214 protein-coding genes, 1 tRNA gene and 3 pseudogenes (1 of these 218 cut by a window edge) are annotated in these 226357 nt (G+C 71.4%); 115 read left to right on the top strand and 103 right to left on the bottom strand.

Features of this window, described 5'->3' with window-relative positions:
- A protein-coding gene (locus tag HCN51_RS11495) for an enoyl-CoA hydratase-related protein (RefSeq protein WP_168009472.1) crosses the window boundary here: on the bottom strand, positions 1-453 show its 5' portion. The gene continues 327 nt to the left of window position 1, outside the view; the window shows 453 of its 780 coding nt (coding positions 1-453); the start codon lies at positions 451-453; the stop codon falls past the left edge of the window.
- A 47-nt stretch (positions 454-500) separates the two neighbouring features.
- On the opposite strand from HCN51_RS11495, the gene HCN51_RS11490 reads away from it, so the two are divergent.
- Positions 501-1223 carry a tyrosine-protein phosphatase gene (locus tag HCN51_RS11490; RefSeq protein ID WP_168009470.1) on the top strand — a complete coding sequence of 241 codons (723 nt, stop codon included), beginning with the start codon at positions 501-503 and terminating at the stop codon, positions 1221-1223.
- A gap of 5 nt (positions 1224-1228) precedes the next feature.
- Here the strand turns inward: HCN51_RS11490 and HCN51_RS11485 are convergent, their stop codons facing one another.
- The 3 genes from HCN51_RS11485 to HCN51_RS11475 form a co-directional block, all read right to left on the bottom strand.
- On the bottom strand, positions 1229-2359 hold the full coding sequence (locus HCN51_RS11485) for a nitric oxide synthase oxygenase (protein ID WP_168009468.1): 1131 nt from the start codon (positions 2357-2359) through the stop codon (positions 1229-1231).
- 239 nt (positions 2360-2598) lie between these two features.
- The gene (locus tag HCN51_RS11480) at positions 2599-3015 is read right to left on the bottom strand and encodes a hypothetical protein (protein ID WP_168009466.1); all 417 of its coding nucleotides are present in this window, start codon (positions 3013-3015) and stop codon (positions 2599-2601) included.
- Between the two features lie 163 nt (positions 3016-3178).
- Complete coding sequence (locus HCN51_RS11475; protein WP_168009464.1) at positions 3179-3487, bottom strand: hypothetical protein; 309 nt, start codon at positions 3485-3487, stop codon at positions 3179-3181.
- Between the two features lie 582 nt (positions 3488-4069).
- On the opposite strand from HCN51_RS11475, the gene HCN51_RS11470 reads away from it, so the two are divergent.
- Positions 4070-4864 (top strand): hypothetical protein, encoded by a 795-nt coding sequence (locus HCN51_RS11470; protein ID WP_168009462.1) that lies wholly within the window; start codon positions 4070-4072, stop codon positions 4862-4864.
- Between the two features lie 490 nt (positions 4865-5354).
- Here the strand turns inward: HCN51_RS11470 and HCN51_RS11465 are convergent, their stop codons facing one another.
- Both HCN51_RS11465 and HCN51_RS11460 read right to left on the bottom strand, forming a co-directional pair.
- Entirely contained in the window at positions 5355-6071 is a 717-nt protein-coding gene (locus HCN51_RS11465; protein WP_080041806.1) for a creatininase family protein, read from the bottom strand.
- Positions 6072-6099: 28 nt separating this feature from the next.
- Entirely contained in the window at positions 6100-7293 is a 1194-nt protein-coding gene (locus HCN51_RS11460) for an NsdA family TPR-like regulatory protein (protein WP_155128352.1), read from the bottom strand.
- 205 nt (positions 7294-7498) lie between these two features.
- Here HCN51_RS11460 and HCN51_RS11455 point away from each other — a divergent pair, with 205 nt between their 5' ends.
- From HCN51_RS11455 to HCN51_RS11400, 12 genes are all read left to right on the top strand, one after another.
- Positions 7499-7816: a hypothetical protein gene (locus HCN51_RS11455; protein WP_080041807.1), complete on the top strand. Its 318-nt coding sequence runs from the start codon at positions 7499-7501 to the stop codon at positions 7814-7816.
- Between the two features lie 140 nt (positions 7817-7956).
- Positions 7957-8100 carry a hypothetical protein gene (locus HCN51_RS11450; protein WP_155128354.1) on the top strand — a complete coding sequence of 48 codons (144 nt, stop codon included), beginning with the start codon at positions 7957-7959 and terminating at the stop codon, positions 8098-8100.
- 220 nt (positions 8101-8320) lie between these two features.
- Complete coding sequence (locus tag HCN51_RS11445) at positions 8321-9268, top strand: hypothetical protein (protein WP_168009460.1); 948 nt, start codon at positions 8321-8323, stop codon at positions 9266-9268.
- A 95-nt stretch (positions 9269-9363) separates the two neighbouring features.
- On the top strand, positions 9364-10224 hold the full coding sequence (locus HCN51_RS11440) for an FtsK/SpoIIIE domain-containing protein (protein WP_168009458.1): 861 nt from the start codon (positions 9364-9366) through the stop codon (positions 10222-10224).
- Between the two features lie 234 nt (positions 10225-10458).
- Positions 10459-10830 (top strand): hydrogenase maturation nickel metallochaperone HypA, encoded by a 372-nt coding sequence (locus HCN51_RS11435; RefSeq protein ID WP_168009456.1) that lies wholly within the window; start codon positions 10459-10461, stop codon positions 10828-10830.
- A gap of 88 nt (positions 10831-10918) precedes the next feature.
- On the top strand, positions 10919-11269 hold the full coding sequence (locus HCN51_RS11430; RefSeq protein WP_168009454.1) for an RRQRL motif-containing zinc-binding protein: 351 nt from the start codon (positions 10919-10921) through the stop codon (positions 11267-11269).
- Positions 11266-11523 (top strand): hypothetical protein, encoded by a 258-nt coding sequence (locus tag HCN51_RS11425; RefSeq protein WP_168009452.1) that lies wholly within the window; start codon positions 11266-11268, stop codon positions 11521-11523. Before HCN51_RS11430 ends, HCN51_RS11425 begins: the two co-directional genes overlap by 4 nt.
- The gene (locus HCN51_RS58070; RefSeq protein ID WP_206066848.1) at positions 11520-11996 is read left to right on the top strand and encodes a GIY-YIG nuclease family protein; all 477 of its coding nucleotides are present in this window, start codon (positions 11520-11522) and stop codon (positions 11994-11996) included. The genes HCN51_RS11425 and HCN51_RS58070 overlap by 4 nt, the downstream gene beginning before the upstream one ends.
- A 13-nt stretch (positions 11997-12009) precedes the next feature.
- Entirely contained in the window at positions 12010-12561 is a 552-nt protein-coding gene (locus HCN51_RS11415; protein ID WP_168009450.1) for a DUF2637 domain-containing protein, read from the top strand.
- 3 nt (positions 12562-12564) lie between these two features.
- Positions 12565-14190, top strand: a complete 1626-nt coding sequence (locus HCN51_RS11410; RefSeq protein WP_168009448.1) for a replication initiator — start codon at positions 12565-12567, stop codon at positions 14188-14190.
- Positions 14160-14438, top strand: coding sequence for a helix-turn-helix domain-containing protein (locus tag HCN51_RS11405; RefSeq protein WP_240972708.1), 279 nt, complete (start codon positions 14160-14162; stop codon positions 14436-14438). Before HCN51_RS11410 ends, HCN51_RS11405 begins: the two co-directional genes overlap by 31 nt.
- Positions 14435-15616 carry a tyrosine-type recombinase/integrase gene (locus tag HCN51_RS11400; protein ID WP_168009446.1) on the top strand — a complete coding sequence of 394 codons (1182 nt, stop codon included), beginning with the start codon at positions 14435-14437 and terminating at the stop codon, positions 15614-15616. Before HCN51_RS11405 ends, HCN51_RS11400 begins: the two co-directional genes overlap by 4 nt.
- Before the next feature lie 91 nt (positions 15617-15707).
- Here the strand turns inward: HCN51_RS11400 and HCN51_RS11395 are convergent.
- Positions 15708-15779: transfer RNA gene (locus tag HCN51_RS11395), tRNA-Asn, on the bottom strand.
- Positions 15780-15907: 128 nt separating this feature from the next.
- On the opposite strand from HCN51_RS11395, the gene HCN51_RS11390 reads away from it, so the two are divergent.
- Positions 15908-16225 (top strand): YtxH domain-containing protein, encoded by a 318-nt coding sequence (locus tag HCN51_RS11390; RefSeq protein ID WP_168009444.1) that lies wholly within the window; start codon positions 15908-15910, stop codon positions 16223-16225.
- Positions 16226-16320: 95 nt separating this feature from the next.
- Here the strand turns inward: HCN51_RS11390 and HCN51_RS11385 are convergent, their stop codons facing one another.
- The 3 genes from HCN51_RS11385 to HCN51_RS11375 are packed head-to-tail and all read right to left on the bottom strand — an operon-like array spanning position 16321 to position 18256.
- Positions 16321-16794, bottom strand: a complete 474-nt coding sequence (locus HCN51_RS11385) for a hypothetical protein (RefSeq protein WP_168009442.1) — start codon at positions 16792-16794, stop codon at positions 16321-16323.
- Positions 16791-18065, bottom strand: coding sequence for an amylo-alpha-1,6-glucosidase (locus HCN51_RS11380; RefSeq protein ID WP_168009440.1), 1275 nt, complete (start codon positions 18063-18065; stop codon positions 16791-16793). The genes HCN51_RS11385 and HCN51_RS11380 overlap by 4 nt, the downstream gene beginning before the upstream one ends.
- Positions 18066-18097: 32 nt before the next feature.
- The gene (locus HCN51_RS11375) at positions 18098-18256 is read right to left on the bottom strand and encodes a hypothetical protein (RefSeq protein ID WP_168009438.1); all 159 of its coding nucleotides are present in this window, start codon (positions 18254-18256) and stop codon (positions 18098-18100) included.
- Between the two features lie 177 nt (positions 18257-18433).
- Between HCN51_RS11375 and HCN51_RS11370 the strand changes: the two genes are divergently transcribed.
- The 7 genes from HCN51_RS11370 to HCN51_RS11340 all read left to right on the top strand — a co-directional run bounded on the left by HCN51_RS11370 (position 18434) and on the right by HCN51_RS11340 (position 26706).
- Entirely contained in the window at positions 18434-19603 is a 1170-nt protein-coding gene (locus tag HCN51_RS11370; protein WP_168009436.1) for a coiled-coil domain-containing protein, read from the top strand.
- Positions 19604-19803: 200 nt separating this feature from the next.
- Positions 19804-21771: a serine/threonine-protein kinase gene (locus tag HCN51_RS11365; RefSeq protein WP_346433609.1), complete on the top strand. Its 1968-nt coding sequence runs from the start codon at positions 19804-19806 to the stop codon at positions 21769-21771.
- Complete coding sequence (locus HCN51_RS11360; RefSeq protein ID WP_168009432.1) at positions 21762-22610, top strand: protein phosphatase 2C domain-containing protein; 849 nt, start codon at positions 21762-21764, stop codon at positions 22608-22610. The genes HCN51_RS11365 and HCN51_RS11360 overlap by 10 nt, the downstream gene beginning before the upstream one ends.
- Positions 22603-23889, top strand: coding sequence for a vWA domain-containing protein (locus tag HCN51_RS11355; protein ID WP_168009430.1), 1287 nt, complete (start codon positions 22603-22605; stop codon positions 23887-23889). Before HCN51_RS11360 ends, HCN51_RS11355 begins: the two co-directional genes overlap by 8 nt.
- Complete coding sequence (locus HCN51_RS11350) at positions 23889-24521, top strand: FHA domain-containing protein (RefSeq protein WP_168009428.1); 633 nt, start codon at positions 23889-23891, stop codon at positions 24519-24521. The genes HCN51_RS11355 and HCN51_RS11350 overlap by 1 nt, the downstream gene beginning before the upstream one ends.
- A 2-nt stretch (positions 24522-24523) precedes the next feature.
- A complete protein-coding gene (locus HCN51_RS11345; protein ID WP_168009602.1) occupies positions 24524-25903 on the top strand; it encodes a hypothetical protein in 1380 nt (459 codons plus the stop codon).
- Entirely contained in the window at positions 25900-26706 is an 807-nt protein-coding gene (locus HCN51_RS11340; RefSeq protein ID WP_168009426.1) for a transporter substrate-binding domain-containing protein, read from the top strand. The genes HCN51_RS11345 and HCN51_RS11340 overlap by 4 nt, the downstream gene beginning before the upstream one ends.
- 104 nt (positions 26707-26810) lie before the next feature.
- On the opposite strand, the gene rpoD is transcribed toward HCN51_RS11340, so the two are convergent.
- The gene (gene rpoD / locus HCN51_RS11335; RefSeq protein ID WP_241563834.1) at positions 26811-27914 is read right to left on the bottom strand and encodes an RNA polymerase sigma factor RpoD; all 1104 of its coding nucleotides are present in this window, start codon (positions 27912-27914) and stop codon (positions 26811-26813) included.
- Positions 27915-28448: 534 nt separating this feature from the next.
- A complete protein-coding gene (gene dnaG, locus HCN51_RS11330) occupies positions 28449-30293 on the bottom strand; it encodes a DNA primase (protein ID WP_168009424.1) in 1845 nt (614 codons plus the stop codon).
- Between the two features lie 229 nt (positions 30294-30522).
- Between dnaG and HCN51_RS11325 the strand changes: the two genes are divergently transcribed.
- A complete protein-coding gene (locus HCN51_RS11325; RefSeq protein ID WP_346433608.1) occupies positions 30523-31368 on the top strand; it encodes a M23 family metallopeptidase in 846 nt (281 codons plus the stop codon).
- On the opposite strand, the gene HCN51_RS11320 is transcribed toward HCN51_RS11325, so the two are convergent.
- Together HCN51_RS11320 and HCN51_RS11315 are read right to left on the bottom strand one after the other, a co-directional pair.
- Positions 31334-32491: an NAD(P)/FAD-dependent oxidoreductase gene (locus HCN51_RS11320; protein WP_168009420.1), complete on the bottom strand. Its 1158-nt coding sequence runs from the start codon at positions 32489-32491 to the stop codon at positions 31334-31336. The genes HCN51_RS11325 and HCN51_RS11320 overlap by 35 nt on opposite strands.
- A gap of 136 nt (positions 32492-32627) precedes the next feature.
- Positions 32628-33848, bottom strand: a complete 1221-nt coding sequence (locus HCN51_RS11315) for a deoxyguanosinetriphosphate triphosphohydrolase (RefSeq protein WP_168009418.1) — start codon at positions 33846-33848, stop codon at positions 32628-32630.
- A gap of 80 nt (positions 33849-33928) precedes the next feature.
- On the opposite strand from HCN51_RS11315, the gene HCN51_RS11310 reads away from it, so the two are divergent.
- Positions 33929-35428: a M48 family metallopeptidase gene (locus tag HCN51_RS11310; protein WP_168009416.1), complete on the top strand. Its 1500-nt coding sequence runs from the start codon at positions 33929-33931 to the stop codon at positions 35426-35428.
- Between the two features lie 99 nt (positions 35429-35527).
- Here HCN51_RS11310 and HCN51_RS11305 read toward each other — a convergent pair whose 3' ends face one another.
- A complete protein-coding gene (locus tag HCN51_RS11305) occupies positions 35528-36259 on the bottom strand; it encodes a phosphotransferase (RefSeq protein WP_168009414.1) in 732 nt (243 codons plus the stop codon).
- A gap of 128 nt (positions 36260-36387) precedes the next feature.
- On the opposite strand from HCN51_RS11305, the gene HCN51_RS11300 reads away from it, so the two are divergent.
- The 3 genes from HCN51_RS11300 (at position 36388) to HCN51_RS11290 (ending at position 40009) form a co-directional block, all read left to right on the top strand.
- Positions 36388-36867 carry a DUF6194 family protein gene (locus tag HCN51_RS11300; protein ID WP_168009412.1) on the top strand — a complete coding sequence of 160 codons (480 nt, stop codon included), beginning with the start codon at positions 36388-36390 and terminating at the stop codon, positions 36865-36867.
- Between the two features lie 218 nt (positions 36868-37085).
- The gene (locus HCN51_RS11295) at positions 37086-37793 is read left to right on the top strand and encodes a methyltransferase domain-containing protein (RefSeq protein WP_206066847.1); all 708 of its coding nucleotides are present in this window, start codon (positions 37086-37088) and stop codon (positions 37791-37793) included.
- A gap of 473 nt (positions 37794-38266) precedes the next feature.
- Positions 38267-40009: a DUF4832 domain-containing protein gene (locus tag HCN51_RS11290; RefSeq protein WP_168009410.1), complete on the top strand. Its 1743-nt coding sequence runs from the start codon at positions 38267-38269 to the stop codon at positions 40007-40009.
- Between the two features lie 86 nt (positions 40010-40095).
- Here the strand turns inward: HCN51_RS11290 and HCN51_RS11285 are convergent, their stop codons facing one another.
- Positions 40096-40590 (bottom strand): tautomerase family protein, encoded by a 495-nt coding sequence (locus HCN51_RS11285; protein ID WP_168009408.1) that lies wholly within the window; start codon positions 40588-40590, stop codon positions 40096-40098.
- A 93-nt stretch (positions 40591-40683) separates the two neighbouring features.
- Between HCN51_RS11285 and HCN51_RS11280 the strand changes: the two genes are divergently transcribed.
- Positions 40684-41178, top strand: coding sequence for a winged helix-turn-helix transcriptional regulator (locus HCN51_RS11280; RefSeq protein ID WP_168009406.1), 495 nt, complete (start codon positions 40684-40686; stop codon positions 41176-41178).
- Between the two features lie 85 nt (positions 41179-41263).
- On the top strand, positions 41264-41809 hold the full coding sequence (locus HCN51_RS11275) for a GNAT family N-acetyltransferase (RefSeq protein ID WP_168009404.1): 546 nt from the start codon (positions 41264-41266) through the stop codon (positions 41807-41809).
- Here the strand turns inward: HCN51_RS11275 and atpE are convergent.
- Both atpE and HCN51_RS11265 read right to left on the bottom strand, forming a co-directional pair.
- Positions 41799-42032 carry an ATP synthase F0 subunit C gene (gene atpE, locus HCN51_RS11270; RefSeq protein ID WP_080041838.1) on the bottom strand — a complete coding sequence of 78 codons (234 nt, stop codon included), beginning with the start codon at positions 42030-42032 and terminating at the stop codon, positions 41799-41801. The genes HCN51_RS11275 and atpE overlap by 11 nt on opposite strands.
- Positions 42033-42335: 303 nt before the next feature.
- Positions 42336-42797, bottom strand: coding sequence for a MarR family transcriptional regulator (locus tag HCN51_RS11265; protein WP_168009400.1), 462 nt, complete (start codon positions 42795-42797; stop codon positions 42336-42338).
- A gap of 58 nt (positions 42798-42855) precedes the next feature.
- On the opposite strand from HCN51_RS11265, the gene HCN51_RS11260 reads away from it, so the two are divergent.
- Positions 42856-43632, top strand: a complete 777-nt coding sequence (locus tag HCN51_RS11260; RefSeq protein ID WP_168009398.1) for an alpha/beta fold hydrolase — start codon at positions 42856-42858, stop codon at positions 43630-43632.
- Between the two features lie 357 nt (positions 43633-43989).
- Positions 43990-44235: pseudogene (locus HCN51_RS11255) on the top strand (VOC family protein); the annotation flags it as partial.
- A 380-nt stretch (positions 44236-44615) separates the two neighbouring features.
- On the opposite strand, the gene ppdK reads toward HCN51_RS11255, so the two are convergent.
- Positions 44616-47252 carry a pyruvate, phosphate dikinase gene (gene ppdK, locus HCN51_RS11250; RefSeq protein WP_168009396.1) on the bottom strand — a complete coding sequence of 879 codons (2637 nt, stop codon included), beginning with the start codon at positions 47250-47252 and terminating at the stop codon, positions 44616-44618.
- Positions 47253-47481: 229 nt separating this feature from the next.
- Between ppdK and HCN51_RS11245 the strand changes: the two genes are divergently transcribed.
- Positions 47482-48846 carry a cytochrome b gene (locus tag HCN51_RS11245; protein WP_168009394.1) on the top strand — a complete coding sequence of 455 codons (1365 nt, stop codon included), beginning with the start codon at positions 47482-47484 and terminating at the stop codon, positions 48844-48846.
- Here HCN51_RS11245 and HCN51_RS11240 read toward each other — a convergent pair.
- From HCN51_RS11240 to HCN51_RS11200, 10 genes are all read right to left on the bottom strand, one after another.
- On the bottom strand, positions 48800-49948 hold the full coding sequence (locus HCN51_RS11240) for an ATP-binding protein (protein WP_168009392.1): 1149 nt from the start codon (positions 49946-49948) through the stop codon (positions 48800-48802). The two genes, HCN51_RS11245 and HCN51_RS11240, sit on opposite strands and share 47 nt — an antisense overlap.
- Positions 49945-50610: a response regulator transcription factor gene (locus HCN51_RS11235; protein ID WP_080041847.1), complete on the bottom strand. Its 666-nt coding sequence runs from the start codon at positions 50608-50610 to the stop codon at positions 49945-49947. The genes HCN51_RS11240 and HCN51_RS11235 overlap by 4 nt, the downstream gene beginning before the upstream one ends.
- Positions 50611-50620: 10 nt before the next feature.
- Positions 50621-51493, bottom strand: a complete 873-nt coding sequence (locus tag HCN51_RS62215; protein ID WP_168009390.1) for a trypsin-like peptidase domain-containing protein — start codon at positions 51491-51493, stop codon at positions 50621-50623.
- The gene (locus HCN51_RS11225; protein ID WP_080041848.1) at positions 51472-52416 is read right to left on the bottom strand and encodes a VWA domain-containing protein; all 945 of its coding nucleotides are present in this window, start codon (positions 52414-52416) and stop codon (positions 51472-51474) included. Before HCN51_RS11225 ends, HCN51_RS62215 begins: the two co-directional genes overlap by 22 nt.
- A complete protein-coding gene (locus tag HCN51_RS11220; RefSeq protein WP_168009388.1) occupies positions 52413-53375 on the bottom strand; it encodes a DUF58 domain-containing protein in 963 nt (320 codons plus the stop codon). Before HCN51_RS11220 ends, HCN51_RS11225 begins: the two co-directional genes overlap by 4 nt.
- On the bottom strand, positions 53372-54385 hold the full coding sequence (locus HCN51_RS11215) for an AAA family ATPase (RefSeq protein ID WP_346433607.1): 1014 nt from the start codon (positions 54383-54385) through the stop codon (positions 53372-53374). Before HCN51_RS11215 ends, HCN51_RS11220 begins: the two co-directional genes overlap by 4 nt.
- The gene (locus tag HCN51_RS59320) at positions 54382-54528 is read right to left on the bottom strand and encodes a hypothetical protein (protein WP_240972706.1); all 147 of its coding nucleotides are present in this window, start codon (positions 54526-54528) and stop codon (positions 54382-54384) included. Before HCN51_RS59320 ends, HCN51_RS11215 begins: the two co-directional genes overlap by 4 nt.
- A gap of 216 nt (positions 54529-54744) precedes the next feature.
- A complete protein-coding gene (locus HCN51_RS11210; RefSeq protein ID WP_206066845.1) occupies positions 54745-57855 on the bottom strand; it encodes a M14 family metallopeptidase in 3111 nt (1036 codons plus the stop codon).
- A 336-nt stretch (positions 57856-58191) separates the two neighbouring features.
- A complete protein-coding gene (locus HCN51_RS11205; protein WP_206066844.1) occupies positions 58192-59577 on the bottom strand; it encodes a glycine--tRNA ligase in 1386 nt (461 codons plus the stop codon).
- A 94-nt stretch (positions 59578-59671) separates the two neighbouring features.
- A complete protein-coding gene (locus tag HCN51_RS11200; RefSeq protein ID WP_080041853.1) occupies positions 59672-59959 on the bottom strand; it encodes an antibiotic biosynthesis monooxygenase family protein in 288 nt (95 codons plus the stop codon).
- A gap of 82 nt (positions 59960-60041) precedes the next feature.
- Between HCN51_RS11200 and HCN51_RS11195 the strand changes: the two genes are divergently transcribed.
- A complete protein-coding gene (locus HCN51_RS11195) occupies positions 60042-60398 on the top strand; it encodes a DUF6703 family protein (protein ID WP_168009384.1) in 357 nt (118 codons plus the stop codon).
- Positions 60399-60404: 6 nt separating this feature from the next.
- On the opposite strand, the gene HCN51_RS11190 is transcribed toward HCN51_RS11195, so the two are convergent.
- The 6 genes from HCN51_RS11190 to sucC are packed head-to-tail and all read right to left on the bottom strand — an operon-like array spanning position 60405 to position 67400.
- The gene (locus HCN51_RS11190; protein ID WP_080041855.1) at positions 60405-61940 is read right to left on the bottom strand and encodes an aldehyde dehydrogenase family protein; all 1536 of its coding nucleotides are present in this window, start codon (positions 61938-61940) and stop codon (positions 60405-60407) included.
- Positions 61941-61998: 58 nt separating this feature from the next.
- Positions 61999-63720, bottom strand: coding sequence for a glyoxylate carboligase (gene gcl / locus HCN51_RS11185; protein WP_346433606.1), 1722 nt, complete (start codon positions 63718-63720; stop codon positions 61999-62001).
- Positions 63717-64577 carry a 2-hydroxy-3-oxopropionate reductase gene (locus tag HCN51_RS11180; protein WP_168009380.1) on the bottom strand — a complete coding sequence of 287 codons (861 nt, stop codon included), beginning with the start codon at positions 64575-64577 and terminating at the stop codon, positions 63717-63719. The genes gcl and HCN51_RS11180 overlap by 4 nt, the downstream gene beginning before the upstream one ends.
- Positions 64578-64605: 28 nt before the next feature.
- On the bottom strand, positions 64606-65385 hold the full coding sequence (locus tag HCN51_RS11175) for a hydroxypyruvate isomerase family protein (RefSeq protein WP_080041858.1): 780 nt from the start codon (positions 65383-65385) through the stop codon (positions 64606-64608).
- Complete coding sequence (gene sucD, locus HCN51_RS11170) at positions 65382-66266, bottom strand: succinate--CoA ligase subunit alpha (RefSeq protein WP_168009378.1); 885 nt, start codon at positions 66264-66266, stop codon at positions 65382-65384. The genes HCN51_RS11175 and sucD overlap by 4 nt, the downstream gene beginning before the upstream one ends.
- The gene (sucC, locus tag HCN51_RS11165) at positions 66267-67400 is read right to left on the bottom strand and encodes an ADP-forming succinate--CoA ligase subunit beta (protein ID WP_168009376.1); all 1134 of its coding nucleotides are present in this window, start codon (positions 67398-67400) and stop codon (positions 66267-66269) included.
- A 90-nt stretch (positions 67401-67490) separates the two neighbouring features.
- On the opposite strand from sucC, the gene HCN51_RS11160 reads away from it, so the two are divergent.
- From HCN51_RS11160 to HCN51_RS11150, 3 genes are all read left to right on the top strand, one after another.
- Positions 67491-68729 carry an OFA family MFS transporter gene (locus tag HCN51_RS11160; RefSeq protein WP_168009374.1) on the top strand — a complete coding sequence of 413 codons (1239 nt, stop codon included), beginning with the start codon at positions 67491-67493 and terminating at the stop codon, positions 68727-68729.
- Between the two features lie 150 nt (positions 68730-68879).
- Positions 68880-69620 carry a GntR family transcriptional regulator gene (locus tag HCN51_RS11155; RefSeq protein WP_080041862.1) on the top strand — a complete coding sequence of 247 codons (741 nt, stop codon included), beginning with the start codon at positions 68880-68882 and terminating at the stop codon, positions 69618-69620.
- 81 nt (positions 69621-69701) lie between these two features.
- Positions 69702-69878 (top strand): hypothetical protein, encoded by a 177-nt coding sequence (locus HCN51_RS11150; RefSeq protein ID WP_155128362.1) that lies wholly within the window; start codon positions 69702-69704, stop codon positions 69876-69878.
- A gap of 104 nt (positions 69879-69982) precedes the next feature.
- Here the strand turns inward: HCN51_RS11150 and HCN51_RS11145 are convergent, their stop codons facing one another.
- The 7 genes from HCN51_RS11145 to HCN51_RS11115 form a co-directional block, all read right to left on the bottom strand.
- A complete protein-coding gene (locus HCN51_RS11145) occupies positions 69983-70957 on the bottom strand; it encodes a TerC family protein (RefSeq protein ID WP_168009594.1) in 975 nt (324 codons plus the stop codon).
- A 12-nt stretch (positions 70958-70969) separates the two neighbouring features.
- Positions 70970-71470, bottom strand: a complete 501-nt coding sequence (locus tag HCN51_RS11140; RefSeq protein WP_168009372.1) for a hypothetical protein — start codon at positions 71468-71470, stop codon at positions 70970-70972.
- Positions 71470-72960 carry an Nramp family divalent metal transporter gene (locus tag HCN51_RS11135; protein ID WP_230465485.1) on the bottom strand — a complete coding sequence of 497 codons (1491 nt, stop codon included), beginning with the start codon at positions 72958-72960 and terminating at the stop codon, positions 71470-71472. The genes HCN51_RS11140 and HCN51_RS11135 overlap by 1 nt, the downstream gene beginning before the upstream one ends.
- 79 nt (positions 72961-73039) lie before the next feature.
- Complete coding sequence (locus tag HCN51_RS11130) at positions 73040-75154, bottom strand: acetate--CoA ligase family protein (protein ID WP_168009370.1); 2115 nt, start codon at positions 75152-75154, stop codon at positions 73040-73042.
- Entirely contained in the window at positions 75155-76378 is a 1224-nt protein-coding gene (gene frc, locus HCN51_RS11125) for a formyl-CoA transferase (RefSeq protein WP_168009368.1), read from the bottom strand.
- Between the two features lie 13 nt (positions 76379-76391).
- Positions 76392-78065 carry a thiamine pyrophosphate-binding protein gene (locus tag HCN51_RS11120; RefSeq protein WP_080041867.1) on the bottom strand — a complete coding sequence of 558 codons (1674 nt, stop codon included), beginning with the start codon at positions 78063-78065 and terminating at the stop codon, positions 76392-76394.
- An 86-nt stretch (positions 78066-78151) separates the two neighbouring features.
- Positions 78152-79291 (bottom strand): molybdopterin molybdotransferase MoeA, encoded by a 1140-nt coding sequence (locus tag HCN51_RS11115; RefSeq protein ID WP_168009366.1) that lies wholly within the window; start codon positions 79289-79291, stop codon positions 78152-78154.
- Positions 79292-79402: 111 nt separating this feature from the next.
- On the opposite strand from HCN51_RS11115, the gene HCN51_RS11110 reads away from it, so the two are divergent.
- The 9 genes and pseudogenes from HCN51_RS11110 to HCN51_RS11070 all read left to right on the top strand — a co-directional run bounded on the left by HCN51_RS11110 (position 79403) and on the right by HCN51_RS11070 (position 89380).
- The gene (locus HCN51_RS11110) at positions 79403-80380 is read left to right on the top strand and encodes a 2-dehydropantoate 2-reductase (RefSeq protein WP_080041869.1); all 978 of its coding nucleotides are present in this window, start codon (positions 79403-79405) and stop codon (positions 80378-80380) included.
- 38 nt (positions 80381-80418) lie between these two features.
- A complete protein-coding gene (locus HCN51_RS11105; RefSeq protein ID WP_168009364.1) occupies positions 80419-82320 on the top strand; it encodes a molybdopterin oxidoreductase family protein in 1902 nt (633 codons plus the stop codon).
- Positions 82321-82324: 4 nt separating this feature from the next.
- Positions 82325-84133 (top strand): NAD(P)H-dependent oxidoreductase subunit E, encoded by a 1809-nt coding sequence (locus HCN51_RS11100; protein ID WP_168009362.1) that lies wholly within the window; start codon positions 82325-82327, stop codon positions 84131-84133.
- Positions 84130-84972: a 2Fe-2S iron-sulfur cluster-binding protein gene (locus HCN51_RS11095; protein WP_168009360.1), complete on the top strand. Its 843-nt coding sequence runs from the start codon at positions 84130-84132 to the stop codon at positions 84970-84972. Before HCN51_RS11100 ends, HCN51_RS11095 begins: the two co-directional genes overlap by 4 nt.
- Before the next feature lie 11 nt (positions 84973-84983).
- Positions 84984-85793 (top strand): annotated as a pseudogene (fdhD, locus tag HCN51_RS11090) (formate dehydrogenase accessory sulfurtransferase FdhD); the annotation flags it as partial.
- A gap of 423 nt (positions 85794-86216) precedes the next feature.
- A complete protein-coding gene (locus HCN51_RS11085; protein ID WP_168009358.1) occupies positions 86217-87176 on the top strand; it encodes a metal ABC transporter substrate-binding protein in 960 nt (319 codons plus the stop codon).
- Positions 87173-87952, top strand: a complete 780-nt coding sequence (locus HCN51_RS11080; protein ID WP_080047119.1) for a metal ABC transporter ATP-binding protein — start codon at positions 87173-87175, stop codon at positions 87950-87952. The genes HCN51_RS11085 and HCN51_RS11080 overlap by 4 nt, the downstream gene beginning before the upstream one ends.
- Positions 87953-88118: 166 nt before the next feature.
- The gene (locus tag HCN51_RS11075) at positions 88119-88991 is read left to right on the top strand and encodes a metal ABC transporter permease (protein WP_080047120.1); all 873 of its coding nucleotides are present in this window, start codon (positions 88119-88121) and stop codon (positions 88989-88991) included.
- Positions 88988-89380, top strand: a complete 393-nt coding sequence (locus HCN51_RS11070; RefSeq protein WP_168009356.1) for a Fur family transcriptional regulator — start codon at positions 88988-88990, stop codon at positions 89378-89380. Before HCN51_RS11075 ends, HCN51_RS11070 begins: the two co-directional genes overlap by 4 nt.
- Positions 89381-89436: 56 nt before the next feature.
- On the opposite strand, the gene HCN51_RS11065 is transcribed toward HCN51_RS11070, so the two are convergent.
- Positions 89437-90369: a DMT family transporter gene (locus tag HCN51_RS11065; protein ID WP_168009354.1), complete on the bottom strand. Its 933-nt coding sequence runs from the start codon at positions 90367-90369 to the stop codon at positions 89437-89439.
- Positions 90370-90440: 71 nt separating this feature from the next.
- Between HCN51_RS11065 and HCN51_RS11060 the strand changes: the two genes are divergently transcribed.
- Positions 90441-90989 carry a CGNR zinc finger domain-containing protein gene (locus HCN51_RS11060; protein ID WP_080041877.1) on the top strand — a complete coding sequence of 183 codons (549 nt, stop codon included), beginning with the start codon at positions 90441-90443 and terminating at the stop codon, positions 90987-90989.
- Between the two features lie 302 nt (positions 90990-91291).
- On the top strand, positions 91292-91804 hold the full coding sequence (locus tag HCN51_RS11055; protein WP_206066842.1) for an NUDIX domain-containing protein: 513 nt from the start codon (positions 91292-91294) through the stop codon (positions 91802-91804).
- A gap of 6 nt (positions 91805-91810) precedes the next feature.
- Here HCN51_RS11055 and HCN51_RS11050 read toward each other — a convergent pair whose 3' ends face one another.
- The gene (locus HCN51_RS11050) at positions 91811-92287 is read right to left on the bottom strand and encodes a pyridoxamine 5'-phosphate oxidase family protein (protein WP_168009352.1); all 477 of its coding nucleotides are present in this window, start codon (positions 92285-92287) and stop codon (positions 91811-91813) included.
- 449 nt (positions 92288-92736) lie between these two features.
- Between HCN51_RS11050 and HCN51_RS11045 the strand changes: the two genes are divergently transcribed.
- Entirely contained in the window at positions 92737-92979 is a 243-nt protein-coding gene (locus HCN51_RS11045) for a hypothetical protein (protein WP_168009350.1), read from the top strand.
- Between the two features lie 350 nt (positions 92980-93329).
- Here HCN51_RS11045 and HCN51_RS11040 read toward each other — a convergent pair whose 3' ends face one another.
- On the bottom strand, positions 93330-94934 hold the full coding sequence (locus HCN51_RS11040; protein ID WP_168009348.1) for an ABC transporter permease: 1605 nt from the start codon (positions 94932-94934) through the stop codon (positions 93330-93332).
- Between the two features lie 136 nt (positions 94935-95070).
- Positions 95071-96156 (bottom strand): saccharopine dehydrogenase family protein, encoded by a 1086-nt coding sequence (locus HCN51_RS11035; protein ID WP_168009346.1) that lies wholly within the window; start codon positions 96154-96156, stop codon positions 95071-95073.
- A 131-nt stretch (positions 96157-96287) separates the two neighbouring features.
- On the opposite strand from HCN51_RS11035, the gene HCN51_RS11030 reads away from it, so the two are divergent.
- Both HCN51_RS11030 and HCN51_RS11025 read left to right on the top strand, forming a co-directional pair.
- On the top strand, positions 96288-97238 hold the full coding sequence (locus tag HCN51_RS11030) for an AraC family transcriptional regulator (protein ID WP_168009344.1): 951 nt from the start codon (positions 96288-96290) through the stop codon (positions 97236-97238).
- A gap of 61 nt (positions 97239-97299) precedes the next feature.
- Complete coding sequence (locus tag HCN51_RS11025) at positions 97300-98082, top strand: bestrophin-like domain (protein WP_168009342.1); 783 nt, start codon at positions 97300-97302, stop codon at positions 98080-98082.
- 6 nt (positions 98083-98088) lie between these two features.
- Here HCN51_RS11025 and HCN51_RS11020 read toward each other — a convergent pair whose 3' ends face one another.
- Complete coding sequence (locus tag HCN51_RS11020; RefSeq protein ID WP_168009340.1) at positions 98089-98916, bottom strand: isoprenyl transferase; 828 nt, start codon at positions 98914-98916, stop codon at positions 98089-98091.
- Positions 98859-99593 carry a DNA repair protein RecO gene (gene recO, locus HCN51_RS11015; protein ID WP_080041886.1) on the bottom strand — a complete coding sequence of 245 codons (735 nt, stop codon included), beginning with the start codon at positions 99591-99593 and terminating at the stop codon, positions 98859-98861. The genes HCN51_RS11020 and recO overlap by 58 nt, the downstream gene beginning before the upstream one ends.
- 151 nt (positions 99594-99744) lie before the next feature.
- On the opposite strand from recO, the gene HCN51_RS61250 reads away from it, so the two are divergent.
- The 4 genes from HCN51_RS61250 to HCN51_RS10995 all read left to right on the top strand — a co-directional run bounded on the left by HCN51_RS61250 (position 99745) and on the right by HCN51_RS10995 (position 104547).
- Complete coding sequence (locus HCN51_RS61250) at positions 99745-101286, top strand: CDP-alcohol phosphatidyltransferase family protein (protein ID WP_168009338.1); 1542 nt, start codon at positions 99745-99747, stop codon at positions 101284-101286.
- On the top strand, positions 101283-102005 hold the full coding sequence (locus HCN51_RS61245; RefSeq protein WP_168009336.1) for a DUF5941 domain-containing protein: 723 nt from the start codon (positions 101283-101285) through the stop codon (positions 102003-102005). Before HCN51_RS61250 ends, HCN51_RS61245 begins: the two co-directional genes overlap by 4 nt.
- Positions 102006-102173: 168 nt before the next feature.
- A complete protein-coding gene (locus tag HCN51_RS11000) occupies positions 102174-103556 on the top strand; it encodes a glycoside hydrolase family 16 protein (RefSeq protein ID WP_168009334.1) in 1383 nt (460 codons plus the stop codon).
- Between the two features lie 37 nt (positions 103557-103593).
- Complete coding sequence (locus HCN51_RS10995; RefSeq protein WP_168009332.1) at positions 103594-104547, top strand: isopenicillin N synthase family dioxygenase; 954 nt, start codon at positions 103594-103596, stop codon at positions 104545-104547.
- Here the strand turns inward: HCN51_RS10995 and HCN51_RS62210 are convergent.
- Positions 104544-106895: a GH1 family beta-glucosidase gene (locus HCN51_RS62210; RefSeq protein ID WP_168009330.1), complete on the bottom strand. Its 2352-nt coding sequence runs from the start codon at positions 106893-106895 to the stop codon at positions 104544-104546. The genes HCN51_RS10995 and HCN51_RS62210 overlap by 4 nt on opposite strands.
- A 92-nt stretch (positions 106896-106987) precedes the next feature.
- Between HCN51_RS62210 and HCN51_RS10985 the strand changes: the two genes are divergently transcribed.
- The 3 genes from HCN51_RS10985 (at position 106988) to rocD (ending at position 109614) form a co-directional block, all read left to right on the top strand.
- Entirely contained in the window at positions 106988-107473 is a 486-nt protein-coding gene (locus tag HCN51_RS10985) for an Lrp/AsnC ligand binding domain-containing protein (protein ID WP_168009328.1), read from the top strand.
- Positions 107474-107599: 126 nt separating this feature from the next.
- On the top strand, positions 107600-108397 hold the full coding sequence (gene ddaH, locus HCN51_RS10980; RefSeq protein ID WP_080047122.1) for a dimethylargininase: 798 nt from the start codon (positions 107600-107602) through the stop codon (positions 108395-108397).
- A gap of 2 nt (positions 108398-108399) precedes the next feature.
- Positions 108400-109614, top strand: coding sequence for an ornithine--oxo-acid transaminase (gene rocD, locus HCN51_RS10975; RefSeq protein ID WP_168009326.1), 1215 nt, complete (start codon positions 108400-108402; stop codon positions 109612-109614).
- A 123-nt stretch (positions 109615-109737) separates the two neighbouring features.
- Here the strand turns inward: rocD and HCN51_RS10970 are convergent, their stop codons facing one another.
- From HCN51_RS10970 to HCN51_RS10955, 4 genes are all read right to left on the bottom strand, one after another.
- A complete protein-coding gene (locus HCN51_RS10970; RefSeq protein WP_168009324.1) occupies positions 109738-111036 on the bottom strand; it encodes a CU044_5270 family protein in 1299 nt (432 codons plus the stop codon).
- Positions 111029-111604 (bottom strand): RNA polymerase sigma factor, encoded by a 576-nt coding sequence (locus HCN51_RS10965; protein WP_346433605.1) that lies wholly within the window; start codon positions 111602-111604, stop codon positions 111029-111031. The genes HCN51_RS10970 and HCN51_RS10965 overlap by 8 nt, the downstream gene beginning before the upstream one ends.
- A gap of 80 nt (positions 111605-111684) precedes the next feature.
- Positions 111685-112401, bottom strand: a complete 717-nt coding sequence (locus tag HCN51_RS10960) for a class I SAM-dependent methyltransferase (RefSeq protein WP_168009320.1) — start codon at positions 112399-112401, stop codon at positions 111685-111687.
- A gap of 5 nt (positions 112402-112406) precedes the next feature.
- Positions 112407-113954 (bottom strand): alkaline phosphatase D family protein, encoded by a 1548-nt coding sequence (locus tag HCN51_RS10955; RefSeq protein WP_168009318.1) that lies wholly within the window; start codon positions 113952-113954, stop codon positions 112407-112409.
- 216 nt (positions 113955-114170) lie between these two features.
- On the opposite strand from HCN51_RS10955, the gene HCN51_RS10950 reads away from it, so the two are divergent.
- Positions 114171-115448: a Glu/Leu/Phe/Val family dehydrogenase gene (locus HCN51_RS10950; protein ID WP_168009316.1), complete on the top strand. Its 1278-nt coding sequence runs from the start codon at positions 114171-114173 to the stop codon at positions 115446-115448.
- A gap of 102 nt (positions 115449-115550) precedes the next feature.
- Complete coding sequence (locus HCN51_RS10945; protein WP_168009314.1) at positions 115551-115754, top strand: hypothetical protein; 204 nt, start codon at positions 115551-115553, stop codon at positions 115752-115754.
- Between the two features lie 49 nt (positions 115755-115803).
- Here the strand turns inward: HCN51_RS10945 and HCN51_RS10940 are convergent, their stop codons facing one another.
- Positions 115804-116799 carry an MBL fold metallo-hydrolase gene (locus tag HCN51_RS10940; protein WP_168009312.1) on the bottom strand — a complete coding sequence of 332 codons (996 nt, stop codon included), beginning with the start codon at positions 116797-116799 and terminating at the stop codon, positions 115804-115806.
- A 67-nt stretch (positions 116800-116866) separates the two neighbouring features.
- Here HCN51_RS10940 and HCN51_RS10935 point away from each other — a divergent pair, with 67 nt between their 5' ends.
- Positions 116867-117526 (top strand): TetR/AcrR family transcriptional regulator, encoded by a 660-nt coding sequence (locus HCN51_RS10935; RefSeq protein ID WP_168009310.1) that lies wholly within the window; start codon positions 116867-116869, stop codon positions 117524-117526.
- A 170-nt stretch (positions 117527-117696) separates the two neighbouring features.
- Here HCN51_RS10935 and HCN51_RS10930 read toward each other — a convergent pair whose 3' ends face one another.
- Entirely contained in the window at positions 117697-118143 is a 447-nt protein-coding gene (locus HCN51_RS10930; protein WP_168009308.1) for a MarR family winged helix-turn-helix transcriptional regulator, read from the bottom strand.
- A 47-nt stretch (positions 118144-118190) separates the two neighbouring features.
- On the opposite strand from HCN51_RS10930, the gene HCN51_RS10925 reads away from it, so the two are divergent.
- From HCN51_RS10925 to HCN51_RS10910, 4 genes are read left to right on the top strand one after another with little or no spacing between them, the layout of a single operon-like run.
- Positions 118191-119270 carry a substrate-binding domain-containing protein gene (locus HCN51_RS10925; protein WP_346433604.1) on the top strand — a complete coding sequence of 360 codons (1080 nt, stop codon included), beginning with the start codon at positions 118191-118193 and terminating at the stop codon, positions 119268-119270.
- A 50-nt stretch (positions 119271-119320) separates the two neighbouring features.
- Positions 119321-120688: an APC family permease gene (locus HCN51_RS10920; RefSeq protein WP_168009305.1), complete on the top strand. Its 1368-nt coding sequence runs from the start codon at positions 119321-119323 to the stop codon at positions 120686-120688.
- A complete protein-coding gene (locus tag HCN51_RS10915) occupies positions 120685-121692 on the top strand; it encodes an acetamidase/formamidase family protein (RefSeq protein ID WP_168009303.1) in 1008 nt (335 codons plus the stop codon). The genes HCN51_RS10920 and HCN51_RS10915 overlap by 4 nt, the downstream gene beginning before the upstream one ends.
- Positions 121693-121748: 56 nt before the next feature.
- A complete protein-coding gene (locus HCN51_RS10910; protein ID WP_080041903.1) occupies positions 121749-122573 on the top strand; it encodes a trypsin-like serine peptidase in 825 nt (274 codons plus the stop codon).
- A gap of 12 nt (positions 122574-122585) precedes the next feature.
- Here HCN51_RS10910 and HCN51_RS10905 read toward each other — a convergent pair whose 3' ends face one another.
- The 3 genes from HCN51_RS10905 to HCN51_RS10895 are packed head-to-tail and all read right to left on the bottom strand — an operon-like array spanning position 122586 to position 124740.
- Positions 122586-123476, bottom strand: a complete 891-nt coding sequence (locus HCN51_RS10905) for a Gfo/Idh/MocA family protein (RefSeq protein ID WP_168009301.1) — start codon at positions 123474-123476, stop codon at positions 122586-122588.
- Positions 123473-124384, bottom strand: coding sequence for an NAD-dependent epimerase/dehydratase family protein (locus tag HCN51_RS10900; protein WP_168009299.1), 912 nt, complete (start codon positions 124382-124384; stop codon positions 123473-123475). The genes HCN51_RS10905 and HCN51_RS10900 overlap by 4 nt, the downstream gene beginning before the upstream one ends.
- 2 nt (positions 124385-124386) lie before the next feature.
- Positions 124387-124740: a YrdB family protein gene (locus tag HCN51_RS10895; RefSeq protein WP_168009297.1), complete on the bottom strand. Its 354-nt coding sequence runs from the start codon at positions 124738-124740 to the stop codon at positions 124387-124389.
- A gap of 116 nt (positions 124741-124856) precedes the next feature.
- Here HCN51_RS10895 and HCN51_RS10890 point away from each other — a divergent pair, with 116 nt between their 5' ends.
- From HCN51_RS10890 to HCN51_RS10880, 3 genes are read left to right on the top strand one after another with little or no spacing between them, the layout of a single operon-like run.
- Positions 124857-125549 carry a TetR/AcrR family transcriptional regulator gene (locus HCN51_RS10890; protein ID WP_168009295.1) on the top strand — a complete coding sequence of 231 codons (693 nt, stop codon included), beginning with the start codon at positions 124857-124859 and terminating at the stop codon, positions 125547-125549.
- Between the two features lie 24 nt (positions 125550-125573).
- Positions 125574-125900 (top strand): PadR family transcriptional regulator, encoded by a 327-nt coding sequence (locus tag HCN51_RS10885; protein WP_168009293.1) that lies wholly within the window; start codon positions 125574-125576, stop codon positions 125898-125900.
- Positions 125897-126787 (top strand): hypothetical protein, encoded by an 891-nt coding sequence (locus HCN51_RS10880; protein WP_168009291.1) that lies wholly within the window; start codon positions 125897-125899, stop codon positions 126785-126787. The genes HCN51_RS10885 and HCN51_RS10880 overlap by 4 nt, the downstream gene beginning before the upstream one ends.
- Before the next feature lie 20 nt (positions 126788-126807).
- Here HCN51_RS10880 and HCN51_RS10875 read toward each other — a convergent pair whose 3' ends face one another.
- Genes HCN51_RS10875 through HCN51_RS10865 form a run of 3 tightly spaced genes read right to left on the bottom strand, consistent with a single transcriptional unit; the run spans position 126808 to position 131136 of the window.
- Positions 126808-127407: a TetR/AcrR family transcriptional regulator gene (locus HCN51_RS10875; protein WP_168009289.1), complete on the bottom strand. Its 600-nt coding sequence runs from the start codon at positions 127405-127407 to the stop codon at positions 126808-126810.
- A gap of 10 nt (positions 127408-127417) precedes the next feature.
- A complete protein-coding gene (locus HCN51_RS10870; RefSeq protein ID WP_168009287.1) occupies positions 127418-129772 on the bottom strand; it encodes a PEP/pyruvate-binding domain-containing protein in 2355 nt (784 codons plus the stop codon).
- Positions 129769-131136 (bottom strand): MFS transporter, encoded by a 1368-nt coding sequence (locus tag HCN51_RS10865; protein WP_346433603.1) that lies wholly within the window; start codon positions 131134-131136, stop codon positions 129769-129771. The genes HCN51_RS10870 and HCN51_RS10865 overlap by 4 nt, the downstream gene beginning before the upstream one ends.
- Positions 131137-131271: 135 nt before the next feature.
- On the opposite strand from HCN51_RS10865, the gene HCN51_RS10860 reads away from it, so the two are divergent.
- Positions 131272-131508, top strand: coding sequence for a hypothetical protein (locus HCN51_RS10860; RefSeq protein ID WP_168009285.1), 237 nt, complete (start codon positions 131272-131274; stop codon positions 131506-131508).
- A gap of 110 nt (positions 131509-131618) precedes the next feature.
- On the opposite strand, the gene leuA is transcribed toward HCN51_RS10860, so the two are convergent.
- Together leuA and ddaH (HCN51_RS10850) are read right to left on the bottom strand one after the other, a co-directional pair.
- Positions 131619-133325: a 2-isopropylmalate synthase gene (gene leuA / locus HCN51_RS10855; RefSeq protein WP_168009283.1), complete on the bottom strand. Its 1707-nt coding sequence runs from the start codon at positions 133323-133325 to the stop codon at positions 131619-131621.
- 203 nt (positions 133326-133528) lie between these two features.
- Positions 133529-134266: a dimethylargininase gene (gene ddaH / locus HCN51_RS10850; RefSeq protein ID WP_346433602.1), complete on the bottom strand. Its 738-nt coding sequence runs from the start codon at positions 134264-134266 to the stop codon at positions 133529-133531.
- A gap of 47 nt (positions 134267-134313) precedes the next feature.
- On the opposite strand from ddaH (HCN51_RS10850), the gene HCN51_RS10845 reads away from it, so the two are divergent.
- The 6 genes from HCN51_RS10845 to HCN51_RS61240 all read left to right on the top strand — a co-directional run bounded on the left by HCN51_RS10845 (position 134314) and on the right by HCN51_RS61240 (position 141531).
- Positions 134314-134559 (top strand): DUF2630 family protein, encoded by a 246-nt coding sequence (locus HCN51_RS10845; protein ID WP_080041915.1) that lies wholly within the window; start codon positions 134314-134316, stop codon positions 134557-134559.
- A gap of 94 nt (positions 134560-134653) precedes the next feature.
- Positions 134654-135667 (top strand): GNAT family N-acetyltransferase, encoded by a 1014-nt coding sequence (locus HCN51_RS10840; protein WP_168009279.1) that lies wholly within the window; start codon positions 134654-134656, stop codon positions 135665-135667.
- An 11-nt stretch (positions 135668-135678) separates the two neighbouring features.
- Complete coding sequence (locus HCN51_RS10835) at positions 135679-138063, top strand: glycoside hydrolase family 6 protein (RefSeq protein WP_168009277.1); 2385 nt, start codon at positions 135679-135681, stop codon at positions 138061-138063.
- Between the two features lie 163 nt (positions 138064-138226).
- The gene (locus HCN51_RS10830) at positions 138227-139537 is read left to right on the top strand and encodes an MFS transporter (RefSeq protein WP_346433601.1); all 1311 of its coding nucleotides are present in this window, start codon (positions 138227-138229) and stop codon (positions 139535-139537) included.
- Between the two features lie 9 nt (positions 139538-139546).
- Complete coding sequence (locus HCN51_RS10825) at positions 139547-140212, top strand: response regulator transcription factor (RefSeq protein WP_080041918.1); 666 nt, start codon at positions 139547-139549, stop codon at positions 140210-140212.
- Complete coding sequence (locus HCN51_RS61240; RefSeq protein WP_168009275.1) at positions 140209-141531, top strand: ATP-binding protein; 1323 nt, start codon at positions 140209-140211, stop codon at positions 141529-141531. Before HCN51_RS10825 ends, HCN51_RS61240 begins: the two co-directional genes overlap by 4 nt.
- A gap of 2 nt (positions 141532-141533) precedes the next feature.
- On the opposite strand, the gene HCN51_RS10815 is transcribed toward HCN51_RS61240, so the two are convergent.
- Positions 141534-142712, bottom strand: a complete 1179-nt coding sequence (locus HCN51_RS10815; RefSeq protein ID WP_168009273.1) for an FAD-dependent monooxygenase — start codon at positions 142710-142712, stop codon at positions 141534-141536.
- Entirely contained in the window at positions 142709-144106 is a 1398-nt protein-coding gene (locus tag HCN51_RS10810; RefSeq protein WP_168009271.1) for an MFS transporter, read from the bottom strand. The genes HCN51_RS10815 and HCN51_RS10810 overlap by 4 nt, the downstream gene beginning before the upstream one ends.
- Before the next feature lie 102 nt (positions 144107-144208).
- Between HCN51_RS10810 and HCN51_RS10805 the strand changes: the two genes are divergently transcribed.
- Together HCN51_RS10805 and HCN51_RS10800 are read left to right on the top strand one after the other, a co-directional pair.
- Entirely contained in the window at positions 144209-144844 is a 636-nt protein-coding gene (locus HCN51_RS10805; RefSeq protein ID WP_168009269.1) for a TetR/AcrR family transcriptional regulator, read from the top strand.
- Positions 144841-145146, top strand: coding sequence for a hypothetical protein (locus HCN51_RS10800; RefSeq protein ID WP_168009267.1), 306 nt, complete (start codon positions 144841-144843; stop codon positions 145144-145146). The genes HCN51_RS10805 and HCN51_RS10800 overlap by 4 nt, the downstream gene beginning before the upstream one ends.
- Here HCN51_RS10800 and HCN51_RS10795 read toward each other — a convergent pair.
- The gene (locus HCN51_RS10795; protein WP_206066840.1) at positions 145125-146033 is read right to left on the bottom strand and encodes a TAXI family TRAP transporter solute-binding subunit; all 909 of its coding nucleotides are present in this window, start codon (positions 146031-146033) and stop codon (positions 145125-145127) included. The genes HCN51_RS10800 and HCN51_RS10795 overlap by 22 nt on opposite strands.
- Positions 146034-146059: 26 nt before the next feature.
- On the opposite strand from HCN51_RS10795, the gene HCN51_RS10790 reads away from it, so the two are divergent.
- Entirely contained in the window at positions 146060-146779 is a 720-nt protein-coding gene (locus HCN51_RS10790) for a Mut7-C RNAse domain-containing protein (RefSeq protein WP_168009265.1), read from the top strand.
- A gap of 55 nt (positions 146780-146834) precedes the next feature.
- Here the strand turns inward: HCN51_RS10790 and urtE are convergent, their stop codons facing one another.
- The 5 genes from urtE to urtA are packed head-to-tail and all read right to left on the bottom strand — an operon-like array spanning position 146835 to position 151313.
- The gene (gene urtE, locus HCN51_RS10785; RefSeq protein WP_168009263.1) at positions 146835-147524 is read right to left on the bottom strand and encodes an urea ABC transporter ATP-binding subunit UrtE; all 690 of its coding nucleotides are present in this window, start codon (positions 147522-147524) and stop codon (positions 146835-146837) included.
- Positions 147502-148254, bottom strand: a complete 753-nt coding sequence (gene urtD / locus HCN51_RS10780) for an urea ABC transporter ATP-binding protein UrtD (RefSeq protein WP_168009261.1) — start codon at positions 148252-148254, stop codon at positions 147502-147504. Before urtD ends, urtE begins: the two co-directional genes overlap by 23 nt.
- A complete protein-coding gene (gene urtC, locus HCN51_RS10775; RefSeq protein ID WP_168009258.1) occupies positions 148238-149260 on the bottom strand; it encodes an urea ABC transporter permease subunit UrtC in 1023 nt (340 codons plus the stop codon). Before urtC ends, urtD begins: the two co-directional genes overlap by 17 nt.
- Positions 149257-150105, bottom strand: a complete 849-nt coding sequence (gene urtB, locus HCN51_RS10770; RefSeq protein WP_080047129.1) for an urea ABC transporter permease subunit UrtB — start codon at positions 150103-150105, stop codon at positions 149257-149259. Before urtB ends, urtC begins: the two co-directional genes overlap by 4 nt.
- The gene (gene urtA / locus HCN51_RS10765) at positions 150105-151313 is read right to left on the bottom strand and encodes an urea ABC transporter substrate-binding protein (protein ID WP_168009256.1); all 1209 of its coding nucleotides are present in this window, start codon (positions 151311-151313) and stop codon (positions 150105-150107) included. Before urtA ends, urtB begins: the two co-directional genes overlap by 1 nt.
- Positions 151314-151501: 188 nt before the next feature.
- Between urtA and HCN51_RS10760 the strand changes: the two genes are divergently transcribed.
- The 7 genes from HCN51_RS10760 to HCN51_RS10730 are packed head-to-tail and all read left to right on the top strand — an operon-like array spanning position 151502 to position 156746.
- Positions 151502-151804 carry an urease subunit gamma gene (locus HCN51_RS10760; protein ID WP_080041930.1) on the top strand — a complete coding sequence of 101 codons (303 nt, stop codon included), beginning with the start codon at positions 151502-151504 and terminating at the stop codon, positions 151802-151804.
- The gene (locus HCN51_RS10755) at positions 151801-152112 is read left to right on the top strand and encodes an urease subunit beta (protein WP_168009254.1); all 312 of its coding nucleotides are present in this window, start codon (positions 151801-151803) and stop codon (positions 152110-152112) included. Before HCN51_RS10760 ends, HCN51_RS10755 begins: the two co-directional genes overlap by 4 nt.
- Positions 152105-153823 (top strand): urease subunit alpha, encoded by a 1719-nt coding sequence (locus HCN51_RS10750; RefSeq protein ID WP_168009243.1) that lies wholly within the window; start codon positions 152105-152107, stop codon positions 153821-153823. Before HCN51_RS10755 ends, HCN51_RS10750 begins: the two co-directional genes overlap by 8 nt.
- A complete protein-coding gene (locus tag HCN51_RS10745) occupies positions 153823-154581 on the top strand; it encodes an urease accessory protein UreF (RefSeq protein WP_168009241.1) in 759 nt (252 codons plus the stop codon). The genes HCN51_RS10750 and HCN51_RS10745 overlap by 1 nt, the downstream gene beginning before the upstream one ends.
- Positions 154582-154597: 16 nt before the next feature.
- Positions 154598-155272, top strand: coding sequence for an urease accessory protein UreG (ureG, locus tag HCN51_RS10740; RefSeq protein WP_168009239.1), 675 nt, complete (start codon positions 154598-154600; stop codon positions 155270-155272).
- Entirely contained in the window at positions 155272-156216 is a 945-nt protein-coding gene (locus HCN51_RS10735) for an urease accessory protein UreD (protein ID WP_240972704.1), read from the top strand. Before ureG ends, HCN51_RS10735 begins: the two co-directional genes overlap by 1 nt.
- Positions 156217-156269: 53 nt before the next feature.
- A complete protein-coding gene (locus HCN51_RS10730; RefSeq protein WP_168009237.1) occupies positions 156270-156746 on the top strand; it encodes a hypothetical protein in 477 nt (158 codons plus the stop codon).
- A gap of 27 nt (positions 156747-156773) precedes the next feature.
- Here the strand turns inward: HCN51_RS10730 and era are convergent, their stop codons facing one another.
- The 8 genes from era to HCN51_RS10690 all read right to left on the bottom strand — a co-directional run bounded on the left by era (position 156774) and on the right by HCN51_RS10690 (position 162824).
- Positions 156774-157682, bottom strand: coding sequence for a GTPase Era (gene era, locus HCN51_RS10725; protein ID WP_428981533.1), 909 nt, complete (start codon positions 157680-157682; stop codon positions 156774-156776).
- 17 nt (positions 157683-157699) lie between these two features.
- Entirely contained in the window at positions 157700-158182 is a 483-nt protein-coding gene (locus HCN51_RS10720) for an NUDIX domain-containing protein (protein WP_168009235.1), read from the bottom strand.
- Positions 158183-158186: 4 nt separating this feature from the next.
- Complete coding sequence (locus tag HCN51_RS10715; protein WP_168009233.1) at positions 158187-158498, bottom strand: cytidine deaminase; 312 nt, start codon at positions 158496-158498, stop codon at positions 158187-158189.
- 9 nt (positions 158499-158507) lie between these two features.
- The gene (locus tag HCN51_RS10710) at positions 158508-159140 is read right to left on the bottom strand and encodes a hypothetical protein (RefSeq protein ID WP_168009231.1); all 633 of its coding nucleotides are present in this window, start codon (positions 159138-159140) and stop codon (positions 158508-158510) included.
- Between the two features lie 382 nt (positions 159141-159522).
- Positions 159523-160818, bottom strand: coding sequence for a hemolysin family protein (locus HCN51_RS10705; protein ID WP_080041939.1), 1296 nt, complete (start codon positions 160816-160818; stop codon positions 159523-159525).
- On the bottom strand, positions 160815-161291 hold the full coding sequence (ybeY, locus tag HCN51_RS10700) for an rRNA maturation RNase YbeY (protein ID WP_168009229.1): 477 nt from the start codon (positions 161289-161291) through the stop codon (positions 160815-160817). Before ybeY ends, HCN51_RS10705 begins: the two co-directional genes overlap by 4 nt.
- Entirely contained in the window at positions 161288-162331 is a 1044-nt protein-coding gene (locus tag HCN51_RS10695) for a PhoH family protein (RefSeq protein ID WP_168009227.1), read from the bottom strand. The genes ybeY and HCN51_RS10695 overlap by 4 nt, the downstream gene beginning before the upstream one ends.
- Before the next feature lie 148 nt (positions 162332-162479).
- On the bottom strand, positions 162480-162824 hold the full coding sequence (locus tag HCN51_RS10690; protein WP_168009225.1) for an HIT domain-containing protein: 345 nt from the start codon (positions 162822-162824) through the stop codon (positions 162480-162482).
- A gap of 292 nt (positions 162825-163116) precedes the next feature.
- Between HCN51_RS10690 and HCN51_RS10685 the strand changes: the two genes are divergently transcribed.
- Together HCN51_RS10685 and HCN51_RS10680 are read left to right on the top strand one after the other, a co-directional pair.
- Complete coding sequence (locus HCN51_RS10685; RefSeq protein ID WP_080047132.1) at positions 163117-163629, top strand: SigE family RNA polymerase sigma factor; 513 nt, start codon at positions 163117-163119, stop codon at positions 163627-163629.
- The gene (locus HCN51_RS10680; protein ID WP_168009223.1) at positions 163626-164270 is read left to right on the top strand and encodes a hypothetical protein; all 645 of its coding nucleotides are present in this window, start codon (positions 163626-163628) and stop codon (positions 164268-164270) included. The genes HCN51_RS10685 and HCN51_RS10680 overlap by 4 nt, the downstream gene beginning before the upstream one ends.
- 9 nt (positions 164271-164279) lie before the next feature.
- Here the strand turns inward: HCN51_RS10680 and HCN51_RS10675 are convergent, their stop codons facing one another.
- From HCN51_RS10675 to hrcA, 3 genes are read right to left on the bottom strand one after another with little or no spacing between them, the layout of a single operon-like run.
- On the bottom strand, positions 164280-165005 hold the full coding sequence (locus HCN51_RS10675; protein ID WP_080041944.1) for a 16S rRNA (uracil(1498)-N(3))-methyltransferase: 726 nt from the start codon (positions 165003-165005) through the stop codon (positions 164280-164282).
- Positions 165002-166141 carry a molecular chaperone DnaJ gene (dnaJ, locus tag HCN51_RS10670; RefSeq protein WP_080041945.1) on the bottom strand — a complete coding sequence of 380 codons (1140 nt, stop codon included), beginning with the start codon at positions 166139-166141 and terminating at the stop codon, positions 165002-165004. The genes HCN51_RS10675 and dnaJ overlap by 4 nt, the downstream gene beginning before the upstream one ends.
- 11 nt (positions 166142-166152) lie before the next feature.
- A complete protein-coding gene (gene hrcA / locus HCN51_RS10665; RefSeq protein ID WP_168009221.1) occupies positions 166153-167163 on the bottom strand; it encodes a heat-inducible transcriptional repressor HrcA in 1011 nt (336 codons plus the stop codon).
- A gap of 480 nt (positions 167164-167643) precedes the next feature.
- Here hrcA and HCN51_RS10660 point away from each other — a divergent pair, with 480 nt between their 5' ends.
- Genes HCN51_RS10660 through HCN51_RS10650 form a run of 3 tightly spaced genes read left to right on the top strand, consistent with a single transcriptional unit; the run spans position 167644 to position 169681 of the window.
- The gene (locus HCN51_RS10660) at positions 167644-168132 is read left to right on the top strand and encodes a hypothetical protein (protein WP_346433599.1); all 489 of its coding nucleotides are present in this window, start codon (positions 167644-167646) and stop codon (positions 168130-168132) included.
- 17 nt (positions 168133-168149) lie between these two features.
- Positions 168150-168959 carry a DUF3097 family protein gene (locus HCN51_RS10655; RefSeq protein ID WP_168009219.1) on the top strand — a complete coding sequence of 270 codons (810 nt, stop codon included), beginning with the start codon at positions 168150-168152 and terminating at the stop codon, positions 168957-168959.
- Positions 168956-169681, top strand: coding sequence for a DUF4870 domain-containing protein (locus HCN51_RS10650; RefSeq protein ID WP_168009217.1), 726 nt, complete (start codon positions 168956-168958; stop codon positions 169679-169681). Before HCN51_RS10655 ends, HCN51_RS10650 begins: the two co-directional genes overlap by 4 nt.
- On the opposite strand, the gene hemW is transcribed toward HCN51_RS10650, so the two are convergent.
- Positions 169678-170898: a radical SAM family heme chaperone HemW gene (gene hemW, locus HCN51_RS10645; RefSeq protein WP_168009215.1), complete on the bottom strand. Its 1221-nt coding sequence runs from the start codon at positions 170896-170898 to the stop codon at positions 169678-169680. The genes HCN51_RS10650 and hemW overlap by 4 nt on opposite strands.
- Positions 170899-170959: 61 nt before the next feature.
- Here hemW and HCN51_RS10640 point away from each other — a divergent pair, with 61 nt between their 5' ends.
- Positions 170960-172198, top strand: a complete 1239-nt coding sequence (locus HCN51_RS10640; RefSeq protein WP_168009213.1) for a styrene monooxygenase/indole monooxygenase family protein — start codon at positions 170960-170962, stop codon at positions 172196-172198.
- 51 nt (positions 172199-172249) lie between these two features.
- Positions 172250-173497, top strand: coding sequence for a glycosyl hydrolase family 18 protein (locus HCN51_RS10635; protein WP_168009211.1), 1248 nt, complete (start codon positions 172250-172252; stop codon positions 173495-173497).
- A gap of 386 nt (positions 173498-173883) precedes the next feature.
- On the opposite strand, the gene HCN51_RS10630 is transcribed toward HCN51_RS10635, so the two are convergent.
- Positions 173884-174510 (bottom strand): MOSC domain-containing protein, encoded by a 627-nt coding sequence (locus tag HCN51_RS10630; RefSeq protein WP_168009209.1) that lies wholly within the window; start codon positions 174508-174510, stop codon positions 173884-173886.
- Between the two features lie 135 nt (positions 174511-174645).
- On the opposite strand from HCN51_RS10630, the gene HCN51_RS10625 reads away from it, so the two are divergent.
- Genes HCN51_RS10625 through HCN51_RS10615 form a run of 3 tightly spaced genes read left to right on the top strand, consistent with a single transcriptional unit; the run spans position 174646 to position 177157 of the window.
- The gene (locus HCN51_RS10625) at positions 174646-175134 is read left to right on the top strand and encodes a hypothetical protein (RefSeq protein WP_168009207.1); all 489 of its coding nucleotides are present in this window, start codon (positions 174646-174648) and stop codon (positions 175132-175134) included.
- Positions 175135-175184: 50 nt separating this feature from the next.
- Positions 175185-176351 (top strand): histidine kinase, encoded by a 1167-nt coding sequence (locus tag HCN51_RS10620; protein WP_168009205.1) that lies wholly within the window; start codon positions 175185-175187, stop codon positions 176349-176351.
- Entirely contained in the window at positions 176348-177157 is an 810-nt protein-coding gene (locus tag HCN51_RS10615; RefSeq protein ID WP_168009203.1) for a response regulator transcription factor, read from the top strand. Before HCN51_RS10620 ends, HCN51_RS10615 begins: the two co-directional genes overlap by 4 nt.
- Here HCN51_RS10615 and HCN51_RS10610 read toward each other — a convergent pair.
- Complete coding sequence (locus HCN51_RS10610) at positions 177117-177590, bottom strand: hypothetical protein (RefSeq protein ID WP_168009201.1); 474 nt, start codon at positions 177588-177590, stop codon at positions 177117-177119. The genes HCN51_RS10615 and HCN51_RS10610 overlap by 41 nt on opposite strands.
- Positions 177591-177906: 316 nt before the next feature.
- On the opposite strand from HCN51_RS10610, the gene ccmA reads away from it, so the two are divergent.
- Together ccmA and HCN51_RS10600 are read left to right on the top strand one after the other, a co-directional pair.
- The gene (gene ccmA / locus HCN51_RS10605) at positions 177907-178530 is read left to right on the top strand and encodes a heme ABC exporter ATP-binding protein CcmA (protein WP_168009199.1); all 624 of its coding nucleotides are present in this window, start codon (positions 177907-177909) and stop codon (positions 178528-178530) included.
- Positions 178527-180128 carry a DUF6297 family protein gene (locus HCN51_RS10600; protein WP_240972701.1) on the top strand — a complete coding sequence of 534 codons (1602 nt, stop codon included), beginning with the start codon at positions 178527-178529 and terminating at the stop codon, positions 180126-180128. The genes ccmA and HCN51_RS10600 overlap by 4 nt, the downstream gene beginning before the upstream one ends.
- 27 nt (positions 180129-180155) lie before the next feature.
- Here the strand turns inward: HCN51_RS10600 and HCN51_RS10595 are convergent, their stop codons facing one another.
- Positions 180156-180647 carry a GNAT family N-acetyltransferase gene (locus tag HCN51_RS10595; RefSeq protein ID WP_080041959.1) on the bottom strand — a complete coding sequence of 164 codons (492 nt, stop codon included), beginning with the start codon at positions 180645-180647 and terminating at the stop codon, positions 180156-180158.
- 40 nt (positions 180648-180687) lie between these two features.
- Positions 180688-182559, bottom strand: a complete 1872-nt coding sequence (gene lepA / locus HCN51_RS10590) for a translation elongation factor 4 (RefSeq protein ID WP_206066838.1) — start codon at positions 182557-182559, stop codon at positions 180688-180690.
- A 14-nt stretch (positions 182560-182573) separates the two neighbouring features.
- On the opposite strand from lepA, the gene HCN51_RS10585 reads away from it, so the two are divergent.
- The 6 genes from HCN51_RS10585 (at position 182574) to HCN51_RS10560 (ending at position 191391) form a co-directional block, all read left to right on the top strand.
- Positions 182574-183560 (top strand): glycoside hydrolase family 18 protein, encoded by a 987-nt coding sequence (locus HCN51_RS10585; RefSeq protein ID WP_168009195.1) that lies wholly within the window; start codon positions 182574-182576, stop codon positions 183558-183560.
- A gap of 109 nt (positions 183561-183669) precedes the next feature.
- Positions 183670-183942 carry a 30S ribosomal protein S20 gene (rpsT, locus tag HCN51_RS10580; RefSeq protein ID WP_080041962.1) on the top strand — a complete coding sequence of 91 codons (273 nt, stop codon included), beginning with the start codon at positions 183670-183672 and terminating at the stop codon, positions 183940-183942.
- 217 nt (positions 183943-184159) lie between these two features.
- A complete protein-coding gene (locus HCN51_RS10575) occupies positions 184160-187216 on the top strand; it encodes an ABC transporter permease (protein WP_168009193.1) in 3057 nt (1018 codons plus the stop codon).
- Positions 187213-189789: an FtsX-like permease family protein gene (locus HCN51_RS10570; RefSeq protein ID WP_168009191.1), complete on the top strand. Its 2577-nt coding sequence runs from the start codon at positions 187213-187215 to the stop codon at positions 189787-189789. Before HCN51_RS10575 ends, HCN51_RS10570 begins: the two co-directional genes overlap by 4 nt.
- Positions 189786-190706, top strand: coding sequence for an ABC transporter ATP-binding protein (locus HCN51_RS10565; RefSeq protein ID WP_168009189.1), 921 nt, complete (start codon positions 189786-189788; stop codon positions 190704-190706). The genes HCN51_RS10570 and HCN51_RS10565 overlap by 4 nt, the downstream gene beginning before the upstream one ends.
- A complete protein-coding gene (locus tag HCN51_RS10560; RefSeq protein ID WP_168009187.1) occupies positions 190699-191391 on the top strand; it encodes an ABC transporter ATP-binding protein in 693 nt (230 codons plus the stop codon). Before HCN51_RS10565 ends, HCN51_RS10560 begins: the two co-directional genes overlap by 8 nt.
- 48 nt (positions 191392-191439) lie before the next feature.
- Here the strand turns inward: HCN51_RS10560 and HCN51_RS10555 are convergent, their stop codons facing one another.
- Complete coding sequence (locus tag HCN51_RS10555) at positions 191440-192630, bottom strand: MFS transporter (RefSeq protein WP_168009185.1); 1191 nt, start codon at positions 192628-192630, stop codon at positions 191440-191442.
- Between the two features lie 68 nt (positions 192631-192698).
- Between HCN51_RS10555 and HCN51_RS10550 the strand changes: the two genes are divergently transcribed.
- Positions 192699-193184, top strand: a complete 486-nt coding sequence (locus HCN51_RS10550; RefSeq protein ID WP_168009183.1) for a MarR family winged helix-turn-helix transcriptional regulator — start codon at positions 192699-192701, stop codon at positions 193182-193184.
- Between the two features lie 3 nt (positions 193185-193187).
- Here the strand turns inward: HCN51_RS10550 and holA are convergent, their stop codons facing one another.
- From holA to HCN51_RS10485, 13 genes and pseudogenes are all read right to left on the bottom strand, one after another.
- The gene (gene holA / locus HCN51_RS10545; RefSeq protein WP_168009181.1) at positions 193188-194159 is read right to left on the bottom strand and encodes a DNA polymerase III subunit delta; all 972 of its coding nucleotides are present in this window, start codon (positions 194157-194159) and stop codon (positions 193188-193190) included.
- A 75-nt stretch (positions 194160-194234) separates the two neighbouring features.
- The gene (locus HCN51_RS10540) at positions 194235-194693 is read right to left on the bottom strand and encodes a YbaK/EbsC family protein (protein ID WP_168009179.1); all 459 of its coding nucleotides are present in this window, start codon (positions 194691-194693) and stop codon (positions 194235-194237) included.
- 9 nt (positions 194694-194702) lie between these two features.
- Positions 194703-196106 (bottom strand): amino acid permease, encoded by a 1404-nt coding sequence (locus tag HCN51_RS10535; protein ID WP_168009177.1) that lies wholly within the window; start codon positions 196104-196106, stop codon positions 194703-194705.
- Positions 196107-196108: 2 nt separating this feature from the next.
- On the bottom strand, positions 196109-197338 hold the full coding sequence (locus HCN51_RS10530) for an MFS transporter (RefSeq protein WP_168009175.1): 1230 nt from the start codon (positions 197336-197338) through the stop codon (positions 196109-196111).
- 22 nt (positions 197339-197360) lie between these two features.
- On the bottom strand, positions 197361-198374 hold the full coding sequence (locus tag HCN51_RS10525) for a GNAT family N-acetyltransferase (protein WP_168009173.1): 1014 nt from the start codon (positions 198372-198374) through the stop codon (positions 197361-197363).
- Positions 198375-198376: 2 nt separating this feature from the next.
- Complete coding sequence (tsrT, locus tag HCN51_RS10520; protein WP_168009171.1) at positions 198377-200083, bottom strand: tryptophan 2-C-methyltransferase; 1707 nt, start codon at positions 200081-200083, stop codon at positions 198377-198379.
- Positions 200084-200946: 863 nt separating this feature from the next.
- Entirely contained in the window at positions 200947-202161 is a 1215-nt protein-coding gene (locus tag HCN51_RS10515) for a ComEC/Rec2 family competence protein (RefSeq protein ID WP_240972715.1), read from the bottom strand.
- A gap of 621 nt (positions 202162-202782) precedes the next feature.
- Positions 202783-203985, bottom strand: a pseudogene (locus HCN51_RS61235) (ComEC/Rec2 family competence protein); the annotation flags it as partial.
- A gap of 352 nt (positions 203986-204337) precedes the next feature.
- Positions 204338-204805 (bottom strand): ComEA family DNA-binding protein, encoded by a 468-nt coding sequence (locus HCN51_RS10505; protein ID WP_240972700.1) that lies wholly within the window; start codon positions 204803-204805, stop codon positions 204338-204340.
- A 1293-nt stretch (positions 204806-206098) separates the two neighbouring features.
- The gene (locus HCN51_RS10500; protein WP_168009167.1) at positions 206099-206860 is read right to left on the bottom strand and encodes a DegV family protein; all 762 of its coding nucleotides are present in this window, start codon (positions 206858-206860) and stop codon (positions 206099-206101) included.
- A gap of 334 nt (positions 206861-207194) precedes the next feature.
- On the bottom strand, positions 207195-208403 hold the full coding sequence (gene hutI, locus HCN51_RS10495) for an imidazolonepropionase (protein ID WP_080041975.1): 1209 nt from the start codon (positions 208401-208403) through the stop codon (positions 207195-207197).
- Positions 208404-208887: 484 nt separating this feature from the next.
- Positions 208888-210309 carry a GTPase HflX gene (hflX, locus tag HCN51_RS10490; protein WP_428981532.1) on the bottom strand — a complete coding sequence of 474 codons (1422 nt, stop codon included), beginning with the start codon at positions 210307-210309 and terminating at the stop codon, positions 208888-208890.
- A 99-nt stretch (positions 210310-210408) separates the two neighbouring features.
- Positions 210409-211104: a DUF4097 family beta strand repeat-containing protein gene (locus tag HCN51_RS10485; RefSeq protein WP_080041977.1), complete on the bottom strand. Its 696-nt coding sequence runs from the start codon at positions 211102-211104 to the stop codon at positions 210409-210411.
- 147 nt (positions 211105-211251) lie between these two features.
- On the opposite strand from HCN51_RS10485, the gene aceB reads away from it, so the two are divergent.
- Genes aceB through HCN51_RS10460 form a run of 5 tightly spaced genes read left to right on the top strand, consistent with a single transcriptional unit; the run spans position 211252 to position 217384 of the window.
- Positions 211252-212829, top strand: a complete 1578-nt coding sequence (aceB, locus tag HCN51_RS10480) for a malate synthase A (RefSeq protein WP_168009165.1) — start codon at positions 211252-211254, stop codon at positions 212827-212829.
- Between the two features lie 10 nt (positions 212830-212839).
- On the top strand, positions 212840-214276 hold the full coding sequence (locus HCN51_RS10475) for an FAD-linked oxidase C-terminal domain-containing protein (protein WP_168009163.1): 1437 nt from the start codon (positions 212840-212842) through the stop codon (positions 214274-214276).
- Entirely contained in the window at positions 214273-215442 is a 1170-nt protein-coding gene (locus HCN51_RS10470) for an FAD-binding oxidoreductase (RefSeq protein ID WP_168009161.1), read from the top strand. The genes HCN51_RS10475 and HCN51_RS10470 overlap by 4 nt, the downstream gene beginning before the upstream one ends.
- 2 nt (positions 215443-215444) lie before the next feature.
- Positions 215445-216647, top strand: coding sequence for a heterodisulfide reductase-related iron-sulfur binding cluster (locus HCN51_RS10465; RefSeq protein WP_168009159.1), 1203 nt, complete (start codon positions 215445-215447; stop codon positions 216645-216647).
- Positions 216648-216649: 2 nt separating this feature from the next.
- Positions 216650-217384, top strand: coding sequence for an IclR family transcriptional regulator (locus HCN51_RS10460; protein ID WP_346433598.1), 735 nt, complete (start codon positions 216650-216652; stop codon positions 217382-217384).
- Positions 217385-217397: 13 nt separating this feature from the next.
- Here HCN51_RS10460 and HCN51_RS10455 read toward each other — a convergent pair whose 3' ends face one another.
- A complete protein-coding gene (locus HCN51_RS10455) occupies positions 217398-218069 on the bottom strand; it encodes a response regulator (protein ID WP_168009155.1) in 672 nt (223 codons plus the stop codon).
- Complete coding sequence (locus tag HCN51_RS10450) at positions 218066-219379, bottom strand: sensor histidine kinase (protein WP_168009153.1); 1314 nt, start codon at positions 219377-219379, stop codon at positions 218066-218068. Before HCN51_RS10450 ends, HCN51_RS10455 begins: the two co-directional genes overlap by 4 nt.
- Positions 219380-219551: 172 nt before the next feature.
- Between HCN51_RS10450 and HCN51_RS10445 the strand changes: the two genes are divergently transcribed.
- From HCN51_RS10445 to HCN51_RS10415, 7 genes are all read left to right on the top strand, one after another.
- Positions 219552-220280 carry an ATP-binding cassette domain-containing protein gene (locus tag HCN51_RS10445; RefSeq protein ID WP_168009151.1) on the top strand — a complete coding sequence of 243 codons (729 nt, stop codon included), beginning with the start codon at positions 219552-219554 and terminating at the stop codon, positions 220278-220280.
- Positions 220277-221353 (top strand): ABC transporter permease, encoded by a 1077-nt coding sequence (locus tag HCN51_RS10440; RefSeq protein ID WP_168009149.1) that lies wholly within the window; start codon positions 220277-220279, stop codon positions 221351-221353. The genes HCN51_RS10445 and HCN51_RS10440 overlap by 4 nt, the downstream gene beginning before the upstream one ends.
- Complete coding sequence (locus HCN51_RS10435) at positions 221350-222720, top strand: S41 family peptidase (protein ID WP_168009147.1); 1371 nt, start codon at positions 221350-221352, stop codon at positions 222718-222720. The genes HCN51_RS10440 and HCN51_RS10435 overlap by 4 nt, the downstream gene beginning before the upstream one ends.
- An 11-nt stretch (positions 222721-222731) precedes the next feature.
- Positions 222732-223853: an alpha/beta hydrolase family protein gene (locus HCN51_RS10430; RefSeq protein WP_168009145.1), complete on the top strand. Its 1122-nt coding sequence runs from the start codon at positions 222732-222734 to the stop codon at positions 223851-223853.
- A gap of 15 nt (positions 223854-223868) precedes the next feature.
- Positions 223869-224609, top strand: a complete 741-nt coding sequence (locus HCN51_RS10425) for an IclR family transcriptional regulator (RefSeq protein ID WP_168009143.1) — start codon at positions 223869-223871, stop codon at positions 224607-224609.
- Between the two features lie 4 nt (positions 224610-224613).
- On the top strand, positions 224614-224826 hold the full coding sequence (locus tag HCN51_RS10420; RefSeq protein ID WP_080041988.1) for a DUF2277 domain-containing protein: 213 nt from the start codon (positions 224614-224616) through the stop codon (positions 224824-224826).
- Between the two features lie 63 nt (positions 224827-224889).
- The coding region (locus tag HCN51_RS10415; protein ID WP_206066834.1) for a hypothetical protein at positions 224890-226357 on the top strand (1468 nt) is incomplete at its 3' end.

The raw sequence follows: 226357 nt of genomic DNA, 5'->3' as shown, positions 1-226357 counted from the left end.
GCCCATGACGCGCGGCAGCACCCAGGAGAGCCCGTACTCGGCGATCAGCCCGCGGCGCGCGAACGCCGTGGTCCACTTGGCCTCCTCGGCCGTGAAGACGAGGTCGCAGACGAGCGCGTGCACCATGCCCAGGCCCGCGCAGGCCCCGTTGACAGCGGCGATGATCGGCTTGCCGATGGTCGTGGGGAACGTGTTGGGCCGGGGGTCGGGCACCTCGTCGTACGAGCCGGTCTGGAGGGCGTTCAGCGTCTTGAAGTCGGCCCCCGAGCAGAAGCCCTTGCCGGCGCCCGTGACCACGATGGCCCGCACTGCGGGGTTCTGCTCGGCCTCGGCCAGCAGGTCGAAGTAGCGCCGCCCCATGGCGCCGGTCCACGCGTTGAGCGTGTCGGGCCGGTTGAAGGTCAGGGTGAGCACGCCCTGGTCGTCGAGCGTCGAGAGTACGAGGTCCACCATGCCCCCAACAGAACCATGTTCTAGGCGGGGAAGGCAAGGATGAGGGCATGGAACGGGACCTGTCCTGGGACGGCTGTCACAACGTGCGCGATCTCGGCGGCCTGCGCGCCGCCGGCGGGAGGCGGACCCGGTGGGGGGCGGTGGTGCGCTCCGACACGCCCGACCGGCTCACCCCCAAGGGCTGGGAGGCGGCGGCGGCCCACGGCGTACGGACCATCATCGACCTGCGCGACCCCGGCGAGCACCACGCGTTGCCCGGCCTGCGCCCGCCCGGCATGACCGTGGTCAGCGTGCCGCTCGACCGCCGCGGTGACCCCGACCCTGTCCGCGAGCGGGACGGCGGCACGCCGCTGTACCTGGGCCCGTTCATGGAGCGCCGGCCCGACGCCTGCGTGCTGCCGCTGCGCGCCATCGCGCGGGCACGGCCCGGCGGCGTCCTCGTGCACTGCGTGGCCGGGCGCGACCGTACGGGCCTGGTCGCCATCCTGCTGCTCGCGCTGGCCGGGGTGGCGCCCGAGGACATCGTGGCCGACTACGAGCTGTCGGCGACCCGCCTCAGCCCCTTGTACGCGCTGCTGGGCGAGGTCGACGACGGCCTGCGCGTGCAGGCCCGCATGACCGCCGCCGGGAAGACCACCGCCGAGGTCGTCACGGCGCTCCTGGCGGGGCTCGACGTGGAGGCGTACCTGACGGCGGCCGGGCTGACCCCGGCCGAGCTGACCGCCCTGCGCGACCGCCTCACGGAGCCGGACGACGACACCCCCCGGTGAGCCCTTCAGCGGTGGTGGACGAAGGCCGGGGTGAGCACGCTCGTGTCGTAGTAGCGGTGGAAGACGGGCGTGGCGCTGCCCGACAGCGGCGGCACGATCCACGACCAGTCCGCCGGGCACACCCGCCCCGCCTTCTCCTCCTTCGACAGGTGGGTCAGGAAGCGCCGCGACTCGGTGTGGTGGTCCGTCATCGTGACCCCCGCCCGCTCGAACGAGTACAGCACCGCCACGTTCAGCTCCACCAGCGCGTGGTCGCGCCACAGGGTGCGCTCGGTGGAGGTGTCCAGGCCGAGCCGCCGCGCCACCACCGGCAGCTGGTCGTACCGGTCGGCGTCGGCGAGGTTGCGGGCGCCGATCTCGGTGCCCATGTACCAGCCGTTGAAGGGCGCGCACGGGTAGCAGATGCCGCCGATCTCCAGGCACATGTCCGAGATGGCCGGTACGGCGTGCCAGCGCAGTCCCAGCTCCTCGAACCACCCGTAGTCGGGATGCGCCAGCGGCACCTCCAGCACCGCGTCCCCCGGCACGTGGCACAGGAGGGGGTCGCCGAGGGGCGGCTGGATGATCAGCGGCAGCACGTCGAACCGGCCGCCCCTGCCGCGCCAGCCCAGCGCCCTGGCGGTCTCCGTGAGCGCGACGTTGCGCGGATCCCCCACGACGCCGTCGGAGGTGCGGTAGCCAGCGTACCGGATGAGCTGGTCGTTCAGGAGCCGGGGCCCGCGCCGGGCGGGCAGGTCGGGAGGCAGGACGGTGACGGTGGGCCTGATCTTGCCGTTGCCCGTGGCCTCCCGCAGGTGGGCCACGCACTCGAGGGCGACCCCCTCGGCCGTGCACACCTGCCTGCGGTCGCGCACCTTCAGCGAGCGCCAGTACAGCCGGCCGATGCACCGGTTGCTGTTGCGCCAGGCCACCCTGGCTCCGAACTCCAGCTCCTCGTACGTGTGCGTGTAGGTCCCGTAGCGGGCCACGTCCCTGGAGACGTCGCGCAGGCGGGCGTTGAGACCGCGCACGGAGGGGTTCTCGGCGTGGAAGAGCCTGATGAAGCGTTCGGCCTCCCTGAGGTCGGTGGTGCGCTCCAGCACCGCCTGGGCGGCGAGCACGTCGAAGGGGCGAAGGTTCCTGATCCAGGTACGCACGCGGCAACCAGCACTTCTCCGTCGTCGGATCGCCCCGCCGATTCCGGGTCGGCGGCACGTCCTGGTGGCAGCGCCCTCTCCTCGCCGCCGACATGACTTCCCGCGGCTCCGGCCCTTCGGACCGGCGTTCCCATTTTCCGTACCACGACCCGCTTTGTCCGCCGATCCCGGAAAAGCGTCACCATCGCGTCACACACGGTCGCGCCCCCGGGGACTCCCCGGGGACGCGGCCATGACTCCTACCTCTCCCAGACGCAGGTGAGGTGGACGACGACCCGGCTGTGATGCCGGTGCTTGCCCGCGAGCTTCCGCTTCACCACCCCGGGAGGCAGCTTCTCGGCCGGGACGCTGATGGACAGCCGGTCCTCCGGCACGACCGCCACACCGTCCTCGACGACGGTCTCCTCAGGCTCGATGTACCTCTCGTCGACCAGTTCGGCCACCTTGGCCCTGGAGAGCGTCACGGCCTTGCCGTCACTCATCCAGCACGTCAGCCTGCGACCCTGGAACCCGCCCTCGCCGTGCCCCTTCACCACGACGTCGCCGGACCTCCCGTGCACCCGCACCGGCCCGTCGTCGGCCAGCGCCGACCCCGCCATGACCCCGAGCCCGAGCACGGCGGACGTGACGACGACCGCGAGGCGTCGCTTCAACATGGGAACTCCCTCCCCGAGACGATTCGACAGCCCCGAGGGTCGCTCCCCGCCCCTGAACCCAACCTGAAGAGCGCCGAAGCCCCCCTCAGGTACGCGCCGTCATGCCGTCAGACGCAACAGGCACCGGTGACGGCGGCCACCAGCAGGACATGGGCGCGGCCGATCATGGCCAGAGCGTGTTCACCACCTGATACAGCAGGCCGACGCCGACCGCCATCGCTCCCACGACCAGCCCCGCGAATGACCTGCTCCGGTTGGACACGGTGGAGGTCGCGGGCTTTCCGCGCAGCCCAGGCCATGCCAGCAACATCGCGACGCCCCCAGAAGCCACCGTCGTCCAGATCGGCGCTTCCAGGGCCATGATGACCGGGTTGCCGACGAATAGGGCCAGACACGCGACAACCAGAGACAGGACACCCAAACGATCCGACCATCGCGTCATGGTGAGCGAGTGTAGATCGCTCATCTCCATGGACGAATTCCTCGCCACCGATCCACTCCTGGCGCCCGGAACGACTCAGGCCCTCCCACCTGTGATCGGTGAGAGGGCCTGAGCGAGGAGCTCCCGCGATAGGACTCGAACCAGGCTCTTGTTGTTCTGGTCGATTCAAAGGGGTTCAGAGGTACTGGTGGTCGATCAACCGAGTCCAGTCGGGTTCAGACTCGTTCACCCGACATGGCTCCCTACTTGGCTCCCCTGTGGCTCTCGCGCCAATCACGGCTGCTGAGTGGGAGGGTCCTTGTCGTTGCTGCTGGATGGCAATGCTGGGGGTTCGTGGCGGTGGCGAACCAGGGCGCTGAAGATCTTCCAAGCCGCGTCCAAAGGGGCAGCGGGATAGCTGCGTAGTGCTGCCTCGGTGTGGGGGTCCCAGTGCCAGGATTGTGGTGGAAGCGGAGGCCGGGCCCTGCTGCCAGCCTGCGAATGGTGTTCCTCCAGTGCCATCAAGCTCCCGCGATGGGGCTCCGAATCAGACTGGCGAATGAACCTGTCTGAGCTGTTGGCTCGTGCAAGAATCCGACAGGCATGAGAGGGGAGCGGAGGAGGTGGCATGGGATGTTGGATGTGCTGGCTAGCATAGGGGACACGATAAGTGGAGTTGGTGCCATTCTTGCAGTACTGGCAGCACTTTACGTCTCCAATAAAACTCGCCAAGACGTTCAAAGAGATAGAGATATACAGATTCTTCCAGTTCTCGCATTTCAGCCTGGAGGGATACCATTACCGTTGCATGAGCGCAACTTCGGCCATCGAATCGGCGGAATGAATCCGACCTATGTAGAGAGCGCCTTCCAGCGAATACCTGCGGATGCGAAGATTCTTGACCTAGGAAAGAAAAAGGGCGACAATAACGTCACGCAAGGCGATTACGGAGAACTATTCAATTACGGCCACGGTCCCGCATTTGATGTGAGGGTCACGTGGCAAGCTGAGGTGTTAGAAATAAGCACAGACAGTTTCCCCATAACAAAGGAGCAACGCTCTTCCCCGCGATTCGCAGAAGGATCAAATAGATTGCCAAGTGTCCCGCGACACATTCCTCCGGGGGCGAAGGGCCAACTCACAAGACTTCCCACCTTCTATATCCTTGACCTGCAAAGGGTCATTGATTCCATAGAATGTAGAGTCGTTATTCGCTACAAGGACATGCTTGGACGTCCGCTGGAAACTGTCCAGAACGCACGAATTTCGTCATTTCGCAGCGCCGATGAACCTTACTGTATTGTAACGTTCAGCGATGTGATTGGCCTTCCCGAACCACTCAATTCAGGAAGACGACCATCCGCATCCGCTGAAAGAATTTCCTGGATTAACAGACTTTTATCAAAGAGGCAGACAAGTACCGAATAGATCAGCCAGTCGCCTATGCCCCTCCTGGCCTGCCCGTCTGCCGTCGTCCCACCTGCAGAGGTAGCGGGCCAGCCGCGGGGCTGCCCCGCCGCGCGCCCGGTGTCAGTGCCCGTGATGGAGCGTAGGCGGCCCCGCGGCTGGTCTGCTAGGGCTTGCTCTGGAACGGCGGCAGGCGGGCAGGCCCTTTCCAGCCCAGCCCCATACGGCGGCTCGTTTGCGATCTCGGCTGCCCGGAGCCGGAGTGCCCCCGCCGGAGGCATGTTCTAACCCCGGCCCCGTTGCCGGCGACCGGGTGCGCTGATGAACTCGGCCCCGTAACCGGAGTAGTGCGCTTCCTCTTGCGGCCCTGTCCTTCGTCCGCGCCAGCCGACCGGCGTTGTGCGGGTCGGGGCATGGGAGCCCAAGCGGGAGTGCCCCGGCCCGTGCCGCGTCGGCGGCGCGTGCGGCCCGGTCAGGGCCGCTTTAAGTATGTGAAGAAAGTTCTCACATGTCACACGACTATGTCCATGCTCCGGAGGCAGGAACGGAATGCCGTGCCAAGGTGGTCGAGGACGGCTCGGCCTTTCTCGGCGGTAGCCAGCGAGGGGCGGCCGATGACACCCGATTTGGTGTAAGCCTCCATACCGACCGTAAGAAGATCCTTGCGATTATCTGCAAGATGGTCAACCGTGGCGTAACCGTCCAACACCAGCTCAGGATTAGACGCCAGGAGAATGGAAACCTCTAGTTCACCTGCATGCATGTCGTCGTGTGTACTGGTTGCCATGTTGGCCGCAGCTCGTGCCGTCTTCCAGTCGGTGTTCGTCGGGAAAAGAGCCATGCATCGTTCGGAAACGGTAGCTTCTTGGACAATGTTGGAAAGGACGTAATTGCCGCCATGAGCATTGAGCAGCACTAGCTTGTTGATGCCTGATGCTCGCAAGGACTCCTGAATATCAACAACGAGCGCGAAGAGGGTTCTAGCCGAGATGCTTACAGTTCCAGGCCAAGCCTTGTGCTCGTGGGAGCAGGAGATAGTAATTGGTGGCAGATGGCGTACGGGATAGAGCTGAGCGATCTCGCGGGCGATGATCGAAGCGATGGCCGCGTCAGTGGCTAGGGGAAGATATGGGCCGTGTTGTTCGAAGCTGCCAATGGGCAGGATGGCCACTTGCGCATTGCGCTCATGCTCATCCTTGGTTGTCTGAGTTGGCAGCAAATGATTCACAGAGTCTCCTTTTGTGGAGTGGTGTCCCCTACGTGATGCGGTGTGTGAGCTGGGCTAAGTCCTTCATCAAGTCTCGCACGGGAGGAAGTTTGGCGACAGGTGCGAGGCGACCAGCTAGGGCTTCGAGCTGTGTTCGGATACGTGAAGAACCGGTTCTCATCGCGATGGAGAGGGCTTCCGTCCCAGCTTGAAGGGCTCGCTCGATCTCGCCTTGAGCTGCGGCAGCGGTGGCCAGCCGGGCAAGACACAGACCTTTGTCGCGTACTTGGGTCGCTTCGGGCCACTGCGTAAGGCTGTGTTCGAAGACTGACACGGCTGCGTCCGGGTTGCCGAGAAGCACCCATGACATCCCGGCTTCCATCTCGATGTAGGACGGAGTGCAGTAGCGGGCTCTGTCTGGTGCGACCTGGTTCAGCCCGTCAGCGGCATGCTGGATGGCTTGAGCTGTGGCGGATTCGAACTCGCGAGGTTCGGCGAGAAGAGCGTGTGCGTTGGCCAGCTGCCGGAGAGAGACTGCACGAAGCCGTGGTGTCAGGTCGGGTGAGGCGTTGAGCGCGGCGTTGGCCAGACCTAGACCTTGCCCGGGTTGGCCGGCCTCGGTGGCGATGTTGCTTTTCCGCATGAGGACGTAGGCCAAGAGTTGCGGGTCGGCGAGTTCCTGGGCGTAGTCGAGTGCTTGGTTAGTCCAACGCATCGCGCACTCAGGGTCGCCAGAATCCTGGTACAGCCAGCCACAGAATTCGGCGAATTGAGCAGCGATTCTGAGTATCCGATGGCGATCGGCTCCACGTGTTGACTGTACTAGACGGTCTATCAGCGGAAGTTGGGCTTGAACGGTCGGCACCAAGTAGAGCGGGCCAAGAAGGGCGTCTGCGCGAGTGTGCTCAGCCAAGATATTTGTCAGGTAGGTGATCACCTCAGGGGAAGCTGCGCCTGGCAGGGCTGGAGGCAGCGTGGTTGGTGCTGCCATGATGACTTCGGTTTGTGCAGTGAACCCGAGGTCGGTATCCGAAGCGCGGTAGAGCTCGCAGAATATCTGTCGGTAGCTCTCCGGGACGTCTCGACGGTTGTTCTCAAACATGGAGAACAAGGTGCGCAAGCTGGAACGGGACGGGATGTCGATCTCCAGCCTGCGGCCAATCTGCTCGAACCGGACGATGGCTTGCTCCTGAGACCAGCCATGTTGCTTCCGTGCCTGCTTGAGCAAGTTCGGAATACCCATCGCACCTCGCAATGGTCCGGATTACCGTTGTCAACCCAGTGCACCCATGATGCCCCATATTTGCGCTGATCGCGCGGGGTTAACAACTTCCGTTAAGTTATGTTGGGTTTTGTCAGTCTGTCGGATCCTGATCGATAACAGTTCTATGGAGCTCACAGGGAGTTCGCACTACAAGGGGTGCGGCCCTCAATTCGGAGGTGAGCTCGTGAAGCTCCTCATCGACGTCACCGGCAAGTCGTTCATGGTGACGAAGGAAGCGGTCGAGAAGGCCGACCAGAACGGGCGTCAGAAGTCCGAGCGGGAGACCGGCCGACCGATGTGGGTCACGCAGGTCATGGCGCTGGACGAGACGGGCGGCGAGATGATCAACGTCACCACGGCCGGGGAAAGGCCCACGGTGAGCGTTGGTTCCCAGGTCGCCCTGTTCAAGCTGGAGGCTCTGCCTTGGGCGACCAACGGTCGCAACGGCGTCGCCTTCCGCGCGGCTGACATCAAGCCCGCTGGTGCTCCGGCCAGCAAGTAGACCGCACTCCTCATCTGCGCCAAGCAATAACGGCGTGAACGGTGAGCCCATGCAGGTTTTCACCTGCTGTACAAACGCGATCAACTCCAACACGGTCCACCACAACCCTGTATCTCCGATCAACGACCAGGGAGGTCGTCATGGGGATCAACATCGCTGGCAAGGACATCGTTTGTCCCGAGTGTCACCAATGGGACAGCTTCCAGATCACGTTCATGGACTCGCGCGGCGGAGAAGTCACCTGCCTCATCTGCGGTACCGACTTCTACTTCACTCCGAACTAGCCGCGCATCACAGGCTCTGCCCATGGCCTGATCACATCGTCATCCGGAGGGCTTCTACCACCTCTCCGGCCTGATCGCTCAGTCGTCTGAGATCGGCTCTGGCATTCGAGTAAGGGCCGATCTCGACGTCAACGCCTGGGATAACGCAAGCGGGACCGTATCGCCTACCACAACGCACGGCCCCGCTCCCAACCCCCGCCTCGCCAGGAGGAGGAGAGTCATGCCTCAGCGTACCTTCGGGTCGCCCAACAAGAACAGAGGCGGCTACGGCCGTCGTGGTAGCGCCGTCACGATCATTCAGACCAACGTGCACTACAGCTACCTGCGCACAGCAAAGATCACCTTCTATGTGGTGCTGATCGTCGTCGCCCTCGTCACCGCCGTGATCTCGGCGGAGTACCTGCACGGCATCCTCGTTGTGCCGTTCTCCCTCGCCGTCGGTACCGTCATCGGCGGTCTGGTCGCCTGCGTCATCGCGATCTGGCCTGTCCTGCGTGCCATCTGGTGGTGGCTACCAGAGATCACGTTCGTTCTGCTGCTTGTCGGCGGCTGGGCGTACCTGCAAGAGCAGACCAACCCGATCATCACCGGCGTCATCTACGCCAGCATCATCGCCCCCATTAGCCTAATCCCGGTGCTGCGCCGCAGCACGCTGGCGCTGGCCTGGTGCGTCATCGTCCGGCACCGCCTGCGCGCCTGCTTCACTTCCTTCCTTCCCACTGACCGGCACGGTCACCTACCGTTCATCGGTCTGGCCATCCCCACCCCGGTCGGGGAACGCGTCCGCGTCTGGCTCCGCCCCGGACTGTCCGCAGACGAGGTCGAGAAGCAGCTCGGCAAGATCGCCGTAGCCTGCTGGGCCGCCTCCGTCACAGTGACCAAGGCCCGTAAGACCAACGCCGCCTCCATTTACCTGGACATCAAACGGCGTGAAGTCCTCGGCGGCATGGTCGGCTCTCCTCTCACCGAGGACCTACCGACCGCCGAAGTGCCGGCCATCACCCCGCCGGTTGCTGCCGTTCCGGCTCAGCTCGATCTGGCTGACGTGCCGGACATTGACGACACCGAAACCACGGAGCGTCCGGCCAAGAAGAACGGCCGATCCCCGGCCGCAGGCGGCACCTTCGCCCCGACGGCCCCGGATAACCCCGACCTCGACTGGGTCTGACGCGCGTCGTCCGCTACCGGGAGAACTCCTGTTCACCTCTCCCGGTAGCACCTCTCGCATTCGTCTCAGAGACACGTAAGAGGTGTGACGCTGCCATGAATGTGGCGCTTCCCGAACTCCCGATCACGATCCCGGTAGCGCCGTCCCTGTCCATGTTCGATCCGGTGTTCATCGGAATCGATGAATTCAGCAACCCGGTCTACCTCGACCTGGTGTACCACAACCTCTTGGACGCCGGAGAACCTGGCGGCGGCAAGTCCGTACTGATTCAAAATCTCGTCGGGCACGCCTTCATGTGCCACGACTTCACCCCGGTCCTGCTGGACCCCAAGTGGGTCGAACTGGGGATGTGGATGGACGCCGCCGAAGCGGCTGGAGGCGTGTTCGTCGGCCCCGACATCGACAAGGGCCTACACGTCCTGCGACGCCTGCAAAAGGTGATGGATCGACGCTACGTCTGGCTGCTGGCCAACGGTCGTCGCAAGTTCCTGCCGCGTGACCACATCAAGGTCATCGGTGTCTTCATCGACGAACTCGCCTACTACACCGCCACCATCGGCACGCCCGAGCAGCAAAAAGAGTTCATCGCTCTGGTACGTGACCTGGTGGCCCGAGGCCGGGCCTGCGCCATGCCGGTCATCGCCGCCACCCAGCGGCCCAGCGTTGACATCATCCCAACGTCGCTGCGCGACCTGTTCGGCTACCGGGCAGCCTTTCGCTGCACCACCCCCAACAGCTCCGACATCATCCTCGGCCACGGCTGGGCCTCGGCCGGATACAACGCCCAGGCCATCAGCCCGGACACCCCGGGCGTGTTCTACCTCATCGCCGAAGGCGGCATCCCGCACCTGGCCAAAGCCGCGTACCTCAGCGACGCGCAGATCCACCAGCTCGTTGATTACGTCACCTGGATCCGCCGAACCGGCGATCCAGCATCCCTACCCCTGGCTGCCTGAACGGAGAGCCACCATGTCCCACGACCCTGACACGGTCCCGGCCTTGAGTGAGGTGCCCTGGCCCGACCAGCCACCCCACAACCCGGAGGTCCGCGCCGTGTGCTGCCCCGAGTGCGGCAACACGGACTTCATCGAAACGTTCATCTCCACCGACCAGGGCTTTGAGAACGCCCTGCAATGCGACCACTGCGGAGAGGTCGTTTCCGTCTCTCACAACCTCCACCGGAGGCCACGATGATCCGCAAGGCATATCACGCCAACGGCAGCCCCGACCTGCGCAACTGGACAGTCCAATGCGACAACAGCTGCCCCAACACTGTCCCCATCCTCAACGCGACACCGTCCGGCTGGGTCATCGGCAGACGTGAGAACGGCCGGTGCTACTGCCCCGCGTGCGCCTACCTGTTCGCCGCGCGCTTGATCTCCTGGGCTCTGGTTTGCCCGGTCTGCGGCTCCCCGCAACTCACCATCGGCACCGACAGCAACGGCACCGCCGAATTCGCTCTGTGCGACGGAGAATGCCGCACCACCTACCTGGCCGACGACGGCTGGCACTGCGCCTGCTGCGGTGACCTGATCATCCCGCCGCCCGACGGCACCAACTGAACAGACGCGAGGGCCGGACCTCTCGCCAAAGATCTCCGGCCCCCGCTTTCAGCTCACTCCTGCGACCAAGCAAAGGAGCAGAACTGTCATGCACTCTATGCCCGCGTCGGCTGCCCGAATACCGCAGCTCGAACAGCTCAACGCCACTCCTGGCACCCGGGTTGTCTTCTACGACCCCACCGGCAGCCAGCACGGCCTGCCCACCTACCCGTGGAAGTGGGCCCCCAAGCACCTGAAGACCCGACGCCAGCTCACCGCCCTCGGCCTGCGCCCCGGCGGACAAGCCCCCGTCGCCCAGATCTTGTGGCGCAAGGGTGGCCGCGTCGCCTATCTCTACGACGTCACCCGCGCGCTGCCCAAGCGCAAGCCCACCGGCAAGCAGCTGGCCGCGCTCGACAAGGCCATGCGTGCACGTCGCGCCAAGCGGAGCGCATCATGAGTCGCCCGGTCGAAAATCCTGACTACGCCGCCTTCCTCAAGCGCATCATCCGCGCCTACAGCAAGCGCATCGCCGAAGGAGACATCGAAGCCCTCGCGGACTTGTCCGGCATCGTCGCCGAGCTGGACCACGCCATCGCCCAAGCCGTCCTCCAGCTACGTGCGCAGCACGGCTACTCCTGGGCCGACATCTCCCGGCCTCTCGGCATCACCCGTCAAGCCGCCCAACAACGCTGGGGCGGTGACAGCTCATGACCGTCACCGGAACCGTCTACCTGCTGCACTTCGACCGCCCGTACAAACATGCCCGCCACTACATCGGCTGGACCTCCGGAGACCTCACCCATCGACTCCGGCAGCACCGCAACGGCACCGGCGCCCGACTCCTGCAAGTCATCGCCGCCGAAGGCATCGGATTCGCCGTCGCCCGCCTCTGGGACGGCGGACGCAACCTCGAACGCTCTCTCAAGAACCGGGGCGGAGCCTCACGAGCCTGCCCTCTGTGTGGAGTCCGGCCGCGCGTCACCGGATGGGAGCCGATGATGCCGGCAGACCTTCCCATGCCGCACGCGAGCACCTTCATAGACGCCACCTGCGCCTGCAACCGCATCATCACCGTCGCCGCAAACCTGCTTACCACAGCCACGTTCACTTGCCGCGACTGCGGTCAACCCGTCGTTCCCCTCACCCAGAACGGCCAAGGAGACCACCATGCCGCAACCGTGTAGCCGCACCGAACGTATGGAAACAGCCATCCAGCTCGTCATCCTGCTCCTCGTCGGCCTCATGGCCGGAGCAGCCTCCTTCACCCACGTCCACGACTGGACCATGGCCAACAGCCCCGAAGGAACCAGCGACTGGTTCGGCTGGGCCAACGCCATCATCTCCGAACTCACCCCCACCGCCTCCGGCCTGGAAGTCCGGCGCCGCAAGCGCCATGGCCAACCCATCGCCTATCCCATGGCCGTCCTCATCGCCTCGGCCCTGCTGTCCGTCGCAGCACAGATCGCCGTCGCCAAACCACATCCCACTGGCTGGTTGATCGCCGCGATACCGGCCCTGGCCTTCCTCGCCCTCACCAAACTCGTGCTCTCACGCACCCCCACCGCTCAGGCGACATCCGAACAGGTCACCGCGCCGAAACCCACCCCGGAAATCCCACCTCAATCTGCGGAAACGTCCCCCGGCAACGAGCACCAGGACGACATGCCCACCAACCGCGACCTCCAAGAGCGCACCCCGGCCTTGCCGGTCCTGCAGCTATCCACCCCCGCCTTGGAAGGACAGCACTAACCCATGACCCTCCAGCTCGACAGCGCTTCGACGCTGGCTCTCACCCCCGGAACCGCTTCCCCGGTCCCGGGCGTGGGGGCGAGCACCGAAAGCCTCTCGCACGACCCCTTCCGGCACGAAGTCCGCCAGCACCTCCGCACGGCCCTGGAACGCGCGACGCGTCCCGACTACACCGCCTGGCTCAGCCACGTCGAATCAGCCGCAGCTTGCACGCAACCCGTCCGGCTCCACGGCAACCTGGCCACCGTTGACCTCCGTACCGGAGAAATCCTCACCGTCCGGCACACGTCCACGCTGCCGGACGGCGTCGTCTACAAAGCCTGCGGCAACCGACGCCACACCGTCTGCCCTGCCTGCGCCAGCACCTACCAACACGACGCCTACCACCTGATCCGTGCCGGACTGGCAGGAGGCAAGACCGTCCCCGACACCGTCCGCACCCACCCGGCGGTGTTCGCCACCCTCACCGCGCCCTCCTTCGGCCCTGTCCACACCCGCGACGTACGCCACTGCGCCTGCCGCGACAAAACCCACTGCACCTGTCGCCCCGCCCCCTGCCACGCTCGCCGCGACAACCCGACCTGCCCCCACGGAACCCCGCTGGCTTGCTGGCAACGGCACCCCCCGGGCGACGAACAACTCGGCCGGCCTCTCTGCCCCGACTGCTACGACTACGCCCACCACGTCGTCTGGAACCACCACTCCGGAGAACTCTGGCGACGCACCAAGCAACACGCCGAACGACAGCTCAACCAGCTCGCCCGGCGGCGCGGCCTGCCCCGCATCCGGCTCGCCCACGGCAAAGCCGCCGAATACCAAGCCCGAGGAGCCGTCCACTTCCACATCCTGCTCCGCCTGGACGGCTACGACCCCGGCATGCCTGATGCCATCCTCCCGCCCCCGCACGGCATCACCACCGACGACATCATCACCGCCGTCACCCTGGCCGCCACCACGATCACCTACACCACCCCCGCTCACCCCGACCAGCACGACGGCTGGCACATCACCTGGGGTGAACAACTCGAAGTCCGGCCCATCACCTTGTCCGCCTCCGGAGACGCGCTCGACGACCAGGCCGTAGCCGCCTACCTCGCCAAGTACTCCACCAAGGGCACCGAAGCCACCGGCCACACCTCCCGGCGGCTCACCACCGACACCATCGACCTGTACGCCAACCCCACCGGCACCCATCCTGAACGACTGATCGCCACCGCATGGAGACTCGGCCATCCTCCCGAATGGAGAGGATTACGCAGGTGGGCGCATATGCTCGGCTTCGGCGGACACTTCCTCACCAAGACCCGCCGCTACTCCATCACCTTCGGCGCCATCCGCGAAGAACGAGCCGCCTACAGACGCGCACACGCCCTCAACGACCGCCACCCAGGGACAGAGGGACACCCCGGCGCAACGCGATTCCAGCGTCAACCAGACCTTGACACCAAAACCGAGGAAACCACCCTCGTCATCGGATTCCTCACCTACGCAGGCACCGGCTGGCACACGACCGGTGACCAGCTCCTCGCCAACACGGCAGCGGCCCAAGCCCGCGAACGCACCCGAGCAGGACGCGAAGAACTCGCCCACCAACAGGCATGCAGTTCGTCCACACCGCTCGCCGCCTGACCAACCCTCAGAACGCGAACGGAGTCACCACCATGTCCACCTCTGATCAACGCCTCACCGGGACGGCGGTCGTGCCGTTGCTCTACAAGCCCGAGGAGGTCGCCGTCCAGCTTCGGATCAGCCGGACGAAGGTCTACGCCTTGCTTCGGAGCGGAGACCTTCGCTCGGTGAAGATCGACGGCTGCCGTCGTATTCCGGTCGCAGCGCTCTTCGAGTACGTCGCGCACCTCGAAGGACGGGCAGCATGAGCAAGGAGGACCTCGATTACTCGCTCTACTTCGACGCCAGCAAGAACGCCTGGGTCGCCGCCGTGTCTCTCGGTTTCGACGGAGCAGGCCGCCGCGTCCGTCGCAAGGTGTCTGCGGTGTTACCCCGCAAGTGGCAAGATCGCCCGGTCGACGATCAGCGGGCCCAAGCCGTCAAACTGCTGGCGCCCAAGGTCAAGAAGCTTCGCGAGGAAGCCGAGAAAGGCATCAAGACCAAAGCCAACTACCGGGTCAGCGACGCCGTGGACGACTTCCTCGCCCACGGGCTCAAAGGTCGTAGTCTCGGCACCATCACGCACGCCCGGTCGATGGCAGAGAACCAGATCAAACCGAAGATCGGCAACTACCGGCTCAGGGACCTCCGCGCCGAGCACGTCGATCTTTGGCTCGACGAACTGGCCGAGATCCTCGCCACCAAAACGATCGTCCAGGTGCACAACCTGCTGACTCGCGCCATCCGCATGGCCGAGAAACGCGAACTCGTGGGCCGTAACGTCTCGGCCCTGTGCGAGACCCCACACGGCCAACAGGGACGTCCTAGCACCTCTCTCACGCTCGACCAGGCCGTCATGCTGCTCCGGGCTTGCGAGGGAGAGAAGTTCGGCGCATACGTCATCACGGCGCTTCTCACCGGCATCCGGCCGGAGGAGGCACGCAAGCTCTTGTGGGAGGTTGTAGACCTCAAGGGGAAGCCGCCGTCCATCTCGGTTCTGCGCGCCGATCGGGTCGGTGGAGACACCAAGACCAAGAAGTCGCGTCGTGCGCTCGCCCTGCCGGCCATCGTGGTCGAGGAGCTCAAGCGGCATAAAGTCCGCCAGAACGCTCAACGACTGGCGGCCGGTGAGGCATGGCAGGAATACGGCCTCGTCTTCACCCGTGACGACGGGACCATGCTCGATCCCATGCGGGTCCTGCGCGGCTTACGGGTGATCACCAAGAAGGCGGGCATCGGGAACCGCTGGAAGGTACGGGAGCTCCGTCACTCCTTCGTCTCGATTCTGAGCGACGGGGACGTCTCGGTGGAACGCATCGCCGATCTCGTCGGGCACTCGACGCCCAACACGACGCAGACCGTCTACCGGCACCAGATCAGACCCGTGATCGTCCACGGCGCGGAAACCATGGATGCCGTGTTCGGGACCGACAAGCCGACTGAGTGATGGCTCTCCTACTGGCTCCCGGAACGACTCAGGCCCTCCCACCTGTTACCGGTGAGAGGGCCTGAGCTGCCAACCTCATGTTTGACTGCAGCTCCCGCGATAGGACTCGAACCTATAACCTGCCGGTTAACAGCCGGCTGCTCTGCCGTTGAGCTACGCGGGATCGAACTCGTTTGCCCACTTCGCCGGGGCTCTTCGGCCCCTTCGCTGTGCGCAGGAATAGATTAGCGCACTCCTGGAGTGCGTGTCGCATCGCGAGCGGGGTAGGCCCGGAGACAGCGGAGGTGCAAAATGCGTTATCGGATGACATTCGCTGTTGGTCTGGCTGTTGGTTACGTGCTCGGCAGCCGGGCCGGACGCGAGCGGTACGAGCAGATCAAGCGGACGGCGCAGCGCGTCGCCGACAACCCCCGGGTGCAGGAAGTGGCCGGGATCGTCGGGGCGCAGGCCTCGAAGGTGGCGGGGATGGCCAGGGCGAAGGTGGGGGGCACGCTGCAGCAGCGGATCCCGTTCCTCAACTCCGACGGGCACCAGCCCGAGACCGGCACCGGCTGGCCAGACGAGGACGTCGCGGACCAGAAGGCCCGGGAGAGCGGTATCCCCTACTGACCGGCGCACGTACGGGAGCGGCATGGACGTGACCGGCCTCACACCCCCGCACGCACGCCTGGGACCGGTCCGCTCATGCCGCTCGCGGCCGAAGTTCAGACGCCCATGCTCCGCCGCACGCCCTCCAGCGCCTGCTCGGCCTGCGCGCGTACCCCCGGGTCCGACGGGTCGAGGCCGTCGTCGAAGACGAGGGTCCAGCCGAGCACGTCGCCGCCGGGCCGGCGCCGGGCGACGAGGCGCACCCCGCCCCTGCCGGGCAGGCTGACGTGCTTGTTGACCACGATCGTGGAGTTGACGCGCTCGCGTACGGTCTCGGGCAGCATGCGCGGCTCGGAGATGCGCTCGAAGTGGCGGGCGCCCGCGGTGGTGAGCACCCGCACCCCCTCCTCGTCCCACGACGCCTTGTCGATCTCCTCGTACGGCACGCGGGTGCCGTCGGACAGGTGGAGGGCGAGGTTGGTGGCCACCACGTGGCCGTCGGCGCTCTGGGCGAAGGTCAGCACCCGCTCCCCCCGCTCGGTGTCGAGGGATTTGCGCACGTCGGCGGGCAGGCGACGGAAGATGCTCATTCCCCTACGTTATCCGCGAGCAGATCCAGGGTGAGCGCCGCGCTCCAGGAGAAGTCCCGGCATCCCCGCCCGCTCCCGTCGAAGGGGTCGAAGCACTCGCGGAACCCGGCCTGGCGGACGAGGCGCAGGGTGCCGTTGGTGAGCTGCTGGCCGAGGTGGTCGAGGGAGTGGACGGCGGCGGCGCGGCGCAGCAGCCAGTTGGTGTTGATCCAGGAGGGGCCGCGCCAGTAGCGGGTGCGGTCGAACTGGGAGGCGCGGATCTCGCAGCTGGGCACGGGATAGCCGGTGGCCCCCATGAACCTGGCCGATTCGAGCAGCTCGACGGCGGTCTGGAGCCGGTCTGCGGGCAGCCCGGGGTCGAGCAGCGGCCCGAACGAGCCGACCGTGCACACGCGGATGAGCCGCCCGGCCCGCAGGTCTCTGGCGTAGAAGCAGCCGTCCCACAGGCGGTCGAGCATGGCCTGCCTGAGGTGCTCGGCGTGCTCGGCGTGCGGTACGGGGTCCGCGCCCGCCAGGGGCGCCAGCTCGGCCATGGCCTGGCAGGAGGCGAGCCAGATCCCGTTGAACATCGGGTCCTCGATGGCGAACGGGTGCTCGTCGCGCAGGTATTCGGGGCTGTAGCCGGCGTCGCGGTAGCGCATGGCGAGCCAGACGTAGCGGTCGTGGTCGCTGTCGGGGTGCCGTTCCTCCAGGTCGACGTTGCGGTAGCCGTACCTGATGACGGGTAGCGCGTCGAGCGGGGCGTCCCAGGCGGGGCTGTCGTCCATGCCCGACTCCCAGGGGTGCACGATCGCGGCGAGCCCGGCGCCGCCGAGGTCGCGGGCGGTGGCGAGGTATTCGTGCTGGGCGGCCAGTGCCGGGTAGGCCTTCCTGACGAACGCGGCGTCGCCGGTGTGCCGGTAGAGCCACCACAGCGCCAGCGCGTGCAGCGGCGGCGCGGTGAGGCCCGAGGTGAGCACGTGCGGCGCGGCGGCGTTCTCCTGGGAGCGCCACACGGACGGCCCGGGGAAGTACGCCTCGCGCGTGTGGAAGACGATGTGCGGCACCATCCCCGTGGCCCACTGCCCCCGCAGCAGGCTGAGCAGCTCGTCGCGGGCCCGGTCCGGCCGGTGCCTGGCCAGGCCGATGACGACGAACGCGGAGTCCCAGCTCCATTGGTGAGGGTAGAGCCCTGGGGCGGGCACGGTGCCGGCGCCCGTCCAGTTGGCCTCGAGCACGGCCAGTGCCTCGCGCCCGAGCGCGGCATCGTCTACCGCGGGCCGTGCTTCCATCACCCAACTATGACTGGGGATCTGTCAGGAAGCTATGTCCTCTTCAGCCACTTCGACAGGAACATGACGCCGAGCACGGCGGCGCCGATGACGAGTGCCCATTTGAGCAGCGTGAGGGCGACGCCCACGAGGGGGCCGAGCAGCATGAGCGCGGCGATGACGGCCGCGACGATCAGAATTATCCGTCCCATGCATGAAACGCTAAGAGATCGTTAAGCGGTTTGCAGGCGAGCCGGGGTTCAATCAGGGACAAGTCAGGGGTCCCCCCGAGCCAAAGGAACTAAAGCCCGCGAACCCGCCGTTGGGCGGGTATAACGGGGGCATCGGGGGGCCTCTTCACGGGGAGCGTGATGAGCCTGGGACCACCAATGAGCAGGGAAGGCGCAGAGCATGCGCTCCGTGCCCGCGCCGACGAGCGCGACCGCATCTCGGGCGACCTGCTCGATCTCGAATCGCACACCACCTACCAGGTGATCAAGGGGGCGTCCTTACGGGGGGCGACCGAGCGCCGCTGGGCCGCCGCCCAGGAGGCGCTGGGCGCGCTGTGGTCGCTGAACGACGCCTATCGCGCGGTGCTGCGCGAGGCGGAGCAGGTCAGGGCCGAGCGTACGCGGCTGGGCGCCGACCAGCTCGCCCGGCTCACCGAGCTGCTGGGCGGGAAGTCCGTGGTGCTGCGGGCCGCGGCCAAGCCGGTCGAGCAGCGCTCCCTGCTCCCGCAGGCCGAGGAACGGCTGACGCTGGACGAGGCTGTGACGCGGATGGACACCGCCTTCCGCGAGGTCACGGCGGCGCTCACCGACATCGACGATGTGTGGGGCTCGGTGCTGCCCCGTCTCGACGCGGCCGACGCCGACCTGCGCAGGATCGGGGAGCTGGAGCGGGAGCTGGGCGAGCCCGCCGCCCAGAGCGCCGATCACGAGGCCGAGCTGCGGCGGATCCGCGCCTCGGTGGTGGAGGACCCGCTGGGCCCGTCCGTCGAGCAGGATCTCGACCGGGTGGCCCGCCTGCTGGCCGGCCGCCGCGCGGAGGTCGAGCTGGCGCTGGTGGTCAAGGGCGAGTACGCCAGGCGGCGCGAGAACCTGGTGGCCGAGCTCGACCGGGTGCGGGCGGCCGAGAGCGAGGCCAGGCTGGCGCACGGCGCGGTCGTCGTGAAGATCGCCCTGCCGCCGCAGGCGCAGCCGCGCAGCAGGGTGCAGGGGTTGGCCGACGCGCTGGACGCCCTGGACGTCTCCGCCGACTCCTGGGTGCTGCGCGCCAAGCGGCTGGCGGCCCTGGAGGACAGCGCCCGCCAGGCCGCCGAGCAGTCGCTGGCCACGGCGAAGGCCCTGTACGGGCTGGTGGGCCGGCGCGACGAGCTGCGCGGCCGGCTCGGCGCCTGCCAGGTGATGGCGGTGCGCAAGGGCCTCGCCGAGGACCCGGCGGCCGTGGAGCTGTACGAGCGGGCCCGCGTTCTGCTGTGGAGCGCGCCCTGCGACCTGACGAGGGCGGCGGCGGCCGTCGAGAACTACCAGCGCGCGATCTCCGGAGGTAAGCGATGACCCGCTGCGCGCAGCCCGGCTGCACGGGAACGATCGAGGAGGGCTACTGCGACCTGTGCGGCACGGCGGCGTCCTCGCCGCCCGTGCCGGCCGCTGTGCCGGCCGCTGTGCCGGCCTCTGTGCCGGCCTCTGTGTCGGCGCCGGCTCCCTCTGGGCCGGTGGCGACCCAGCCGGTGGGCAGCCGGCCGATGAGCGGCCCCGTGAGCAGCGGCAGGTCGCGGGCCGGCGTGCTGGCGACCGTCGCCGACCTGCCGTCCGTCCCCTACCGGGACCCGGCGACCGCCGTCATGGCGAACCCGGAGGTGCCGGAGGAGAAGCGGTTCTGCGCCAACCCGGCGTGCGCGAAGCCGGTGGGGCGCTCCCGCGACGGGCGTCCCGGGTTGACGGACGGGTTCTGCCCGCACTGCCGCACCCAGTTCTCCTTCACCCCGAAGCTGGACAAGGGCGACCTGGTGGGCGGCCAGTACCGCGTGCTGGGCTGCCTGGCGCACGGCGGGCTCGGCTGGATCTACCTGGCCTCCGACGAGAACCTCGACGGCCGCTGGGTGGTGCTGAAGGGCCTGCTCAACACCATGGACCCGGAGGCGATCGCGGCGGCGGAGGCCGAGCGCAGGTTCCTCACGGAGCTCGACCACCCCAACATCGTCAAGATCCACAACTTCCGGCGCTCGGGCGGCCACGGCTACATCGTCATGGAGTACGTGGGCGGCCAGTCGCTGCACGAGCTGCGCCGCCAGGGCCCGCTGCCGATCCGCGAGGCCCTCATGTACGGCAGGGAGATCCTGCACGCGTTCGCGTACATGCACGAGAACCAGAAGGTCTACTGCGACCTCAAGCCCGCGAACGTGATCCGGGTGGGCAAGCGGCTCAAGCTCATCGACATGGGCGCGACGCAGCCGTTCGGCTCGCCCGTGGGCTCGTCGTGGGGGACGGTCGGCTACCACGCCCCCGAGCTGGACGTGCTGCCGGCGTCGGTGAACACCGACCTCTACACCGTGGCCAGGACGATCGCGGCGCTGTCCATCCCCGGGTGGAGCCCGGCCAAGGGCGGCGTGGCCAATCCGCTGCCGGTGGACTGCGGGCACCCGTCGTTCACCCGGCTGCTGCACCGGGCGGCGGCGGCGAACCCGGCCGACCGGTTCCAGAGCGCCGAGGAGATGGAGGAGCAGCTCGTCGGCGTGCTGCGGGAGGTCAGCGCGCTGGAGGACGGCGTGCCGTACCCGGCGCTGTCGGGGCTGTTCGGGCCGGAGCGGCGGGCGGTCGGGACGGCGCTGGCGGAGTCGGACAGCGAGGTGTTCGGGCCGCTCGACCCGGTGGCGGTGGCGCGGGCGCTGCCGGTGCCGCTGGTGGACCCCGCCGACGCGGCGGCCGGCGCGCTGGCGGGGCTGCTCGGGCGCGAGGGCCGCGAGCTGATCGACCAGCTCGCCGCGATGCCCGCGACGCCCGAGACCAAGCTCATGCGGGTCAGGCTGCTGGCCGAGTCGGGCGCGGCGGGGACGCCCGCCGCGCTGGACGAGCTGGACCGGGAGCTGCCCGGCGACTGGCGGGTGACCTGGTACCGCGGGGTGCTGGCGCTGACGACCGGGCGGGCGGAGCAGGCGGCGGAGCGGTTCGACGCGTGCCTGTCGATGCTGCCCGGCGAGACGGCGCCCAAGCTGGCGTTAGCGTTCGCGCTGGAGTGCGCGGGCAAGCCTGCGGCCTCCTGGTACGACCTGGTGTGGCGGACCGACCGCTCCTACGTCAGCGCCGCGTTCGGGCTGGCCAGGTCGGGCCGGATGGGCGTGCTGGACCAGGTGCCGGCCGCGTCGGTCCACCGGGTGGCGGCGCAGGTGGCGCTGGCGGCCTCGGTGGTGCGCCGGCCCGACCTGGGCGGGCTGGGACCGGCCGAGCTGGCCGGCGCGGTCGACCGGGTGTCGAACCTGACCGACCTCGACCCGCGCCGCCGCGACCTGCTCGTGGCTGAGGTGCTGGGCGGGGCGCTGACCTGGCTGGAGAGCAATCCACCGCCCAAGGGCGTACGGCTGGGCGGGGCGCCGTTCACCGAGACGGGGCTGCGCAGGCGGCTGGAGTCCCTCTACCGCAGGCTGGCCGTGGTGGCCGACTCCCGGGCGGAGCGCCACGCGCTGATCGACCGGGCGAACGCCGTACGACCGAGGACGTGGCTGTGACGGGGAGCGCGGGCGGGTGCCCGGTGTGCGAGGCGCCGGTGCTGGCCGGAGACAGCTACTGCGAGGCGTGCGGCCACGCCCTGGGCGCGCCGGCCTGCGCCTCCTGCGGCGCGGCGGCGGTGGACGCGGAGGGGTACTGCGAGCGGTGCGGCGCCCGCCAGCCGACCGGCAGGGACCACGCCGAGATCGTGCTCGACCGGGCGGGCGCCGTGGCGGTGACGGACAGGGGGCTGCGGCGCAGCCGCAACGAAGACGCGGTGGCGCTGCTGGAGACGCCGGACGGCGCGGTCGTGACCGTGGTCTGCGACGGCGTCGGCAGCTCGCCGCGGGCCGACGAGGCGTCCGCCGTGGCCGTCGAGACCGCCTCTGCGGCGCTGGCCAGGGGGGTGCCGCACGAGGAGGCGTTCGAGCTGGCCGGGCGGGCCGTGGCCAAGCTGGCGACCTCGCTGGACGACGCGCCCGCCTGCACCTACATCGCGGCCGTGGCGGGCCGGGACGGCGGGGTCACGATCGGCTGGGCCGGCGACACGCGGGCGTACCTGCTGCCGTCGGGCACGCCGCTCACCGAGGACGACGCGGTCGAGACCGGCGAGATCACCGCGTGGCTCGGCGCCGACGCCGACGACGCGGGCCCGCACGTCCGCACGCTGCCCCCGGGCACGACGGGCCTGCTGCTGATCTGCAGCGACGGCCTGTGGCGCTACCTGGACGGCTACGACTTCCCCACGACGGGGACCCCTCTTGAGCTGGCCCGCGAGATGCTGCGCCACGCGCTGAGCAGCGGCGGCCAGGACAACGTGACGATCGCCTTGATCCCCCTAGGAGAAGCGCATGGGTGACCAGCCCGCTTTCACGCTGACCATCGACCAGAACAAGTACCTCCCTCTTGACGGCCGCGAGGTGCACGCCATCCTCACGATCGGCTCGGCCGGGGCGCCGGTCACCCAGGCCGTGCCCGCCGAGGCGGCCGAGGTGATCATCATTGACACGTCGGGCTCGATGAGCGGGAGCAAGATCCGCGAGGCCCGGCAGGCGGCGGCGACGGCCGTACGCACGCTGCGCGACGGCGTGCACTTCGCCGTGGTGGCCGGCACGGAGCGGGCCCAGGTGGTCTACCCGGGCGGCCACGCGAACCTGGTCCGGGCCAGCCCCGCGACCAGGGCGGAGGCCGAGCGGGCGATCAGCCGGCTGAGCGCGCACGGCGGCACCGCGATCGGCGAGTGGCTCAAGCTGGCCGGGCACCTGCTGACCGCGCACCCGTCGGCGATCCGGCACGCGATCCTCATGACCGACGGCCAGAACAACGAGCGGCCGGAGGTGTTCGCCTCGGTGCTGGCCGGCTGGAGCGGCAAGTTCGTCTGCGACAGCCTGGGCGTCGGCGACGACTGGGCGCCGGCCGAGCTGCGCAAGGTGGCCGAGGCGATGCTCGGCACGTTCGACTTCGTGCGCGACCAGGGGGATCTGCCGGAGTTCTTCCGCCGGCTCACGCAGACCTCGATGAGCAAGACCGTGGCCGAGCTGTCGCTGCGGGTGTGGGTGCCGCAGACGGCGCGGCTGAAGTTCGTCAAGCAGGTCTCCCCCACGCTGCTCGACCTGACCGGCAAGCGCACCGACGTCAACCCGCTGACCGGCGACTACCCGACGGGCTCGTGGGGCGCGGAGGAGCGCGAGTACCACGTCTGCGTCGAGGTGCCGCCCGGGCAGATCGGGCAGGAGATCAGGGCCGGCTGGGTGAAGCTGGTGCGGCCCGACACCCAGGAGGTCGTGGCCAGCGGCAACGTGCTGGCCCAGTGGACCGACGACCTGGCGCAGTCCACCCGCATCAACCGGAAGGTCGCCCACTACACGGGGCAGGCCGAGCTGCACGAGCTGATCCAGGACGGGCTCAGCCTGCGCGCCCAGGGCGACATCGACACCGCCACCGCGCGCCTGGCCAAGGCGCGCAAGCTCGCCGAGGAGTCGGGCCGGGAGGACACGGCCAGGCTGCTGGAGAAGGTGGTCGAGGTGGACCCGGTCACGGGCACGGCGCGGCTGCGCAGGAACGTGGACAAGGCCGACGAGATCGAGCTGGACACCGGCTCCGTGCGGACGAGCCGGCTGCGTAAGGAAGGAAGCTGATGGCGACCTGCCCGCAGGGGCACCAGTCGGGCGCCGACGACTACTGCGACGTCTGCGGCACGCAACTGGCCGCGGTCCCCCAGGCTCCCGCGCAGCCTCCGGCGCCCGCGGCGGCGCCCGCCGAGGGGTGCCCCGTCTGCCAGACGCCGCGCGCCGGGCAGTTCTGCGAGGTGTGCGGCCACGACTTCAGCGGCAGCGCTCCCGTGACCGTGGCGCCCGTGACGGGGGCGCGGTGGGAGGCCGTGACCGCCGCCGACCGCACGTACTACGAGAAGGTGATCGCCGAGGGCGGTCCCGACGCGGCCGCGATGGCGTTCCCTCCGTACTGCCCCGAGCGCTCGTTTCCGCTGGTCGGCGAGCAGGTACGCATCGGGCGGCGCAGCCGTGCCAGGAACCTGCAGCCGGAGATCGACCTGTCCGGCCCGCCCGAGGACCCGGGCGTCTCGCACCTGCACGCCGTGCTGCTGGCCCAGCCGGACGGCACGTGGATGCTGGTGGATCCGGGCTCGTCGAACGGCACGCAGGTCAACGGCAAGACGCTCAAGCTGAACGTGCCGGTCAGGGTCGGCCCCGGCGACCGGATCCACCTGGGCGCCTGGACCGTCATCACGATCAGGGAGGGCACGCCGTGACCATGGTGCGGCCCGCGCCGGGCAACGCCCCGGTGCCGGTCACGGCGGCGCCGGCGCCGGTCCGGCGCAGCGTGCCCGGCAGGATCCGGGTCATCTCCGGCATCACCGCCGCCTCGCTCGCCCTGCTCTTCGCCGCGCTCGCGGCCGGCACCATCAGCGCCCGCGAGGGTCTGCGGGTCATCGGCCGCGACGCGGGCCCGCAGGTGGTCGCGACCGCCGGGCTCTACCTGGCGCTGAGCGACATGGACGCGCAGGTGGCGAACGTGCTCGTGATGGGCGACGCCTATCCCGAGCAGCGCCGCGACGCGCTGGCCAGGTACGAGCGGCAGCGGGCCGAGGCCAACAGGACGCTGCTGCAGGCGTTCGAGCTGTCGGGCGACAACCCGGCCGAGCGCAACACCGTGCAGTCGGTGCTCGACGGGCTCGGCCGCTACGAGCAGCTGGCCGGGCGGGCGCTGCTGCTGAACGAGCAGGCCGCGCACCCGCCGGGCCCGCCCCCGGACAACGTGGTGCGCACCTACCGCGAGGCCACCGACCTGATGCGCGTCGTGCTGCTGCCGCAGGCCTACAACCTGACGCTGGAGAGCGGCACGATCGTGCGCGCCACCTACGACTCCCAGGGCGTCCTGGCGCCGCTGGCCCGCGCCGCGGTCGTGCTGGCCGGGCTGGTGGCGCTGGCCTGCCTGGTGTGGCTGCAGGTGTTCCTCGCGCGGCGCTTCCGCCGCGTGTTCGGGCCCGCGCTGCTGGTCGCGACCGTGACGACGGCGGCGGCGCTGCTCTTCGGGACGAGCGCGCTCGGGCGGGACGAGGCGCACCTGCGCACGGCCAAGGTGGCCGGGTTCGACTCGGTGCTGACGCTGGCCAAGGCGCGCGCGATCAGCAACAGCATGCAGGGCGACCAGAGCCGCTACCTGCTGGACAAGGAGCGGGCCGACACCTACCAGCACACGTTCCTCGACCGGTCGCTGTCGGTCATGTACACGGAGGCCGGGAGCCTGCCCGAGTACCACACGGCGGTGGCCGGCCACACGACCGGCTACCTCGGCCTGCTCGGGCCCGAGCTGGTCGGCAGGCAGGGCGAAGTGGTGGCCCGCGAGTACCGGCGCTTCCAGGCGGCCGACAGGGCCTTCCGTGACCTCGTCACGAGCGGCAGCACCAACGAGGCGGTCGCCGAGCGGCTGGGGCCGGTCAAGACGGCGTTCGACGCCTACGACCGGGCGCTGACGGAGCTGGCGGGCACGCACCAGAAGGTGTTCGAGCGCTCGATCCGCGGCGGTGAGAGCGCCCTGGACAACCTGTGGCGGCTGCTGCCGTTCGCCATCGGCGCGATCGGCGTGCTGATGGTCGCCGGCGTGTGGCCACGACTGAGGGAGTACCGGTGAAGCGGGTGCTGGCGGCGTTGCTGGTCCTGGCCTCCACGGCGGTCGCGGGCTGCGGGCTCAACCGCCCCGAGTCGATCGTGGACAAGGACGAGCTGGTCATCGGGGTGCGGTCCGACCTGCCGTCGGTCGGGTTCCGCAAGCCGGACGGCACGTACGAGGGGTTCGACGTCGACGTGGCCCGCTATCTGGCGGCGCGGCTGGGCAAGAGCGTCTCCTTCCTCGGCGTGCTGGCGGCCGACCGGGAGAAGGTGCTCATGGACGGGCGGGCCGACATGGTGGTGGCCACGTTCACGATCGACCAGGAGCGCAAGCGCCGGGTGCTGTTCGCGGGGCCGTACCACATCTCCTACCAGGACATCCTGATCCGGCCCGACGAGAAGATCGCTAACGTGCGCGATCTGGAGGGCCGCCGGATCTGCGAGGTGCAGGGCTCGAACGCGGCCCAGCGGGTCGTGGCCGAGCGGGGGGTGAAGGCGCAGCTCGTGCCGTTCCCCGACTACAACCGCTGCCTGACCGCGCTGAAGGACAAGCAGGTGGACGCGGTCACCACCAACGACGTGATCCTGGCCGGGCTGGCCGCCCGCGACGGGTCGGGGCTGCGGCTGGCCAACGCGCTGTTCAACGAGCAGCGCACGGGCGTCGGCCTGGCCAAGGGCGACGTGCCGGGCTGCGAGGCGGTGAATCGGGCGATCACGGCGATGTACCAGGACGGGACGGCGCAGAAGCTGCTGCGCAAGTGGTTCGGGGCTGCGTGGCTGAAGCGCGGCATCGTGGCGGTGCCGCAGTTCGAGGGCTGTTCGTGACAGGGCCCCTCATGACAGACCGCTCATGCCAGGGCCGCTCGTGACAGACCGCTCATGACAGCTCGAAGGGGACGGCCCGCGCGGGCCGTCCCCTTGGGCGCAGGTCAGTCCAGGTAGTCCCGCAACATCTGCGCGCGCGTCGGGTGGCGGAGCTTGGCCAGCGTCTTCGACTCGATCTGGCGAATGCGCTCGCGCGTCACGCCGAACTCTCTGCCCACCTCCTCCAGCGTGCGCGGGTGCCCGTCGGCCAGGCCGAAGCGGAGCTGGATGATGCGCTGCTCGCGGTCGGACAGCGTGGCGAGGATGTCGTCGAGCTGGTCCTGCAGCATGATGAAGGCGGCGGCCTCCATGGGCACGACAGCGTCGGCGTCCTCGATGAAGTCTCCGAGGTCGGAGTCCTCCTCACCGATCGGCGACTGCAGCGAGACGGGCTCCTGGGCGATGCGCTGGATCTCCACCACGCGATCGACAGGGAGGTCCATCTCCTTGGCGATCTCCTCGGGGATCGGCTCGCGGCCGAGGTCCTGGTGGAGCTGGCGCTGCACCCTGACGAGCTTGTTGATCGTCTCCACCATGTGAACCGGGATGCGGATCGTCCGCGCCTGGTCGGCGATCGCCCGGGTGATCGCCTGCCTGATCCACCAGGTCGCGTAGGTGGAGAACTTGTAACCCTTCGTGTAGTCGAACTTCTCGACCGCCCGGATGAGCCCGAGGTTGCCCTCCTGGATCAGGTCCAGGAACAGCATGCCGCGGCCCACGTACCGCTTGGCGATCGACACCACGAGCCTGAGGTTGGCTTCGATCAGCCGCTGTTTGGCCCGGGTGCCCTGCCAGACGAGCTCCCTGAACTCCGGGAAGGCCAGACGCGAGACACCGTTGGCCAGCTTGTCCTCCGCGAACAGGCCGGCCTCGATCGACTTGGCGAGCTCCACCTCCTCCTCAGCGGTCAGCAAAGGCACACGGCCGATCTCCCGCAGATAAATACGGACCAGATCGCTGGTCGGCGCCCGCTTGCCTACGTCTTCCTCATCGGCGCGGGTGGATTCCTCGTCGCCCTGGGGCTCGAGGACCTCCACGCCGTTCTCGGCGAGCATGCGCACGACGCGCTCCAGCGCGTCGGACGGCAACTCGGATCGGTCAAGCGCGGCTGCGACGTCATCGACGGTTACGCTCCCGCGCTCCCTTCCCTTCGCGACGAGGTCCGCCACCTGATCTACGGATGGCGGTCCACTTGGCAGCACCGATGCACCCACGGGAGACAGTCTGCAGTATTGGTTCCGTCAAATGGCAGACCCATTTTTGTCACCGAAGGTAAGACGATCGTCTTTGCCGAATTGAGATCGCCAAAAGGTTTAGCCCGAGTTTGATCAGGATAGTAAAGCCAATTACGCGATCTGCATTCACGCGTCCGGCGGCGCCGATGGGCCGGACGCAACTTTCCCGCTGCCCGGAAGCCGTTGTCCGCCCTCTTTGTCACATCGTGGACCGCGCCAAATTCCCTGGTCAACCACTCGGGTATGCCGCTTGTGATCGCTGCAGAACTGTTACCGACCGAGAGTGATCGTCGGCCTTGCCAGGCCCGCGGGCGCGGGCGAGCCGCACCGCCCGCGACCTTTCGATCTTGCCTGCGCACGCCGGTGGCCGCGCCTCTGGAGCCCGCCCGCCGCTCACCCACGGTCACGGCGGGCCGCCCCGGCTTTATCCAGGACTTATGCGGACATCATTTGCCGAAATTTCCGGATTCAACTACCGCCCGCGACCCGGTTACGCAGCACCCGGCGCTGCTGCTCCAGCGCCACCAGCTCCCCGAACAGCTTGTTGTACTCCTGCTGCTGCTCCACCGGATTGAGCCGCTGGATGCGCGACTTGACCTGCGCGATCGCCCGGTCGAGCGGCATCGCCTCGGCGGCGGTCAGGATGTCGCCGGCGTAGCGCTCCTCGGCGTGCGCGTCGACCTGGATGGGCTCCACCGCGAAGCGGGTCACCAGCGCCCGCGCGCCCTCCTCGTGGGCGTGCTGCACCAGCAGGTCGACCCACTCGCGGCCGCCCGCCCCCGCCTGCGCGACCCCTCCCGCGGCCACGATGACCCGGTGCAGCAGCACGTGGTCGGGCGCGGTGAACGCCTGCGGGTCGAGCGCGTCGAAACGCGGCCCGAGCAGGGCGGGGCGCTGCACGGCCAGCTTGAGCAGCTCGCGCTCCACCCGGACGCTCGGATCGACCGGCGCCGCCTTGGGCGCGCGCTGCTGGCGGCCCTGCTGGGCGCCGGCCACCTCGGCGATGCGCTGCATGACGAACCGCTCGTCCATGAAGCCGAGCCACCGGTCGAGGTCGATGGCGTAACGCTTGCGCAGGCCGACGTCCTTGATGCCGGCCACGATCGGCGCCGCCGCGTCGAGCGCGGCGATCTTGCCTTCGTTGCTGCGCAGGTCGTAGCGGGAGATCGTGCTCCTGATCGCGAACTGGAACAGCGGCTCGCGGCTGGCGATCAGGTCGCGCACGGCGGCGTCGCCCTGCTTGATGCGCAGGTCGCACGGGTCGAGCCCGTCGCTCTGCACCGCGACGTAGGTCTGCGTGACGAACTTCTGCTCGTCGGCAAACGCCCGCAGCGCCGCCTTCTGCCCGGCCGCGTCGCCGTCGAAGGTGAAGATCACCTCGCCCCGGAACTCGGCCTGGTCGAGCAGGAAGCGCCGCAGGATCTTGATGTGCTCCTCGCCGAACGAGGTGCCGCACGTGGCCACGGCGGTGGGCACGCCGGCGAGATGGCAGGCCATCACGTCGGTGTATCCCTCGACGATCACGGCCTGCGCGCGCTTGGAGATCTCGCGTTTGGCGAGATCGATCCCGTAGAGCACCTGGCTCTTCTTGTAAAGCGGCGTGTCAGGGGTATTCAGGTATTTCGGCCCGTCATCGGAATCGAGCAGCTTCCGTGCGCCGAAACCGATCACATCGCCCGTCGCATCCCGGATCGGCCAGATCAGCCGCCCACGGAACCGGTCGATCGGCCCCCGCCGGCCCTCCTTGGCCAGCCCGCCCTTCACCAGCTCGTCGGCCGTGAACCCGCGCCCCATCAGGTGGCGGCTCAGCGCCTCCCACTCGTTGGGCGCGTAGCCCACCCCGAACGTCTCGGCGTCGGCCCGCTCGAACCCGCGCTCCGACAGGAACCGCCGCCCCGGCGCCGCGTCGGGCCCCATGAGCTTGTCGGCGTAGAACTCCGCCGCCGCCCGGTGCGCCTCGATCAGCCGGGCCCGCTCGCCGTGGTCGCGCCGCGGCACGTAGCCGCCCTGCTCGTACTGCAGCTGGATGCCGGCCCGCTGCGCCAGCCGCTCGACCGCCTCGCTGAACGACAGGTGCTCGATCTTCTCGACGAACGTGATCACGTCGCCGCCCTCGGAGCAGCCGAAGCAGAAGTACATGCCGCGCTCGGGCGTGACGTTGAACGACGGCGTCTTCTCGTCGTGGAAGGGGCACAAGCCCTTGAGGTTGCCGCCTCCGGCGTTGCGCAACTGGATGTGCTCGCCGATCACGTCGGCGATGGGGGAGCGCTCGCGTACGAGGGCGATGTCGACATCACGGATCCGGCCAGCCACGCCGGGAAGTCTATTCCGCCCCACCGACGGTTCCGCCCCGCGCGGGGTGTCCTGGAGCGGCGGGGCGGGGAGGTAGGCGAGAGTTACCTCCCGGCTGCTAAAGGGGGAAACCGGTGATGCGGGGTCCCCGGGTCGGCTACAAAGGTAAAGGTTGTCGGTGGAAACGGTGACACGGGTGGAGATCATGCGATCGGGGCTTGTCGGACGATGGGCGGCCGTCACGGGCGCTGTGCTGTTGACCGGTGCCTGCACCCAGGCCACCGGGCTGGCGGGGGTCGGCGCCACGTCGCCCACCACACCGCCGCCGTCGGCCGGCGCCACGCCGGCGGCGACGGCTCCCACGCCGGAGCACATGGCCGCCGAGCAGCCGCCCCAGGGCGGCGAGCCGGTCAAGGTGCCGCCGCCGAAGCTGTCGAAGTACACCTACACCTTCCCGGTGAAGGGATGTAAGACCGAGTACCAGCGCAAGCTGCTCGTGCTGCCCAAGACGACGATCTGGGCGCCGCAGGGCTGCGCGTTCGTGGCTCCCATAGGCGGCGTCGTGGACGAGGTGAACGTCCAGGACCGGTGGTCGCCGTCCACCGACGCGGGCGCCACCCGCGAGGGAAAGTTCGTCACGATCATCGGCGACGACGGCGTGCGCTACCTCGGCGGGCACCTCGACTCGGTGGCCGACGGCATCAAGCCCGGCACGCGCGTCAAGGGCGGCCAGGTCCTCGGCAAGGTGGGCCGCAGCGGCAACGCCCGCGACGCCGGCCCCAACCTCTACTTCGCGATCTCGTGGAAGACCGGCCCGGCCTTCTGGTGGGTGCGCCGGGGCATGGTCAAGCCGTGGGACTACCTCGACGCCTGGCAGGAGGGCAACCGCACGCTGTCGCCCCGCGAGGAGACGCTGAAGCTGCGCGGCAAGCTGGGCGAGACGCCGCAGTGCACCGTGCAGTGCGGCGGCGCGGTCCGGCAGCAGCAGGACCCGCCGCAGGCCAGCAAGACCCCGCGGCCCCAGAAGAGCCCCAAGAAGGACGACGACGAGGTCGTCACCCTCACCCCGACGACAGCTCCTTTGGATGGACGGTGACCCCCGACCTGATGAGCTCCTGGATGTCGTCCACGACGTCCCAGACGTTGACGTTCATGCCGGCGACCACGCGGCGGTCGCGCAGCCAGTAGGCCACGAACTCCAGGCTCTCCGGGTCGCCCCGGTAGACGATCTCGTCGTGGCCCTCGATGTCGCCGGAGAACTCCATGCCCAGCTCGTACTGGTCGGTGTAGAAGTACGGCAGCCGGTCGTGGACGACCTCCTGGCCGAGCATCGACCGCGCGGCGACCGGGCCGCCATGCAGGGCGTTGGCCCAGTGCTCGACGCGGATGCGGCGGCCGTACACCGGGTGGTGGAACTCCGCGACGTCGCCCGCCGCGTACACGTCGGGGTGCGAGGTGCGCAGCGAGGCGTCGGTGAGGATGCCCTGGCCGACGTCGAGGCCCGCGTCGCGGGCCAGCCCGACCTCCGGCGCGGCGCCGATGCCGACCACGACCAGGTCGGCGCTGAGCCGCTCGCCCGAGCTGAGCCGCACGCCGGTCTCGGTGATCTCCGCGGCGGCCGTGCCGAAGCGCAACTCCACGCCCTTGCTCGCGTGCAGGCGGGCGAACAGCTCGCCCAGCTCGTGGCCGAGCGCCCGGTTGAGCGCGGTCGGCTCGGGCTCGACCACCGTGACCTGGCAGCCGGCCGTGCGCGCCGCCGCCGCCGTCTCCAGCCCGATCCAGGACGCGCCGACGACCAGCACGTTCGCGCCGCCGGCGAAGCGGCGCTTCAGCGCCTCGCTGTCCTCCACCGTGCGCAGGTAGTACGCGGGCCCCGGCAGCCGCCTGGGCACGGCGCCGGTCGCGATGAGCAGCTTGTCGTACGGCTGGCGCGACCCGTCCCCCAGTCTGACCAGGTGATGAGCCGGCTCGATGCGGGTGACCCTGATGCCGAGCCGGAGATCCACGTCGTTGTCGGCGTACCAGCCGGGCTCGTGGACGAAGATCTCCTCGCGTTCGCTGCTGCCCTGAAGGTATCCCTTGGACAGCGGCGGTCGCTCGTAGGGCCGTTCGGTCTCCGCGCCGATCAGCACGATCTCGCCGTCGAAGCCCTCCTCGCGCAGCGTCTGGGCCGCCTTCGCGCCGGCGAGCCCGGCTCCGACGATCACATATGTGGCCATGGGCGCAGTATGCGCCCGCCGGGGTCGTCGGGAAAGCGGGTTGTGCCGAGCGACCTGGCCCGTTGACGAACTCTTGGTCAGCGGGAGGGCCTGAGTACTCCTGATCAGCGGGACGGCCCGCGGCGCCCGCTCTTGGTCAGCGGGAGAGCCGGCGGTGCCAGGCGACCGCCGAGGTGTCGGTGAGCGAGGCGATCTGGTCGATCACCACGCGGACGCGGGCGGCGTCGTTCGCGGCCTCCAGGAACGCCGGGCGGAAGGCGGGCTCCAGCGTGTCCGGCGCGCCGAGCGTGATCAGGGAGGCCAGCTCGGTGATGAGGTCGCGCTGCCTGGCCTGGTTGGCGTGGTGGTCGGCGGTGGTCATCACGTAGTGCGCGGTGACGCCCTTGAGCAGCGCGCACTCCAGCCTCGTGGCGTGCGGCACGACGAGGTCGGCGCGGTGGCGGGAGCCGTACACCTCCTTGGTGGCGGCCTGCGCCGAGCGGCAGAAGCGGCCGATGAGGCCGCTGGTGAGCGCCTTGAGCCCGGCCAGGTCCGCCATGGTCGCCTCGAAGCGGCGCGGCCACAGCGGGTCGGCGATCAGCTTGGCGAAGACCTCCTCCAGCTCGTTGAGGTCGGCGCCGGGGGCGTACCAGGTGCGGGTGGTCTCGCACACCTGGGCGCGCTCGACCGGCGACTGCAGCGCCTCGGGGGTGACGTGGCCGGAGTGCAGGGCGTCCTCCAGGTCGTGCACCGAGTAGGCGACGTCGTCGGCCCAGTCCATGATCTGCGCCTCGAAGCTCACCCGCCCCTCCGGCGCGCCCTCCCTGATCCACTCGAACACCGGCAGGTCGTCGTCGTACACCCCGAACTTGGGCGACTTGTCGCGGGTCCACGGGTACTTGATGGAGGCGTCGAGCGCGGCGCGCGTCAGGTTGAGGCCGGCGCTGCGGCCGTCCTCGGTGAGCACCTTGGCCTCCAGGCGGGTGAGCAGGCGCAGGCTCTGCGCGTTGCCCTCGAAACCGCCGCACGAGGCCGACAGCGCGTTGAGCGCCATCTCGCCGTTGTGCCCGAACGGCGGATGCCCCAGGTCGTGGGCCAGGCAGGCGGTCTCCACCAGGTCGGGGTCGACGCCCAGGGTGGCGCCCATCTCCCTGCCCACCTGGGCGCATTCGAGCGAGTGCGTCAGGCGGGTGCGCGGGATGTGCTGGCCGCCGCCCAGGGTCTCGCCGGGCCCCACCACCTGCGTCTTCGCGGCCAGCCTGCGCAGGGCGGCGCTGTGCAGCACCCGGGCCCTGTCACGCTCGAACGCGGCGCGTTCCGGATTGCCGGGAAGTTCCGGAACCCAACGCTCCTGGTCATGCTCGTCGTAGTACGGCATCAGTGAAGTGATTTTATCCAGTTTCAGGTCTCCGCTAGTGTCAAGCCTCGCGAGAAACCCTTCCCCGGGAGCCCTCCCCCATGACGACAGCGTTCCGAGCAGTGCTGGCCTTCACCCTGCTCGCCGGCTTCTACGTGCTGGTCGGCCTCTTCCTGGCGGCCGCGGTCTTCTTCGACGTCCTGCTCCTCGTCGACTTCCACGCCAGCACCATCAAGATCGCCATCGTGCTCACGCTCGCGGCCGGCGCGCTCGTCCGCGCGCTCCTCATGGTCAGCCGCCGCCGCGGCGGCGAGCAGCCCGGCGTGCCCGTCGGGCGCGAGCACGAGCCGGTCCTGTGGCAGACGGTCGAGGAACTCGCCCAGCGCGTACGCACCGCGCCGCCCGACGAGATCCGCCTCGTCGCCGAGGTGAACGCGGCCGTGTCCGAGGACACCCGCTTCCTCGGCCTGCGGGCGACGCGGCGGCGCATGTTCATCGGGCTGCCGCTGCTGCAGACGCTCACCGTGGACGAGATGCGCGCCGTGCTCGGGCACGAGCTCGGCCACTACAGCGGCGCGCACACCCGCCTCGGCGCGCCCGTCTACCGGGGCCGGGTCTCGCTCATCGCCACCGTCCAGGGCCTGCACAACCATCCGTTCATCCAGCGCCTGTTCACCTGGTACGCCAAGCTCTACCTGCGCGTCTCGCAGGCCGTCTCGCGCCGCCAGGAGCTGGAGGCCGACCAGCTCGCCGTGGCCATCGGCGGCCGGCAGGCCATGGCCGGCGCCCTGCGCAAGATCCACACCACCGCCGCCGGCTGGGACCTCTACGTCAGCAACTACCTGTCGCTGACCGGCGCCGGCGGCGCCCGCCCCGCCGCCGTCTTCGGCGGCTTCCACGCCCTCATGAGCGACCCCGACCGCCAGGCGGAGCTGGCCAAGCTGGGCGAGGAGCCCGAGGAGGTCTCCCCCTACGACTCCCACCCGAGCCTGGCCGACCGCCTGGCCGCCATCGAGCACCTGCCGGAGCCGCAGCACGTCCCCGATCCGCGCTCGGCCCTCACCCTGCTCGTCGACCCGAACGTGGCCGTGCAGGCGGTCGAGCAGTCGATGTGGAGCCCCGAGGCGCTGGCGACCCTGCGGCCGGTGTCGTGGGAGGAGCTGATCTCGCACGGCATGTACGCCGGCCGCAACGCCGAAGCCGTGCGCGACCTCGCCGTGGCCGGGCAGCAGGTGATGGGGGCCGCCCGGCCGTACCTGGACGCGGCCTTCGAGGCCATCGCCCGGGGGCGGCAGGCCGAGCTGGAGGCCAAGCTCCTGGAGCAGGGCTGGAACCCCTCCCCCACGCTGCTGGCCGGGGTGCTGGGGCAGGCGCTGGAGGCCGTGCTGATCGAGCTCGGCCAGGCCAGGTGGACGCTGTCGTGGTCGGGGCCGGCGCGGCTGCTGTTCGACGACGGGGAGGAGGTCGCCCTGGCGGAGTACGCGGCCCAGGTCGCGGCCAACCCGGCGGCGGTGGCGGGGCTGCGGCAGTGGCTGGGCGATCACGGCATGCGCCACGACTACGTACCCCTGGAGCAGCCCAGCCCGGCTGCCCTGGGTTGACGCCCGCGCTGGGTTGACGCCCGCGCTGCGTTGACGCCCACGCTCGATCCGAGGCCGCGCCGGGTCGGGGCCCGCGCTGGGTCGGGGCGCGAGCGATCGTCAGAGGGCGCGTTCCAGGGCTGTGCGGTGCGCGGCGACCCAGGCGTGGGCGGCGCGCACCTGCTCCACCACCCCGGCGGCGCGCAGCCTGACCGCGTGCGGCAGGCCCGCGTCCGCGTCCGCCTCGATGCCGCGCCGGCACCGGTCCTGCCACCACAGGACGCTCTCCACCACCTCGCCGCGATCCGCGAGCCCGTAGCCGTCGCAGATCACCCGCACCCGCCGCGCCGCCTCGGCCGGCTCCGCGCCCGGCGCCAGCCCCGCGTACTGCCAGCAGACGTGCCCCACGTCGTGGACGCGCCGGCCGGGCGCCGCGATGTCCCAGTCGATGAACGCCACGGGCCGCAGCCCGGTCCCGCCGTCGCGGTAGACGGTGTTCTTCGGCGACAGATCGTTGTGGCAGACGACCTCGCCGCCGCCCGCGAGCGCGCTGCCCTCGGTCAGGTCGTGGAACTCGCGCACCAGCCCGGCCACCCGCGCCAGGCTGTCGTCGGAGGTGACGCCGTCCGGCTGCCGCTCCTCCCACGCCACGTGCCCGTCCACGTAGCTCAGGATCTCGCGGCCCCGCTCGTCGAGGCCGAGGAAGCGCGGCGCGCCCGCCCAGCCGCGCCGCTCGAACAGGCGCAGCAGCTCGTGCACGTACGTGGCGCGGGGGCCCGGCACGCGGCGGACGGTGTCTCCGGCACGGACGACGGCGTTCACGAAACCGCCGGGGAGAGGGGTCTCTGACATGCGACCAAGCTTGCCCGACCATCACGCGCTTTGAAGCTTTTCCCGCCGGTACGAGGGTCGTCTCCGCGAAAGTCTCACTGGGCGGTGCAGTGAGACGATTGAAGGGAACGAGTGGAAGGAGCCTCACTGTGACAGAGGACGACATCATCAAGTTCGTCAGCGGCCTGCCGGGGACGGTCGCGTTCACCGCCGGGCCGGAGATCGGGGCGCCGGAGATGGCGTGGGGGGACACGTTCTTCTACTACGCGCCCGAGGGCCTCGACCGGCCCCCGAGCGACGGCCGCCTGCCGTACGCGACGATCGTCACCAAGGACTACGAGGGGTTCGACACCGCCTCCGACCTCGGCCGGCCGGGGGTGTTCCGGCTGAATGTGGCGGTCGGGCGGGTCGCGTTCGAGCGGCTGGTCGGCCATTCGCCCGCCGCGCACGCCGAGCACCACGCCGGCACCGACTACACGGTGCTCGGCCGGGTCATCCCGCATCCGCTGTACGCCGCCCAGTCGTGGATCTCGATCCTCAACCCCGAGGACGAGGAGCGCACGCGGGAGATCCTCACCGAGGCGCACGCCCGCGCGGCCCAGCGGCACCGCCCGCCGTCGGGCGGCTGATCGCGAGCGCCCATCCGACGGCTGGTCGCGGGTGTCCGTCCGAGCGGCCATCGGCGGAGATACAAGGATGAGTCGTACGCAGCGGTGCAGACAAGCCCGGCCCCCGCGAAGCAAGGTCGAACCGGGTCAAACCGACCGGGTTTTCTGAACGGCCTTGCCACACTGCGACCCGTGATCGTACGGTCACCCTTAGCATTCGCCCAGCCGAAGGAGGCGCTGTGAGCAGGCACGACGGCGGACCCCAGCGAGGCTCGACAATGCTCCCCCATCTGGCCTGGCGCGTGGAGGCGATGATCGCGGGCATCGCCGCCCGGCGCCCGCCCGCCACCGGCGCCATCGAGCAGGCGCTGCGGAAGGTGCCACGGCACTGGTTCGTCCCCTCCCTGGGGCTGGTGCTCGACGACGACGGCGGCGCCGTCCCGATCGACCGCGACATCGACCCGCCCGCCTGGTGGGACGCCGTCTACTCCGACCGGCCCATCGCCACCCCCCTTGGCACCGGCGCCGCCGCCTCCTACACCTGCGTCACGCCCTCCCCCAGCTCCGTCGTCGACCTGCTCGAACTCCTCGACCTGCGCCCTGGGCACCGCGTGCTGGAGATCGGCACCGGCACCGGGTGGATCACCGCGCTGCTGTGCCGCCTGGCCGGCGAGTCGGGGCGGGTGACGTCCGTCGAGGACAACCCGGAGGTGGCGGAGGTGGCATGCAGGAACCTGGTCGCCGCCGGCGTCCGCCCGCATCTCATCACCGGCGACAGCACGCTCGGCTGCCCCGAGCGCGGCCCGTACGACCGCGTGCTCGCGCCCCACACCGCGCCCGGGTCGTGGACCGCACAGGCGGCCCCCGAAGCGGTCATCGTCGGCGGCAACGGCGAGGCCGTGCGCCTGGTTCTGCCGGCGGCCCACATGGACGGCCACCTGAGGTGAAGGAACCGCTCCTTCACCGGAAGGGGGCCGGCGCGGCGGCTGAGCGGCGAGAAGTTCGCGGTGCCGTCCGACGGCACCCCGAGCCAGGCCGTGGCCGGTGCACTGGGCAACGCAGGCGGGCGCGGCGCGGGTGGAGCGAGCTGGGCGCGCACCACTTGGGCGCGGGCGGTCGCGACGCATGCGGGCCGGGCGCGGGCCGCCTGGCAAGGGCGGCGCGGGCGGTGGCGGCGCGGGGTGCGGGGGTGCGCCTGCCTGGGTGACGCCGGCCCGAGCCTGCGGCCCTCACGCGTTCGTCTCCGCCGAGAACTGGCTGCGCTCCGACGGAGGTGTCCGATTACTGTGGACTCCATAATTATGGATTGGGACAATCATCGTCGGCACGGCAGTCTCACGCAACCTCTTGACTTAATTCACATGGACTCCATGATTAGTCGCAAGTCCGACACTCCTCGCCGGCCTTGCCAAGGAGCCTCATGCGCAAGCTCGCACGCTACCTCACCCTCCTCTCCTTCCTCGGCGCGTCGATCCTGGTCGCGCCGTCCGCGGCCCTGGCCGCCATCACCGCCCCCTCGGCCACGAACACGGCCACCACCGTGACGTACCAGTTCACCTACACCGGCAGCCCCGCCTACGCCCGCGCCTACCTCGACACCGACCGGAACCCGGCGACCGGCTTCGCCCAGGGCGGCGCGGGCGCCGACTTCTTACTCGAGAACGCCTCCCTCTACCGCCACAACGGCGGCGGCTGGAGCTGGACGCTGGTGGGCCCGGTGACGTTCTCGGCCGCGGGCGGCACGGCCAGATGGACGGTCTCGCGGGCGTCCATCGGCGAGAGCGCCACCCCGAACGACGCCGACCTCGTCTTCCAGATCGAGTCCCCGCTGGAGACGTCCGCCAAGCTCACCCACGTCTACTCCGGCGGCGGGGACGGCGGCGGCGGCACGGTCACCTACAGCCCCACGACCGCCGACTTCCCCAACCCCGAGCGCGGCCTCTACCACCACACCGGCGACTGCGACAAGAACGACTTCTCCCTCGCCACCCTCCAGAGCTACCGCACCGGCCAGAACATCTCGCTCGTGATGTGCGTGTTCTACCTCGCCGAGTTCAGGACCTCCCCCATCAGCCAGGCGGCGCTCGACCAGTTGCAGCAGCAGCTCGACACCGTCCGCGCGGCGGGCCTGAAGATGATCCTGCGCTTCGCCTACACCACCTCCACCGACGGCGCCGACGCCGCGAAGGACCGCGTGCTGGCCCACCTCGACCAGCTCAAGCCCTACCTGAACGCGAACAAGGACGTCATCTACCTCATGCAGGCCGGCTTCATCGGCGCGTGGGGCGAGTGGTACTACACCCAGAACTTCGGCAACGCCGGCACGGTCACCGCCACCGACTGGGCCAACCGCAAGGCCGTGGTGGACAAGCTGCTCAGCGTCCTGCCCTCGTCCCGGATGGTGCAGCTGCGCACCCCCAAGTTCAAGCGCACGCTGTACGCGACGACGCCGGTCGGCTCCGGCCAGGCGTACGGCGGCTCGGCCGTGGCGCGGCTCGGGCACCACAACGACTGCTTCCTGGCCAGCCCGGACGACTACGGCACGTACGAGAACGCGGCCGTCGAGTACCCCTACCTGGAGGCGGAGACCGCGTACGTGGCCATGGGCGGGGAGACCTGTAACCCGAACCCGCCGCGTTCGGACTGCCCGACGGCCAAGGACGAGCTGTCGCGCTTCCACTGGTCGTACCTGAACACCGACTACCACACCGGCGTGCTGGGCAGCTGGAGCACCGGCGGCTGCCTCGCCGAGATCACCCGCAGCCTCGGCTACCGCTTCGCCCTGCAGAGCGGCACGTACCCGGGCACGGCCACGCGCGGCGGCGCGCTGCCCGTCACCATCACCCTCAGGAACGACGGGTACGCGGCCCCGTTCAACCCGCGCGGCCTGGAGCTGGTGCTGCGCAACACCTCGACCGGGGCGCTGCACCGCCTCCCGCTCACCGCCGACCCGCGCAGGTGGGCGGCCGGGGCCACCAGCACGATCAGCCAGAGCGTGACGGTGCCCGCGTCCCTGCCCGCCGGCCGTTACGCGCTGCTGCTCGGCCTGCCCGACCCGCTGCTGTCCGCGCGGCCGGAGTACTCGATCAGGCTCGCCAACGAGGGCGTCTGGGAGCCGGCGACCGGCCTCAACGACCTGCGCCACACCGTCACCATCAGCTGAGCCCATCGGGAGGGGCCGGGGAGGCCGCCGACGCGCTGGACCCGGCGCCCTTGAGAGCGCCAGGCGTGCTCAGGAGCGCCGGGTGCTCAGGGGTGCCGGGCGTGCTCGGCCCGGCTGGCCGCGATGCGTTCGGCCGCGAGCGCGCCGGCCCGGCCCTCGTCCCCGGTGAGCCGGGCCAGGATCGAGGCCAGCGGCCGGATCTGCCCGTTCCCGCCCCAGTGGCCCTCGGGGATCTCGGTCGGGAACACCCATACCCTGCCGGGGTCGCGCGGCCAGGCGCCGTTCTCGGCGTCCAGGATCGCCTCGGTGATCTCGGCGACGACGCCCGCGCGCGCCTCCGCGTCCAGTTGCCCTTCGGGCACGGACGGGACGACCTTGTAGCGGGGCGCGCTCGCGGGCGCCCCGCCGACGTAGACGGCGGCCGGCCGGTGCAGGAACGCCCAGGAGACGGACCTGGTCACCGGGTCGGCGGGGTCGAACCCCTCGTGGCGGATCAGGATCTCGGTGACGCGGTTCATGAGCGCCGCCTCGGCCTCTTGCGAGAGCGCGCCTTCTGGGATGTGGACGTCGAGCATGGGCATGGCCCGTCCTCCTGGATTTAGTTCTTAAACTCAGCGCGACGAACGTACGGAGGCTGAGCGGAAAATGTCAACCCAGGTGGGTACGATCGAGCCGTGCGGACGCAGCGGATCGACCCGGTGAACTGTTCGGTGGCCCGCGCCCTCGCGGTCGTGGGCGAGCGCTGGTCACTGCTGATCGTGCGCGAGGCGCTGGACGGCGCGCGGCGCTTCGGGGAGTTCCGTGCCCGTCTGGGCATCGCGAGCAACCTCCTGTCCACCCGGCTCGACACGCTGGTGGCGGCGGGGGTGCTGCGGCGCGTCCCGTACCAGGAGCCCGGCGACCGGCAGCGCTACGAGTACCACCTCACCGAGCAGGGCCTCGACCTGCGCCCCACGCTGATCGCGCTGCTGGAGTGGGGCGACAAGTATCTCGCCGGGCCGGAGGGGCCGTCGGTCGTGGTCCGGCACCGGCCCGCCGATGATGACGAGGAAGCCTGCGGGGAGCCGGTCCGGGTCACGCTCGAATGCGCCGGCGGGCACACCCATCTGCCGTCCAGCGCGGTCCACCGCGCCCCCGGCCCGGGCGCCCGCTTCCTGGACGGCCCCTGATCACCGGCAAGCCCCTCGCGGCAAGGCCGGACCGGGCGGTTAAACCCTTTGACCGTGTGCATGGCCCCTCGGGACGATCGGTCCCGTGCACCTTGAATTCTCACGTTTCTCCCCCGACCAGACCGAAGCGCTGGTCGAGTTCCTGACCGGCGAGGACTGGCCCTTCCACGCGAGTGTCCAGGAGGCGCCGGCGATCCGGCAGCGGGCCGCCGAGGGGCTCTACGACGACGCCGACAGCCGCACGTTCTGGCTGCTCGCGGACGGGGAGCGGGCCGGGCTGGTACGGCTGCAGGACCTCACCGACGGCACCCCCATGTTCGACCTGCGGATCAGGAAGGCGTGGCGCGGGCGCGGTCTCGGCACGGCGGCCGTCAAGTGGCTCACGTCGTACCTGTTCACGGAATTCCCCGGGATCAGGCGCATCGAGGGCAATACGCGGCAGGACAACCACACGATGCGCGCCGTCTTTCGTAAGTGCGGGTATGTCAAGGAGTCGCATTACCGGGAGGCATGGCCCGCCCCGGACGGCACGGTGCACGACACGGCGGGGTACGCGATTCTGCGCCGCGATTGGGAGTCGGGGACGGTGACGCCGCCCGACTGGAATGACGAGCCCGCCGCTACTGCATGACCCGGAAAAGGAATGGCGCGACCAGGCCGATGAGGGCGAGCGCCTCGGTGAGGACGAAACCGAGGAGAATGTTCTGCCGGATCAGGGGGTACGCTTCCGGCTGGCGGGCGATGGCCTGAACTCCCTGGCCGAAGATGATGCCGACACCGACGCCCGGGCCGATGGCGGCGAGGCCGTAGCCGATGGCGGTGACGTTGCCGGATACCTCAGCGAGAACGGTCACGTGGTTCCCCTTCCGAGTGCCTGGTGATGTGGCGGGTGTCGCCGTCACGACCATTCCGCCACATTGACCAGGGGCCGCGTAATATCCGATCGGCCGAAAATCAGCACCATCACTTGTCGATCTCGCTAATGGACAGATGGTGCATTATTTGATTGACATCCGCTTCCTCCGGATGCCGGCGCTTTCTGGAAACGCGCCATTTTGGCACGAGGGACGCGCGGCCGGTGCCCCCGCCTCTTTATCCGCTCTGCGACACCCATGTTCGGCCTCCTTTTCGCTGTCCGCACGACACGTTTCGTGGTTCTAATCCACGTCGACGTCGTCGAGAAGGTGGAGCAGGCGCGACAGGACGCGCAGGCAGGCGTCGATGTCGGCCTCCGTCAGGTCGCCGCCGATCTGGCGGAGCACCGCCCGCTCGCGGTCGAGCACGGCGCCGATGGCCCGCTCCCCCTCCGCCGTCAACCGGATGAGCGAGGACCGCTTGTGCGCCGGGTTGGGCTCGAAGGTGACCAGCCCGAGCCCGGCCGCGTCGTTCGTCATGCGCTGCACGAACTGCCGGCTCAACGCCTGGGCGCGCCCCATCTGCGGGACGGTCATGGGGCCGTGCTCGCGCAGCAGGTTGAGCACGGCTCGCACGCCGACCGACAGCCCTTCGATGGGGGCGTCCTGCTCCACCTTGCGCTGGGCCCGCCGATACAGCGGCCCCACCAGGTCGAACACCTCAGCGAGCCGGTCGGTCACCGGCCGCGGATCTGGCTCTCTCACCCCTCCATGATGACACCTCGGTTGTCATCCTTGGGTTCGATATGACACCTTGGTTGTCATGAAAGATCTGTTCTGGATCGATCGCGGCACCGGCCGGCCCCTCGTCCTGCTGCACGGCGGCTTCCTGGACCACGGCATGTGGGAGGACCAGATCCGGTTCTTCGCCGCGCGCCACCGCGTGATCGCCCCCGACGCGCGCGGCCACGGCCGCTCCGCCAACGGCACCGAGCCCTACCGGCTCACCGACGACCTCGCCGCCCTGCTGCGCCACCTCGGCACAGGCCCCGCCGTCCTGGTGGGCGTCTCCATGGGGGCGGGCACCGCCGTGGACACCGCGCTGGAACACCCCGAGCTCGTCAGCGCGCTGGTCGTCAGCGGGGCGGGCAGCAGCGCGCCACACTTCGAGGACCCGTGGCTCATCGAGGTCATGGGCGGCTGGCACGCCGCGATGGCCGCCGGCGACCTGGACGCGGCGGTGGAGGCGTACGCGAGGCTCCTGCCCGGCCCGCGCCGCACGCTGGACGACCTCGACCCCCTGCTGGTGAGCCGGATGATGCGGATGGCCAGGAGCACGATGTCCAAGCACGCCCTCGGCGAGCCCGACCTCCTCGTGCCGGTGCCCGGCGCCGCGGAACGCATCGCCTCGATCGGCGTGCCGGTGCTGGCCGTGCACGGGGCCGAGTCCTCACCCGACCACATCGCTTCGGCCGAGCAGCTCGTACGCGCCGTGGCCGGCGGGCGGTCCGTCACGATCGAGGGAGCCGCCGCGTATCCGAACGTGGAGCGGCCCGACGACTACAACAAGGTCCTGGAGGAGTTCCTGGACAGCCTCTGACCCTGTCGCCGTTCGAGACCGGAATGATCGTCCGCGGTCAGCAGGATCCGGCGCACCGACGGCTGGGCCTGGCGAGCGCCGCCGTGCTCGCCGCCCTGCACGCGGCTCGGCGGCTGGGTGCCCGGTCGGCCTTCGTCCGCCGAGACCGTCCTCGCACTCTCTGACCTTCACCTTCCCGGCGGCGAGGATCCGTCACGCGGCGGCTGCGCCTGGTGAAGAGCACGGCCTTCCCGTCCGGGGTTCTTGAGCTGGTGTACGAGCCGGCCGACAGGTGAGATCCGGCCGCCTGCCACAGCTCGGCCGGATGATCGGCTTGGGCGTCGTCAGGCGGCTGCTTCTCCGTGCATGATCGGACGCATGGTGTCTGTGGTGCAGAACGTGGCGATCGACTGCGCGAACGCTTATGAGCTCGCCCGGTTCTGGAGCCAGGTGACCGGGTGCCCGATGCACCCCGAGGACCGGCCCGGGGACGAGGAGACGCAGGTCATGCTGTCCGACGGGCCGGTGCTGTACTTCAACCAGGTGCCGGAACCCAAGACCGGCAAGAATCGGCTCCACCTGCGCCTGCGGCCGGAGAGCTCGCGGGAGGAGGAGGTGGAGCGGCCGCGTTCACGCATGGTGATCGGCGACCGTGCCTGCTCTCCCATATCCGGCCAGGCGTCCACCAAGCGAGGCTTCCTCCCGGGCCTGGGCAGCCCTTTTGCTGGCTTGGCGCAACGGGGCGTTTGCCGGGTCGTGCCGGGCCGGGGTGCCGGCTTCGACCGAAGGGGCTTGGGTGCTGGTTGCGGCCGAGGGCTCGGGATGAGGGTGGATTCCATGGTCTGCGGCCGGGGGTGCGCGAGGGGGCTGGGAAGCCCCCTCGCCCGGGGATCGTGGCGAAGCCGCGATCCCCGATAGGCACAGCCCGAGCCGGAGGCGAGGCCCTTTGGGTCGGGGTGGGCTCCCAACGGCCCACCCGGTGAACGGGATTGGGGTGGGTGCGGTCAGCGGGTGTCGGAGTCGGTTTCGGTCAGGGCGGCTCGGCCTGCCTCCAGTCTCGCGACCGGGATGCGGAACGGGCTGCAGGAGACGTAGTCGAGGCCCACGTCGTGGCAGAAGTGGACCGAGTCGGGGTCGCCGCCGTGTTCGCCGCAGATTCCCAGGTGCAGGTCCGGGCGGGCTTGGCGGCCTTCTCGGACGGCGATTTCGATGAGGCGGCCGACGCCTTCCCGGTCGAGGGTCTCGAAGGGGGAGACGCCGAAGATGCCAAGGTCGAGGTAGCGGGAGAAGAAGGCGGCTTCGACGTCGTCGCGGGAGAAGCCCCACGCCATCTGGGTGAGGTCGTTGGTGCCGAAGGAGAAGAACTCGGCGGCTTCGGCGATCTGGGCGGCGGTGAGGGCCGCTCGGGGGACTTCGATCATGGTGCCGATGAGGGCGTCGACGCCGGCGTCCGCGAGGATCTTGACGGCTTCCTCGCGTACGGACTCCAGCTCCTGGACGGCGGCGACGAGCGGGATCATGATCTCCGGGCGGGCGCCGGGCACCTCGGCGGCGGCCTGGGCGATGGCGCGGACCTGCATGGCGAACAGGCCGGGGATGATGAGGCCGAGGCGGACGCCGCGCAGGCCGAGCATGGGGTTCTGCTCGTGCAGGCGTTTGACGGCGGTCAGGAGCTTGCGGTCCTTGTCGGTGGCTGCGCCGGTGGCGACCTTGACGGACAGGTCGACGATGTCGGGCAGGAACTCGTGCAGGGGCGGGTCGATGAGGCGGATGGTGACGGGGGCGCCCTGCATGGCCTGGAATATGCCGATGAAGTCGGACTTCTGGAGGGGTTCCAGGGCGTCCAGGGCGGCCTGGCGTTCCTCGTCGGACGAGGCCAGCACGAGGTCCTCGACGAGCTGGCGGCGCTCGCCCAGGAACATGTGCTCGGTGCGGCACAGCCCGATGCCCTGCGCGCCGAAGCGGCGGGCGCGGGCGGCGTCCTCGGGGGTGTCGGCGTTGGCCCGCACGCCGAGCCGGCGCTTGTCGTCGGCGTGCCGCATGATGCGGTCGACCGCCTTGACGAGGTCGTCCTGCGGCTCGGTGGCGCCTTCGAAGTACTCGACCACGGCCGAGTCGACGACCGGGACCTCGCCGAGGTAGACCTCGCCGCTGGTGCCGTCGATGGAGATGACGTCGCCCTCGGAGACGACGACGCCGCCGGGGGCGGTGAAGCGGCGTTCGCCGGTCTGGACGTCGAGGTCCTCGGCGCCGCACACGCACGTCTTGCCCATGCCGCGCGCGACCACGGCGGCGTGTGAGGTCTTGCCGCCGCGGCTGGTCAGGATGCCCCTGGCGGCGATCATGCCGGCGAGGTCGTCGGGGTTGGTCTCGCGGCGGACGAGGATGACGTCCTCACCCTGGTCGGCCAGCTCGACGGCGCGCTCGGAGGAGAAGACTGCCTTGCCGACGGCGGCGCCCGGCGAGGCGTTCATGCCCTTGGCGATCTTCTTCTTGTCGGCGCCGCCGTCGAAGCGGGGGAACATGAGCTGGGCGAGCTGGTCGCCGGTGACGCGGGTGACGGCCTCGTCCATGGTGATGAGGCCCTGGTCGACGAGCTGGGTGGCGATGCAGAAGGCGGCCGCGGCGGTGCGCTTGCCGACGCGGGTCTGCAGCATCCACAGCTTGCCGCGCTCGATGGTGAACTCGATGTCGCACAGGTCCCTGTAGTGGTTCTCCAGGGTCTCCATGATGTCGACGAGCTGGTCGTAGGAGGGCTTGTCGAGGTGTTCGAGGTCTTGCAGGGGGATGGTGTTGCGGATGCCGGCGACGACGTCCTCGCCCTGGGCGTTCTGGAGGTAGTCGCCGTAGATGCCCTGCTGGCCCGAGCCGGGGTCGCGGGTGAAGGCGACGCCGGTGCCGGAGTCGTTGCCGTAGTTGCCGAAGACCATGGCCATGATGTTGACGGCGGTGCCGAGGTCGGCGGGGATGCGCTCCTGGCGGCGGTAGAGGATGGCGCGCGGGGCGTTCCACGAGTCGAAGACGGCCATGACGGCCAGGCGCATCTGCTCGCGCGGGTCGGCGGGGAAGTCCTTGCCGGTCTGGTCGCGCACGATGCCCTTGTACGTCTCCACGAGCTGCTGCAGCTCGCCCGAGTCGAGGTCGGTGTCGTGGCGGCGGCCCTTGAGGTCGTCGAGCGCGCGCTCGAACAGGTCGCCGTCGATGCCGAGCACGGTCTTGCCGAACATCTGGATGAGCCTGCGGTAGGAGTCCCACGCGAAGCGGTCGTTGCCGCCCGACTGTTTGGCCAGGCCGTGCACCGACTCGTCGTTGAGCCCGATGTTGAGGACCGTCTCCATCATGCCCGGCATGGAGAACTTCGCCCCGGAGCGCACGCTCACGAGGAGCGGGTCGTCGGCCTGCCCGAGCTTCCTGCCCATCTTCGCTTCGAGGGCCTCAAGGTGCTCGGCGACCTCCTGGTCGAGCCCGCTCGGTACGGAGCCTTCCGCCAGGTAGTGGCGGCACGCCTCGGTGGTGATCGTGAATCCATGCGGAACGGGCAGCCCGAGATTGGTCATTTCGGCGAGGTTCGCACCCTTACCGCCGAGAAGATCCTTGAGATTCCTGTTGCCCTCGGTGAAGTCGTAAACGTACTTGGCCACCACTGCTCCAATCAACGCCTCTGCCCCGGACTCTACCGGTGAAATTGATGATGAAACTGCACTCCTCTCCCAAGTCAACATTTATGCTGGTCAAGACCCTATGACAGGTCTAATCCAATTATACGACCACCTACCCGAAAATTGGATTAGACCAATTGGTTTACACCAATTCTTGAGAAAGGCGGGCGGGAGGTGCAGAATCGGATCACACCCCCACCAGGAGGCCCCCATGGCCACTCCTACCAAGCCCAAGCGGCGGCCCAGAATCATCGTCGGCTCCGCCAGGGCCGCCGTCGATTCGGCGATCTACCTCGACGACCGGCTGCCGTTCGGTCGCTGGTTGCGGCCCCAGCTCCGCAAGCTGTTCCCCAGCCACTGGTCGTTCCTGCTGGGCGAGCTGGCCCTGTACGCGTTCGTCATGCTGGTGCTCACCGGCACGTTCCTGACGCTGTTCTACAAGCCGAACCCCGACGTGGCCTACGAGTCGGCCGTCGAGCTCAGCCTCCAGGTGCGCGGCGGGCTGCTGGTGCGGCATCTGCACCACTGGTCGGCGACCGTGTTCGTGCTGGCGATCGTGGCCCATCTGTGCCGGGTCTTCTTCACCGGCGCGTTCCGGCGGCCGCGTGAGCTGACGTGGATGCTGGGCGTGCTGCTGTTCGGGCTGGTGCTGTTCGAGTCGTTCCTGGGGGTCTCGCTGCCCGGCGACCAGCTCGCGCTGGCGGGGCTGCGGCAGGCGCAGGGGGTGCTGCTGTCGGTGCCGCTGGTGGGCACGTACCTGTCGGCGTTCGTGTTCGACGGCGGGTTCCCCGGCCAGGTCATCCCGCGCCTGTTCGCCCTGCACGTGCTGCTGATCCCCGGCATCCTGCTGGCGGTGGTGCCGCTGCACGCCCTCATCCTCACCTGGCGTCAGAAGCACACCGAACGCCGCGCCACGGCCGCCGGCGAGCACCAGGTGAGCGGCGGGCCGTTCTTCCCCTACTTCGCGGTCAAGAACGGCGCCACGGCGCTGTTCACGATCGGGTTCCTCGCGTTGCTGGCCACGTTCGTGCGGGTCAACCCGGTGTGGGAGCACGGGGCGTACCGGCCGGGCGCGCCGCCGCCGTCGGCGCAGCCGTTCTGGTACTTCGGAGTGCTCGACGGGGCGCAGCGGCTGGTGCCCGCGTGGGAGATCCCCATCGGCGGGTACGTGCTGCAGCCCGGGTTGTGGATCCCCCCGCTGATCCTGCTCGCCTTCTTCGGCGTGCTGTTCCTGTACCCGTTCATCGAGCGCCGCTACAGCGGCGACCGCGACGTGCACCACCTGCTCGACCGGCCGTCGCAGGCCCCGGTGCGCACGGCGCTCGGCATGGCGGTGATCACGTTCTTCACCACGCTCTGGGCGGGCACGTGGGCGTCGGTGGCGCCGCCCGCGATGCACTCCGCGCCCGGGCTGCCGGCTCCGCCGCCCGCGCCGCCGGCGCTGCTCACCGTGCCGCCCGACACGTACGCGCTGGTCGTCGGCGGGTTGCGGGTGGCCGTGTTCGTGCTGCCCGTCGTGGCCTTCCTCCTCACGCGGGCGATCTGCCGGAGGCGCTCGGCGGCAGCCACAGCGTGAACGTCGCCCCCTGCCCGAGCCGCGAGCTCACCTCCACGCGCCCCCCGTGCGACTCCACGATCTGCCGGACGATCGCCAGCCCCAGGCCCGTGTGCCGGTCCCGGCGGCTGGCCTCGCCGCGCCAGAAGCGGTCGAACACCCGTGACTGGTCCGCCTCGCGCAGCCCCGGGCCGTCGTCGCGGACGCTCACCCACAGCATGCCGTCGCTCCTGCCCGCCCCGACCTCGATCCGGCCGCCCGGCGGCGAGAGGCGTACGGCGTTGGACAGCAGGTTGGACACGGCGCGGCGCAGCGCGTCGGCGTCGCCCGTCATCGCAAGGCCCGCGCCCAGCGTGCGCTCGATGGTCAGGTCGCGGGCGGCGGCCGGGGTGGCGTACTCGTCGCACGCCTCCCCCACCACGCGGGCCAGGTCGAGGTCGGCGTCGGCGAACGCGGTGCCCTGCCGCCGCGCGCTGGCCAGCAGGTCCTCCACCAGCCTGGTCATGCGGGTGGTGGCCCGGTCCACGATGGCCACCGCCCGCGCCCGCTCCTCCTCGCTGGCGTCGGGGGCGGCCAGCACGGCGTCCACGTTCGCCCTGATGATGGTCAGCGGGCTGCGCAGCTCGTGCGAGGCGTCGTCGATGAGCTGCCGCTGCGCGCTGAACGCCTCCTCCAGCCGGTCGAGCATCGTGTCGATGGTGTCGGCGAGGTCCTTCAGCTCGTCGCGCGGGCCGCGCAGCCTGATGCGCCGCTTCAGGTCGGTCGCCTGGATCTCCTCCGTCGTACGGGTGATCGAGCGCACCGGCCGCAGCACCCGGCCCGCCAGCACCCAGCCGATGCCGAGGCTCGCCACGTACAGGCAGGCCAGGGTGAGCAGCGAGAAGTCGCGCAGCGTCGCCATCGTGCGCACGTTGACCGCGTTCTCGACCTCCTCCACGAACACCACCTCGCGTTTGCCGAGGTACTGGTCGCCGCTGTAGGTCTTGGCGTACTCGGTGGTGATCGGGCGCTGCTCGGTCGTCTTGGACACGGCGAAGTAGATGCCGCCGAGCACGAGCGCGGCCAGCACGAACAGCAGCCCCGAGTACAGGACCGTGAGCCGGAAGCGGATCGTGTGGATCACGTCGGTTCCTTCAGCCGGTAGCCGCGGCTGATCACGGTCTCGATGAGGCCGTCCTCCTGCAGCTTGCGGCGCAGGTTGCCGACCGTGACGCGGACGGTGCTGGTGAACGGGTCCGCGTGCTCGTCCCAGACGTGCTCCAGCAGCTCCTCGGTCGACACGACGTGGCCGGGGCGGGTCATCAGGTAGTGCAGCACGCCGTACTCCTTGGGGGTGAGCGCCAGCGACCTGCCGTCCAGCGACACCTCCAGCCGCGCGGTGTCGATGCGCAGGCCGCCCACCTCCAGCACGGACGTGCCACCGCCGGTGTCCCTGCGCAGCAGCGCCCGCACCCGCGCCAGCAGCTCGGGGAAGGCGAACGGCTTGACGAGGTAGTCGTCGGCGCCCTCGTCGAGGCCGCGCACCCGGTCGTCCAGCCGGTCACGGGCCGTCACCATGATGATGCGCACGCCCTTGCCGGCCGCGCGGACCGTCCGGCAGAGCTGGAAGCCGTCGCCGCCCGGCAGGTTCAGGTCGAGCAGCACCAGATCGTAGGTGTTGACCTGGAGCTTCTCGTGCGCGGAAGGAGCGTCGTAGGCGACGTCCACCGCGTAGCCCGCCCGGACGAGGCCGACGCGCAGCGCGTCGACCAGGTCCTCCTCGTCCTCAACCACCAGCAGTCGCATGTCCTGGACCCTAGTTTCGGATGATGCGTTCCGCGATCGGCGCCGCCCGGTCGATGGGGATGGCGAAGCCGATGCCGATGTTGCCGCCGCCGCGCGAGGCGGCGATCGCGGTGTTGACGCCCACCACCTCGCCACGCGCGTTCACCAGCGGGCCGCCCGAGTTGCCGGGGTTGATGGAGGCGTCGGTCTGCACGGCCGTGCGGCGGGAGCCGCCCAGCCGTACCTCCCTGTCGAGGGCGCTGACGATGCCCGAGGTGACCGTGCCGGACAGGCCCAGCGGCGAGCCGATCGCCAGCACCTGGTCGCCGACGGACAGCTCGGCGGAGCGGCCGAGCGTGGCCGGGGTCAGCTCGCCCGGATGGTCCACCTCCAGCACCGCCAGGTCCTCGCCGTCGTCGGCGCCGGCCACGCGGGCGTTCAGCCGGCTGCCGTCGTGCAGGACCACGGTCACCGTGCTGCTGCCGCGGACGACGTGGGCGTTGGTGAGGATGTGGCCGCTGCCGTCCACCACGAACCCGGAGCCGCCCGCGCTGCGCGTCTCCACCGAGACCACGCTGGGCAGCACGCGGGCCGCCGTCGCGCTCAGCCCGGTCAGGCTCGCGGACGGCGCGGGGGCCACCCTCGGCAGGGCGGCGGCGGGGGCCGGCTCGAGCCCTTCGAGGAGCCGGGCCCCCACCGCGCCCGCCGTGCCCGCCGCCGCCCCGGTGAGCGCCGCGACGAGCGCGGCGGCCGCCAGGATCCGACCACCCCTGGGCGGCTGCGACGGCACGACGGTCTTCGGTACGGTGCTCCCGCCGCCGGCTTGGGTCACGTTGATCGGCGGGGTCAGGAACGCGGGCCCGCGCGGGGCGCCCAGCCCCCTCACGGCAGCCTCGAGAACCACACCATCGACGTCACCGCCGCGATCAACGCGAGGATCAGCCCCGCCCCCACGAACCACTGCCAGACCTCCTGCCGCTCGGTGCGGTAGCCGACGGACGTGCCGATGTCCTCGTAGACCGCCTGCAACTCGTCGCCGCTGGCCGCCTCGTAGAAGCCGCCGCCCGCCGACTCGGCCAGGTCGCGCAGCGCGGGCCCGTCCACCGGCACGGGGACGTCCCGGCCCGACAGGCTGATCGTGCCGCCGGGCGTGCCGTAGGCGATGGTGGTGACGGGGACGCCCCGCGCGGACGCCTCGGCCGCCGCCGCGCTCACCGTGCGGCCGGTGGTGCTGGAGCCGTCGGACAGCAGCACGATGTGCGCGGGCGGCCGCTCCTCCTCCGCGTCGAGCGCGGCGATGGCCTCCAGCGAGGAGAAGACGGCCTCGCCGATGGCCGTGCCCGAGTCCATGCTGAGCCGGTCGAGCGCGGCGAGCACCGCGGGCCGGTCCGTGGTGGGCGGCACGGCGACGGACGCCGCGGACGAGAACGACACGAGCCCCAGGTTGAACCGCTCGGGCAGCCCCTCGACGAACTGCCTGGCCGCCTGCTTGGCCGCCTCGAACCGGTTGGGGGCGACGTCGGTGGCGCCCATGGACGCCGACACGTCGAACGCCACCATGATGGTCGCCCGTTCCCGTGGCACCCGCACCTCGGCCGTCGGCCGCGCGAAGCCCACTACGAGCAGGGCGAACATGAGCAGCAGCGCCGCCGCGGGCACGTGCCGGCGCCAGCCGGGCCGCCGGGGCGCCACCTTGTCGAGCAGGTCGAGGTTGGTGAAGCGGACGGCGTAGGCGGTCCTGCTGCGCACCGCCATGATCACGTAGGTGAGCGCGAGCAGCGCCACGGGAATGAGCAGCAGCAGCCAGACGGGCGCGAGGAGCGTCACGCCACGTCACCTCCTCCCCCTGTCACGGGAGCCCGGTGCCCGGGTGCCTGGTGCCCGGGTGCCAGTGCCGCCAGGCGGCGCCGGCGCATGACGTGCTGGACCAGGTCGCGCACCCAGTCCCGGTCCGTACGCAGCCGCAGGTGGCCCGCCCCGGCCCGGCGCAGCGCCCCGGTGATGGCGGCGCGCTGCCCGGCCGCGGCCTCGGCGTAGCGGCGGCGCAGCCGGGCGTTGCCGGTGGCGACCTCGCGCCGCCGTCCCGTCTCCGGGTCGATCAGCGTGAGGATGCCGACGTGCGGCAGCGTCAGCTCGCGCGGGTCCAGCACCTCCACGGCCAGCACCTGGTGCCGGGCGGTGAGCCGGCGCAGCGGCGGCTCCCAGGTCTGCGGGTCGTCGAGGAAGTCCGACACGACCACGACCAGGCCGCGGCGGCGCACCACCCGGCCGAGCTGCTCGGCCGCCACGCCCAGCAGCGGCTCGGCCACCCCCGGCGGGGTGCGGGGCAGCGCGAACGCCGCCTGCAGCAGCGCCATCAGGTGCGGCCGGCCCGTCCTGGCGGGCAGCGTCCTGACGCCGCCGCCGTGCAGCAGGTGGGTGCCGATGCGGTTGCCGGTGCGCTGGGTGAGGAAACCGACCGCGGCCAGGGCCGCCAGCGCCAGCTCCCGCTTCTCCATCGCCGCCGTTCCGAAGTCCATGCTGGCGGTGGCGTCGAGCAGCGCCCAGACCTCCAGCTCCCGGTCCGCGACCAGGTCGCGGACGTGCGGCTCGTTCGTGCGGGCGGTGACGTTCCAGTCCATCCGCCGCACGTCGTCGCCCACCCGGTACGGCCGCGACTCCGCCGGCTCGCTCCCCGGACCTGGCACCAGGCCGAGGTGTTCACCCTGGAGCAGTCCATCGAGCCTCCTGGTGATGGTCAGTTCGAGCCTGCGCAGCGCGGGCTCGGCGATCAGGTACGGCTTCATGCCACCTGGTCCTGTCGCCGGCCCTCGTCGTACGGCTGCGCCTCCTGGCTGGGCGCGATGACCGGCAGCGGCACCGCGGCCAGCACCCGGTCGACGATCTGGCGCGGCTGCACCCCGTCGGCGAGCGCGTCGAAGGAGAGCACGAGCCGGTGCGCCATGACGTCGTGCGCCAGGTCCCGTACGTCCTCCGGCAGCACGTAGTCGCGCCCCCGCAGCAGTGCCAGCGCCCGGCCGGCCGCCAGCAGGCCCAGCGTGGCCCTGGGGCTGGCGCCGAACGCCAGCAGCCGCCCGACCTCCGCCACCCCGTACCGTTCGGGGTCGCGGGTGGCGTAGACGAGGCGGACGGCGTACTCGGCGACGGCGTGGTGCACGAAGACCTGCTCGGCCCGCCGTTGCAACGCGACGACCCGCTCGGGGTCGAGGACGGGCGTCGGCGCCGGCGGGTCCACGCTCATGCGGTAGACGATCGCCAGCTCCTCCGACTCGCTGGGATAGCCCACGTCGATCTTCATGAGGAAGCGGTCGCGCTGCGCCTCGGGCAGGTGGTAGACGCCTTCCGACTCGATCGGGTTCTGGGTGGCCAGCACCAGGAACGGCGCGGGCACCTCGTACGTGACGCCGCCGATGCTGACCTGGCGCTCGGCCATGATCTCCAGCAGCGCCGATTGCACCTTGGCGGGCGCCCGGTTGATCTCGTCGGCGAGCAGCAGGTTCACCATGACGGGCCCGAGCTCCACGTCGAACGACTCCGTGGAGGGCCGGTAGATCCTGGTGCCGACGATGTCGGAGGGCACCAGGTCGGGCGTGAACTGGACGCGGGCGAACGTGCCCCCGACGACCGTGGCCGTGGTCTCGGCGGCCAGCGTCTTGGCGATGCCGGGCACGCCTTCGAGCAGGCAGTGGCCCTTGGCGAGCACCGCCACGAGCAGCCGCTCGACCATGTGGTCCTGGCCGACGATCACCCGCTTGACCTCGAACAGGGCCCGCTCCAGCAGTGCGGGGTCGCTCACGGCTGCACGCTCCCGTGGTGGCAGTCGTCCACGACCACGCGCAGCTCCAGAGCGGTCGGCTCGGGGTCGGCGAAGGCGGCGCCGCCGGTCATGAGCAGCGCGCCGGCGGCGAGCAACGTAAGAGCGAAACGTGATGTACGCATGAATCCCTCGTCCCTCGTATCGGCTTGGGACCCATGTCATCAAGAACCCGCGAAAACCCGCGTAACCGCCACCTTTACACGATTTTTCGGTCGCCCCCCGCACCGCAGAAGGGCGGCCACCCCGTCCGGAGTGGCCGCCCTCAGCGGTGCTCAGCCGATGCGCTGCTCAGCCGATGTGGTGCTCAGCCGATGCGCTGCTCAGCTGATGTGCGGTGCTCAGCCGATCAGGTAACGCAACGCCTTGCGCAGGGTCGCGCTCCGCTCGGCCGCGCTGCCGACCTGCTCCAGCCCGAACCCGAGCAGCACCGTGTCCTTCGTGGCCACGCCCGCCGTGGTGTCGGCCTGGTCGCGGACGAAGTCGCCGGCGCCAGTGGGGCTGCCCGCCGGCGGGCCGGGGATGGCCCACGCGCCGAGCCCGGTCTCGAAGCCCTCGGACTCGGTGGCGGTGCCGCCCACGAGCAGGCGGGTGTCGTCCACGAACGCGCCCACCCCGCCGGTGCCGGGGTCGGTCACGTAGCTGATCGACACCTCGACCTGCCGGCCCGCGTACGCGGACAGGTCGAAGGCCACCTGCTGCCAGCCGCCCGAGTTCCCCGTGAACCGGTTCCAGGACCCGCTGGTCCCGGTGCCCGTGCAGGGGTTGCCCGCCGTCAGGTAGTGCAGCAGCCACGGGTGCTCGGCCAGGAGGAACCCGGCCTCGCACTCGGTCGGGACGCCCGTGTCCGTGCGGCCGTTGAGGTCCGGCAGCGTGGTCCAGTCGTCCTGCCCGACGGTGTGGGCCTCGACGATGACGTTGTCATAGCCGGGCTCGGTGTCGTAGGAGAGCTGGAAGGCCAGCTGCGGCTGCTGCGCCGCCGTCACGGAGCCCAGGTTGATCGTCCTGGTCAGCCGCATGTACGAGTCGTCGGCGTGCGGCCCGGCCACGTACCACTGCCCCTCGATCGGGTCGAACGGCCCCGGGGTGCCGAGCTGGTAGTCGGCCGCCGGCGTGCCGGTGAACCGCGGGAAGTCCGTCCCCATGGGTTGCAGGACGCCGGCCTCGTTCAGCGGGTTGGCCGCCAGCGCGGGGCCGCCGAACGTGCCGTTGGCCCCGGCCAGCGGGCCGGCGCCGGTGAAGCCGCTGGGGTTGGCGCGCGGGATGCGCCCGGCGACGCCCATGTAGTACTGGGTGAAGTCGTCGGCCAGCAGCAGGCACTCGTCGAACAGGCCCTGGACGGTGGTGACCACGCAGTCGGCGTCGGGGGCGCCGTCGAGGCCGTAGTAGATGCCGCCGATGATGGTGTCGAGAATGCCGTAGTACGCGGCGGTCTCGCCGGTGTAGACGAGCTTGCCGCCCTCGTTCAGGTAGTCGCGGACGGAGATGGTCAGGTCCTGCTGCGACCGCTTGACGTCGGCGTCGGGCAGGTCGCCGAGCGGCGTGACGGTGACGACGTCCTGCTGGTCCATGGACAGCCGGTTGTCGCCCAGCTCCCACACCACGCCCTTGAAGTGCGACAGCACGCCGAGGTGGTGCGGCACGCCCTGGGCGTCCACGTCCCACGTCTCGGAGCCGTAGCCGGCCGCCTTCAGCGCCTGCTGGTAGGTGGCGGTGTACTTGGGCGCGGTCGCGGTGCCGGTCGAGCCGTGGTTGAAGCCCGTGTAGTCCTCGTTGGCCAGCACCAGCACCTTGGCCTTGGAGTTCTTGGCCAGGGTGTAGGTGAAGCGGCTGCTGGACACGGTGCCGGTGCCGGCCTTCCAGCCGGTGAACCAGACCTCCACCTTGTCGCCGGGTTTCGCCCCGCTCACGGTGCCCCGGTACTCGGCGAAGTACAGGTCGTTCTCGCCGCCGTACCGCTCGCCGCCCTTCCACTCGCTCACGGACCTGGTCTGGGTCGGGCCGCCGTTGATCCGGTAGCGCAGCGCCTTGGCGCCCAGCGAGCGGCGCGCGATGACCGCGACCGGCTGCGGGTCGCCGTAGGAGACGCTGAAGGAGTCCGGCCGGAAGTCGGGCACGGTGCGCCCGACGACGGAGACCGGCTTGTCCGGCGTGTGCACGGTCTTGGCGGCGGCCACCGCCAGCGGGACGTTGCGCAGGAACTCGTCCTGGATCAGCGCCTCGCTGTCGGGGAAGGTGAAGCCGAGCCCGCCGGTGCAGTCGTCCAGCGTCCACTCGTCGTTCGGGTCCCGCTGGACCGCGTCCTCACAGGTGGACATCTCGGGCGTGATGGACATGACGCCGCGCAGGTTCGTCATGTGGCCGTCGGTCTCGCCGTTGGTCGTGTAGAGCTCGGCGCCGATGTCGGGGTCGTAGCCCGGTACGGCCGGGTGCGCGTCGTCGCCCAGCATCGCCTCGAAGATCAGGTCGTCCGGGGACGGGGTGGCCTGCTGCCAGCCGATCCCGTACAGGAGCAGCATGGCGGCCGAGTGGTAGTTCAGCAGGTACGTGAACTTCACCCGCTTGGTCAGGTTGTCGAACGCCACCGTCTCCGGCTCCGACTGCGCGGACGCGCCCCGGTAGGTCTGGCTGGAGAACAGGCTCGACGAGCCCTCGTCGTCGTAACGCCACTTGTAGGCGAAGTTGCGGTTGAGGTCGACGCCGTCGTTGCCGGTGATCTGGCCGTCGCCGTCGTTGTCACGCAGGTTCTTGCGCCACAGGCGGTTGTCGGGGGTGAAGGTGTAGTCGTAGCCGTCGGGGTTGGCGACCGGCATGAACCACAGCTCGGTCGTGTTGACGAGCTGCGTCAGCTCGGCGTTGGACCCATAGCCGTCGAGGTAGTGGTGCAGCAGCCGCCGGATCATCTCAGGGGTGATCCACTCGCGGGCGTGCTGGGCCGCCATGTAGAGCATGGCCGGGCGCCGGCCGTCGGGCAGGCTCCTGGCGTCCTTGGTCACCTTGATCGCGGTGATCGGCGTGCCGTTGAGGCTGTTGCCGATGTTGACGACCTTGGCGATGCCGGGCTTGGCGTTGGCCGCCGCGATGATCTCCTCGCGGATGCCGCCCGCGCCCGCGTACTTCTTGAAGACCCCGTCGCCCTTCTGCGCCAGCCTGGCGGCGCTCGCCCGCTGGGCCTTGAGCGCGACACCCTGCTTGGCGAGCGAGTCGGCCAGCGTCGAGGCGAGGATGACCTCGATCGTCACCTTGCCGTCCGCCCGCTTGACGACCCGCATCTCCTCCCGGTCCACGCCGGCGGCCATCAGCTTGGCGAGCTGGTCGGCGGTGAGCTCGCCGGTATAGACGAAGACCCCGTCCTGGCCCGCCGCCGGTTTCGGCTTCGCCGAGGCGGGCGGGATTGCGAAGGAGCCGAGTAAGAGGAGTGTGCTCGCTAACATGATCAACGTGCGCTTCATCGCGCCTCCGAGAAGAAGCCCCCGAATGCCGCTAGGGATGTGCCCGCAATGTCCGTGTTTGCGGGGGTGCTTGTCAATCACCGCGGCCACATCCGGTCAAAGTTCAACCAGACCGCGATCGGCGACGAATGACCACGCGAACGGCCGGCATTGCGCGCGTCACGGCGAGGTGGCGGTGAGGCGGCGGAGCGTCCCCCTGGAAGGCCGGCGACGCGCGGCGGCGGGTGGGGTGCCGGCGGCTGTGCCGTAAAAGAAGCCGGGCCCCGCACCGACAACGGGCCTGAAAGCGAGAGCGGGCCGCTCCCCGTGAGGAGCGGCCCGCCTGCACAAAACGCGTCAGTCGTTCAGGTGCTGGCGCAGGTAGGACTCGACGGCGTCGATGGAGATGCGCTCCTGGGCCATCGTGTCGCGCTCGCGGATCGTCACCGCCTGGTCCTCAAGGGTGTCGAAGTCGACCGTGATGCAGAACGGCGTGCCGATCTCGTCCTGGCGCCGGTAGCGGCGGCCGATCGCGCCCGCGTCGTCGAACTCGACGTTCCAGCGGCGGCGCAGCTGCGCGGCCAGGTCGCGGGCCTTCGGCGACAGGTCGGCGTTGCGCGAGAGCGGCAGCACCGCGGCCTTGACCGGCGCGAGCCGGTGGTCGAGCCGCATGACCGTGCGCTTCTCGGGCACGCCCTTCGCGTTGGGCGCCTCGTCCTCGGTGTACGCGTCGAGCAGGAACGTCAGCGTGGCCCGGTCGACGCCGGCCGCCGGCTCGATGACGTAGGGGACGTAGCGCTCCCCGCTCTCCTGCTCGAAGAAGCTCAGGTCGACGCCCGACGCCTTGGAGTGCGAGGTCAGGTCGAAGTCGGTGCGGTTGGCGATGCCTTCGAGCTCACCCCACTCGGAGCCGGCGAAGTTGAAGCGGTACTCGATGTCGACCGTGCGCTTGGAGTAGTGGGACAGTTTGTCCTTGGGGTGCTCGTACAGGCGCAGGTTGTCCTTGTTGATGCCCAGGTCGGAGTACCAGCGGAAGCGCTCGTCGATCCAGTACTGGTGCCACTCCTCGTCGGTGCCGGGCTTGACGAAGAACTCCATCTCCATCTGCTCGAACTCGCGGGTGCGGAAGATGAAGTTGCCGGGCGTGATCTCGTTGCGGAACGACTTGCCCTGCTGGCCGATGCCGAACGGGATCTTCTTGCGCGCCGACTGCTGCACGTTGAGGTAGTTGATGAAGATGCCCTGCGCGGTCTCGGGCCGCAGGTAGGCCAGGCCCGACTCGTCCTCGACGGGGCCGAGGTAGGTCTTGAGCAGGCCGCTGAACTGCCGGGGCTCGGTGAAGGTGCCCTTGTTGCCGCAGTTGGGGCAGGTGATGTCGGTCAGGCCGCCCTCGGGCGACTTGCCGTTCTTCTCCTCGTACGCCTCGATCAGGTGATCGGCGCGGAAGCGCTTGTGGCAGGACAGGCATTCGGTCAGCGGGTCGGTGAACGTCTCGACGTGGCCGCTGGCCCGCCAGACCTCGGGCGCCAGGATGACGCAGGAGTCGAGGCCCACCACGTCGTCGCGCGACTGGACCATCGACAGCCACCACTGCCGCTTGACGTTGTTCTTCAGCTCGACGCCCAGTGGACCGTAGTCCCACGACGCGCGCAGTCCGCCGTAGATCTCGCTCGACGGGTAGACGAGCCCGCGGCGCTTGGCGAGGCTGACGATGGTGTCCATGACGTCGGTGCGTCGTGCCATTTTGGTTGATTCTCTTTCCGGCTGGAGGTCGGCGAGGGAAATTGGTGAGATCCCAGCTTAGGGGACAGGCACCCGCTCTCGCGCGCGAGTAATGCTACGCCTCGTCGCGGGTGTAGACGTCCTCGAACGCACTGGGCTCGTTCAGCATCAGGATCATCAGCGGATACATCACCATCCGGGCGGCCGACAGCGCCCTGCGGTAGAAGCCCGCACCCTCCCATTCCGTGACCAGCGCCCACAGATTGGGCTCGTCGACCGAGCGGGCCAGCCGGCCCCGCTGGTAGCCGGGCTGGCCGGCGAACGTGTCGAGGATGGCGTGGCCCTGCTTGACGAAGTCTTGTGACTGGGACTCTGGAACGGTGTATCGGATCACGGCGAGCACCCGACCAGCCTAAAGGTGCAGGAGGGCCGCCAGGGTGCGGAGCGGCGACAGCGGTACGGCCGATTCCCGTAGGCTCTGGGGCGTGGCCCCTGACAACAAGCGACCCCAGGGCGGCAGGCAGCCCCAGGGCGAGCAGTTCTTCACGCCGGGCGCGACCGGCCTGCGCAAGGCGGTCGAGCGGCGCAGCGCGGTGCCGATGACGTTCCTGTTCACGCAGGTGCCCCGGTGGGTGGCGCCGGCCCTGCTGGTGATCCTGCTGCTGGTGGGGTTCGCCGTCGCCAATCCGCTGGGGGGCGTGGCCGTGTTGCCGGTGCTCGCCTTCGTGGGGTGGCTGGCCTACCTGTCGTGGCCGTCCCTGAGCGTGGGCGGGAAGGTGTTGCGGGTCGCCATGCTGACCTTTCTGGTGCTGCTGGTGGCGACCCGCTTCGGGGCGTTCTAGAGCCTGCTATGGCAGGAGCGTGTAGCTGGGGAAGTTGCCCGGGAGGCGTTCGCCGTCCTGGCCGGTGGTGGCGGCGCGGACGAGCAGGTCGCCGCCGACGAACGCGCCGCGCCACGACGCGCCGAGCCCGCCGAACAGCTCCTCGCGGTCCCCTCGGGAGCGGGGCCGGTTGTGACCGACCTTGAAGGCCCGCACCTCGGGGGCGAGGCGGGCGAAGGTCTCCTCCGACTCGCACGACAGCGTGGCCACCAGGGCGCCGTTGCTGGCGTTCATGGCGGCCAGCAGCTCCGCCTCCGTGTCCACCAGGACGATCGTGTCCACGGGGCCGAAGGGCTCGGCGTGGTGGAGGGGGGAGGACGGCGGCGGGTTGAGCAGGGCCGTGGGGGCGAAGTAGGCGGAGGTGTCCTGGCCGGGCAGGAAGTGCCCGGAGTCGAGGGACGCGCGGTGGATCGGCACGCCGCCCCTCGTGATGGCCTCGTCCACCTGGTCGGCCAGTTCCTTGGCCTTGGAGGCGTTGATGAGCGGGCCGAAGTCGAGTGCGGGCAGGGGGTCGTCGGGGTCGGCCACGGCCAGGGGGTGGCCGAAGCGCAGGGAGCCGACGGCCTCCAGGTAGGCGGCCAGGAAGTCGTGGAACAGGGCGCGCTGCACGACGAAGCGCGGGTAGGCGGTGCAGCGCTGCTTGGCGTAGTCGAAGGAGCCCCGGAGCTGGCGGGCCAGGAGGTCCCAGTCGCCGTACTCCCAGACGCCCCAGCAGTTGAGGCCCTCCTGCTCCAGGACGTGGCGCCGGCCGAGGTCGGCCAGCGAGGTGGCCACCTTCCCTCCGGCGTCCCGGCCGCCGACGAACGACACGCAGCCGAGCGAGCCGGAGCCGACGAGCACCGGTGACAGCTCCGCCCCTCCCCCGCTGACCAGCGTGAACGGCAGCCCTTCCCGGACGGCGAGCGCGCAGGCGAGGGTGAGGCAGCACAGGCCGCCGTCGGTGGGCGTCTTGGCGATGACCGCGTTGCCGGCCAGCGCCTGCACGAGCATGGCGTGCATGAGCACGCTCATCGGGTAGTTCCAGCTCGCGATGTTGCTGACCGGCCCTGGCAGCGGCGTGCGGCCGTCCACCATGCGGTCGATCTCGTCGATGTACCAGCGCACGCCGTCCAGGCAGCGGTCCACGTCCGCGCAGGCCGTCTTCCACGGCTTGCCGATCTCCCAGACGAGCAGCAGGGCCAGCAGGTCGCGGTGCGCGGCCATGGCTTCCACGGCCGCGGCCACCATGGCCTTGCGTTCGGCGAGCGGCAGGTGGCGCCAGCGCTGGTGCTCCTCGACCGCGCCGGCCACCGCGCGTCCGGCGCCGGCCCGGTCGAGCCTGGGCAGGCCGGCGATGGCGGTGCCGTCGAGCGGCGAGAATCCGGGCACCGGCCGGCCGTCGCGGTGCCAGATGCCGCCCCAGTGGTTCAGCACGCGGTCGTCGTGGAAGGCTTCAGGGGCCGCGGAACAGCAGCGCTCGTAGGCGTCCTGCCAGGACGTGCCGGGCTTGAGCCGCATGTCCATCCTCCTCAGTCGCATCTAGTCGGACTCGATCAGATCGCGGTCGCATCCGGGTCGGATCTCAGTCGGACCAGTCGGCGGTGATGAGCTCGGGCAGCGGCTCGAACTCCTTGACGGCCTCCAGTGAGGGGCCCATGGCGGCGTTGGCCTCGCGCTCGACCATCACCTCCACGAGCACCGGCAGCCTCTTGCTCGCCGCCTCCGCGCTGGCCCAGGCCAGCGCGTCGCGGATGTCGCCGGGCAGCTCCACCCGCCGCGCCGGGCAGCCGAACGCCTCCATGGCCTTGACATGGTCGATGCCGCCCTCCCCGTAGTGCAGGTCGACGGCGTAGTTCATGCCGTACGGGAGCTCCGCCTGCCTGATCAGCCCCAGGTACTCGTTGTTGATCATGACGATGACGAACGGGACGCGGTACTGGGCGGCGACGGCCACCTCCTCCATCAGGAACTGGAAGGAGTAGTCGCCGACCACGGCCACGACCTGCCGCTCGGGGTGGGCGAGCTTGACCCCCATGGCGGCCGGCACCTCCCAGCCCAGCGGCCCCGCCTGCCCGCAGACGAGGTAGCGGCGCGGCAGGTAGGTGGTCTGGAACTGGCCGGACCAGATCTGGTAGAGCCCGATGGCGGTGACGAACGTGGTGTCGCGCGGGAAGTACTCGTTGATCTCCCTGAACACCCTGGGCGGCTTGATCGGCACGTCGTCGAAGTCGTCGCGGCGGCCCATGGTGCCGCGCAGCTCGGCGACCCGGCGCGGCCATTTGCCGGGCTCCCGTGGCCCGCCGCGGCGGCGGGCCTCGTCGCGCAGCTCGGCCAGCACGGGGCGGGCGTGCCCGAGCACGCCCAGGTCGGGCTCGAAGACCCGGCCGATCTGCAGGGGGTCGATGTCCACGTGCACGAACGTGCGGCCGCGCCGGTAGACGTCGAGGTCGCCGGTGTGCCGGTCGCCGAAGCGGGCGCCCACGGCGAGCACCAGGTCGCTCTCCAGGAACGCGGCGTTGCCCCACCGCGTCTGCGTCTGGATGCCGGCCATCCCGGCGAACAGCGGGTGGTCCTCGGGGAAGGCGCCCTTGCCCATGAGCGTCACCTGCACCGGGACCTGGAGGTGCTCGGCCAGCGCCCGCAGCTCGCCGGTCGCGTCGCCGATGATCACGCCGCCGCCGGCCAGGATGATCGGCCGGCGCGCCTCCTCCAGCAGGTCCATGGCCGCGCGCACGGCCTTGGGCAGCGGCTTCGGCACCTCGACGGGCAGCGGCGCGTCGAGGTCCGGGTCGTAGCGGCAGGAGCCTCGGGCCACGTCGAGCGGCAGGTCGATGAGCACCGGGCCCGGCCGTCCCGAGCGGGCGATCCTGAACGCCTCACGGAACACCCACGGCGCCTGCGCGGGCTCCTTGAGCTGCACCGCCCACTTGGTGACCGGCTTGGCGATCTCCACGATGTCGACCGCCTGGAACGCCTCCTGGTGCAGCTTGGAGGTCACGGCCTGGCCGGTGACGCAGATCATGGGGATCGAGTCGGCCAGCGCGGTGTAGAGGCCGGTGATCATGTTGGTGCCGGCGGGGCCGCTGGTGCCGATGCAGACGCCGACGTTCCCGGTGACCCTGGCCCATCCGTCGGCCGCGTGGGTGCCGCCCTCCTCGTGGCGGACGGTGATGTGCCGGATCGAGCTGTTCCGCAGCGCGGCGTAGAGGGGCAGGATCGCGGCGCCGGGGATGCCGAAGACGGTGTCCACGCCCTCCGACTCCAGCACCTTGACCACGGCCTCCATACAGGGAACCTTGTTCACGCGTTCAGCCTTTCGATCACCTTCAGCAGGGCGGAGTGGTCGAGCGCGCCGTGGCCCTGCGCCCTGGCCGCGGCCACGAGCTGGGCGACCTGCCCGGTGAGCGGCAGGCTGACGCCCGCCTCCCGGGCGGCGGCCAGGGCGATGCCCATGTCCTTGTGGTGCAGGTCGATGCGGAAGCCGGGGGCGAACTCCCGCTTGACCATGGTGTGCCGCTTGAGCTCCAGGATCCGGGAGCCGGCCAGGCCGCCGGCCAGCACGTCCAGGCCCGGCGCCGGGTCCACGCCGGACGCCTCCAGCAGCACGATCGCCTCCGAGACGAGCCCGTAGATGCCGCCGACGACGAGCTGGTTGGCGGCCTTGACGGTCTGGCCCGCGCCGGCCGGGCCGACGTGCACGACGGTGACGCCGAGGCGGTCCAGGACGGGCCTGGCCGCCTCGACGTCCTCCGGCGCGCCGCCGACCATGATCGACAGGGTGCCGTCGATCGCGCCGCGCTCGCCGCCGCTCACGGGGGCGTCCAGGGCCCGTACGCCGGCCGCCGCGGCCTGCCGGGCGACCCACCGGGAGGTCTCGGGCTTGATCGTGCTCATGTCGATGTAGAGCAGGTTCGGCTTGCCGTACTCGATGACGAGCGGCGCCACCTCCTCCACCTGCGGCGAGTCGGGCAGCATCGTGATCACGACGTCGGCGCCGGCGACCGCGTCCACCACGCCGGTGGCGGCCTTGCCGCCGAGGGCGGTGAGCTGTTCGAGGCGCTCGGCGCTCACGTCATACCCGGTCACGACATATCCGGCTTTGAGGAGGTTGGCGGCCATCGGGCTGCCCATGATCCCCAAGCCCACGAACCCGATGTTCATCCTTGCCTCCAGTCGGCGAACCCGCCGATCATCCCTGCCTCCAGTCGAACGCGCCCGGCCCCTCGTGCCGGTACTCCAGGCCCACGTGACCGCGGTAACCCGCCGCCTCCAGGCGCGCGAAGATCTCCTCGTACGGCATCCCGCCGCTCCCCGGCCGCCCCCTGCCGGGATCGTCGGCGATCTGCACGTGCCCGAACCGGCCCGCGTGCCGGTCGATGAGCGCCAGCACGTTCTCGCCCATCCGGTGCAGGTGGTAGAGGTCGGCGAGGAAGGCCACGTTGTCCCGGTCCACCTGGTCGATGAGGTCGAACGCCGCGCCCGCCGAGGTGATCGGGTAGAGCGGGTTCTCGTGGGAGTTGAGCGCCTCGACGACGACGGTCGCGCCGATGGTCCTGGCCGCGTCGGCCGCCCTGCGCAGGTTCGCCACGGCCAGCTCCCTGTCGGTGCCGGGGCCGTTGCCGTACAGGGCGTTCAGCACGGGGCAGCCGAGCTCGCCGGCGAGCTGGACGGCGACGTCGATGTTGGCCTGGAAGCGGGCCGAGCCCTCGGGCCGGGCGAGCAGGCCGCGCTCGCCCGCCGCCATGTCGCCGGCGTCGAAGTTGAGGCCGACCAGGCGCACCCCGGCGTCCTCGACGGCCTGGCGCAGCTCCGCGAGCGCCGCCCCGCCGGGGTCGGGCGAGTCGAACGGCCACCACAGCTCCACCGCGTCGAACCCGCACTTGGCCGCCGCGGCCGGCCGCTCCAGCAGCGGCAGGCCGGTGAAGAGAATCGACAGGTTGACGTCGAACCTCAGGGCGCCCGTCCTCATGTCGCCGCCCTCGACAGGACCGAGCGCATCAGGCGGGCGGTCTCGGACGGCGTCCTGCCCACGCGGACGCCGACCGCCTCCAGCGCCTCCTTCTTGGCCTGCGCGGTGCCCGACGAGCCGGACACGATCGCGCCCGCGTGCCCCATCGTCTTGCCCTCCGGCGCGGTGAAGCCCGCCACGTAGGCCACGACCGGTTTGGTGACGTTCGCGGCGATGTAGGCGGCGGCCCGCTCCTCGGCGTCGCCGCCGATCTCGCCGATCATCACGATCGCATCGGTGCCCGGGTCGTCCTGGAACGCGCGCAGGCAGTCGATGTGCGTCGTGCCGATGACCGGGTCGCCGCCGATCCCGACGGCGGTGGAGAAGCCGAGGTCGCGCAGCTCGTACATGAGCTGGTAGGTCAGCGTGCCCGACTTCGAGACCAGCCCGATGCGGCCCGCGGAGGTGATGTCGGCGGGGATGATGCCGGCCGAGGACTGGCCGGGGCTGATCAGGCCCGGGCAGTTCGGCCCGATGATCCTGGTCCGGCCGTTCGCCAGGGCGCGGAAGCGCACGGCGTCGTGCACCGGCACGCCCTCCGTGATCACCACGCAGAGCGGCACCTCCGCCTGCACGGCCTCCTCCACGGCCGCGGCGGTGAAGCGCGGCGGCACGAAGACCACCGACACGTCGGCGCCCGTCTCCGACACCGCCTCGGCCACCGAGCCGAACACCGGCACCTCGCGCTCCCCGAAGTCCACGGAGCGGCCGCCCTTGCCCGGCGTCACCCCGGCCACGATGTCCGTGCCGGCGGCGAGCATGCGGGCCGTGTGGCGGGTGCCCTCCGCGCCCGTCATGCCCTGGACGAGTACCCGGCTGTCCTTGGTCAGAAAGATCGCCATCTACGCACCTGCCGCGAGTCTGGCCGCCATCTCGGCGGCGCCGTCCATGGTCGCTACCTGGCGGACCGCCGGGTGGCGGGCGTCGCTCAGGATGCGCCGGCCCACCTCGGCGTTGTTGCCGTCCAGCCGGACGACGATGGGCCTGCGGTGGCCGCGCTCGCCGAGGAGCTCCAGCGCGGTCACGATGCCGTTGGCGACCGCGTCGCAGGCCGTGATGCCGCCGAAGACGTTGACCAGCACCGAGCGCACGCCGGGGTCGGCCAGGATGATCTCCAGCCCGTCGGCCATCACCTGGGCGGAGGCGCCGCCGCCGATGTCGAGGAAGTTGGCCGGGCCGGCGCCGGCTCCCGCCACCACGTCGAGCGTGCTCATCACGAGCCCGGCGCCGTTGCCGATCACACCCACGGTGCCGTCCAGCTTGACGTAGTTGAGCCCCTTGGCCCGGGCGCGGTCCTCCAAGCTGTCCGTACGCTCGCCGTAGTCGTCCCAGCCGTGGCGGAAGGCGGCGTTGTCGTCGAGGGTGACCTTGCCGTCGAGCGCCACGATCCGCTGGTCGGTGGTGCAGATCAGCGGGTTCACCTCGACGAGCAGGGCGTCCTCCGCGACGAGCACCCGCCACAGCTTCTCCAGTACCGGGGCCGCCTGCTCGGGCAGGCCCGCCTTGGCCGCCAGCAGCTTGGCGGTGTCGGCGTCCACGCCCGTCACGGGATCGATCGGCAGCTTCACCAGGGCGTCGGGGTCGGTGGCCGCCAGTTCCTCGATCTCCATGCCGCCCTGGCTCGACACCATCGCCAGGAACCCGCCCTCGGCGCGGTCCACCAGGAAGGCCGCGTAGTACTCCTCGAACGGCACGGTCGCGGCCTCCACCAGCACGCGGCGCGCGATGTGCCCCTTGATGTCCATTCCGATGACGCGATCGGCCTCCGCCTCGGCCGCGACCGGCCCCGCCGCCGGTCTGATCCCGCCCGCCTTGCCCCGCCCGCCGGTCTTCACCTGGGCCTTGATGACTACGGGCGCGCCCAGCCCGGCCGCGATCTCGCGGGCCTCGGCCGGTGTGGCCGCGGTCCGGCCCGCCGGAACCGGGATCCCGTGACACCCGAAGAGCTCCTTTGCCTGGTACTCGTACAGGTCCATTCGAGCCTCCTTTGTAGACGGTATACCGTATGGAGTATCCTTCGTCTAGGGTCTCGACAGGGGTCTGCATAGCGGGATATTCCATACAGTATGGAGAATGCAGTTAGGGACTGGCGGGGGCGGTCGTACCGTCCCGGGCCCGTCCCCGCCGACCGCACCCGCATGTTCCGGCTGGCCCTGGCCGCCATGGCGGCGATCAGCCCGCTCCAGTACGGCTACGCCGCCCTGCACGCCCGGCATGCGTCCGGGCTGACCCTGCTCGCCGTCTGGATCGCCTGCCAGGCAGCGGGCGCCCTGCCCGCGCTCCACCTCGTCCGGCGGCGGCGGCTCGGCGTGCGCGCCTGCCTCGCGGCCGGCGCCGCCCTGAGCGGCCTCGGCCTGCTCACAGCCGGTCTGACGCCCGCCGGCGCGCCCGCCCTCGTTGGCTACGCCGTGCTCGGCGGGCTCGGCGCCGGGCTCGTCTACGGGGTGTGCGGCGAGGTCGTCTCCTCCTGGTACCCGGAGCGCCCGGCCGCCCGCGTCGGCCTCATCACCGGGGCCTTCGGGTACGGCGCGGTGCCCCTGCTGCTCTGGGCCGGCATCGCGCCCGGCACGACCTCGGCCGCCTTCCTCGTGTGCGCCGCGCTGGCCACGGCCGTCATCGCCACCGCCGCCCGGCACCTCCGGCTCCCGCCCGCCCAGTGGTGGCCCGACGACGTGGATCCGCGCACGCACGCCCTCGACGCCGCCCGGCTGCGCACGTCCCCCGAGGCGGTCAAGCAGTTCGGGCTCGCGCAGGCGCTGCGCACGCGCACGCTGCCGGCGCTCGCGCTCATGCTGGTGTGCGCGGGGGCGGTGTCGGTGTTCGACGTGATCGCGGTGGCGAGCACGGGCGCGTGGGGGGCGCTGGCCCTGCTGGTGGCGCTGAACGGCGCGGGCCGGTCGGTGGCCATGCGGGCGGCGGACCGGTACGGCCGCCGCCGCGTCCTGGCCGCCGTCTTCAGCGCACTGGCGGCCGGCCAGGTCCTGCTGGCGGTGGCCGTCCAGAGCGCGGTGGGCAGTCCCCTGCTGTGGCTCGGGGCCGTGGCGGCCGGGCTGGGCGGTGGGGCGTTCTATCCGCTGCTCGCCAGCCTCGTCCGTGAGCTGTTCGGCACCGAGCGCGCCACCGAGATCCACGCGGTCGTCTACAGCGCCAAGGCCGTGGCGGGCGGGCTGGCCGTCGCCCTGGCCCTCACCGCGCTGACCGCCCCCGGCGCGGCCCTCCTGGCGGCGGCGGCGCTGGCGGCGCTGCCCGCCCTGGCCACCCCTCGCCTGCGCATCCCCGGCCTGCCGGCCACGATCCCGCTGTGACACCGAGCCCGGCCGTGGCGCCACGCCCTGTAACACCAGTGGGCGTGGCGCGACGCTCTGTGACGAGACTCACGGCCGAACAGAACCCCCAGACGGTATGCTGTAGGCAGTCGACCAAAAACCGTAAGCACCTCTACCTGGAGACGTGACATGTTGCTGTCGGATCAGGCCGGTCAGACGGCGGCCGCACCGAAGATTCCCCGCCCCGCCACGCTCAGGGAGAGTGTGATCGAGGCTATCCAAGAGCTCATCGTCTCCGGCCAGCTCAAGCCCGGTCAGCACCTCGTCGAGAGCGAGCTGGCCGAGCTGCTCGGCGTCTCCAGGCAGCCCGTACGCGAGGCGCTCCAGCAGCTCAGCGGCGAGGGCTGGGTCGATCTCCACCCGGGCCAGGGCGCGTTCGTGCACGTCCCGACCGTGGAGGAGGCCGATCAGCTCCTCGCGGTCCGCACGCTGCTGGAGACGGAGTCGGCCCGGCTCGCCGCGCAGCACGCCGGCGAGGAGGGGGTGAAGCGGTTGCGCGCCCTGTGCGACAGAGGCATCGCCGCGGTGCGGTCCGACGACGTCGAGGGCGCCGTGGCGACCAACTCCGAGCTGCACAGCCTGGTGACGGCCCTGTCGGGCAACAAGGTGCTGGCCGAGCTGGCCGCCCAGGTGGCCAGGCGGGTGCGGTGGTACCACACGCCGGTGGCCCGCCAGCGCGGCATGGCGTCATGGGAGGAGCACCAGGCGCTGATCGACGCCATCGAGGCCGGCGATGAGCGCCGGGCGGCGAAGATCATGCGGGAGCACACCGAGCACACCCGCGCCTCCTACATGGAGCAGCGGGAGAACGAGCCGGTGGAGCCCGCGCCCAAGCCGGTCCGCCGGCGCCGGCCCCGTCAGCTCGGTTGACGTGACGTTCACAGGAATCCACATGCTCCGAAACACCTCGGGTAGAGGGTGGGAGCCATACCGATCGGAGGTGTACGACCCATGAAGGCGTTGTTGCGCTTTCTCCTCGGTGATCCCCCGGGCCAGGCGGCCGACGGCGGGGCCATCGGCATCGGCCTGAGCGCGGCGCTCAGGAAGCACTACTCGGCCGACGACGCGGACCGCTACCTGCGCGAGTGGAGCACCCGGCAGGAGCGCGAGGTCCGCGAGCGGCACTGACAGCGAGCAGCACTGACATAGCGGCACTGAGAAGCTGAACGGCTGGGGCCGCGGCAGGGGGGCGGCCACCCGTGAGCAGCCACCGGCCCCCGCGCGCGGCCGGGTCAGCGATCCGCGGTTTCCGGCTCCTCCACCTTCTTCTTGGCGTCACGAGCCGACTTCATCAGGCTGAGCACCGTGGTGACGGCGAGCGTCCCGAGGATGACCCCGAGGGACACCAGGATCGGGATCTCCGGCGCCCACGAGACCCCGTCGTGGTGCAGGGCCTCCAGGATGAGCTTCACCCCGATGAACGCCAGCACCACCGACAGTCCCTTGCTCAGGTAGACCAGCCGGTCGAGCAGGCCCCCGATGAGGAAGAAGAGCTGCCGCAGCCCCATGAGGGCGAAGGCGTTGGCGGTGAACACGAGGTAGGGCTCCTTGGTGAGCCCGAAGATGGCCGGGATCGAGTCGAGCGCGAACAGCAGGTCGGTGGTCCCGATGGCGACCATCACGATCAGCATCGGGGTGACCATCCGGCGCCCGTGGTGCACGGTGAGCCGGGCGCCGTGGTAGGTGTCGGTCGTCGGCAGCACCCTGCGTACGGTGCGCAGGGCGATGTTCTCGGAGAACTCCGCCTCCTCGTCCTCGTGCCCGATGAGCTTCCACGCGGTGTAGACGAGGAAGGCGCCGAACACGTAGAAGAGCCAGTCGAACCTGGCGACGGCCTCGGCGCCGGCGGCGATGAAGCCGCCGCGCATGACCAGCGCCAGGATGATGCCGATGAGCAGCACCTTCTGGCGGTACTGCCGCGGCACCTGGAACCTGCTCATGATCAGCAGGAAGACGAAGAGGTTGTCCACGCTGAGCGAGTACTCGGTGATCCAGCCGGCGAAGAACTCCCCGCCGTGCGCGGGCCCGGACAGGACGAGCAGGCCGACGCCGAACGCGACGGCCAGGCCCACGTAGAACGAGACCCAGCCGACGCACTCCTTGAAGCTGGGCTCGTGCGGGTTGCGGGCCACGAGCCAGAAGTCGAGCGCGAGCACCACGCAGAAGCCGCCGATGGTGGCGGCCCAGATCCAGAACGGCAGCTCCATCGCCGGAACCATCTATCTGCCCTCCTTTCTGGCGCTCTTGCGGGCGCGCACGATCCGGGCGAAGCGCAGGTACTTCTGGAGCAGCTCGCCGGCGAGCGGGTTGTCCCCGGCCCGGCGCACCAGCCATTGCGGCATGATCCGCTCGTGCATCCACAGGAAGCCGATCGCGAAGCCGAGGGAGATCATCGCCTGGTAGGCCAGGAACGGCCCCGCGCCCTCGGCGAGGCCGCCGGTCGGTACGAGGATCTCCTGGGCCAGCCGCGACACCGGGAAGGCGGCCATCCAGTACAGGCCGATGGGGCCGAAGGTGCCCGGGCGGAAGACGCCGTGGCCGAGCAGCATGCCGTACAGGCCGCCGAACAGGGCCAGCGGCGTGGCCAGGGCCAGCGCCGCCAGGCCCGCCATGCCGGCGGACTGCCCCGCGAGGAGGGTCAGCCCACCGGCCATGGCTCCGGCGACGGCTCCGATCGACGCCCCTGGCAGGGCGAGTTCGAGGCTGTGCCGTCCCGTCATCAGCCCACGACCACGCCGTAGGCGAACAGGCTGTAGAACAGCATCCCCAGGTAGAACACCGCGCCGAAGCCGATGATCAGGTTGGACCACCACCTGGGCCTGATCGGTTTGGGCAGCATGCGGTTGTTCACCAGGAGCAGGGTCACGCAGTACGCGCCCATCGCGAACGTCGACAGGAACGCCAGCGTGTCCAGGATCCCGCTGGGACCGTCGGCGGGGCCGAACAGCAGGATCAGGATGCCGAAGATGATCACGCCCCAGAGGAAGACGGCGTACAGCTTGGACATGCCGAGCTTCTTGGCCCCGGGGATGAAGTTGTAGGTCATGTCCGCCTGGCCGCGGGAGAACGAGTCGAACAGGCCCAGCGTGGCGTTCAGGCCGATCAGCGCGATGAACCCGAGGAACACGACCCCGAGAACCGAGCTGCCCGCCGAGGAGACGGCGTTCGACATCGCGGTCAGCGCCACCTCCCGGTCGTCGCCCTGAATGGCCGTCCGCACCGCCGGGTCGATCCGCACCGCGGCCTGCGCGATCACCGTGAAGGAGATCGTGACCAGCATCGTGATGCCCCAGAAGAGCAGCAGCGCGTCGAAGGTGACCCAGCGCCGCCAGCCCTTCCACTTGGCCATCTCGGCCGGGTCCTCGGTGTCGAACATGAACCCGCGGTTGGGCCGCTCCTCCTCCTCGCCCGCGTGGCGCAGCCCGCGGATCTTCGGCTGGTGCACGCCCATGCCGGCCCCGGAGTCACGCAGGTGCAGGGTGTACCACATCTGCTGCATGCCGGAGGGGCCGGCGAAGGCGCAGGCGCCGACGATGACCGGGAACCAGGCGGCCGACATGGCCTCCGGCGGCAGGTAACCGAAGGAGAACATGCCGCTGATCGTGGTGACCACGTCGCCCCAGGAGCCCACCATGGCGGCGACCACGGCGGTGCCGAGCACGAGCGCCCCGATGAGCAGGGAGAGCACGTTCTCCAGCAGGTTGTAGATCACCTTGGCGAGGGTGAAGACCACGCCGACGAGGATCAACCCGGCGATCGCGGTCACCACCCAGGGGATGCCGGTGATCTCCTCGAACGCCGCCGCGCCCGCCGACAGGTGTCCCGGCCAGATGTAGACGGCGATCGCCACGATGAAGAAGAACCACATCAGCGGCTTGAACACCCGGGCCGCGCCGGAGAAGATGCTCTCCCCCGTGGCCATGGCGTACCGGGCCATCTCCAGCATCACCACGGCCTGGAGGGTGACGCCGATCAGGAACAGCCATCTGATCTCGGGCCCGAACAGCAGCACCAGCCGCGGCCACATGTACGACTCGCCCATGCCCACGCCCAGGGCGACGAGGAACACCGTCGGCCCGAGAATGTGCACCGAGGGAGGCGCGTCGGGGAGCTTCCTGATGGGCATCGGCTCGAGCCGGCCCGCTTTCCATACTCGTTGATCCTCGACCGGCGGCGTGGCCGTCGCCGGTGGTGTGTTCGATGTGTCCACCTACGGACCTCCTGGGGGGTTGTTGCCTTCCTCTGCGCCCCGAATTGCCCCCTCGCCTGGCGCTGCTGTGGCTCGGCTCTTAGCCCAGCAGCCCGGCCGCCCTGGCCCAGCGGTACTTCGCACCGAGGACCGCCACGGGCTTTTCCGTCGTGTACGGGTACGCGACCACGCCGTGCTCGAACAGGTACTCGCTGGCCTCCTCAACCTCGGTGTCGCCGGCCAGTGACGCCACGACCGGCTTGATGTTGCCCTTCGCCCGCTCCTCCGCCACGACGCGCGCGATGAGCTCGGCGAAGACCATCGGCGGCGTCACGATCGTGTGCCAGTAGCCCAGGACCAGCGCGTGGATGCGCTCGTCGGCCAGGCCGAGGCGGACCGTGTTCTCGTAGGTCGAGGGTGGCTCGCCGCCGGTGATGTCGATGGGGTTGCCCGCCGCGCCGAACGGCGGGATGTACGCGCGGAACGCCTGGTCCAGGTCCTCGGGGATGTCCATGAGGGTCAGCCCGGCGTCCACGATGGCGTCGGACAGCAGCACGCCGGAGCCGCCCGCGCCGGTGATGATGACGACGTTCTCGCCCTTGGGCGCCGGCAGGATCGGCAGCGCGCGGGCGTACTCCAGCATGTCGTTGAGTCCGGGGGCGCGCACGACGCCGGCCTGGCGCAGGATGTCGTCGTAGACCTTGTCGTCGCCGGCGAGGGCGCCGGTGTGCGAGCCGGCGGCGCGCGCGCCCATGGCGGTGCGCCCGGCCTTGAGCACGATGACCGGCTTCTCCTTGACCACGCGGCGGGCGGCCTCGACGAAGCCGCGCCCGTCCTTGAGGTCTTCGAGGTGCATGGCGACGGCCTTGGTGTTGTCGTCCTGCTCGAAGAAGGTGAGCAGGTCGTCCTCGTCCACGTCGGCCTTGTTGCCGACGCCGACGATGGCGGAGACGCCCATCTTGGTGGTGCGGCTGAAGCCGAGGATGGCCATGCCGATGCCGCCGCTCTGGGAGGTCAGGGCCACGCTGCCGCGCACGTCGTACGGGGTGCAGAAGGTCGCGCAGAGGTTCTCCGGCGTGTAGTAGTAGCCGTAGATGTTGGGCCCGAGCATGCGCACGCCGTGCCGGCGGGCGATCTCGACGATCTCCTTCTGGCCCTCGACGTTCCCGGTCTCGGCGAACCCGGAAGGGATCATGACGGCGCCGGCGACGCCTTTCTCGCCGACCTCCTCCAGCGCGGGCGCGACGAACTTGGCGGGGATCGCGAAGACGGCCACGTCCACCTCGCCGGGCACGTCCGCGACGCTCTTGTACGCCTTGAGCCCCATGATCTCGTCGGCCTTGGGGTTGATCGGGTAGATCTGCCCCTGGTAGCCGCCGTTGATGAGGTTCTTCATGACCGAGTTGCCGATCTTGCCGGTCTCGGCGGAGGCGCCGATGACGGCGACGGCGCGCGGCTTGAAGATGCGGTTCATCTGCCGCAGGATCTCCTCGCGCGGCAGCCGCTCGATCTCGGCGGGCGGCTCGCCGATGAGGATGCGCACGTCGGCGGCGACGGCGCCGTTGGCGTCGGCGAAGACGGGGTTGAGGTCGACCTCGGTGATCTCGGGGTGGTCGGTGACGAGCCTGCCGACGCGCTCGATCAGCGCCGCCAGTGCCTGCCTGTTCGCGGGCTCGGCCCCACGGGCACCACGCAGAACCTCGGCCGCTCTGATGTCGTCCAGCATCCTGAGCGCATCATCACCCGAAACCGGGGCAAGCCGGAAGGTCACGTCCTTGAGTACTTCGACCAGGACACCGCCGAGGCCGAACGCGATCACCTTGCCGAAGGTCGGGTCGGTGACCGCGCCCACGATGACCTCGTGGCCGCCGCCGACGAGCTGCTGCACCTGGATGCCGTCGATCCTCGCGCCGGGGTTGTGGGCGCGGGCGTTGGCCAGGATCGTCTCGTAGCCGGCCCGTACCTCCTCCTCGGTCTTCAGGCCGACCAGCACGCCGCCGGCGTCGGTCTTGTGCAGGATGTCCGGCGAGACGATCTTCAGGACGACCGGCAGCCCGATCTCCCCCGCCAGCCGCGCCGCCTCGTCGGCCGAGCCGGCCAGGCCCTCGCCCGGGGTGGCGATGCCGTACTCCTGGCACAGCTCCCGCCCCTCGGGGGCGGTCAGTGCGGTGCGCCCCTCGGCGAGCGCTTTCTCGATGACTTCCCTGGCGCCCACTTAGATGACTCCGTTCGTCTTCAGCTCCGCCAGCTCGTCCGCGCTCACGCCGAGCTCGCCGTAGATCTCCTGGTTGTGCTCGCCCAGCAGGGGCGGCGTGCGCACCTCGACCGGCGAGTCCGACAGCTGCAGCGGGCTGCCCACGGTCACGAACTCGCCGCGCGTCGGATGCTCGACCTTGACGACGATGCCCTCCTCGCGCAGGCTCTCGTCCTCCACCAGCTCCTTCGTGGACAGGATCGGCCCGCACGGGATGTTCTCGGCGTTGAGCCGGTCCAGCACCGCCCACTTGTCGTGCTGGATCGTCCACTCCTCGATGAGCTGGAACATCTTGTCCAGCTTCGGCAGCCGCGCCTCCGGCGTCGCCCACTCGGGGTCGTCGGCCAGCTCGGGGCGGCCGATGATGCTCGCGATCGGCTTCCATCCGACCGGCTGCACGATGACGTAGATGTAGTCGTTCGGGCCGCCGGGTGCGCAGCGCACCGCCCAGCCCGGCTGGCCGCCGCCGCTGGCGTTGCCCGAGCGCGGCACCTCGTCCCCGAACGTCTTGTTCGGGTACTCGCGCAGCGGCCCGTGCGCCAGGCGCTGCTGGTCGCGCAGCTTCACGCGGCACAGGTTCAGCACGGCGTGCTGCATGGCCACCTGCACGCGCTGCCCGCGCCCCGACTGCTCGCGCTGGTAGAGGGCCGCCAGGATGCCGGCCACCGCGTGGATGCCGGTGCCCGAGTCGCCGATCTGCGCGCCCGTCGCCAGCGGCGGGCCCTCCTCGAAGCCCGTCGTGCTCATCGAGCCGCCCATCGCCTGGGCGATCACCTCGTACGCCTTGAACTTGGCGTACCTGCCCGGGCCGAAGCCCTTGATCGAGGCGTAGATGAGGCGCGGGTTCAGCTCCTGGAGCCGCTCCCAGGGGAAGCCCATGCGGTCGACCGCTCCCGGCCCGAAGTTCTCCACCAGGATGTCGGCGCTCTTCACCAGCTCGGTGAAGATCTCCTTGCCGCGCTCGCTCTTCATGTTGAGGGTGATGCTGCGCTTGTTGCAGTTGAGCATCGTGAAGTAGAGGCTGTCGACGTCGGGCAGGTCGCGGAGCTGCTGCCGGGTGATGTCGCCGGTGGGGGCCTCCAGCTTGACCACGTCGGCGCCCAGCCAGGCGAGCAGCTGGGTGGCCGACGGGCCGGACTGGACATGGGTCATGTCGAGGACGCGGACACCTTCGAGAGCCTTCATCTCTGCGTTTCCCCTACTTGTACATGGTCTGGTTCATGGTTCCGGGGGCGTACACCTCTGGGTCGACCCAGACGTTGATCAGCGACGGCTTGCCCGACTGGCGGGCCCGCTCCAGCGCGGGCCGGATCTCGGCCGGGTCGCGGACCTCCTCGCCGTAGCCGCCGAGCAGCTTGGCGAACTCGCCGTAGCGGATGTCGCCGAGCGTGTTGCCGACGCGGGCGCGGTCCTGGCCGTACTTGGCGGCCTGGCCGTAGCGGATCTGGTTCATCGAGGAGTTGTTGCCGATGACGCCGATGAACGGCAGGTCGAAGCGGACCATCGTCTCGAAGTCCCAGCCCGTCAGGCTGAAGGCGCCGTCGCCGAACAGGCACAGCACCTCCTTGTCGCGCCGCGCCTGCTTGGCGGCCATCGCGAACGCCATGCCGACGCCGAGCGTGCCGAGCGGGCCCGGGTCCATCCAGTGGCCGGGCGACTTGGGCTGCACGACCTGGCCGGAGAAGGTGACGATGTCGCCGCCGTCGCCGATGTAGATGGTGTCCTCGGTCAGGAACTCGTTGATCTCGTGGACGAGCCGGTAGGGGTCGATGGGCTGGGCGCCGGACAGCTGGCGGGGCAGGCGCTTCTCGTACGCCTGCGTCTCGACGTTGCGCAGCTCCTCCAGCCACTCCTTGCGCCGGGCCGCGCCGTTCTCGATGCGGCCGCTGGCGGCCTGCGCGGCGGCCGACAGGATGAGGCCGGCGTCGCCGACGATGCCGAGGTCGATGTCGCGGTTCTTGCCGACCGTGCGGTAGTCGAGGTCGATCTGGACGACCTTCGCCGTCGGCGACAGGCGCTTGCCGTAACCCATCCGGAAGTCGAACGGCGTGCCGACGATGATGATGAGGTCGGCCTCGGTGAAGGCGTACCGGCGGCTGAGCTGGAAGTGGTGCGGGTCGCCGGGCGGGAGCGTGCCGCGGCCCGAGCCGTTCATGTACGCCGGCACGTTCAGCGAGCGGACGAAGTCGATGGCCGCGTCGGTCGCCCGGCACGTCCAGACCTGGCTGCCGAGCAGGATGCACGGCTTCTCGGCGTGCGCGAGCAGGTCGGCCAGCCGCTCGATGGCCTCCGGGTCGCCCTGCTGGCGGGTGGAGGCCCGGTAGTGGCCGGCCTTGGGGATGCGGGCCTTCTCGAGGGGCACCTTCGCGTCGAGCACGTCGCGCGGGATCTCCAGGAACGAGGGCCCGGGCGCGCCGTGGTAGCACTCGCGGAAGGCCATCGACACGATGTCGGCCACCCGCTCCGTGCTGGGCACCGTGGCCGCGAACTTGGTGATCGGGGTCATCATGTCCACGTGCGGCAGGTCCTGCAGCGAGCCCATCTTGTGCTGGCTCAGGGCGCCCTGGCCGCCGATGAGCAACATCGGGCTCTCCGCGCGGAAGGCGTTGGCCACGCCGGTCACTGCGTCGGTCGTGCCCGGGCCCGCCGTGACCACCGCGCAGCCCGGCTTGCCGGTGATGCGCGCGTAGCCGTCGGCGGCGTGCGCGGCGACCTGCTCGTGGCGTACGTCGATGACCTCGATGCCCTCATCGACGCAGCCGTCGTAGATATCGATGATGTGGCCGCCGCAGAGCGTGTAGATCACGTCCACGCCCTCGGCCTTGAGTGCCTTGGCTACGAGATGACCACCGGAGATCGTTTCCGACATCATGCCACCCTTTCCCGGGGACGAAATGCTGTCTTCCGCATACTGCATACCGTATGAACGCAATGGTTACCCCCTCACCACGAGCCTGTCTAGACCCCGGGGGGCAACTCGATCAGTTCGACCTGCTCGCCGGCCCAGCCCGCCGGCACCACCGCGAGGGCGTCGGCCAGCGCCGCTCCCCACAGCGAGCCGGGCCGGTCGTGCCCCACCGGGACCGCGCCCCGCGCCGACCTCCTGACCGGCACCAGCCGGGTGTCCCTGGGGTGCGTGCGCACCGGCCCGGCCAGGGCGCTGGTCTCCCTGGGGGCGGGCGTGCCGGCCAGCTCGCGCAGGACGGGGGCGAGCAGGGTGAGCGCGGCGGCCAGGGCCGCGAACGGGTTGCCCGGCAGGCCCACGAGGAGCCGCCCGCCGGGCAGGCGGGCCAGGAGCTGCGGGTGGCCGGGGCGCACGGCGACGCCGTCCACCAGCACGTCGGCGCCCAGGTCGCCGAGCACGGCCCGCAGGTGGTCGGCGGGCCCCTGGGAGGAGGCGCCGCACACCACCACGACATCTCCCGGCGAACCCAGCGCGGCGTGCAGCGCTTCCGGGCCGTCCGGCAGCGTGATCACCTCGGTGACGCGCCCGCCGGCCCACCGCACGAGCCCCGGCAGGAACGGCCCGATCGCGTCGCGCACCCGCCCCGGGCCCGGCAGCCCCTCCGGCACCACCTCGTCGCCCGTCACGAGCACCGCCACCTGGGGGCGCGGCCGTACCGGCAGCGTGTCGTGACCCAGGGCGGCGGCCAGGCCGAGCGCGACCGGCGTCACCACCGCGCCCGCCCCGAGGACGACCGTGCCCTCGGGGATGTCCTCGCCGCGCCGCCGCACGTGCCGGCCCGGCTCGGCGGCGCCGTCCACCCGTCCGGCATCGATGGAGGCCAGCTCCCAGGGCAGCACCGACGACGTCCCCTCGGGGACGGGCGCGCCGGTGGCGATCTCCACCGCCTCCCCCGCCCGCAGCGGGCCCGCGTGCGGCGCTCCCCCGGCGAGCACCCGCCCGAGCACCCGCCACGGCCCCGGGCCCGAGACGGCGTAGCCGTCCATCGCCGCGACGTCCACGCCGGGCACCGGCACCAGGGCCCGCAGCGGCGCCGCCAGCCGGCACCCGAGCGCGTCCTGGAGCGGCACCTCCCTGGGCTTCAAGGGGCAGGCGGCCCCGGCCGCCAGGGCCCGCGCGGAGCCCCATGACATCGCTTCCACCACTGGTCCATGCCTCAGAACGGCCACCGGCACACTCCTTGACCCGTGTTTTTCCATACTGTATACGGGATACACGATCCGACGCGAGAACGGGAGCGCAGTATGAAGGTCGCTGTTCTTGGCGCCGGCGCCATCGGCGCGTACGTGGGGGCCGCCCTCCACAGGGCGGGAGTCGAGGTGCACCTCATCGCGAGAGGCGCCCACCTCGAGGCGATTCGCCGCGCCGGTGTGCGGGTGCTCACCCCCAGGGGCGACTTCGTCGCCCATCCCCATGCCACCGACGACCCCACCGAGGTCGGGCCGGTGGACCACGTCTTCCTGGGCCTCAAGGCGAACAGCTACGCCTCCGCGGGCCCCATGATCCGGCCGCTCCTGCACGGGACCACGAGCATCATCGCCGCGCAGAACGGCATCCCGTGGTGGTACTTCCACGGGCTGAAGGGCCCGTACGAGGGCTACCGCATCGAGAGCGTGGACCCGGGCGGAGCGGTGACATCCGCGTTGCCGCTCGACCGCGCGATCGGCTGCGTCGTCTACGCTGCGACTGAGATCGAGGAACCAGGCGTGATCCGCCACCTCGAAGGCACCCGGTTCTCCATCGGCGAGCCCAACGGGGAGCTGACCGAGCGATGCACGTCATTCAGCCGGGCCGCGGTCGAAGGCGGTCTGAAGTGCCCGGTGGAGCGCGACCTCCGCCGGGACGTCTGGATCAAACTCATGGGCAACATCGCCTTCAACCCGATCAGCGCGCTGGCCAGGGCCACGATGGCGGGCATCTGCCGCCACGACGGCGCCAGGGAGCTGGTCGTGGCCATGATGCGGGAGACGGTGGACGTCGCCCGGCGGGTGGGCTGCGACCCGGGCATCTCGATCGAGCGCCGCCTGCGCGGCGCGGAGAAGGCGGGCGAGCACAAGACCTCGACCCTCCAGGACCTGGAGAAGGGCAAGCCGCTGGAGCTCGACGTGCTGCTGGCCGCCGTCGTCGAGCTGGCCGACCTCACCGGCGCCGAGGTGCCGACGCTGAGGGCGATCCACGCGGTGAGCGACCTGCTGAACGAGAACCTTGTTCGTGCGGTCTAGCTCGGAATACCGTAGATTGTATACTGAATGGAGGGATCATGAGCTATGACCGCCTGACCCATCCACTGGTACGCGAGAACGGCGTGCTGCGCAAGGCGTCGTGGGAGGAGGCGCTGGAGGTCGCGGCAGAGGGTTTCCGCCGCAACATAGAACGGCACGGCCCCGACAGCTTCGCGATGCTGTCGTGCGCCCGCTCGACCAACGAGATGAACTACATCGGGCAGAAGTTCACCCGCGTGGTGATCGGCACCAACAACGTGGACTCCTGCAACCGCACGTGCCACGCCCCCAGCGTGGCGGGCCTGTCGGCGGTGTTCGGCAGCGGTGGCGGCACCTCCTCCTACCAGGAGGTGGAGGACACCGACGTGATCGTCATGTGGGGCTCGGCGGCCCGCAACGCCCACCCCATCTTCTTCCAGCACGTGCTCAAGGGCATCCACAACGGCGCCAGGATGTTCGCGGTGGACCCGCGGCGCACCGGCACCGCCCAGTGGGCCGACCTCTGGCTCGGCCTCAACGTCGGCACCGACATCCCCCTCGCCCACGCCGTCGCCCGCGAGATCATCCACGCGGGCCTGCACAACACGGCGTTCATCGAGCGGGCCACGGTCGGCTTCGAGGAGTTCAAGGAGTCGGTCGAACCGTGGACGCTCACGGCGGCCGAGCAGGTGACCGGGGTGCCCGCGGAGGCCATCCGCGAGCTGGCCCACGCCTACGCCCGGGCCGACCGCGCCCAGCTGTGCTGGACGCTCGGCATCACCGAGCACCACAACGCCACCGACAACGTCCGGGCGCTGATCAACCTGGCCCTGCTGACCGGCCACGTCGGCCGCTACGGCTCCGGCCTGTCGCCGCTGCGCGGCCAGAACAACGTGCAGGGCGGCGGCGACATGGGCGCCATCCCCAACCGCCTGCCCGGCTTCCAGGACATCCTCGACCCGAAGATCCGCGAGCGGTTCGAGGGCGCCTGGGGCCGCCCGATCCAGCCCCGCTACGGCCGCAACCTCACGCAGATGCTGGAGGGCATGGCCGAGGGCGAGATCACCACCTGCTACATGATCGGCGAGAACCCGGTGCAGTCGGAGGCCGACTCGCTGGCCTGCATCAAGCGGCTGTCCATGCTCGACCACCTCGTCGTGCAGGACATCTTCCTCACCAAGACCGCGCAGATGGCCGACGTGGTGCTGCCGGCCAGCGCCGCCTGGTGCGAGGCCGACGGCACATTCACCAACAGCGAGCGGCGCGTCCAGCGGGTGCGCAAGGCCCTGGAGCCGCCGGGCGAGGCGCGCGACGACATCTGGATCATGTGCGAGCTGGCCCGCCGCATGGGCCACGACTGGCACTACGACGGCGCCGAGGAGGTCTGGAACGAGCTGCGCTCCCTGTCGCCCCAGCACCACGGCATGACTTACCAGCGGCTGGCCGAGCTGCAGGGCATCCAGTGGCCGTGCCCGTCGGAGGACTCGCTGGAGCCGCCGTACCTGCACGGCAGGCTCTGGGAGAGCGACCCGGTCAAGCGGGGCACGCCGGCGCCGTTCGCGGTGCTGCGGCACTCGCCGCCGGTGGACCTGCTCGACGAGGAGTACCCGCTGCGGCTGACGACCGGGCGGCGGCTCGACTCCTACAACACGGGCGTGCAGTCGTCCGGGTTCCCCTCGCCGCTGCGGCGCGGCGAGACGATCGAGATGTGCCCCGAGGACGCCGAGAAGTACGGCGTGGTCGCCGGCGAGGAGGTGCGGATCAGCTCGCGGCGCGGCTCCGTCGTCGCGCCCGTCTACATCGACCCCGGCCTGCGGCCGGGGCTGGTGTTCATGACGTTCCACTTCCCCGACGAGGTGGACGTCAACTCGCTGACGATCGAGGCCACCTGCCCGATCGCGGGCACGGCCGAGTTCAAGGCCGCCGCCGTACGTGTCGAGAAGCTCGTGAAGGCCGGGTGAACGGATGGACCTGAGATTCCGCGGCGCCCAGCCGTCAGATGAGGAGCGCGCGGCCGTCGACGACCTGCTCGGGCCGCCCGCCACCGCCTGGGAGGGCGGCTCGCGCACCGACACCGACCTGCGCATGGCCGCCCGCGCCGAAGCCGCCCGCGACCTGCTGCTGCCGGCGCTGCACGCGATCAACGACCGGGTCGGATGGATCAGCGAGGGGGCGCTGGAGTACATCTGCCGCCGCCTGACCATCCCGCCGGCCGAGGCGTACGGGGTGGCCACGTTCTACTCGTTGTTCTCCATGGAGCCCAGGCCCAGGCGGGTGCTGCACGTGTGCACCGACCTGGCCTGCCAGGCCAAGGGCGCGCAGGCCGTACGGGACCGGGTCGAGCAGCGCTTCGGGCCGGCCGGCCAGGACTGGCACGAGAGCCCCTGCCTGGGCCTGTGTGAGCGGGCCCCCGCCGCGCTCGCCCTGGAGGCGGGGCAGCCGCACCGGGCGGAGGTGTACGCCCCCGCCACCCCCGACACGATCACCACCATCACCGGCGCGGCACCCGGCACCAACGGGCACGCGCCCAGCGTGAACGTGGCCGGCGAGACCCCCGTCAAGGACGCCGTGCCGCAGGCCGGCCGGCCCGATCTGGTGCTGCTGCGGCGGATCGGCGTCGTCGACCCGGCCAGCCTCGACGACTACCGGGCGGCCGGCGGCTACACCGCGCTGCGCCGCGCGTTCGAGCTCGGCCCCGCCGGGGTGATCCGCGAGGTGCTGGAGTCCGGGCTGGTCGGCAGAGGCGGCGCCGCCTTCCCCACCGGCCGCAAGTGGGAGGCCACCGCCCGCCAGCCGGACCACCCGCACTACCTGGTGTGCAACGCCGACGAGAGCGAGCCGGGCACGTTCAAGGACCGGGTCGTGATGGAGGGCGACCCGTACGCGCTGGTGGAGGCCATGACCATCGCCGCGTACGCCACCGGCTGCGCCAAGGGCTACCTCTACATCAGGGGCGAGTACCCGAGAGCGGTCGCGCGCCTCCAGCACGCGATCGCGACCGCCCGCTCCCGCGGCCTGCTCGGCGACGACATCCTCGGCAAGGGGCTGTCGTTCGACATCGAGCTGCGCAGGGGCGCGGGCGCGTACATCTGCGGCGAGGAGACCGCGATCTTCAACTCCATCGAGGGGCGGCGCGGCGAGCCGCGCAGCAAGCCGCCGTTCCCCGTGGAGAAGGGCCTGTTCGGCAAGCCGACCGTGGTCAACAACGTCGAGACGCTGGTCAACGTGCTGCCCATCCTGGAGCGGGGCGCTCAGGCGTACGCGGCGGCCGAGCCCAAGCTGTTCTGCGTCTCGGGCGCGGTCGAGCGGCCCGGCGTGTACGAGCTGACGTTCGGCACGACGCTGCGCGAGCTCCTCGACATGACCGGCACCACCGGCACGACCAGGGCGGTGCTGCTCGGCGGCGCGGCCGGCGCGTTCGTCACCGACCTCGACATCCCGCTCACCTTCCAAGGCACCAGGGACGCCGGCGCGACGCTCGGCTCCGGCGTGGTGCTCGTCATCGACGACACCGTGGACATGAAGCGCATGCTCCTGCGCATCGCGGAGTTCTTCCGCGACGAGTCCTGCGGCCAGTGCGTGCCCTGCCGGGTGGGCACCGTACGGCAGGAGGAGGCCCTGCACCGCCTCTCGCGCCGGGTCGACGACAGTGACCTGGTGCTGTTGCGCGAGGTCGGGCAGACCATGCGCGACGCCTCCATCTGCGGCCTCGGGCAGACCGCCTGGAACGCCGTCGAATCGGCCATCGACCGTCTGGGAGTGTTCAACAGATGATCCCGCTCCAGCCGCCCCGCCGGCTCATCGACGTCGAGATCGACGGCGAGGCCGTACGGGTGCCGGAGGGCTCGACGATCCTCGACGCCTGCCAGTCGGCGGGCAAGGACGTCCCGACCCTCTGTTACGGCGACACGCTCACCCCGAAGAACGCCTGCCGGGTCTGCGTCGTGGAGGTGGAAGGCGCCAGGACGCTGGCGCCCGCCTGCTCCAGGAAGGCCGAGCAGGGCATGAAGGTCGGCACCGACACCGAGCGGGCCCGCCAGAGCCGCAAGGTCGTGCTGGAGCTGCTCGGCTCCTCGGTCGACCTGTCCACGACGCCGCGCGCGGCCGAGTGGACCGAGGAGTACGGCGCCGACCCCGCCAGGTTCGGCGACGAGGCGGCCACGGTCGAGCAGCCGCCCAAGGTGGACAACGACCTCTACGTGCGCGACTACGCCAAGTGCATCCTGTGCTACAAGTGCGTGGACGCGTGCGGCGAGCAGTGGCAGAACAGCTTCGCCATCTCCGTCGCGGGCCGGGGCTTCGACTCGACGATCTCCACGGAGTTCGACGCGCCGCTGACCGACTCGGCCTGCGTCTACTGCGGCAATTGCGTCGAGGTGTGCCCGACGGGCGCGCTGTCGTTCAAGACCGAGTTCGACATGCGGGCCGAGGGCACCTGGGACGAGTCGAGGCAGACCGAGACCACGACGATCTGCAGTTACTGCGGGGTGGGTTGCAACCTGACCCTGCACGTGCAGGACAACAAGATCGTCAAGGTGACCTCGCCGCACGACAACCCGGTCACGAAGGGCAACCTCTGCGTCAAGGGGCGCTTCGGGTACGGGTATGTCTAGGGTGGCCGCTCATGTCTAGGGTCGCCGTCAAGAAGCGCATCCTCCGGGTGAAGGACGCCGCCAGGATGCGGAAGATCGACTCGCTGGCCGCCGAGGAGCCGCTGGAGATCCGGCTCGACGGCACCCCGCTGACCGTCACCATGCGCACGCCGGGCGACGACTTCGACCTGGCGGCCGGGTTCCTGGTCAGCGAGGGGGCCGTGGGCTCGGCGGAGGAGATCTCCACGATCCGCTACTGCGCGGGCGCGACCGTGGAGGGCCAGAACACCTACAACGTCCTCGACGTGCGGCTCGCGCCCGGCGTCACCGCGCCGGAGCCGCGCAACTTCTACACCACCTCCTCGTGCGGCGTCTGCGGCAAGGCGTCGCTGGAGGCGGTGCGCACGGTGGCGCGCTGGTCCGCCGGGGACGACCCGGTCGAGCTGGCGCAGCCGGTCGTCGCCGGCCTGCCGGACCGGCTGCGCGCCGCCCAGCGGGTCTTCGACCGGACCGGGGGCCTGCACGCGGCCGGCCTGTTCACGGCCGACGGCGAGCCATTGTGCGTGCGCGAGGACGTGGGCCGCCACAACGCCGTGGACAAGCTGCTCGGCTGGGCGCTGCGCAACGGGCGGCTGCCGCTGCGCGGCACCGTGCTCATGGTCTCGGGGCGGGCCTCGTTCGAGCTGGTGCAGAAGGCGGTCATGGGCGGCGTGCCCGTGCTGGCCGCCGTGTCGGCGCCGTCCTCGCTCGCGGTCGAGCTGGCCGAGGAGCAGGGGCTGACGCTCATCGGGTTCCTGCGCGGGAGCTCGATGAACGTCTACACGGGCGAGCAGCGGCTGGTGGAACACCGGCTGACCGAGCAGCGGCCGGGCGAGCGGGGGCCGGACGAGGAACGGCCGGGCGAGGAACGGCCGGGCGAGGAACGGCCGGACGAGGAACGGCCGGGCGAGGAACGGCCGGGCGAGGAACGGCCGGGCGAGGAACGGCCGGGCGAGGAACGGCCGGGCGAGGAACGGCCGGGCGAGGAACGGCCGGGCGAGGAACGGCCGGGCGAGGAACGGCCGGGCGAGCACGGGCTGGGCACCGAACGGCTGGGCCCCACAGGCGTCACCTCGGGCGCCGGCAACGGCTCTGCCGGCGCACGATCACCGGGGTGATGAACGGGATGCCGTACGGCGCGCCTGGCCCCCAGCCGCCGTCCGGCATCCCTCTCCCCCTTGGCCGGATTTTGACAACCATTTTCATTCCGGCGCATACTGATTTCCATGATGTCAGGATTTTCCCGGTCGAGGGCTGTCGGCCTGCTGGCCGCAGCCGCCCTGCTCACCGCCACCGCCGCCTGCGGCTCCGGCTCCGCCGAGACCGCCGCCACCTCCTCCTCCGCCGATGGCGGGAAGGCCGAAGTGGTCGCGGCGTTCTACCCGCTGCAGTGGCTGACCGAGCAGGTCGGGGGATCCGACGCGAGCGTGACCGGCCTGACCGCCCCCGGCGTCGAGCCGCACGACCTGGAGCTGAGCATCCAGCAGGTCACCGAGCTCAAGGACGCCGCGCTCACCGTCTACATCAAGGGCATCCAGCCGGCCGTGGACGACGCCGTCGAGCCGGACACCAGCTTCGACGCCGCCATCGCCGTCACCACGATCCCCGCCGGCGAGCACACGGAGGAGGAGGGGGCGGAGGAAGGCGCGGAGGAGGAGCACGGCCACGAGGAGCTGTCGTACGACCCGCACCTCTGGCTCGACCCCGCCCGCCTGGCCACCGTCGCCACCAAGCTCGGCGAGCGCCTGGCCGCCGCCGACCCCGCGCACGCCCAGGGCTACAAGGACCGCGCCGCGAAGACCGCCGCCACGCTCGGGACCCTCGACCAGGAGTTCACCAAGGGCCTGACCACCTGCAAGACCCGGACGCTGGTCACCGCGCACGAGGCGTTCGGCTACCTGGCGGACCGGTACAAGCTCAAGCAGGTCGGCATCACGCTCGACCCCGAGACCGAGCCGTCGCCCACCCGCCTGTCGGAGGTCGCCAAGCTGGCCAAGGCCGAGGGCGTCACCACGATCTTCACGGAGTCCCTCGTCAGCCCGAAGGTGGCCGAGGTGCTGGCCGCCCAGGTCGGGGCCAAGACGGCGGTGCTCGACCCGCTGGAGAGCAAGCCCTCCGGGGATTACCTCTCCGCCATGCGCGATAACCTCAAAACCCTACAAACAGCACTGGGGTGTACGGCATGAGCGAAACGGCCTTCGCGATGACCGACGGCCGGGTCTCCTTCGATGGCAAGCCCGTCCTTCGGGGAATCGACCTGACCGTGTGTCCCGGGGAGGTCGTCGCCCTGCTGGGCGCCAACGGCTCCGGCAAATCCACGCTCGTCCGCACGCTGCTCGGCCTCACGCCGCTGACCGGCGGCCGGACCCTCGTGTACGGCACCCCGCCGGCCAGGTTCCGCGACTGGTGGCGCATCGGCTACGTGCCCCAGCGGCTCCAGGTCGGCGGCGGCGTGCCCGCCACCGTCCGCGAGGTCGTCGCCTCGGGCCGCATCGCCCGGCAGAGCCGCCTGCGCCGGACCAGCGCCGCCGACAAGGCCGCCGTCGCCAGCGCCCTGGAGGCCGTCCGGCTGGCCGATCGGGCCGGTGACCCCGTGCAGTCGCTGTCAGGGGGGCAGCAGCAGCGGGTGCTCATCGCCCGGGCGCTGGCCGGGGAGCCCGACACGTACGTGATGGACGAGCCCACCGCCGGCGTGGACGCCGAGACGCAGCAGCTGCTCGCCGACACGCTGGCCGGGCTCGTCGAGGCCGGCAAGACCGTGGTGCTGGTCGCGCACGAGCTGGGCCCGCTGGAGCCGATCATCACGCGCGGCGTGGTGATCCGCGAGGGCCGCATCGCCCACGACGGCCGGCCGCCCCGCCCGGAGGGCGACTGCGCCAGGCCGGGGCACGAGCACCAGCACCCGCACGCGGAAGAGCCCGTCGGGGGGCCGCTCACCGGATGGCAGGGGGAACCACGGTGAGGCAGGCGGGACGAGCGGCGAGGCAGGCGGCACAACCGGCGAGGCAGGCGAAACCACCGGTCCGGCAGGGGGAACCAGCGGTCCGGCAGGGGGAACGACCGGTGCGACAGGGGGAACCACCGGTCCGACACGGGGATCGACCGGTGCGACAGGGGGAACCAAAGTGATCTTCGAACTGCTCCAGGAGCAGCTCTTCCAGCTCGCGCTCGTCGCGGCCCTGCTGGTGGGGCTCTGCGCGCCCGCCGTCGGCACGTTCATCGTGCAGCGGCGGCTGTCGCTGCTCGGCGACGGCATCGGCCACGTGGCGCTGACCGGCGTCGCGCTCGGCTTCCTCACCGGCACGGCGCCCGTCCTGACCGCCGTCATCGTCTCCATCGCCGGCGCCGTCGCCATCGAGCTGGTCAGGGCGCGCGGCCGCACCAGCGGCGACGTCGCGCTCGCGCTGCTGTTCTACGGCGGCATCGCCGGCGGCGTCATGCTCATGGGCATCGCACCCGGCGGCAGCACCGCCAAGCTGAACTCCTACCTGTTCGGCGCCATCGCCAGCGTCACCGTCGAGGACATCTGGATCATCGGCGCGCTGGCCGCCGCCGTGATCGCCGTCGTGCTCATCTTCGGCAGGGAGCTGTTCGTGCTCTGCCAGGACGAGGAGATGGCCAAGGCCAGCGGCCTGCCCGTCCGCTTCCTCAGCCTGCTCATCGCCGTCACCGCCGCCCTCACCGTCGTCATCGCCATGCGGGTCGTCGGCCTGCTGCTCGTCAGCGCGCTCATGGTCATCCCCGTGGCCACCAGCCAGCAGCTCACCCGCGGATTCCGCACCACGATGGGGCTGGCCATGCTGTTCGGCGTGCTCGCCTCCGTGGGCGGGCTGCTCGCCTCCACCTACTCCGCCAAGGTCCCGCCGGGCGCCGCGATCGTGCTTCTTGCCCTCGCCGGCTTCGTCCTGGCCCTCGGTGTCGGTAAATTCGTACGGCGAGGCCGTACCCAGGAGTCGACATTGAGCGAGCGACCACAGCTGCGCGTCGAGGAGATCGCATGACGACAAGGCGCGATGCCGTGCACGACACCCTCCGCCAGAGCGAGGGTTTCCGTAGCGCGCAGGACGTCTATGCCGAGATGCGCCTGCACGGGGCGAAGATCGGGCTGACCACCGTCTACCGGGCGTTGCAGGCCCTGGCCGACAAGGGCCAGGTCGACGTGCTGCGCACCGACGACGGCGAGTCCGTCTACCGCGCCTGCGCGACCGACACCCACCACCACCATCTGGTGTGCCGCAAGTGCGGCCGCACCGTGGAGGTCGCGGGGCCGGCCGTCGAGCGGTGGGCGGAGGCGGTGGGCAGCGAGCACGGCTTCACCGAGATCACCCACACCGTCGAGGTCTTCGGCACCTGCTCCTCCTGCTCGACGACCCCGGCGCGGTCGAGCTGACCTGACGCTCAGCCCGGACGAGCCGAGGCTCACGCTCGGGCCTAAGCGGGCTGAGCTCACGCTTGGCCCGAACGGGCTGGGCTCACGCGGCCGTCGTCCGAGGGGACCTTCTCGGCGGAGGCCCGGGCGGGGGGCCTCCGGGACCCGTACAACACCCCCACCACGACCACCGCGCACCCGGCGAGCTGCAGCACCGACGGCCGCTCGCCGAGCACCAGGGTCGAGATCGCCACCGTGGACATCGGCTGCACCAGCAGCAGCAGCGCCGTGAGCGCGGCGGGCTGGCGCGGCAGCGAGTACGTGATCAGCGACCACCCCACCACCTGCGGCCCCAGCGCGAGCAGCACCAGCCACCCGTGCGCCGGCCAGCTCGGCATCAGGTCCGCGCCCCCGAAGACCGGGCTGAGCGCGGCGATGGCCACCGTGGCCACCACCGTCGCGTGCGCGAGCGGCCCCGCCGCCCGGTCGGACCCGCCCTTGAGCAGCAGCAGGTACGCCGCGTACGACAGCGACGTCGCGATCCCGGCCGCCACCCCCAGCATCGGATCGCTCCCGTAGGCGGCGCTGTCGAACACCCCGGAGATCAGCACGACCCCCGCGAACACGACCGGCGTCCCCACCATCAGCCGCGTGGACGGCCGCTCCCCGAACAGCGCCCACGCGGCGAACGCCACGATGAACACCTGGAGGTTCCCCAGCACGGTCGCCAGCCCCGCGCCGACGTACGCGATCGCGTGGTGCCAGAACAGCAGGTCCAGCGCGAACACCACGCCCGCCGCCCACGACATCAGCACCGCCCTGCGCGGCAGCGGCCCGAACCTGCGCCGCTCCAGCCAGGCCAGCACCAGCATGGGCGGCACCGCGTACGCGCACCGGAACAACGCCGAGGTCGCCGGCGATACACCTGACAACCGCACGAGAGGGGCGGAGGTGGAGATGATGAGCGCGCCGACGATCGCGATCAGCACGATACGGCGATGTGCACTCATGGAAACCCCCGGAACCCCGAACAGGAGATACGCTGCGACCACGCTAGAAGCCAGCCCGGACAGGAGTCAACATGCCGTTTGGCCATGACATGGTGCATTCTCTGGCCACCGTTGTCGAACTGGTCAACACCTCGCCGTCCACCGGCGGCGAAGAGGGCCTGTCCGGCCTGGCCGAGCTGCAGGCGTTCGTGGAATCCCGCAAGATCAGCGGCGTCAGCACGCTCACGGCCCGCGACCTCGGCCAGGTCCGCATGGTCCGCGAGGCCTTCCACCGCGTCTTCACCGCCCCCGACCAGCCCACCGCCGTCCGCACCCTCAACGCGCTCCTGGCCGAGACCCGCATCACCCCGCGCCTCACCGAGCACGACGGCCACCCGCTGCACGTCCACTACTTCGCCGCCGACGCCACCCTCGCCGAGCACGTGGCCGCCGACTGCGGCGTCGCCCTCGCCCATCTCCTCGTGGAAGGCGAGGCCGAACGCCTGCGCACCTGCTCGGCCCCCGACTGCGACCGCGTCTTCGTCGACGAGTCCCGCAACCGCTCCCGCGTCTACTGCGACAGCCGCACGTGCGGCAACCGCATGCACGTAGCCGCCTACCGCGCCCGCCGCCGCGCCTGACCCCCAGAGCCTCGTAGGGGTGCCCGGGAAACTGCTCGGCCCTCCCCCAAAGGCGTGCTTCGCACGACGAGAGCTCGGACAGCGCCCTGTGGGGGCACGCCCCCGCACCCCCAGCGGTGGCCTGCCGGCCCCCGCACCCCCGGACGCGATCCCATCGAGAAGACGCCGGCCATCCCCGAGCAGCCGCACCCTTCCGGGGATATACCGACAAGCCACGCCCTGGGATCTCCGCACACGTCTGCCCTCAGGGTCGTGGACGACCCGTCCCCGTAACTGTCGGGCCTGATCAGTAGCGTGGCCGCATGGGTGTGGACGGGCCCGACCGGGTCATGTTGCGGGCGGCTCTGCTGGATGCCCGCAGGGCGGAAGCCGAGTTCGACGGCGCGTGCGCGTGGCTGGAGGCGGCCATGAAGGGGCCGATGGATCCGCTCGGGGCCGAGGTGTGGGTGTTGGACGAGAGCTTCCGGGAGGTGTTGCTGGTGCGGCACCCTTGGCGGGGCTGGGTGCCGCCGGGCGGGCGGGTGGAGCCTGGGGAGAGCCCGCGGGAGGCCGCTCGCCGCGAGCTGTACGAGGAGACGGGGGTCCGCGTCGAGCTGCTGGACGTTCCGGCGGCGGTGGCGGTGCGGTCCTACGGTCCGGAGCTGGGTCTCACGCTCGGCCTGTCCTACGGGGCCGTCGTGCGCCGGTCGGTGCCGTTGGTGGAGGAGTGCGGGCAGCCGGTGGCCTGGGTGCCTCTCTCGCACGACTGGGAGGGGATGTTTCTGGAGGATCGTGCGCGCATCCGCGAGTACGCGAGGCGGAGGGCGGGAGCGTGACGGGGATCAGTCCAGGTTCACCACGAGCCGCGAGTCCACGCCGTTCCCGTGCACGGGGTCACTGCCTCTGATGTGCACGGCGTGTTCCGTGACGCGCGCCCGGTACAGCCGTAGCGGCGACGGTGCGCGTAACTCCTCGGCGGGGAACACCTTCTGCTCGGGGAACCGGGCCCGGCAGGCGGTCTCCGCATGGCGGTCGAGCTCGTCGTCGGGCACCTGGGCGGCCGTGGCCCGCAGGTAGACGGCCTGGGCGCCGCCCCCTACCGGCACGGTGGAGTCGAAGATCACCATGCTGACCTCGGGGCGTTCGGCGAGGTTGCGTGAGTGGTGCGAGTCCGGTGAGGAGATCCAGTACAGGGTGTCGTAGCCGTCGGGGGCGAAGTAGACGGGGGACACGCGCGGACGTCCGTCCGGGTCCACGGTGCCCAGGACCATGTACCTGTTGGTGTCGATGATGTTCCTGGCCATGTCGGCAAGCGTCACAGGACCTCCCGCGTCTCTCCGGGCTCATCCTCCCCTGCGGGCCGATCGGGTGCCAAGACCCCGGCGCCCTATGCCGCGCGGACCGGCGATTCGGGTGCTAGATCAACTTCTTAGAAAATATGTGCGATTTCATGCCGGACTTTACGGCTGGGACTCGGGCGACTTTCTCTCGCGGGGACACCTATCGGGTACGTCACATTCCGTGGTTATTCGCAGTGATGTCGCCGCACATTCGGGGCGGGGCGGACTGAATTGCGCAACAGCTATCAGCGCTCCGTAACGTGCGGGAGCGCGGACGCGACGGACCCACGGGGGACCGCGCGCAGGCCGCACCCCCTACGGCCGCAGGGCCGAGAATCAGAAGAATACTCACATCCGGGCCGTGACTTGTTAATGCCTTCTGGAAAGACTTCGTATTCATCCCTGACGTCGGCGGCTACGATAGGCCCATGAAACGCTATTTTCGACACGAGGCTGAATCCGATTTGGGCGAGGGAATCGCATACCTCGAGTTCGACGGGCAGTGGGTGAGCCGCCAGTTGGAGATTTACGAAGACGGCGTTTTCAGGGGCACCGCGAGCGATTCTCCCGACATGATGACCGATCAGCCGCTCGAAGAGCTGGGGCTCACGGAGGAGCACGAGATCAGCGCGGAGGAGTTCAACGAGGCGTGGCATCAGCATCTGACCTGACGTGACGGCCTCAGGTCGTGGCTCGTCAGGCGCCACGACGGGCCGCCGCCTACCGCGCATCCATCCGCGACACATCCGTCCGCGACGCATCCACCTGCGGCTTGCCGCATGACCCGCCCGGACGGTCTGTCGCACGATCTGCCCCCACAGCCTGCCGCATGACCTGCAAGACAAGGCGGCGGCAGGCTGGAGACAGAGGTGAGCCGGCTTCGGCTCAGGCGACGACGGTGCTCGGCGAACCCGGCCGCGCCATCGCTTCAGGCGATGACGGCTGCCCGCCGAACCCGGCCGCGCCATCGCTTCAGGCGATGACGGCTGCCCGCCGAGCCCGGCCCGCGTCGGGGAAAGGGTCAGGTGCCGAAGTCGCGGTGGCGCAAGGCGAGCAGGCCCGCACCTGTCAGGAGGGTCGTGATCGCGAGCAGCGCCGTCACCGGGACGAGCGGGAACGCGGTGGCGAGCATGGCGTTGGGGATGTGGTGGAACGGCTCGGCCGGGCTGCCGCCCCACAGCCCGTACAGCGGCCCGACGACCTGGCCGAGGCCGGTGGTCAGGAGCCACGCCAGCCACGCGATCACCACGGCGGCCCGTGGCAGCAGCCCGTATGCCAGCAGGCACACCGCTCCCACGCACCACGCCGCCGGGACGGTGCTCAGCGCGCCCGCCAGGAAGGCCGGGGCGTCGGTGAGCAGGTGGCCGACCGCCAGGGAGTAGATCACGCCGAAGGCGAGGCCGGCCACGGCCATCAGGGCCGCCGTGCCGAGCGCGGTCACGAGGAGATGGCCGGACGCCCAGCGCAGGCGGGTCATGGGGGTGGCGTGCAGGGCCTCGGCACGTCCGGACGTCTCCTCCGCCCGTAGCCGGACGATCATGAGGACCGGGTAGAGGGCGACGGCGTAGGCGATGATCAGGATCAGGTACCAGAGGTAACCGGCGACCATCTTCTCGCCTGCGGCGATGCCGAGGAAGTGGGTGATGTTGTCGACGATGATGCTGGGCCGGGAGACCAGGTCGCGGGCGGGCGCGGTCAGCGCGCCCCCGAGCAGGGCGAAGACCGCCACCCCCGCCAGCCATTTGAGCAGGAGCGCGCGGTGCAGCCGCCAGGCCAGGCTGACCGGGCCGCGCAGCTCGGGGGCCGACTCGGGTCCCAGGCGCTCGGGCAGCAGGCCGGAGCCGAGGTCGCGGCGGGCGAGCAGCCGGTACGCGGCCCCGTACAGGATCGCCGACACCAGCACGCAGACCCCCAGCAGCCACCACCGCTCGCTCTGGTACGGCTCCACCAGGTGGACCCAGCCGACCGGCGACAGGTACTTCAGCCACGCCTGCCCGGACACGTCGGCCGCGAAGCGCAGCACGTAGGCGGCGCCGAGGGCGGTCAGGGCGATCACGGTCGCCGTGTGGGCGTTGCGGGAGAGCTGCGCGGCGACCGCCGCGATGCCGCCGAACATCCAGCCGGCGACCGCGATGCCGCCGCCGTAGGTGAGCGAGCCGGCCGGCTCCAGCCCGGCCCCGATCAGCGCGGCGGCGGTCAGCGCGCCGCCGATCAGGCTGGTCCCGCCGGCGACCAGCAGCGCGGCCGTCAGCGGGGCGGCGCGGCCGACCCGGCCGGCCAGGACCAGCTCGCTCCGGCCGGCGTCCTCCTCCCTGCGGGTGTGGCGGATCACGGACATGAGGGCCGCCAGCGCGCTGGCGAGGTAGAGGAAGCCGCCGCTGCGCCAGGTGGCGAGCACGTCGAGGCGCGGCTCCACGACGCCGCCGCCGATCGCGCGCAGGAACGGGTTGCCGGCGATGACCTTGAGGTAGGTGAGCTTGAGCTCGTACGTGCCCATGTTCCGGTTGATGTAGGCGACCATCACCAGGGACAAGGACACGATCAGCAGGATCCACCAGGGGGCGGTGCCTCGCTCGCGGCGCAGGGCGAGGCGGGCGAGGGTGCCGGTGCCGAGGGTGGCGTTCATCGGGCCTCCCGGCACCGGGCGAGCGGTCCGTTCACCGTGACCAGCTCCTGTTCATAGGTATAGCTGACTGTTCTGATGAACAGGAGGCTATACCCACGTATAGTGCGCGACAAGGCGGGGCCTCACCTCCGCACGTTCAGGCCGGGGTCACCTGCCAGGTGACGCCGTGCGAGGTGAGGTGGTCGAGGAAGGACGCCGGGTCGAACGCCTGCGCCGGCGTCACCGCCCCCGCGGGCGCACCGTCCGCGACCAGGCGGCGCGCCCCTTCGACGGCGATCACCGCCGTCATCCCGTAGGGGTCGAGCCCCGTCACCCAGCCCCGCGCCCGCTTCCCGCCCGCGCCGCCGAGACCGTCGGCACCGCCTGCACCGCCCGTGCTGCCCGGGCCGGTCGCCTCGGCCAGCATCAGCCAGCGCGAGGCTTGCCTGGCCGCCTCGTCCGGGATCTCGGGGACGCTCGCCACGACGTCGGGCGTCAGCGCCGAGAACATGGCGGCCACCTCGGTCCGGATCACGCTGCGGACCCGCCCCGCCCGCACGTGCCTCGGGACGGTGACCACCCCGGGCAGCGCGAACACGGCGACGGCCACCTGACCGTCCTCCCCGGGAACGGCGAGGGACGCGCCCTCGCCCAGACCGTCCGGGTGCCAGGCCCCGTCCGTGTACGCCAGCGGCTCCTCCCCGAGCACCGCCGCCATCGACCGCGCGGTCCCCCGCGAGGCGGCCCCGGGCCCCCGCAGGTCCGCCACCAGCACCTCGGCCACGGCGACACTTCCGGACGAGCCGATGGTGCCGACCCGCTCGGCCACCAGGTGCGCGATCATGTCCCCCGGCCCGCCGTCGTCGGCCAGCCCCGGCACGACCGTGACCCCGGCCCGCACGGCGTCCTCGTGCGCCTCGTCGAGCACCCGGCCGATGTACCGCTGCTCCCCCGAGGTGTCCACGTAGTGCGCCCCGGCGGCGATCGCGGCCCGGATGACCGGCTCCCCCAGCACCGTGAACGGCCCGGCACAGTTGATCACCACCGGGCAGTCCCGGAACGCCTGCGCCAGCGCGTCCGGCTCGTCGAGCGCGGCCACCCGGATCTCCTCGCCGGCCTCGGCGACGCTGCGCAACCGCGACTCGGACCGCCCGACGAGCACCGGCGTGAACCCGCGCCGCCGCACCTCCGCCACCGTGAGCCGTCCGGTGAACCCGCTGGCTCCATGCACTGCGACCTTCATCGTTCTCCTTCTCAACCGCCTTAATCGACGCAGCTCACGCTAGGAGGAGGAGCGGCGGGTGCCCATGTCCGGCGCTCCGCCCGCCATGTCCGATCGTCCAGGAGCACCCCGCCAGGGGATACCGTTCGGACATGGACGTGCTCAGCGACGCCATCTCCGCCATGCGCACCGGGCGGCCCCACGCCTCGCGCACCCGCCTGCACGGCCCCTGGGGCATGCGGTTCCAGCCGCAGCAGGGCGCCGGGTTCCACGTGATCCTGCAAGGCTCGTGCTGGCTGCTGCCCGCCTCGGGGGAGCCGGTGCACCTCGGGGTGGGCGACGTGGTGTTCCTGCCGCGCGAGCTGGGCCACGGCCTCGCGGACGCGGTCACCACGCCGCTGGTGGAGGCCGTCCCCGAGTACGAGGACGGCTCCCCCATCGGCAGCCTGCACCGCGACGGCCCCGGGCCGCTGACGGAGATGCTGTGCGGGGCGTACCGGCTGGACCAGTCGAGGCTCCACCCGCTGCTGACCGAGCTGCCCGACGTCATGCACATCCCGGCCAGCATCGGCCGCCACCCGTCCCTGAGGGGCGCGATCGAGCTGCTCGGACGCGAGCTCCAGTCCATGCAGGACGCGGGGTTCGAGACGGCCACGTCGGCGCTGCTCGACGTCCTGCTCGTGTACGTCCTGCGCGCCTGGTACGACAGCCGCCCCGGCGACGAGGCCACCGGCTGGGGCGCGGCCCTGCGGGACCCGGCGGTGACGGCGGCGCTGCGGGCCATCCACCAGCATCCGGCGACGCCGTGGACGGTGCAGTCGCTGGCGGCCCGGGCGGGGCTGTCGCGGGCGGCGTTCGCGCAGCGGTTCGCGGGCAAGGTGGGGGCGCCGCCGCTGGCGTACCTGACGTGGTGGCGGATGACGACGGCGGCGCGGCTGCTGCGCGAGACCGACCTGCCGCTGCGGTCGGTGGCCGAGCGCACGGGGTACGCGACCGAGTTCGCGTTCGCCAAGGCGTTCAAGCGGGAGTTCGGCACCGCGCCGGGCCGCTACCGGAGCGGCGACACATCGGGCTATCGGAGCGGCGGCGGCACATCCGGCTGATCACCCCTGGCGCCCGACCCTCACTGTGCGCAATCATTCACGCACGGAAAGTGAGGTCACCATGCTCATCGCCGCCATCGGCCTGCTCATCGCCGCAACGTTCGCCGCGCTCGCGGCCCTCGCCGCGTACGTCGCCAACCGCCGCATCCCCGCCCAGACCCGCCAGGACTACCGCGACGGCAGCGGGGTGATCACCGGCATCGTCGGCACCCTGTTCGCGGTCAGCATCGGCCTGGTCGTGGTCGCCGCGTGGAACCAGGTCAACACCGCCACCGAGACCAGCGCGACCGAGGCCAGCAACCTGACGGACGTCTACTGGTACTCGCGCACGCTCCCCGCCCCCCAGCGCGTCGCCCTGCAGACGCTCGCCGGCACCTACACCACCACGGTCATCCGCGAGGAGTGGCCCCTCATGGCCGAGGAGCACCGCCTGTCGCAGAGCGCCTGGCGGGCCTCGGAGCAGCTGCGCGCGTTCTTCCAGACCGTCCAGCCGGACGGCAGCGGCCCCTCGGCCCGCTACGGGCAGGCGATGAGCCGCATGCAGGCCGTCCTGGACGCGCGCCGCTCGCGCGCCCAGATGGCCGACACCGGCGTGCCGCCGCTGCTGTGGGTGGCGCTGGCGGCCTGCGGGCTGGTCGCGCTGCTGCCCTCGATCCTGTGCGGCAGCGCCAACCGGAAGGTGCACATCACCATGGCGGCGGCCGTGGGCGGCATGGTGGGGCTGGTGCTGTTCCTGGTCTACCAGCTCGACTTCCCGTTCAGCGGCGGCATCTCGGTCTCCCCGGCCGCCTTCGAGCAGGCGCTCGACCGCTTCGCCAGCATCCGGGCGCTCGGCGCCGGATAAGACCGGTCAGACCTGGTTGGGGATCGCCCCGCCGTAGCGCCGGTCGCGCTTGGCGAAGATCTCGCACCCCTCCCACAGGTCCCGCCGGTCGAAGTCGGGCCACAGCCGGTCGAGGAAGACCATCTCGGCGTAGGCGGACTGCCACAGCAGGAAGTTGGAGAAGCGCTGCTCCCCCGACGAGCGCAGGAACAGGTCGACCGGCGGGATCTCGGGCTCGTCGAGGTAGCGGGCGAACGTCTTCTCGTTGACCTTCGACGGCTTGACCCGCCCGGCCGCGATGTCCTCGGCCAGCTTGAGCGCGGCGTCGACAATCTCGGCCTGCCCGCCGTAATTGACGCAGAACTGCAAGGTCAGCGTGCGGTTGGACATCGTCATCTCCTCGGCCGTCTGCAGCTCGGAGATGACGCTCTTCCACAGCCGGCCGGGCCGCCCGGCCCAGCGCACCCGCACGCCCATCGCGTTGAGCTCGTCGCGCCGCCGCCGGATGACGTCGCGGTTGAAGCCCATGAGGAAGCGCACCTCGTCGGGCGAGCGCTTCCAGTTCTCCGTGGAGAACGCGTACGCGCTCAGGTAGGGGATGCCCAGCTCGATGGCGCCTTCGATGACGTCGAACAGCGACGACTCGCCGGCCTTGTGCCCCTCGGTGCGGGGCAGGCCGCGGGCCTTGGCCCAGCGGCCGTTGCCGTCCATGACGATCGCGACGTGCCGGGGCACCAGCTCGCGCGGGATGGGCGGCGGGGTCGCCCCCGACGGGTGGGGGGACGGAGGTCGTACGTTCACGCGGGCTCCCTTTCGACGTGTCGGAGAGAGCGTATTCCGTGTTCGAGGTGCCATTGCAGATATGCGGCGACCAGGCCGCTGCACTCGCTGCGGTGGCGCGACTCGGAGGCGTCGGCCGTGGCCCAGTCGCCGCGCAGCAGCGCCGTCATGAGCCCGATCGTCTCGCCCGCGGGCACGGCCGAGCCGGCCGGCTTGCACGCCCCGCACACCACGCCGCCTGCGACGATGGCGAACGCCCTGATGGCCGGCGCCTGGCACTTGGCGCACGCCTCGAGCGCGGGGGCGTAGCCGGCCACGGCCAGGGAGCGCAGGAAGTAGGCGTCGAGCACCAGCCTGGCCTCGTGGCCGCGGTCGGCGAGCGTGCGCAGCCCGCCCACCAGCAGCAGGAACTGCCGCAGCGCGGGCTCCTTCTCCCCGTGCGTGAGCCGGTCGGCGGTCTCCAGCATGGCGCTGCCGGCGGTGTAGCGGGGGTAGTCGGCGGCCAGCGCCTCCCCGTAGGGCCTGATCGTCTCCGCCTGGGTGACGACGTCGAGCGTGCGGCCGGTGTGCAGCTGCAGGTCGACGTGCGTGAACGGCTCCAGCCTGGCCCCGAAGCGCGACTTCGTGCGGCGCACGCCGCGCGCCACCGCCCGGATCTTGCCCGTGCGCTTGGCCAGGATCGTGACGATGCGGTCGGCCTCACCGAGCTTCTGGGTGCGTAGCACCACGCCTTCGTCACGGTAGAGACTCACTCGCACATCTTACGGCCGACCTGTATACCGGCGGACGGAACGTTACGGGCATGCTCGTGTGACGCGACTTTGCGTCACTCTCACTAGACTTTGACCCCTGTCCCCGCATTACCCGTTGTTCAACCCCCCGCTACCGCCTCGAAAGGGAGTCATGACCCGCGTGGTCCTGCTGGGCGCCTCGCCCGGCCCCGACATCTCTCCGACCGGCCTGAGGCTGGCCGCGCTTTCCGGCAATCCGTCCGTGTCCGAACGGCTGCGCAGCCAGCTCACCTCCATGGATCCGCGCTTCGCCACGATCCCGACGGACGACGTGGCGTCCGCGCTGCGCGCCCTGGCCGACGTCGCCGAGCAAGCAACGGAGAGCCTGTTCATCATCCCTGAGAACTCTGTCGTCCACGACGAGCTGATCTACCAGATCACCAAGTCCAAGCGCGGTGCGCTGGCGCTCGTCGCGAAAGAGCCGCGGGTGGGGGTGACGGAGGACAACGGCCTGGAGGAGAACGGCCCCGAGGACAATTCCGCCGAGGACCGCATCCCCATCGACGAGGCCGAGCCCGAGATCGGCATGAACCGCGTCGAGGGCCTGCCGGTGCGCCTGCGCGTCGGCAAGTCGCGCGTCGTCTCGGTGGGCACCGCCAACCACGCCGTGACCAGGCCGAACGCGGTGGCGCTCGGCCCGCTGCACATCAGCGCGCGCAACGCGCCGCGGCTGGCCGAGACGTGCCGGGAGCTGGCGGCGATGGCCGACCGGTTCGGCGCCGATGACGACCTGGTGCAGCTCGTCGTGTTCGGCCTGGTGCGCAACGGCGTGTCGGTCGGCATCAGGGGCCGGCGCGACCTGTTCTACCGCCGGGTCACCACCCAGGAGGAGGTGAACGAGGCCGGCGCCGAGATGGCCGGGATGGACGAAGACCGCTCCCGCCTGAACAACGCCGTCAAGGGCGCCGACGGCTTCTTCACCACGTTCTTCGTCTCCACCTACTCCCGCTACATCGCCCGCTGGGCCGCCCGCCGCGGCCTGACGCCCAACCAGGTGACGCTGATCTCGATCACGCTCGGCGTGGCCGCGGCCGCCTGCTTCGCCACCGGCGAACGCCCGTGGATGGTGCTGGGCGGCGTGCTGATCTACTTCGCCTTCGTCTTCGACTGCGTCGACGGGCAGGTCGCCCGGTACGCCCGCAAGTTCGGCGTGCTGGGGGCCTGGCTGGATGCGACGTTCGACCGGTTCAAGGAGTACGTCGTCTTCGCGGGCCTGGCCGTCGGCTGGGTGGTCTCCGGCAACGGCGACGAGATCTGGATCCTGGCGCTGGCCGCGCTGAGCCTGCAGTCCGTCCGCCACCTGCTCGACTTCTCCTTCGGCGTCGCCAACCGCCGCAAGCCCCCGGCCCCGCTGCCCACGACCCCGCTCGACGCCCCCGACGACCGCGACCTGCGCCAGAAGCTGACCGCCCGCAAGGTGGAGCGCAGCCAGGGTCTGCGTGGCGTGCTGAAGATGTGGACGAAGGCCGGCAAGTACCGTGTCGTCCACTGGGCGCGTAAGATGATCGTCTTCCCCATCGGCGAGCGCTTCGCGGCCATCGCGATCACCGCCGCCCTCTTCGACGCCCGGATCACCTTCATCACGCTCGTGATCTGGGGCTCCGTCGCCGCCGCCTACACCCTCACCGGACGCCTCATGAGGTCGCTCGTATGATCACCCACCCGCAGGCCATGGCCACCCCCACGCCGGACCCCGACGAGGAGCGCCGCCGCATCCAGACCGCCCGGCTCGTCGCCTACCGCGACGACGGACCGCTCGCCACCGTCCTGTCCGGCAAGCTCGGCGGCGGCCTGCCGCCCGTGCCCGCCACGCTCGTGGCCCTGCTCGCCGTGGTCGGCGTCACGGTCGCGGGGCTGCTCGACTCCGGCGGCCCCATCCTGCTGCTGCCCGTCGCGATCGTGCTGCTGCTGGTGCTGCCCACGACGCCGCGCGACCACCTGGGCCGCTTCGACTGGCTCACCCCGCCGCTGCTGCGCGCGGCCGAGTTCTTCACCATCATCGCGATCGGCCTGACGGCCGAGGCGCCGAAGTGGCTGCTGTTCGTGCTGGTGTACGTCGTCGGCTACCACACCTACGACACCGTCTACCGCACGCGCCAGAGCATCTGGCCCCCTGCCTGGGTGTTCCGGGCGGGGCTCGGCTGGGAGCTGCGGCTGCTGGTCATCGGGGCCGGGGCGGCGCTGGGCGTGCTGACGCCGGTGCTGGCGGTGCTGACGGCGTACCTGTTCGTGCTGTTCGCGGTGGAGAGCGTGACGAGCTGGGTGCGCCTGGACAAGGCGTCCGCCCAGGCGGGCGCCGACGCCGAGCAGGACCTGGAGGCGTCCCCGGAGGACGCCCTGGAGCAGGCGACGGGGGAGGCCGAGAAGGGCTGAGCCGCCCCCTCCTCGCCATGCGGCGCCGCGCCTTCCGCGCGCGGCGCCGTTCCCTTTTGTCCAGGGAGCTGGAGAGCGCTCCCCTTTCTGCCTTCGTACGTTGACAGCCCGTAAAGGCTGTGCTCAGATCTTGGAGAGAGCGCTCTCTAGCACCCCCCAGGAGCGAGCATGACAACACCGAACCGGCGCCGACTGGCCGCCATGGCCGCCGTCCTCGTGGCACTCAGCGGCCTGCTCATCAAGACGGCGGTCAGCGCCTCGGCCAGCGTGCCGGCCACGCCCTCCGGCTGGTCCCTCGTCTGGTCCGAGGACTTCAACGGCTCCGCGAACACGCTGCCCTCGTCCAGCAACTGGATCATCGACACCGGCCACGCCTACCCCGGCGGCCCGGCCAACTGGGGCACCGGCGAGATCCAGAACTACACCTCCAGCACCGCCAACCTCAGCCTCGACGGCTCCGGCAACCTGCGCATCACGCCGCTGCGCAGCTCGTCCGGCGAGTGGACCTCGGCCCGCATCGAGACCAGGCGCGCCGACTTCAAGCCCGCCGACGGGCGCATCCTGCGCATCGAGAGCCGCATCCAGATGCCGAACGTGACCGGGGACGCCGCGCTCGGCTACTGGCCGGCGTTCTGGGCGCTCGGGGCCCCCTACCGGGGCAACTACTGGAACTGGCCGGGCATCGGCGAGTTCGACATCATGGAGAACGTCAACGGCATCAACTCCGTCTGGGGCGTGCTGCACTGCGGCGTCAACCCGGGCGGCCCCTGCAACGAGACCACCGGCCTGGGCGCCAGCCGTGCCTGCCCCGGCTCCACCTGCCAGTCGGCCTACCACACCTACCGCTTCGAGTGGGACCGCAGCGTCAGCCCCAACCAGCTGCGCTGGTACGTGGACGGCCAGCAGTTCCACAGCGTCAGCCAGTCGCAGTTCGACGCGGCCACCTGGAGCAACATGACCGGCCACGCCGGCTACTTCCTGCTGCTCAACGTGGCGATCGGCGGCGCGTTCCCCAACGCGCTGGGCGGCTCCACCCCGACCGCCGCCACCGTCCCCGGCCGGCCGATGATGGTCGACTACGTGGCGGTCTGGCAGAGCGGTGGCGGCGGCACCGACCCCACCACCCCGCCGGGCGGCGTGGACGCCCGCTCGACGATCCAGGCCGAGCGCTACCAAGCCCAGTCGGGCACGATCACCGAGACCACCACCGACTCGGGCGGCGGCCAGAACATCGGGGCGATCTCCAACGGCGACTGGCTGCGCTACGACGGCGTGGACTTCGGCTCGACGCCCGCCACCCAGTTCAGGGCCAGGGTGGCGTCCGGGGCGGCGGCCGGGGTGAGCGGGCTCGTGCAGGTCCGCCTCGACAGCCCGACCGCCACGCCCATCGGTGACTTCGCGCTGGCGAACACGGGCGGCTGGCAGAGCTGGCGCACGGTCCCGGCCAACATCTCGGGCGTGACCGGCACCCACACCGTCTACCTGACCTTCTCCTCCGGCCAGCCGGCCGACTTCGTCAACGTCAACTGGTTCACGTTCGCGACCTCCTGACCGGCACGACCAGGACGTTCCGGGGAACAATGGGGCGATGAGCGAACTGCCGGTGATCGACATCGCCCCGCTGCTCCAGGCGGAGGCGGCGGACCCAGGCAAGCGGGCCGTCGCCGACGCCATCGGCGCCGCCTGCCGGGAGCACGGCTTCTTCTACGTCTCGGGCCACGGCGTGCCGCCCGCGCTCATCGAGCGGCTGGACGCGGCGAGCCGGCGCTTCTTCGCGCTGCCCGAGCCCGTCAAGGACGAGATCTCGATGGCACGCGGCGGCCGGGCCTGGCGGGGCTTCTTCCCCGTCGGCGGCGAGCTGACCTCAGGGCGGCCCGACCTGAAGGAGGGCATCTACTTCGGCGCCGAGCAGCCGCCGGGCGACCTGCCCCTGCACGGGCCGAACCTGTTCCCGGCCCAGGTGCCGGAGCTGCGGGAGGCGGTTCTGGAGTACCTTCCCGCGATGACGCGGGTCGGGCAGGCGGTGATGAGCGGCATCGCGCTGAGCCTCGGGCTGGCGGAGGACTACTTCCGGACGGGATACACGGCCGACCCCACCATCCTTTTCCGGATATTTCATTATCCGCCGGGGCCCGCCGACGACCCCGACACCTGGGGTGTCGGCGAGCACACCGACTACGGGCTGCTGACGCTGCTCCTCCAGGACGGCAACGGCGGCCTCCAGGTCCGTACGGCCACCGGCTGGATCGAGGCACCCCCGGTGCCGGGCACGTTCGTCTGCAACATCGGCGACATGCTCGACAAGCTCACCGGCGGCCGCTACCGCTCGACCCCGCACCGCGTCCGCAACCGCAGCGGCAACGAGCGCCTCAGCTTCCCGTTCTTCTTCGACCCCGGCTGGGACAGCGAGGTGCCGCCCCTCCCCTACGCCGGAGGGCGGCGGTGGGACGGCCAGGTGGACTTCACCGGCACCTACGGCGAGTACCTGCTGTCGAAGGTGTCGAAGGTCTTCCCGCACCTGTTCGAGCAGCAGCGGCTTTAGGCGGACTCCCGGACGACGAGGCGGGCGGGCAGCACCACGGACGTCGTGTGGCGGCCCTCCAGCCGCGACAGCAGCAGCCGGGCCAGCGCCAGCGCCTGGTCGGCGACCGGGACGCGGACGGTGGTGAGCGCGGGCGTGGTGGCCGAGGCGGCGTCCACGTCGTCGAAGCCGACCACCGCCAGGTCGTCGGGCACCCGCCGGCCCAGCTCGCGGGCCGCCTGGAGGGCGCCGATGGCGAGCTGGTCGGTGGCGGCGAAGACGGCGTCGAGCGACGGCGCCTCGATGAGCAGCCGCCGGGTGGCGGCGGCGCCCTCCGCGCGGGTGAGGTCGCCGGCCGGGGCCAGGTGCGGGGTCAGGCCCGCGCGCTGGAGCGCCGTCCGGTGGCCGGCCAGCCGGTCCTGGACGGTGACCAGGTCCGTGGGGCCGCAGACCATGCCGATGCGGCGGCGCCCCCGGGCGAGCAGGTGCTCGGTGGCCGCCACGGCGCCGCCGGCGTTGTCCACGTCCACGTACGGGACCAGCGAGGCGATCGGCGGCTTGCCCAGCAGCACGAGCGGCACGCCGGTGCGGGACAGGCGCTCGGCCAGAATGTCGCCCCGGTCGGGCGGCAGCAGCACGACGCCGTCGGCGAGCCGGGCCTCGACATGGGCGGCGATGCGGCGGTGGCTCTCGGCGGTGTCGGCGAGCATGAGCGTGATCTGCTTGCCGGCGCCTTCCAGGAGGCTGGTGACGTACTGGACGACGGCGGAGGTGAGCGCGTCCGCGCCCTGCCGGGGGACGGACAGGACCAGGGCGACGGCGTTGGTGCGGCGGGTGACGAGGCTGCGGGCGGCCAGGTTGGGCACGTAGCCGAGCTCGTTGACGGCGCGCATCACGGCGGTGCGGACCTCGGGGCTGACCGACGACTCGCCGTTGACGACGCGGGAGACCGTCGCCCTGGACACGCCGGCGCGGGCGGCCACCGTCTCCAGGGTGGGGCGGCGCGGCCGGGTCTCGGCGAGCCCGTTGCGGCGGATGACGTCGCGGTACCACAGGGCGCTGTCCTTCATGCGCCGCCGCTGGGTGGCGAAGTCGACGTGCACGAGGCCGAACTTGCGCTGGTAGCCGTCGGACCATTCGAGATTGTCGAGCAGCGTCCAGACGAGATATCCGCGCACGCGGGCGCCGTCGTCGATGGCGGCGCGCAGGGCGCGCAGATGTTCCTCGATGAAGCTGATGCGCTCGACGTCGTGAATGCCGTCGCCGGTCACCACGTCGACGAAATCGGCGCCGTTCTCGGTGACCATCAGATCGAGGCCGGGATATTCGCGGGAAATGCGGCCGAGAAGCAGGGAAAGGCAGTTGGGGACGATCGGCCAGCCCATGGCGGTGACCGCCGTGGGAATGGTGCAGAACAGAATGCCCTCGCTGCCCGGATAGGCCGGGTCGGCGGGCTCGCTGGGCTGCGCCTGGACGACGAGCGGGGTGTAGTAGTTGACGCCGAGCAGGTCGAGCGGCTGCGCGATCGTCTCCAGGTCGCCCGCGCGGACGTGGCCGAGGCCGGCGTGCCGCTCGATGACGGGCAGCAGCTCCGCCGGGTACGCGCCGCGCAGCGCCGGCTCCAGGAACTGCCGGTTGGCCAGGGCGTCGATCCTGGCCACGGCCGCCGCGTCCTCCTCCGACAGCTCCCTGCCGAAGTCGCTGACCTGGGCGGGCGTCATGACGGGCGCGATGTTGAGCACGAGGCCGACCTTCTCGGCCCCGGCCGCGCGCAGCGCCTGGACGGCCAGGCCGTGGCCGAGCAGCATGTGGTGGGCGGCGCGGAAGGCGTCGGCGGCCGACTTGCGGCCCGGGGCGTGCACGCCGGAGCCGTAGCCGAGGAAGGCCGCCACCCACGGCTCGTTCAGCGTGAACCAGGTGTCCACCCGGTCGCCGATCCGGTCGTGGACGGCGGCGGCGTACTCGGCGAAGCGCTCGGCGGTGTCGCGGGCCGGCCAGCCGCCGCGGTCCTCCAGCGCCTGCGGCAGGTCCCAGTGGTAGAGGGTGGCGTAGGGGGTGATGCCGGCGGCGGTCACCTCGTCGAGCAGCCGGTCGTAGAAGTCGAGGCCGGCCGCGTTCGGCTTGCCGCGCCCTTCCGGGAAGACGCGTGCCCAGCTCACCGAGAACCGGTAGGCGGCCATTCCCAGCTCTTTCATCAGCCGCACGTCGTCGGGATACCGGTGGTAGTGGTCGCACGCCTCCGCCCGGTCCGCGGAAAAGGTGTCCCAAATGGACGGCAGGCGGCCGTCGGCGGCCGTGGCCCCCTCGATCTGGTAAGCCGACGTCGAAACTCCCCACACGAAGTCTTCGGGGAAGCTCGTGATGCTCATGCTGGCGGATGCCTTTCGGTCACGATTGTCGCGCCCAGTCTCCCGCGCGCCACTCGTCGCGCGCCAGCCTGGCCAGGCTGTATACAGAGCGCGTGGAACTGGACCGGCTCGATCGTGACATCATCGCGGCTCTCGTGGACGACGCGCGCCAGACCTATGCCGACATCGGGCAGCAGGTGGGGCTGAGCGCGTCGGCGGTGAAACGGCGGGTCGACCGGCTGCGCGAGACGGGGGCGATCACGGGGTTCAGCGCGCGGGTGTCGCCGCAGGCGCTCGGCTGGACGACCGAGGCCTACGTCGAGCTGTTCTGCCAGGGCAAGACGAAGCCGTCGGACATCGCGCTGGCCGTCGCCAGGTTCCCCGAAGTGGTGGCGGCGGCCACGATCACGGGCGAGGCGGACGCGCTCCTGCACATCAGGGCGACGGACGTGCGGCACGTGGAGCGGGTGATCGAGCGCATCGCGGCGATGGCGTTCGTGGTGCGGACGAAGAGCTCCATCGTGCTGTCGAGGCTCGTCGACACACCGCCTGGCGCGGCCGTGGCGCAGCCGCGCAACGGATCCACCGCTTCGGGGTGAGAGACGCAACAGACCCGCGCGAACACGCAATGTCAACCCCTGGCCTGCGCAAACACCGATTCCTAGGCTGTCCTCATCCCCTGCGATGAGGGGGTTTTCCCTGCTTGAGAGCCGATGGAGTGCTGCATGCCCAAACACTTCCTCATGTGCCGTCCCGAGTACTTCACGGTCGAGTACGCGATCAACCCGTGGATGCATCCCGAGGCCGGCGCGGACCGCGACGTGGCGGTCCGGCAGTGGGAGGGCCTGAAGGCGGCGTACGAGGAGCTCGGCCACGAGGTCAGCCTGATCGACCCGATCGAGGGGCTGCCCGACATGGTCTTCGCCGCGAACGGCGCCCTGGTCGTGGGCGGCCGGGCCTACGGCGCCCGCTTCGCCTACCCGCAGCGCGGCCCCGAGGGCCCCGCCTACCTGCGCTGGTTCGCCGAGCGCGGCTACCCGACGCTGGAGCCGGCGCACGTGAACGAGGGCGAGGGCGACTTCCTCACGCTCGACGACGTCATCCTGGCCGGCACCGGCTTCCGCACGGACGTGGTCGCCCACCAGGAGGCGCAGGAGTACCTGGGCCGCCCGGTGATCTCGCTGACGCTGGTGGACCCGCGCTTCTACCACCTGGACACGGCGCTGTTCCCGCTCGACGGGCGCAACGTCGCCTACTACCCGGACGCGTTCTCGCCGGGCAGCCTCGCGGTGCTGCGCCGCATGTTCCCCGACGCGGTGATCGCGAGCGCGCGCGACGCCGAGGTGCTGGGGCTCAACGCGGTCAGCGATGGCAAGAACGTGGTCATCAACGCCGAAGCGTCCGATCTTCAGTTGGAGCTCAAGCGCCGGGGGTACGAGGTGATCCCGGTCGACCTGTCGGAGCTGCGTAAGGCGGGCGGCGGGCCGAAGTGCTGCACACTGGAGATCAGGGGGGAGAACTGATCATGACCACCAGCGCAGAGCTGATCGAAGTGAGCGAGCGCCGCAGCGCGCACAACTACCATCCACTGCCGGTGGTGATCCACGAGGCGCACGGCGCCTGGGTCACCGACGTCGACGGCAAGCGGTATCTGGACTGCCTGTCCGGCTACTCCTCGCTCAACTTCGGCCACGGCCATCCGAAGATCATCGAAGCGGCGAAGGAGCAGCTCGAACGCCTCACGCTGACCAGCCGCGCCTTCTACCACGACCAGTTCGCACAGTTCTGCACCGGGCTCGGCGACCTGACGGGCAAGGACATGATCCTGCCCATGAACACCGGCGCCGAGGCCGTCGAGACCGCCATCAAGGTGGCGCGCAAGTGGGGCTACGAGGTCAAGGGCGTCGAGCCCGACCAGGCCAACATCATCGTGATGGAGGGCAACTTCCACGGCCGCACCACCACGATCGTGAGCTTCTCCACCGACCCGGACGCGCACGACAACTTCGGCCCGTACACGCCCGGCTTCCGCATCGTCCCCTACGCCTCGATCGAGGCGGTGCGGGCGGCCGTCGACGCGAACACGGTGGCGGTGCTGGTCGAGCCGATCCAGGGTGAGGCCGGGGTGCTGGTGCCGCCCGACGGGTACCTGAGCGAGCTGCGGGAGCTGTGCACGTCCGAGGGCATCCTGATGATCGCCGACGAGGTGCAGTCGGGGCTCGGGCGCACGGGGCAGACGTTCGCGTGCGACCACGAAGGGGTCGTGCCCGACATCTACGTGCTGGGCAAGGCGCTGGGCGGCGGGGTCGTCCCGGTCTCGGCCATCGCCGCCGACCGCGACGTGCTCGGGATCATCCACCCGGGGCAGCACGGCTCCACGTTCGGCGGGAACCCGCTGGCCTGCGCGGTCGCGAACGCCGTGATCGAGATCCTCAACACCGGCGAGTTCCAGGCGCGGGCCGCCAAGCTCGGCGAGGTCCTGCACGGGCGCCTGCGCGAGCTGATCGGGCAGGGCGTCCTGGAGGTGCGCGGGCGCGGGCTGTGGGCGGGCGTGGACATCGACCCGTCGATCGGCACGGGGCGGGAGGTGTCGAAGGCGCTGATGAAGCGCGGCGTGCTGGCCAAGGACACGCACGGCTCGACGATCCGGCTGGCGCCGCCGATCGTGGTCTCCGAGGAAGACCTCCTCTGGGCGATCTCCCAGCTCGCCGACGCCATCTACGAGCTCAAAACCTCTTAGCATCTTTACGGCAAAGCCGACCAGGGCCCACCCACCGCACGTGGCTGGGCCCTGTCCAGGGAGACGCTCCTCCGGTTCACGTGGCCGGGCGCCGTCACGGCGCCCACTCGACCATCCGCGTGGTCAGCGCGTGGCCACCGGCGAGGGGCCTTCCGTCGGCCGGTCCGCGGCACGCGTCTCGGGCACCGCCGAAGGGGCCGTCTCCTTGGGCACCGGCGACGCGCTCTCGCTCGGCCTGGCCGGCGGCGCGCTCTCCGGAGGCGACGCCACGGGCGAGGCACTCTCCGTCGGCACGGCGGCCGGCGCGCTTTCCGTCGGCTTGGCCGGCGATGCCACCGGCGCGGCGCTCTCCGTCGGCACGGCGGACGGGGGCACCGGGGCGGGGCTTTCCGAGGGCTGGGGCTGGGTGCAGGTCACGTCGCCCTCCGTGCTGGCCTCCACGTCCGGCAGCCGGTCCGCCACCGCGACGCCGAGCTGCGCCGTCCACGCCAGCACGCTGCCCTCGGGCGCCTTCGCCTCGGCCGCGTCCACGACCACCTGCCGCTCCCCCATGTAGAGGTAGGTCGCGGGGTCGAAGATGAGCTGGGTGCGCACTCCGCCGCGGTCGAGGCGTTGCAGCGCCGTCCCGGCGCGCCCGGCGGAGTCCTTCACCCCGTCGGCCGTCTCCACCCCGGGGATGCCCTTGATCGCCTCGAACAGCGCCTCCCGCTGCGCCCGCGGCAGGTACGTCTCCAGGAGCAGGTCGCGCCCCTGCCCGAACGCCTCCACGTCCCGGTCCACGGCCTTGCCGTCCTCCTGCGGGCGGGCGCTGAGCCGGTAGAGCCGCTCGCGCAGGGCGGCGGCGTCCGTCGGCAGGGTGCTGAGATAGGCGTAGTCGGTGCGGCGCTCGCCGAACTTCTCGGGGCAGGACGGCAGCCCCATGTACGAGGGGCCGTCCAGGGGCGCCTTCGCCTCCTCGGGCAGCGTCTCGCCCGGCCACGGCCGGGGTTCGAGGCTCTCGGACATCAGCAGGCCGTTCGCGCTGCCGTCCGTCGACTGCCAGATCTTGCGGTGCGTCCGGTACAGGTACCGCGTCTCCTTGCCGTCGGCGAAGGACTGGGAGGTGTACATCGTCTCGGACTCGACCACGATGAACTGGCCGGGCCGCGGGTTCAGCTCGCCCTTGGGCATGTCCACGGCCTGGACGACCGAGGTGGCGGGGCCGCCGGGCCCCTGGTTCGACAGGGCGACGGCGACGCCGCCGACGAGCACGACCGTCACGCCGAACGCGGCGGCGGCCTGCCAGCCCAGCCGCGGCAGGCGAAAGCGGCGCCCGTGCCGCGCCTCCGCCAGCAGCCGCTCACGGGCCCGCGCCCTGGCCTCGGCCCCGTACGGCGGCACGTCCGGGCGTCCCTCTGCGAACTCGCGAATCTCGTCATCCATGCTGGGGCTCCTCTGCGAAGGGGTCGGTGCCGCCGAGCGCCCTGCGTACCTTGACGCGGAGCCGGTGCAGCCTGGACCGGACGGTGCCGACGGGCACGCCGAGGGCGAGCGCCGCCTCCTCGTAGGTCAGGTCCGCCCAGGCCAGCAGGAGCAGCAGGTCGCGCTCCGCCGCGCTGAGCCGGGTCAGCGCTCTGGCCAGGCGGGGCTGGAGCTGCTCGGCGGTGACCCGGTCGGCGCTGCGCTCGTCGAACGTGCCGGGGCGCTCGGCGCTCACCCTGGCCATGGCCGCGGTGCGGCGCCGCTCGGCCCTGCGGTGCTGGGCGACGACCTTGGTCGCGATCCCGTAGAGCCAGGGGCGGGCGTCGGGCCAGGTGGGGTCGTAGCGGGCCCGGCCGCGGAAGGCGGCCAGGAACACCTCGCCGGTCACGTCGTCGGCCAGCTCGCCACCGAGGCGGCGCGCCGCGTACCTGTGGATCTCGTCGGCGTGCCGGTCGAACAGCGCCGCGAAGCTCTCGGGGTCGCCGACCGAGCGGCCGATCAGCGTCGCGTCGTCGAGCGTCTCAGGCACATCCTGAACTCCCACCACGTAGCCGGTCCTCTCTTGTGCGGTCACCCTGTTGTTGGCCGCACGCCGGAGGACGGTTCCCACTATTTCGGCAGCCGCCAGACCTGCATCCCCTCGGGAGCCTCCACGGCCTCGAACCCGGCCGCCTTCAGCTCCGCCGCCAGCACGTCCCCGGCGGGCCAGTACGCGGTGGAGACCACCTCGTCCTCGCTGATCACCACGCCGCGCTGCCTGATCCGGTAGCGGAAGCGCGAGACGACCCGCTCCGCCTCAGCCTCCACCACCTGTCCGGCCACCTCGTACGTGTGCCTGCCGACCTGGTAGGAGCCCATGACGTGCGGCTCGCCCGGCTCGGCGGGCGCCCGGTCGCGCCAGTTGAACAGCAGCCGCCCGCCCGGCGCGAGCTGCCGGCGCAGCACCCGCCACAGCTCGGCCCGCTCGGGGGCGGCGAAGCTCTGCAGCACCGAGATCATCACGACGGCCTCGACCGGCTCGTCCACCTCGGCGTCCAGCGCCCCGCACGGCAGCACGGTCACCCGGCGCAGCAGCGCGGGGTCGGCGGCCAGGCGGGAGACCAGCACCGAGCGCATGCCGAGCGACGGCTCCAGGGCGTAGACCTCGCCGGGGGTGGTGCGGGCGATCAGCTCGGTGATCAGGCCGGTGCCGGCGCCGATCTCGACGACGGCGCCCCGCACGTCCGCGAGCAGCGGGGGCAGCAGCTCACGGATCGCGGGCACGTGGCCGTCCTCGTGGAAGAGGTCGTAGAAGGGAACAGCGGCGGCGTAGTCGTCCTCGTGCATGCCGATCAGCGTAGGCGGGTGCCGTCGATCGGTTTGACCGCGTCGCCGGTGGAGCCGTACCAGGTGACCTGGTCGGGCAGGTCGAGGGTGGCCAGCGCGTTCTGGAACCAGGGGCCCTTGGTGATCTTCCAGCGGAACGGCGGGCGCGGCACGCCCGCCAGCCGCGCCAGCAGGCTGCCGACCAGCGTGGCGATGGAGAACTGGGTGAACACGTTGGCCCAGCGCAGCATGCGGCTGAGCGGGTTGCGGATGGGCGAGCAGACGATCTGGAAGATCTGGCCCCGGTCGGCCTTGGCGAGGTAGGAGTAGTGGACGTCGCCCGACAGGATCAGCACCGGCTTGCCCAGCCCCATCAGCAGCCGCGCCAGGTCCTCGAACGAGCGCCGGAACGCCGCCCAGTGCTCCAGGTCGATGGCCTGGCGGAACGTCTCGGACCAGCGCCGCACGAGCGGTCCCCACTTGCCGTCGCACAGGGCCTCGTTCCAGTTCTGTACGCCGTGCACGCCCTCGGGCAGCAGGAACGGGATCGACGAGCCGATGATGAGCCGTTCTGCGGGCCGCCGGACCTCCTCCTCCAGCCAGGCCCACTCCCCCGGGTCGAGCATGCGCCGGTCGCCGGGGGTGAGCTGCCTGGCGCAGCGGGTGTCGACCATGATGAGGCGGGCGGTGCCGAGGTCGCGGGAGTAGCTCCAGCGGTTGCTGCTCGGCTCGGCGTCGGCCAGCTCGGCGAACGCGTCGAGCGCCGCCCCGCCGTCGCCGGCCATCAGCTTGGCCAGCAGCTCGTCCTCGGCGCGCTCGGCGGGCGAGAGGTTACCGAGGTGCTGGTAGACCCAGTACGCCCCGAGCCCCGCGACGACGCGGCGCTGCCACCACGGTGTGCGGGCCATCTGCTCGCGCCAGGGCTGCGAGGTGTTCCAGTCGTCGCGCAGGTCGTGGTCGTCGAAGATCATCGCGGTCGGCACGGTGGACAGCAGCCAGCGGATCTCGGTCTCGGTCCACGCCTGGCGGTAGAGCTCGGCGTACTCCTCGAAGTCGGCGATCTCGCCCTGCGGCTCGGTGGTCCTGCGCGAGCGGATGTAGGCGAGCATGTCGGGTGAGGGGTTGTCGGCGTAGACCTGGTCCCCGAGTAAGACCAGCAGGTCCGGCCACTCCTCCTCGTCCGCCTCGGGCAGGTGCTCGCCGAAGGCGCGCAGGACGTCGTCGCCGTGGCTGCGTACGTGCGCGGCGTCGTGCGGCACGCTGGTGCGGCACGATCCGAACGCCAGCCGGCGCACGCCTTCCGGGGGCAGCAGCCGGATCCGGCTCGGCGGGCGACCCGCCATGGGCCAAACCTGCTCCCCGTCGAGCTTCACCGCGTACGACGCGATATCCTGGGACAACTCGACGAGATCCACGATCGCGTAGTGGTGTCCGTGCACGGTGAACGTAGGCGACCGGTAAGACCTGCCATCCGCCTCCACGGTGACCGTGCAGGGCTCGGCGGTCTCCACCCAGATCGAAGCGCTGTCCGAGTCGACGTGTCTCAGCATCGGCCCCACCACCAGTGCGGGCATTCCACTCCTCAATTCGTCGATCCGGCACACTCTCGCTCCGCAAGCCTGCCAGAGTGGCACGGTCCACAGCATCCGATCAGCGGCTTGGATTTCTACCAACAACTAGGCAAGGTCAAACCCCCCGCTCTAGGATGATCGTGACATCAACGCCCAAAAAGGGAAGGCAACGGCGCTTTTCCCGCAAATAGGGCGTCCATACCGGGAGGAACTTCTTCCATGAGCATCATGGTGCCGTCAACGACGCCGGCCCTGATCACCCCGGGCCGCCAGGCCCTCGACTCCGCTCTCCACCAGCTCGACCAGGCCGCCGGCCACCTCGGGCTCGACGACGGGCTCCGCACGATGCTGGCCACGCCGCGCCGCTCGCTGACCGTCTCGGTGCCGGTCCGGCGCGAGGACGGCCGCCTCGACGTCGTCCAGGGCTTCCGCGTCCAGCACAACGTCTCGCGCGGCCCCGCCAAGGGCGGGCTGCGCTTTCATCCCGGCACCGACATCCACGAGGTCACCGCGCTGGCCATGTGGATGACGTGGAAGTGCGCCCTGGTCGGCATCCCGTACGGCGGCGCCAAGGGTGGCGTGGCCATCGACCCGGCCGGGCTCACCACCCGCGAGCTGGAGCGGATGACCCGCCGCTACGTCAACGAGATCCTGCCGCTGATCGGCCCGGAGAAGGACATCCCCGCGCCCGACGTCGGCACCGACGAGCAGACCATGGCCTGGGTCATGGACACCTACAGCGTCAACGCCGGCTACTCCGTGCCCGGAGTGGTCACCGGCAAGCCGATGACGCTCGGCGGCTCGCTCGGCCGCAACGGCGCCACCTCGCGCGGCGTGCAGATCGCGACCCTGGCCGCGCTCGGCCGCTCGCCCGAGGGCGTCACCGTGGCCGTGCAGGGCTTCGGCAAGGTGGGGGCGCTGGCCGCCCAATACCTGTCCGACGCCGGGTGCAAGGTCGTGGCGGTGTCCGACGTGACGGGCGCCGTGCACCACGCCGGCGGCCTCGACGTCGCGCGGCTGCGCGGGCACGCGGCCCAGACCGGCGGCGTGCGGGGCTTCCCGCAGGCCGACGCGCTGTCCCACGACGACCTGCTGGAGCTCGACGTGGACGTGCTCGTCCCGGCCGCGCTCGAAGGCGTGATCACCGAAGCCAACGCGCCCCGGATCCGCGCCCGCATGATCGTCGAGGGCGCCAACGGCCCCACCACGCCCGAGGCCGACGAGATCCTCGCCGCGAACGGGACCCTGGTCGTGCCCGACATCCTGGCCAACTCGGGCGGGGTGATCGTGTCGTACCTGGAGTGGGTGCAGAACATGCAGGCGTACTCGTGGAGCTCGGGCGAGGTCGAGCTCAAGCTCCGCGACCTCATGCTCGGCGCCTTCTCCGAGGTCACCTCGCTGGCCGCCGAGCGCGGCCTGACGCTGCGGCAGGCGGCGCACGTGATCGGCGTGGGCCGGGTGGCCGAGGCGCACCAGATGCGCGGCCTCTACCCGTGATCCCGCTGAGTCTTCTGATTCCGCCGGGCTCGCGACTTTAGTAGCACGGGGCTCGCCCAAGGTTCGATGCCGGGGCGGGCCCCGCGTTGCGATCGTGGAGCCATGAGAGGAATCATCAACGTCGTCGCCGTGATCGCCATCATCCAGGGGCTCGTCGGGTTCGCCGGGCGGATGTGGTTCGACAGCGAGTGGGGGTTCCTGCACCGGCTGGTGGAGCTGCCGCTGTGGGGGTATCCGGTGGTGGCGGTGGCGGGGCTGGTGACGCTGGTCCTGGTCGACGCCTCCAAGAAGCGCGAGCAGGGCTGAGGGCGCCCACAAGCGGCAGCGGCGCTGAGGACACCCAGAGGGTGAAGGCTCACTTGCCGCTGTAGAGGCGGTAGGTGGCCAGGATGTTGAGGCGGTGCAGGTCGCGGCAGAGCGCGAGCATGCCCCGCTCGGCCGCCTCCTTCGGCACCCGGTAACCGCCGAGCGCCGCCGCCAGCCGGGGGTCGAGCCGCTCGGCCCACGGGTCGGCGCACGCCGCGTACGTCTCCTCCAGGCTCCGCCCCGCCTCCACGCTCGCCACCACGTCGTCGTGCAGCCGCTCCAGGTAGCCGAGCAGCGTGTCCACGGCCGCCCGGCCGTCGCCCATCGGCCCGTGGCCCGGCACGATCGTCTCCAGCTCCGGCAGGGCCTCGCGCATCCGGTGCAGCGACGCCGCGTACGGCTCGGGGCCGCCCTGGAGCAGCATGTGGGCCGTGCCGGCGTGGCAGAGGAAGTTGCCGGTCCACGCCGTGCGCGTGTCGGGGACGTAGACCACGGTGTCGCCGGGCCCGTTGCCCGGGCCGAAGTGGTGCAGCTCCACCACCCGGCCGCCGAGGTCGATCTCCGCGTAGGAGTCGAACACCACGTCCGGCCGCCGCCACTCGCCGACCGTGTCGAGCAGCGCCGCGTCGCCGTACATGTTGCCCGACCTGACCTGCTTCTCGTACGCCAGGTCGGCCATGTTCTCCTTGTTCGCCCGCGAGGAGACGATGACGACCTCCTCCGGGAAGGCGGCGTTCCCGAACGTGTGGTCGCCGTGGTAGGTCGTGTTGACCAGGTAGCGCAGGGGCCGGCCGGTGAGCGCGGCGGCCGCCTCCTGGATCTTGACCGAGACCTCGGGCGTGATGCCCGCGTCGATCACCAGGGCCGCCTTCGTGCCCGCCACCACGCCGTTGTTGTCCTTCGGCGGGGGGCTGGCCATCAGCGCGTGGACGCCCTCCGCGAACGTGTGCGGCACCAGCTCCAGCCCCACCGGCGACAAGTTGGGCCCGCCGTACCCCTCGGGCCGCTCCGCGATCTCCCGCTCCGGAATCCGTGACCTCGACATCAGACTGTCTCCCTTCTCATGCCTCCAAACTAATCGAACGATCGATTATTTTTCAAGAGGTGGTTGGATGTTCTTCGTGAGCACCACCGCACCCCGCCGCCGCCCCGGCCGCCCCGCCAAGGCCGAGGCCGGCGACACCAAGGCCGCACTCCTCGACGCCGCCCTGCGCCTGTTCGCCCGCCAGGGCTACGCCGGCACCTCCATCAGGGCCATCGCCCGGGAGGTCGGGCTGAGCGAGAGCGTCCTGTACGCCCACTTCGACGGCAAACGCGCCCTCTACGACGCCGCCATGGAACTGGCCGGCCCCCAGGCCGCCACCCTCGCCATCGACGACGCCCCCGACGACCCCACCGCCTTCGTCGAGACGTTCGCCGCCCGCGTCCTGGCCGCCTGGGACGACCCCCGCTCCCGCCAGGTCACCAGCCTCGTCACCCGCGACGGCCTCATGCACGACGAGCTGCTGGACCTCGGCATCGAGGACGCCCTCGCCCACCTGTCGGCCCGCTTCGCGACCTGGCAGTCAGCCGGCCGCATCCGTACGGACCTGGGCAGCCCCGACGACCTCGCCTACGCCCTCCTGGCCCCCATCGCCCACGCCCGCATGCTGTGGCTCCACGCCGAGGCGACGCAGGCCCAGCTGGAGCGCGCCCGCCACCGCATCGCCGCCCACGCCACCCTCTTCGCCCGTGCCCTCACCCCACGCCAGGACACGCACGGCGGGAGGTGATGCGTGGGCTACGGCGAGCGCAGCGGGTCTCCGACACGCATAACGGCGGGGACCCGTGGGGGTTCCCAAAAGGCTTGTGGCAGGTGAAAACCGGCGAGCGGCGCACGAAGCGCGGCGAGCAGCGCACTAGGCAAGCAGGCAGCACGCCTGGCCAGCAGCGCAAGCAGCCGCTAGAGGCGCAGCTCGGCGTAGTCCAGGGCCTCCATCAGGCTTTCCAGATCGCGCATGAGCCGCTCGGTGCGTTCCTGGCCGAAAGCCAGCGCGATCACCCCCTGCTGCTCGGCGACCGCCCCATCGACGCGGGCCAGCAGCTCCGCCCCCCGCCCCGACACGAACACCGCCACCCGCCGCCGATCCCCCTTCGCCGGCCCGCGATACACCAGCGCCCGATCGATCAGCCGATCCACGGCCTTGGTGAGCGTCGGGTGCGGCATCAGCACCGCCTCGGCGAGCTCGCCCATCGAGGCGCCCCGCCCGTCGGCCAGCGCGCGCATGATGCGCCACTGCTCGACCGTCACGTCCTCGCCGGCGAGCACCGCCGCCAGCCCGCGGTTGACGCTGCGCTCCGCACGGCTGAGCAGGTAGGCGAGTGAGGACCCGAGCCCTGAGGTCGTCATGGTGAGGTCCTTTCGTCGGGGAGCTAAGTGGGAGGATACTCGTCGGCGTGGCGGCGACCGTCGATCCTCTCGAAGCGCGGCTCCTCCCTTCCGGCGCGGTCAGGATCGGCCTGATCGTCCCCGTGTCCGGGGTGCTGGGCCTGATGGGCCCGTGCGCGATCAACTGCGCCGTGCTGGCCGCCGAGGAGGTCAACGCCGGGGGCGGCGTGCTGGGCCGCCCGGTGGAGCTGGTGCTCATCGACGGTGGGCGTCCCGCCGGGCAGGTGGCGGCCGAGGTGGCGGGGCTGGTCCGGTCGGGCACGGTGGAGGCGGTGGCGGGCGCGCACGCGAGCGACGTGCGCGTGGAGGTGGTGGCGGCGATCGGGGGGCGGGTGCCGTTCGTGTACGCGCCGCCGTACGAGGGCGGCGGCCGGGCGCCGGGCGTCTACTTCCTGGGCGAGACCCCCGACCGGCAGCTCGCGCCGGGCATCGAGTGGCTGGCGGGCCCGCGCCGGGCGCGCCGCTGGTTCCTGCTGGGCAACGACTACATCTGGCCGCGCCTGGTGCACGCCAGCGCCCGCCGGCGGTTGCGGGCGGCGGGCGCGACGGTGGTGGGTGAGCGTTTCGTCCGGTACGGCGAGGCGGTGCGCTGGCTGGGCCGGGTGGCCGACGCCCGTGCTGACGCGATCCTGCTGACGTTGATCGGCAGTGACCTGGTGGCGTTCAACCGGGCGTTCGCGGCGGCGGGGCTGGGCGCGGCCCGGCTGTGCGGGGCTCTGGAGGAGCACGGCCTGCTCGGCATCGGCGGCGACGCGACCGGCGGGCTGTATGCGTCGATGGGCTATTTCCGCGACCTGCCGACCCCGGCGAGTCTCGACTTCGCGCAGCGGTACGCGGCCAGGTTCGGCGACGACGCCCCCATGCTGAACGCGCACGGGCACGGCTGCTACGAGGCGGTGGCGATGCTGGCGGCCCTGTGCGCGCGGGCGGGTTCGCTGGCGGTGCCGGAGCTGGACGCGGTGTCCGACGGCACCACGATCACCAGTGCGCGGGGCACGCTCACGCTGGTGGATCGGCAGGTGCGGCAGCCGGTGCACCTGGGCAGGGCCGACGGCCTGGGCTTCTTTCTGGAGAAACCTTTTCAGTAGAAAGCTTTGGCTCTAAGGTGCAGAACGCCCCCCAAGCACGAGGAGCCGTCATGAGCAGCGTCGAGCAGTTCGGCTACCGCCAGGAGCTTCAGCGCTCCCTCGGTTTCGCCGATCTGATGATCTATGGCTTGATCTTCATGGTGCCGATCGCCCCGTTCGGGATCTTCGGCAACGTGTTCGCCGTCTCCCACGGGATGGTCGCGCTGGCCTACCTCATCGGGCTGGTCGCGATGGCGTTCACGGCGCTGTCGTACGCGCAGATGGCCCGCGCGTTCCCGATGGCCGGGTCCGTCTACACCTACGCCGGGCGCGGCATCGCCGCCCCGGTCGGCTTCATCGCAGGCTGGGCGATCCTGCTGGACTACGTGCTGGTGCCCTCGCTGCTGTACCTGGTGGCCAGCACGGCCATGAGCTCGTTCGTCCCGGTGATCCCCGTCTGGGCCTGGCTGGCGATCTTCGTCCTGCTCAACACCGTCGTCAACTACCTGGGCATCCAGATGACGGCCAGGATCACCCGCATCATGCTGGTCGCCGAGCTGGCCGTGCTGGCGATCTTCCTCGTGGTCGGCGGGATCGCCCTCGCCCAGGGCAAGGCGCAGACCGGCGCGCTCACCCCGCTCTTCGAGCCCTCCTCCTTCACCTGGAGCGTCGTGCTCGCCGCGGCGTCGGTGGCGGTGCTGTCGTTCCTCGGCTTCGACGGCATCTCCACCCTCGCCGAGGAGAACCGCGAGGACGCCCGGCGCCTCGGCCGCTCCATGGTCGCCGCGCTCGGCGTCGCCGCCGTGCTGTTCGTGGTGCAGACGTGGGTGGCGGCGCTGCTCACCCCCAACCGGGCCAAGCTCATCGAGGCAGGCGACGCCGCGGGCAGCGCCTTCTACGACACCGCCGCGTTCGCCGGCGGCCAGTGGCTCTCGGTGCTCACCGCCGTCGCCACCGCCATCGCCTGGGGCTTCGCCAACTCGCTGGTCGCGCAGGCCGCCACCTCCCGCCTGCTGTTCGCGATGGCCCGCGACCGGCAACTACCGCGCTTCCTCGCCGTCGTGGACCCCAAGCACCGGGTGCCGGTCAACGCCACCTTCGCCGTCGCCGGCATCTCGCTGGTCCTCGGCATCTACATGAGCACCCGGACGAACGGCATCGGCGAGCTGGCCTCGCTGGTCAACTTCGGCGCCATGTTCGCCTTCCTGCTGCTGCACATCGCCGTGGTCGTGCACTACCTGATCAGGCAGCGCAGCCGCAACTTCTGGGCGCACCTGATCGCACCCGTGATCGGCTTCATCGTCCTGGTGGCCGTCGTGATCAACCAGAACGTCGCGGCCCAGTGGGTCGGCGGCATCTGGCTGGCCATCGGCCTGCTCGTCCTAGCCGGCTCCTACCTGCTGGGCCGCCGTCCCGTCCTTCCCACGGAGGTCAAATGAACGTCGTCTCCTACCGTCCCAAGCCGGAGGAGCTGAGCTACACCTTCGGCGGCCGGCCGGCCCTCGGCAAGGTGCGTCCCGGCACGATCCTGGAGCTCTACACCGAGGACTGCTTCGGCGGCCGGGTCCAGACGGTGGACGACCTGCCGTCCCGGGTGTGTGAGTTCCCGTATCTGAACCCGGTGACCGGGCCCTTCCACGTCGAGGGCGCCGAGCCCGGTGACACGCTGGCGCTGCACTTCATCTCGATCACCCCGGCCAGGGACTGGGCGGTGTCCACGACGTTCCCGCACTTCGGGGCGCTGACCGGGACGCACACCACGGCGATGCTGCAGCCGCCGCTGGAGGAGCGGGTGTGGCGGTACGACATCGACCTCGGCAGGAACGTCGCCGTCTACCACGCCCGCAACAGCGACTTCAGCGTCGCGCTGCCGCTCGACCCCATGCACGGCACGGTCGGCGTGGCCCCCGGCGCCAACGAGGCCCGCATGACGATCACGCCCGACGCGCACGGCGGCAACATGGACACCCCGGAGCTGCGCGCCGGCGTCACCGTGTATCTGGGCGTCAACGTCGAGGGCGGGATGTTCTCGATCGGCGACGGGCACGGGCTGCAGGGGCACGGCGAGGTGTGCGGCACGGCGGTGGAGTCGGCCATGAACACCGTGGTCGCCGTCGAGCTGATCAAGGGTGTCGCCACGCCGTGGCCGCGCCTGGAGGACGACCTGCACCTGATGTCCACCGGGTCGGCCAGGCCGCTGGAGGACGCGTACCGGATCAGCCAGCACGACCTGGTGACGTGGACGTCCGAGCTGACCGGCCTCGACACCCTCGACGCCTACCAGCTCGTCAGCCAGGCCGGCCAGGCGCCGGTCGGGAACGTGTGCGACACCAACTACACGATGGTCGCCAAGCTGCCGAAGGCGTATCTCGGCGGGGCGGCGGACGTCTACGAGTCGGCGCACGCCCGGCTGCGCGCGCTCGGTTCCCAGTACACAAGTTAGGTAAACCCCCATGTCGCAGGTCAGGATGCTGATCATCTTCGGCCTACAGTGACAGGGTGCTCAGGTTGGCCCTGTCTCTCGTCCTGCTCGATCCAGCCGCCGTCGCCGAGGTGTCGCAACGCAACGTCCCCGTTCCGCACGTGCTCACCCCTGACGGCGACCGCCTGGGCTACGCGCCGGTCCCGCGCCCCTACACGGGGGCGCGGCGGCTGACCGGGGTGCTGCTCGGCCGCGATCCGGTCGCGAAGACGGACGTGTTGTGCGGGGGCACGGTGATCGGCTCGCGCAGCCGCAGCCTCGTGCTGACGGCGGCGCACTGCCTCTACCACGACGGGCGGCTGCTCGAGCACCTGGCGTTCCTGCCCGGTTTCGATCGGGGCCGGCCGCCGATGGGAGTCTGGCCGGTCGTCCGTACATGGGTGCCGGCCAAGTGGCGCACCCGGCCGTACTCGCCGGAGCTGTTGCCGTACGACGTGGGGCTGGTGGGTGTCGCCAGCGGGAAGCGCCCGCTGGAGTCGGTCACCGGGCGGGGGCTGCCGCCGATGGCCACGACCAGGGGCACGGAGCTGCGCGGTCTCGAACTGCTCGGGTATCCGGCGGGGCGGGGGTATCCGGGCACGAAGATGTACCGGTGCGTGGGTGACGCGACCGAGGGGGTGTCCGAGGGGCCGGGGCTGATGATCACGCGCAACTGTCACGCCGCGGCGGGCGGCAGCGGCGGCCCCGCCTTGTACGGCGGGGCGGTGGCGGGCGTCGTGTCGTCGTCCAGCCCGCTGAGCGACGCGAAGGGTTACACGGTGCTGACCCGGCTGGGGGGCAGGCCGTTCCAGCGCATGTTCACCAGGGCCGACCGGGAGATGCGGCTCAAGCCGGCCGGCTGAGGCCCCGGGTCTTCAGCCGCCCGCCTGGGCGACGATCTCCTCGCAGAGGGCGTGCGAGGCCAGCGCGTCGGTGGCGTCGAGGCGGCGCCCGTCGCGCACGGCGGACAGGAACTCCAGGCAGATCTGCTCGATCCCGCGCTGCCTGGCCACCGGCACCCAGTCGGGCCGCCGCGTCAGGGTCTCGCCGCCCTGGTGGGCGATGACGTCCCCGAGGTTGACCACCCGCCGCTTGGCGCCGTCGCCCATGGCGGCGCAGCTCTCCTCGGAGGCGCCGCTCATCCGGTTCATGACGCCGAGGGCGGTGAAGCCGTCGCCGGACAGCTCCAGCACGATGTGCTGGACGAGGCCGTCGCGGACGCGGGTCCTGATCGTGGTGCCGGTGGCCGGCCCGGGCAGCAGGAACCGCAGCGTGTCGGCGACGTGGATGAAGTCCTCGAAGATGGCGCGGCGCGGCACGTCGGGCAGGTTGTGGCGGTGCTTCTCCATGAGGACGAGGTGCCGGGGGTGGGCGGCCAGCTCGACGTAGCCGGGGGCGTAGCGGCGGTTGAAGCCCACCATGAGGGACCGGTCTTCCGTCTCGGCCAGCCGGACGAGCCGCTCGCAGGCGTCCAGCGAGAAGGCGAGCGGCTTGTCGACGTAGACGTGGATGCCGGCGCTGAGCAGCGCCTCGACGATCTCGGGGTGGGCGTCGGTGGCCGCGTGCACGAACGCCGCGCGCACCCCCGCCTTGATCACGTCGTCCACGCTGGTGGAGCGGGCGGCGATGCGGTAGGTGTCGCCGAGCCGGTGCAGCCGGGCCTCGTTGCGGGTGCACAGGTGCAGGTCGAGGGCCGGCTGGGCGGCGAGCACGGGCAGGTACGCCTTCTCCGCGATGTCGCCGAGGCCGATCATGGCAATCTTCATCCGTCGAGCGTAGCCTTCAGCGCCGCGTCGACCGGGGTAGGCGCGGCACCGAACGTGCGCTGGAAGGCGGAGGAGTCGAGCACGAACGGCGCGGTGAACTGGTAGCGGACGTGCCGCAGCTCGCCGAGCATGGGCGAGAACAGCCCGGCCGCCCGCACCAGCGGCCACGGCAGCACCCGCAGCCGGGGCTCGGGGCTGCCGGACACGGCGGCCATCCGCGCCGCCATCTGGCGGAAGGTCAGCGGCTCGGCGGTGGGCACGTGCCAGGGCCTGCCCCAGGCGCGCTCGTCCGCGCCCGCGGTGATCATCGTGTCGGCGACGTCCGGCAGGTACGTCCAGCTGTGCGGGACGTCCGCGGGCCAGGGCGAGACGATCGGCTTGCCCGCCTTGAGCGGCGCGATGAAGCGGTCGCCGAGGTAGGACTGGTCGCTGGCGCCGGGGCCGTAGTAGTCGGAGCCGCGGATCTCGGTGGCCCTGATCCGGCCGGCCTCGTGCGCGGCCAGCGCGTCGGCCCACATCTGGGCGCGTACCCGGAACTTGGGGTTCGGGGAGGAGAGCGGCAGGTCCTCGGTCATGGGGGCGGTGACGGGCCCGTACGGGTAGAGGTTGCCGAGCATGACGTAGACGGCGCCGCTCGCCTCGGCGGCGGCCAGGAACGAGGCGGCCATCGGCGGCCAGTCGGTGAGCCAGCGGTGGTACTTCGGGTTCACGCAGTTGTAGAGGACGTCGGCGCCTCGGGTGATGTCGGTCAGCCTGGCCCGGTCGGCGACGTCCGCGGCGACCTTGGTCGCGCCGTCCGGGCCGCTGCCGGAGCGGGTGACGACGACGACCTCGTGCCCGTGGGCGATGAGCTTGGCGGCCAGGTGCGCGCCGACCTGGCCGGCACCGACGACGACGTGCTTGCCCATGATCAGACCTCGTTCCAGAAGATGCGGAGAACCGCATTGAGGATAAAGAGTGCGGCGAAGATGATCGCCGGGGTGATCACCCCTGCGGCGTAGAGGGCGAGGGCGCCGCCGCCGAACCAGACGATCTCCAGGGCGGCGCGGGCCAGGCCGGTGAGCGGGAAGGTGGCGTTCGCGCCGCCACCCGCCCCGAACAGTGCCCACGCCGTGATGAACAGCGCGGGGCCGCCGAGCCCGGCCAGCAGCTTGATGCCCCAGTTGGGGCTGACGGTGAAGCCCCAGTAGGCGACGGAGGCCAGCACCCCGAGCTCCAGCAGGAACATGAGGAGCATGTTGGCGTTCTTGGCGAGGGCGAGCATCGGGGGCCTCCGGGTGAGGGGTGGTTCGCTTACGAGAGCAATGCTCTCTCAAGAGAGCGCCGATCGTCAAGAGCGGTGCTCTCGTTTCTTGTCACCGCTCTGGTAATCTGCTGCGCATGACAGCCAGCCGCACCGCCAGAGAACGCGTCAGGGCCGAGCTCACCCGAGAGATCACCGACATCGCCCGCCGGCAGCTCGCCACCGAGGGAGCCGGCGGCCTGTCACTGCGGGCCGTGGCCAGGGAGATGGGCATGGTCTCCTCGGCCATCTACCGCTACTTCCCGAGCCGCGACGACCTGCTCACCACACTGATCATCGACGGCTACAACGCGCTCGGCGCGGCCGTCGAGCGCGCCGAGGCCGCCGTCCCCCGCGACGACCACCTCGGGCGATGGCTGGCCGCCTGCCGGGGCGTGCGCGAGTGGGGGGTGGCCCATCCCCACGAGTACGCGCTGATCTACGGCTCCCCCGTCCCCGGCTACCAGGCACCCCAGGAGACGATCGAGGCCCGCCTGCGCGACGTCGTCGTACTGGGCCGCCTCATGACCGACGCCTGGCAGGCGGGCGCGGTCCGCGCCCCCGGGGAGGAGGCGCCGCCGCAGCTCGAACCGGACATCGCCGGCTTCCGCGACCTCATGCCCGGCGTGCCCGACCCCGTGGTCTGGCGCGCCCTCTCGGCCTGGACGAGTCTGTACGGATGGGTGAACTTCGAGGTGTTCGGCCAGTTCAACAACACCCTCCACGACCGGGGCGGCGCCTTCGAGCACAGCATGCGGATCGCGGCGGGCACGATCGGGCTTGCTCAGTAAGACTTACTAAGTTTTACTGAATACATGGCTCGTAAGTCTCAGGAGCTCGGCCGCTTCACGGATGTGGCGCTGCTCGTGCTCATCAGCCTCGCCGAGGGGCAGAAACACGGATACCGCATGATCAGCGACATCGAGGAGTTCTCCGGCACGTCGCTGGAGCCCGGCACGCTGTACGGGGCGCTGATGCGGCTGGAGGAGCGCGGCTGGATCGAGCCGGTCGCCTCCGCCGAGCGGCGCAAGCCGTACCGGATCACCGACGGCGGGCGGGCCGCGCTGCGCGAGCAGCTCGCCACGCTGCGCCGGGTGGAGCAGACCGGGGTCCGGCGCAGCCTCGCATGGGGGCCGGCATGATGCGGGCCGTGGCGGGGGCCGTGCTGCGCCTCTACCCGAAGGCGTGGCGAGAGCGTTACGGCGAGGAGGTCGCCGACCTGGTCGCCGCGCGCCCCGTGCGGGCGCGCACCGTGGCCGACCTGGCGATGGGGGCGGCCGACGCGTGGCTGCACCGCCGCCGCATCCCCGGCGCCCGGCCGCTGCGCCTGCCGCTGTGGGCGATCCTCGTCGCCGGCTCCTACGCCCTGTGGCTGCTGTGGGGCCCGGCCGTGAGCGGGCCGGCCAGGCTCTCCTTCGCGTGGGCGGACGCCTCCGAGGCCGGCTGGCTGTTCAGGGCGGCCACCTCCTGCTTCACCATGGCCGCCGCCATGGCGCTGCTGTCGCCGTGGCAGCTCGGCCTCGCCGTGCGCGCCGCCGGGAAGCGCGCCCCCTACGGGGCGGCGGCCCGCGCGACGGGGCGGCGGGTGCTGCTGACGGCGCTCGCCGTGGCCGTCCCGGCCGGGTTCGTCCTGGCCGCCTACCTCGGCTACGTGTTCGGCACCGTGCATCCCGTCACGGCGCTCGGCGGCGCCATGGTGGGCGGCTTCTTCGTCCCGACGCTCATGACGCTGGTCCTGCCGGTGCCGCTGACCGCGTCCGGCTCGCCCGTGCTGGCGGGCGGCGCGCGGGCGGCCGGCAAGTCGCTGGCGGTGGCCGCGATGCTGAACGGGATCGCGTGGCTGGCCGTGGCGGGGCTGATGGCGTTCGGGCTGCGGCACTCCTCGCCGTGGTTCGTCACGGCGGTGGCGGCCGGGGCGGTGCTCAGCACCGGGCTGGCGGCGCTGGTGGCGTGGGCCGTGCTCAGGAGCGCCCCGCACGACCCGGCGGCCCTGCCCGACCCCGCCCCTCTCGGCCCGCTCCGCATCTGAGCCGTCCACCTTTCGGAGGGTCAGGCGGTCGCGCGGGGTTTGAGCAGGGGGACGAGCACCTCGTCCACGATCTCGACCACCAGCCGCTCCGGGATCGGCGGCCCCTCGAACAGGAAGTGGTGGCGCAGCAGCGCGTGCCCGGAGTCGAGGCGGCGCGGGGTGACGTCCGCCGGGTCCACCTCGCCGCGCTCCACCGCCCGCCGCACGATCTCCTCCATCAGCTTCCTGGCCGTGCCCTGAGAGTTGCGCCGCATGGTGCTCAGCGGCGACTCGCCCCGCAACGCCTCGCCGAGCAGCCCGCGCATCGCCTCACCGGCCGGGCCCGACAGGGCCTGCGCCGTACGGGTGAGCATGGCGACCAGGTCGCCGCGCAGGCTGCCGGTGTCGGGCGAGCTCTCCGGGCTGGGCAACGACTGGTAGACCGCCTCCATCACCAGCTCGATGCGGGTGGGCCAGCGCCGGTAGAGCGACGCCTTGCTGGCCTTGGCCCGCTCGGCGACCCGCTCCATGGTCAGCCCGGCGTAACCGACCTCGGCCAGCTCGTCGAGCGTGGCCTGGTAGATCGCGGCGGAGAGCGCCTCGCCCCGGCGTCGTGGCAGCTTGCGGTGGTCGGTGACCATGGCATGCATTCTAGGAAGCGCCGGTGACCGCGCCGGTATCGCCGTGGACGGTGACGAGCTGCCCGTCCTTCAGGGCGGAGGTGCCCGTCCCGGTGCCCATGACGGCCGGGATGCCGTACTCCCTGGCCACGATCGCGGCGTGCGAGGCGGCGCCGCCGGTGTCCACGACGACGGCCGCCGCGCGCTGGAACAGCGGTGTCCACGACGGGTTCGTGTACGGGCAGACGAGCACGTCGCCGGCGGCGAGGCGGCCGAACTCGGCGGGCTTGGTGATCACCTTCACCGGCCCGGTCGCGGTGCCGCCGCCCGCCGGGGTGCCGGTGAGCAGCGCGTCGCCGGTGACGGACGGCGGGAAGATCGCGGCCGGGTCGATGAGCCGCACGCCGGACAGCTCCTCCCGCTTGAGCGCCCGCCTGGCGACGAGCTCCCGCAGCCGCTCGGCGTGCGCCCCGCTCAGGGTGGCCACGTCCCGGATCTCCTCCAGCTCCTCCATCCGCAGGTGGAAGACGTCCTCAGGCGTCGTCAGGACGCCGGCGGCACGCAGGCGGCGGCCCAGCTCCAGCAGCGCCCGGCGCAGGACGGGCTGCGGCATCGTGAAATAGAAGTGGCTGTCCTCCCTGAACGCGACGCCGGCCCGCGCCGCCTCCACCCACCGCTTGACGAGCGCGCGACGGCCCTCCGACCGCAGCCAGGGGTGGGCGAGCAGCCGCTCCAGCGCGTCCCCGCGCGCCGGTCGTTCCTGCTCCGGCGTGCTCCCGGACAGCACCTTCACCAGCCCCAGCACCACCTCGGGGGCATCGCCCCAGGTGGGCGGCGTGACGAGGATGGGGCTGGCGGTCTCCCGATGCCCGTACTCGTCGAGGAACGCCGCCAGCGCCCGCGCGAAATCGGCGGGCGGCGGCTCCGACTCCAGCGCCCCCGTCCGTCTGGCCAGCTCCGCCAGCCGCTCCAGGCCCTCGTTGGTGTCCGTGGTCCTGGTGCGCGCCCCGTGCAGCAGGTCGGCGAACAGCTTGCGCCGCCCCAGCAGCCGTACCGCCACCAGGAGCCGCAGCAGCGCCAGCCCGGTGCCGGGCAGGTAGTCCACGCGCAGGTCGGCCACGGGTGCCACCAGGGCGAGCGCCTGCCGGGGCACGCGCAGCAGCTCGCCCCACGGCATCGCGCTCAGGTCGCGGGAGCGCAGCTCCTCGACCTTCGCCAGGTAGTCGCGAAAGCGCCGGTCCCGCGTCCACTTCGCCGGGTCGTACCGCATCGCCTTGGCCAGCACCAGGAGCGGCGCGATGAGCACCTTCGGGGCCGGCTTCGGCGACGGGGGCACCAGCCGGTAGACGACGCCGTCCTCCTCCTGCAAGAAGTCGTCGAACGCGCGCCGCACGCCGAAGCCGGCCAGGACGTTGCGCATCAGCCCCGCCGGGCCGTACGGGACCCAGGTGGACATGTCGATCGGGTAGGGCCGCTCGGGCAGGTACTCCATCAGGACCGTGGCCAGGCGGCGCCGGAGCGGGTTGAGCCGGCCCACCGGAGGCGGCGGCAGCGCGGTCATGGGGCGGGCCTGGAGCAGGTGGAGCCGCCCGCCCGCGTACGCCCACTCGACGTCCTGCGGGCGCCCGAAGTGCGCGGCCACCTTCCGCCCCAGCCGTCCCAGCTCCGCCACCACCGCATCCGGCAACCGCCCGGCCCGCTCCCCGGCCCCGCTCTCATGAATGACGCCGCCGCCGGGAGCGCTGCGGACGACCACCTCCCGGCGCCCGGGGGTGAAGGTGAGGTGGCCGTGCGCGTCCAGCACGTAGTGGTCCGGGGTGACGAGGCCCGAGACGACGGCCTCGCCGAGCCCGCTGCTCGCGTCGATGACGAGCTGGGTGCGGTCGCCGGTGACCGGGTTCGCGGTGAACAGGACGCCCGCCACCTCCGCCTCCACCATGCGCTGCACCACCACCGCGATCCGCACGTCCGCGTCGTCGATGCCCAGCCTGGCCCGGTAGGCGACGGCGCGCTCGGTCCAGAGGGAGGCCCAGCAGCGGCGGACGGCGTCGAGCAGGGCGGGCTCGCCGGTGACGTTCAGGTAGGTGTCCTGCTGTCCGGCGAAGGCGGCGCCCGGCAGGTCCTCGGCGGTGGCGCTCGACCGCACGGCCACGGGCCCGCCGCCGAGCCCGGCGTAGGCGTCGGTGATGGCCTGCCGCAGGTCGGCGGGCAGCTCGGCGCGCACGCCGCGCCCTTGGGCGCCCAGCTCGTACGCGTGCGTGGTGACGACGAACCCGTCAGGCACCGGGAAGCCGCTCCTGACCAGCTCCCCCAGGTTGGCGCCCTTGCCTCCGGCCACCGCCAGGTCGGCGCGCCCGAAGGCGCTCAGCGGTGCGACGAGCTTCACTGGTTCTCCTCGATGTAGGCGGTGGTGCGGAGCGGGCGCGCCGGCAGCGCCAGTGCCAGCAGGAACGCCACGAGCAGCAGCGGCGCCATGGCCGCGAAGATCGGCGGCGCGGCGGCGGCGAACGCGTCGCGCACGCTCTCCGGCAGTCGCGCGGGCGAGGTGCTGGAGATGCCCGACCGCAGCGTGATCAGGGCGCCCACCAGGGCCACCCCGGCCGACGCGCCGATCTGCCGCAGGAACGTCACCGACGAGGTGGCGGTGCCGAGGTCGGCGTACTCCACGGCGTTCTGCGTGGCCAGCACCATGACCTGCATGACCAGCCCGATCCCGAGCCCGGTCAGCAGCAGCGCGGCGACGAGCACGGCCGGCGCGGCCCCGGCCAGCCCCAGCAGCCCGAGCCCGGCCGCCGCCAGGGCGGTGCCCGCGATGGGATACGGCTTGTACGTCCCCGTCCTGCTGATGAGCCGGCCGGACACGACGGTGGTGAGCAGCACGCCGCCCATGAGCGCGGTCACCAGCAGCCCTGCCCGCGTGGCGCTGGTGTGCAGGGCGATCTGCGCGTACGCGGGCAGGTACGTGACGGTCCCGAACAGCGCGAACCCGATGAGCAGGCTGATCGTCACGGGCACCGCGAACGCCCGGTCCCTGAACAGCCGCAGCGGCAGGATCGGGTCCCGCGCGTACCGGGCGCTGACCAGCCACGCCACGACGCCCGCGGCGGCCAGGACGAGGTAGGCCGGGTTGCCGCTCTCCCCCACCATGACCACCCCGACCACGGCGACGCCGAGCGTGACGGCCCCGGCCACATCGAGCGGCGCCTTCGTACGGGGCCGCGGCAGCTTGAGCGCGACCGTCAGCAGCACGAGCGCCAGCAGCCCCAGCGGCGGGTAGATGGCGAAGATCCACCGCCAGCCGGCCCGGTCGACGAAGAACCCGCCGACCAGCGGCCCGCCGACGGCGGCCACGATGTACGCGGCCCCGAACAGGCCGAGGTAACGCCCGCGGTCACGGGGGCTGACGAGCTCCCCGATGATCGCCTGCGACCCGATGACGAGCCCGCCGCCGCCCAGCCCCTGGATGGCGCGGAAGGCGATGAACTGCGGCATCGTCGTGGCCATCGCGCACAGCACGGCCCCGGCCACGAAGATCATGACGGCGGCCTGCATGACGGGCTTGCGGCCGTACCGGTCGCCGAGCTTGCCGTAGACGGGCATGACGACGGTGGCGGCGGCGAGGTAGGCGGTGACGACGGCGGGCATCTGGTCGAGCCCGCCGAGGGCTCCGGCGACGGCGGGCAGCGCGGGCGCCATGATCGTCTGGTCGAGGGCGCCGAGCAGCATCGCCAGCACCAATCCGGACAGCACGAAAAGCACGGCATCACCAGCCTTAGTGAACGGACCGTTCTCTAACGAGCATAGGATTCACCGCAGAGAAACGCAACGTTCACTAAACGCGGGAGGTCCGGAAGTACGCGCCGGGAGTGACGCCTGTCTCGCGCCGTGCAGAACCGGCTCCTGGCGGAGGTCCTGCGGGTGCTGCGGCCGGGCGGGGTGCTCGTCGGCGCCGACAGCCTGCCGAGCCACACGCTGCACGAGTTCCACGACGCCGACGTCTACAACCCGGTGGAGCCGTCCGCGTTCCTGGTGCGCCTGCAGACGCTCGGATACGTCGACATCACGCTCAGCGTCGGCGACGGCCTGACGTTCAGCGCGCACAAGCCCGCCGTCCGTTCCTGAGGCGGCCCGCTCACCGAAACAGGCGGGCCTGAGGCGGCCGGTGTACCAAGACAGGCGGGCCTGAGGCGGCCCGCTCACCGAGACAGGCGGGCCACCTCAGGAACACCGGCTCAGCGCGAGGCGCGGTTGACCGCGGAGATGATGGCCTTCAGCGAGGCGGTCGTGGTGTTGGCGTCGATGCCCACACCCCACAGCACCTTCCCGTTGACCTCGCACTCCAGGTAGGAGGCCGCCTTGGCGTCGCTGCCCGCGCTCATCGCGTGCTCCACGTAGTCGAGGACCCGCACCTGCATGCCGACGCCCGCGATCGCGTCGATGAACGCCGAGATCGGGCCGTTGCCCTTGCCCTCGATCTCGCGGATCTCGCCGTCGAGCCGCACGTCGGCGCTGATGAGATCCTTGTCGTCGACCGTGGACTCGTGCCGGTGCGCCATCAGGCTCAGGCGGCCCCAGCGGTTGGCCGGGTTGGGCAGGTACTCGTCGCGGAAGATCTCGAACATCGCGGCCGGGCTGATCTCGCCGCCCTCGCTGTCGGTGCGCGCCTGCACGACCTTCGAGAACTCGATCTGCAGCCGGCGCGGCAGGTCGAGCTGGTGGTCGGCCTTCATGATGTACGCCACGCCGCCCTTGCCGGACTGGCTGTTGACCCGGATGACCGCCTCGTAGGTGCGGCCGATGTCCTTCGGGTCGATCGGCAGGTACGGGACCGCCCACGTGAACTCGTCGACCGGCACCCCGGCCGCAGCGGCGTCGCGCTCCAGGTGCTCGAAGCCCTTCTTGATGGCGTCCTGGTGGGAGCCGGAGAAGGCGGTGTAGACCAGCTCGCCGCCCCACGGGTGGCGCGGGTGCACGGGCAGCTGGTTGCAGTATTCGGTGACGCGGCGGATCTCGTCGATGTCACTGAAGTCGATCTCGGGGTCGACGCCCTGGGAGAACAGGTTCATGCCCAGGGTGACCAGGCAGACGTTGCCGGTGCGCTCGCCGTTGCCGAACAGGCAGCCCTCGATGCGGTCGGCGCCGGCCATGTAGCCCAGCTCGGCGGCGGCCACGGCGCTGCCGCGGTCGTTGTGCGGGTGCAGCGACAGGACGATCGAGTCGCGGTGCTTGAGGTTGCGGTGCATCCACTCGATCTGGTCGGCGTAGATGTTGGGGGTGGCCATCTCGACCGTGGCCGGCAGGTTGATGATCACCTTGCGGTCGGGGGTGGGCTGCCACACCTCGTTGACCGCGTCGCACACCTCGACGGCGTACTCCAGCTCGGTGCCGGTGAACGACTCCGGCGAGTACTGGAAGTAGACGTCCACGTCGCTGGCGTCGGCGAGCTTCTTGACCAGCTTGGCGCCCTCGACGGCGATGGCGGTGATGCCGTCCTTGTCCTGGCCGAAGACGACGCGGCGCTGCAGGGTGGAGGTCGAGTTGTACAGGTGGACGATCGCCTGCTTGGCGCCCGCCAGAGACTCGAAGGTGCGCTCGATCAGCTCGGGACGGGCCTGCGTCAGCACCTGGATGACGACGTCGTCGGGGACGCGGCCCTCTTCGATGATCTGCCGGATGAAGTCGAAGTCGGTCTGCGAGGCGGCCGGGAAGCCTACCTCGATCTCCTTGTAGCCCATGCGTACCAGCAGCTCGAACATCTGGAGCTTGCGGTGCGAGTCCATCGGGTCGATCAGGGCCTGGTTGCCGTCACGCAGGTCCACCGCGCACCAGCGGGGCGCCTTGGTGATCACCTTGTCGGGCCAGGTGCGGTCGGTCAGCCGGATCGGCTCGAACGGCTGATAGCGATGGACGGGCATGCGGCTGGGCTGCTGAGCGGTCATGGTGGATGCTCCTCGTCGGTCTCCGGAAAGAAAGCGGCCGACGCGCATGACTCGCTCCGCGGCGAGGGAGCCGGCCTAGAGGCCCCCGCCGCGGCAGCTAAGAAGGAGCCCGCGCAGCATGCCATGCACGCTACCAGACGTCTCGGGATGCACCGCCCACGATCTCAGATTCCGAGACCGGCTCCTTGATCATGAGCACGCCGTCAATCAGCCACCAGCACGCTCAAGCAGGTCACGCAACCTTCAAGCTTCTCGTACTCCGAAATATCCACCTTCGTCACGAAAAATCCGCGCTTTTCGAGCATGACGGCGGTCTGGGGCGCCGACGCGGACATCAGCACCCGATCCTCCCCCAGCACCACCACATGGGCCCCCGCCTCCTCCTCCGGCACCAGCATCCCGGGCAGATCCACGCAGGCCGGATCCCCGATGAGCGTCCCGTCGGGCAGCGCCGTCACCGCCGACTTCAGGTGCAGCACGCCCCGCAGCTCCACGGCCACGATCCGCCGTTCCGGCAGCAGGGCGGTGAGCTGCGCGATGGCCTCGTCGCTGGTGCGGGCCGACCTGCCCACGTACACGGTGGGGCCGACCTGCAGCACGTCGCCGCCGTCGAGCGTGCCGGGCGGCACGATCCGTACGCACTTCATGCCCAGCTCGTGCACGACCCGCGCGACCGACTCCACCTCCGGCCGCCGCTCCGGCGCCCCCGGCCTGGTCAGCACCGCCAGCCGCCCCGACACCACCATGGTGTCCTCCACGAACGGCGCGTCCGGCAGGTCGTCGGCGCGCGGCACGTACACCGGCCGCCAGCCCGCCCCGGCCAGCGCCTCGACGTACGCGTCGTGCTGGGCGGCGGCCCGCTCGTGGTCCACCGGCCTCCGCTCGATATGTGTGACGATTCCCTCGGAGATGCTCGGACCAGGCTTTCTTACCAGCGCCATACCACCCATAGGGCGTGTTCTATCACGCGGTGATTAGAGTCTTGGGCATGCGGGACGACGAGATTCTCACCAGGATCAGCGCGCTGGTCACCGAGGAGCACGAGCTGCGCGACCGGCTGTCCGCCGGTGAGGTGACCTCCGACCAGGAGCACGCGCGCATCAAGGAGCTGGAGACGGCCCTCGACCAGTGCTGGGACCTGCTCAGGCAGCGCCGGGCCAGGCGCGGCGCGGGCGAGGACCCCGACGGCGCCACCGCCCGCCCGGCCGGCGAGGTGGAGAACTACCGCCAGTAGCACCGTCGGCGGTGGAACGACGGAGGAGCGTCGTCGTCGTCGGCGGCGGTAAAACGGCTGGCCACGGCCGGTGGCGGTGCGCTTGGCTAGAGGCATGCGGATCCAGCCCATCACCATCCCCGACCGGCCTGGCGACCCCTCCGACGACGACCTCGTCGAGGGCCTGCACGCGGCGTACGCGACCGGCTACCACGAGGACGCCGGCCCCGTGATCCCGCTCGCCCGGTTCCGCCGCGACATGGGCGCCCACTCGCCCGCCCAGCGGGTCGAAGCGTGCGCCCTCATCGAGGACGGCCAGGTCATCGGCGGCTACTCCCTGGCCTTCCCCCGGCTCGACAACCTCCACACGGCCTGGGTCTTCCCCCTCGTCGTGCACCCCGACCACCGTGGCCGCGGCCTCGGCAGCGCGCTCTTCGAGCACGCCCTCGACCGCGTACGCGCGCACGGCCGTACCCTCCTGCTCACCGAGACTCCCGCCACCGGCACCGGCGCCCGCTTCGCCGCCGCGCACGGCATGGACGTGGCCCTGTCGGAGGCCCGCCGCACCCTCGACCTGCGCAAGGCCGACTGGCCCGCACTGGAGCGCATGATCCCCCAGGTCGAGGGCTACACCCTCGAACGCTGGATCGGCCCCACCCCGCCCCACCTGCTGCCCGACCTCGCGACCCTCCTGAACGGCATGAACGACGCCCCCCGCCACGGCGACGTCGAGGAGCAGAACTTCAGCCTCGAACGCCTGCGCGCCCGCGAGGAGAGCATGCCCGACGTGGGCCAGACCTGCTACACCACGATCGCCCGCCGCGACACCGACGGCGCGCCCGCCGCGTACACGCGCCTCTTCCTCGACATCGGCCGCACCGACGGCTGGGCCCAGCAGAGCGACACGGCGGTGCTGCGCGACCACCGCGGCCACCGCCTCGGCCTGCTGCTCAAGCTCACCAACCTGCTCTGGATGCGCGAGCACGAGCCCCACGTCGAACGCGTCATCACCTGGAACGCCACCACCAACCGCCACATGCTCGCCATCAACGAAGCCATGGGCTTCGAACTCTTCGACGAATGGCACCAGTGGCGGCTCCCTGTGGAGCCGATGGATCATCCGGGCTAACCTGAGCCTCTATGACCTTGGAGGTCCTGAGAGACGGGGATCCGAGCCAGGTGGGGCCCTACACCCTCCTCGCCCGGCTCGGCGAGGGCGGCATGGGCGTCGTCTACCTGGCCCGCGACCCCGCCGGCACCCGGGTCGCCGTCAAGCTCCTGCACGCCCGCATGGACGCCCACCCCGACTTCCGGCGCCGCTTCGCCCGCGAGGTCGCCGCCGCGAAGCGCGTCGCCCGCTTCTGCACCGCCCCCGTCCTCGACGCCGACGTGGACGGCCGGCTCGCCTACCTGGTCACCGAGTACGTCGAGGGCCCCAGCCTCAAACAGCACGTCACCACGTACGGCCCCCTGCGCGGCTCCGCCCTCGACGGCCTCGCCGCCTCCATGGCGATGGCCTTACGCGCCATCCACGGCGCCGGCGTCGTCCACCGCGACCTCAAACCCTCCAACGTCCTCCTCTCCCAGGTCGGCCCCAAGGTCATCGACTTCGGCATAGCCTGGCTCGCCGACGCCGACCTCAGCAGCACCGTCCTGGGAACCCCCGCCTACATGTCCCCGGAGCAAATCTCCGGCGGCCCGGTAGGCCCGGCGTCGGACATCTTCTCGTGGGGCTGCACCGTCGCCTTCGCCGCCGCCGGCACCCCGCCCTTCGGCTCCGGCACCATCCCCACCCTGCTCCTCCGCATCGTCAACGACCCACCCACGTTGACCGGCCTCCCCGGCCCCCTGCACGACCTGGTCCTCGCCGCCCTCCACAAAAACCCCACCGCCCGCCCCACCGCCCAGGCCCTGATGGACCATTTGAGCGTCGGCCCCACAGACGGTGCAGGCGCGCCCGTCATCGGGACCACGGGCGGGGGCAAGGGGCCGAGCGGCGACACGGACCCGAGCGGCACGGGCCCAAGCAGCACGGGCGCAGGCGGCACAGCGGGCACGCCCGGCACCGGCCCGAGCAACGACGAGGGCGCCGGCAACGCAAGCACGACGGGCGCGAGCGTGGCACGCGCAAGCGACGCGAGCACGGCGGGCACGAGTGCGCGCATAGCGGGCACGAGCGACGCAACCACGGCCGGTACAGGCATCGCAGGCACGGGCGGCGGCGCGAAGGGCGCGGGCCTGGCCGGCACGGGCGGCGGAGGCGGAGGCGGCGTGGACGTGCCCTCCGCGAGCGCCCCTCCCGGCGCCGGTGCGGCGAGAGGTGGTACGGCGGAGGGCGGCGCGACGGGGACGGCGGTCAACCGGCGTAAGGTGCTGACCGCCATGGCCGCCCTGGTGGTGGCGGTGGCCGGGGTTTCGGTGGCGCTGGCCCTGCGCGGAGACGGGAAGACCACCACGGCCGACACGTCCACGATGCCACCGGCAGCCGCCACGGCCCAACCCACCCCCGAGAACCCCCTGCGGTCGAAGGGCCCGGTCACGTTCTACGCCCCCGAGGAGCCCGGCGCCGCCAAGCAGGCGGCCCTGTGGAAGGACGACCGCCCGCAGGATGCCGAGCTGATGCGCAAGCTGGCCCAGGTCCCGCACGCGATCCGCCTGGCCCAGCCGGAGGTCAGGTCGAAGGTGGAGACGACGATCGCGGCGGCGGAGCGGGCGGGCGCGGTCCCGGTGTTCCTGGTGAACTACATGCCGGACGCCGAGTGCCGCCCGACCACCACGGACGCGATGCGGACGTACCAGGAGTGGCTGGCCGGCGTGGCCCGCCAGATCGGCTCCGCGAAGGCGGTGGTCATCCTGGAGCCGGGCAGCCTGGTGAAGATGCCGGGCACGGACCAGTGTCCGGACCTCCAGGGCTCGCCGGAGCAGCGGTACAAGGACCTGCGTCAGGCCGTCCAGACTCTGAAGGCGAATCCGCGGACGGCGGTCTATCTGGACGGCAGCCAGGACCACTGGCCGGGCACCGAGATCATGGCCGAGCGCCTGATCAGGGCCGGGGTCGACAGAACGGACGGCTTCTTCCTCAACACGGCCGCCTACCAGAGCACCGCCAACAGCGTCGAGTACGGCAAAGCCCTGTCCGCCTGCATCGCGGTACGTCTCAAGACGGGCGGCACAACGTGCCCGAAGGACGCCACGGTGGACCCGGCGGCCATGCCGCACTTCGTCGTGGACACCAGCCGCAACGGCCAGGGCTCCTGGTCCCCGAAGAAGCACTACGCGGACCCGCAGACGTGGTGCAACCCGCCGGGCCGCGGCGTGGGCGACCGGCCGACGACGGAGACGGGTGAGGAGCTGGTGGACGCGTACCTGTGGATCGCCCGCGCGGGGACGTCGAGCGGAAGGTGCAGGCGCGGCACGGACGGGGAGAAGGATCCGGAGCGCGGCGTGGTGTCGCCGGAGAGCGGCGAGTGGTGGGCGGACCTGGCCCTGGAGCGCGCGAAGAACGCGAACCCGCCGCTCCGCTGAGGCCCGCCTCCGAACGGAATGGCACCCCACTGTTGCGCCGGCGTTAATGCCACGTAAGAAGTCATGTTAAGCGGACGTTAGATATCAGCCCTGCTCCCTTGTCCGGAGCAACCTTCTGGCGTGAGGCTCTGACCAGCGACTACAGCCCCCCAGGAGGTTCCTCGTGAGCAAGGCACGCGTGCCGTGGAAGGCCGTCATCGGCGGCTCCATCGGCAACATGGTCGAGTGGTACGACTGGTTCGTCTACAGCAGTTTCGCCGTCTACTTCGCGGCCTCGTTCTTCCCTGAGGGCAACGACACGGCGAAGCTGCTGAACACCGCGGCCATCTTCGCGGTCGGCTTCTTCATGCGCCCGCTCGGCGGCTGGCTCCTGGGCCGTTACGCGGACAGGAAGGGCCGCAAGGCGGCGCTCACGCTCACGGTGACGCTCATGTCGGCCAGCGCGCTGCTGATCGCGATCGCGCCGACGTACGAGGCGGTCGGCTACTTCGGCGCGCTGGTGCTGGTGGTGGCGCGCCTGCTGCAGGGCCTGTCGGTGGGCGGCGAGTACGCGGCCAGCGCGACGTACCTGACGGAGGCGACCCCGCGCGGCCGCCGCGGCTTCGCCTCCAGTTTCCAGTACGTCTCGATGACCGCGGGCCAGCTCGTCGGCCTGGGCCTGCAGATCATCCTGCAGAACACGATGTCGAAGGAGGCCCTCAGCTCGTACGGCTGGCGCATCCCGTTCATCGTCGGCGCGGCGGCCGCGGCGGTCGTGTTCTACCTGCGCCGCAACCTGCTGGAGACGGAGGCGTACGACGAGGAGGAGCGCGAGAGCGGCAAGGGCCGCGGCACGATCAGGGCGCTGCTGAGCCACAAGAAGGAGGCGTTGCTGGTCATCGCGCTGACGATGGGCGGCACGGTCGCGTACTACACGTACACGACGTACCTCACCAAGTACCTGTCGAACTCCGCGGGCCTGCCCAAGGAGACCGCCACGCTGGTGAGCTTCTGCGCGCTGTTCATCTTCATGTGCCTGCAGCCGCTGGCGGGCGGCCTGTCGGACCGGATCGGGCGCCGGCCGCTGCTGATCACGTTCGGGATCGGGTCGATGCTGGGGACGGTGCCGCTGATGACCGCGCTGGGCGGGGTCGACGGGTTCGGCGGCGGGCTGGTGCTGTCGCTCATCGGGCTGGTCATCGTGACGGGTTACACGTCGATCAACGCGGTGGTGAAGGCCGAGCTGTTCCCGACGAACGTGCGCGCGCTCGGCGTCGCCCTCCCGTACGCGATCGCGAACGCCCTGTTCGGCGGCACCGCCGAGTACGTGGCGCTGTGGTTCAAGGACAACGGCATCGAGTCCGGTTTCTTCTGGTACGTCTCGGGTTGCGCGGCCATCTCGCTCGTCGTCTACCTGACCATGCGGGAAACGAGGGACGTGGCGCTGTCCCGTACCGAGCAGGTCATGGGGGAATCGGTCGCCACCCGCGTCTAACCTGGCGACATGCGAGTTCTGCTGGTCGAGGACGACGATCGGCTCGCCGCCGCCCTCACGAAGGCTCTTGCCCGGCACGGCCATGAGGTCGTCCGGGCGAGCCTGGCCGTCGACGCTCTCCGCCTGGCGGGGGGCGTCGACTTCGTCCTGCTGGATCTGGGGCTGCCCGACATGGACGGCCTGGAGGCGTTGCGCCGGCTGCGCCGGGTGTCGGCGGTGCCGCTGATCGTGGTGACGGCCCGTACCGAGGAGCGGGAGGTGCTGCGCGGCCTGCGCTCGGGGGCCGACGACTACCTGGTCAAGCCGTTCCGCACGGTCGAGCTGATGGCGCGCATGGAGGCGGTGGTGCGGCGGGGCACGCGCCCGCGCCCGCAGCGCGACGACGTGGTGAACGTCGGGGACGTGCGCATCGATCTGGAGGCGCGGCAGGTCACGGTGGCCGGGGAGGCGGTGACGCTGACGCGGCGGGAGTTCGACCTGCTGGCGATGCTGGCGCGCGAGCCGGGCGTGGTGCGCGGCAGGGAGGAGATCCTCGACGAGATCTGGGGCGACCCGCTGCTGTCGGCGTCACGCTCGCTGGACGTGCACGTGGCGAACCTGCGCTCGAAGACCGGCCGCCCCGGCTTGGTGGAGACGTTGCGCGGCACGGGATACCGGCTGGGCTCGACGGCGTGAACGCGCGGCTCGTGGTCACGTTCACGACGCTGATCGTGTTCCTGGTGGCGGCGCTGGCGGTGCCGCTGGGCCTGGCCTACGCCTCGCACCGGACGAACCGGCTGCTGCTCGACCGCCGCGCCGACGCCACCCGCTTCGCGGAGCTGGCCGACCAGGCGGCCCGCGACGACGACCACACGGGGCTGATCGCCGAGATCAACCGCTATGCCGAGCTGTACGGGGCCGCCGTCCGCGTCCGTGACCGCGACGGCTCGCTGCGCCTGTCGGCCGGCAGCTTCGAGTCCGACGACCGGGACGCCCTGCGCCTGGCCCTGTCCGGGCGTACGACGGAGGACCTGCCGACGATCAGCCCGTTCGGCCCGGACACGGTGCTGCTGGCCGAGCCGGCCGGCCGGGACGCGCAGATCTCGGGCGTGGTGCTGCTGCAAGCCCCTACCGACCGGGCACGGCTGGACGTGTCGCTGGTGTGGGGCGCGCTGGCGCTGGGGGCGGTGGTCGCGCTGGCGTACTCGGTGCTGGCGGCCCGGCGGCTGGCCCGCTGGATCCTGCGCCCGGTCACGGAGCTGGACCGCACCACGCAGGCGATCGCGCAGGGCCGGCTGGACGCGCGGGCGCACCCCGGCGTCGGCCCGTCGGAGCTGCGGCGGCTGGAGGAGCGCTTCAACGCGATGGCCGACGCGGTGGCGGGGGCGATGGAGCGGCAGCGGGCGTTCGTCGCCGACGCCTCCCACGAGCTGCGGACGCCGCTCACCGTGCTCGGCCTGCGGCTGGAGAACCTGGAGCCGCATCTGCACGGGGAGGGGACGGCCGAGTTCGAGGAGGCGATGGCGGAGCTGGACCGGCTGGCCCTGCTGGTGGAGGACCTGCTGACGCTGGCGAAGGTGGAGGCGGGCGCGGGCCTGGAGGCCAAGGAGGTCTCGCTGGCTCGGCGCCTGGCGACCTGGCGGGAGGTGTACGCGGCCGCCGGCGTCCGTTTGCTGACGGACATTTCCGAAATATCCACCATCCCGGAGGCCGCGGCCCGGATCGCCGACATCGCCCTCGACAACGCCCAGAAGTTCGTCCCCCAGGGCGGCACGGTCACCGTCACCCTGGAGGACGGCGTCCTGCGCGTGACCGACGACGGCCCCGGCCTCAGCGAGGAGGAACGCGCGGAGGCCCTGGGCCGCTTCTGGCGGTCGGGCGCCCACGCGAACGTGCCGGGCAGCGGCCTCGGCCTGGCCATCGCCGCCGAACTGGCCCGATCGTGCGGCGCCACCCTGAGCCTCCTGCCCGCCTCCCCGCACGGCCTGGTGGTGGAGCTCCGGCTCCCGCCCTGACGTCAGGCCGCGGGAAGGGTCAGGCTGGAGCGGGCGGGGCGTTCCCGCGCGGCGGCCGGGGTGGTGGCGAGGGTGCGCAGCATGGTGTTGCGGCGCTCCAGGGCCTCGAGCGTGGTGGGGAAGAGGGCGGCGTCGCCGGTGCCGACCTGGGCCTGGTTCTCGGTGACGAAGGGGCGGGTGTCGCGTTCGTAGGCAGCGAAGGCCGCGGCGTGGTCGGGGTGTGCCGCCAGGGAGGCGGCCAGCATGTACGCGCCCACCAGCGCCAGGCTGGAGCCCTGCCCGGTCAGGAACGAGGGCGCGTAGGCCGCGTCACCGACGAGCGCGACCTGGCCGTCCGACCAGCGCGGCATGCGGATCTGGCTGACCACGTCGAAGAACAGGTCGTCGGCGTCCCGCATGGCGGCGAGCATGCCGGGGACCTCCCAGCCGGCGCCGGCGAAGACGGCGGCGACCAGGTCCCGCTGGGCCTGCGGGTCGCGGAAGGCGGAGTGCGGCGGCTGGGGGCGGGCGAAGGCCAGCAGGGCGTGCAGCTCGTCGCTGTCGCCGGCGGCGTAGAGGGCGGCGGCCCGGCCCGGGGTGCTCCACAACACGCCCTCGTGGGCGAGCCCGAACGTGTTGGGCACGGTGAAGCCGGCGAAGCAGTAGCCCAGGTAGTGGTGGAAGGGCTCCTCGGGACCGAACGCGAGCCGCCGGGTGTGCGAGTGCAGGCCGTCGGCGCCGATCACCAGGTCGAACGTGCGCCGGCCCCCGCCACGGAAGGCCACGTCCACGCCGTGCTCCGACTGGTGGAGGGTGTCGATGGAGTCCCCGAACAGCAGCTCCACGTCGTCCCTGATCCCCGCGTGGAGGGCGGTGGCCAGGTCGCCCCGGCGTACCTCCAGGTCCTGTCCGGCGACGCCGCCGTCCAGGGCGCGCGGGTCGAGGGAGGCCACCTCGACGCCGTCCGCGTCGAGGAAGGTCAGCTTGCGCGTGTCGACGTGCGCTTCACGCAGCCGGGGCAGGATCCCCATACGCCGGACGACCTCCAGCGCGGTGCCGCGGATGTCGATCGGGTAGCCGCCCGTGCGCAGGCGCTCCGACTTCTCGACCAGGGTGACGGCGAAGCCGTACCTCCGGAGCCAGAACGCGAGCGCGGGGCCGGCGATGCTGGCCCCGGAGATGAGGACGGTGCGGACGTTCATGCCTTGACTCCTTTTTGCATGATGCGGAACACCACAACGGACAGTGCGGTGATGACCCCGGCCACGCCGAAGCCGGCGACGAAGCCCCACTCGGCCGGGACGCCGGAGGCGGGCTCGACGGCGGCGGTCAGGATCGCGCCGGTGACCTGGACGCCCACGGCCGAGCCGATCACGCGGGTGACCAGGACCAGGCTGGTGGCGATGCCGGTGTCGTCCTGATCGACGGCGGCGGTGGTGCTGGAGATCAGCGCCGTGACGCAGACGCCGCCGGCGAGTGCGATCAGCGCCTTGGCGACGACGAGGTGCCAGACCTCCGTGTGCAGGACCGTCAGGCCGAGCAGGGCGGCCGCCATGACGGCGATCCCGGTGACGGTCACGGCACGGGTGCCGAACCGCCGTGCCGCGATCCCGCCGATCGGCCCGCTCGCCGCCGCGGCGACGAGGCTGGGCAGCAGGTACTTCCCGATGTCGGTGGCGCCCGCCGCGAAGCCGTACCCGTCGGCGGGCGCCGCGAGGAGCTGCGTGACGAGGTACGTCGCCACGGACGTGCCCACGCAGACCGCGAAGGTGATCACGCACGAGCTCCACATGCCGGGCACCGCCAGCATGCGCAGGTCGACCATCGGCGCGGCGGCCCGGCGCTCGACGGCCACCCATCGGGTCGCGAGCACGACCACGAGCACCGCGAGGCCGCCGACCAGGAGCGGCTGCGAGATGAGGCTGGGCACCATGGCGAGCAAGGCCATGAGCGCGAGCAACGTGGCGCTCAGCAGGAGCATGCCGGGCCAGTCGATCCTGGCCTCCGAGCGGGCCGGCGGATCGTGCGGCATCAACACGTTCACGAGCAGCGTGGCCACGACGATGGCGAGCGTCGGCAGCGCGAACATCCAGTGCCGCGACAGCCCTTCCGCCACCGGTCCGGCGATCAGCGTCCCGGCCATGCCGCCGCCCATGAACAGCCCGGTCACCAGGCCGATCGCCACCTGGGACTCGCCCGGCGGGAGGTATTTGCGTACCAGGATGAACGACAGGGGCAGCGCGCCCAGCATCGCGCCCTGCAGCACCTGGCCGACCAGCAGCACCGGCAGGTTCGGCGCCAGCGCGGACAGCAGGCCACCGGCCGCGACCACCGCCATCAGCCGGATCAGCACCCGCTTCGCGCCGTAGCGGTCGCCGAGCTTGCCGGCGACGGGCGCGAGGAGGGCGCCGGTGATGAGCAGCATGATGCTGAGCAGGGCACCTTGGGCGGGGCTGAGGGCCAGCTCGCGTTGCAGGAGCGGGAGCGCCGGCGTCACCACCGACTCCAGGGCGGCGGTGGCCACGGCCAGCATGCCGAGGGCGAGGACGGCGGGTCTTCCGATGCGGGGCGGGGCGGCTGTCGACGTACGGGACATGGACGTCCTTTCCGGTTTCGGTTTCCGGGAGCGCGTCAACCACACTACACCGTGCAGTGTAGTTCGTTACACCGATGAGTGTAGCTCCGCTAGGATCCGTGCATGCCGACCACGAAGACGCTGCGTGCAGGTTCCGCCCACAAGCGGACCGCCATCCTGACGGCGGCCCGGGAGCTGTTCCTCACCGACGGCTTCGACCGCACCAGCGTCGACGCGATCGCCGCCCAGGCCGGGGTGTCCAAGCGGACGGTGTACGACTACTTCGGCGACAAGCAGACCCTGCTGCGGGCCGTCCTCGACGCCGTCGGCCAGTCACTGGTCGCCACGATCCGGCGCACCCTCGACGACACCCTCACCGACGTCACCGAGGCCGGGGAGCTGGAGTCCGCCCTGGTGGCGTTCGCGATGCGGATCGCCACCGACATGCTCGGCTCGGCCGAGTACGCGACGCTGCAACGCCTGGCCCAGACCGAATCCGACCACCTGCCGCACCGCGACGACCAGGTCATCACCCACGCCCCCGACGAAGCCCTCGGCGAACGCCTGGCCGCCCTCGCCCGCGCCGGCCTCCTCGACGCCCCCGACCCCCGCCTCGCCGCCGACCACTTCATCGCGCTGACCTTCGGGGTCGCGCTCAACCGGCTCGGCTCGGCCAACGCCGCCGAGGACGATCGCGTCCGACCGCTCGTCATCGAAGGCGTACGGGCGTTCCTGCGCGCGTACCGTCAGCAGACGTGACCTCTTCATCGCGGCTTCTTGCCGACCTGGCCCGCGCCGGGAACATCGCCGCCCTGCGCCAAGCCTTGCCGCCCTGGTCGGCTCTCCTCCCCGAGGCCGATGTCGAGGCGATGCTCGGCGAGCTGGTGGACACGGCCCGCGCGGCCGCCACGCCGGAGACTCTGGCGCTGCTGCTGGCCCAGTGGCGGCACAGTGCCGAGATCCACGCCGACCCGGCCCTGCACGCCGTCCTCACCCGCGAGCCCGAAGGCGACCTCGGCGCCGTCCCGCGCCCGGCCGGTCAGCCGTACACGGAGCGGTAGTAGCGGGCCGCGCCCGGATGCAGCGGCACGACGCCGGTGCCGATCGCGTAGCGCTCGTCGAGCCGGCCGCCCGGGGCCGACGGGGCTTGGAGGCGGTCGCGGGCGCGGAACAGGGTCTCGGTGATCGTGTACGCCAGGTCGGCGGGGAGCGAGCCCCGGCACATCAGGTAGCTGGGGGTCCCCACCGTGCGTACGGTCCTGGCGCCCCCGTACGTGCCCGCCGGCACGGACGCGTCCTCGTACACGGGCCCGAACCGCCGCCGCAGCACCGGCACCAGCGTCTCCAGCGACACCAGCCGCACGTCGTCGCGCGCGGCCAGGGCAGGGGTGGGCACGCCGCCGGACCAGAAGAACGCTTCGATGCGCCCGCCGCGCAGCGCCTCGATGGAGGCGTCGAGGTCGAGCCGGGCGACGGTGGGCGGCGTGCCGAGCGAGGCCGCGGCCAGGATGCGCGTCGCGGTCACCGCCGTCCCCGACCCTTCGACGCCGATGGAGACGGCCTTGCCCGCGAGCTGCCGCACGGTGGTGATCACCGAGTCCTTGGCGACGACCAGATGCACGTAGTTGAGGTACATCCGGGCCAGCGCGGCGACGGGCTGGTGCCGTACGCGTACCGCGTCGTCGGCGGTGTCGGCCAGCGCGAACCCCGCGTCCGCGCGCCCGTCCGTCATCATCGTGAGGTTCTGCACGCTCGCGGCGGTGGGGATCTCCCGCACGCGCATCCCGCCGCGCCGCAGCTCCTGCGCGAGCCGGTCCCCCAGCTCCCGGTACGGCCCGCCGGCCAGCCCCGTCGCCAGCCGCAGCTCGAACGAGGCGTCCTCGGACCCCGAGCACCCGGCCACCGCGAGCGCGGCGAGCCCGAGCAGGGTGCGGCGGGATATAGGCATGAATTCACGTTAGCCGGTGGAACAGAATGGACGATGTGACGACCGCACGCCTGCGCATCGCCCCAGAGCTGAGGATGTTCCTGCCCGCGAGCCGCCGCCACGAGTGGCAGGAGGTGACCCCCGACCGCACCTCCACGCTCGGCCATCACGTCGAGTCGGTCGGCGTCCCGCTGACGGAGGTGGGCCCCATGCTGCTCGACGGCCGGGGCGTGCCCCCGTCGTACCAGCTCACGCCGGGCGACGTGGTGGACGTGCAGCCGGTCCCCCGCCCCCAGCCGCTCCCCGACGAGCCCCGCTTCCTCCTCGACGTGCACCTCGGCACGCTGGCCCGGCGGCTGCGCCTGCTCGGCATCGACACCGCCTACCACAACGACATGGACGACCCGGCGCTGGTGGTGCAGGCCAACGAGGAGCGGCGCGTGCTCCTCACCCAGGACCGCGGCCTGCTGCGCCGCCGCGCGCTGTGGCTTGGCGCGTACGTGCGCGGCTCCGCCCCGGCCGACCAGCTCCGCGACCTCCTCGAACGCTTCGCCCCGCCCCTGCGCCCGTGGACGCGCTGCACCGCCTGCAACGGCGTGCTCGTGCCCGTCACGAAGGACGAGGTCGAGCCTGTGCTGGAGGACGGGACGCGGCGCAGCTACGACGCGTACGGCCGGTGCGCGTCGTGCGGGCAGGTGTACTGGCACGGCGCGCACAGCGGCCACCTTGAGGAGATCGTGCGGTCGGCGCGGGCCTGGGTGTCGTGACCGTCAGGCCGAGCTCGTCCGGCTTCGGCGCCGTGCCGGCCCCCGACCACCAGCTCTAAACGGCCAGCAGCCGCCGTACCTCCTCCTGCTGGAGATCGTCGGCCACACCGGTCCGCACGACCCGGCCGCCGTCCAGGATGACGAACGTGTCGGCCAGTCGCAGCGCGATGTCCAGGTACTGCTCCACCAGCAGCACCGCCAGCCCGGCCCCGTGCAACCGCTCGATGGCGGCCTCGATCTCCAGGATGATCGACGGCTGGATGCCTTCCGTGGGCTCGTCGAGGATGAGCATCCGGGGCCGTGTCACCAGGGCCCGCGCCATGGCGAGCTGTTGTTGCTGACCGCCCGACAGGTGCCCGGCACTCCGCTTGAGCAGCGCCCCCAACGCCGGAAAAAGATCAAGGGCCTCGTCGATGGCGGAGCGGGGCTGGCCGGCGGCCTCGACGGTCACCAGCAGGTTGCCGAGGACGGACAGTTGCGGGAAGCACTGGTGGCCCTGCGGGACGTAGCCCATGCCGAGCCGTACCCGTTCGTGCGGTTTGAGGCGGGTGACGTCGCGGCCGTCGAAGGTGACGGTGCCGGCCGTGGCCGGGAGCACCCCCATGATGGTGTTGAGCAGCGTGGTCTTGCCGACCCCGTTGCGTCCCATGACGCACACGAGCTGCCCGGGTCCCACCTCCAGTGAGACCCCGAACAGCACCCGCGCCCGCCCGTACCCTGACTCAAGGCCGGTTACCGACAGCATCCTCGGCCTTCCTCCTCCCCAGGTAGACCTCCTGCACGCGGGGGTCGGCGCTGACCTGGTCGACCGAGCCCTCCACGAGCACCTTGCCCTCGTGCAGCACGGTCACCGTCGAGGCGTGCCGCCGCAGGAATTCCATGTCGTGCTCGACCACGATCACCGTGTGGTCGTCGGCGATCTCGGTGAGCAGTTCGCCCGTACGCTCGCGCTCGTCCTTGGACATGCCGGCCACCGGCTCGTCCAGGAGCAGCAGCTTGGGCCGCTGCGCCAGCAGCATGCCGATCTCGAGCCACTGCCGCTGGCCGTGGGAGAGAACGCCCGCTGAACGCTCGGCGAGGTCTTCGAGACCAGTCCTGGTCAGGGCCTGCTCGACGGCTTCCGAGATGCCGCGCCGCCGGCGGGCCAGGGACCACAGGGGTTGCCGGAAGGTGGCGGCCAGGTCGAGGTTCTCGATCACGGTGAGCTCCTCGAACACGACCGATGTCTGGAACGTGCGGCCCACGCCCAGCCGGACGATCTGGTGCTCCTTCCGCCCGACGAGGTCGAGGCCGCCGAAGCGCACGCTGCCCCCGGCGGGCTTCGTCAAACCGGTGATGACGTCGATGAGGGTGGTCTTTCCGGCGCCGTTGGGGCCGATGAGGAAGCGCAGCTCCCCTTCTGGCACGGTCAGGTTCACGCCGTCGAGGGCGCGGAACCCGTCGAAGACGACCTGGACGTCACGTAGTTCGAGCACGGCGCAACCTCCCGACGACGCCCACGATGCCCTTCGGGGCCAGCGTCATGACCAGGATGAACAGGGCCCCTTGCAGGTAGAGCCAGCCGTCGGCGAACTGCTCGCTGAACGCCGTCTTGGCGTACCCCATGACGACCGCCCCGAGCACGGCGCCGGCCAGCGCGTGCCGGCCGCCGACGGCCACGGCGACGACCAGCTCCAGTGACGGGACGACGCCGAGCAGCGCGGGCGAGATGATGCCGACGACGGGCACGAACAGGGCGCCGGCGAGCCCGGCCATGCCGGCCGAGGCGGCGAAGGTGACGGTCTTGACGAGGGCGGGGTCGTAGCCGAGGAAACGTACCCGGTCCTCGCCGTCGCGGACGGCGACGAGCAGCCGCCCGTACCGGCTGTGCACGAGCTGCCGCGTGGCCAGGTACAGGATCCCCAGCACGGACGCGACCACCAGGTAGAGGCCGCGCTGCGTGGAGTCGTCGGCGAGGTCCTGGCCGAACAGCTCGAAGAAGTTCGTCATGCCGTTGGTGCCGCCGGTCAGGCCCTGCTGGCCGACGAGGAGGATGACCATGGCGGCGGCCAGTGCCTGGGTGAGGATCGCGAAGTACGCCCCGCGTACGCGCTGCCGGAACACCAGCGTGCCGAGCAGCACCGCGAGCAGCACGGGCCCGAGCACGGCCATGCCGACGGCGAAGACCGGGTTGGCGAACGGCGCCCACAGCGCGGGCAGCTTCTCGACCCCGCTCCACACCATGAAGTCGGGCAGCCCGCCCGGCCCGGCCTCGTTGAGCTTGAGGTACATGGCCATGGAGTAGCCGCCGAGCCCGAAGAAGACGCCCTGCCCGAGGGTGAGCATGCCGCCCTGCCCCCAGGCGAGCCCGATCCCGAGCGCGACGATCGCGTAGCACAGGTACTTGGCGAGCAGCCCCAGCCGGAACGGCTCCAGCAGCAGCGGCGCCGCGACGAGCGCGATCACCGCCACGGTCGCGAAGGGCAGATGTCTCTTGATCACGTCAGCACCCTCGACCTCAGCACGAACATGCCCTGCGGCCGCACTTGCAGGAACGCGATGATCACCGCGAAGACGATCACCTTGGCGAGCGACGCGTCGGACCAGAACTCGGCGTAGGAGTTCAGCAGCCCCAGCGCGACGGCCGCGAGCACCGCCCCGCGCAGCTGCCCGAGCCCGCCGGCCACGACGACGAGGAAGGCGTCCACGATGTAGTACGTCCCGAGCGCCGGCCCGACCGGCCCGATGAGCGTCAGCGCCACCCCGGCCACCCCGGCCAGGCCGGAGCCGATGAAGAACGTCAGCATGTCCACCCGCCCGGTGTCGATGCCGCTGGTGGCGGCGAGCTGCCGGTTCTGGACGACGGCCTGCGTCCGCCGCCCCAGCCCGGTCCGCGTGAGGTAGACCCACACGGCCACCACGCCCGCCACCGCGAGCCCCATGATGAACAGCCGGTTGTACGGCAGGATCCCCACCCCGCCCGCCAGCCACGACGGCGCCGGCACCTGCACGTTCGGCGCCCCGAACAGGTCGCGGGCGAGCTGCTGCAGCACGAGGCTGACGCCCCAGGTGAGCAGCAGCGTGTCCAGGGGCCGCCCGTAGAAGTGCCGGATCGCGGCCCGCTCCAGGATCAGCCCCATGACCCCGGCGACGAGGAACGCCACCGGCAGCGCCGGCAGCAGTCCCCCCATCAGGTACGCGGTGTAGGCCCCGGCCATGATGAACTCGCCGTGCGCCATGTTGATCACGCCCATCTGGCCGAACGTGAACGTCAGCCCGAGCGCGATCAGCAGCAGCACCGCCCCGATCGACAGCCCGATGGGCAGCTGGTTGAGAAAGGCGGCCATCACTGCCCCGCCGCCAGGCCGGCCGCCCACGGATACCCCTTGAGGTAGGGGTCCGGCTTGATCGGCTTGCCGGAGTCCCACACCTGCTTGATGAGGCCGTCCGGCTGGATGATGCCGATGCGGGCGGTCTTGTACATGTGCTGGTTCTCGCCGTCGATGGTGACCAGGCCTTCGGGACGTTCGAGCGCGATGCCGGGCGCGGCCTTCTTGACCGCCGCGACGTCGGTGCTGCCCGCCTTCTTGACGGCCTCGGCCCACAGGTAGACGGCGTTGTAGCCGGCCTCCATGGGGTCGGAGGTGACCTTGTTCGCGCCGTACTTCGCCTTGTACGCCTTCACGAACGCCTCGTTGGCCGGCGTCTCGGTGGTCTGGTAGTAGTTCCAGGCGACGGGGTGGCCGGCGATGTTGTCCACGCCGATGCCGGTGACCTCCTCCTCGGCGACGCTCACCGACAGCACCGGCATGGCCTCGGCCGTCGCTCCGGCGCTCTTGAGCTGCTTGAAGAAGGCCACGTTGGAGTCGCCGTTGAGGGTGTTGAAGACGGCGTCGGGCTTGGCCTGCACGACCTTGTTGACCAACGTCGAGTATTCGGTGTGGCCCAACGGGGTGTACTCCTCGCCGAGGATCTCCATCCCGTTCGCCGCCGCGTACGCCTTGATGATCTTGTTCGCGGTCCGCGGGAAGACGTAGTCGCTGCCCACCAGGAACAACTTCTTCTTCCCCTGCTCCTTCAGGTAGTCGAGCCCGGGGATGATCTGCTGGTTCGTGGTCGCGCCGGTGTAGAAGATGTACGGCGAGCTCTCCAGCCCCTCGTACTGCACCGGATACCACAGCAGCGCCTTGTACCGCTCGAACACCGGTAGCATCGCCTTCCTGCTGGCCGACGTCCAGCCGCCGAAGACGGTGGCCACCTTGTCCTGCCTGATCAGCTTCGTGGCCTTCTCCGCGAACGTGGGCCAGTCGGAGGCCCCGTCCTCCACCACCGGCACGAGCTTCTTGCCGAGCACACCCCCGGCCTTGTTGATCTCTTCGATGGCGAGCAGCTCCGCGTCGCGCACGGTGACCTCGCTGATCGCCATCGTGCCGCTGAGGGAGTGCAGGAGGCCGACCTTGATCTCGCTTGAGGAGGCGGCGGGTTCGGCGCCGGATCCGCAGGCCGCCAGGGCCAGGGCGAGCAGCGCGGCGACAATCGGACGGGAGATGCGCACAGGAGTTCCTTCCTGCCGACCGGTTCTGCGAGAAAGGTGACTCCGGGACATTTCACTTGAAGATCCCGTTTGTTAATTGGCTATTGCCGGACGTTCACAAAGACACGGGAAATTCATCCGCGCGGCGCGAAACCAACACGACATGCGTACGCAACAGCGCGGAAACGGCCGGTTCCTAAGGTCCGGCCATGCGGCTTACCTCACACGAGCAGGAGCGGCTGCTCATCCACGTCGCCGCCGGTGTGGCGCGCGAGCGGCAGGCCAGGGGCCTGCGACTCAACCACCCAGAGGCTACCGCCATCATCGCCTCGTTCCTCATGGAGGGCGCCAGAGACGGGCGCAGCGTGGCCGACCTGATGGAGGCGGGCCGGTCGGTGCTCGGGCGCGCCGACGTCATGGAGGGCGTGCCGGAGATGCTGGAGAGCGTGCAGATCGAGGCCACGTTCCCCGACGGCACGAAGCTCGTCACCGTCCACAGGCCGATCCCGTGATCCCCGGCGAGTATGCGCACCCGGAAGGCGGCATCGCCCTCAACCCGGGCCGCGACCGCGTCACCGTGCGCGTCGTGAACACGGCCGACCGGCCCGTGCAGGTGGGCTCGCACTACCACTTCGCCGCCGCGAACCCGGGCCTGGAGTTCGACAGGAAGGCCGCATGGGGGCGGCGGCTCGACGTGCCCGCGGGCACGGCCGTCCGGTTCGAGCCGGGCGTCGAGCGCGATGTGACGCTGGTGCCGCTGGCGGGCGCCCGCGTGGTGCCCGGCCTGCGGCCGGAGTGGGCGGGGCCGCTGGATGGCTGACGGAGCTCGCATTTCGCGTGCCCGATATGCGGCACTGTACGGCCCCACGACCGGCGACCGGATCCGCCTGGCCGACACCGACCTGTTCATCGAGGTCACCGAGGACCGCTCGATGGGCCCCGCCGGAGCCGGCGACGAGGCCGTCTTCGGTGGCGGCAAGGTCATCCGCGAGTCCATGGGCCAGGCCCGCACCACCCGCGCCGAAGGAGCGGCCGACCTCGTCATCACCGGCGCCGTCATCCTCGACCACTGGGGCGTGATCAAGGCCGACGTCGCCGTCCGCGACGGCCGCGTCGCCGCCATCGGCAAGGCCGGCAACCCCGACACCATGGACGGCGTGGACATCGTCATCGGCCCGTCCACCGAGGTCCTGTCCGGCAACGGCAAGATCCTCACCGCCGGGGCCGTCGACTCGCACGTCCATCTCATCTGCCCGCAACTCCTCGACGAGGCCATCGGGTCCGGTGTCACGACGGTCGTCGGGGGCGGCACCGGGCCCGTCGAGGGCACCAAGGCCACCACCGTCACCGGCACCTGGTACCTCGGCCGCATGCTGGAGTCGCTGGACGCGTACCCGCTGAACTTCGCCCTGCTCGGCAAGGGCAACACGGTCAGCACCGAAGGGCTGCTGGAACAGCTGCGCGCCGGAGCGTCCGGCTTCAAGCTGCACGAGGACTGGGGCTCCACCCCCGCCGCCATCGACGCCTGCCTCACCGTCGCCGACGCCTCCGGCGTGCAGGTCACCATCCACACCGACACGCTGAACGAGGCCGGCTTCGTCGAGTCCACCCTCAAGGCCATCGGCGACCGGATGATCCACGCGTACCACACCGAAGGGGCCGGCGGCGGGCACGCACCCGACATCATCCGCGTCGCCGCCCACCCCAACGTGCTGCCCTCCTCCACCAACCCCACCAGGCCGCACACCGTCAACACGCTCGACGAGCACCTCGACATGCTGATGGTCTGCCACCACCTCAACCCGTCGATCCCCGAGGACCTCGCCTTCGCCGAATCCCGCATCAGGCCCACCACCATGGCCGCCGAGGACGTCCTGCACGACATGGGCGCCATCTCCATGATCGGCTCCGACTCGCAGGCCATGGGCCGCATCGGCGAGACCATCATCCGCACCTGGCAGACCGCCCACGTCATGAAGGCCCGCCGCGGCTCCCTCGGCCCCGGCCCCGCCGACAACCTCCGCGCCCGCCGCTACATCGCCAAATACACCATCTGCCCCGCCATCGCCCACGGCCTGGAGGCCGAGGTCGGCTCCGTCGAGCCCGGCAAGCTCGCCGACCTCGTCCTCTGGGACCCCGCCTTCTTCGGCGTCAAACCCGACCTCGTGCTGAAGGGTGGGGTGGTGGCGTGGGCGCAGATGGGCGACGCCAACGCCTCCATCCCCACCCCGCAACCCGTCCTGCCCCGCCCCATGTTCGGCGCCTCCCCCGTCACCGCCGCCGCCACCTCCCTCCACTTCGTCTCACCCCTCGCCGTAGAGGCGGGCCTCGCCGACCGCCTCTCCGTCCGCCGCCGCCTCGCTCCTGTGGCGGACGTACGGCGCCGCGGCAAGTCGTCCATGCCCTTGAACGACGCGCTCCCGCGCATCGACGTGGCACCCGACACCTTCGAGGTCCGCATCGACGGCACCCTCATCGAGCCCGCCCCCGCCACCACCCTGCCCCTCGCCCAGCGCTACTTCCTGTTCTGATGCATCCGTCCCTGCTCCTCCTCACCGACTCCCGCCTCCCCGCCGGCGGCCACGCCCACTCGGGCGGCACCGAGCGGGCGATCGCCTCGGGCGCCGTCCACGACCTCCCCTCCCTGTCCTCCTTCCTCCGCGGCCGCCTCCATACGGCGGGCACCGTAGCCGCCGCCCTCACCGCCGCCACCTGCACCCAGGCGGCGGCACAGGCGGAGACGCTGCGAAGGGCCGGGCCGGCGACGCCGCTTGCGGCAAGCGAAGCGGAGCGCACCCCCTCAACGCCGCACGACGCGGCGCCGCACCCGTGGCTGGTCCTCGATGCCGAGGTGGACGCCAGGACGGCCAGTCCCGCCCAGCGTGACGCGTCCCGTGCCCAGGGCCGGCTGCTCCTCCGCGTCGCCCGCCGCGTGTGGCCGCACCCCGTCCTGGACGACCTCGCCGGCCTCATCCCGAGCCCGCATCACCCCGTCGCCCTGGGCGCGGCGGCGTACGCGGCGGGCGCCAGCCCCGAGGAGGCGGCGCTGGCGGCGGCGTACCACGCGATCACCGGCCCGGCGACGGCGGCCGTGCGGCTGCTCGGCCTGGACCCGGTGGCCGTGCACGCCCTGCTGGCCGACCTGACCCCCGACCTCACCGCCGTCGCCGCCCAAGCCTGCCTGCCCACCTCGGATGGCTGGGAGTCGCTGCCCGCGTACTCGTCCCCGGCCCTCGACCTCCTGGCCGAGCAGCACGCTCAGGCCGAGGTCCGGCTGTTCATCTCATAGAAGGAAGGACCCCGACATGGGAGCCCATCACGACGACCACCACCACGCCCCCGACGGCCGCGGCAGGGCGCTGCGCCTGGGGATCGGCGGCCCCGTGGGGAGCGGCAAGACGGCCCTGGTGGCCGCCCTGTGCCGGACGCTCGGCCCGTCACTGTCCCTGGGCGTGGTGACGAACGACATCTACACCACCGAGGACGCCGACTTCCTGCGCCGCGCGGGCGTGCTCGACCAGGAGCGCATCCTGGCCGTCGAGACCGGCTGCTGCCCGCACACCGCCATCCGCGACGACATCGCCGCGAACCTCGACGCCGTCGAGACCCTGGAGCACCGCTTCGGCCCCCTGGACCTGGTGATCGTGGAGAGCGGCGGCGACAACCTGACGGCGACGTTCAGCCGGGGGCTGGCGGACCGGCAGATCTTCGTGCTGGACGTGTCGGGCGGCGACAAGGTGCCCCGCAAGGGCGGCCCGGGCGTCACGACGGCCGACCTGCTGGTGGTCAACAAGACCGACCTGGCTCCGCTGGTGGGCGCCGACCTGGGCGTGATGGCCCGCGACGCGGCGAAGGTACGTGGCGAGCGCCCGGTCCTGTTCACCTCGATCCGCCAGGAGCCCACGGCCGCCACGGTCGCCGAGTGGGTGTGGGACCAGGTACACGCCTGGTCCCACACCCACGCGTCCCCCGTCTCCTGATGACCACGCGAGCCGAGGCACTGCGGGAGGATGAGCGGGCGCACGTGCAAGGCCCACCGCCCGCGGCCGGGCAGGCGCACGTGCCGGGGGTGCCGCCAGCGGCGGCCGGGCGGCGGGCGATGCGGGCCAGTGCCGCCGTGGCGACCGCGCTCGCCACGGACGGCCGTACCGTGATCAGCCGCCTGGCCTCGGCGCCTCCGCTGACGTTGCGGCAGACGGGCCCGCACACTGTCCACCTCGTCTCCACGGCGGCGGGCCCGCTCGGCGGCGACCGGCTGGCCCTCCATCTGGACGTCGCCCCTCACACCATGCTGGAGCTGGGCTCGGTGGCGGCCACGCTGGTGCTGCCCGGCGAGGGCCCGTCCGAGCTGCTGGTCACCGCCCGCGTCGGCGCGGGCGCCACGCTCCGCTTCGCCCCGGAGCCGACGGTGCTGGCCGCCGGTTGCGACCACCGCCTCCTGGTACGGCTGGCGCTGGAGGCGGACGCGAGCGTCCTGTGGCGTGAGGAGATCGTGTTCGGCCGCCACGGCGAGGCCCCGGGCCGCTGCCACGCCCGCTTCGACGCCATCCGCGACGGCCTGCCGCTGCTCAGGCAGGAGTTCACGGTCGGCGACCCGGCGCTGGACGCCTCCCCGGCGGTGTACGGCCCGGCCCGCTGCGTCGGCACCACGTTCCTGACGACGGGGGTGAAGGAGGCGGCGCTGGCCGAGGGGGTGGCGGTGCTCCCGCTGGCCGCCCCGGCCACGCCGGCGCCGGTGCCCGCTCAGGCCCCGGCCACGCGGGCGTCATTGCCCGCTCAGCCCCCGGCCACGCTGGTGTCCGCGCTGGCCGCCGACGCCGTCCAGCTCCGCGCCCGCCTGGAGTGGGGCGAGCGCACGGCGGCGGGAGGAAATCCGCCGCACCCGCATCAGAGCGAACGGTCCGGGGCCGCCGCGCCGAAGTGACGACTCCGTTGCGTACGGTGGTGAGGCGCCCGTGCCCGGCATACGCTGATCGTGTGGCCGACGACCTCATGCCCACGCCCGCCCGCCCGAGACTCCACCGCGGCTACCCGCTGGCCGTCGCCGCCGCCGGCGCCCTGCTCGTGTTCTGCGCGGTCCTGCCGTGGGCGGGGCTGCAGGCGACGAGCAGCCTCATCGCCGGCGGGGTGGCCAGTGACGTGCGCGGCATCGACGATCCGTTCGGCGTCTACACGCTGATGGCGGGGCTCGCGGCGCTGGGTTGCGGCCTGGCGGGCCTGCTGTCGCCCCGCCCCAGGCTGGCCGCCCTGGCGGTGGTGCCGGGCGGCGTGGCCGTGGTGGTGCTGCTGAAGTTCGTGATCGGGGGCGGCGGTGACCTGCGTGACCGGATCTCGTTCGATCTCGGGGGGTTGTTGTCGATCGAGCCGGTGATCAGGTTCGGCTGGTTCGCCGCGCTGGGCTGCGCGCTGGCGGTCGTCGCCCTGTCGCTGCTGGCGCTGCTGCGGCGCCGCTGACCCCAGCCTTTGACACAACCGCCGGCCTCAGTCGTAGAAGCCGAGCCGCCGCAGCTGCTTGGGGTCGCGCTGCCAGTCTTTCGCCACGCTGATGCGCAGGTCGAGGTAGACGCGCGTGCCCAGCAGCGCCTCGATCTGCTTGCGAGCCTTGGTGCCGACCTCGCGCAGCCGCTCGCCCTTGTGCCCGATGACGATCGCCTTCTGGGACGGCCGCTCCACGAACATGTGGGCGTAGATGTCGAGCAGGTCGTCGCGCCCTTCGCGGGGCAGCATCTCGTCGACGACGACGGCGATGGAGTGGGGCAGCTCGTCGCGTACGCCCTCCAGCGCCGCCTCCCTGATCAGCTCGCCGACCAGCACCTGCTCGGGCTCGTCGGTGAGCTGGCCGCCCTCGTAGAGGGGCGGTGACTCGGGCAGGTGCTCGATCAGCACGTCGGCCACGACGTCGAGCTGGTCGCCCGACTGGGCCGACACGGGCACGATCGCGGCGAACTCCGCCACCTGCGACACGGCGAGCAGTTGCTCGGCGACCTGCTCCTTGCTGGCCAGGTCGCACTTGGTCACGACGGCGATAACGGGCGTCTTCTTGACGGCCGACAGTTTGTCGGCGATGAACCGGTCGCCCTTGCCGATGGGCTCGTTGGCGGGCACGCAGAAGCCGATCACGTCGACCTCGGTCAGCGTGGACAGCACGAGGCTGTCGAGCCGCTCGCCCAGCAGCGTGCGCGGGCGGTGCAGGCCGGGGGTGTCGACGATGATGAGCTGGGCGTCGGGGCGGTGCACGATGCCCCTGATGACGCGCCTGGTCGTCTGCGGTTTGGACGAGGTGATCGCCACTTTCGTGCCGACCAGGGCGTTCATCAGCGTGGACTTGCCGACGTTCGGCCTCCCCACGAAACAGGCGAATCCGGCGCGATGGTTGTCTGGCGAAGTCACATGTGCATTGTGTCCCATCATCGAGCGTGTTCACGCCACCACGCGAACGCCTGGGGCGCCACGCCGGGTGTCCAGGGCGTCGTGTCGTAGCCGGGCAGCTCGTGCTCGGCCACCCAGCGGAAGTCGTTGATCTCGACCCCGTCGGGCCGGGGCGCGCCGGAGCCGGGGGCCAGGGCGCAGGCGTAGGCGGCGATGACGTAGCCGACCTCGTGCCCGTTGGGGTAGAGCGTGCGGAACTCGGGCCCGCCGTACACGCCGATCAGGCCCCGCACCTCGATGTCGACGGCGAGCTCTTCGCGCAGCTCCCTGACCACGGCGTCCTCGGGCCGCTCGTCGGGGTCGACGCCGCCGCCGGGGGCCGCCCACCGGCCCACGTCGCCGTGCCTGGCCAGCAGCAGCCGGCCCTCGTCGTCGAACACGAACCCCGACACCGAAGGCAGCATGATCAGATCGCCGCCGACCTTTTCCCGCAGTCTCGCCAGGAACGGCGACATCGGCATGGGGTCAGCCTCGCAGGGTGCCGTCGGGGCCGGCCACGAGCAGCTTGCCGACGCCCAGCTCGGCCGCGACCGCCTCGTCGGCGGGGCTCGGGTCGCCCTCGCTCACCAGCGCGACGGCCTCCAGGGACTGCGCGCCGCTGGAGATCGCCATGGCCACCGCCACCTGCACGGCCGACAGGGTCAGCGCGGACAGAGCGACGTTCGTCGCGGAGTAGGTGCGGCCGGTCTCGTCGCGCACGGCCGCTCCCTCGGCGGAGCCGTTGCGCGCCCTGGCGGCGCGGGCCAGGGTGATGATCTTGCTGTCTTCAGGGTTCACCCAACCAGGTTAGGTGCTGACCATGGAGATCGCCGCCTCGACCACCTTCCTGGTACGGGCGGCGTCCACGTCGTTCATCCCCGTGTGCACCACGGATACCAGTGTGTCCCCGACGCGGGACAGGACGACGTCCATCGCGTAGGGGTAGCCATTCAGCCGTCCCTGCAGCCGTGCCGCGACGGCCTCGTCCCCGGCGTCCCGTACGGGCAGCTCCCGCAGCCGCAGGTCGGTGCCGCTGGAGGTGTGCACGGCGCGGCAGGCGCCCATCGCCTCGGCCAGGGCGTGCAGGTGCCCTTCGGCCTCCTCGTTCGCGTAGCGGGCCAGGCCGACGCCCGCCTGCTCCCCGAGCCCGTCGCCGTGGTAGCTGACGGCCGCCTGCGCGGTCAGCGCCTGCCGGGGCGCCCGCCCGCCGGCCGGTTCCAGCACGGCCCGGCAGTTCCTGTCCGCCTGCCCGAACGGCATCCGCCACGCCTGCTCCGGCCGGACCGTGAACCCGTCGGGCAGCGGCGGCTCCTTGTGCAGCACGTCGCGCAGCTGCGCCATGGCCTGCGCGTCGAGGAAGCTCTCCGCTCCCCCTCCTCCGCATCCCGTGAGGAGGCCCGTCACCAGCACCGAAGCGATGATCCAAGGTTTTCGTTCCATGATCCCCCCTTGGATCGCAGCCTCCCCAACCGACGAATGCGGCAATCCACCGGAGTGACCACCAACACGCAAAAAGGGTGTTCCCATCCGGTTTTCCGGACGAGAACACCCTTTACGCCGATCAGCGTCGCGACCGGCAAGCAGCCGAGACGCTGTCGTCCCCCCAGGGAGACCCCCTCCGGCCGCGAACCCCACCCGGCCTTCGGACGACTCCCTTTGTGACACCCACCGCACTGGATGTCGTGATGTAAGAGTGCCGGGCGCGGCTTGCAGAAGACTTGTAGAACGCTTGCGGCTTCCGCCCACATTCGTCCCCACGCAGGTCAAGGGAGCTTCGCCGCACCCGGAACCGACTCGCGGGCCAGTCGGGCTCAGCCGTGGCTCAATCGCGCTCCGCCACCGCCGGGACCACCTCGTCCTCGGGCGGCGTCACCCGGCGCACCACCACCGTGCTGATGCGGTTGCGCCGCCCCGCCAGCGTCTCCGCCGTCAGCGACAGCCCCGCCACCTCCGCCTGCGACCCCGCGATCGGCACCCGCCCCAGCGCGTGCGCCAGCAGCCCGCCCACGGTCTCGACGTCGTCGACCTCGATCTCGGTGTCGAACAGCTCGCCCAGCTCGTCCACCGGCATCCGGGCCGTCACGCGCAGCCCGCCGTCGGGCACGGCCTCCACCCGGGGCGCCTCCTGGTCGTACTCGTCGGTGATCTCACCGACGATCTCCTCCAGGACGTCCTCGATCGTGACCAGGCCCGCCGTGCCGCCGTACTCGTCGATGACGATCGCGATGTGGATCTGCCGGGCCTGCATCTCCCGCATGAGCTGGTCGATCGGCTTGCTCTCCGGCACGTACGCGGCCGGCCGCATGATCGACTCGACCGTCTCCTTGCCCCCGCCCTCACCCGACTCGTGGATCTTGCGGGCGATGTCCTTGAGGTAGGCGATGCCGACGACGTCGTCCTCGTTCTCCCCCACCACCGGAATGCGCGAGAAGCCGCTGCGCAACGCCAGCGACAGCGCCTGGCTGATCGTCTTGCCGCGCTCGATGTAGACCATGTCGGTACGCGGCACCATCACCTCGCGCACCAGCGTGTCACCCAGCTCGAACACCGAGTGGATCATCTCGCGCTCGTCCGGCTCGATCACCCGGCGCTCCTCGGCCAGGTCGACCAGGTCACGCAGCTCGGCCTCCGACGTGAACGGGCCGTCACGGAAGCCCTTGCCGGGCGTGAGCGCGTTGCCGAGCAGGATCAGCAGCTTGGGCAGCGGGCCGAAGATGCGCGTCAGGCCGTACACGATGGGCGCGCTGGCCAGCGCCACCGGCTCCGCGTGCTGACGCCCCAGCGTGCGCGGCATCACCCCGACCACCACGTAGCTGATCAGGATCATCACGACCGCCGCCCACACGTAGGCCCAGCCCTGATCGTGCATGAGATCGATGAACAGCAACGTCGCGATCACCGTCGCGACCAGCTCACAGCTCAGCCGCAACAGCAGCAGCAGATTCAGGTAGCGCGGCGGATCGGTCACGATCGCCTGCAACCGCGCCGCCCCCCGCCGGCCCTCGCGCGCGTACTCCTCGGCACGCACCCTGGAGATGCGCGTCAGTGCCGTTTCCGCACTGGCGATCAGGCCACCGATCACGACGAGCGCGATGGCCAACGGCAACCAGGCGTTCACCGCGGGTTGCGCACCTCCTGCCACGACTCGAGGAGCCGGGACTGCAAGCCGAACATCTCCTTGTGCTCCTCCGGCTCGGCGTGATCGTAACCGAGCAGGTGCAGGATGCCGTGCGTGCACAGCAGCTCCAGCTCGTCGGCCGTGCTGTGCCCGGCCTCCTCCGCCTGCCTGGCCGCCACCTGCGGGCACAGCACGACGTCGCCGAGCAACGCCGGATCCGCCGGCCCCTCCGACTCGCCGCGCGCGCCGCCGCCGGGCCGCAGCTCGTCCATCGGGAACGCCAGCACGTCCGTCGGGCCCGGCTCGCCCATCCACTTCTCGTGCAGCTCCGCCATGGCGTCCTCGTCGACCACGACGATGGACAGCTCGGCGAGCGGGTTGATGCCCATCTCGCCGAGCACGTGAACGGCCAGGGCGACGATGCTCTCCTCGTCGACCCCCACGCCGGACTCGTTGTTGATCTCGATGCTCATGGCCGCCGCTTCCCCCGCTGCTGAATGGCCTTCGGCTCCTGCTGGGCCTGCTGCGTGGCGTCGTAGCGGCCGTAGGCGTCGACGATCTCGCTGACCAGCTTGTGCCGCACGACGTCGGCGCTGCTCAGCCGGGCGAAGTGGATGTCGGGGATCCCGTCGAGGATCTCCTGCACCACCCGCAGCCCGCTCACGGTGCCGGACGGCAGGTCGACCTGCGTGACGTCACCGGTCACCACGATCTTCGAGTTGAAGCCGAGCCTGGTCAGGAACATCTTCATCTGCTCGGCCGAGGAGTTTTGCGCCTCGTCGAGAATGATGAAGGCGTCATTCAAGGTGCGGCCCCGCATGTAGGCGAGCGGCGCCACCTCGATCGTGCCCGCCGCCATCAGCTTGGGGATCGAGTCGGGGTCGACCATGTCGTGCAGCGCGTCGTAGAGGGGCCGCAGGTAGGGGTCGATCTTCTCGTAGAGGGTGCCGGGCAGGAAGCCGAGCCGTTCGCCCGCCTCGACCGCCGGGCGGGTCAGGATGATGCGGTTGACCCGCTTCTCCTGGAGCGCGCGCACGGCCTTGGCCATCGCGAGGTACGTCTTGCCGGTGCCCGCGGGCCCGATGCCGAAGACGACCGTGTGCTTGTCGATCGCGTCGACGTAGCGCTTCTGGTTGACGGTCTTGGGGCGGATCGTGCGGCCGCGTGAGGAGAGGATGTCGAGCGACAGGACCTCGGCGGGGCGGTCGGAGGTCATGCGGAGCATGGCGATGCTGCGCTCGACCGCGTCGGGGGTGAGCTCGCCGCCGCTGCGCAGGACCTCGACGAGCTCTTCGAAGAGCCGCACGACGGTGCCGCTCTCGTCGGGGCTGCCGGTGACGGTGATCTCGTTGCCGCGCACGTGGATGTCGGCCCTGAAGGCGCCCTCGATGACACGCAACAGCTCGTCGCGGGAGCCCAGGAGGCTGACCATCGGGTATTCGTCCGGTATCAGCACCTTCGCTTGAGTCCGCGAGGGAGGTGCCGTGCGTCGGGATTCGTGTAGTTCGGACATGGGCAGGCCAGCGGCCTGATGCCTCCCGGTCTCTTTCGGAGTTCTTCTCCGCCCATGTTATCCGGGAGCAGGCCGATTGCTCTCGCCAATATCACGCACGCGCCGCGGGGCGCGTCGCACGCGCCCCGCCACGCCCGTGAGCACCGGTTCAACCGGGCGGCCAGGTCAGGTCGCGCCCGCCGAGGATGTGGGCGTGCACGTGGAAGACGGTCTGCCCGGCGGCGGCGCCGGTGTTGAAGACGATGCGGTAGCCGCCTTCCGACACCCCGTCGATGACGGCGACCTCGTGGGCGGTCTTCAGCACCTCGTCGGCGAGCCCGTCGTCGGCCGCGGCGAGCGCCGCGGCGTCGGCGTGGTGCGCCTTGGGGATGACCAGCGCGTGCGTGGGCGCCTGCGGGTTGATGTCGCGGAACGCCAGGGTGCGGCCGGTTTCATAAACGATCTCGGCCGGAATCTCCTTGGCGACGATTTTGCAGAAGAGACAATCGCTCACCCGATCACCCTACAGATCCCCTCCCGTTGGCGAGTCCGTTGCGAATCGGTAATCACCTGTGTCGTGCGCAGGAAGATCCACACGGTTAGGGTGAGTGTGCGAGACTTCAGCAGAAAAGACGATTCAGGGTCGGGCGAGCGCCACCTGGCGAGGACACGACTGGGTAATGCACCCTAACGAACCGGGGAAACCTCAAGAACCGGCACCTCAAGAACCGGCAGGGAGTAAACCCTCTGGGAAGGCCGCGCGTCCCACTGATGTGACCACCGAAACCCTTCTGGCCGACAGGTCGATGGGGGCGGTGCCGGTCGGGTGGGATGCCGACATGGCCGTGACCGCGCTGTACAGCGCGCACTTTCGGTCATTGGTGCGTCTCGCTGTGTTGCTGGTGCGCGACATTGCAACAGCCGAGGAAGTCGTGCAGGATGCGTTCGTCGCCATCCATGGTGCCTGGCGTAGGCTGCGTGACCCCGACAAAGCACTCGCCTACCTGCGTCAGTCCGTCGTCAACAGGTCCAGGTCCGTGCTGCGTCACCGCGCGGTCGTCGAGAAGTACGCCCCCAAGGGTCTGCCGGACGCCCCGAGCGCCGAGAACGGCGCGATCGGCGAGCTGGAACGCTCCGCCGTGATCGAGGCGTTACGGGCCCTGCCGACCCGGCAACGAGAAGCACTGGTTCTACGCTACTACGGTGACTTGTCCGAAGCTGAGATCGCTCACGCCATGGGCATCAGCAAGGGCGCGGTCAAGAGCCACACCGCTCGTGGCATGGCCGCCCTGCGATCGGTCCTGGAGAAGATGTCATGACCCAGCCCCCCGACGAGTACGGCGATCTCCTGCGCCGTGCGCTCCGCGCGGAGGCGGACGCGGTCGTGCCCTCGCCGGAAGGACTGGAGATCATCCGCGCGCGGATCCAGCGGCGCGGCGTACGTAACCTGTTCTGGTGGCGCGCGGGTGCGGCCGGGGTCGGCGCGGTCCTGGTGGCCGGCGCGATCGTGATGGCGGTGCCCAACCTGCGCTCCCAGATCATCGAGCAGACCGTCGCCCCGGCGGGCGACAGCTCGTCCGAGGTGCCGTCCAACTCCTCGACCACGCGCTCGCACCAGCCGCCGGCGAAGGAGCCGCCTCCTCAGCAGTCGCAGCCGGTCGTCGTGGTCCCCGAGTCGTCGGCGCCGCCCTCTCCGAAGCCCACCCGGAAGGCGGGCTCGACCAGCAGGCCGTCGCCTTCGCCCTCCGCCACGCCGACGCCGTCCGACTGTCCTTCGCCGCAGGCCGAGCAGCCCGCCGACTGCCCTGAGGGCTCGCCGTCGCCGACGCCGACGGCGGAGGAGACGACGGGGCAGCCTTCGGCGTGCCCGATCGAGGAGTGCCCGCCGCCCGACGAGGTGACGGAGACCCCGACCGAGCTGGCCAGCCCGCTGCTGGACAGCTCCCAGACCACGCCGTAGAGCGGGGTTCTACCAGCGTCCGGTACGGCTGAGCAGCACGGCCGCCGCCGCGACCCCGGCCGTGGAGGTCCGCAGGACCGTCGGCCCGAGCAGCACCGCCGTCGCCTTGGCGGCCCTGAACGCGGCCAGCTCCTCCTCCGACACGCCGCCCTCCGGCCCCACGACCATGACGATGTCGCCGCCGGCGGGCAGCGGCACGCCCGACAGCGGCTCGGCCGCCTCCTCGTGCAGCACGAGGCCGAGGGCGGCCTCCGACAGCAGCCGTTCGACCTGCTTGGTGGTGGCGAGGTCGGCCACCTCGGGCAGGTGGAAGCGGCGGGCCTGCTTGCCCGCCTCGCGGGCGGTGGAGCGCCAGCGGCCCAGCGCCTTGGCGACCTTGTCGCCCTTCCACTGGGTGATGCTGCGCGCGGCGGCCCAGGGGACGATGACGTCGACGCCCGCCTCGGTCATCATCTCGACGGCCAATTCGCCCCGGTCGCCCTTGGGCAGCCCCTGGACGACGACGAGGCGGGGCCGGGGCGGCTCGACGTCGTAGCGGCGCAGCACGTCGAGGCGGAGCGCGTCCTTGAGCGTCTCGCGCACGACGCACTCGGCCACGGCGCCGGCGCCGTCGGTCAGGTCGACCCGCTCGCCGGGGCGCAGGCGGCGCACGGAGGCCGCGTGCCGCCCTTCCGGCCCGTCGAGCGTCAGCTCAGGGCCGTCGAGGCCCTGAGCGAGGAAGACCGGGACGGTCACCGGCCGTTGAAGGCGTCGCGCAGCCGGGAGAAGAAGCCCTGCTGGCCGGGCGCGAACTTGCCCGGCGGCCGCTCCTCGCCCCGCTGCTTGGCCAGCTCGCGCAGCAGCTCCTCCTGCGCGGCGTCGAGGCGGGTGGGGGTCTCGACGTTGACGTGGATGAGCAGGTCGCCCCTGCCGGACTCGTTGAGCCGCTGCACGCCGCGGCCGTACATGGTGATGACCTGGCCGGACTGCGTGCCGGGGCGGACGTCCACCTCTTCGGCGCCGTCGAGGGTCTCGACGGTGAGGATGGTGCCGAGCGCGGCGGCCGTCATCGGGATCTGGACGGTGCAGTGGAGGTCGTCGCCGCGCCGCTCGAAGATCTCGTGGTTGCGCTCGACGATCTCGAGGAACAGGTCTCCGGGCGGGCCGCCGCCGGGGCCGACCTCGCCCTCGCCGGCGAGCTGGATGTGGGTGCCGTCCTCGACGCCCGCGGGGATGCGGACCTTGATGGTGCGGCGGGTGCGCACGCGGCCGTCGCCGGAGCACTCCTGGCAGGGGTGGCGGATGATCGTGCCGAAGCCGCCGCACTGCGGGCACGGGCGGGAGGTCATGACCTGGCCCAGGAACGACCGGGTCACCTGGGAGATCTCGCCCCGGCCGTTGCACATGTCGCAGGTGTCGGGGTGGGTGCCGGGCGCGGTGCCGGCGCCGTGGCACACCTCGCACAGCACGGCCGTGTCGACGACCAGCTCGCGGGTGGTGCCGAACGCGGTCTCGCGCAGGTCGAGCTCCACCCGGATGGTGGCGTTGCGGCCCCTGCGGGCGCGGGAGCGCGGGCCCCTGCTGCCGGTGGCGGTGCCGAAGAAGGCGTCCATGATGTCGCTGAACGGGAAGCCCGCGCCGAAGCCGCCGGCGCCCGCTCCCGCCCCGGCGCCGCCGAAGGGGTCGCCACCCAGGTCGTACATCTGGCGCTTGTTCGTGTCGGACAGCACCTCGTAGGCCTGCGTGATCTCCTTGAACCGCTCCTGGGTCTCAGGATCGGGGTTCACGTCCGGGTGCAGCTCGCGGGCGAGACGGCGGTAGGCCTTCTTGATCTCATCCTGACTTGCGTCACGGCGCACCCCGAGGGTGGCGTAGTAGTCGCTGTTTGCCACTTATCGACCTCTTATGATGCAGCCAGGATCTGGCTGACGTAGCGTGCCACCGCGCGTACGGCGCCCATCGTCACGGGATAGTCCATCCTGGTCGGCCCCAGCACTCCGAGCCGGGCCAGTTGGTTGTCGCCAGAACCGTATCCGGTCGCGACGACGGATGTCCCCCGCAGGTACGGGTTTTCCGCGCCGATGCGCACGGTGAGCGCGGACGGGGTGTCGGATGTCTCGCCGAGCAGCCGCATGAGGACGACCTGCTCCTCCAGCGCCTCCAGCACGTCACGCAGGCCGGTGGCGAAGTCGGCGCCGGCGAGATTGGCGGCGCCGGCGAACACGATCTTCTCGTCGTGCCGCTCGACCAGGGTCTCCAGCAGCACCGACAGGATCGTCGCCGCCGCGGGCCGGTCTTCCGGGGCCAGCCGCTCGGGCAGGTCGGCGACCAGCTCGGGGACGCTGCTCAGGCCGCAGCCGTCGAGGCAGGCGTTGAGCACGGCGCGCAGGTGCGCGATCCGGGTCTCGTCGACCACTTCGGGCAGCTCGACCACGCGCTGCTCGACGCGGCCGGTGTTGGTGATGAGCACGAACATGACCCGCCGGTCGTTCAGCGGGACCAGCTCGACGTGCCTGACGGTCGACCGGGTGAGTGTCGGGTATTGGACGACCGCCACCTGCCGGGTGAGCTGCGCGAGCAGCCGGACCGTGCGGGTGACCACGTCGTCGAGGTCGACCGCGCCGGCGAGGAACGACTCGATCGCCCTGCGCTCGGCCGCCGACAGCGGTTTGACCTGCGAGAGCCGGTCGACGAACAGGCGGTAGCCCTTGTCCGTCGGGACGCGGCCCGCGCTGGTGTGCGGCTGGGTGATGTAGCCTTCCTCCTCCAGCGCGGCCATGTCGTTCCTGACCGTCGCCGGGGAGACCTTCAGGTTGTGGCGCTCGGCAAGCGCCTTGGAGCCCACCGGTTCGTTGGTGGACACGTAGTCTTCGACAATGGCGCGGAGCACCGCCAGTTTCCTATCGTCGAGCACGTGCTCACCTCCTGCCTCTGTCCATATCAGGAACGCGAGGTCTAGCACTCTGTGTTCCCGAGTGCCAAGTGTACGGCTCTCGCCCACAAGGTGCGATAACACCGCGTCCCACATCCTGCTTCTAGCTTCTTGGAAGCGTCTGGCCTCACACTTGCCCGTATGAGCGACGATTCCCGGCCGCCGTCGTACGGGCCCCCGCCTGGGCAGGGTCCCTACCACGGTCAACCACAGCCTCCCCAGTACGGCCCGCAGCCGGGGTCGCAGCCTGGTTTCGGCCAAGGGCCGCCGCCGCCGTCTTGGCAGCCGCCGTCCGGTCCGGCCGCACCGCCGCCGTACGGTGAGGCCACCCGGTTCGGCCCGCCACCTCAGTACGGACAGCACGGCCAACAAGCCCAGTTTCCACCACGAATCAACTCCAAAGCCATAAAACCCAGCCTGTGGTGGCTGGCGGCGGCCTGGGGCGTGTTCCTGGCCTGCTGCGTGGCCGGCGTGCTCCTGTTCGGCGGCAGCGTGGCCGGCGGCGTCGCGAACCTGGCGCCGACCAGGACGTTCGCCTCCGGCGAGACCATCACCGTGCCCGTCGACCCCGCCCAGAAGCCCGGCGTCTACATCGCCAGCGACACGCAGGTCACCTACGACTGCTCCATCACCGGCGGCTCCGGCCAGGCCAAACTCGCCAGGACCACGGGCTCGCAGAAGGTCACGGCGGGCGGCGCCGTCTGGGAGCAGTTCCTCGTCATCAACGCCCCCGCCAAGGGCGACTACCAGCTCACCTGCACCAACCAGGAGCAGGCCGCCGTCCGGTACGGCGTGGGCCGCGACGCCTTCTCCGCCGTGGGCGGCATCACCGGCGGCCTGGCCGCCCTGATCCTCGTCCCCGCCGCCGGGCTGCTCGTGGCCGTCGGCGGCACCATCACCGTCCTCGTCCGGCGCAGCGGCGCCCGGAAGCGCCTTGCGGTCGGCGGGTGATTTGCTACGGTCCCCGTGTGTACGAGGGCGATGTACTGGCGGGAAATTGGCGACGGCCGGGCAAGGGCAAGATCCCTAAGGTGCCCGCCGAGCCGGACCTCGTCGTGGAGGACGCCGACAGCGGCTTCTGCGGCGCCGTGGTGGCCTGCGACAAGGAGGCCGTCACTCTTGAGGACCGGTTCGGCAAGCGCCGCCTGTTCCCGCTCGCGCCCGCCGCGTTCCTGCTCGACGGCAAACCCGTGACCTTGGTACGCCCCGCGGCCACCCCCGCGTCCGCCCCCCGGCGCAGCGCCTCCGGCTCCATCGCCGTGGAGGGCCTGCGGGCCAGGGTCGCCCGGCAGAGCCGCATCTACGTCGAAGGCGTGCACGACGCCGCCCTCGTCGAGAAGATCTGGGGCCACGACCTGCGCGTCGAAGGGGTCGTGGTCGAGTACCTGGAAGGCGTGGACGACCTGCCCGCCATCGTCGAGGAGTTCGGCCCCGAGCCGGGGCGGCGGCTCGGCGTGCTGGTCGACCACCTGGTGCCCGGCTCCAAGGAGAGCCGGATCGCGGCCGCGATCACCTCACCCGACGTGCTGGTCGTGGGGCACCCGTTCATCGACATCTGGCAGGCGGTCAAGCCGTCCGTGCTGCGCATCCCCGCCTGGCCCGACGTGCCGCACGGGGTGCCGTGGAAGGAAGGCGTCATCGCCGCGCTCGGCTGGCGCATGGAGCCCGCGCAGGCGTGGCGGCGGATCCTCGGCGCCGTCTCGACGTACACGGACCTGGAGCCGGAGCTGCTCGGCCGGGTCGAGGAACTGATCGACTTCGTTACGGAGGCACCATGAACCAGGACCCGCCCCAGCCGCCGCCCGACGACGACGCCACGCGCCGCGTCACCCCCGAAGACCTGCCGCCGGGTCACGGCTCCGGGCCGCAGCCGCCCCCGTACGGACAGCCTGGATACGGGCAGCCCGGATCTGGACAGGCTCCTTACGGGCAGACTCCTTACGGGCAGCAACCCGGCTCGGCGCCGAACTTCGGCCAGCAGCCGCCCTCCGGCGGTTACGGGCAGCCCGGCGGCTACGGGCAGTCCGGCGGCTACGGGCAGCCCGGCGGTTACCCTCCTCCGGGCGGCTATCCCCCTCCTGGGGGTTACCCGCCGCCGAACCAGCCGCCACCGCCGCCCGGCTACGGGTACGCCCCCGGACGGGGCGAGCCGTACATCCCGGGCAGGTTCGGCCCGCGCCCGGGCACCGACGACACCACGATGGCCATGCTGGCCCACCTCCTGGGCCTGCTCGTCTCGTGGATCGGCCCGCTGATCATCTACCTGATGAAGAAGGACGAGTCCCCCTACGTCAGGGACCAGGCGGCGGAGGCGCTCAACTTCCAGATCACGATGTTCATCGGCTACTTCGTCGCGGGCATCCTGGTGGTGGTCTTCATCGGCATCGCGCTGCTGCCGATCATCTGGATCGTGTCGCTGATCTTCCACATCCAGGCGGCGATGGCCACCAACAAGGGCGAGCGCTACCGCTACCCGTTCTCGATCCGGATGATCACCTAGACGAGCAGGTCCCGGATCAGGGCGTCGGCGAGCAGCCGCCCCTGCAGCGTCAGCACGAGCCGGCCCCGTTTGAACGGCTCCGGCTCCAGCAGCCCGCGGGCCAGCGCGCTGGCCACGGTCGTGCGCGCGCCCGGCGCGACGTCGGCCAGCGGGTAGCCGGAGTCGAGCCGCAGCTCCAGCATGAGCCGCTCGGCGTCGCGGTCGTCCTGCTCCAGCACCTCGCGGGCGTGCGCGGGCGAGAGCCCGGCGGCCAGGCGCTGGGCGTAGGCGGCGGGGTGCTTGACGTTCCACCAGCGGGTGCCGCCGACGTGGCTGTGGGCGCCGGGGCCGGCCGCCCACCAGTCGCCGCCCGTCCAGTAGAGCAGGTTGTGCCGGCAGCGGGCCGCGTCGGAGACCGCCCAGTTGGACACCTCGTACCAGCGGAAACCGGCCTGCGCCAGCAGCTCGTCGGCGATGAGGTAGCGGTCGGCGGCCACGTCGTCGTCGGGCATGGGCAGCTCGCCGCGACGGATGCGGGCGGCCAGCCGGGTGCCGTCCTCGACGATCAGCGAGTACGCCGACACGTGGTCGGGCCCGGCCTCGATCGCGGCGGTCAGGGAGGCCCGCCAGTCGTCGTCGCTCTCGCCCGGCGTGCTGTAGATGAGGTCGAGGTTCACGTGCTCGAACCCGGCCTGCCTCGCCTCCCGCACGGCCGCCGCGGCCCGGCCGGGGGTGTGCCGCCGGTCGAGCACCCGCAGCACGTGCTCGCGGGCGCTCTGCATGCCGAAGCTGACCCTGGTGAAGCCGCCGTGACGCAGCTTCTCCAGATAGGAGGGGTCGACGGACTCGGGGTTGGCCTCCGTGGTGACCTCGGCCCCAGGCCTGAGCCCGAACTCGGAGTCGATCGCGGCCAGGATCCGGGCCAGGTCTTCCGGCGGCAGCAGCGTCGGCGTGCCGCCGCCGAAGAACACCGTCTCCACCGGCAGCTCCGCCTCGCCCAGGACGCGGCGCGCCAGGCGCACCTCCTCGACCACGGTGTCGGCGTAGTCGCGGTGCGAGGCGCCGGGCCCCAGCTCGGCGGCGGTGTAGGTGTTGAAGTCGCAGTAGCCGCAGCGCGTCACGCAGAACGGCACGTGCACGTAGAAGCCGAACGGGCGCTCGCCGAGGTCGCGCAGGGCGCTGTCGGGCAGCTCGCCCGAAGGGGGCGCGGGATCGCCGTCAGGCAGGGTGGATGGCACGCCTTCCAGTGTGCCCGGCTCCCGGGAGTGCTCCGATCCCATCTCGCTGAAGGGGAACACCATGGCAGGCACCGGCATCGGCATCGGCATCGTCGGGGCGGGCATCTCGGGGCTCACCCTCGCCCTGCGGCTGCAGCAGCTCGGCGTCGCGACGACGCTCTACTGCGAGAGCGACGCGGACACGTTACGTGGGAGCCGCCTGCCCGCCACCGTCGTCCGGATGGGGCACACGCAGGCGCGGGAGCGGGAGCTGGGCAGCGAGCACTTCCGCGACCCCGGCTGCCTCATGAGGCGGGCCAGACTCTCGGTCAAGGGGGATCCGCCGCTGGAGTTCACGGCCGGCGTCGCCGAGCCGTTCCACGCGGTGGACTTCCGGCTGCTGCTGCCCGCGTTCATGGACGACTACGCCCGGCGCGGCGGCGAGCTCGTCGTGGCCGCCAAGCCGCCGGACGCGGCGCAGGTGGACCGCTGGTCGCGGCGGCACGAGCTGATGGTGGTGGCGGCGGGCCGGCGCTCGGTGGCCGAGCTGTTCCCGCGCGACGCCGCGCGCAGCCCTTTCGAACGGCCTCAGCGGCTCCTGGCGGCCGGGCTGTACCGGGGCATCGACCTGGAGCCGCTGTTCTCGTACAACATCTCGGGCGGTGCCGGCGAGATCCTGCGGATGCCCATGATGACGCGCGAGGGGGTCGTCTCCGCCGTCCTCGTCGAAGCGATCCCCGGCGGCCCGCTGGAGCCGATCACCCGCACCCCCTGGCAGGAGGTCCCGGCCGTGCTGCGCGCGCTGCTGCGCGAGCACGCGCCGCGGCTGGCCGAGCGGGTGGATGCGGCGGCGTTCGAGCTGCTGGGGCCCGACGACCTGCTGCAGGGCGCGGTCACGCCGACGGTACGTCAGCCGGTGGCCGAGCTGCCCGGCGGGCGGATCGCCCTGGCCGTCGGCGACGCCTGGATCGTCAACGACCCCATCACCGGCCAGGGCGCGAACCTGGGCTCCAGGTGCGCGTGGATCGCGGCCGACGCCATCGCGGCGGGCGGCCCGTACGACGCCGCCTTCGCCCACGCCACGGCGGAGCGGATGTGGGAGGCGGCGGCGCCGGTCGTCGACTGGACGAACGCGTTCCTGCGGCCGCCCGCCGAGCACGTCGTGAAGCTGCTCGTGGCCGCCGCCACCAGGCAGGATCTCGCCGATCTCGTGCTGACGCTGTTCTCCGACCCGGCGTTCGCCTGGGGGCTGCTGTCGAGCCCCGCGGAGATCGCGCGCATCGTTGACGGGGGCGAGCCGCCGCTCTACGATCGCGTCTAATTTATAGGAAAGTTTCCTATAAGAGTTTCGTGCGCAGCCCGGGAGCCGCTCGTGAAGAAGAAGATCCTGATCGCACTGTCACTCTTACTCGGCCTCACGGCGCTCTCCGTGCCCGCCGAGGCCCGCACCGGCTTCAAACGGGTCGCGTACTTCATCCAATGGGGCGTCTACGGGCGCAACTACCACGTCAAGGACGTCGACGTCACCGGCGCCGCCGCCAAGCTCACCCACCTCAACTACGCGTTCGGGTTCGTCAACGCCGAAGGGGCCTGCTACTCCTCCGACCCCTGGGCCGACTGGCAGCGCCCGGTGCCGGCCGAGCAGAGCGTCGACGGCGTCGCCGACGCCCCCGGGCAGGCCCTCAACGGCAACCTCAACCAGCTCCGCAAGCTCAAGGCCAAGCACCCCGGGCTCAAGGTGATGATCTCCCTCGGCGGCTGGACCGGCTCCAAGTACTTCTCCGACGCCGTCCTCACCCCCGAATCCCGCGCCGCGCTCGCCGGCTCCTGCATCGACCTGTGGCTGCGCGGCAACCTGCCCGGCCTCGAACCGGGCGCGGCCGCCGGCGTCTTCGACGGCATCGACCTCGACTGGGAGTGGCCCGGCTCCTCCGGCGCCGAAGGCAACGCGATCAGGCCCGAGGACAAGCGCAACTTCACCCTCTTCGTCGCCGAACTGCGCGCCCAGCTGCGCGCCTTCTCCCGCTCCGCACAGCTCACCGCCTTCCTCCCGGCCGCCGCCGCCAAAATCGACGCCGGCTTCGAGGTACGCGACGTCTTCCGCCAGCTCGACTTCGCCACCGTCCAGGGGTACGACCTGCACGGCACCTGGGAGCCGCAGACCGGCCACAACGGCAACCTCCTCACCGACCGCCGCGACCCCAACCCGGTCCGCTACAGCGTCGACCAGACCGTCCGCGACTACCTCGCCCGCGGCGCCCCCGCCCGCAAGATCGTGGTCGGCGTCCCCGCCTACGGCCAGGGCTGGACCGGCGTCACCGCCGGCGGCGACGGCCTCTACCAGCCCGCCACCGGCCCCGCGCCCGGCAAGTGGGCCCCCGGCACCGAGGACTACAAGGACCTGGTCTCCAAGCCCGGCAAGCGCTACCGCGACCTGCGCAGCGGCGCCATGTGGCTGTACGACGGCAACGAGTTCTGGTCTTACGACGATCCGGCCGTGCTGGTGCAGAAGGCCGCGTACATCCGGCTGAAGGGGCTCGGCGGCTCGATGATGTGGTCCATCGACCAGGACGACGCCGTAGCCTCCCTCACCTCGGCCCTGTACTCCATCCTCCGCTGACCCCCATGAAGGGGCGCGGCCCCTCTACGACACCGCGCCCCTTCACACCGCCCACCAGCTTCGTCGCGCCACCCCTTCAGCCCCAGCCAGCTTCAACGCACCGGCCCTTCACGCGACCCACTCTCAGCACGCCTGCCGGCCACCTCCGCGCAGTGCCCCTTCACGGCGCCAGCCCTCTTCAGCACACCGCACCGTCCGCGACATCAGCCCCCTCCGTCGCGCCACACCGCTCGCGATGAGCAACGCCCGGCCAGCGCTTCAAAACGCCCCGCCACCACGTTGGCAGCGCCACACCGCCCCATGGGCAGCAGCCCGCCATCGCGTAGGCAGCGCCACAACGCCCTCGGCAGCGGCCACGCCACTCGACGCCAGGTTGCTCGACGGCCTCAGCCCAGCAGCACTCGCCCGGCCATCTCATCCCATTTCGCGTCATGCCCAGGCACGCTGAGGATGCGGCGCAGGGCGTCCCTGTCGCCGTTGCGGGCGCGGAAGTGGTCGGCCACGCTCACCCCGGCCTCGGGCCGTGAGACGAGCTCCACGTCGTCCCCCACCCCCAGCTCACCGAGCTCCACCACCCGCAGGTACGCCCCCGGCCGCCCCGCCTGCGTGAACCGTTTGACCCAGCCGGGCTCGTCCATCCAGTTGCGGAACACCACGCACGGCGTCCTCGGCCCCGTCACCTCCAGCAGGGCCGTGCCCACCCGCCACCGCTCCCCGATCAGGGCTTCGTTGACGTCGATCCCGGTGGTGGTCAGGTTCTCGCCGAACTGCCCGTGGCGCAGCCCCCTCCCGAGCTCGCGCTCCCACCAGTCGTAGTCCTCCCTGGCGTAGGCGTAGACGGCGGACTTCGGCGAGCCGTGGTTCTTCTCGTCGGCCCGAGCGTCCCCCGTGAGCCCGTTGGCGAGCACCGCGACCCGGTGCGCCACCGCGCGCTTGTCGATCGCCGTCCGCTTGAGGTTCCCCGCCCATTCGGCGTCGACCGGCGTGCCCACGTTCACAGAGAGAATGCGCATAAATAGGACGGTAATGGAGCATTCTTCACCAAGGCGAGCCGATATCGGGGCGTTCTCCACCCCAGGATGGAGATCCGACACCCTCAACCCGCAGACCGATCCGGTACGACCGCCACCTCCCTACGGTCAAATGCCGTGAACACCCTACAAATCTCCCTGATCTCCCTCCTCGTCGTCGCGTTCGTCATCTACCGCCAGCTCCGCACCCGCCCGGCCGCAGGCACCGCGACCCTGTACGTCGCCGGCGCCATGGTGATCGTCGGCCTCGTCACGGGCGGCCTCTTCGACACCGCCCACCTCGCCCTCAGCCTGGCCCTCTTCCTCGTGGAGGCCGGCGCCGCCGTGGCGCTCGGGGTGTGGCGGGCGCGGACCGTCCGCGTCTGGCTCGACTCCTCCGGCGTCGCCTGGTCGAAGGCCACGCGCTGGACCATCCTGGCGTGGCTGGCCTCGGCCGCGACCCGCGCCGGGCTGTACTTCGCCGGCACGGCCATCGGCCTGACCGCCTCCACCAGCAGCGTCCTGCTCTTCCTCGGCCTCACCGTCGGCATCCAGGCGTACCTGGTGGCCCGCAGGGGCCGCGCGCTTTCCAGCACCGGGGCGCGACCGGATACGTTCGTGGGGTGATGCGTGGCCTGTCCCGAGCCGTCCCCTTCGCCCTGCGACTGGGAGTCGTCGTGCTGCTCATCGCATCCCAGCTCCAGGCCACCCCCGCCCCCGGCCTCACCGGCACCCCCCTGGCCGTCACCATCCTGACCATCGCCCTGGCTCTCAGCCTGCTCGCCCCTCTTCTCCCTTCATTCCGCAACCCACCCCTTCCTTCCACCGACTCCGTCCACCACCCCACCGGCCCGACCCCGGAGCCGCATCCGGCTCGCCGGAGCCCGTTGCGGTGGGTGGCCGGGTCGGTGGCGCGGGTGCCGCAACGGGTCATGCTGGTCTCCCTCAGCCTGGCGGTGCTCCTGTCCATCGCCCTCAACACGATCACCCGGACCGGCGTGACGATCGGCGCCCTGCTCATCTGCGTCAGCCTGGCGGTGAGCCGTCTGCCGCTGCGCTTCTCGCTCGCCGTCGGGCTCCTGGCCGTCGCGGGGCTCGTGGTGGCGGGCGAACTCGCCGGCTCGCCGGTCGACGACCTGCCCCTCGTGCTCAGCGTCTGCCTGATCTTCCTGATCACGTACGCGGCGAAACAGCGCAAGGCCGCCAGGGCCGCCGAGGCGCGGGAGGCCGTGCTGGCGGAGAGGGCGAGGATCGCCAGGGAGATCCACGACATCCTCGCCCACTCGCTGTCCGCCCAGCTCGTCCACTTGGAGGGCGCCAAGCTGCTGCTGCGCGCCGAACGTACGGCCGAGGCCCTCGACCGCGTCACCCGCGCCCGGGACCTCGCCAAGTCGGGCCTCGACGAGGCCCGGCGCGCCGTCTCGGCCCTCCGCGAGGACCCGCCCGCCCTCCCCGCAGCCCTGCGCACGCTCGCGGACGACTTCGAGACCACCGCCCACCAGCCCTGCACGCTACGCATCTCCGGCCCCGAGCACCGTCTCCCGCCGGAGACGGAGCTCGCCCTCCTGCGCACCGCCCAGGAAGCCCTCACCAACATCCGCCGCCACGCCCCGGGCAGCCCGGCCCAGGTGACGCTGACCTTCGCCGCCGGCCACTGCGACCTGCGCATCACCAACCCCACCTCCGCCGAGCCCGGCACCCCTGGGGGCGGGTACGGCCTCGTGGGCATGCGCGAACGCGCCGAACTCCTCGGCGGCACGCTGACGGCGGGCGAGCAGGACGGCACCTTCCTCGTCCAGTTGAGAGTCCCCGTCCCTTGGGCACGCGGGAGGTTGCGCGCATGATCAGGGTGGTCGTGGTGGATGACCAGGCCGTGGTGCGTGAGGGGCTGGTGCTGTTGCTCGGCCTGTTGCCGGGGATCGAGGTGGTCGGATCGGCGGGCGACGGTGAGGCCGCGTTGCGGGTCGTCGAGACCGAACGGCCGGACGTCGTGCTGATGGACCTGCGCATGCCGCGCATGGACGGTGTGGAGGCGACCGGCCGCATCCGCGCCGCGTACCCGGACACGCAGGTCGTGGTGCTCACCACGTACTCGGACGACGAGTCGGTGTTCGCGGCGCTGCGCGCGGGTGCTCGCGGGTTTCTCACGAAGGACGCCGACGCCGACGACATCGCCTCGGCCGTGGCCACGGTGATGCGCGGCGACGCCCAGCTCGACCCCACGGTGCAGCGTCGGCTCCTCGACACCATGGCCCCTCCCCCTTCCACGACCTCCACCCCTTCCGCACCGGTAACGCCCACCACACCGGGCACCGCCACCACTTCACCGCCCCCGCCCGCCTCCGACCCGGCCCCTGTCCCTCCGGCCGTGGCAGGAACGCGCGCGGCCGTGCCGGACGCGGGCCAGAGCTCCGGTCGGGCGGTGACCGGAGGGACAGGGGTGGGGATGCGGGGGTTGACCCCGCGGGAGGTCGAAGTGCTGAGGCTCATTGCCGAAGGGTTGTCGAATGCGGAGATCGCCGGGCGCCTCTACATCACCGAGGCCACCGTCAAGACGCACATCAACAACCTCTTCGCCAAGGCTCAGCTGCGGGACCGCGCCCAGGCCGTCACCTACGCCTATCGTCACGGCCTGGCGCACCCTGGTTGAGCTGGGACTCCTCGTCGAAGCCCGCGAGCTGTAACAGCGTCTCCAACGCCGCCTGCCTGGTCTCCTCCACGGAGGCGCCGCGCTCACCGAAGCACTCGGCGGCCACGTCGAGCAGGGTCGCCACGACGGCCGCGTCAGGGTAGGGAACGTCCACGAGGACGGTGCCGTCGGCGCCCTCCTCGCGGTCGTCAAGGTGGCGCCTCAGCAACCGCCGGGTCTCCTCCGCCACAGCGACCCCTAGCACCGCGGCCCGCTCGAATCGCTCAGAAGCAATCACGTCACCCTCCAGTCGCACAGGTGTTCGGAAGAGAAGGTACGCGGTGGCACCGACAGAATCGCCTGCGTCGCCGGGGTTCTGGGGGGCGGCTTCGCGCCCGGGGTGAGTGGCGAGCGTTCGGAGCGACGGATGCGCGGCCGGGCCGACGGTGAGCATCCTGGAGGTAGGTGCCCGGCCGAGGTGGGGCGGGTACGGGGCCAGCCGGGCGGGCAGGTGCGCCCCTGCGGTGAGCGGCGAGCATGCGGGCGGCGAGAGTGCGGCCTGGCGGGCGGTGAACATCCAGGCCGGCGGGTGTCGCGGCCGGTCGGGTGGGGGTGCGCACCCACGGTGAGCGGCGAGCGTGCGGGCTGGTGGGCGGTTGGGCGGTGAGCATCCGAAACGGTCGGGTTCGTGGCCGAGGTAGGCGGGTGTGTGGCCGGTCGGGTGAGCGGGCGGGTGCGCGGGTGGGGGGTGGGGTCGCTACGCTCGAACGGTGTACGACTCGATCATCGGTGTGTCTGCCCTGACGGTGGAGCTCGGCGGCAATCCCGTGCTCCGTCATCTGAGCCTGTCCGTGGCGCCGGGTGAGATCGTGGCCGTGGTCGGCCCGAACGGCTCCGGGAAGTCCACCCTGCTGCGTTGTCTGGCCGGGTTGCAGCCGGTCACGGCCGGGGAGGTGCGCGTGTTCGGGCGGGCGCCGGCCAACGATGCCGCGTTCTGGGGGCGGGTGGCGTTGCTGGGTGATGAGCCGGCCTGGTATCCGGGGCTCACTGCTCGTGAGCATCTGGAGCTGATGGGGGCCGTGCACACCAGGGCCAGGATGACGGTGGACACGGCGATGGAGTTGTTCGCGCTGGAGGAGCGGGCCGACGCGCCGCCGCTGAACCTGTCCACGGGTCAGCGCCAGCGCCTCTCCCTGGCCGCCACGCTGCTGCGGCCGAGCACGCTGCTGCTCCTCGACGAGCCCGAACGGGGCCTGGACAAGGGTTTCCGCGCCGAGCTCGCCGATCTGCTCACCGAGTACGCCGACGAGGGCGGCACGGTCGTCATGGCCACTCATGACCAGGGCCTGGCCGCCATCGGCCGTCAGATCGCCCCTTCCGGGGTGACGGCATGACCAAAGGTGGCGGCTGGACCGGAGGCGACGGCCCGACCGACGGTGACGGCATGACTGGTGGTGACGGCGTGACTGGTGGTGACGGCGTGACTGTGGCGATCGGGGGTGATGTCCGGACCCTGCGGGCCTACGTGCGCTCGCGCAGCCGCACCCCCGCCAGCCTGATGGACCGCTACGTCTCCGCCTTCTGCCTGCTCATGCTGATCGCCGTGGCCGGCAGGCCCGTGTCCGGGGTGTTGACGAGCCTGGCGGTACCGGGTGAGCCGGCGCGCATGGGGGCGGGGGTGGCGTTGCTGGCGCTGGCCCTGGCCGGGTTCCTGGCGGCGGCGCGGGCGGCGGGGCCTGTCCTGCTGCCCGGTGCGGACGCCTCCTGGCTGCTGCTGTCGCCGCTGAACCGGCGGCATGTGCTCGCCCGGTCGGCGCGCCTGCTGCTCGGGATCGCGGCGGTGGCGGGTCTGCTGCTCGGGATCGGGCTGCTGGCCGTGCTGGGCGCGCCCGACCAGCTCGTGTGGCGGGTGCTGGGCGCGCTGGTCGTGGGCGTGGCCGCGGCAGTGGGCGGGATGGCGCTGGCCGTGCTGGGGCAGGCGTCGGAGTCGTGGCGGGTGTGGTTGACCGGCGGGACGGCCCTGCTGCTGGCGCTGGCGGTGGTGGCGGTGACGGGCCGGCTCCGTGCGGTGCTGGCGGTCGCGGCGAGCGCTCCCCTGCCGGCTCTCACCGCCGCCGTGTCCGGCGCCGCCGTGCTGTCCGGCCTGCTGGTACGGCAGGCGTGGGCCACGCTCGACCGGATCCCCACCCGTACGCTGGTGACCTCCTCCACCCGGGCCGGCCACGTGGCGAGCGCGGCCATGTCGCTCGATCCTGGCGCCCTCACCTGGATCGCCGAGGACAACCACTGGCGGGCCAGGAAGCTCGCCTCCCGGCGCTGGCCGTCGCTGCCCGCGCCGTTCGCCCTGGCCTGGCAGGACTGGCGGCGGCTGGCCCGCAGGCCCGGCCGGCTGGCGGCGGTGGCGGGGAGCGCCGCGCTGCCGGCGGTGCTGGCGCAGGCGGGCGGCCCGCCGGTGGTGCTGGGGCTGGCCGTGCTCGGGGGTGCGCTGGCGGTGGCGTCGCTGGGCACGTCCGGTGCGCGCAGGGACGCCGACAATCCCGCCCTGGCCAGGCTCATCGGGGTGGGCAGGCGGCAGGCGCTGGCGGCCCGCGCGGCCCTGCCGGCGCTGCTGGCGGGGACGTGGGCGGCCGTCGCGCTCGCCGCCCTGACGCTGTCCTTCGAGGCCGGGGCGCCCACCGATCTCATGGCTTCCGGGGGCGCGGCGTGGTGGTGGTTCGGGCCGCTGGCCGCGCCGGCGCTGGCCGCCGGTGCCCTGCGGATGGCCCGGCGCCCTCCCGTCGATCACTCGATGCCCGTCATCGACACGCCGGGCGGGGCCGTGCCGACCGGCCCGCTCTTCTGGGCGGCCACCGGCCCTGACCTGGCCCTGCTCGGCTGCCTGCCCACGGCGGCGGCGCTGGCCTCCCAGCCGGCGGCCCTGGCCCCGTTCCTGGTGGCGCAGGGAGTGCTGAGTGTGCTGGTGCTCCTGGGGTTCCTGATGCGGGCCAAGTAAGGGGCGGGCATCCCAAGACGGGGGCGGTCAGGCCACGTACACGTCGCTGGGCACGCCGCCGTACGGGATGGTCCGGTCCTTGCGCATGCCGGCCCGCTCCGCCACCCGGTGTGACGGCAGGTTGACGTCCCTGATGACGGCCACGACGGTGCCCAGCCCCTTGCCCACCCGCAGGGCGGCGCGGGCGAGTTCGACCGCGTACCCGTGACCCCAGGCGGACGGCCTGAAGCGGTAGTACAGGTTCAGCACCTCGGCGCCGTCCACGACGGCGTGGCGCAGGCCGCCGAAGCCGAGGACGTGCGGGTCGCCGGGCAGGCGGGCGGCCCAGTAGCCGAGGCCGCGTTCGTCCCAGTCGGCCAGCCACAGGTCGAGCATGGCGCGGCTGGACTCCAGGTCGGTGACGGGGCCGCTGGGGTGGTAGACGCTGGTGCGGGGATCGGAGTGGATCTCGTGGACGGCGTCGAGGTCCTCCGGCATCACCCGGGACAGGACCAGACGCGCCGTCTGCACCGTTTCCATACTTTCAGGGTATTCAGGGGGCCCCCGCCCGGAAAGCGGCCTACTTCTTGGTCTTGTCGGCGCTGGAGTCGGTGGACAGCGCGGCGACGAAGGCCTCCTGCGGCACCTCGACCCGGCCGACCATCTTCATCCGCTTCTTGCCTTCCTTCTGCTTCTCCAGCAGCTTCCGCTTGCGGGAGATGTCACCGCCGTAGCACTTGGCCAGGACGTCCTTGCGGATGGCGCGGATGTTCTCGCGGGCGATGACGCGGGCGCCGATGGCGGCCTGGATCGGCACCTCGAACTGCTGCCTGGGGATCAGCTCGCGCAGCTTCTTGGCCATGTCGACGCCGTAGCCGTAGGCCTTGTCCTTGTGCACGATGGCGCTGAAGGCGTCGACCGCCTCGCCCTGCAGCAGGATGTCGACCTTGACGAGGTCGGCCTCCTGCTCGCCCGCCGGCTCGTAGTCGAGCGAGGCGTAGCCGCGGGTGCGCGACTTGAGCTGGTCGAAGAAGTCGAAGATGATCTCGCCGAGCGGCAGCGTGTAGCGGATCTCGACCCGGTCTTCTGACAGGTAGTCCATGCCGAGGAGCTGGCCGCGCCGCCCCTGGCAGATCTCCATGATCGCGCCGATGAACTCGGCGGGGGCGAGGATGGTGGACTTGGTGACCGGCTCGAAGACCTGCGCGATCTTGCCGCCGGTGGGGAACTCGGACGGGTTGGTGACCGTGAGCTCCTTGCCGTCCTCCATGACCACGCGGTAGACGACGTTGGGCGCGGTGGAGATCAGCGACAGGCCGAACTCCCGCTCCAGCCGCTCGCGCACGATCTCCATGTGCAGCAGGCCGAGGAAGCCGACGCGGAAGCCGAACCCGAGCGCTGCCGACGTCTCGGGCTCGTAGACCAGCGCGGCGTCGTTGAGCTGGAGCTTGTCGAGCGCCTCGCGCAGCTCGGGGTACTCGTCGCCGTCGATCGGGTAGAGGCCGGAGAACACCATCGGCTTGGGGTGCTCGTATCCGGCCAGCATCTCCTGGGCGGGCTTGCCGGCCGAGGTGACGGTGTCGCCGACGCGCGACTGGCGCACGTCCTTCACGCCGGTGATGAGGTAGCCCACCTCGCCCACGCCGAGGCCCAGCTCGGCGGGCTTGGGCTCGGGCGAGATGACGCCGATCTCCAGCGTCTCGTGGGTGGCGTTGGTGGACATCATCAGGATGCGCTCGCGCTTGCCGAGGTGCCCGTCGACGACCCGGACGTAGGTGACGACGCCGCGGTAGGTGTCGTAGACCGAGTCGAAGATCAGCGCCCGCGCGGCCGAGTCGGCGACGCCGACCGGGGCGGGCACCGTGGCGACCACGTGGTCGAGCAGCTCGCGCACGCCCTCGCCGGTCTTGCCCGACACCTTGAGCACGTCGGACGGGTCGCAGCCGATCAGCCCGGCCAGCTCCTCGGCGAACTTCTCCGGCTGCGCGGCCGGCAGGTCGATCTTGTTGAGGACGGGGATGATGTGCAGGTCGGCGTTCATGGCCAGGTAGAGGTTGGCCAGCGTCTGCGCCTCGATGCCCTGGGCGGCGTCGACCAGCAGGATCGCGCCCTCGCACGCCTGCAGCGACCGGGAGACCTCGTAGGTGAAGTCGACGTGCCCGGGGGTGTCGATCATGTTGAGCACGTGGCCGTCCCACGGCAGCCGGACGGCCTGCGACTTGATCGTGATGCCGCGTTCGCGCTCGATGTCCATCCTGTCGAGGTACTGGGCGCGCATGGCGCGTTCTTCGACCACGCCGGTGATCTGCAGCATCCGGTCGGCAAGGGTCGACTTGCCATGGTCGATGTGCGCGATGATGCAGAAGTTGCGGATCAACGCGGGGTCGGTCTGGCCAGGCTGAGTGCGCACCGAAGTCCGTTTCGACAGGGTTGAGGTCAAGCAGTCTTCCATGGTGACATGCCCGGGTGATTGCCCGAACCGTCATCCGCCGCGGCCTGCGCCTGCTCGCGCTTGCCTTGGCCATCGTGGTCGCGCTGGGCGGCCTTCTCGCCGCGGCGCTCCGCATCCAGTTTACCGGTGCGCCGGCAGCCTGGGCGAAGAGCACCGGGAACGACGCCTTATGGCTGGGCCACGCCTGGGTGGACGGCCGCCGCACGGAGCAGGACGTCGAGCGGCTCGCCGTACGGCTGCGCGCCACGGGCATCAAGGACCTGTACGTCCACTCCGGCCCCTTCGAGTGGGACGGCCGCCTAGATCCCGCTAAATACCCCAACGCCGGAAATTTCGTTCAATGGGTGCGAAAGTACTTACCGGGCCTCCGCGTCTCCGCCTGGCTCGGCCAGGCCGTCAAGAACGGCCTCGACCTCGACGACCCCCAAGCCCGCGAGAACGTCCTGGCCGGCGTCGCCGCCATCATGAAGCAGGGCTACGACGGCATCCACTACAACTTCGAGCCCATCGGCGACGGCGACACCGCCTTCCTCGACCTCCTCGACCGGACGAGGCGGCACACGAAGCTCCTGTCCACCTCCACCCCGCAGATCGAGCCGTACCTGGGCATGCGCCTGACCGCCCGGGCGGTCCTGGGTCACGACAAGTACTGGTCCGAGGGATATTTCCGGCAAGTGGTGGCCCGCGTCGACCAGGTGGCGATCATGACCTACGACTCCTTCACCCCGGCACAGTCCCTCTACGGCGGCTACGTCGCCCGCCAGGCCGCTCTCGCCCTCGACCTGGTCCCCGAGTCGAAGGCCCTCTACATCGGCGCCCCGGCCTACCACGACCACGGCATAGCATGGGCGGACGAGGCGGAGAGCGTCGCGATGGCCGCCGAGGGCGCCAGGCTGGCGCTGACGGAGCACGGCCGCCGCGAGCGGTTCGGGCTGGCCCTCTATGTGGACTTCGCGGCCACCGAGGAGGATTGGCGCGAGTACATGACGCGGTGGCGTTGATTTGAGCAGCCGCCTGAGTTATTGGTAACCTGGGCAACTGCGTGTGGCGCGCCCTCTCTCGAGCCCGCGCGCCCCGTCCATCACTTCAGACTTTCACCGAGGCTTCTTCGTGGCGAACATCAAGTCCCAGATCAAGCGCAACAAGCAGAACGAGAAGGCTCGTCTGCGCAACAAGGCAGTCAAGTCCTCGCTGAAGACGGCGGTCCGCAAGTTCCGCGAGGCCGCCGAGCAGGGCGACGTCGAGCAGGCCACCGCGCTGCAGCGGGCTGCCGCCCGCCAGCTCGACAAGGCCGTCAGCAAGGGCGTCATCCACAAGAACCAGGCCGCCAACCGCAAGTCGGCGATCGCCAAGCAGGCCGCTGCACTGGCCGCCGCCAAGTAATCCGCCCAGTGACCGCCCGGTAATCCGCCGGGCAAGCACGGCACTCCGAAACGCCGCGCCTCGCGAACGCGAGGGGCGGCGTTCGCGTTTTCGCACCCATTTGTCACAGTTTCGATATCACACGCCCGTATCGGGTGCGTCACCGTTGCAAAGATCACCTTGCCCCTGCTTCGCCCCCTGCTCGAAAGTGCACTAAACGGGGCAAAAAGGGGGGCGCATGCGAGGGCCGTTGATCGTCAAGAGGGCGTTCAGCGAGCCGCTGCTCCTCCTGGCCGCGCTCGGCTCGATCCTGCTGGCCACCACCACGCTGGTCGCGCTGACCATGTACGCCTCCTCCATCGCCGAGGCCGGTGTCCGCCGGACGATGGAGACCGCCTCCTACAGCCAGACCGTGGCCACCATCAGCTCCCCCGTGACCGCCGAGACGTTCCCCCGGTTCGACCAGGCCGTGCGTGCCGAGCTGACCCGCGCCTACGCCGGACCGCCCGCCCTGACCACCAGCTTCCGCTCCGATTCCTACGCCATGCCGGGCCAGGAGGGGCGCGAGCGTCCCGACCTGCTCAGGTTCGGCAGCTACGACGGGCTCGACCGGCATGCCAGGCTGGTCGCGGGGGCCTGGCCGAAACCGGGGGACGACCCGGTGGAGGTGGCGATCTCGCTGTCGGCGTCCTCGGCGAGCGGGTTCGAGGTCGGGCAGGAGTTCACCACGCGCGGGCGGCTCGACCCGCGCCCGGTCCGGGTCCGCGTGGCCGGCGTCTTCCAGATCGACGATCCGTTCGGCGCGCGCTGGGCGGGCGAGCAGCTGCTCAGCCGGGGCGTGGAGCGTGGCGACTTCACCACGTTCGGGCCGCTCATGGTGACCCGCGAGACGTTCCTGGCCCGCTTCGCCACCAGCGTCAACGCGACCTGGACCGCCGTGCCCGACCTGCGCACGCTCACCCCCGAGCGGCTGCGCCCGCTGGCCGGCGCGATCGGGCAGGTCGAGGAGCGGCTGAAGGCGGCCGGCTGCGGGAGCTGCGTGGCCGCCAGCCGCCTGCCGGACCTGCTCACCCAGCTCGGCACCGCCTCCCTGGTGGCGCGCTCGACCATGCTGATCCCGGTGCTGCAACTGCTGCTGCTGGCCGCGTACGCGCTGATGCTCACCGCGCGGCTGCTGGCCGACCACCGGCGCATGGAGGTGGCGCTGCTGCGCTCGCGCGGCGCGGGCACGGTGCGGCTGGCGGCGCTGGCGGGCGGTGAGGCGCTGCTGGTGGCACTGCCGTGCGCGGTCGTCGCGCCGTTCCTGGGGCCGCCGCTGCTCGCGCTGGTCAACGCGCTGCCCTGGATCAAGGCGTCGGGGGTGCGGCTGGCGCCGGTGGCGGACGCCGGGACGTTCCTCGTCTCGTTCGGGGTGGCGCTGGCCGCGGCCGTGCTGCTGGTGCTGCCCGCGCTGGCGGGGGCGCGGCGCACGTACGTGGAGGAGCAGTCGGCGCGCGGGCGCGGCGGCGGGCGCGGCCTCATCGAGCGGGCGGGCGCGGACCTGGCGCTGCTGGTCGTGGCCGGGCTGGCCATCTGGCAGCTCCAGCGCTACGGCGCACCCGTGACCGCGACGGCGGCGGGCGGGCTGGGCATCGACCCGCTGATCATCTCCGGGCCCGCGCTGGCCCTGCTCACGGGCGGCATGCTGGGGCTGCGGCTGGTGCCGCGCCTGTCGCGGCTGGCCGAGCGGATCACCTCCAGGCGGCCCACCCTCGCGCCCGCGCTCGGGGCGTGGCAGGTGAGCCGACGGCCGCTCAAGTACGCCGGGCCCGCGCTGCTGCTCACGATGGCGATCGCGATCGGCATCGTCTCCCTGGCCACCGCCGCCACCTGGCGCTCCTCCCAGCTCGACCAGGCCCGCCACCAGGCCGGGGCCGACCTGCGGCTGTCGGGGCCCGCCGACGGCCCCGAGCTGGGCGCGCTCGGGCGCGGCACCGCGTTCACCGCGCTGCCCGGCGTCACCGCCGCCTCGCCCGGCTTCCGCGGGCAGACCGACGTGAGCGGCACGAACGCGATGCTGCTCGCGCTCGACGCGAGCAAGCTCGGCGAGCTGTTCCACCTGCGCTCCGACCTGTCGGCGCAGAGCGTCGGCGAGCTGTCGAAGGCCCTGGCCGGCGACCGGGCGGCGGGGCTCGCCCTGCCGGGACGGCCGGCCGGGCTCGTCGTGACCGCCGAGGCGAGCACCGAGCTGCCGGCGCGGCTGGTGCTGTCCGACGGGCTCGGCGTCTGGCGGGACCTGCCGCTCGGCCTGCTCAAGAAGGGCACGAACCGGGTCGAGGTGGACCTGCGTGCGCTGGCCGGACGGAGCGGGACGATCACGTACCCGCTGACGTTGCTCGGCCTGGTCGCCAGCGCGCAGGAGGACAGCACCGGAAGCCTGACCGTGACCGCGCTGAGCGCGGACGGTCAGCAGGTCGCGGCGCCCCCGCTCACCATGAGCGTCAGCGGGACCGCGGCGGCCCCCTTCGTCCGGCGGCCCGAGCCCGGCCCGCTGCCCGTCGTGCTCACCTCCGACCTGTCCGCCGCGCTCAAGCTGGGCACCGGCCAGACCGGGCGGGCCTCGATCGACCGCCGCGTCATGACCGTCAAGGTCGTCGGCGTGGTGGAGACGATGCCAACCACCCCGGCCGGGCAGCAAGCCCTGCTCGTCGACTGGCAGACGATGCAGGCACACGAGCTGGCCGCGGCACAGCTCCCCCGCCCCGCCACCGAGTGGTGGCTGGCCGCCGGCGACACCGCCCCGGCCGTGGCCGCACTCGGCGGGCACCCCGAGTGGGACGTCACCGCGCTCGACCAGCGCGCGCTGGCCGCCGCCCTGCGTGACGACCCGCTGGCCAGCGGGCTGCAGGGGGCGCTGATGCTGGGGTTCGGCGCGGCGCTGGTGTTCGCGGCGCTCGGCTTCCTGGTCAACGCGGCGGTCGCGGCGCGGGAACGGCTGGCGGAGTTCGCGATCCTGCGGGCGCTCGGCGTCAGCTCCCGGCAGATGCTCGGCATGCTGGCCGTGGAGCAGGCGTTCGTGGTGGGGCTGTCGCTGGTCGCGGGCACGGCGCTGGCGGTCGTCGTCGGCGTGCTGGTCGTGCCGCACATCGTGCTGACCGGGCAGGCCGCGGCCGTCACGCCGGGCGTCGTGCTGGACATCCCGTGGACGGCCACCGGCGTGATGCTGGCGCTGGTGGCGGCGGTGCTGTTCGCGATCGTCGCCGGGCTGGCGCGCCACCTGCGCCGCCAGGGACACGGCCTCCGGGAGGAACAGTGAGGACCTGGCTGCTCGCCCGGGTGCACCTGGGCACGGTGGCCGTGCTCTTCGTGCTGACGCTGAGCGCCTGCGTGCTGGTCGCCGGCCTGCCCAGGGCGGCACAGAGCTCGTACGACGAGGCGCTGCGCCGCGCGCTGACCGCCGCCCCCGCCGTCCAGGCCGACCTGACCGTGGCCACGCAGTCCTCCGGCCGGCCCGAGGACCTGCGCGAACGCGCCCAGTTCGACTCCCGCGAGCGCCTGTGGCGCGAGATCGTGCCCGCCGGGCTGCGCCCGCTGACGACCGGGGCCGGGCACATGAGCGCCAAGACCGAGCTCACCCCGGTCACCGGCACCAGCGGCGGCATGTACGTCAACCTGGGCTGGCTGTCCGACGCCGACCGGCGCGTGGACTGGGTCCAGGGACGCGCTCCCGGCGCTCCCGCGACGACCCGCTACGAGGGCGGCACCATCCCCGTCTTCGAGGTCGGGATCGTCGAGGAGGCCCTGCCCGAGATGGGCCTGCGGCTCGGCCAGACGATCACCCTCGGCGAGAACGACTACGCCGCCGTGAAGATCGTCGGCGCTTTCCGCGCCAAGGACCCCGGCGACCGCTCCTGGTCGCACGACGCCGACGTCCTGCACGTCATCGAGCAGCAGCCGCCCGGCGGCAAGGACCACGTCAAGCACATCACCACGCTCATGTCCGACGCCGGGCTGACGGCGCTCAGCGGCGAGGGGCGCAACCTCACCTACCGCTGGGTCCTGCCCCTCGACGCGCGGGCGGCCGACGCGCTGGACGTGCCCGGGCTGCGGGCGGCGGTCACCGAGTTCGAGCGGGTCGTCGGGCTGCAGACCACCGGCAGCCCGTACCGCGTCGAGACCGCGCTGCCCAAGCTGCTCGGCGACTTCCTGGCCGCGCTGTCCACCGCGCAGACCGTCATGTACCTCGTGCTCGGCGGGCTGCTCGCGGTGGCGCTCGGCGTGATCGTGCTGGCCGTGCAGCTCCTCGCCGACAAGCTGGAGCACCCGCTGGGGCTGGCGCGGGCGCGCGGCGGGTCGTTGCGGCAGGTGGCGGGCACCGCGGCGGCGCTGGCCGGGCTGGCGGTCGTTCCGGGTGCGCTGGCCGGGTACGCGCTGTCGTACCTCGTGCCCGGGCCCGCGCTGCCGATCGTGCACGCCGGGCCGGTCGTCGTGGTCGTCGTCGCGCTCGCCTACGCCGGGGCGCGCACGGCCCTGACGCACCGCGCGCCCCTGCACGAGCGGCGCGACGACGTGGCCGCCGCCCGGCCCTCGGCCCGGCGCGTCACGCTCGAAGCGCTGGTCGTGGTGCTGGCGCTGGCGGGGGCGTACCTGCTGCGGGCCCGCGGGCTGAGCGCGGCGGGCGGGCAGGACCCGTTCCTGCTGGTCGTGCCCGTCGCGCTGACCGTCGCGGCGGCGCTGATCACGCTGCGCTGCTACCCGTACCCGCTGCGGCTGCTCGTGCGGCTGGCCGCGCGCGGCCGGGCGGCGGTGCCGTTCCTGGGGCTGACCAGGGCCTCCAGGGCGCGCTCCGGGAGCCTGCTGCCGGTGCTGATCCTGCTGCCCGCGCTGGGCGTGTCCGTGTTCGCGGCCGTCGTGTCCGACGGGATCGCGACCACGCAGCGGACGGCGTCCTGGCAGCAGGTGGGCGCCCCGGTCAGGGTGACGTCGGAGAGCGAGATCCCGGCCGAGGCGATCGAGCGGGTGCGCCGGCTGGCGGGTGTCGAGCGGGTGGTGCCCGCCCAGACGGGGCGGGTGCAGGTCGGGTACGGCGCGGAGCGGGCCGAGGCCATCGCCGTGGACGTCGCCCAGTGGCGCGGCCTGCTCGACGGCGCCCCCGTCGGGCTGCCGCCGCTGCCCGACGGCGCGCTCGTCTCCCCCGAGCTGCGCGGGCGCGGCACGATCGAGATCGGCTGGCAGTCACGCGTGAAGCTGGCCACGCGCGGCGTCATCGAGTCGGTGCCGGGCTTCTACACACACGGCAAGTTCATGGTCGTGCCCATCGGCGTGCAGGTGCGGCCCGCCGTGAACACGCTGCTGATCCAGGGCGACGTCGCGCTGCCCGAGCTGGCGCGGCTGGTCCCGTCGGCCGTCGTCACCTCGCAGGAGAGCGCCCTGCGGGCCATCCAGGACGATCCCCTGACCGCCACCGTGCGCTGGACGCTGGTGATCGTGACGGTCGCGCTGGCCGCGTACGCGCTGATCGCCGTCGTCCTGTCGCTGGTCATCGGGGCCGCCGACCGGGCGCGGGCGGTGTCGTTCCTGCGCACGCTCGGCCTGTCGGAGCGGCAGGCGCAGCGCCTGACCGTGCTGGAGATCCTGCCCATGATCCTCCTCACCGCGCTGGTCGGGCTCGGCCTGGGCCTCGGGCTGCCCGCCGCGCTCGGGCCCGGCGTGGACCTGTCGTCGTACGCGGGCGACCTGCCCGTCGGCGACTACTCGCCCGGCCTGCTCCTGCCCGGCGCGCTGGCGGCCGGGCTGGCCGGCGTCGCCGTGCTCGGCGCGTACGCGCACACCGCCATCAGCCGGCGCCGCAGCCTGGGCGCCGTCCTCCGAGTGGGAGAGCTCCCATGAACCCGACCCTGTCCGAGCTGGAAGCCAAGGCCACCCGGCCGTCCGCCGCGTTCGGCGGCGACGCGCACATCGTGTGCGACAACCTCGTCCGCATCTACAAGACCGAGGGCGTCGAGGTCGTCGCGTTGCAGGGGCTCGACCTGGTGATCGACAAGGGCGAGCTGGTCGCCATCGTCGGCGCGTCGGGGTCGGGCAAGTCGACGCTGCTCAACGTGCTGTCCGGGCTGGACGTGCCGACCGCCGGCGTGGCCAGGGTGGCCGGGATGGACCTGCTGTCGATGAGCGCCAAGGACCGGCTGCGTTACCGGCGCTCCATCGTCGGGTTCATCTGGCAGCAGACGGCTCGGAACCTGCTGCCGTACCTGACCGCGCGGGAGAACGTCGAGCTGCCGATGAAGCTGGCCGGCGCCGCCCGCAAGGGGCGCGCCATGGAGCTGCTGGAGCTGCTCGGCGTCGCCTCCTGCGCCGGCCGCCGGACGCCCGAGATGTCCGGCGGCGAGCAGCAGCGCGTGGCCATCGCCGTCGCCCTGGCCAACTCCCCGCAGCTCATCCTGGCCGACGAGCCCACGGGCGAGCTGGACAGCGAGACGTCGGAGCAGGTGTTCGACGCGCTGCGCACCGCCAACAGGGAGCTGGGGGTGACCGTGGTCATCGTGACGCACGACCCGCTCGTCTCGGAACAGGTGGACCGGACGGTCGGCATCCGCGACGGGCGGACCAGCAGCGAGACGCTGCGGCGCGAGGGCGCCGAGGGGCAGATCATCGCCGAGGAGTACGCCGTGCTCGACCGCGTCGGGCGCCTGCAGCTGCCCCGCGACTTCATGAACGCCCTCGACATGGAGCGCCGGGTGCGCCTGGAGCTCGAATCCGACCACATCGGCGTGTGGCCCGCCCGAGAGGAGCCCTCGAATGACTGACGCGCCCCTGGTCGTGGTGGAAGGGCTGCGCAAGGTGTACCGGAGCGGGCCCAAGGAGGTCGTCGCGCTGCGGGACGTGTCGTTCTCCGTGCGGCCCGGCGAGCTGGTCGCGGTCCGCGGCCGGTCCGGCTCGGGGAAGACGACCCTGCTCAACCAGATCGGCGGGCTCGACCGGCCGGACGCCGGGCGGGTGGTGGTGGACGGGCGCGAAGTCACGTCCCTGCCGGAGGACGAGCTCTTGGCCGTGCGCCGGGACGTGATCGGGTTCGTGTTCCAGTCGTTCGGGCTGATCCCCGTGCTGTCGGCGGCCGAGAACGTGGGCGTCCCCATGCGGCTGCGGCGCACGCCCGTCGCGGAGCGCGAGGCCCGGGTCCGGATGCTGCTCGCGCTCGTGGGGCTGGAGCAGCACGTCAACCAGCGGCCGTACGAGCTGTCGGGCGGGCAGCGGCAGCGGGTGGCGATCGCCAGGTCCCTGGCCAACCGGCCCCGGCTGCTGGTGGCCGACGAGCCCACGGGGCAGCTCGACTCGCAGACGGGGCGGCAGATCATGGAGCTGCTGCGGGCGGTCGTCCGCAGTGAGGTGGTCACGGCGCTGGTGGCCACGCACGACCCGAGCCTGATGACGCTGGCCGACCGGGTGCTGGAGATCAGCGACGGCGTCGTACGCGAGGCCGCGCTGACCTGACGGGCTCCGGCCCCTGGTCGGGGGCGGCAGGTTGCCAGGCGATCGCGATCAGGTCGGCTGCACGGGCTCCGGCCGCCGGTCGGAGGCCGCCGGTTGCCAGGCGATCGCGACCAGGTTGGCGGCGGCGACCAGCACCGCGCCGGTGACCGCCAGCGCCGCCACCCCGGTCATCCCGGCCAGCGGCGCCGCGACGGCCAGCCCGAACGGCCGCGACGCGAACGAGATGAGCTGATCGAACGAGCGCACCCGCCCGAGCGCGCCCTCCGGCACCTCCTCGGCCACCACCGTCTCCCACAGGGGGCTGAGCAGCCCCAGCCCGAACATCGCCACGAAGTACGCCCCCGCCAGCACCGGCACGGGCGCCCCCGCGGCCAGGGCCGCCATGGGCAGCAGGTAGGCCGCGGCGCCGGCCTGCACCACGGCCAGCGGGCGCCGGATCGGCAGCCTGGGCGCGGCGAACACGCCCAGCACCATCCCCACGGTCCCGCCCTGCACGATCAGCGTCCAGCCGGCCTCGCCGCCGCCCAGGTGCCGCACCACCATGACGGGGCCGAGGGTCAGGAACAGCCCGGCCACGAAGTGCCAGACGCCGTGGCCGAGCACCGCCGCCAGGAACCAGGGCCGCGTCCTGACCTCCCGCCAGCCGCCCGCGAGGTCGGCCAGGAACGCCCGCCGCGCTCCCGCTCCTTCGCCGGAGGTCCGGACGCCGCCCAGGGTCACGGCCGAGCAGGCGAACAGCACCGCCGTCAGCCCGGCCGCCCATCCGGGGCCGGCGGCCACGGTGACCGTCCCGGCCAGGGCCGGGGCCGCCACGGTGGACAGGCTCGTCGCCACGCCGATGCGCGCGTTCATCCGCAGCCGGTCCGGCCCTGGCACGACCGCGATCACCAGCCGGGGCACCGCCGGGCTGCCGAACGCGATGGCCGCCCCCGCCACGGCCGACAGCAGGGCGAGGTCGAGCAGGCGGTTCACGCCCAGCAGGAGCTCGGCCGCGATGGCCGCCTGCGACAGGCAGCGGGTCAGGTCGGCGGCCAGCGCGAGCCGTTCCGGCCTGACCCGGTCGGCCACCACGCCGCCGACAGGCAGCAGCACCAGCAGCGGGACCAGCTCACTCGCGAGCACGATCCCCAGCGCGCCGCCGTCGCCGCCGGCCCGGAGCACCGCCAGGGTGAGCGTGGTCGGGATGAGCGCCGTGGCCAGGGCGGACAGGCAGCGCCCCAGCAGAAGCCGTGACATCATGGGCAAAGACGATATTTCGTCAGCGAATGTTTCGTCAACAAAATACTTGCTGGCGTATGATCGCTGCCATGGAGGACTCGGTCGATCGCCATCTGGCCCGCTGGCGCGGCAAGGCGCCCTTCGACGAGCGGGTGGAGGCGATCGTGACGCGGATGCAGTTCCTCGTGAAGCACCTGTCCCACACGAAGGAGGCCGCGCTGGCGGAGGTGGGCATGCAGGACTACGAGTTCGAGACGCTGCACCGCCTCGTGGCGCGCGGCGGCTCTGCGACGCCGTCGGAGCTGGCCGCCGACCTGCTGCTCTCACCCGCCGGGATGACCGGCCGCCTCGACACGCTGGAGCGCACGGGGCTCGTGCGCCGCGTCCGCAGCGCCTCCGACCGCCGCCGGGTGGACGTGGAGCTCACCCCGAAGGGCAAGGACCTCTGGTTCGAGGCGATGACCATCCGGGCCGAGGTGGAGGCCGCCATGGTCAACGCCCTGTCGGCCGCGGATCAGGACGTGCTGGACACCCTGCTCAAGCAGCTCCTGCTGAAGGCGGAAGACATCCGCTGATCGCTACCGGCCGGTGCGGCTGGCCACGATCACCTGCACCGTGTGCTCCAGCGCGTACGCCGGATCCGCGCCCCCGCCCTTGACCTGCTCATCGGCGCTGGCCACCGCCTGGATCGCGCGCGCCAGCCCCTCCGGCCCCCACCCGTTGAGCTGCCGCTTGACCCGATCGACCTTCCACGGCGGCATGCCGACATGGCTGGCGAGCTGCCCGCCCCGCAGGTTGCGCGGCGCGCTGCCGACCTTGGCGAGCGAGCGCAGCCCGCCGGCCAGCGCGCTGACCAGCAGCACGGGCGCGACGCCGGTGCCGAGCGCCCACCTGAGCTGCTCCAGGGCCTCGGCCAGCCGCCCCTCGACGGCGGAGTCGGCGACGTTGAAGCCCGTGACCTCGGCCCGCCCCTTGTGGTAGCGGGCCACCGCCGCCGCGCCGATCGTCTTGTCGTCGGTGTCGAACACGAGCTGGCTGCACGCGGCGGCCAGCTCTCGCAGGTCGTTGCCGACGGCGTCGAGCAGCGCCTGCGCCGCGTCGCCCGAGATGCTCCGCCCGGCACGCTTGAACTCGCCCCTGATGAAGTCGAGGCGCTCCCCCGCCTTGGTGACCTTGCTGACCGTGACCACCTTGGCGCCGGCCTTCTTCACCCCGTCGACCAGCGCCTTGCCCTTCACCCCGCCGGGGTGCGACAGCACCATCACGGTGTCTTCCGAGGGCTGCTTGGTGTAGGCGACGATCTCGGCGATGACCTCCTTCGGCAGGTCTTGGGCCGACCTGATCACCACCACCGAGCGGTCGCCGAACAGCGACGGCGAGGTGAGCTGCGCCAGCTCCCCCGTCGTGACCTTGCCGCCGAGCAGGTCGTGCACCTCCGCGCCGGGATCGGCGGCCCGCGCCGCCGCCACGACCCCGCTCACCGCCCGCTCGGCCAGCAACTCCTCGTCGCCGACGACCAGGGTCACAGGTGCTGCATCGGTTCCCGCCATGTCAGGCAGCATGCCATGCGCCACCGACAACGTGGTACTCGATCACCGGCACAGGCCGCCGGGCGCGCCCTCAGGCTACGGGCACAGCTCTGCCAGGCGGGGCTTGACGACCTCGATGAGCACGTCCGCGTCGATCTCGATGGTCCGGTCGGGACGCCCGCTGCCGCAGTAGACCGTGCCCATCCCCGGCACGGAGGCGTCGAAGACGATCACGACACCGTCGGCGTCGGACACCGGGCTCGCGCTGCCCGGCTCCACGCCCAGCAGCCGCAACTCCTCGGGCGCGGCCTGGCGGAGCTGGTCGCGGCGCACCCCTGCCGCCCTGGCCAGGCGGGCGTACCCGACGCGCCCGGTCACGGGCAGCGCGGCCAGGACGAAGGTGCCGTCCACCGTACGGAAGACCATGGTCTTCAGCATCATGTGGGTGGGCAGGCCGAGCTTGGTCTCGGCGTCGTGCCGGCCGACGATCGGCACGTGCTCGTGCAGCTTGAAGGGCGCCCCGGACGCCCGGAGCAGATCTTCGGGCGACGTCACCGGGCGATCCTACCGGGCGGGCCCCGCCGGGGCGGGGTCCGGAGCCGGCTCCTCAGGGCCGGGCTCCGCCCCGGCCCGCCGGCCGAGCAGGCGGTGGGCGACGGCGGCCACCACGACCAGGAGCAGCAGGGGCGCGCCGAGCCGGGTGGGCGTCGCGAACGTCTCCGTCACGCTCATCGTGGCGAGCACCCCGAGCAGCACGAGGATGGACAGGGCCGACCCGGCGGCGAGCAGGTTCCCCCTCGGTGAGCGGCGCTCCGGGTGGGCCCGCCAGAACGCGAGGTAGGTGGCCAGGATCAGCACCCACGTGAGCACCGCGCCGCCGAGCGCGAGGCCGACCAGCGCGAGGAACGCCTGCCCCGGGGCGAACGCGGCCAGCAGCGAGGCCAGCACCAGGCCCAGCCCCGAGAAGAGGAGCGCGTTCAGCGGCACGCCCCGGCGGTTGACCCGGGCGAACACCCCAGGCGCGTGCCGGGTCACGGAGAGCTGGTAGAGGGTGCGGCTGGTGAGGTAGACGTTGGTGTTCATGGCCGAGACGGCCGCCACCAGGACCACCGCGTTCATGATGTGCACCGCGGCGGGGATCCCGGCGTACTGGAACAGGCGCACGAAGGGGCTGGCCGTGACGGTGCCGCCCGCGTCCGTCCACGGCACGACCGAGATGACGACCGCGGTGGCGAGCACGTAGAACAGCAGCAGCCGCACCACCACGCCGCGCGTGGCCGCGACCACGTCGCGGCGGGCGTCGCGCGCCTCGCCCGCGGCGATCGCCATGCTCTCGGTGCCCATGTAGCTGAAGAAGACCAGGACCATCGCCAGCCAGATGCCCGGCAGCCCGAACGGGGCGAACCCGCCGTGATCCGTCCAGCCGGACAGGCCGATGGCCGGCGAACCCGGCAGCCCGAAGAAGATCGCCGCGACGCCGAGGCCGATGAACAGCAGGATCGCGACCACTTTGATCATCGCGAACCAGTACTCGAACTCGCCGAAGACCCGGACCGTGAGCGCGTTCGCGGCGAGCACCACGATCGCGATCACCGCGACGGGCACCCACAGCGGGAGCTGCGGCCACCACAGCCGCACGTAGATGCCCGCCGCCAGGGCCTCGCTGCCGACGTTGACCACCTGCGCGCCCCAGTACCACCAGCGCTGCACGAAGGCGGGGCCGCGGCCGAGGAACCGGTGGGCCAGCCCGCCGAACCCGTGCACCCCCGGATAGGCCGCGACCATGGTCGACAGCGCGTACGCCAGCGTCAGGGCGACCGCGCCGCCGATGAGGAACGAGACGACGACGGCGGGCCCGGCCGTGGCGATCGCCGCGGCCGAGCCGAGGAACAGCCCGGTCCCGATGGCGCCGCCGATGCCGATCATGCGCATCTGGCGCCGGGACAGGTCGTGCCGCAGCGGATCCATATCTATGACTCCTGCTCTGGAGCGTGTTCTGTGACGGAGAGGCTCAGCCGCCTGCGCCGCAGGGCCGGGGCGAGCGCCATGGCGATGCCCGCGCCGGCGGCGCCGGTGACCAGGCAGGCCGTCCACAACGCGGCGGCACCGTGTTCTTGGAGGACGAAACTGCTGCTCACCGGCGCGGCCAGGCTGGCGGCGCCGTACGCGGCGTTGAAGAAGCCGCTGTAGCGGCCCTGCATGTCGGGCGGGGCGATCTCCGCGACCAGCGCCGGGCCGACGGCGGCCACCGCGATCTCCCCCACCGTCCAGACCAGCACCGTCGCCGCGTACGCGGGCATGGTGGCGGCCAGGCCCGTCAGCCCGAAACCGGCGCCCGTGAGCGCGATGGCGGCGGCGAAGACGGCCAGCGGGGGCAACGCGGTCAGCCGGCGCAGCAGCAACGGCTGCAGCACGACCACGACCACCGGGTTGACGGCCAGCACCAGGCCGTAGGCGGAGGAGTCGAAGCCTTGCCCCGTCATGACGATCGGCAGCGCCACGTAGGCCTGGACCAGCAGGCAGGCGCAGAGGAAGAAGGCGAGAGTGAGGCTGACCAGCAGCCCGTCCGCCATCGTGAACCGCGTCCACGTGGTGCGCCGCGGCCTCGGCAGGTCCGCCGGCACCAGCCGGGCCGCGATGGTCGCGAAGCTGAGGCAGGCGACGGCGTTGATCGCGAACAGCAGCCAGAACGACCTCGTCGCCAGCCACCCGCCCGCCACGCCGGCGACCGCCGTACCCAGGTTGACCGCCCAGTAGAGCAGGCCGAACGCGCGCGAGCGGTCGGCCGGGGCGACGGTGTCGGCGATGAGCGCCGACACCGCCGGCCGGTACAGGTCGACGGCCAGGCCGTACACGCCCACCGCCAGGGCGATGGCGACGACGTGCGTGGCGAACGGGATCAGCAGCATCGTGCCCGCGCTGGCCAGCATGCCCGCGATCAGCATGCGGCGGCGGCCCACCCGGTCGGCGAGCTGCCCGCCGAGGATCGGCGACAGCATCGCCCCGGCGCCGAACGTGGAGATGACCGTGCCGATGAGCACCGGGGACAGCTGCCAGCGGCCGGAGAGGTAGATCGCGAGGAAGGGCTGCACGACGTAGCCGGCGCGGTTGATGAGCGTGCCCGACCAGAGCACCCAGAACAGCCTGGGCAGCTTGCCCACCGGCCCCCGCGCCACCGCGGCCCTCACCACCTTCACCATGGGATCGGCGTCACCGCGAAGTTCACCACCGCAGTTCGAACGCGTTCGCGGCCCGCCGCTGCGCCATGTTCGCCGCCAGCCGCGCCCCGATCTCCTCGAACCCGGCGCGCAACCGCTGCCGCAGCCGCTCCACCTCGCCCGTCTCCCGGTCGCCGACCGGGCCCAGATGGTTCTCCAGCAGGTAGAACGTGTTCGCCCCCATGTCGAGCTTGTTCAGCTCCGCGCCCCTGCCGAGGACGAACGTGTCCACCCCCATGCCGGCGCCCCGCTGGAACATCTCGTAGAACCACGCCTTGTACAGGTTCTGGCTGCTCGGCACCACCGCGTGGTCGATGCCCTGGGCGACGAACGACATGGTGCGCCCGCCGTCCTCCACCAGGTTCAGGCCCGCCTGCACCGGCGGGCCGCCCTCCAGCGGGCGGCGCAGGTACAGGAACAGCCCGGCCCCGAGCGGCGTCCGGAGCATCGCCCTGAGCGCCGGCAGCGACAGGTGGTTGTGCTGGTGACCGTACTTGCGCAGGTTCAGCCGGTGCAGCCGGTCGAACAGCAGCAGGTGCTCCTCCGTGATGTCGGGGAACGAGACGAGCTCCAGGTCGTACCGCTCGGCGGCGCGGCGGGCCGCCCGGCGCAGATCACCGTGCCGGTTCTTGCCGAGCTGGCCGCGCAGGTCCTCGTCGACCCCCTCGCGCACCCGGTAGTCGGCCCCCACGAACCACGGGATCGGCGTGAACCCGGCCGCCCTCAGCGCCCCCGTGTCGTCGGCCGCCTTGACGACCGGGTACAGCACCCAGTCGGTGGCGAGGTCCGCGGCCCGCTCCCGGGCCTCCCGCACGGTGCGGGCGTCCGGCGCGTCCACGTGGGTGGCGTAGAAGTAGCCGGCCGGCACGTACGCCGTCTGCCGGTGCAGCTTCTGGTCGCCCAGACCCGCCTCCCGCACGATCGCCCACCAGTGGATCATCTCGCCGAGCACGACCGCGGGCGCGGCGACGCCGTACATCTGGCAGAACAGGTCGCGGTAGATCGGCGCCGGTCGCATCGTCAGCCCACGACCTCGGCGGTCAGGCCCCGCGCGGCGGCCTCCAGCAGGATCTCGTCCCGCTGCCGCCAGTGCGACCAGAACGCGCCCTTGTACCCCATCTGCACCAGGCAGGTGAGGAACGGGTTGTCGGCGTAGTTGTTGTCGTCCTTGGTCAGGCCGGGCGCGGTGGGCAGCATCACCCGCGGGTGGTCCTCCTCGGGGATGTACTTCCACAACATCTCGACCGTACGCAGCCAGCGGCCGTTGGGCAGGCCCATTGTCTCCTTGTCCTCCGGCAGGTCCGGGGAGAAGTAGTACAGCGGCCGCAGCTCGCCGTCCTCGTCGAACATGAACTGGCGCTCGTACTCCACCACGCTCGCGCAGCTCTCGATCGGACGGATCGTGATGGGCCTGGTCGCCGTGTTCGACTGCACGCCCGGAACGGTGCGGACGCCGGCGCTGCGCTGAGCGAACTCGATGCCCAGCGGCGAGTACGGGAACAGCCGGATGCCGAGCGTGAAGCCCACCACGGTGGCGTCGAGGGCGAGCGTGGCGTCCACGCACTCGCGCAGCGTCTCCCACGTCTCGCCCGGCATGCCCGCCATGACCTCGACCATCGTCAGCATGCCGTACTTGTTCGCGAGCCGGCACACCTCCCGGGTGTTGTCGAAGGTGTAGTAGCGGGCGCCGCCCGAGGTCACCTTCCAGCCCTTGAGGATGTCCTCGCGGACGTGGTCCGGCGCGACGTTCACGCCCCGGCAGCCGGCCTGCGCCAGCAGCTCCGCGAACTCCTCGTCGAACGGCGCCGGCTGCGAGTAGATCCACAACCTCAGCCGGTGCAGAGGCGAGGACGCGTCCGCGTTCTTCCTGCGCACGATCTCCCGCAGGATCGCCTTGCTGTTGCCGATGTTGAGGTTGAACTCGCTGTCGGTGGTGTGCAGGTCGAGCACGCCCTGCCCGGTCAGCGCCTCCATCTCGTCCACGACCTTCTCCGGCCGCCGCCGCGCGAACCGGTTGCCCTTGGCGTCGGGCTCCACGCAGTGCGTGCAGGCGAACGGGCAGCCGTTCTTGGTGAGGATGTTGCCGAGCCCGCCGCGCTGGTAGTACTTCAGGTTGTCCACCTTCCACGGCTCGCCCGAGCGGCGGGTGTAGGCGGTCTCCCGGTTCGCGAACTCCGCCCGCCCCTCCAGCTCGTGCCGCAACGGCAGCTCCGACACCCACACGCCGTCGCCCGGCACCCGCGTCACGCCGTCGCCCGTGTTGATGATCAGGCCGGGCACCGTACGCGGCGAATCCCCGCCCGCCAGCGCCTTCGCGAGCCTCGAGATGATGATCTCCCCCGGCCCCTTGACCCCGAAGTCGATGCCGAAGTAGTCGACGAGCGCGAACGGCATCGACGAGAACCCCACCCCACCCGCGATGATCGGCGCGCTCGACACCGCCTGGACGGCCTGGATGATCTCGCGGTGCTCCGGCAGGAACACCCGCTGCTCCTGCGGGTAGATGGTGTCGGTATTACGGATCGTGATCCCCACGAGCAGCGGCTCGCGATCGGCGAAGAATTCCTCGACCGCGCTCCGCCAGTCGTCCCTCCGGAACGTGAGATCGAGCACCTCCACCCGGAACCCGGCGGCCTCCAGGGAAGTGGTCAGAATATCGAGCGCGTACGGCGTGATCGGCGGGTGCAGCTTATTCGGGTTAACCAGGACGACAAGTTCCTGGGACATTACCTACCCCCATGTGAATGGTCTGCCGCCGAGATCGGCATCGCACCAGCGGACCCCGGCAGAACGTATTCGCGCACGGCGGAACCACGGACGAAGATCAGATGCCCGCGGCTGTCTTGCAGCAGCTGAATAAGTTCACTCGGGCAGGCCGACGGCCCCCCGAAGCCGATGGCCAGAGTTACTTACGTGCCCGTCATTTGTCAATACGAATACGGCCCCACACGAAACAGGGATAGTGATCGTCTCCCCGAGAACCACGATGGGCCACTTCCACGGCCGCATCGGACGGCCACTGCGGCGCGGCCATTTTCGGACACAACGAATCACCGCCGACGTCACCGCGGCATTGGCACACTTAGCCGAGGAGTTTCAGCGGACGACAAGGACTTTTATCGGAATCGAACGCACCGGCAAATACGAATTGGGTCCACACGAAGCGGCGCTATCCAACAAACGTTACGGAACCATCACACCCCACGCCCGCACGAGACCACTGACCCCATAGCTGCACGAGACCACTGACCCCATAGCTGCACGAGACCACTGACCCCACCGCCGCACGGAACCACCGCACCTCACAACCGCGCGCAACCACCGCACTCATGGCCGCACGAGACCACTGACCCACCGCCGCACGCAACCATCACCACCACACTGCGGCTGGGCCAAAGCCACCGCCACGACGCCCAGGACACCGGCCGACATGAGACCACCACCGGCCACCCAATACGCCGTGACCCGGTCGAACCGGCCACCACGACGCCCCCGAGGGCCCCCAACGGCCTGCACGAGACCACGCCAGCCACCCGCCCACCACACCATGACCCGGCCGAAGTGACCGCCATGACGCCGCCCAGGGCGCCCTACGGTCCGCGTGAGACCACCGCCAGCCCTCCTTCCTCCCGTTCGACGACGGCGAGGTCTCCGGACTGGTCCGTTCTGTGGACGGCGAGCCCGAGCCCCCGGAGGAGGGCCAGCGTGGACATGGCCGGATGACCGTAGTCGTTGCCGGCGCCCACGCTGATCAACGCCGCTCGCGCCCCCAGCGACGCGAGGAAGGCCGGGGACTGCCTGTTCGAGCCGTGGTGCGGTGTCTTGAGGAGGTCGGCCCGTACGGGGAACCGGTGCAGCAGCTCGTCTTGAGCCTCCGTCTCCAGATCGCCGCCCAGCAGGATCGACCCGGCGCGCCACCGCACGTGCAGGACCACGCTCGAGTTGTTGATCGTGCTCCCCTCGCTCTGCCCGCTCATCTCCCCCCTCGCGAGATCCGGCGCCAGCACGGTCAGCTCTGACGGACCGAAACGCCAGCGCGTCCCCGGCGGCACCGTCCACTCGGGAACGTGGTGGCGCGCCAGCGTGGCCCAGACCCGGGCGCCGGACCCCTCATGGATCCGGTGCGGACTGACGACCACCGCTCCGACCCGCCGGCCCCTGAGAACGCCCGGCAGACCGTCCACGTGATCAGCGTGCGGGTGAGTGAGAACGAGCAACGGTACGTCCTCGACACCGACCCTACGCAGGCACCGATCCATCACGACCGGATCCGGCCCCGCATCGACCACGACCCCCCGCCCCGGCCCCGCCGCCACGACCAGCCCATCCCCCTGCCCCACGTCACACATCACCATCAACCACCCTTTGGGCGGCCAGGGACCAACGACGGGCCGAACCACCAGAATCGCCACCAGCGCGGCAACAACCACCGTCAACGCAACGGCCCGCCAGGCACGACGCCTCAGAACGGGCACCGCCACGATCACCGTCACCAGCAGCAGCCCGAGCCCCGGCAGACCAGCAGGCCACGGCAGGGTGGCGAAGGGCAACCCCACCGACCACCGACCGACCATGATGATCCACCCGACCGCATAACCCGCCGGGATCACGAGAAGCTGGGCGGCATCGGGCCACAGCGGCGCCACCAGCGCGGCACCGAAGCCGAGCAGCGTGGCCGGGGCCACCGCCGGGGCGACAAGCAGGTTCGCCACCAGCGCGACGGGGGTGAGCTGCCCCGCCATCAACACCAGAACCGGCGTCACAGCCAACTGCGCCGCCGCCGGCACGGCCACGGCCTCAGCCATCCACCGAGGCAACGGCCGCCCAAAAAGCCATCGAGCACCGGCCTGCCCCTTACCTGCGCCCGCACCCGACGCCCCACCTGGCCTCGCGCCCGGCACCTCACCTGGCCCGACGCCCGCCCCTTGACCTCGACCTTCACCCGACGCGCCGCCTCGCCCCACACGAGGCACCCCACCCCGCTGCCCAGCCGATACGTCACCTCGCCCCACACGAGACGCCCCACCCCGCTGCCCAGCCGTTACATCGTCCCGCCCCACACGAGGCACCCCATCCCGCTGCCCAGCCGATACGTCACCTCGCCCCGCATCAGGCATCTCATCCCACCGCACAGCTGACATCTCGTCTCGCCTCGCACGTGCTGTGCCACCTCGCCGTACGTCAGGCGTCCCGCCCCGGTGCAGGGCCGACGCGTCGCCTCGCCTCACGCCGAGCGCGCCGCCCTCGTGCACAGCCAATACGTGGCCCCGCTCCGCACGTGAAGTGCCGCCCGGCCCCAAGCCAGGCATGCCACTCGACCCCAAGCCAGGCGCGCCGTCCCGCCCTTGGCCCGCTGTGCGTTCATCTTCCGAGCCCTGGGCGCGGGGCGGCTCTTCTCGGGGACCGTCCTTTTCTGGGGCGCCTGACAGCTTGTCCCGCCAGCGGGGAGCGAGGAGGAGGATGCCGGCGGTGGCCGTGACCGAGAGGGCGAAACCGTACGAGCGGGCCAGGTCTGGGGCGAACAGGACCAGGAAGAGGACGGTGGCCGACAGGGCTGCGAGGCCGTCCTTCGAGCGGCCGGTGCCCATGGCGACGGCGGCGGCCAGGCCCATGAGGAGAGCGCGGAGCACGCTCGGGGACGGGCGGGCGACCACCGTGAACGCGAGCATCGCCACGGCGGCGAAGATCGCCCGCAGGGGAAGGGGGAGGCCGATCAGGCGGGAGAGCGCGAGGGCCGCTCCCGCGACGATTGCCAGGTTGGCGCCCGAAACCGCGTTCAGGTGGCTCAGACCTGCTTCTTTCAGGTCTGCGGTCACCTGCGGGTCCATGCGCGAGACGTCGCCGACGACCAGGCCCGGGAGGAGGCCGCGCTGGTCGGGAGGGAGCACGTCGGCGGCGGAGCGGAGGCCCGCTCTGAGGGTGCCGGCCGCTGTTTGGAGGGCGGAAGGGGGTGACAAGACTCGGGGTGGGGTTCGGGCGAGCAGGGTCGCCGCTTCAAGGGTGCCGGGTGTCGGTCTCGCGAGGCGTCCGGTGACTTCCACGTCTTGGGTCGGCAGGAGCGAGGCCCAGGCGCGGCCGGTGGCGAAGACCGTGATGGGGACGTTGACCGCTTGCCTCGTCGTGGGCGTCTGGATGAGCTTGAGGTCTGCGGAGACTACGTAGCTTTCCTGGGTGAAGCGGGAGTTCCTGTTGGGGCGGCGTTCCGGGTCGCCGGTCAGGGTGATGACGGCGGTGATGGTGGCGTTCTGGCCGGCCAGTTCCGCTGCTGGGCTCGATGTCAGGGCATGGATGCGGAGGGCGACTGCGGCTGAGGCGGCGGCTGTGCAGATGAGGGTGGCTATGAGGATGTTGCGCCAGCTTGCGGCCCTCTCGGTGCCGCGCCACCACCTTCTGTGCGCGGTGATGCTACGGGCGTGTGTGGTGGTGCCGTGTGCGGTGGCGCTCGGGGCGCTAGCTGTCCGGTGGGTTGACGGGGTGGGTGCGGGCGGGCAGGGCTGCTCTGTGGGCGTGGATGGGCAGGGCGGCGGGTTTTCCGGTGCGGACGGGAAGGGCGCCTGAGTGTGTACGGACGAGCCGGGCCGACCGGGGCGCTCAGGGCGTGCGGGCGGATCGGGGCGCTCAGGATGCATGGGTGGGTCGGGGTGCGTAAGGCGGGTGGGTGGGCGAAGGTGGGGATGAGGGTGGGGTGGTGAGGGTGAGCTGGTGAACCACGCCGTGGCTGCGGCGGTGATGGATGCTGCGGTGGCAATGATCGTGCCCGTTAGGGGTGGGCCGGTGAGGCTGATCAGGGCGCCGGCCCAGGCTGCCACAGAGGGGAGGGCGAGGGGCCATGCATGCGTGCGCACGGCGGGAGGGTGGTCGTGCTGAGGGGCGTCGTCATGTTGTGGGTTGGGGATGGGAGTGTCGCGCTCGTGCGTGCGCGCGGTGGGAGGGTGATGTTGGTGAGGAGCGTCATCGCGTTGGGGAACGGGGATGGGCATGTCACACCCGGACCTTCGGTTTGATCTCCTCGAACTTTCGGGGGCCGATGCCTGTGACTTCGCGGAGCTGGTCGACTGTGGTGAAGCCGCCTCGGGTGGTGCGGAACTCGGTGATGCGTGCTGCCAGGACCTCCCCTACGCCCGGGAGCTGCTCCAGTTGGTCGGTGGTCGCCGTGTTGAGGTCGAGCACGGTCGTGGCGGGGTCGGCGGCAGGGAGAGGCTGTTGAGGGGCTTGGCCGGCGGGGGCGCCCACGACGATCTGCTCGCCGTCGATCAGGCGTCTGGCCAGGTTCAGTGAGCCTGTGGAGGCGGTGCGGGACACTCCTCCTGCGGCTGTGACCGCGTCAGCTACCCGGGAGCCTGTGGGGAGTCGGTAGACGCCCGGGTTGCGGATCTTGCCGGTGACGTGGATGGTGACCGCGGTCGTCGCCGAGGGTGGGGGTTGGGGGGTCGGGGCGATCTGAGTCATGGGGGTGGGGGGTGGCAGAGGCTGGGGTGAGGGCTTTGATCGCCAGAGGAAGAAGGCGGCCATGGCTGTCGCCAGCACCCCTAGGGCGAGGAGGACGCGTAGGCCGGGCTTGCCTGGGTCGAGGGCTGCTGGGGCCTGTGCAGCGATGGCCTTGCGTAGTGCCTGGAGGGGGGCAGGTACGGGGGCGGCTGGCAGGGGGGCGTGCGGTGTTGAGGTTGGCCAGTGCTGAGCGGGCGGATTGTTGCTCTGGTGCTGCTCGGGCAGCGATCGCTCGCCCCAGGGCTGGCTGGTGGGCGAATGCTCACCTGGTGGCCACACCTTGCTCGAGTACTGGCCTGATGGCTGCTCGCCTGAGGGGTCTTCGGCCCAGGGCCGCTTGCTGAGTGGGTACTCGCGTGGTGACCAGTCGCCGCCTCGGTGCTCACGTGGTGACCACACGTTGTCTGGATGCTCGGCCGAGGGGGGCTCGTCTACTGAGTGCTTGTCCGGTGGCTGCTCGTGAAGCGGGCTCGCGTCCCAGGGCTGCTCGCTGGGCGATGGTGGGGTCGAGGGCGGAAGTGCTGCTGGTTGGGGGTGGTGTGGGGGCGGGTTGGTGGCGATGTGGGCGTTGCCGTGTGGGATGGCGGCGGCGTTGCGGGGCTGTGAAGGTGGGGCGAGGTCGGTTTGGGGCGGGTAGGGGTGCTTTGCCGGGCTTGGCGTGGTGCCTGTGCCCCACAGAGCGCGGCCGATGGTGCGGCGGGGGCGGCGGGCAGGGGCGGTGATCGAACGTAGCCGGGACTCGGCTATGGCGCGCTCTGCCGTGGGGTCGGGGGTTCGCACGGCGACGAAAGTACGCGTGGCCGGGTCATGCAACGGGGCCGAGCGCGGTTCTGTGGATCGTGGGAGGGGGGGTCGGTGAGGCGCTGTGGAGTGTGGCAGGGAAACGGGTGAGTGGCTGGGGATGGAGGCGCCGGATTCGGTGCGTGGCTGGGATCGTGCGGCCGGATCGCGTGCGTAGCTCGGATCGTGGTGCTGGATGGGTGTGGATGGTGGCGCCCGCACTGGGGGGCGGCTGGAGATGGTAGCGCTCGGCTCTGTGGGCGTGGCTGGGGATCGGGGCGCCGGATTCGGTGAGTGGTCGGCGACCCGAGTTACGGGCTCGATAGGCGGTCGAGGACGGGCGACGGGCTCGGTGACCGGTCAGGGATCCGGGCGACGGGCTCGGTGAGAGGTCGGAGATCGGAGCGCCGGGATTCGGTGAGCGGTTGGAGGCGGAGGAAAGCCGTGGTGTGGTGGGTGGGGCGAGGAAGGGTCTTAGTAATTTGCGGAGGTGACGGTTAGGCCGAGCATGCCGGGGCCTACGTGGACGCCGATCACCGCGCCGACCTCCACCACGCGGAGGCCTCTCAGCCCGGGTATCCGTTTGTGCAGGCGTTCCGCGAGTGCCTCGGCTCTAGAGCTTGCTGCCAGGTGTTGCACCGCTACGTCCACGATTCGCTCTCCTGCCGTCTGGACGGCCAGGTCCTCCAGGCGGGCTATCGCGCGGGACGACGTGCGGACCTTTTCCAGGAGGGCGATGTGACCGTCGGTCAGGTGGAGCAGGGGCTTGATCATGAGGGCCGAGCCGAAGAGGGAGGCGGCTGTGCCGATGCGGCCGCTGCGGCGGAGGTAGTCGAGGGTGTCCACGTAGAAGAGGGTGCGGGTGTCGCGCATGCTTCTTCTGGCGGCGGCGGCCACTTCCTCCTGGGAGGCGCCTGCTGCGGCGGCGTGGGCGGCGGCCAGCACCGGGTAGCCGAGGCCCATCGCGATCGAGCGGCTGTCGATCACCTCCACCGGGACGGGGGCGGTGCGTGCGGCCGTCAGGGCGGACTCGACGGTGCCTGACAGTTCGGCCGAGAGGTGGATCGAGACGATGGCCGTTGCGCCAGCGGCGGCGAGGTCGGCGTAGCAGGAGGCGAAGCGGGCGGGGGAAGGGCGGGAGGTGGTGGCGGAGATGAGGTCGCCGGCGAAGGAGCCCTCGTCGATGGCGAAGGAGTCCGCGTCGATGCTGATGGCTTCCCCGGGTCCGGCCCCCACCTCAGGTCCGGTCCCGCCGGTGGTGGAGGGGGCGGTCGGGACAGGGCCGGCAGAGGACGGGCGGGCGCCGGAAGGGGCCCGGCCTGGGCCGGGGAGGGGCGGCTGAGCGCCGGAAGGGGGCTGGCCAGGGCCGGCGACGGTCGGGCGGGCGCTGGAAGGGCCCTGGCCGGGGCTGAGGGCCGGGGTGCGGGCGGGTCTGCCGGAAGCGGAGCCGGATGGGCGGGGGGTGTGGGCGATCACCTGTACGGGGACCACGGCCACGCCGGGCACCGTCCCCAAGTAAGCGGTTGAATCCGTAACAACGGCAACCAAAGGTGACATACCCCGAGATTAGCTACTGAACGGGTGTTCCACCCCGCCACACCCGGCGCGGCTTCAGCCCGAAGGACCAGGCGAAGGCGCCCTCGTGGTCGGCGTCCCACTGGACGATGTCGGCCAGGCGGCCGGGGGCGAGCACGCCGCGGTCGGGCGCGCCGAGGACGGTGGCGCCGCCGAGGGTGGCCGCGCGCAGCGCGTCGTTGACGCTCATGCCGAACGCCGACACCGCCATGGCGATGACCAGCGACATCGAGGTGATGCCGCAGTAGCCGGGGTTGTGGTCGCTGCCGAGGGCGATCTGCACGCCATGCTTGATCATCTGGCGGACCGGCGGGAGGTGGCCGCGCTGGAGGGCCGTGGCGGGGCAGACGACGGCGGGGACGCCGTAGCGGGACATGATCGCGATGTCCTCGTCGGACATGTGGTGCAGGCCGTCGGCCGAGGCGCAGCCGAGCTCGGCGGCGAGCTGGACGGCGCCGCGCCGGCTGTACTGGCCGGCGTGGATGCGCGGCAGCAGGCCGACGTTGCGGCCCGAGGCGAGCACCCAGCGGGACTCCTCGGTGGTGAAGTGCCCCTCGTCGCAGTAGACGTCGACGCTGTCGGCGCCGGCGGCGGCCGCGTCGGCGCACCAGGCGCCCACGGCCTCGACGTACTCGCGCTGCCTGCCGAAGTATTCGGGCGGCACGACGTGCGCGGCCAGGAACGTGACGTGCACCCGCGGCATCATCGGCTCCTTCTCCAGCTCGCGCAGGAGCCGCACGTCGGCGAGCTCGCCGTCGCGGGTGAGGTGGTAGCCGGTCTTGGCCTCGACGGTGGTGGTGCCGCTGAGCAGCCAGCCGCGCAGCCGCTCGCGCACGCCGTTGCACAGGGTCCAGGGGTCGGTGCCGCGGGTCACGGTGACGGTGGAGCCCACGCCACCGCCCGCCGCAGTGATCGAGGCGGAGGTGGAGCCGCCGGTGCGGATGGCCAGCTCGGCGTAGCGGTTGCCGGCGTAGACCGGGTGCGTGTGGGCGTCGATGAGGCCGGGCGTGACGAGGGCGCCGCCGAGGTTTTCGACGTGGTCGACGTCGACGATGTCGTCGACGACACCGGGGACGCTCTGCGGCAGGTCGGGGGCACGGCCGACCCACGCGATGCGGTCGTTGTGCACCAGGATGGCGGCGTTGCTGAGGACTTCGTTGCCGGTCCACAGGCGGCCGATGTTGGTGAGGAGTCGGACGGTCACCGCATCACCACCCAGCATGACCCCCCGCACGAGCGCGCAGCCCAGCGCACGGCCTGTGCCGCGCCCACTGAGTCCGCTCCGGGTCCGGACGACATGGGGGGTCTCCTGCTCTTCCGCATCGACTTGTGCGGTGACCGTATCGCCGGACTCATGATCCGGCGATTTCAGTTCAGTTACGTTATTTCACATGTTGGGCTGCTGTACAGGGTTATTCGGAAGAAAGACCATTCATCCCAACCATCACGCAGCCCTGTCCTGTCCCCACGGCTCCCGCTGACGACGCAGACACCCTCACGCTGCCCATCATGAAACCTAGAACCCAAACCCAAAACCTGACCAACGTTAGGTCTGGCCAATCCTAGCAATCCCAGGGTTCGGGGACCACTGCCGCTTTTGGGGGACTGTGTACGCTTTCCGGGGACGAAGCCCCACGACGAAGTGGCCCGGCCACGAGGGCCAGGCCACCCCGTACACGCAGGACGGGCTAGGAGACCCGCTCCACCGGCTTGCCCACCCGCAGCAGCTCCTGTGACAGGCTGGGCAGCACCCGGGCGTGCAGGATCGTCCCGTCCTCCACGTGGTCCACCGAGAGCACCTCGCCCTCCTTGTGGGCCCGCGAGATCAGGTCGCCCCGCTCGTACGGCACCAGCAGGTGGACCTCGTGGTCGAGCCGCGGCAGCCGCTCCTCGATGAGCTGCATCAGGGCGGGGATGCCCTTGCCCGTGCGGGCCGAGACCACGATGCTGTCGCGCTCGCGCCTGGCGATGCGGTCGAGCACCTCCTGGTCGGCCGCGTCGGCCTTGTTGATCACGACGATCTCGGGGATGTCGGAGGCGCCGTCGATGTCGGCGAACACCTCGCGCACGGCCGCGAGCTGCCCCTCGGGGTCAGGGTGCGAGCCGTCGACCACGTGCAGGATCAGGTCGGCGTCGGCGACCTCCTCCAGCGTGGAGCGGAACGCCTCGACGAGCTGGTGCGGCAGGTGCCGGACGAAGCCGACGGTGTCGGCGATCGTGAACAGCCTGCCCTCCGGCGTGCGCGCGCGGCGCACGGTCGGGTCGAGGGTGGCGAACAGCGCGTCCTCGACCAGCACGCCCGCGCCGGTGACGCGGTTGAGCAGGGAGGACTTGCCGGCGTTGGTGTAGCCGGCGATGGCCACGGCGGGCACCTCGCGGCGCTGGCGCCGGTGGCGCATGGTCTCGCGCGAGGTGGACATGCCGCTGATCTGGCGGCGCAGCTTGGACATGCGCTCGCGGATGCGGCGCCGATCCAGCTCGATCTTGGTCTCACCGGGGCCGCGGCCGCCGATGCCGACGCCGCCCGCGGCGCGTCCGCCGACCTGCCGGGACAGGTTGCCACCCCAGCCGCGCAGGCGCGGCAGCAGGTAGGACAGCTGCGCGAGCTCGACCTGGGCCTTGCCCTCGCGGCTCTTGGCGTGCTGGGCGAAGATGTCGAGGATCAGCGCGGTGCGGTCGATGACCTTGACCTTGACGATGTCTTCAAGCTGGCGGAGCTGGCCGGGGGTCAGCTCACCGTCGCAGATCACGGTGTCGGCGCCGCTGGACTCGACGACGTCGCGCAGCTCAAGGGCCTTGCCCGAGCCGATGTACGTGGCCGGGTCGGGCTTCTGGCGACGCTGGATGAGCCCGTCGAGCACTTGAGACCCGGCCGTCTCGGCCAGGAGCTTGAGCTCGAGCAGGGAGTTGTCGGCGTCTTCCGCGGTGCCGGAGGTCCAGACGCCGACGAGGACGACCCGTTCGAGCCGCAGCTGCCGGTACTCGACCTCGGAGACATCTTGGAGTTCGGTGGAGAGGCCCGCCACGCGGCGCAGCGCCTGGCGATCCTCGAGGTCCATGTCGCCGGTCTCGAACGCGTCGAGCTCGGAGTATTCGTGCATACGTGTCATCTCTATTAGGGAACGTCTGGACACCTCAGTGTCTTCCCACGATGGTGGCACGACATCCGCGACGCAATCACCTGGTTATCCAGGTGGCTCCACACTCTGTCAAGCGGGCTTGACGGTGATGTCTCCGGAACCCGCGGTGAGCGTGAGCTTGTGGGCCGACGCGGTGTCCTTCTTGACGGTCACCTCGGCGTCGCCGGAGCCCACGTCGGTCTTCACGTCGTAGGCGCCGTCGGGGACGTTGAGCACGATGTCGCCCGAGCCGGTCTTCAGCTCGGCGGCGTCGGGCGCGGAGACGTACGTGAGCTCGATGTTGCCCGAGCCGGCGTCGGCGCGCACCTTCTTGCCCCCGAGCCCGGCGGCGTCCAGGTCGCCGGAGCCGACGTGCGCGTCGATCTCGCCGGTGAGGTCCCTGAGGGTGAGGTTGCCGGAGCCGGCGTCGAGGTCGACGGGGAGCCCCTTGGGGATCTCGATCTTGTAGTCGACGCTGCAGCTCCCCCAGTTCGACGGGCAGCCGTAGGTGACGAACAGCGCCTCGCCCTCGACCTTGTGCTCCGGCTTGGGCTTGTTGGAGTCGCCGCGCCAGTGCAGGGTCTCGGTGACGCGTACGGCGGTGCCGTCGGTCTCGGTGATCACGGCCTCGCCCGCGTTGCTCTTGAGCTGGAGCTTGGTGACCTTGTCCGTCACCTGGTACGAGGTCGACTCCTCGTTGGAGGGGCCGGCGATGTCGGAGAGGCCGCACCCCGTCAGCAGTGCGGCGGCGGCGAGCAGCCCGCCCGCGATCGCGATCGTCTTCATGAGGGCATCCTGGCGCCGGATGGGGTGCGCCCGTATCGGGGATTCCCCGGGGGGAACCCCAACCTTTGACCCCCGGACATCAGGGGAGTACCTTCACTTCCACCATCCAGAACTCGTTTTCCGCAGAATGGAAAAGGAAGAGGTCCCATGGAGATCACCGGCCCGATGCTCGACCGGTTCGACGAGATCCTCACGCCGGAGGCGCTCGATTTCGTGGCGGCTCTCCAGCGGGAGTTCGGCGCCAGGCGGCTGGAGCTGCTGGAGGCCCGCCAGGCGCGCCAGGCGGAGCTGTCGGCGGGCGGCATGCTCGACTTCCTGCCCGAGACCAAGGAGATCAGGGAGGGCGACTGGCAGGTCGCTCCCCCGGCGCCCGGCCTGGAGGACCGCCGCGTCGAGATCACGGGCCCCGTCGACAAGAAGATGACGATCAACGCGCTCAACTCGGGCGCCAAGGTGTGGCTGGCGGACTTCGAGGATGCCAACTCCCCGCTGTGGGAGAACTGCGTGGCCGGCCACCTCAACCTGCGTGACGCGCTCGACCGCACGATCGACTTCGAGACCGGCGGCAAGACGTACGCGCTCAGGCCCGACGCCGAGCTGGCCACCGTGGTGGTGCGGCCGCGCGGCTGGCACCTGGACGAGAAGCACGCCCAGGTCGACGGGCACCCCGTCGCGGGCTCGCTGTTCGACTTCGGGCTCTACTTCTTCCACTGCGCCCAGCGGCAGATCGACAAGGGCAAGGGCCCGTACTTCTACCTGCCCAAGATCGAGTCGCACCTGGAGGCGCGGCTCTGGAACGACGTGTTCACCCGCGCCCAGCAGCTGCTCGGCATCCCGCACGGCACGATCAGGGCCACGGTGCTCATCGAGACGTACCCGGCGGCGTTCGAGATGGAGGAGATCCTCTACGAGCTGCGCGAGCACTCGGCGGGCCTGAACGCGGGCCGCTGGGACTACCTGTTCAGCGTGATCAAGAAGTTCCGCACGCGGGGCCGCGAGTTCCTGCTGCCCGAGCGGAACGCGGTGACGATGACGGCGCCGTTCATGCGCGCGTACACCGAGCTGCTGGTGCGCACCTGCCACAAGCGGGGCGCGCACGCCATCGGCGGGATGGCGGCGTTCATCCCCTCGCGCCGGGACCCCGAGGTCAACGCCGTGGCGCTGGAGAAGGTGCGGGCGGACAAGACGCGCGAGTCGGGCGACGGGTTCGACGGGTCGTGGGTGGCGCACCCGGACCTGGTGCCGGTTTGCCGCGAGGTGTTCGACGGCGTGCTCGGCTCGCGGCCCAACCAGCTCGACCGGCTGCGCGAGGACGTCAGCGTCTCGGCCGCCGACCTGCTGGCCGTCTCCGAGACGCCGGGCGACATCACCGAGGCGGGGCTGCGCAACAACGTGGACGTGGCGCTGCGTTACCTGGCCGCCTGGATGGGCGGGCTGGGCGCGGTGGCCATCCACAACCTCATGGAGGACGCCGCCACCGCCGAGATCTCCCGCTCGCAGATCTGGCAGTGGATCCACAACGACATCACGCTCGCCGACACCGGCCACCAGGTGACGAAGGAGCTGGTCGAGCGGATCATCACCGAGGAGCTGGCCAAGATCGCCATGGAGCCCGGCTACGACGAGAAGCTGTTCGGCCAGGCGACCGCGCTGTTCAAGGAAGTGGCCCTGGACGACGAGTTCGCCGAGTTTCTGACCCTTCCCGCCTACGCGAGAATGCCGTAAATATCTGATGATGGACACGCTGGTAGCGGCTCTGCGTTCGGTTCTGCCCGCCGATTCGGTCATCACCGATCCGGTGCGGCTGCGCACGTACGAGTGCGACGGCCTCACCTACCACCGGGCGACCCCCGGCGTGGTCGTGCTGCCCGGCACGGCCGAGCAGGTCGCCCAGGTGGTACGGCTGTGCAACGAGCACGGCGTGCCGTTCGTGGCCAGGGGCTCGGGCACCGGCCTGTCGGGGGGCGCGCTCCCGCGCGAGGACGGCGTGCTCATCGTCACCTCCAAGATGCGCGCCATCCTGGAGATCGACCTCGCGAACCGCCGCGCGGTCGTGGAGCCCGGCGTGACGAACCTGGCCATCACCGAGGCCGTCCGCCACCAGGGCTACTACTACGCCCCCGATCCCTCCAGCCAGCAGGTCTGCTCGATCGGCGGCAACGTCGCGGAGAACTCCGGCGGCGCCCACTGCCTGAAGTACGGCTTCACCGTCAACCACGTGGAGGCGTGCGAGATCGTCACCCCGGACGGCGACCTGGTCACGCTCGACCGCATGGATCCGGGCTACGACCTGCTGGGGGCGTTCATCGGCTCGGAGGGCACGCTGGGCATCGCCACCAAGATCACGGTACGGCTGAGCCGCGCGCCGGAGGCGGTGACGACGGTGCTGGCCGCGTTCGAGAGCATCGAGCAGGGCGGGCAGGCCGTCTCGGCGATCATCGGGGCGGGCATCGTGCCGGCCGCGATCGAGATGATGGACGCGCTGGCCATCGAGGCGGCCGAGGCGGCGGTGGCCTGCTCGTACCCGGAGGGCGCGGGCGCGGTGCTGATCGTGGAGCTGGACGGGCCGGCCGCCGAGGTGGAGCTGCAGTTCGCCCGGTTGCGGCAGATCTGCGCGAACGCGTTCGAGCTGCGCGTGGCGGCGGACGCGGCCGAGCGGGCGGCGATCTGGAAGGGCCGCAAGTCGGCGTTCGCCGCCGTCGGGCGGATCAGCCCGGCCTACATCGTGCAGGACGGCGTGGTGCCGCGCACGTCGCTGCCGGCCGTGCTGGCCGCGATCGACCGGCTGTCGGCGGAGCACGGCATCCGGGTGGCCAACGTCTTCCACGCGGGCGACGGCAACCTGCATCCGCTGGTGCTGTTCGACGACGAGGAGCCGGGGGCGGGCGAGCGGGCCGAGGTGGTGTCGGGGGCGATCCTCGACCTGTGCGTCGAGCACGGCGGCTCGATCACGGGCGAGCACGGGGTGGGCGTGGACAAGGCCCGTTACATGCCGAAGATGTTCAGCGCGGACGACCTCGACACGATGCAGCTCGTCCGGTGCGCGTTCGACCCCCGCGGGCTGGCGAACCCGGGCAAGGTGTTCCCCACCCCGCGCCTGTGCGGCGAGGTGCCGGGCGTGCGCAAGGGCGTGCATCCGCTGGTCGAGTCGGGGAAGGCGGAGCAGTTTTGATCGCGGAGGTCGAGGAGGTCACCGTCCGGGACGCGGTCCCGGAGGACGCGGTGAACGGGGTGCTGCCCCGCTGGGTGGCGCTGCCGGAGACGACCGAGGAGATCGCCGCCGTGCTGCGCGCCTGCGCCGAGCGGGACCTGGCGGTGGTGCCCGCCGGCGGCGGCACGAAGCTGCACTGGGGCCCGCCGCCCGAGCGGTGCGACGTGCTGCTCGACCTGTGCTGCGTGAACGAGATCCTGGAGCACGCCGCCGGTGACCTGGTGGTGCGCGCGCAGGCCGGGGTGACCATGGACGCGCTGGCGGGCACGCTCGCCGCCAAGGGGCAGGAGCTGGCGCTCGACGTGCCCTTCCCGCAGGACGCCACGGTCGGCGGCACGCTGGCCACCGCCCTGCCGGGGCCGCGCTCCTTCCGTTACGGCACCGCCCGCGACCTGCTCATCGGCATCACGGTGGTGCTGCCCGACGGGACGATCGCCCGCTCCGGCGGCAAGGTCGTCAAGAACGTCGCCGGCTACGACCTGGGCAAGCTCTTCACCGGCTCCTACGGCACGCTCGGCGTCATCGCGGAGGCCACGTTCCGCCTGCACCCGCTGCCCGCCGCCCGCCGCTGGGTCGTCGCCGAGCTGGAGCGTGCCGAGGCGGCCCGGGTCGCGGCGGCGCTGGCGGCCTCGCAGGCCGAGCCGAGCGCGGTCGAGGTCGACTGGCCGGACCCCGGCGGGCCGCTCACGCTGGCGGCGCTGGTGGAGGGCGCGGCGGCCGAGGCCAGGGCCGGGGCGCTGCGCGAGCTGGCCGGCGGCTCCGTCACCGAGGAACGGCCGCCGTGGTGGGGGCTGATCGAGCGCGACGAGGTGCTGGCCGAGGCGCGGTTCCTGCCGGCGGGCGCCGGGAGCGTCCTCGACGCGGTGGCCTCGACCGGGCTGGCCCTGCGCGGCTCGCTGGCCGCCGGCCGGGTGCTGCTGGAGGCGCGGCGCGACATGGCCGAGGACGAGCTGGCCGCCGCCGTCGCGCGGCTGCGCGAACGAGCGCGGGTGCACGTGCTGGCCGCCCCGTACGACGGGCGCGACCGGTGGGGGCGGGTGAGCGGGCTGCCGCTGATGCGGCGGGTCAAGGAACGGTTCGATCCCGGGCGCAGGATGTCTCCCGGACGGTTCGTGGGAGGCATCTGATCGTGGACCCGAAGCTGATCAACGACTGCGTGCACTGCGGGTTCTGCCTGCCGACGTGCCCCACGTACGCGCTGTGGGGCGAGGAGATGGACTCGCCGCGCGGCCGCATCCACCTGATGAAGCAGCACGTCGAGGGCACCCCGATCACGCCCGAGATGGCCGGGCACTTCGACGCCTGCCTCGGCTGCATGGCGTGCGTGACTGCCTGCCCGTCCGGCGTGCGCTACGACCGGCTGATCGAGCAGACCAGGGTGGAGGTGGAGCGGCAGCACGTGCGCGAGCCGCACGACCGGGCCGTGCGCGGCATCGTGTTCAGCCTGTTCCCCTACCCCAGGCGGCTGCGGCTGCTGCGGCCGACCATGTGGCTGGCGGAGCGGATGGCGCCGTTCCTCACCCGCGCGAACCCGAGCCTGGGCGCCATGGCCACGCTGGCGCCCCGCGTGCGGCGCAGGCAACGGCTGCCGCGCCTGGTCAGGGCCAGGGGCGAGCGCCGCGCCACCGTGGGGATGCTGCTCGGCTGCGTGCAGCGGGAGTTCTTCCCGCAGGTCAACGCGGCCACCGCGCGGGTGCTGGCGCTGGAGGGCTGCGACGTGGTCGTCCCGCCCGAGCAGGGCTGCTGCGGGGCGCTCAGCGTGCACTCCGGGCGCGACGGGCAGGCCAGGCGGCTGGCGAGCCGGACGATCCGGGCGTTCGAGCGGGCCGGGGTCGACACCGTCGTGGTGAACGCGGCCGGCTGCGGCTCCTCCATGAAGGAGTACGGCGAGCTGCTGGGGCACGAGCCGCCGTTCCGTGTCGTGGACCTGTCGGAATACCTGGCCGAGCTGGGCCCCGTCGCCAAGCGGCACCCGCTGCCGCTCACCGTCGCCTACCACGACGCCTGCCACCTGGCCCACGCCCAGGGGGTGCGGGCGCAGCCGCGCGAGCTGCTGAGCGCGATCCCCGAGCTGGAGCTGCGCGAGATCCCCGAGTCGGCCATCTGCTGCGGGTCCGCGGGCACGTACAACCTGCTCCAGCCCGAGGCCGCCCGCGACCTCGGCGACCGCAAGGCCAGGGCGGTCGGCACGACCGGCGCCGAGCTGCTGGTCTCGGCCAACCCGGGGTGCACGATGCAGATCGCCGCCGCCATGCGGCGCGGCGGCAGCGCGATCAGGGTGGCGCACACGGCCGAGGTGCTGGACGCCTCGCTGCGCGGGGTCACGCTGTGAGCGTGCAGAGCGTGGAACGGGCACTCGACGTGCTCGAAGCGCTGGCCGAGCACGGCGGCGAGGCCGGGCTGTCGGAGATCGCCGCGCGGACCGGGCTGCCGTACGGCACCATCCACCGGCTGCTGCAGACCCTGCTCGCCCGCGGGTACGTACGCCAGGAATCCGACCGCCGCTACGCCCTGGGCGGCGGCCTGGTACGGCTGGGCGGCATCGCGGAGAGCATGGTCGGCACATGGGCGCAGCCGTACCTGACCAGGATGGTCGAGCTGTCCGGCGAGACGGCGAACCTGGCGGTGCTCGAAGGCGACTTCGTCGTCTACGTGGCGCAGGTGCCGTCGCCGCGCAGGCTGCGGATGTTCGCCGAGGTGGGGCGGCGGGTGCTGCCGCACAGCACGGCGGTGGGCAAGGTGCTGCTGGCCGGGCGGCCGGCGGCCGAGGCGGTGGCGGTGTTCGAGCGCACCGGCATGCCGCGCCGCACCCCCAACACGATCACCGACGTCCACGACATGCTGGCCGAGCTGGGCGCGGTCAAGAGCCGCGGCTACGCGATGGACCTGGGCGAGGAGGAGCTGGGCGTGCACTGCCTGGCCGTGCCCGTGTGGGACGGCGAGCGGGTGGTGGCCGCGATGTCGGTGTCGGGTCCGGCCGAGCGCATCGACGCGCTCGACCGCGACGACCTGGCCGAGCGCATGCGCAAGATCGCGCTCGACTTCGGCGGCGAGCTGGGGCCGGGCTGACGTACGGCCCGCCTCAGTCGGGGCCGCCCGGCGAGACCAGGCCGGTCTCGTAGGCGACCACCACGGCCTGCACCCGGTCGCGCAGGCCCAGCTTGGCCAGGATGCGGGCGACGTGCGTCTTCACCGTGGCCACGCTGAGCGACAGCCGCTCGGCCAGCTCGGCGTTGCTCAGGCCGGTGGCGAGCAGGCGCAGCACGTCCAGCTCGCGCGGCGTCAGCTCGGCCAGGTCGCGGTGCAGGGCGGGCCGTGCGTCGTCGCGGCGGGCGAACCGCTCCACCAGGCGGCGGGTGATGGTGGGGGCGAGCAGCGCGTCGCCGGAGCGCACCAGGCGCACCGCGGCCACCAGGTGCTCGGGGGTGACGTCCTTCAGCAGGAAGCCGCTGGCGCCCGCGGCGAGCGCCGCGTACACGTAGTGGTCGAGGTCGTAGGTGGTCAGGATCAGCACGCGGGTGTCCTCGGCGCCGCTCCCCAGGATCCGCCGGGTGGCTTCGAGGCCGTCCATGTGCGGCATGCGGATGTCCATGAGGACGACGTCCGGCCTCGTACGCCGGACCGCGGCGACGGCCTCCTCCCCGTCGGCGGCCTCGGCCACGACGTCGATGCCGTCGGCGGTGAGGATCATCCGGAACCCCGTGCGGACCAGCGCCTGGTCGTCGGCGAGGACGGCGCGCAACCGCTCGCTCATGCGCCGCTCCCCGGGATGCGGGCCCTGACCCTGAACCCGCCGTCGGCCGTCGGCCCGGCCTCCAGCGTCCCGCCGTAGACGGCCAGGCGCTCGCGCAGCCCCATCAGCCCCCGGCCGCCGCCCGCTCGGGGCCCGGCGGCGGGGACGCCGCCGGTGTCGGTCACCTCGATCTCCAGCGCGTCGCCGTCGCGGCCGATCGTCACGGACGCGGCGGCCCCCGCGGCATGCTTGATCGTGTTGGTGAGGGCTTCCTGGACGACGCGGTAGGCGGCCAGGTCGATCCCGGGCGGCAGCGGCCCGAGAGACGGCACCGTGACGCGTACCGGCACGCCGGCGGCGCGGACCCGCTCCACCAGGGCGTCGAGCCGGTCGAGCCCCGGCTGCGGTTCGAGCCCGTCGGACGGGCCGTCGATGCGCTCGCCGCCAGGACCGGCGAGCAGGCCCATGACGTGGCGCAGCTCGGCCATCGCGGCCCGGCCGCCGGACTCGATCGCGAGCAGGGCCTGTTTCGACTGCTCCGGCTCCGCGTCCATCACCTTGCGGGCCGCGCCCGCCTGGATCACCATCACGCTCACATTGTGGGTCACCACGTCGTGCAGCTCGGCGGCGATGCGGGAGCGCTCCTCCGCGACCGCCCTGCGCATGGCGTCCTCCTGCTCCTGCCGCAGCTCGGCCAGGCGCCGCCGGCCGGCGGCCAGCCGCCGCCGCCAGGAGCGGACGAGGCCGCCGGCCACCGCGACGCCCAGCAGGACGAGGATCGGCAGCACCCAGCCCGGCAGCGTGGGCGCCACGTCCCCGAACCCGGCGCCGGCCAGCCCGGCCCCGAGCACGAGACCGGCCGTCACCAGGAGCCGGTTGCGGCTGTGGACGACGGCCGTGTACGCGGCGATCGCGCAGGCCAGCACGGACACCCAGGTCGCCGCCTCGTGGGTGGCCCGCGCCGCCACCAGCACCACCCAGAACGCGGTCAGCGGGTACAGGCGCCGCACCGCCAGCGGCAGCGTCGTCAGCGCCACGAGGAACGCGGACGGCTCCCGGGACGCAACGGGCGGGAGGGGCGGAAGGGGCGGGAAGCGCGGGACCGGCTGGACCGGCCCGGGCAGGGAGAGCCGCGCCGACAGGGTCACCGCGACGACCGTGAGGACGACGGCGACCACCACGTCGGCGGCGAGCGCCACGCGGGACGGCCGCTCCGGCGGCGAGTGGTCCTCGTTCAGCCGGCGGTACAGGTCGAGCACCCGCCGCCGCCACGGCCGTCGTTCCCTGGTCTCCACCGGCTCATTGTCACGCCCGCCCCGATCGTCGCGCATCGGCCGTGATGGCGAGGACGTGACGGTCTGGGGGCGTACATCGCAGGGATGACCCGGCGGCCCGTCGTTCTCGCGCCGTACCCGATCTCGCTTCGACGGCCGACGCGCGCCGGAGGGGTTGGTGCCTAGGTTCCTTGCACCGACCACCCCTTTTCCGTCAGGAGGACACGGAGTGACCACTGTCTTGCGGGCCCAGGCCCTGGGCAAAAGGTACGGCCGGCGCTGGGCGCTGCGCGAGTGCACCGTCGACGTCCCCGCCGGCCACGTCGTGGGGCTGGTGGGCCCCAACGGGGCCGGCAAGACCACGCTGCTGAAGCTCGCCGCCGGCCAGCTCCAGCCGACCGCGGGCGATGTCACCGTGCTCGGCGGCCGGCCAGTGAGCACGCCCGCGCAGCTCGCCAGGGTCGGGTTCGTGGCGCAGGAGACGCCCCTGTACGCGGGCCTCACCGTGTCCGAGCACCTGCGGCTCGGCGCCCGGCTCAACCCCCGCTGGGACGACGGCCTGGCCCGCGAGCGCGTCGCCCGCCTCGGGCTCGACCCCGGCCGCCGCGCGGGCCGGCTGTCGGGCGGCCAGCGCGCCCAGCTCGCCCTCACCCTCGGCCTGGCCAAGCGGCCCGACCTGCTGATCCTGGACGAGCCGGTGGCCGCGCTCGACCCGCTGGCCCGCCGCGACTTCGCGCGCGGGCTGGCGGAGGCCGCCGCCGAGCACGAGCTGAGCGTCGTGCTCTCCTCGCACGTGGTCTCCGACCTGGAGAAGGTCTGCGACTACCTGATCGTGCTCGCCGGCTCCCGGGTGCGGCTCGCGGGGCGTACCGAGGAGCTGCTGGCCGCCCACCGGCGGCCCGGCGGGCGGCTCAGCCTGGAAGACCTCGTCCTGACCTACCTGGAGGCCCGGCCATGATCTGGCTGACCTGGCGGCAACTGCGTGGCACGGCGCTGACGACGGCCGCCGCCCTCCTCGTCCTCATCGCCGTGCTGGCCCTGACCGGCCCGGAGCTGGCGTCCCGCTACTCCGCGGGGATCGCCGGCTGCGCCCCGGCCGGGACGTGCGACGACTTCTTCGACCGCTTCTTCGACGAGCACCAGCTCCCGTTCCTGGCCCTCACCCTCGTCGTGCTGCTCCTGCCGGCGCTGGTGGGGCTCTTCTGGGGGGCGCCGCTGATCGCCCGCGAGCTGGAGTCGGGCACCCACCTGCTGGTGTGGAACCAGAGCGTCACCAGGACCCGGTGGCTGGCGGTCAAGCTGGGGCTCGCCGGCCTGGCCGCCATGGCCGCCGCCGGCGCGTGCGGTCTCGCGGTGACCTGGTGGTCCGGCCCGCTGGACAGGTCGGCGGTGCCGGAGCTGGCCCAGATGTCCCCTCTGGTGTTCGGGGCGCGGGGCATCGCCCCGATAGGGTACGCGGCCTTCGCCTTCGTCCTCGGCGTGACCACGGGCATGCTAGTGCGGCGCACCCTGCCCGCCATGGCGCTCACGCTGGCCGTCTTCGCCGCGTTCCAGCTCGCCGTGCCGTTCCTGGTCCGGCCCCACCTGATGCCGCCGGTGAGCGCGGCCTTCGAGCTCGGCCCGGCGAACGTGGACAGCGTCCACGTGTCCGGGCCGGGCGGCGGGCCCGTGCAGCTCTTCCTCAGCACGTCTGCCGTGCCCGGGCACGCGGGCGCGTGGGTCCTGTCCAGCGAGCTTCTCGACCCCGCCGGGCGGACGACCTCCGGCGGCGGGGGCGGCGGGCCGTCGTCCACGGTCGAGCGGTTCGTCCCGGTCTCCACGACGTCGGGCCCCTGCGCGCCGTCCATGGGACGCATGAGCACCGACGCGTGCCTGGCCGAGATCAGCCGGCTCGGCTACCGGCAGCGGGCGACCTACCAGCCCCTGGAGCGCTTCTGGCCGTTGCAGTGGAGCGAGACCGGGATCTACGCCCTGCTCAGCCTGGCCCTGGCGGGCTGGTGCTTCCGGCGGATCATGCGAGGCTGGGCATGACCGGCGCCAGGATCGCGGCCGCCGGGCTCGCCGCCTTCCTCCTGGCGGCTTGCACGGCTCCGGCCCCGCCGCGCGAGCAGGCGGGCACGGCGGGGCCCGCGGTGTGCGCGCCGCCCCAGGGAGCCCCCCGGGCGGAGACGCCCACCACGATCGACGTCGTGGAGCAGGCGTACTTCTGCGTCCTCGCCCACCACCACCGCGGCGCCACCATGGACGCCCGGGTGCTGCTGACGGCCGGGTTCGCCGCTCTGACGCGGGAGCTCGGCCGCGAGGGACGCGACCTGCCGGACGCCGTCATGCCGGCGCTGACCGGGGACAGGAAGGCCGACTGGGCCAAGTTCGAGAGCGTCTACCGCAAGCTCGCCGGCCGGCGCGACGGACTGGCCGTGGTCACCCTCGAAGCGATGGTGGCCGCGCTCGGCGACGCCACGTGGGCGCACGGCGTCCGGCAGCACCCCGACGCCTACGACGGCGACGGCTACGGCCTGGGCCTGGAGACCAATGCCGGCAGCTCGCCGAGCCGCGCCCTGCCGCCGGTGTTCGTCACCGCCGTGCGGGGCGGCGCGGCGCGGGCCGCCGGGGTGCGGCCCGGCGACGTCATCGAGTCGGTCAACGGCTCGGCACCCTTCGTCGACGGGACGGCTGTCGCCCCCGCGATCGCCGCCCTGCGGCCCCGGTACCCGGAGGCACGCCCGGTGCGGCTGCGGCTGCTGCGGCGGAGCACCGGCCGCCGCTGGACCGTGACGCTCCGACCCGGCCTCTACCGGCAGGAGCTGGCCGACCTCCAGGTCGTGCGGTCGAAGCTGCTGAACGGCGACCGCGCCTACGTGCGGCTGACGTGGTTCGCCGGCGACTCGGCGGAGCGGATCCTGCGGGCGATCGCCAGGCTCCGCAAGGCGCGGACGCTCGCCGGGGTCGTGCTGGACCTGCGCGGCAACGGCGGCGGCAGCCTCACCGAGGCGACCCGGCTGCTGAGCGCGTTCGCCCACGGGAAGGTCACCGGGTATCTGTGCGCGGGGGACGACCGCTGCGAGGCCCTGCGCACCGACGACACCGTGCAGTTGGTGAACCTGCCGCTGACGGTGCTCGTCGACCGGGGGTGCGCGTCGGCGTGCGAGCACTTCGGCGCCGCCGTCAAGGACCTGCGGCTCGGCACGCTGGTCGGCGGCAGGACCGCGGGGGTGGTCTCCGGGCCCGCGGAGTCGTACCTGCTGGGTGACAACACCGTGCTGAGCCTGCCCGCCCGCTACCACCTCGGAGCGGGCGGCGAGGTGATCGACGGGATCGGCGTGCCGCCCGACCGGTACGCGCCGCTGACCCCGGCCGACGCGGCCGCCGGGCGGGACCCGGCCCTGGCCCACGAGTGAACGGACCCCTCATGAGACAGATCGTGGCCGTCGTGGCCCTGCTCGCCGCGACCGCCTGCACCGCACCCACCGCGCCCAGGGCCGCCGGGTCCGCCACGCCGGCCGGGCCCGCCGTCCTGCCCGCGCCCACCGGCCCCCACCGGGTCGGCACCACCGTCCTGCACCTCAAGGACACCTCCCGCCCCGACCCCTGGAACCTCGACGCCAAAGCCAGAGAGCTGACGGTGACCCTCTGGTACCCGACCGAGCAGCGGGACGGGCCGCCGGCGCCGTACATGACGGCCGAGGAGTCCGAGCTGCTCATGAGAGGCAGCAGGATCGCGAGCGCGCCGTACGACACGCTGAGCAGGACGCGGACGAACGCCGTCGCCGACGCCGAGCCCAGCGGGCGGAAGCTTCCCCTGGTGGTGCTCTCGCCCGGGTTCACCAAGCCGGTCAGCACGCTGACCTCACTGGCCGAGGACCTGGCCAGCCGGGGGTACGTCGTCGCCGGGATCGACCACCCGTACGAGAGCTACGCCACGACCCTGGAAGACGGCACCATCGCCGAGTGCCTGGCCTGCGACAGCAACTCCGATCCCGGCTTCGGCGCGGGGCTGGTGCGCAGCCGGGCGGCCGACGTCTCGTTCGTGCTCGACGAGCTGCCGTCGAAATGGGATGGATCCGGCCGGATCGACCGATCCCGCATCGCGATGGCCGGGCAGTCGATCGGCGGGTCCAGCACCATGGCGACCATGATCGAGGACTCCCGGGTGCGGGCCGGGATCGACATGGACGGCACCGCCTACGCCCGCATCCCGCCGGGCGGGTTCTCCCGGCCGTTCCTGTTCCTGGGGTCGGCGGAGCACGTCACCTCCCCCACGTGGGAGCGCGACTGGAAGCTGCTCACCGGCTGGAAGCGCTGGATCGTGCTGTCGGGCGCGGAGCACCAGTCCTTCACCGACACGCCGCTGCTGTCGGACGCCCTCGGCATCCGGTCGGCCTCCGGCATCCTGCCCGCCCAGCGTGCCGCGGAGCTGACCCGTACCTACGTGGCGGCCTTCCTCGACCTGCACCTCAAGGCGCAACGGCGGCCCGTCCTGGACGGGCCGGCACCGGGCTATCCGGAGGCCCGGTTCTGTCCCTGCTCCTGAGTATCCTGTTGCGCTATGAGCAACAGCGCGTCGGTTCAGTCCGTCGATCGGGCCATCGCGATCCTGGAGATCCTGGCCCGCGACGGCGCCACCCGGGTGACGGACCTGGCCGCCGAACTCGCCGTGCACAAGTCCACGGCGTTCCGGCTGCTGGCGGCCCTGGAGCAGGGCGGGCTGGTGGAGCAGAGCGGCGACCGCGGGCGCTACCGGCTCGGGTTCGGCGTCGTCCGGCTGGCCGGGGCCGCCACCGCGCAGCTCGACCTGTCGCGCGAGAGCCGTCCCGTGTGCCTGCGGCTGGCGGAGGAGATCGGCGAGACCGTCAACATCGCGGTGGGCCGCGGCGGCGACGCGGTCAACGTCAGCCAGGTGCGCGGCCCGGCCGCGATCAGCGGGCACAACTGGGTCGGGCAGCGCACGCCCGCCCACGCCACCTCCAGCGGCAAGGTGCTGCTGGCGTTCGGCGTGCTGCGGCTCGGCCCCGAGCTGGAGCGTTACACGCCGCACACCATCACCACGCCGCACGAGCTGCGCCTCGACGAGATCAGGGAGCGCGGCTGGGCCGCCACGGTCGAGGAGCTGGAGGTGGGGCTGAACGCGGTGGCGGCGCCGATCAGGGGCGCCGACGGGTCGGTGGTGGCCGCCGTCAGCGCCTCCGGGCCCTCCTACCGGCTGACGCCCGACCGGCTGGCGGAGGTGGGCGCGGCGCTGGTGGCGGGCGCGCGGGAGATAAGCCAGCGCATCGGATATTACGGTTAGGGCCATGTGTAGAAGCATCAAGACCCTGCGCCCGCCGTACACCGAGAGCGTGACCGAGGAGGACGTGCGGGCCGCGGCCCTGCAGTACGTCAGGAAGATCTCCGGCTTCCGCGCGCCGGCCGCACACAATGCCGAGGCGTTCGACCGGGCCGTCGAGGCGATCACCAGGGCGTCGGAGGAGCTGCTGGGGGCGCTCGAAGTTCGCGGGAGTCGTTGACAGGGCCTGCCCGCCGGAGAAGTCTCCCCGGTGTAACCCCCAGCGATCCCCCAGGGAGCTGCCATGATCAGCGGGTTGTACCAGGGACAGGACGGCGACTCCAGGCTGGCGCTGCGCGTCGACGTCGACGGGGCCAGGCCGATGGGGCGGGTCAGCGGCGACCTGTTCACCGTCGCGGGGGCGACCACGTCCTACGTCGGCTCGTTCGTGGTCAGCGCTCCCGACGTTCGGGAGGGGCGGATCCAGGGGCGCGGGGAGTTCACGTTCGCCACGCCGGTGCCTGACGTGCGCGTCGACCTCGATGGGCAGGCGGGCACGGCGGCCGTCGCGGGGCGCACCTACGAGGTGTCGTTCGTCTCGCCGTACTTCCGCAGCGTGCTGCTGGAGCAGGACTCCGTGGTCGGGGCGGTGCCGTTCGTGTCCTACCGGACGGGCTCGCTGCCCGGGCCGACCGGCTCGCCCGCCAGGGAGCTGAGCGTCGTGTCCGCGTACGCGGAGGCCGGCATCGAGCTGACCCTGGCCGAGCCGGGCGTCATCCCCGTGGAGGGGTCCGGCGCGGACCTGGCGTGGGACGACGCCGAGCTGCACCACGCCATGACGCGGCACTTCAGCGCGTTCGAGGACGCGGTGGCCTGGCGGGTGTGGCTGCTGGTGGCCAGCAAGCACGTGGGCGGCTACCGGGGCATCATGTTCGACTACAACGACGCCCACCAGCGGCAGGGGTCCGCGGTGTTCTACGACGCGATCAAGGGTGACACGCCGCAGGCGCAGCGGGCGCAGTTACGGACGTACGTGCACGAGCTCGGCCACGCCTTCAACCTGCTCCACTCCTGGCAGAAGAACCTGGCCACCCCGCCGCAGCCGCTCGGCCCCGACGGCGGCTTCGGCGACCTGTCCTGGATGAACTATGTGCAGAACTACCGCCCCGGCGGCGAGCAGGGCTACTGGTCCGCCTTCCCCTTCCAGTTCACGGACGCCGAGCTGGTGCACCTGCGCCACGGCTTCTACCGCGACGTCGCCATGGGCGCCAACGCCTTCGGCACCGGCGCCGCCGACGTCGCCCCCTTCGAGCAGCCGGTCGAGGACCATTCGGGGCTGCGGCTGGAGCTGCGCGCCAAGGACGCGTACGAGCTGGGCGAGCCCGTCGTCGTGGAGCTGAAGCTGTCGTACGCGGGCGAGCCGCGCACCACGCACGGCCACCTGCACCCCGACACGGAGTTCACCCAGGTCTCGATCACCCAGCCGAGCGGCAGGACCGTGCTCTACCGGCCGATGATGCGGCACTGCGTGGACACCTCACCCGAGATCCGCCTCGACGAGGGCAATCCGGCCATGTACCGCAGCGCGTACATCGGGCACGGCCGTGACGGCCACTACTTCCAGCTCCCCGGCGAGTACCAGGTGCGCGCCCAGTACATCGCCGCCGACGGCTCCCGCATCGTCTCCCCCGCCTGCCCGGTCCGGGTGCGCTTCCCCGTCACGCACGACGACCACCAGGTGGCCGAGCTGATGCTGGGCGAGGACCAGGGCA

Source organism: Nonomuraea composti, assembly GCF_012034275.1.
Classification (GTDB): domain Bacteria; phylum Actinomycetota; class Actinomycetes; order Streptosporangiales; family Streptosporangiaceae; genus Nonomuraea; species Nonomuraea composti.
Note: the sequence above shows the minus strand (reverse complement) of the source record. Positions and strands in the feature narration are given on the sequence as shown.

Bases quoted from the DNA above. Each gene is read 5' to 3' on its own strand.
- HCN51_RS11155 (WP_080041862.1), top strand. From the start codon at position 68,880: ATGTTGCTGTCGGATCAGGCCGGTCAGACGGCGGCCGCACCGAAGATT.
- HCN51_RS11380 (WP_168009440.1), bottom strand. From the start codon at position 18,065: ATGGAAGCACGGCCCGCGGTAGACGATGCCGCGCTCGGGCGCGAGGCA.
- HCN51_RS10880 (WP_168009291.1), top strand. From the start codon at position 125,897: ATGATGCGGGCCGTGGCGGGGGCCGTGCTGCGCCTCTACCCGAAGGCG.
- HCN51_RS11190 (WP_080041855.1), bottom strand. From the start codon at position 61,940: ATGGACATGCGGCTCAAGCCCGGCACGTCCTGGCAGGACGCCTACGAG.
- HCN51_RS10435 (WP_168009147.1), top strand. From the start codon at position 221,350: ATGACCGGCGCCAGGATCGCGGCCGCCGGGCTCGCCGCCTTCCTCCTG.
- HCN51_RS11410 (WP_168009448.1), top strand. From the start codon at position 12,565: ATGACCCTCCAGCTCGACAGCGCTTCGACGCTGGCTCTCACCCCCGGA.
- leuA (WP_168009283.1), bottom strand. From the start codon at position 133,325: ATGACCGCTCAGCAGCCCAGCCGCATGCCCGTCCATCGCTATCAGCCG.
- HCN51_RS10960 (WP_168009320.1), bottom strand. From the start codon at position 112,401: ATGCACGAGGACGACTACGCCGCCGCTGTTCCCTTCTACGACCTCTTC.
- HCN51_RS10430 (WP_168009145.1), top strand. From the start codon at position 222,732: ATGAGACAGATCGTGGCCGTCGTGGCCCTGCTCGCCGCGACCGCCTGC.
- ureG (WP_168009239.1), top strand. From the start codon at position 154,598: ATGGGAGCCCATCACGACGACCACCACCACGCCCCCGACGGCCGCGGC.
- HCN51_RS10565 (WP_168009189.1), top strand. From the start codon at position 189,786: ATGAACCCGACCCTGTCCGAGCTGGAAGCCAAGGCCACCCGGCCGTCC.
- HCN51_RS11235 (WP_080041847.1), bottom strand. From the start codon at position 50,610: ATGCGACTGCTGGTGGTTGAGGACGAGGAGGACCTGGTCGACGCGCTG.
- HCN51_RS10810 (WP_168009271.1), bottom strand. From the start codon at position 144,106: ATGTCCCGTACGTCGACAGCCGCCCCGCCCCGCATCGGAAGACCCGCC.
- HCN51_RS10710 (WP_168009231.1), bottom strand. From the start codon at position 159,140: ATGGAACGAAAACCTTGGATCATCGCTTCGGTGCTGGTGACGGGCCTC.
- HCN51_RS10895 (WP_168009297.1), bottom strand. From the start codon at position 124,740: ATGCTCGCCCTCGCCAAGAACGCCAACATGCTCCTCATGTTCCTGCTG.
- HCN51_RS11375 (WP_168009438.1), bottom strand. From the start codon at position 18,256: ATGGGACGGATAATTCTGATCGTCGCGGCCGTCATCGCCGCGCTCATG.
- HCN51_RS11390 (WP_168009444.1), top strand. From the start codon at position 15,908: ATGCGTTATCGGATGACATTCGCTGTTGGTCTGGCTGTTGGTTACGTG.
- HCN51_RS11205 (WP_206066844.1), bottom strand. From the start codon at position 59,577: ATGGCACGACGCACCGACGTCATGGACACCATCGTCAGCCTCGCCAAG.
- HCN51_RS11100 (WP_168009362.1), top strand. From the start codon at position 82,325: ATGGACCTGAGATTCCGCGGCGCCCAGCCGTCAGATGAGGAGCGCGCG.
- HCN51_RS11105 (WP_168009364.1), top strand. From the start codon at position 80,419: ATGAGCTATGACCGCCTGACCCATCCACTGGTACGCGAGAACGGCGTG.
- HCN51_RS10945 (WP_168009314.1), top strand. From the start codon at position 115,551: ATGAGAGGAATCATCAACGTCGTCGCCGTGATCGCCATCATCCAGGGG.
- HCN51_RS10970 (WP_168009324.1), bottom strand. From the start codon at position 111,036: ATGGATGACGAGATTCGCGAGTTCGCAGAGGGACGCCCGGACGTGCCG.
- HCN51_RS10950 (WP_168009316.1), top strand. From the start codon at position 114,171: ATGAGCATCATGGTGCCGTCAACGACGCCGGCCCTGATCACCCCGGGC.
- HCN51_RS10900 (WP_168009299.1), bottom strand. From the start codon at position 124,384: ATGGGCAAGCACGTCGTCGTCGGTGCCGGCCAGGTCGGCGCGCACCTG.
- HCN51_RS11405 (WP_240972708.1), top strand. From the start codon at position 14,160: ATGCAGTTCGTCCACACCGCTCGCCGCCTGACCAACCCTCAGAACGCG.
- HCN51_RS11290 (WP_168009410.1), top strand. From the start codon at position 38,267: ATGCGCAAGCTCGCACGCTACCTCACCCTCCTCTCCTTCCTCGGCGCG.
- HCN51_RS11055 (WP_206066842.1), top strand. From the start codon at position 91,292: ATGGGTGTGGACGGGCCCGACCGGGTCATGTTGCGGGCGGCTCTGCTG.
- HCN51_RS11220 (WP_168009388.1), bottom strand. From the start codon at position 53,375: ATGAAGCCGTACCTGATCGCCGAGCCCGCGCTGCGCAGGCTCGAACTG.
- HCN51_RS11030 (WP_168009344.1), top strand. From the start codon at position 96,288: ATGGACGTGCTCAGCGACGCCATCTCCGCCATGCGCACCGGGCGGCCC.
- HCN51_RS10915 (WP_168009303.1), top strand. From the start codon at position 120,685: ATGAACGTCGTCTCCTACCGTCCCAAGCCGGAGGAGCTGAGCTACACC.
- HCN51_RS10745 (WP_168009241.1), top strand. From the start codon at position 153,823: ATGCATCCGTCCCTGCTCCTCCTCACCGACTCCCGCCTCCCCGCCGGC.
- HCN51_RS10890 (WP_168009295.1), top strand. From the start codon at position 124,857: ATGACAGCCAGCCGCACCGCCAGAGAACGCGTCAGGGCCGAGCTCACC.
- HCN51_RS10530 (WP_168009175.1), bottom strand. From the start codon at position 197,338: ATGGTGAAGGTGGTGAGGGCCGCGGTGGCGCGGGGGCCGGTGGGCAAG.
- HCN51_RS10835 (WP_168009277.1), top strand. From the start codon at position 135,679: ATGACCTTGGAGGTCCTGAGAGACGGGGATCCGAGCCAGGTGGGGCCC.
- HCN51_RS10450 (WP_168009153.1), bottom strand. From the start codon at position 219,379: ATGCGCGACGATCGGGGCGGGCGTGACAATGAGCCGGTGGAGACCAGG.
- ddaH (WP_080047122.1), top strand. From the start codon at position 107,600: ATGCCCAAACACTTCCTCATGTGCCGTCCCGAGTACTTCACGGTCGAG.
- HCN51_RS11460 (WP_155128352.1), bottom strand. From the start codon at position 7,293: ATGGGTATTCCGAACTTGCTCAAGCAGGCACGGAAGCAACATGGCTGG.
- HCN51_RS11315 (WP_168009418.1), bottom strand. From the start codon at position 33,848: ATGCCGTACTACGACGAGCATGACCAGGAGCGTTGGGTTCCGGAACTT.
- HCN51_RS11210 (WP_206066845.1), bottom strand. From the start codon at position 57,855: ATGAAGCGCACGTTGATCATGTTAGCGAGCACACTCCTCTTACTCGGC.
- HCN51_RS10595 (WP_080041959.1), bottom strand. From the start codon at position 180,647: ATGGAAACGGTGCAGACGGCGCGTCTGGTCCTGTCCCGGGTGATGCCG.
- aceB (WP_168009165.1), top strand. From the start codon at position 211,252: ATGGAGATCACCGGCCCGATGCTCGACCGGTTCGACGAGATCCTCACG.
- HCN51_RS10930 (WP_168009308.1), bottom strand. From the start codon at position 118,143: ATGACGACCTCAGGGCTCGGGTCCTCACTCGCCTACCTGCTCAGCCGT.
- HCN51_RS11435 (WP_168009456.1), top strand. From the start codon at position 10,459: ATGATCCGCAAGGCATATCACGCCAACGGCAGCCCCGACCTGCGCAAC.
- sucD (WP_168009378.1), bottom strand. From the start codon at position 66,266: ATGGCGATCTTTCTGACCAAGGACAGCCGGGTACTCGTCCAGGGCATG.
- HCN51_RS11145 (WP_168009594.1), bottom strand. From the start codon at position 70,957: ATGGAGCTGCCGTTCTGGATCTGGGCCGCCACCATCGGCGGCTTCTGC.
- HCN51_RS11350 (WP_168009428.1), top strand. From the start codon at position 23,889: ATGGCGACCTGCCCGCAGGGGCACCAGTCGGGCGCCGACGACTACTGC.
- HCN51_RS10790 (WP_168009265.1), top strand. From the start codon at position 146,060: ATGGACGATGTGACGACCGCACGCCTGCGCATCGCCCCAGAGCTGAGG.
- ddaH (WP_346433602.1), bottom strand. From the start codon at position 134,266: ATGGCGCTGGTAAGAAAGCCTGGTCCGAGCATCTCCGAGGGAATCGTC.
- HCN51_RS10425 (WP_168009143.1), top strand. From the start codon at position 223,869: ATGAGCAACAGCGCGTCGGTTCAGTCCGTCGATCGGGCCATCGCGATC.
- HCN51_RS10760 (WP_080041930.1), top strand. From the start codon at position 151,502: ATGCGGCTTACCTCACACGAGCAGGAGCGGCTGCTCATCCACGTCGCC.
- HCN51_RS11430 (WP_168009454.1), top strand. From the start codon at position 10,919: ATGCACTCTATGCCCGCGTCGGCTGCCCGAATACCGCAGCTCGAACAG.
- HCN51_RS10750 (WP_168009243.1), top strand. From the start codon at position 152,105: ATGGCTGACGGAGCTCGCATTTCGCGTGCCCGATATGCGGCACTGTAC.
- HCN51_RS10720 (WP_168009235.1), bottom strand. From the start codon at position 158,182: ATGCCGATGTCGCCGTTCCTGGCGAGACTGCGGGAAAAGGTCGGCGGC.
- HCN51_RS10735 (WP_240972704.1), top strand. From the start codon at position 155,272: ATGACCACGCGAGCCGAGGCACTGCGGGAGGATGAGCGGGCGCACGTG.
- HCN51_RS11110 (WP_080041869.1), top strand. From the start codon at position 79,403: ATGAAGGTCGCTGTTCTTGGCGCCGGCGCCATCGGCGCGTACGTGGGG.
- HCN51_RS11160 (WP_168009374.1), top strand. From the start codon at position 67,491: ATGGAGAATGCAGTTAGGGACTGGCGGGGGCGGTCGTACCGTCCCGGG.
- HCN51_RS11470 (WP_168009462.1), top strand. From the start codon at position 4,070: ATGTTGGATGTGCTGGCTAGCATAGGGGACACGATAAGTGGAGTTGGT.
- HCN51_RS59320 (WP_240972706.1), bottom strand. From the start codon at position 54,528: ATGCGTACATCACGTTTCGCTCTTACGTTGCTCGCCGCCGGCGCGCTG.
- HCN51_RS10955 (WP_168009318.1), bottom strand. From the start codon at position 113,954: ATGCCCGCACTGGTGGTGGGGCCGATGCTGAGACACGTCGACTCGGAC.
- HCN51_RS10440 (WP_168009149.1), top strand. From the start codon at position 220,277: ATGATCTGGCTGACCTGGCGGCAACTGCGTGGCACGGCGCTGACGACG.
- HCN51_RS11180 (WP_168009380.1), bottom strand. From the start codon at position 64,577: ATGAACATCGGGTTCGTGGGCTTGGGGATCATGGGCAGCCCGATGGCC.
- HCN51_RS10420 (WP_080041988.1), top strand. From the start codon at position 224,614: ATGTGTAGAAGCATCAAGACCCTGCGCCCGCCGTACACCGAGAGCGTG.
- HCN51_RS10640 (WP_168009213.1), top strand. From the start codon at position 170,960: ATGGCAGGCACCGGCATCGGCATCGGCATCGTCGGGGCGGGCATCTCG.
- HCN51_RS10680 (WP_168009223.1), top strand. From the start codon at position 163,626: ATGACCCAGCCCCCCGACGAGTACGGCGATCTCCTGCGCCGTGCGCTC.
- HCN51_RS62210 (WP_168009330.1), bottom strand. From the start codon at position 106,895: ATGAGCATCACGAGCTTCCCCGAAGACTTCGTGTGGGGAGTTTCGACG.
- HCN51_RS11475 (WP_168009464.1), bottom strand. From the start codon at position 3,487: ATGGAGATGAGCGATCTACACTCGCTCACCATGACGCGATGGTCGGAT.
- HCN51_RS61245 (WP_168009336.1), top strand. From the start codon at position 101,283: ATGATCACCCACCCGCAGGCCATGGCCACCCCCACGCCGGACCCCGAC.
- HCN51_RS58070 (WP_206066848.1), top strand. From the start codon at position 11,520: ATGACCGTCACCGGAACCGTCTACCTGCTGCACTTCGACCGCCCGTAC.
- HCN51_RS61250 (WP_168009338.1), top strand. From the start codon at position 99,745: ATGACCCGCGTGGTCCTGCTGGGCGCCTCGCCCGGCCCCGACATCTCT.
- HCN51_RS11115 (WP_168009366.1), bottom strand. From the start codon at position 79,291: ATGTCATGGGGCTCCGCGCGGGCCCTGGCGGCCGGGGCCGCCTGCCCC.
- HCN51_RS10505 (WP_240972700.1), bottom strand. From the start codon at position 204,805: ATGACTCAGATCGCCCCGACCCCCCAACCCCCACCCTCGGCGACGACC.
- HCN51_RS10825 (WP_080041918.1), top strand. From the start codon at position 139,547: ATGCGAGTTCTGCTGGTCGAGGACGACGATCGGCTCGCCGCCGCCCTC.
- HCN51_RS11245 (WP_168009394.1), top strand. From the start codon at position 47,482: ATGGCCACTCCTACCAAGCCCAAGCGGCGGCCCAGAATCATCGTCGGC.
- HCN51_RS10560 (WP_168009187.1), top strand. From the start codon at position 190,699: ATGACTGACGCGCCCCTGGTCGTGGTGGAAGGGCTGCGCAAGGTGTAC.
- HCN51_RS11065 (WP_168009354.1), bottom strand. From the start codon at position 90,369: ATGAGTGCACATCGCCGTATCGTGCTGATCGCGATCGTCGGCGCGCTC.
- HCN51_RS10875 (WP_168009289.1), bottom strand. From the start codon at position 127,407: ATGGTCACCGACCACCGCAAGCTGCCACGACGCCGGGGCGAGGCGCTC.
- holA (WP_168009181.1), bottom strand. From the start codon at position 194,159: ATGGCGGGAACCGATGCAGCACCTGTGACCCTGGTCGTCGGCGACGAG.
- HCN51_RS10795 (WP_206066840.1), bottom strand. From the start codon at position 146,033: ATGCCTATATCCCGCCGCACCCTGCTCGGGCTCGCCGCGCTCGCGGTG.
- ybeY (WP_168009229.1), bottom strand. From the start codon at position 161,291: ATGAGCATCGAGATCAACAACGAGTCCGGCGTGGGGGTCGACGAGGAG.
- HCN51_RS10475 (WP_168009163.1), top strand. From the start codon at position 212,840: ATGGACACGCTGGTAGCGGCTCTGCGTTCGGTTCTGCCCGCCGATTCG.
- HCN51_RS10940 (WP_168009312.1), bottom strand. From the start codon at position 116,799: ATGTCGAGGTCACGGATTCCGGAGCGGGAGATCGCGGAGCGGCCCGAG.
- HCN51_RS11310 (WP_168009416.1), top strand. From the start codon at position 33,929: ATGACGACAGCGTTCCGAGCAGTGCTGGCCTTCACCCTGCTCGCCGGC.
- HCN51_RS10935 (WP_168009310.1), top strand. From the start codon at position 116,867: ATGTTCTTCGTGAGCACCACCGCACCCCGCCGCCGCCCCGGCCGCCCC.
- HCN51_RS11450 (WP_155128354.1), top strand. From the start codon at position 7,957: ATGGGGATCAACATCGCTGGCAAGGACATCGTTTGTCCCGAGTGTCAC.
- frc (WP_168009368.1), bottom strand. From the start codon at position 76,378: ATGAAGGCTCTCGAAGGTGTCCGCGTCCTCGACATGACCCATGTCCAG.
- HCN51_RS10610 (WP_168009201.1), bottom strand. From the start codon at position 177,590: ATGCTCACCGTCGGCCCGGCCGCGCATCCGTCGCTCCGAACGCTCGCC.
- tsrT (WP_168009171.1), bottom strand. From the start codon at position 200,083: ATGTCCCAGGAACTTGTCGTCCTGGTTAACCCGAATAAGCTGCACCCG.
- HCN51_RS10600 (WP_240972701.1), top strand. From the start codon at position 178,527: ATGACCAAAGGTGGCGGCTGGACCGGAGGCGACGGCCCGACCGACGGT.
- lepA (WP_206066838.1), bottom strand. From the start codon at position 182,559: ATGGAAGACTGCTTGACCTCAACCCTGTCGAAACGGACTTCGGTGCGC.
- HCN51_RS10650 (WP_168009217.1), top strand. From the start codon at position 168,956: ATGAACCAGGACCCGCCCCAGCCGCCGCCCGACGACGACGCCACGCGC.
- urtB (WP_080047129.1), bottom strand. From the start codon at position 150,105: ATGGCCGCCTTTCTCAACCAGCTGCCCATCGGGCTGTCGATCGGGGCG.
- HCN51_RS11150 (WP_155128362.1), top strand. From the start codon at position 69,702: ATGAAGGCGTTGTTGCGCTTTCTCCTCGGTGATCCCCCGGGCCAGGCG.
- HCN51_RS10905 (WP_168009301.1), bottom strand. From the start codon at position 123,476: ATGAAGATTGCCATGATCGGCCTCGGCGACATCGCGGAGAAGGCGTAC.
- HCN51_RS11480 (WP_168009466.1), bottom strand. From the start codon at position 3,015: ATGTTGAAGCGACGCCTCGCGGTCGTCGTCACGTCCGCCGTGCTCGGG.
- HCN51_RS11095 (WP_168009360.1), top strand. From the start codon at position 84,130: ATGATCCCGCTCCAGCCGCCCCGCCGGCTCATCGACGTCGAGATCGAC.
- HCN51_RS11140 (WP_168009372.1), bottom strand. From the start codon at position 71,470: ATGACGGGACGGCACAGCCTCGAACTCGCCCTGCCAGGGGCGTCGATC.
- HCN51_RS10485 (WP_080041977.1), bottom strand. From the start codon at position 211,104: ATGAAGACGATCGCGATCGCGGGCGGGCTGCTCGCCGCCGCCGCACTG.
- HCN51_RS10575 (WP_168009193.1), top strand. From the start codon at position 184,160: ATGCGAGGGCCGTTGATCGTCAAGAGGGCGTTCAGCGAGCCGCTGCTC.
- HCN51_RS11440 (WP_168009458.1), top strand. From the start codon at position 9,364: ATGAATGTGGCGCTTCCCGAACTCCCGATCACGATCCCGGTAGCGCCG.
- HCN51_RS10995 (WP_168009332.1), top strand. From the start codon at position 103,594: ATGAGCGAACTGCCGGTGATCGACATCGCCCCGCTGCTCCAGGCGGAG.
- HCN51_RS10535 (WP_168009177.1), bottom strand. From the start codon at position 196,106: ATGGATCCGCTGCGGCACGACCTGTCCCGGCGCCAGATGCGCATGATC.
- HCN51_RS11305 (WP_168009414.1), bottom strand. From the start codon at position 36,259: ATGTCAGAGACCCCTCTCCCCGGCGGTTTCGTGAACGCCGTCGTCCGT.
- HCN51_RS11385 (WP_168009442.1), bottom strand. From the start codon at position 16,794: ATGAGCATCTTCCGTCGCCTGCCCGCCGACGTGCGCAAATCCCTCGAC.
- HCN51_RS11400 (WP_168009446.1), top strand. From the start codon at position 14,435: ATGAGCAAGGAGGACCTCGATTACTCGCTCTACTTCGACGCCAGCAAG.
- HCN51_RS11445 (WP_168009460.1), top strand. From the start codon at position 8,321: ATGCCTCAGCGTACCTTCGGGTCGCCCAACAAGAACAGAGGCGGCTAC.
- rocD (WP_168009326.1), top strand. From the start codon at position 108,400: ATGACCACCAGCGCAGAGCTGATCGAAGTGAGCGAGCGCCGCAGCGCG.
- HCN51_RS10555 (WP_168009185.1), bottom strand. From the start codon at position 192,630: ATGATGTCACGGCTTCTGCTGGGGCGCTGCCTGTCCGCCCTGGCCACG.
- HCN51_RS10455 (WP_168009155.1), bottom strand. From the start codon at position 218,069: ATGAGCGAGCGGTTGCGCGCCGTCCTCGCCGACGACCAGGCGCTGGTC.
- HCN51_RS11120 (WP_080041867.1), bottom strand. From the start codon at position 78,065: ATGATGTCGGAAACGATCTCCGGTGGTCATCTCGTAGCCAAGGCACTC.
- urtE (WP_168009263.1), bottom strand. From the start codon at position 147,524: ATGCTGTCGGTAACCGGCCTTGAGTCAGGGTACGGGCGGGCGCGGGTG.
- HCN51_RS11320 (WP_168009420.1), bottom strand. From the start codon at position 32,491: ATGGCCACATATGTGATCGTCGGAGCCGGGCTCGCCGGCGCGAAGGCG.
- HCN51_RS11060 (WP_080041877.1), top strand. From the start codon at position 90,441: ATGCCGTTTGGCCATGACATGGTGCATTCTCTGGCCACCGTTGTCGAA.
- HCN51_RS11425 (WP_168009452.1), top strand. From the start codon at position 11,266: ATGAGTCGCCCGGTCGAAAATCCTGACTACGCCGCCTTCCTCAAGCGC.
- HCN51_RS11355 (WP_168009430.1), top strand. From the start codon at position 22,603: ATGGGTGACCAGCCCGCTTTCACGCTGACCATCGACCAGAACAAGTAC.
- HCN51_RS11080 (WP_080047119.1), top strand. From the start codon at position 87,173: ATGAGCGAAACGGCCTTCGCGATGACCGACGGCCGGGTCTCCTTCGAT.
- sucC (WP_168009376.1), bottom strand. From the start codon at position 67,400: ATGGACCTGTACGAGTACCAGGCAAAGGAGCTCTTCGGGTGTCACGGG.
- HCN51_RS10685 (WP_080047132.1), top strand. From the start codon at position 163,117: ATGGGGGCGGTGCCGGTCGGGTGGGATGCCGACATGGCCGTGACCGCG.
- HCN51_RS11260 (WP_168009398.1), top strand. From the start codon at position 42,856: ATGAAAGATCTGTTCTGGATCGATCGCGGCACCGGCCGGCCCCTCGTC.
- HCN51_RS10615 (WP_168009203.1), top strand. From the start codon at position 176,348: ATGATCAGGGTGGTCGTGGTGGATGACCAGGCCGTGGTGCGTGAGGGG.
- HCN51_RS10840 (WP_168009279.1), top strand. From the start codon at position 134,654: ATGCGGATCCAGCCCATCACCATCCCCGACCGGCCTGGCGACCCCTCC.
- HCN51_RS10695 (WP_168009227.1), bottom strand. From the start codon at position 162,331: ATGTCCGAACTACACGAATCCCGACGCACGGCACCTCCCTCGCGGACT.
- HCN51_RS10515 (WP_240972715.1), bottom strand. From the start codon at position 202,161: ATGGCTGAGGCCGTGGCCGTGCCGGCGGCGGCGCAGTTGGCTGTGACG.
- HCN51_RS11020 (WP_168009340.1), bottom strand. From the start codon at position 98,916: ATGGCACCTCGAACACGGAATACGCTCTCTCCGACACGTCGAAAGGGA.
- HCN51_RS11490 (WP_168009470.1), top strand. From the start codon at position 501: ATGGAACGGGACCTGTCCTGGGACGGCTGTCACAACGTGCGCGATCTC.
- HCN51_RS10845 (WP_080041915.1), top strand. From the start codon at position 134,314: ATGCGGGACGACGAGATTCTCACCAGGATCAGCGCGCTGGTCACCGAG.
- HCN51_RS11370 (WP_168009436.1), top strand. From the start codon at position 18,434: ATGAGCAGGGAAGGCGCAGAGCATGCGCTCCGTGCCCGCGCCGACGAG.
- HCN51_RS11085 (WP_168009358.1), top strand. From the start codon at position 86,217: ATGATGTCAGGATTTTCCCGGTCGAGGGCTGTCGGCCTGCTGGCCGCA.
- HCN51_RS11000 (WP_168009334.1), top strand. From the start codon at position 102,174: ATGACAACACCGAACCGGCGCCGACTGGCCGCCATGGCCGCCGTCCTC.
- HCN51_RS11035 (WP_168009346.1), bottom strand. From the start codon at position 96,156: ATGAAGGTCGCAGTGCATGGAGCCAGCGGGTTCACCGGACGGCTCACG.
- HCN51_RS10630 (WP_168009209.1), bottom strand. From the start codon at position 174,510: ATGCGCATTCTCTCTGTGAACGTGGGCACGCCGGTCGACGCCGAATGG.
- HCN51_RS10805 (WP_168009269.1), top strand. From the start codon at position 144,209: ATGCCGACCACGAAGACGCTGCGTGCAGGTTCCGCCCACAAGCGGACC.
- HCN51_RS11025 (WP_168009342.1), top strand. From the start codon at position 97,300: ATGCTCATCGCCGCCATCGGCCTGCTCATCGCCGCAACGTTCGCCGCG.
- HCN51_RS11285 (WP_168009408.1), bottom strand. From the start codon at position 40,590: ATGCCCATGCTCGACGTCCACATCCCAGAAGGCGCGCTCTCGCAAGAG.
- HCN51_RS10550 (WP_168009183.1), top strand. From the start codon at position 192,699: ATGGAGGACTCGGTCGATCGCCATCTGGCCCGCTGGCGCGGCAAGGCG.
- HCN51_RS11070 (WP_168009356.1), top strand. From the start codon at position 88,988: ATGACGACAAGGCGCGATGCCGTGCACGACACCCTCCGCCAGAGCGAG.
- HCN51_RS11345 (WP_168009602.1), top strand. From the start codon at position 24,524: ATGGTGCGGCCCGCGCCGGGCAACGCCCCGGTGCCGGTCACGGCGGCG.
- HCN51_RS10815 (WP_168009273.1), bottom strand. From the start codon at position 142,712: ATGAACGTCCGCACCGTCCTCATCTCCGGGGCCAGCATCGCCGGCCCC.
- HCN51_RS11415 (WP_168009450.1), top strand. From the start codon at position 12,010: ATGGAAACAGCCATCCAGCTCGTCATCCTGCTCCTCGTCGGCCTCATG.
- HCN51_RS11175 (WP_080041858.1), bottom strand. From the start codon at position 65,385: ATGAGGACGGGCGCCCTGAGGTTCGACGTCAACCTGTCGATTCTCTTC.
- HCN51_RS11040 (WP_168009348.1), bottom strand. From the start codon at position 94,934: ATGAACGCCACCCTCGGCACCGGCACCCTCGCCCGCCTCGCCCTGCGC.
- HCN51_RS10525 (WP_168009173.1), bottom strand. From the start codon at position 198,374: ATGCGACCGGCGCCGATCTACCGCGACCTGTTCTGCCAGATGTACGGC.
- HCN51_RS11045 (WP_168009350.1), top strand. From the start codon at position 92,737: ATGAAACGCTATTTTCGACACGAGGCTGAATCCGATTTGGGCGAGGGA.
- HCN51_RS10920 (WP_168009305.1), top strand. From the start codon at position 119,321: ATGAGCAGCGTCGAGCAGTTCGGCTACCGCCAGGAGCTTCAGCGCTCC.
- hflX (WP_428981532.1), bottom strand. From the start codon at position 210,309: ATGACACGTATGCACGAATACTCCGAGCTCGACGCGTTCGAGACCGGC.
- HCN51_RS10885 (WP_168009293.1), top strand. From the start codon at position 125,574: ATGGCTCGTAAGTCTCAGGAGCTCGGCCGCTTCACGGATGTGGCGCTG.